Raw genomic sequence first — 230686 nt, 5'->3', positions numbered from 1 at the left:
GGAGATCTAGAACCTGAATCTATACTTGGTTTAGATACATATGATGAAGATACAACTGAAGGTGTTGGAAAAATGAAAAATCTATTAAATCTAAATACAGATGATGATTCAATAGATTCAACTATAGATGACGATGATGATGAGGAAGATTATTAAAATTAAACTTAATTATAAGTAGTTTTTATCAACTACTTTTTATTTTTAAAGGAGAAAGTTAAATTATGACAAAACATATTTTTATCACAGGAGGAGTAGTTTCTGGACTAGGAAAAGGTATTACTGGAAGTTCTCTTGGAGTACTTTTAAAAAATAGTGGATTAAAAATATTTATGCAAAAATTTGATCCATATTTAAATATTGATCCAGGTACTATAAATCCTATAGAACATGGAGAAGTTTATGTAACTGATGATGGGGAAGAAACTGATTTAGATTTAGGACATTATGAAAGATTTATAGATGTTAATTTATCAAAAAATTCTTCAACATCAGCTGGAAGAATTTATTATGAAACTTTAGAAAAAGAAAGAAATGGTAAGTATGGAGGAAAAACAGTACAAGTTATTCCTCATATTACTAATGAAATAAAACAAAAAATTTATAAAGCAGAAATTGAAAGTAAAGCTGATGTAGTTATTACAGAAATTGGGGGAACTGTTGGAGATATTGAATCTCAACCTTTTTTAGAAGCTTTAAGACAAGTTAGAATGGAAAAAGGTAAAGAAAATGTAATGTTTATTCATGTTGCATTATTACCATATTTAAAAGTTTCAGGAGAATTTAAAACAAAACCAATTCAACATTCAGTTAAAGAATTATTAAGTTTAGGAATACAACCAGATGTTATTGTTGCAAGAAGTGAAATGGAGTTTAATCAAAAATTAAAAGATAAAATATCACTACTTTGCAGTATTCCAGTAGAAAACGTTATTGAATGTCCAGATAGTGACTCTATTTATAAAGTACCTTTAATTATAGAAAAAGGTAGTTTGCATAAAATTGTTGCAAAACAATTAAATTTAAAGTTAAAAGAAACCAAATTAGAAGATTGAAAAAAATTAGTCAATAATATTGATAATTCAAAAGATATTCTTAAAGTTCATATTGTTGGAAAATATGTTGAATTAAGTGATGCTTATTTATCTGTAATGGAATCATTAAAATTTGCGGGATATGAAATTAATAAAAAAATAAAATTTATTTGAGTTAATGCTAGAAAACTTACAGAAAAAAATATTGAATCTGAATTATCAAATGCTCAAGGAATTTTAGTACCTGGAGGATTTGGCGAGGATGGTTTAGAAGGAAAAATTTTAGCAGCTAAATATGCAAGAGAAAATAATATTGCTTATTTAGGAATTTGTTTAGGTATGCAAGTAGCTTGTATTGAATTTGCAAGAAATATTTTAAAATTAAAAGATGCTCATACAACAGAAATTAACCCTGATACAAAAAATCCAATTATTGATATTATGGAAGGTAAAAATAGAGAAAATATTGGAGGAACATTGAGGTTAGGAAGATATATTACTTCTTTAAAAGAAGGCACTCTTGCACATACTCTTTATAAAGAAAAAATTGCTATTGAAAGACATAGACATAGATATGAATTTAATAATCAATTTAGAAAAGCTTTTGAAGAAAAAGGAATAATTTTTTCAGGTTTATTTTTAGAACAAGATTTAGTAGAAATTATTGAATATCCTAAAAATGATTTTTTTATAGCTTGTCAATATCACCCAGAATTTACATCAAGACCTAATAGACCAAATCCTTTATTTATGGGATTTATAAATGCGATTAACAAAAAATAATTATATATTTTTTGTTTTTTTATTTAAAATTAAATTAGGAGACAGATATGAAAAAAATAACTACAAAAAATATAGCAATTTGTGGATTAATAATATCATTTATGTTTGGTATTGGTGCTTTATCTTCATTTATTTCAAATATTAGTGGTAAAAATATTTTTCAAATATCAGATACGATTTATTTATCTTTATTAAATTTTTTAAACCCTTTTTTATTAATTATTTCAGCATCTATTTCAGGAGTACTAATTGATTTATATGCAGGAGGATTTATTTATATGCCTATAACTATAGTTGTTAAAGTTCTTATAGGTATTACTTTTTTACTTTTAAAAAAAATTATACCTTTATATTTAAATATAATTATAAGTTATATATGAGTATTTATATATGTACTATATGCATTTTTAGTTTTTGACTCTTCTATAGCTATTGTAGAAGTTATTACTGATTCAATTCAATATACATTTACAATTGTTTTTGCGATAATATTTTATTTAAGTTTTAACAAAGTAAATTTAAAACAAAAAATAATTGCTAAAAATGATTTAGAAATTGAAAAATTATAATAAAGCAAGAAAAACATATATTAAGTAAAGATAAAGGGGTATAATGTTAAAGTATAAAATATCTTTATAGGAGGAAATAGAAATATGTCAAGAATTTATCATTCAAAATTAGTGAATGCTACAAAAATGGTTAAAGAAGCACATACAAATAAATATGCTATTGGGCATTTTAATATTAATAACTTAGAATGAACTAAAGCAATTTTAGAAGCAGCTCAGGAATCAAAAACACCTGTTATTATTGCTACTTCAGAAGGAGCTTTAAAATATATGGGAGGAGTTAAAGTTGTTGTTGGTATGGTTAATGGTCTATTAGAGTCATTAAATATTACTGTACCAGTTGCTTTACACTTAGATCATGGTCAATCAATTGAGGTTGCTAAAAAATGTATAGAAGCAGGATATTCATCAGTTATGTTTGATGGATCACATTTACCATATGAAGAAAATATTGCAAAAGTTAAAGAATTAATGGAATTTGCAAACGCTCATGAAGTATCAGTTGAAGCTGAAATTGGTTCAATTGGTGGAGAAGAAGATGGTGTTGTAGGTGAAGGTGAATTAGGAGATCCAAAGCAAGCAGCTGAAATGGCAACTACAGGAATATCAATGTTAGCTGCTGGAATTGGAAATATTCATGGTAAATACCCAGAATGATGAAAATCATTATCATTTGATACACTAGAAGAATTACAAGCAGCGTGCAAATTACCAATGGTATTACATGGAGGATCAGGAATTCCTCAAGATCAAGTTGAAAAATCTATTAAATTAGGAATATCAAAAATTAATGTTAATACTGAATTACAATTATCATTTAGAGATGCTACAAGAGAATATATTGAAGCTAAGAAAGACTTAGATGATGAAGCAAAAGGATTTGATCCTCGTAAATTACTTGCACCAGGATTTAAAGCTTTAAAACAAACTTTTTTAGATTTAACAAAAGTGTTTGGTTGCCAAGGTAAAGCAAAATAATTATAAAATATTAAGGAGAAAAGAAAATGAACTTAACAGTTGAAGAAAAAGTAAAAATTATTAATGACTTTAAAAATAGTGGAGTTACTGCAACTCAATTTGCACCAACTAGAAATGTAAGTGTTATTTCTCTAAGAAATTGAGTTAAAAGATACGAACAAGGTGGAATTGAAGCTCTTAAAACTAAATATGAAAAATAGGTTTTTTGACTATTTTTTTATGTAAAAATATCTGCAAAAAGAGAGAAAAATAAAATGAAGAAATGAATTGAAGAAAATAAAATCTATTTAAGTAATCATTGATTATCTATTTTAGCAAAAATTATATTAGCTTTTTTAGGTCTTTTTATAAGTTGTTTTGGACTTGCCTTATATCAACAACCAGCTGTTGGGGGTAGTCAAATAGATTGAACACTTTATAATATAATAGCAACAATGACACCATATGGAAGTGATGGTTCAATGTTTGGAGAAAAATTTGTTTCAATTTATCCTATAGCATTATTAACTTGTAATATTATACTTATTTTATTTGCTATAGGATTTTCTATTAAACCTTCAATTGATGATTATAAATTAACAAAGAAAAATAAAATTTGAGTTTTGTTTGTTTGAATGATAATAGCTGATCTTATAATAACTTTTAGTATTCCTTTTATTATAAAAATGTTTATACCTATTGTTAGTCAATGAGTTTCTAGAGAAGGAAAATCAATTTCCTCTTCAATTGGAATTAGAAATTGATTATTTATAGCAGGATTTCTTTGTTTTGTACTTGGAATTGGTTTTTGAGTTAAATCTGGATGAATGTTGGGTCCATTTAATAATATTTGTACACAGTTTTTAAGATTAACAAAATTAAATTATACAATTGGTAGATTAATTATTGATATATTTATATTTTCTTTAGGCTTTGCTTTTTTTCCTTTTATAAAAGGTGATTCTACAAAATTGAATTTTTTTCTTACAAATTTTGGTCTCGGAACAATATGTTTTACATTTCTTGTTGGCCCGCTTGTTAATTATTTAATTTTATTTTTAGATAAAATTTGTAATTATGAAAAAATGAATAATTTAACAAATAAAAGTAGATAAACATAAAAATTAAATTTTGAAAGTATTAAAAAAATATAAAATAATAAAGCAATTAATAAATATTGTATAAGATAATATATTGAGTTAGTTTCTCTAGGAATAGAACTATCTAGTCTCTATAATTTTTATTTATATTTTTTAAATAAATCCAAAAAAAACAAGCATTTATTAATTACAACTTTAATTTTTTCTAAGTTATTTTAAAAGATAACTTATTTAGTGTTTTTAAATTTATAGAAAAGTTTTTACTTTCAATATTTCATCTATTTGAAGGTAACTTGCAAATATTAAGATATGATTAAATCCAGTTATGTATATTTCAATTTTTGTATTTATAATACTATTTTTTTTGATATAACTAGAAAAATTATAGCTGTTAAAGTTGAGATAAATAGAGAATTAGGAATTGAATATGTTATTTTTCAAAGAGTTTTATATTTGATGGAGAATTAACTATTCTTGGAGCTATTTGCAACTGTATTTCTTGATAAAAAACTTGAAATGACTATAGTAGTATTTTTCTTAATTTTGTTGTTAGTGCTTTTATTTAAAAAATTTTTTATTAAATAAAAATATTAAAATAAATAACATTTTAAAAAAATATGGTATTATTTATTTTGTATTAGAAAACTTTAAATAAAGGAAGGTGAAAACATGCCAAAAGCAAACATACATCCACAATATTTTGAAGCTAAATTTGTTTGTACAACTTGCAGCAATGAATTCATATCAGGATCAACAAAAGGTGAAGAAGTAAGAATTGATACTTGTTCAAATTGTCATCCTTTCTACACAGGAAAACAAAACTTTGCAAATGTAGAGGGACGTGTTGAAAAATTCAAAGAAAAATTTGCTAAAAAAGATGCAAAACTTGCTGAAGTTGAAAAAGCATCAGCTGCTCAAAAAGCTGAAAATCAAAAAAAATCAAAAGAAGCTAAAAAATAATTTAATACAAATAACTAGACTAGTAATTGGTCTAGTTTTATTATTTTTATTTAAAATGTTATACAATATTAAAGTTATGGAGGTTTTATATGAGTTTTACAATTAAAAATGCTAAATTTTTTAATAGAAAATTAACACCTAAAAGCATTACTTTTAGAAATAATGATTCTGAGAAAACTACTGTTATTTCTTATGATAAAAACTTAAGACGTAACTTTAAAAATATTTTACAAGGTAAATATCTTGTAAAAAATGGTTTATTTAAAATTGATGGATATGATAAAGTTAATAAACAGTGAACAAAACGAAAAGTTGCTGTAATTAAAGCAAATACTTTATTTAGAAAATGACCAGAAAAATTTTGACTATATACATCATTGCTTTTAAATAAAAACTTTTATAGTAAGGCAAAAATTAATTATATAAATAAAAAATATTCTTATTTATCTTTTATAACATCTAAAAATAATAAAACAGATTTATTAATGAGAGATAAAATAGAAACTATGATTTCAAAATTCATTGAAAACTCTTTTGAAATAGAAGAACAATGAGTCTCAGAATTTTTAAATCAAATAGTTGAATTTAACAATACAAATTTACAAAAAAGCTATGGAGATATGGAAGAACATATAAGAATTATTATTAAAGATTATTATTATCTAGTTGAAAAAACTCAAAATTTAGAACTTATTCAAACATTCTTACAAACTCTTTTTGATAAAGTTTATACACTTATGGAATTATCATCATTGTGTACTTGTGAATATGTAACAAAAAAATCAAAAGATAAGCAAAAAAGAAAATTAGCTAAGGAATTAAATTTTCACCAAATTAATTTTGTAACTAGAAAACAATTAAAAATAATAGATTTAAAAGTAAACAACATTAAAACAAAAATCTTAAAAAACAATTTCATAATTAAAAATCTTAAAAAACAAATTATTTTTGAATTAAATAAAGCTGAAATCGTTAAAAAAAGAATAAGAAATCTTGATGAATTATTTATATGAAGAAAGGCTTCTTATGATCAAAGATTTGAATTTAAAAAGAAACAAGAAAAAATGTTTTTTGAAGGTCTTTCAGATGAAGCGAGTACTTTGAGAGGAAAAATTGTTGAAGTAATGCACAAATATCATAAAAGAGTTTTAAATGATGATTGTGAAAAAGGAGATTTAGAAGAATTTAAAGTTCATAAGGCTCGATTAAAAAAAGATATTTCATCAATTTATAAGCAATCAACTTTATTTATTGATGAAACATCAAAACAACTTGGATTTGAATTTAATTTATTATCATTTAAATTAAGTAAAATGGAAGAAATTTGGTTTCAACTGTTAACTGCAATATATTTAAAAAAATATAATTTTATTTTTTATAATGTACTTGCTAAATTAAATTATAATGAAAAGCAAAATTTGTTAGCTGTAATTGATAATTTATTTAATTTAGATTCACATTTTTCAATAGTTTTTATTGAAGAAGATATTAATGAAATTCCTGAATTAAATAAGAATATTTATTTAATAAATGACCAAGAAATTATTGAAAGCAGTTTAGAAGATATTTTAAAAAAATATTGATCAACTTATGGTGGAGATTTTTTTGCAAAAAATAATAGATTTAGTTATAAATATGATGGTAAAAAATTAGAAACTATGAATGAAACAACTAAAACTCAAAGTAATCTTTTTGAACAAGTAGGTAAATTAGTTATTAATCCAATGAAAGTTCATACCAATAAAAAAGAAAATAAAAACTATATTTTAGAATTAGTTGGAATAATTATTAAAAATAATAAATTTGTTGATCCAAATATGTATGAAGCTTTAATGAAAGAAACTAATTTAAAAATATACTTTTATTCAACTGAAAAATTTGAAATAGATAAAAAAGTTAAATTATATATTGGAGAAGATTCAATTTTAAAAGTTATGTAAGGAGAATTATGGAATTAAAAGGTAATGAATTAACTTTAATTAAAAAAATTAAGGAATATAAAAATATAATAATTGCAAAACATGTTTCTCCTGATTGAGATACCCAAGGAAGTGCTTATGGATTGAGAGAAATTATTTTAAAAAATTTTGAAAATAAAAATGTATATGTTGTAGGAGAAAAATTAAATTTAGCTTTAAGAGAAGAAGACGAATCTAAGTTAAATAAAGATATTATTTCATCATCACTTTTAATTACTGTTGATGTGGCAAATTTTGACAGAGTTGATTTTTATTTTAAAAATGAAGTTAAAGAAGTTTTTAAAATTGATCATCATTTAGAAGTTGATGAGTTTGCAGAAAATAAAATAGTAGATGTAAGTGCAATAGCTTGTACTCAAGTTATTACGCTATGAGCTAATCAACTTAATTTAAAAATAACAAAAGATGCTGCTACTTATCTTTATTTTGGTCTAATAACTGATTCAGGAAGATTTCTTTTTGAAAAAACAAATGGAAGTACTTTTCAAGCTGCTAAAATTTTATTAGAAGCTGGTGTTATAATTACAGAAATATATTCACAATTATTTCTAAAAAAATTAAAATTAGCAAAATGACATAATAAAGCTTTTAATATGGCTAAATTTTATAATATAAATCAAATAGCTTTCATAAAAGTTAAAACAAAAATTTTTAAAGATTTAGATCTTGGCGAAGAGGAAATTAAAAGTGCTTTAACTGTTCTATCAGGTATTGAAGAAGTGAAAATATGAGCTCTTGCGTATAAAACTGTTGGTAGTAATAAAGTAAAACTTTCAATTAGAAGTAGAGAATTTGATATAAATTCAGTGGCAGTAAAATATAATGGTGGAGGTCACAAATTAGCATCAGGAGCTAAGCTTGATAGTTGAAGGCAATTAAATTCTTTAATTAATGATTTAAATAATTTAATTGAATAATATATAAGGGGAAAAATAATATGACATATAGAATGAATTTTAATAGTAAAAAAGGATGAATTGAATTAATTACAGGGTGTATGTTTGCAGGAAAAACTGAAGAATTTATTAAAAGATTAAAAAGATATAAATATGCTCAACAAAATGTTTTGGTATTTAAGCCACTAATTGATGATAGATACTCAAAAAAAGATATATTTTCTCATTCTGGAATGAGCATTGAGTCTATTCCTGTTAAAGACAGTAAAGAATTATTAGATATATTTTATAAAGAAAATAAAAAAGAAAAAATTGATATAATAGGTATTGATGAAATTCAATTTTTAGATAAAGATATAGTTGAAATTATTAAAAGATTAGCTGATGAAGGTATAATTGTAGTTGTAAATGGTTTAGATAAGGATTTTAAAAATGATCCTTTTCAAAATGTTGATAAATTATTAATAGAAGCTGAATATGTAGATAAATTAACATCAATTTGTCATTCTTGTGGTGGTAATGCAAATAGAACACAGAGAATAATTAATGGGAAGCCTGCAAAAGCAAATGAGCCAATTATTGTTATATCTGCAGATGAAAAATATGAAGCAAGATGCAGACATTGTTATATTAAACCAGAATAGGAGAATGGATTATGAATAAGAAAACCTTAGAAGCATTAGATGTTATGGAAAATAGAGTAATTTCTATTGATGAAACTATTCAAAAAGAAGAAATTTTAAAAGATATTAAACTTCTTACAGAATTAAATAAAGAAAGAGCAAATCTTGAAGAAATAGTTAATAAGTATAAAGAATATAAAAAAATAAATAAGGATATAGAAGAAGCAAAACAAATTTTAGAAACTGAAAAAGATGAAGAGATGAGAAGTCTTGCAAAACTTCAATTAGAAGAAGCACAAGAGAGAATAACTCATGTTGAAGATGATCTAGAACTTTTATTACTTCCTAAAGATCCAAATGATGATAAAAATGTTATTTTTGAAATTAGAGGAGCAGCTGGTGGTGATGAAGCAAATATTTTTGCAGGAGATCTTTTTAGACTTTATACAAAGTATGCAGAAAAAAATAATTGAAAAATAGAAGTTATGGATATGAATGAATCAACAACAGGGGGATTTAGTCAAATTTCATTTATGGTAAAAGGAGATAAAGTATATTCAAAAATGAAATTTGAGTCAGGTAGTCATAGAGTACAAAGAGTACCTAAAACTGAATCAAAAGGAAGAATTCAAACATCAACAGCCACTGTTGCGGTTCTTCCAGAAGTTAGTGATGTTGAAGTTGATATTAAAACAGCTGATTTAAGAATTGATACTTATAGAGCCTCAGGAGCTGGAGGACAGCATATTAATACAACAGATTCAGCTGTAAGAATTACTCATATTCCTACTGGTATTGTTGCTGCTTCACAAGATGGAAGAAGTCAACATGATAATAAAGATAAAGCAATGACATTACTAAGAGCAAGAATATATGAAGCAGAACTTGAGAAACAACAAAGTGAAGCAGCAAGTTTGAGAAAAAATGCTGTTGGTACTGGAGCAAGAAGTGAAAAAATAAGAACATACAATTATGCACAAAATAGAGTTACTGATCATAGAGTTAATTTAACATTAAATAAATTAGATCAAGTAATGGAAGGTAATTTAGATGAAATTATTATTGAACTAATAAATGATGAACAAAAAAATCGAATCACTCAACATATAGAGGGTTAATTATGAATATAAATAGTTTAAAAGAAAAGTATGTTTCAAAATTATTAAATTTAAATGAATTTAAAGAAATAATTATTAATATAACAAATAAATCTGATTTTAACTTTGTAATCAATCAAAAATTATCAAAGAAGGAATCAGATTCATTTTTAAAAATTATAGAAGAGATTAAAGAAACCAAAAAACCTATTGCTTATTTATTAAATAATAAATATTTTTATAAATATGATTTTTATATAAATGAGAATGTATTAATACCAAGACCAGAAACAGAGTTAATTATTGAAGAAATTTTGAAATATAATTTAGATAATAAAAATTTATTTGATATTTGCTGTGGAAGTGGATGTATTGGTATTACATTAAAAAATTTAAATAATGAAATTAATTTATATATGAGTGATATATCAAAAGAAGCTTTAAAGGTTTCTGAAATTAATTTAAAAAAATATAATCAAAAAGCAGAGATATTTTGCTCAAATTTTTTAAATGTTTTTGATGAAACAAAGATTATTCCTGATTTTATTACAATAAATCCTCCTTATATAGATATAAATTATTCTAATATTGGTGATTATGTAAAAAAATATGAACCTAAAATTGCTTTATACGCAGATAATAAGGGTTTAAAATTTTATATTGAGTTGTTTAATTCTTTAGACAAATTATTTAGTTTAAATAAAAAATTAATTATAGTTTGTGAGTTTGGATTCAAACAAAAAGAAGAAATAGAGAATATTTTTTCATCAAAAATAGTAAAATATAATATAGATTTTAAAAAGGATTATTCAAATAACTGAAGATTACTTATTATTAAATGTAAGGAGTAGTATCATGGATAAATTAAAAGATAATTTTATAGCTGATAATTATAAAAATAAAAATTCTTTACTGATTAAATTCTCAGTGCTTTTTGTATTTTTATTTATTCCAACTATTACTTATCTTGTAATTTTAAGTATTAATCCTTCTCTTAAATATTATTTTAATAATTTAAATGTAGTAGAAGAGAATTTTGGTAAAAATGTAATTGCTTATAAATGAGAAATAGAAATATTTGCTTGATTATCAATTTCTTTTTTAATTATAGGTATTATAATGTCGTTATTTTTAATTTTATTTCTAAAATCAAAATTAAATAGTTTGTATAAATTAATATATATTATTTGTATAGCTTCTTTTGCTGTAATAGCAATAGTTTTTATAGCTATATCAGAATATTCTTATTCTAAATTTTATAATTTATTTGAGTTTTTATATCAAGACGAAAATATAGATTTATTTAAAAATGAGAATATTAAAAGTATGCAAAATGTTTTTAGAGATATGTATAAAGGTGATAATGGCAATAGTTATAACTATAAGTGATCTACTGATACTTTAACTTGATGATTAGCTATTTTTAAAATCATAGCAGTAATATTGTGTTTTAATATTTGACTAAAAAATAATACAAATAAGATTTTTACAATTGAAAATGCTTATAGAAATATAAATAAATCTAAAATTAAATATTTTATTAATAAATTTTCATTAAACACTCGTAAAAATATTTTATTTTGATTAATTATTGCAACAACTTTAGTTTTTATAGCTCCTTTAATTTATATAATTAACATTTCTTTATTAAGTTCAAAAATGAGTTCCATGTTAAATTGAACTTTTATAATACCTGATCTTTACAAATCTATCTCAGGTGATACTGTTACAAAGATTGAAGGATCATATTTTTCAATTAAATTTTTACCAATAATTGTTTCAGGATTTTTAATATCAAATATATTAATATCATCTATTGCATATATTCAAAATTGAAGAAGCTCTAAAAAAACATTTGCAGTTGAATTTACAATATTAATTGTTGAGATACTTAGCGTACTTATAATAATTGCATATTCAACACACGAAGCACAAAGATTAACTGGTCTTTGAAATAATGAAAAAATAACAATTAGTCCTAAAGCATATGATTCAAAATATTTAGAAAAAATTTATGGTTCTTGATATTCTCCTACAACTATTTATCAAAATCCATGAATGTCAGGATTAAAATATGTTTCTCAAACAGTTATTAGTTTAAGTTTTTTAGCAACAATTTATATAATTTTAGGTATTAGATTTAAAAAAACAAAGGAGAAATAATAAGTATATTAATTAATAGTTTTAACTTTTATAATACAATTTTTAGAAGGTGTTTGATTTTATATTTACACTAGTGTATTATTATATGTTTTTTTGTGCTATAATATATTTGTAAAAGTTAATAAAAGAAAAGACGGGGTCTTTAAACAGTATTTGTAGCTAGTTTACTTATCTCTTCTTTTTAATTTGTTAAATTTACTAATAAAAAAACTAATATACTATATCAAAATATGATCATTATTGCAACAAAAATGAGCAAAAATTTAAAAAATATGGTATAATTATTTTGAGTTAGGGCAGGGGGCAATTCATTATGTATGTAAATCCATTTGAAAGAATGAAGAAAAAACATGAGGAAGAAGAAAAAAAACGTTTAGAAATTGAAAAACAAAAACAAAAATATGTTAGATTAGGAGAACAAATGGGCTTTACAAATAAAAGAGCTTTAGTTCCATCATTAATAAAAACTTTAATTGGAGAAGAAAGAATTTCAGTTTCTAATAATAACTATCAGAGTAATAACTATGAAAATATTTTATATTCAAAACCTAAATATAATTTACAAAATCAAATGAATAATTTTGAAAGTCAAAATAAAAGAGCATATCCATTTAATGAAATTCCCTCTCCAATGTTTGATTATTCAGAGAATAAAACACAAATAAATTCAAATAAAGATTATGAAAAGGAGTTTTCAAATCAAAATTATAATTTGGAAGATGAACTTTTATTACAAAAATCATTTGATGAAAAATTTGATCAATTATTTGAAGGTGAAAAATTTCAATATATTAATAATAAAATCATTAATTCAAATGATTATAGATTAAAAGAAGCAAATGGAGAATTAAATAAAAAAAATATTTTATTAATAAATCATCCAGAATTAATTGTTGAAAATAAATTTGAAAATCTAATTAATATAGATTTAGAAAAAGCTATACATTATTCTTATCCATGTTTATTTATATTAAAAAAATTTATAAATAATTTGCCAAATCAAATAAGTTTGGAAGATAAAAAAGTTCTTTGAGAAAAAACATCATTATTTTTAGCAGCAACAGAATGAGGAAAAACAGATTCAGAATTAAATTATATAATTGAGGATTTAAATTTAATTGGTGATCCTTTTAATATGTTTTTAGATGAATTTAAAGATTTATTTAATTCATATAATTTTAATGAAAAAATAAATTTAATTTTAACTAATTCTATAGGTTTGGAGTTAAATAAAATATTATATATTAATGATTTTATATTTAATTGGCTAATGAAAATACCAAGTGTATCATGTCAATTAAATATTAGTTTAAATAATTTTGATAAATCATTAATTCAGGAATTATCAGAAGTATATGATTATATTGTTTTTGATCAAACTTTAAATATAGAAAAAAAATTAGTAGAAACTAATAAAAATAATTCAAATATCTATAATCAAAATTTGCAACAACAAGATAATTTGAATCAATCTTATAAATCAGAATTAAAAAAAGTGCGTGAAGATATTTTCAATTGGCAGCAAGAATCTCAAAATAGAGCTAATATGCAAGAAAGAGAAAATATAAATAATAATTTTAATTCAAATTATCAAGGTCAAATTCAGGAGAATGAAAATTATAATCTAGGAATTGATTCTAAACTAAGAATTAATATGGAAAAGGTATTGGAGTCAAGAAAACTTGAAATTATTGAACAACAAAAACTTGAAGAACAAGCTTTGTTGAATAAAAAACGTGAGTCAGAATTTAATCCTTCAATAATTTCTAAAAAGGATGTTACTTTAAATCCTTATGCAAATCCGTTTGCAAACGAAAGAAATTTTAAAACGTCTAATGATGAACAAAATTTCAATTCTAGATATGAAAATCAATCTCAACAGAACTCAAACAATATAGGATCTACTTTAATTAATAGATCACCAATTAACATTGCAGAATCAATGAGAAAAAAACAAGAAAATCAAAAAAAAATATCAGTTTCAAATAAATGAAATAGATTTAAAAATTAGGAGGAAAAATTATGTTTGCAATATTTATTATCTGTGCATGATCATTAACATTAGTTTCAGCAACTGGATTATTATTATTTGGTTCTATGTCTTTAATATCAATGTTAACTGCAACAAACCCAATAGCATTCATTTCAAAAATTTTAGAAATATTAACAAAATCACTATTTACACCAGTTTATGGTCCAAATTTAGTTATTAATTCTTCAACTAAAGGAGCAAGTTCAAGTAATCAAATAGCTTTAATTATATGAATTGCTATTTCATTTTCAGTAGCAATATTATTAATTACTATTTCAATTATTGAATTATTAAGATTAAAAAAACACCAAAAAATTTCAAAACCATATATTAAAGTTACAATGGTAATTTTATCAATTGTATTATTATTAACAGGACAATTATTATTAGTTTTAGCTTCAATTTTAATATTATTAGCATTTATTTTACTAGAAGCAATATTATTTGATTCAGAAGCTTTAAATAATTATGCTGAAGAAAGAAATTTAATTTTAATTTATAAAGAAGAGAAAAAATTTGAAAAAGAGGTATCTAAGCAGGGAAAGTTAGTTGGCAGCGTAGAACTGAAAAACCTTCAAAAGGATTTTCAAAAGGAGAATGAAAAAGTAAAAACAGAAGATAATTCTGCGTTGCCAAATTTAATTAAAAATCAATTAAAAGAGAATTCATTTTCAGAACAAGAAAAATTAAATATTGTTGATAAATTTAATTCTAATGTTACTAAGGTAAACTCTATTGCTAAAAAGTTAAGAATGCCAAAAAGTTATTATATTTCATATATTAATGAGAAAAATAAAAATAATAAAAATAATAGCTTGAGTGTAATTACAGAAACTGATGATAATAATGTAGTTGATTTACAAGAATCAATAGATATTAGTAATGAATCTAATAAATTAAAGGACAACATTTCTCAAAGATCAAATCTATCTTCAGAAATAATAATTCTGGGAACAAACGCAGAAGAAAATTTAGAAAAAAGTGATGTAAATTCTAATCAAGTAGTTTCTTTTGAAAAAAATGTTATTGAAATTAAAAATCAAGCTAAAGAAGAATTGTCTTTAAAAATTAATGAAAATACTTTAACTGAATTATCACAATCAAGTGAAGTAAGAGATAAAGAAAATAATAAGTTACTTTCTTCTCAAGAATTAGTTTCAAACATTTCTAAATCTGAAAATATTGTTCTTGATGAGAATTTATTAATACAAAAACTTGCAAGAGCTGTTAATATGGATTTAAATCAATTAACAGAATCTAAAGAACCAGATGCAGATAAAAATTTAATTTATTCAGATTTTAATTTTGATCAACCAGATTTAGTTAATCAAGTTTTATTTAAAGAAGTAAAAGAAAATAATAAAGAACTTGAAAATCCAATTTCTCAAATATTTTCTTCAGTGCATAGTTCAATAAATAATAAAAATAATATTGATGAACAAAAAAAAGTATTAAAAAATAATGAACCTGTTTTTGGAAGAATAGAAGAGCATGAAACTATTAAACCTATAGTTGAAGATTCTGAAGTTGTTAGTGAAAAATTAAATCTTATAATAGAAACTCCAAGTTTTGTTGCCAAACCAACATGATTAGTTAAAGAAAATATGGAGTCAACAATTAAAGAAACAATTAATCAAAATAGATCTTCACAAAATTTAGTTGAACACAATGTTATAGTAAAAGAAAATTCAAAACCAGTTCTTGAATCAAGTAGTTTAGATGAAGAAAACAAAAAAATTAATTTAGTGCATAATTGTAATAATGATTTTCAAACTGAAGAGTTAAAAAAATATATTTTTAAAAAAGAAGAAGAATTATTAAATAGACTTGAAACTGATATTAATTCGTTTGATTTAAATAAATTAAATACTATTGAAGAGAGAATATTTAATTTAGAAAGTTTAATTGAAAGTTTAGGAAATAAAGTATTTAATAATCAAGTAATACAAGATTTTACAAGAATTAATAAACAACTTGAATCAATTTCTAAAGTTGTAAATGAACTTGAAAATAATACACCAAAAGCAGTTATAAATAATTTAACAGCTAAATATAACTACAATAAAAATAATGGATAACCATTATTTTTTTTGTTAATCTTATATATAGGAGAAAAAGTATGATTAATTGTATAACAAATTTAGTTGAAAGAGATGAAGAGTTTAATTATTTTATTAAAGAACAAGTAAAAATATTTCCAGAAAATTTAAAACAATTTATAGATAAAAGAAAGATAAAACTACCTTTTGTAAGTAAGATACTTGAAGAGTGTTTCCCCTTTTTGCAAAACAAATTTATCAAAAAGGAAATAATTGAAAATTATATAAAACAAGGTGAATGTGTACATAAAATTATTTCTGAATCAATAAATGAGAGAAGAGATTTTAAATTAAATTTAATTATAAGAGATTGTAAAAATTCTAATCATATAAATATTGCTAAAAGAATAATTACAGAATTAAATTCTTTTATTTATAAATATGATATTGATCAAATATTTTCAGAAAAGACATTTTTTTACACAGGCTATGATTGTAACTTCTTAGGAACAATAGATATAATTTTAAAATCAAAAGATATTTTTTATATAATGGATATTAAAACAAGTAAAGTAAATTATGTAGAGAAATACAATGCGCAATTATTTTTATATAAAAAAATGTTTGAAAATATTTCAAATAAAACTGTTAAAAATTGCTTTATTTTAAATCCTAGAGAGAATAGGGTTTTAATGGAGTATGAGAAATTATCCAAAAATGAACAAACAAGAGTTATTTCAAAAATAAAGGAAATGGAGAAATATTAAAATAAAAAACTATAATGTTAATATCATATTTTTTTATTGATTATTTTCATAAAATCTAATTTAAATTTCTTTTGTCTAAAATTTTATTAATAGCTGATTGAATATCATCGTTATAAAATATTACACTATATTCAAATTTATTTATAGAGTCAGTATATGTATACATATACTTTTTAGTCATAAATTCATTAAGGTTTTCACTTTTTATTGAATTTGATAACACTGCTTTTAAAGCTTTTTCTTGAGAAGGGAAATAAATATAATCATTAGATTCTTGTACAAATACTTTATAAACAATATATCGACCATCTGAAATTATAGAGTCATAAGACTTTTTAAGATTTTAGTTTCAAGTATTATATTCATTTTTATGTACCATTTTTGAATTTAATAAAATAGAATTTTGCAATTTCCTAATGGCTTCTTCTTGAGATTCTCCACTTTCAACAGATTCACCAAATACGTTAAAAGCAATATATTTTTTCTTTAAAGTTTGTCTACTGTTTATAAAAGTTCTTTCCATTGCTTCTTCATATGTATCTGATAAAAGTTTCCCATCTGGACTTGATCCATAAAAGAATTTTAAAACTGTACTAAATTTTCCTTGTAATGGTAAATATGTATTAAGTTGATTTTTTTCTACATAAAAATCTGGTATTAATTGATACATAGTTTTACCTTCAATTATTTTTGGACTTTGTAAAATTCTTTGTTTTACTAAAAGTCAATCATAGTAACTTTTAATTAATGAATAACTATGTCCTTTAGAATAATTAATATCATATATTAAATCTTTATATACTGATCCATCAATATTTTTAGTAAATTTTTCTTTTAGTAGATCTTTGTAGTTAAATTTTATATTTTCATTAGTTCCAAAATTTATAATATTTTTTTCAAAGTATTCTTCAAATCATGAGTTATAAACTTGATTTTTTTCTTCTTTTGTTACTTCATTTAAAGAATATCTTGGCCCACTAAGATTAATTGAATTTATATGATTTTTCTTTTTCTCATTATAGTAATTTTTTAAAGTTGATTTAGTTCCATCTTTATATGTGTAAAGATCAAAACTAGGTTCTCACATTCCTGAAGCTTTTCCATGTCAAGGGTAAAGACTAATTCTTGCTCTTTCAACTTTTCCAGTTTTAGGATTTATCAAATTTACTCATATTTGTCAAAAATATCTACCTCATCATAATGTTTGTTCTTTATTTGATTTTGAAGTGTCTCATTTATTTATATTTCTAAAATCATTTAACATTTCTTGATAACTATTATATTTTTGATCCAAAATAATTTCTGCTTCCTTGTATTCAAAACTAATATCTTCTCGTTGTCCTGGAAAAGATACTCTAAATTCGTTATATTGTTTTGGAGTTATTTTAAGTTTATTTATGTATTGTATTTTTGAACTTTTATAAAAGTAAGAATCTAAAAAGTTATTTCGTAGTTCTCTTTGTAGTTTTTTAAAAAGAGTTTCCTTATCTCCATACTCTTTAATAGGTTTTAATAATCTTTCTCCCTCAATATTTTTTTCTTTATTTACAAAATAACCTTCATTAAAAGTACTTAATAAATTATTTATATCTTTAATATTAAAAGCATTATAATATTTATTATTATGAATATAATAAAGCGAACTTCTAATTTCCATTTTATCTTTTTGATTTATTTTAGCTTCTTCTGGTTTATCAAATCAGTCTACTTCATCATAACTGTATTTTTGTTTTACAAGTCCTGCATTAGTATATGTATCTAAAGCACTTTTTTTTAGTTTTTGTAATATTTTCAAAGGCATCTCGATATATTTTTATATAATTGTCCATATCCAAATTATAAATTTTGTTTTTATCTAAAATCATGTTTTCATAATCTTTTATTATCTTATTTGGATTGGAAGATGTAAATTCACTTTGAACATATGAATTAGAAAGTAAATATTAATTTAATAAATTTTTATTAGTAAAAATTTTATTGTTAAATTTTATGTAATTTTCATTTCCTAAAAATACTTTTTTCTTTTCAATATCATTTTTTAAAAAATTTATTAAATTTTCTTTTTCATTTACATTGTTTTTGTTAATTAAACTGCTTACAGTAGTAGTTGAAAAACTTGTAAGAGATAAAGTTAATAATATATTTTTAAACATTTTTTCAACTATTTTCTAATTAATTTTTTTTCTAACTTTTACTATTTGATTATTAATTAAATTCATAAATTCTTCTTTGTTTATAAACTCTATATTGTTATAAACATGTGTTGTTTCTTCTCTTGTATAATTTATAACTTTGTAATTTAGTTTATTTTCTAAAAATTTTCAAAGTTCTAATTGTGATCTAAAATATTTTTCTTGACCATAGAAGTTTACTTTTCATATGTCAAAAGTATAATTATTATTTTCTTTCAAACTATCAAAATGATTTGTTTTAATTAAATCTGTATTTATAATATTTTTATGTTCTAATGGTTGATTTTTTTTAATAAAATCTTTGATATCTTCAAAACTATTTTTAATAATTCTATTATTGTTTAGCATGTAAATATAAACTCTTTTATAATTTTCTGATTTACTAGCTTTTCGTTTTAATTCATTGATTGCCATTTCTTTGCTTGTATGTACTCCTCCAAAACCATCTAAGAAGTATTATTTTTTGCTATTTTCATAAAATTTATTAAATAAATTTCCAATAAATTTTTCTTTTTCTTGTGCAAATCTTATATTATATTCATAGTTTGATATACAGTTTTTTTTTATTATCCTTTCCATTACATACTTGTGGTAGATTTAAATCATAAGTATTGTCTTTACTAATAATTGAAGTTAGTATTTTCTTAGTTTTTAAATAATTTTCTGGTCTTTTAAATATCTCATATTTTAAATCTTGAATAGCTTTATTTTTTTCACGATAATATTTACCGTTAAATTGATATAATTCATTTATTTCTTTTCCATTATTTTTAGGATTGAAATATTTTAAAGGAGTGTCTATTAAAGTTTTAATTTCTTGATCTTGAACAGATCCTCCAAAAGTAATATTTGTAAGAGGTATTTTAATAGTTGGTTCAAAATAATATAAGGATTGGTTACTATCTAATTTTGCTTCATATGTTTTTAAAGATATGAAACTAATTATTTTTCCTATACTTCAAGCTGCACTAATAACTTTCATTATTGCAATAGGACCAGCTCTTTCTTTAGTTCTATAATCTTCCATTCCAAGAGCTTTTAAAACATCTCCATTATTTTTATGTAACTTGCTTCAAATTTCAGCTGTTTTTTTCTTTAGAGAATTTGAAAGCTTTTTATCATTATTATTAGATTTTTTTTTATCTTTTGTAAATACATCTGTTAATCCACTTCCTAGATTAAGTCCATCAGCAAAAGTATCTATTATTTTATCTACTTTATTTAAAAAACCTTGAGTAAGATCTCATACTGCTTTATTAACTCCTCCTTTATTAAAGAAATTACTTGTGTTTAAAAATATTGAGTAAATATCTTAAAAAGTAAGTCTTTTTAAAATATTTAAACTTTCCTCATTATTTTTAGTATTTAAAATTCCATTAATAAAATCTTTATTTTTATTTAAAATGTTAATAACAGTTTGCTGAATAATAGATTCTAAATCTTTTGTTTCTATTTTTTTAATACCAAAAATTTTAGATATTTCGATTAATCTTTTAAAAGAAACTAATAATTTATAAAAATTACTAAAATCTGGATCAGAAATATTATTTAATCCTTCTGATAAACTTTCTAATTGATTTGGACTTAGTTTCTTCAAAATATTATCTATTCCTTTTTCTTCATCTTCACTTAATATATTTTCCAAATAGTTTTTTATATTATATTTTTTTTGCATTGGTGCTTTAAATTCTAAAAATGAGTTTATAAGTAGTCCTAAAGCTGGAAGTGCCATATAATAACTTATAAGAAAATTAACATCATAAGATTCTATGGCTTTAAATTTTGCAAGACTAGACACTTTTTCTTTACTTTCAAAATATTTAGGTCCAACAAAATATCCAAGTCCATTTGATGTGTTTTGAGTCACTCAATAAGAGCTTTTATTTGCATTTAAAACATCTTTAATATGATTATTAATGGTGTCATTATCTAAATCTCTCATAGCATTTAAAAACTCTGTATAATTTAAATTTGAAAAATCCTTTCCATTATATCGAAATCCTTTTTCGATATTATTTCTTAGTCAAGATTTAATCTCTTCTTTTCTTTGACAAATTCCTCCTTGTTCATAACAAAATTATTTTTTTATTTGTTTTTCTAAATCAAATAATTTTTTCTTTAAATAGTACTCTTTTGCACTAGAAATATTATCAAATAAACTACCATCTACTTGATAATTTATTTTATAGTTGTTTATAAATGATTCTCTTGCATCATTTTCAGAAGTATAAGAATCACCGTTTACTCCTTTATATACTTTAATATTTTTTTCATAGTTACTTGTTTTTACAAGTGGTGAAAGTTCTCCTGATGCATTAATTAAGTAATCATTAGGATTATTTTTTGTAATATCATTTTTGATATTAAATTTGTTTTTAATATATTCATTTAATTTATTTTTTGATGAAAAAACATTATCATCTAAAATAAATTTACTAGTTTCAAATGAATAATTATTTTCTTTTGTTTTATTGCTTGAATACTTATATATTTATTCCTTAGAAGAAAAATACTTATTTTCAAATTTATAATAAATCTCATTTTGAATGTCTTTATTCTTTAAAACTATAGGTAAAGTTACTGATAAAGCAAGACCAGCTATTGAGCTAATTACTAAGCATTTTTTCATACTTTTTTGGCCTTTATTTTTAAATAATTTATCAACAAGTTTTACTAAATTACTTCTTTCTTTTTCCTTTAATTATTAGTTTAATTTAAAAAAATTTTTTTCATCAATTTATAATATTTTTTTAACATTTAAAAATGTATTATAATTATAAGAGAGGAAACTGATAATATGAGAAAATTATTAAATATATTTACAATTCTTTCAATGACTGCAATGAGTTCAACAACCTTAGTTCATGTCAAGTTGGAGTTGAAAAAGAAACAGATAAAGACTTTTTTATGGAAACAGAACAACCAAAGAGTATTGAAGAAATTGAAAAAAAAATAATAAATATATATGATATAGAAAAGGAATATAATAAATTAAGATTTGATAAATATTATAAATGACAAATTGATAATATTTATAATAGTAAAACAGATGACGAAAAAAAAGAATTAGATCAAAAATTTGATGCTACTTGTATAGAATATCAAAAATGATATATATGGCTTGACATTATATATATCTGTATAAGATAGAACAGTTTATTCCAAATACAAATTATAGAAAAACTTTAAAATCTCCTAAAGGAAATGAAGTATCTTTGATCATTTCAAAAAATGTAAGTTCTATGGAATATTTTAACAAAACAAAAAATGAATTAATTAATTCATTAACACCTAAAAAAATTATAGAGCATTTAAAAAAATGGAACAGTGAGCTTTGATAGAAAATGAAGTGAGTAGGCATATTTATGCCTATTTTTTTTATTTATATATTTATTGTGCCATAAAAGACATCTTTATTTTTTCATTCTATATTTAAAAAACTATTTTGAGATTTTTTTGAGTTATATCATTTATCTCATTCAATAACATCAGTTATATAATGTTCAAGTGATTCATATTTGTTATTATGAATTGTTCCTTTTTTAAGTAAAGAGTGATAACTTTCAATAACAATGTTATCTGCACATGTTTTTTTCGCTCCCATTGATATAATTAAATTGTTCGAATCACAAACATTTTTTCACGTTTTGCTTGTGTATTGAACTCCGTGATCTGAGTGAATAATTATTCCACTCGGATCTTTTATTTTTTTAATAACATTAATTGCTCTTTTTAAAGTAGCAATTACAAATTTTGCAGACATTTTATAATAAATATATGATGAAATAACTTCTTTTGTGAATCCATCGATTATTGTTGATTTATAAGCTTTCTTTCCTTTTCAAATTAAATAAGTAATATCTGTATATAAAATTTTGTATTTTTCTTTGACAGCACTATATTTTCTTTGAACAAGATCTGGATATTCTACATTTGAATTTTGTAGTTTTCTTTTATTTGCTTTTTTTAATTGATTTTTAGCAAATCTAGCTATAATTTTATTTTCTCGCATTACTTTTCGAATTATATATGTTGAATATTTATGAGATAGTTCTTTTGAAACTTGCCTATATCCAAACTTCTTTCTATTATCATTAAATACTTTTAAAATATCGTATTTTATATAATCAAATTTATTTTTTTTATCTATGAAACAATGATTTTTATATTTATCTCAATAGGATTTTTTTAAATTTAGTAACTCGAGTAGTTCCTTAATTGTTGTTTTATAATCTCTTGATTTAATAAAATTTATTTTTTCCTCTTTAGACATGTAGTTTCTCATGAGGTTAAAGACTTTTTTAAGGATTCATATTTCTCCTTCAAATTTTCTAATTCTGATTTATCTTCTTTAGATTTTGTATTAATGCATAAATTATTATCTATTCTATAGATTGATTGTCAGGTTCCAATTGTTCCCATTGGCACTTTATATTTTTTATAAGCTTTTGTTACACCGTTTTCATTTGCATAAAGTATTACATTTACTTTAAATTCTTCACTATATTTACTAAATTTTTGACCAAGTTTTGCCATATTTTTTTCTTCCTTTTAAATATTTTACATAAATTTTAATGCCTACTTTTTTCAACTAAGTCTAAAACCCAAATGATAAAAAATAAGTTTTTTTTTTTTTTTTGAAAAATGATGATTAAAAAGTAAAAAATATTCTAAGTAAATATTAAAAAACTGCTATAAAAAGCAGTTTTTATTTTGATTAAGAAAGTCATCATGATCTAAAATATCTACAAATTCACAATTTAACATTTTGAATATATATGCTTTATAGCTAAAAAATAAAATAAAAGAATATTATAACTATAAATATAAAATTTAAAAAATTGTTAAATGTTTAAGAAAATATATAAAATTATTTTTTATAGTATCTAAATAATAAAATTCTCAAGAGTATAGAAAATTTTTAACAAAATTTATAGGAAAAAAAAATATAATTAAAACTAAATTCAAAGTTAATTAAATTTTAAATAAAAAAAGATTTTAGAAATAATAGAATTTATATTAATAGAAAAATAAGAGTTTAAAAAATAACTATAAAGAAATTTATGTTTTTAGTTCTATTTATTTAGTTTAGAAACAAATTTTAATTCTTTATGATTTAGAAAGTGAATTTATTTGTAGATTTACACTTTCTTATATTTTTAATTTATTAAATAAAAAATTTGAAAAGAGCAAACAAAATAATATTTTAATTATAATAGTTTATTTAAATTATGATTTAAATAGTTTAAAAAAACTATAGTACTAAATCTAATAATATAATTTGTTAAAGAATAATTTTTAAATTAAAGGAATTAATAAATTTAAATATAGAATTTAAAGAAACTAACAAAAAATACTTTAATTAAATTAAAAATAGAATTTTTAAATATATTGATTTTTAAAAAAATAAGAAAAAAATAGCTTATAAATTATTAGAAAAAACATTACTTATTACTTTTAGATATTTCAAAATATTATGATTATGATAAAATTCATCAGTCTTTAAAAGTAATTAGAGAAAAAGAAAGTAGCTGAGGCCAAAGAAAAATGAGTTAATCAAATTACTTTAAGTAAAAACAGAAATTAAATACTTTCTATATTAATGGACAAGCATAACTATAATGCTGTTTTAAATTAAATATTTTAAAAATAAGTGAAAAAAATAAAATGATTAAATGAGGAGGAAAATAATTTTAATTGAAAAGCTCAATGTATAAGTAATACTTGTTATTTTGTAACAAAATTTTATGCAAATATATAAAATATCAAGAACCTAATAAAAAACAAATAAAAAGATACTTTTATAATTTAATTAAATTAATAAATAAATGAAAAAGTTTAATTTAAAAAAGTTAGTTATAGAAAGGAAATAAAATTGTGTCAAGAATAACAAAATATTGTTTTAAATGTAAAAAGAAAATTAAAGAATCAGAAGGATATAATTCTTATAGAACTATTGATGTATTTGGCAATTTTATCTATGAAATTGTTCATAATAATTGTATTGATATGTAAATTTGAATTAAAAGAAATTAAAGCAATTCATAATAAAAAAATTTATATTTAGAAGAATTGAGCTAAAATTAATTTATAGGGAGGGATTTAAACTATGGAGGGGGAAAAAAGAAAGAAAGGAATTAATTATGAAAAAATTATTATCTACATTATCAATTTTGGCAATTAGTGTTTCTGCTAGTAGTTCAGCAATGGCATTTACAAAAAAAGTAGAAAAAAGATATGAATATAAAAATATTGAAGAACTAGTGGCTAAATTTAATGAAACATATCAAAAAGCAAATGAAGCACAAAAAAATAATAAATTAGGAGATTCTTTAATTGCAGGTGTAGATCTTGTTAAAATATCTTATGAAATTTGAAAAATTGATACAAATCATAAACTGTCAGTTTCAAAGATTGATTGTTTAGGTATATTGATTCATTTGGAATCAACAATAACAAAGGAAAAAAATTTTGTTTCAATTTATGGATATAAAGCATTAAATTATTTAATTCAAACAATTATAGAATTTAGTAGTAATTAAAATTATAGTATGATTTATTTTAAATGAATAGAGTTCTAGTAACATTAGGGCTCTTTTTTTGTTTAAATTAATATTTTATCTATTAACAGTAGACAGTTTTTATTTATTATTAATTTTTTTCGGAAAAATAGAAAGAAAAAAATATAAAAAAACTTTAGAATTTTTTTAAAATTTTAAATCTTAATCAATTAATTGATTCAATAACAAAAGAAGTAAGAAATAATAGTAAAAAAATCTAGAAATAATTATTATAAGCATGTTATTATTTAAAACTATATTTCTATACCGAGCTGTTTTTAATTTAGATACAGATGATGAACAAATAAAACTATTAAATACTATAAAATGTTTGAAAAAAATAAATAAAAATTTTAAAAGTACTGGAAATTATTTAAAAAAGGAATTAATTAGTATAGAAGAAGTTAAAGAATTAGAGAAAATATGATAAATTTAGATAATAATCAATTTTTTTAAAATATTACTATTTTTATGATGGTTTTATTTAAAAAAATAATTTTTATATTCCTGAAAAAGTTCAAAAGCCTTAAGTGTAGAATTAAATTTTTAGTGATAATAACATGGATTATATGAAAGTAAATTGATTTTTTAATGCATAGAAATAGAAAAAATAATCATATTCCCTTGAGTTTTCTTGAAAAAGAACCTACTATTTATTAACATACTTTAGATAGTAATAAAAATAAAAGTTTTAAATAAATATGTAAAATCTAAAGAAAAACACTTTAAAAACAAGATGATATGCTTTATTCAAAAACTGAGTTTAGAGCTGGATTAGATATAAAAATTAGAAATCAATAAAAAATAATTCTAAATTTTTAAAAATAAGGAGTTTTTATATAATATTTTTTAATGTTATAAAGTATATAAACCCCAAATAATATTTAAATTCCCTTGCTTTTATATGTATAATAAATTTATAAATATAAAAGCAAGTTGGGATATTTTTTATGAATAAATGAAAAGATAAATGGTTTTATTTTGAAATATTATTAAGTTTTTCAATTTTTCTTTGTTTAGTTTATGTTTATTTTGATCATATGATAAATGAATATTGATTAGGAAATATTAATTTTCCATTTTCTCCAGTCGTCTTTCAAGGGCAATTTTTTAGTTTTTTTACTTATCAAAGTAATTTTATTGTAGCTATTTTTCTTTTATTATCTGTTTTTTATAGGAAAAGTTTAAAAACTTGCAAAAGTGAAATTATTTTATTATCAATTACAAGCTATATAACAGTTACTGCTATAACTTATACATTTATTTTATTGCCATCTATTATAATTAGTAATAAATCTATTTTGAAATTAGATTTAACTTTTGCAATATTTTTTCATATTATTTCTCCTGGTTTAATGATTTTTTATTGTGTTAAACACGTTAACTTATTGAATATTACAATAAGTTCATATTTTAAAAAATATATATGAGTATATTTAATTTATCCTTGAAGTTATACTTTATTTTTAGTTGTAAGATTAATTATGTATAGTTTAGATCCAATTTTTATAGATTTACCAATAGAAATAATTTATCCTTATTCACCACCTTTGTGAGCTTCTATAAATAGCATTTCAGAATATTTCGAACAAATTGGTAAATTTATTTTTTTAATTCTTATATTTTTTATTTTTATGCATATTTTATTTATATCTATAAATATTTTTTATTTTTTTATTTTAAGATTAATTTCTAAAAAAAAGAAATAAAAAAATAAACATATAAAGTTTTTATTTATGCATAAACTGAAAAAATAAGATTAAATTTTGCAGAAAAAAATAATTTAAAAATAATAGTGTAATTTGATTAGATAAAGAAATCAATAATTTTAAGTGCAATATAAATAAAACTTTATATAAATTAGAAAAAAGTTTTATAAATAGGTATTTAAATAACTAAATTTTTTTATTAAAAGTAAATATATGTTATTATTTTTTTAGAGGCATTTATCTTTGTGATAATAACCTCCTTTTTATGCCCGTAGCGGCAAGTCCTCCCTGAAAAAGGGAGATTTTATTTAATAGAGGTTTTTTTAAAAATGAGTATAAAAATAAAAAAATATGATGTAATTATTATGCATAAAATTAACTCAAACAAAATTTTTAAAAAATTAGAGAAAAATTTAGAAGTTAATATATCTAGTAATAAAAATGAAAATGGTAATTTTAATTGTAGTTTTTTAAAATCAAGACCCGCAATAGTTCTTTCTAATTTTATAGAAGATAAAAATGGTGGTTATATATTATTGGTTGTACCTTTAACAACTAAAACAGAAAGTAAAGTCATTTCAAAACCATTTAGATCTGAATTTAATGTATTAGGTAAAAAATCATATCTTATGTGAGATGCAGTTCAAAAAATAAATAATACAGAGGTAAAATCATTATATTCAAAAAATGGTAAAATTTTAAATTTATCAGGAGCTGCAAAAGAATATATCAGAAAAGAATCTATAAAAAAGATATTTAATTGAGTTAATAGAGATAAATAATGTTATTATATTTTTTAAGGTAAATAGAGCACTAGCAAGACTAGGATTCTATTTTTTTGTTTAAATTAATATTTTGAAAACTAGCAACTACTAGTTTTCATTTATCAAAATTATTTTTTTTCCTAGGGAAAATAGAAAAGAAAATTATGGAATTAAAAAAATTAATTTTAAACAGTTTAACATATCATAAAGTTATTGAAAAAAATAGTTAAAACTATAAGAGAAAAATTAATAAATAATCAAAAACTAAATAAAAAAGAGATAAATGATTTAGAAGTATTTAACTCTAAAAATAATTCTAAAACTTTACTTAAAGATTATTCAAGTTTAGAATTAGCAATTGAAGATCTAATTAAAAGAGAATTATTATTAGAATTCAATAAAATATGAAATGTAATTTTCAATGAAAAAGATTGTAGAAATTATGAAAACTATATTAATAAAATTTAATTTTATGTTATTGGCAGATGTACCAAATTTTAAATCTATTTCAAATTATATTTGAGGTTATGGACTTTCTGAAATTACAGTAATTTGTAGTTTAATCAGTTTATTTTTAATATTTGTTTTAATAAAAATTTATTTTAGAATTTCAAAATTATCAAGTGATGGATATATAGAAGGAAGAATCACTGCAATTAGAGATATAATTTGAGCTTCATTATTGCATTCTTTGCAACTATTGCAGCAGCAGTATTTTTGTAATATTTTTAAAAAGTTAAAAGACAGGTCAAAAAAATGATTTGTAGGAGAGCCTATTTAAGAAGTAATTTTTAAAGTTATTTGATTTGTTTTTATTCAAGGTTCTTTACAGTTAATTTTTGTAGTTCAAGTAGTATTTGAATATTTAATAACTTCAACTGTTTATGATGTTTTTTTAATCATTAAAAAGACTTTGAAATTAAAAATATATTATAAAGTTTTAAAGTATTTTATATTATTAGTGATTTTGTAGTTGTTCTAATTTTTGCAATTAAGTACATGATATACATTTTTAATAAATATTTCTATTGAAAAATAAGAATTGTAAAATATTTAAAGTTAATTAGACTTGTAATAGTTTTGTATTTTTTGTACCTATTGATTTTTATGAGTTAACATTTTTAATTAAATTTTTACAAAAAGCTTTTCAATTAGCTTTTAATTTAAAAAATGTAAATAAAACAAGGGGAATAAGTATATTTGACAATAATTTACTTTTAAATTAAACTTATTGTATAAGCAAAGTGTTCTTATACAATAAGGAGAAGCAATTATGACAAAAGAAGCATTAAAAGAAAAGTTAGCAGATTTTAAAATAAAAAAAGAAGCTAAAGAAACTGAAATTGAAAAATGCAAAGAAACAGTTAAACAAGCAAAATTGGAAATTAAGATTAAGAAAAATGAATTAAAAAATATTATAAGTGAAGCGAAAATCTTAAAAAGTAGTTTTAGAAGACAAGAAATGTAAAAAAAGAACCAAAATTAGGTTCTTTTTTTAAAACTCTATTATTTTAGGATTAGCAGATTTTAGATCTTGTTTAATATAATTATAACCTCTATTTTTTAATTCTTTTTTATAAGCTTTATTTGCTTTTTTTCTTATTTTATTTCCACTGTATGCAATTACAAATGGAATACCAACTATGGTTAAACAACCAAAAAATTTGGCAGTATTTTTACCTAAATTAGAGTATTGCTTTTCTTCAGTATATTTAATATCTGCTCTTATTTTTACAATATCTCTAGTAATTTTTATTTCTTTTTGATATGTTTTTTCTTTAATTGCAGCATCATTTAAAAAAATTTCTATATAATAAAGTTCAAAAGTGCTTAGACCATAAAAGACTTTGTCTTCAATTACAATTTCTTTAATTTTTGAAGTTGGTCTATATTCAAGATTCATTTTGATTGGATTAATTTCTTCTTTTTTTATTTCTTTTGCTTCTGATTTAGGAATTTGAATATAATTTATGTTTGAATTTACTTTTACAAGTATTTCTTCTTTTTTTGCAGTTTTTGATATTGAAGCATAAACTGGCTTTTCTTTAATAGTTTTTCTAACATCTATATTTGGTTTTTCTCCAACTTTATTTGTTAAAGTTGGATTAACTCGTTTTAAGCTAATATTAAGGTTACTTTTATCTTCATGCTTTATTTTTTCAAACTCAAGTTTTCTACCAGTAGCTTGTCAATTATTATCAATTAAATCTTCAATATTTGATTGACCTTTTTGTTTAGAAGTTAATGGAGCTGGTTGTTTTGTTTTAATTTTTTTAACAAAAATTAAAACAAAATTTGATTCACGATCATTGTTATTTTTTACTTGTCCTTGTATTTTTAAGTTATCTTCAAAATACAATTGTAAAATAATATGTTTTGAAGTAGGATTTGCAACAATAACTTCAGGTAAAACATTATACAATTGTTGAACACTAATACTTCTATAATTTTCTATAGTATTCAAAATAGTTGTTTTGAAAGAATTATATTGTGGTGAGCTTTTATCAACTGCAAAATTTGCTCCATTTGTTGAACTATTTATTAATTTTTCTTTAATTGTATTGTTTCTACAAAAATCTGCTCAATCTAAGAAATCTCTAGAATTTGATTCACCTCATACCATATTAAAATCTCCCTTATTACTTAAATAATATCAAATGTAGTATGATTATTTTATATATAAAAATAGAAAAGAGATTTTTATGAAAAAAATTAAACCAATTAATTATGAAAAAATTATAGTTAAAAGAGTAAATACTGTATATGAAAATTTAAAACAAAACATTAAAAAAGAATTTAAAGTTCCCTTAAATATTGAGAGTTTTTTTAATAAAAATACTCAATTATCTACTAGAGAAGATATTGAAAATTTAGGAAAAGAGTTCGATAAAACTTTTGGAGATTGAAAAGTTTTAGACAAAAATTCAAATAGGCTAATCATTTTAAATAATTTAATGTCAATATTGCAAAATTCAATTATTATTCTTATTTCCATCGACGTAAATTTGGAAAAGGAAAAATTAGAAAAAGAAGTAATAAATGATTCAAAAGGAATTGATGTTATTGTTGCAACTGCTGTACAAGCATTTGGAATAAAAACAAATGAAATGATTGAAAAATATGAACAATTAAAATTAGATCAAGATAAAAATGAAGTATTTAAACCTTTAAATAAATTTTTTAAAGAAGTAGCAAAACAAGATGCACAATCAGCATTTTCAAAATTAATGGAAAATATCTTGGAATTTAATCAAAATTACAAAAATACATATATTAGATTAGCTGATATAAAAGAAGATAATTTATCAAATCAAAGAATTGAAATGTTTATGGAATATATGAATATTTATTATTTAATGACTTATTTATTAGAAATAATATTAATTTATCCTTTACAAGAGGAAATGTTGAATCAACAAGCTTTTGATAATATAATGCCAGATATTACTTTATATAATTAAAAATACAAACTCATAAAGGTTTGTATTTTTAATTAATACTTGTATTTATGCTTTTTTTTCATATATAATATATTTTGTGTAATTACAATACACTCGGTATTGTGGAAAGGAGGAACCTTAAATGGCAACAATTAATCAATTAGTTAGAAAACCAAGAAAAGCAAAAACTTGAAAAACTAAAGCTCCTGCTTTAAATAGAGGAGTTAACACTTTATTAAAAAAAGTAACTAAAATTTCATCACCACAAAAAAGAGGTGTTTGTACAAGGGTTGCAACTATGACTCCTAAAAAACCTAACTCAGCTTTACGTAAGTATGCAAGGGTTAGATTAACTAATGGTATGGAAGTAACAGCTTATATTCCAGGAGAAGGACACAACTTACAAGAACACAGTGTTGTGTTAATTCGTGGAGGAAGGGTAAAAGACTTACCTGGGGTTCGTTATCATATAATTCGTGGTACTTTAGATACAACTGGAGTTAATGGAAGAATGCAATCTCGTTCATTATATGGAACTAAAAAACCTAAAGAGAAAAAATAATAGAGTGTAATTAACATTTTATCAATTAAAAAAAGAAAGGAGATACTAATTTATGCGTAAACATCAAGCAGAAAAAAGAGATGTGTTACCAGATCCTATATATAATTCAAAACTAGTTACTAGAGCAGTTAATAAAATTATGTTAGATGGTAAAAGAGGAACAGCTCAACATATCTTATATAAAGCTTTTGAAAAAATTAAGGAAAAGACTGGAGTAAATCCAATTGAAGTATTTGATAAAGCAATAGAAAATATTAAACCTCATTTAGAATTAAAAGTTCGTCGTATTGGGGGAGCAAACTATCAAGTTCCTGTTGAAGTTTCAACAGAAAGAAAAGTTACTTTAGCTTTAAGATGATTAATCAATTATTCAAGACTAAGAAATGAAAAAGAAATGATTGATAGATTAGCAAATGAAATTATTGATGCATCAAATGGAGTTGGTGGATCAGTTAAAAAACGTGAAGATACTCACAAAATGGCTGAAGCAAATAAAGCATTTGCACATTATCGTTGATAATAGAAGATTAAGGAGAAAAGAATATGCCTAGAGAATATAGTTTAGATATGACTCGTAACTTTGGTATTATGGCTCACATTGATGCTGGTAAAACTACTACAACAGAACGTATATTATTCCACACAGGTAGAATTCATAAAATTGGTGAAACTCATGAAGGAGAATCACAAATGGATTGAATGACTCAAGAACAAGAACGTGGTATTACAATTACTTCTGCTGCAACAACAGCATTTTGAGCAGACCATAGATTTAATATTATAGATACTCCTGGTCACGTTGACTTCACAGTTGAAGTTGAAAGATCATTGAGAGTTCTTGATGGAGCTGTAGCTGTATTGGATGGTCAAAGTGGAGTTGAACCTCAAACTGAAACTGTTTGAAGACAAGCAAAAACTTATAGAGTACCGAGAGTAGTTTTTGTTAACAAAATGGATAAAACAGGAGCTGACTTTTTATATTCAGTAAAAACAATTGGAGATAGATTAGGAGCTAAAGCAGCACCTATTCAATTGCCAATTGGAGCAGAAGATCAATTTAGTGGAATCATTGACTTAGTAGAAATGAAAGCATGAGGATTTGATGGAGCTGCTGAAGAAATAGCAAAAGAAATAGAAATTCCTGCTGATTTAAAAGATAAAGCAGAAGAATTAAGAGCTCAATTAATTGAGATGGCTGTTGAATATGATGAAGAATTAATGATGAAATTCTTGGATGGAGGAGAAATCACAATTCCAGAATTGAAATCTGCAATTCGTAAGGGAGTAATCTCTGCTGAATTTTTTCCAGTATTGGCTGGATCAGCATTTAAAAACAAAGGTGTTAAATTATTATTAGACGCTGTTGTTGATTATTTACCTTCTCCATTAGATGTACCTGCAATTAAAGGTACATTACCAGATGGAACAGAAGATGAAAGAGTTGCATCAGATGATGCACCATTTGCAGCATTAGCATTTAAAATTATGACTGACCCATTCGTTGGAAAATTAACATTCTTCAGAGTTTATTCAGGAAAGTTAGCAAAAGGAAGTTATGTATTAAATGCAACTAAAGATAAAAAAGAACGTATTGGACGTTTATTAAAAATGCATGCAAATAATCGTGAAGAAATTGATGAAGTTTATGCTGGAGATATTGCAGCAGCTGTTGGTCTAAAAGATACAACAACAGGGGATACTTTAACAGATGAAAAAAATGAAATTATTTTAGAATCAATGATATTCCCAGAACCAGTTATTCACTTGGCTTTAGAACCAAAAACAAAAGCTGATCAAGAAAAATTAGGATTATCATTAAATAAATTATCAGAAGAAGATCCAACTTTTAGAACTTATACAGATGAAGAAACTGGACAAACAATTATTGCTGGAATGGGTGAATTGCACTTAGACATTATTGTTGATCGTTTGAAAAGAGAATTCAAAGTTGAAACAAATGTTGGAGCACCTCAAGTTTCATATCGTGAAACAATTAAAGGTTCAGCAAAAGTTGAAGGAAAATATGTTAAACAATCAGGAGGGCGTGGACAATATGGTCACGTTGTGATTGAATTTGAACCAAATCATGATAAAGGATTTGAATGAGTTGATAAAATTGTTGGGGGTAAAATCTCAAAAGAATATATCAACGCTGCTAGAGTTGGACTTGAAAATGCCTTACAAAATGGGGTTATTGCAGGATTCCCAATGATAGATGTTAAAGCAACTATAGTTGATGGATCATATCATGATGTTGACTCAAATGAGATGGCATATAAAATTGCTGCATCATTGGCATTAAAAGAAGCTGCTAAAAAAGTTAATCCAGTTCTTTTAGAACCAATTATGTCAGTTGAAGTAACTGTACCAGATGAATACTATGGAGATGTAATGGGTAACATTTCATCAAAACGTGGTTTAATTGAAGGATCAGAACAAAGAGGAAATGCACAAACTATTAAGTCAAAAGTTCCTCTATCTGAAATGTTTGGTTATGCAACAGAGTTGCGTTCATTTACACAAGGACGTGGAAATTATACAATGATTTTCAGTCATTATAATAAAGCACCAAAAAACATTGCTGAAGAAATTATTAAAAAACAAGGTAAATAATACCTATTTATCAAATTAAAAAAATATTGTACTTTAAACAAAATCTATTTATAATTATTAGGACACTTGGTCGCAATAAAATAAATAAAAACCAAATGGAAGGAATGAAAAAAACATGGCAAAAGAAGCATTTGACCGTAGTTTACCTCACGTTAACATTGGAACAATCGGACACGTTGACCACGGTAAAACTACTTTAACAGCTGCAATTACAAAAGTATTAGCAGCAAAAGGTGGAGCAGAATTCAAAGATTATGCAAATATTGATAATGCACCAGAAGAAAGAGAAAGAGGTATTACTATTAATACTTCTCACGTTGAATATAAAACAGATAAAAGACACTACGCACACGTAGACTGTCCAGGTCATGCCGATTATGTTAAAAACATGATTACAGGAGCTGCGCAAATGGATGGAGGAATCCTAGTTGTTGCTGCAACTGATGGACCAATGCCTCAAACAAGAGAACACATCCTATTATCAAGACAAGTTGGAGTACCAGCAATCGCAGTATTTTTAAATAAATGTGATATGGTAGATGATGAAGAATTAATTGATTTAGTTGAAATGGAAGTTAGAGATTTATTATCTGCATATGACTTCGATGGAGATGGAGCACCAGTTATTCGTGGATCAGCTTTAGGAGCATTAAATGGAGATGCTAAATGAGTTGAAAAAGTAGAAGAATTAATGTCTGCAGTTGATGAATACATCCCAACACCAACTCGTGATACAGATAAAACATTCTTAATGCCTATAGAAGATGTATTTACAATTACAGGGCGTGGAACTGTTGCAACTGGAAGAGTTGAAAGAGGAGTTGTTAAAGTTAACGACGAAGTTGAAATTGTTGGATTAGTAGAAAATAGTAAAAAAGTTGTTGTTACAGGATTAGAAATGTTTAGAAAATTATTAGACTTTGCTGAAGCTGGAGATAACGTTGGAGCATTATTAAGAGGGGTTGACAGAAACGACATCGAACGTGGACAAGTTCTTGCAAAACCAGGAACAATTAAACCTCATACAAAATTAAATGCATCAGTTTATGCTTTAACACAAGAAGAAGGTGGAAGACACAAACCATTCTTTAACAAATACCGTCCTCAATTCTATTTTAGAACTACAGACGTTACTGGAGAAGTTCATTTACCAAATGGAACAGATATGGTTATGCCTGGAGATAACGTTGAATTAGTTGTTGAATTAATTAAACCAATTGCTGTTGAACAAGGTACAAAATTCTCAATCCGTGAAGGTGGAAGAACTATTGGTGCTGGAACAGTTGTTTCAATCGTTCAATAATTTAAAAAATATATAAAAAACAAAATAAGTTTTTTAAAATTAAAAAAAATCTTTGTATATATTTTATATACAAAGATTTTTTATTTTTTTAGTAACATATATAGGTTTTAGGTCTTTATAAATAGATAAAATGATAAATTTTGAAGATATTTTAAAAATTTTTAAGTGTCTAAAATTTGAAATTAGAATCATAAAAAGATAAGAAAATAATATTTTTTATAATTACAATTTTAAAAGAATTGGTAATTTAAATAAAATTATTAGAAGTTTAACTTATAAAGAGATTAAAAGTTTCTTAAATTAATGAAAAGAACAAATTAATGTAAAATTGTTTTTCTTCGTGCATAATTTTGATAATTAAATTAGTTCTTTTTTAGATTAAGTATAAAATTAAAGCTAAAATATAAGCTATTTACAATTATTAAATAGCTTATCAATATTTAATGATTTTAATAGTGATTAGAGGATTTATAAGGATTATCATTATGTATTTATTGAAAAAAGAAAAACATTTAAAACAAAATTTATAAGTTAAACAAGAAAGTATTAAATTATAGACATTTTTTTGAAAATTATTTAATAATATTTTTTACTTTATAATAATTTTATAAAGGAAGTTTTATGAAAATAAGTGATCAATTTAAAATTATATCTAAAATAAAAAATTCTACTAGTTTGGATGTTAAAATTTTATCTGAAATTTATATACTTGAAATTATTAATAAACTTTTAGAAAATAGAAAAAAATTAAAATTTAATGAACTAAACGAAATTGATAATAATAAAGCAGGTGTTTATCTTTTATATTCTATAGTAAATAATAGATTGAAATTTTGCTATATTGGTGAATCTGTAAATGTCAAAGAAAGATTTAATCAACATATAAAAGGATATATTAATAAAAAAAACAAAATGTATTCAATTATGAATAAAAGAATAGAAAGTATTAGAGATATTAATTTTGTTTTTTTAGAGGAGATAGAAAATCAAAATAATAGATTAAAAAAAGAAACATATTATATATATACAACAAAATCGAAACACTTCTCTTTAAATACAAAGTTAGTAAATAGAAAATTGAGATGTCCAAATGGACACGGTTTAGTTAAAGGTTCTCTTTCTTATGACAAAAATAAAGATTACATTCATTTAATACTATATGGAATATGTAAAAATAAAAATTGTAAAATTAAGTTTCAAATAAACTAATTAAAAAAAGGTGATATTATATTTTTGTAAATAAAAAGGAGAATTTATATGATAACAAATAACGAAAAACAATTTACATTAACTTTAAAAGCTGTAAGTTCAAAAGATAAAGTTAGTGAATTAGTTTTAAAAGAAAATGGAGCAGCATCATTAATAAGTGAAGATAAAACAATTTATTATTTTGTAGAAGAAAAATCTTGTCTTAAAGATTTATGAAACTCATTAGAATCATTTATTAAATCAAATAAATATGATTTAAATATAAATGTTGATTCATTCGTATCTAAATTTGAAAAAGCTGAAGAACCATTTCAAACTGTTGTAGAAGCAATAGCTTTTGCTTCACACAAAGATTTAGATTATAAACAAAAATCAACAGATCCAAAATCAATTAACTTTATTTTTGATAAAAAATATACTTCAATTTATGAAGTATCAATAATTAAAATTGAATATATGGATTTTGCAAGAGACTTACAAGATTTACCACCAAACATTGGTACATCAGTTGAAATTGCAAATAGATTAGTTGAAAAAGCAAAAGAATTAATTGATGTAAAAGTTACTGTATATGACAAAAAACAAATTGAAGAAATGGGTATGGGATTATTACTATCAGTTAATGCAGGAAGTAATGTAGAAGCTAGAGTAGTTGTAATGGAGTATAACTCAGATCCATCTCAAAAAAGAACTGCTTTAGTAGGAAAAGGAATTACTTTTGATAGTGGAGGATATAATTTAAAACCATCTAACTTTATTGAAAATATGAAATTTGATATGTCGGGAGCTGCAATTGTTTCTTCAACAGTTATGGCACTTGCAAAAGCAAAAGTAAAAACTAATGTAGTATCAATTGGTTTATTAACAGATAACAGAATTGGTGGAAAAGCAACTTTAACAGAATCAGTTATTAAATCAATGAATGGAAAAACTGTAGAAATTACAAATACTGATGCAGAAGGAAGATTAGTATTAGCTGATGGTATTACTTATGCTGTAAGAAATGCCAAAGCTGATAGAGCAATTACTGTTGCAACTTTAACAGGAGCAATTGATGTTGCATTAGGAAAATGATTTACAGGAACATTTTCAACAAGTGATTCATTCTATGGAGAATTTGATAAAGCTGCTGCTAAAGCACAAGAATCAGTATGAAGAATGCCAGTTATTAAAGACCATTTAAAAGCAATGCAATGTTCAAAAGTTGCTGATTTAGCTAACTCAGAACCAGGAAGACAAGCAGGTTCTTCAACAGCTGCAGCATTCTTAGATTCATTTGCTGAGGGAAAAGACTTTATTCACTTAGATATTGCATCAACTGCAGATATTAACAAACGTGGTAGAGCACCTATGTTAAGAGCAATGTTTGAACTATTAAAAAAATAGTTTGAGTTAAAAATATCTTAATTTAAGGTATTATAAAATAAAAAAATTTATCAAATGATAAATAAAATAATTTTAATCCGAATAATTTTATTCGGTTTTTTAATTATTATTTTCTTTTAATAAAAAAAATTTTTTAAAACAATTTCTAAATAAAAGATATAGTATATATTTTATTTATTTTATATATATTTTAATTAAAAAGTTTCTTGATAAGTTATTTTAGTTTTAAAAATTTTTAATTCATCTAAAGATATTTTATTTTTTGAAAAAATTCCTATTATATTTTGAGAAAAAAACATATTTTGTTCTATTAAAGAATTATTTTTCATTATGTTTTGTCATTTTTTATTATTAAAAATATTGTAAAGATATAAAGCATTATCCATATCTTTTACAACAATATAATGGAAGAAAAATTTATTAACTGTTCTTAAAAAATTATTGTATTGAACTGGAATATTTCTTTGATCTCCATCTGGTGTTTTTTTAACTATAAATTCCGTGTGACTATTTTTATTAAAATAATTTACATTTAAATTTGAAATATTTATTCCTTCATTTTCTTCAATTAAAGTTAAATCAAGAATACTTTCTTTTTGAAATAAAGTGAATTAATAGTTATCATCCAAAAATTTATATATAATAGATTCTAAAACATGTGTTGAAGGTTAATTATTTATATTTATTTCTGGAGTAGTTGCAATTAAACTTTTTGCATTCATATTAATTAATGTTGGAGTTGCCAAAATTGGAGCTATTGTGAAATACATATGTTTAAATTGAGTATTATTTATTCTAAAAAATTTTTCTTTTATGCTTTCTAATGAAAAAGAAATATAGTCAGCAGGATTTTGATCAAAATATCAATTTTTAATTCTATTAGATTTAATTGTAGTTATCATACCTTTTTTCTCTAAAATGAAATCATCTCCAAATCCACTTTTAAGATCTACTATAAGTTCTATCATGTTTTTTTGTGCAATAGGTGTGAAAAGTCTTCTAAATTCAATTTCATTACTTCTTGATTGAACATTAAAATAACTTTCAAACTCTGTATTATTCATTAAATTAAAACTCTTATTTTCTTTAATTGAATTAATTGCTTTTTTTTCTAAGAGTTCTTTATTTTTATTTATAAATTCATTTAACTTTTTTAAATTCAAAGAGTTTAAATTTTGTGGTCTTCTTATATAACTTAAATTAGGAATTAAATCAGACATAAAAATTAATACTTTTTAAGTTTTAAAAACAGGAATCTGTTTTATAATTTCAGCTTTTAAAACTTTATCAGAAATAGAATAACCTATTTCTCCATTATTGTATAAAACATTTTTTTTATATTTAAAACTTCTTTCTCCACTATAAGTTATATCTTCCATTATAAAAAAACTTCTTTCTCAAAATAAAAATTTATTATTTTTTAAAATTATTAGTAAATAATTTTTGTTAATTCATTGTTATTATAAAAAAAATAATAAAGTTTTAAACATATTGTTTGATTTTATTTAAAAAGCTAAAATTAAATTATTTTAGTTTCTTAACATTTCAATTTAACTTATAAATAAATTATATTAAAATATATTCATTAAAAATAAATTAAATCTCTATCTTTTTAATTTTTATTTTATATAATAATTTTATGAAAAGAAAAAATGCTGATAATAAATATAAATGAGATTTTTCAAATTTATATAAAAATACACAACAATGAAAAGATGAAATTAAAAAAGCTAAAGATTTATGTGAAAGTATTTACAATTTAAAAAACACTTTAGATATTAAGGAGAATTTTTTAAAGTACTTAAACTTAAAAAAAGAAAAAGATTTATTAATAACTAAAATAAGCCAATATGCTCATTTATTTGATATTGATCAAGCAAATAATGAAAACCAGGAATTGAGTTCAATATTATATAATTTTTATCAAGAATCCAAAGTTAAATCCTCTTTTTTATTAAATGAACTAAAAGCAATTGGTGAAGAAAAAGTATTTGTTTGATTAAAAGAAAGTAATTTTGAAAATTATAATTATTATTTTAAAACTTTTTTTAAATCAACAAAATATATTCTTGAAAGTTCACAAGAAGAATTAATGAGTAAATTAGAAAGAAGTAGAAATGCAGTTGGAAATTTATATGATTCTCTTGCTTATGCAGATAGAGAAACAAGCAAAATAATTTGACAAAATAAAGAGCAAGAATTAAGTTCTTCTCTTTATAAAGAAATTATGGAAAATTCAGATCCTAAAATTGATCAAGAAAAAAGAAAAGAAGCTCAAAAGTTATATTTTAAAAACTTTATTACTAGAAAACATAGTTTTGCAAAAATATATGAAGCTATTGCTCAAGAACAATATGAAAATAAAAATGTAAGAAATTACAAATCAATTCTAGAAATGAATTTATTTGATGATCAAGTTAATGAAAACATTTATTTAAAGTTAATTGATTTTGGAAAAGAAACAATTGAGTCATTTAGAAAATATAATAGATTAATTAAAAAGGTTTATAATTTGAAAGAATTTAATTCTTCAGATAGATTATTAAAAATTGCTAAAAATTATAATAAAAAATTTAGTGTTGAACAGGGAAAAGAAATTGTAAAAAAAGCTTTGAAAGTTTTAGGAAAGGACTATTCTAATAAGCTGGAGATAGCTTTTAAAGATAATTTAGTAGATTATTATGAAGATGATAATAAATCAGATGGAGCTTATTCATCAGGGGGTAATGGTGTTGAACCAATAATATTAATGAATTGAGATGATACTTTTGGTTCAGTAAGTACATTAGCACATGAAATAGGTCATTCTGTTCATACTTTATTTTCAGATGAATCTCAAGTTTATCCTCTAAATAATTATCCAATTATTTTGGCAGAAGTAGCATCAACATTTAATGAGCATCTTTTATTTGAATATTTATATTCAAATACTAATGATGTAGAGGAGAAAAAATACTTATTGCAACAAAGAATATTTGATTTAATTTCAACTTTTTTTAGACAAATACAATTTGCAGATTTTGAATATAGTGCACATAAATTAATTGAGGAAGAAAAAACCATTACTACAGAAACATTGAAGAATTTATTTGTTCAAAAGCAAAAAGAGTTTGGATATGATGAGTTTGCAGATAAAGATGAATCAAACTATTCATGGCCTTATATTTCTCACTTCTTTCAATCACCGTTTTATGTTTATAAGTATGCAATAGATTTAGTTGCAAGTTTTAAACTTTATAATGATTTCAAATTAGGATATAAAAATAATATAATTAATTTCTTAAAAATGGGAGGTTCAAAAGAACCTTTAGAAATTTTAAAAGAAGTCGGAGTAGATTTTTTAGATAAAAATACTTATTTGCCTTTGATTGAAGAAATTGATAATTTAATAGATGAATTAGAAAAATTAATAAAATAAAAAACTGGCAAAAGCCAGTTTTTAAACTTCTAATCCTCTTAACAGTTTTTCTAAGTATTCTCCAACGCCACCTTCATTATTAGTTAAATTTGTAATACCTGCTGCTATATTTTTTAACTCCTGACTTCCATTTTTCATAGCTACTCCATAACCAACTTTTTGAAGCATTTCATAGTCATTCATTTGATCTCCAAAAGCAATAACATCTCTAATATCTTTATTGTAATATTGAGCTAATATGTCAGCTACAAATCCTTTATTTACTATTTTATTAGTTAAAGTAATCATTAATTTTGAAGTGTTTGTTAAATTTCCATAGATATTTCCTGATTGAATTTTGATTGTGTTTTTAAATTTTTCTAAAACTCTTAAAACTTCATCTCTATTATCTTCTGTATCAATAAATAAAACTAAGTTAGTTGCTGAACCTTCTCAATTTTTATATGGATCTGTTACTTTATATTCATCATTAGCAACATCATCTAAGTGAAAAAAGTTTTCTACAAATTCGTCTTTTTCTCTTACCATTGCTTTATTGTACGATTCAACTAGTATATTTGAAATAGAACTTTTAATTTTTCTATGATTCATAATTTGACTTACTATTTCTTCACTTATAGGAAACACGATTCTTTTAAATTTTTTTGTTATTGGATCATGTATATGAGCTCCATCAAAATTAGTTAAAAGAGTAGTTAAACCTAACTCATTATAAAATCTGATACTTGCTCTATGTGGACGACCTGTTATTATACAAACTTCATGCCCTTCTTTTCTTGCTTTTATTAATATCTCTTTTGTAATTGGGTGAATTTCTTCTCCATTAGACATTAAAGTAGTTCCATCTAAATCTATTAGAATTAATCTTTTTTTAGATAAGTGTTGTAGTTGCATATATATTCAACTCCTTTAAAATAAATTATATAGTTTTTTAATCAATTATTTAACTATAAGTAACATTTATTATATTTTTACTATAAAAGTGTTTGAAATTTTTTTTCATACTTTAAAAAAATTTTGGAAAAAACATATAAAAGTTTTAGAATATATTTATATAGGAAGGTAGTGTTTAATGTTTATTTATAAAACTTCTTGTGTTGATCCTACTTTTAACTTGGCCACAGAAGAATACTTTGTAAAAGCAAAAAAATACAAAGAGCCAATTCTTTTTTTATGACAAAATGACAATACTATTGTTGTAGGAAGAAATCAAAATGCTGCTTGAGAAATCAATCTTCAAAATGCACAAAAAGATTTAGTAAATATTGTTAGAAGAAATAGTGGTGGTGGAACTGTGTTTCACGATTTGGGAAATATAAATTTTAGTATAATTTATACAGATGTTGATAATAAAGCTGTTTTGTTATTTGCATCAATGTTAGAACCAGTTATTAAAACTTTAAATAATTTAGGCGTTCCCGCAAAATTTTCTGGAAGAAATGATATTGAACTAAATGGAAAAAAAATATCTGGAAATGCAATGTGAAAATATGAAGATAGATTTTTACAACATGGAACAATATTATTTAATGCAAATCTTGATAAGTTAACAAAATATTTAACTGTTGATAGAGCAAAAATTCTTTCAAAAAATATTAAATCTATTTCAGCTAGAGTTACAAATATAAATTCTGAAATAAAGAATAAAATTAATATTGAGTCATTTATGGATAAATTAATTGAAACATATAAGTATTTAGATAAAATTAAAACAATTGAGTTATCTCAAGAAGAATTACAAGAAATTAAAACTCTTAGTGAGAATAAATTCAAAAATCCAGATTGAAATTTTGCAAAAAATGCAGATTTTGATTATAGAAATAAACAAAGATTAGAAGGAAAAGGTTCTGTAGAAGTTCTTTTAAAAATTGAAAAAGCAATTATTAAAGAAGCTAAGTTCTATGGAGACTTTTTAGGATTTCAAGGAACAGAATCACTTGAAAAAAGTTTAATCAATACAAAGTATGAGACATTTGAATTACAAAAAATTTTAGATAATTCAGATATTAAGGGAATGTTTGGTGAAGGGTTTACAACTCAAGACATTCTTAACTTATTAATTCAATAGGAGGTAAAAATGAAATTTATAGGAAAATTTGATCCATTAAAAGACGAAATAGTTCAAATTGTGGATAAAGATGGAAAAATACTAAATGAAAAATTAATGCCAGAAATGACAGATAAACAAATGATAGAAGCTTACAAATTAATGAATATTTCAAGAAGACAAGATGATTTTCAAAATAAAGCGCAAAGACAAGGAAGATTACTATCATTTCTTTCATCAACAGGGCAAGAAGCATCAGAAATAGGATATACTTTACCAATTATTAAAGGAAAAGACTGATTTGCTTCAGGATATAGAAATAATGCAGCATGATTAAGTGTTGGAATGCCAATGAGAAATATTATGCTTTATTGAATGGGAAATGAATATGGAGGTCAGTCACCTGAAGGTGTAAATTCACTACCACCAAATATTATTATTGGTTCTCAATTTTCACAAGCAACAGGTATTGCTTTTGCTGAAAAATATAAAGGTACTGGAGGAGTTGCTTTAACTACTACTGGTGATGGGGGAATGAGTGAAGGAGAAACTTATGAAGCAATGAACTTTGCTAAAATTCATGAATTACCAGTTGTATTTATTTGTGAAAACAATAAATGAGCGATATCAACACCTTATAAAAAATCTACAAAATCAATAAATATTGCTGTAAAAGGTATTGCATCAGGAATTCCTTCAGTTAAAGTTGATGGAAATGATTTATTGGCAGTATATGCTGTTGCTTCAGAGGCAGTAGAATATGCAAGAAGTGGAAAAGGACCTGTATTTATTGAATGTGATACTTATAGATTGGGAGCTCACTCTTCTTCAGATAATCCAGATATATACAGACCAAAATCAGAGTTTGAAGAAGCTCTTACTAAAGAACCATTAATTAGAATGAAAAAATTCTTAATTTCAAAAGGCATATGAGATGACAAAAAACAACAGAAATTAGATATAGAACAAGATGAATTTATTAGAGCAGAATTTGATTGAGCTGAAGCAAATAAATCATATGATTTAGAAGATATTTTTAATTTTCAATATGCTCAAAAAACTCCAGATCTTGAAAAACAATATAATGAAGCAAAAGAATTTTTTGCTAAATATCCAGAAGTTGCAAAAGGAGGGCACCATTAATGAAAGTTTTAAATAATGTTAAAGCAGTTTCAGAAGCACTTGAAGTTGCCATGGAAAAATGAGATGATGTAGTAGTTTATGGAGAAGATGCAGGTTATGAAGGTGGAGTTTTTAGAGCTACTGAAGGATTACAGGCTAAATTTGGAGAAAAAAGATGTTTTGATGCTCCAATTTCTGAATCTGTTTTTGCTGGAGTTGCATTAGGTATGGCTATTAATAAAATGAAACCAGTTGTTGAATTACAATTTGAAGGTTTAGGATGACCATCATTGCAAAATATTTTAGGGCATATGGGTAGAATGAGAAACAGAACAAGAGGAAAATACCCAACACCAGTTGTTATTAGAATGCCAATGGGTGGAGGAATTAGAGCTCTTGAATTGCACTCTGAAGCTATGGAAGCAATGTATGCACATACACCAGGGATTAAAGTTGTTTGTCCTTCAACACCATATGATACAAAAGGTTTATTACTTGCAGCAATTGAATCAACAGATCCAGTTATTGTATTTGAACCAACAAAATTATATAGAGCTTTTAAACAAGAAGTTCCTGAAGGATTCTATACAGTTGAAATAGGAAAAGCTTTTAAAATCCAAGAAGGAAATGATTTAACAGTTGTAACTTATGGAGCACAAACTGTTGATTGTCAAAAAGCAATTGATGAATTGGAATCTAAAAATCCAGATATTACAATTGAATTAATTGATTTACGTTCAATTCAACCATGAGATAAAGAAATGGTTTTTGAATCAGTTAAAAAAACTGGAAGATTATTAGTTGTTCATGAAGCAATTAGATCATTTTCAGTTTCAGCAGAAATTATTGCATCAGTAAATGAAGAGTGTTTTGAATATTTAAAAGCTCCTTCAATGAGATGTACAGGTTATGATATTGTTATTCCTTTTGATTCAGGTGAAGCTTATCACCAACCTCATCCAAAAAAAATATTAGTTAAAATGGAAGAAATTTTAAATTATAAATTTTAAATAGTAGGAGAATTGAAAATATGTTTAAAGTAAAATTCGCAGACATTGGAGAAGGTTTAACAGAAGGAACAGTTACTGAAGTTTTAGTCAAAGTTGGAGACAAAGTTAAAATGGGAGACTCTCTATTTAACGTTGAAACTGATAAAGTTACTTCAGATATTTATGCACCAACAGATGGTGTTATTTCAAAAATTTTAATTTCATCAAATCAAGAAATTAAAGTAGGAGATGTAGTTGTAGAAATAGATGATGGTAAAGGTGATGCTCCAAAAGAAGCAAAATCTGAACCAGTTGAAGAAAATGCATCAGTTGTTGGTGCAACACCAGTTTCAAATGAAGTTATTTCAAGAGTAGCTAGAGAAGTTGCTCCAAAACAGGAGTTATCATCTCAACCAAGTATTATTGATAATAGTAATGTTGATGTTAAAGCATCACCATTAGCAAGAAAAATGGCAGCAGTTATGGGAGTAGACTTATCAAAGGTTAGTTCATCTGGACCAAATGGAAGAATATTAGTTGCAGATGTTCAATCATTTTCAACTAATCCGCAACCAGTTTTAGTTTCAGCACCAGTTGGAAGTGGATCAAAATCAGCTGCAATAGATTATTCAAATCCATTGATTTCAGTTCCTGAAATTAATGAACCATTAACATTTGAATCAAAACCTTGAAATCCTATCAGAAAAGCAACTGTAAAAGCAATGACAACAGCTCATGAAAAAGTTGCAGGATTTACAGGATTAAGAAATCTAGATATTACTGAATTAGTAAATATTAGAAATCAATTAAAAGGTCATGCAGATTCATTAAGAGTTAAATTAACTTATTTAGCATTTATTATTAAAGCAAGTGCAAATGCTTTAAAAGATATGCCAAATTTAAATGTAAGAATTGATGAAGAAAATAAGGCAACAAAATTTGCACAACAAATTAATATTGGTATGGCATGTGATACACCAGATGGTTTAATGGTTCCAGTAATTAGAGGAGCAGATAAATTAAGTGTTTTACAAATTGCTGTAAAAATTAATGATCTTGCAACAAAAGCAAGAGCTAAAAAATTAATACCAAGTGAAATGAGTGGAGCTACATTTACTGTTACAAATTTTGGAGCTGTAGGCTTAGATTATGCAACACCTATTGTTAATTTCCCCGAATCAGCAATTTTAGGAGTTGGAACAATAACAAAAGCTCCTGGAGTTGTTAAAGATGAAATTGAAATTAGAGACTATATGCCATTCTCAATTACTGCAGATCATAAAGTAATTGATGGGGCTGATGCAGGAAGATTCTTAACAAGAGTCGCATATTATTTACAAAATCCTGCAACTTTATTAGTTTAGGAGAATTGAAAATATGTTTAAAGTAAAATTCGCAGACATTGGAGAAGGTTTAACAGAAGGAACAGTTACTGAAGTTTTAGTCAAAGTTGGAGACAAAGTTAAAATGGGAGACTCTCTATTTAACGTTGAAACTGATAAAGTTACTTCAGATATTTATGCACCAACAGATGGTGTTATTTCAAAAATTTTAATTTCATCAAATCAAGAAATTAAAGTAGGAGATGTAGTTGTAGAAATAGATGATGGTAAAGGTGATGCTCCAAAAGAAGCAAAATCTGAACCAGTTGAAGAAAATGCATCAGTTGTTGGTGCAACACCAGTTTCAAATGATTTACTTTCAAGAGGAAGAACAAGAACAGTTCCTGCTAAAAAATCATCAGTAGAAACAATTGTTAATGCTGTAAATAGTGTAAATATGCCAGGATTTGTACAAGGTAAAGGTGGACCTTTAAAACCAGCACAAAAATTCACACCAGAAAAACAAGAAAATCATTTTGATGTTATTGTTGTGGGAGCTGGAGTTGGAGGTTATGTATCAGCTATTAAATGTGCACAATTAGGTTTAAAAACTATGATTGTAGAAAAAGCAAATTATGGGGGAGTTTGTCTAAATATTGGATGTATTCCAACTAAAACTTTATTAAAATCAGCATATTTATATGAACAAATTACAAAAAGAGCAGATAAATATGGTATTAAAGTTGATATTAGTGGAGTTAAAGCAGATTGAAAAGCAATTCAAGCAAGAAAAGATGATGTTGTTGGAAAATTAACAACAGGTGTAAAAGGTTTATTGAAAAAAAATAAAGTTACTTCAGTAGAAGGTATGGCAAAAGCATTAGATAAAAATACAGTTGAAGTAAATAAGAAAAAATATACATGTGATAATATGATTATTGCAACAGGAAGTGTGCCAAATCATTTCAATTTACCAGGAACAAAAGAAGCAATGGAATCAGGATTTTTAATTGATTCAACAGGAGCTTTATCTCTTCCAAAAATTCCAAAAGAGTTAGTAATTATTGGTGGGGGAGTTATAGGTATTGAATTTGCTTGTGTTTATAAAAGATTAGGAACAAAAGTTACTGTTTTACAATTTTTACCAACTATCTTAGAGATGCTAGACAGTGATGTTTCAAAAGAAATGACAAAAGAGTTAATTTCTAGAGGGAATTTAGAAATTATTTATGGAGTAAATACAAAGTCATTTGGTAAAAAAGAAGTAGTTTATGAAAAAGATGGTAAAGAATATAAAATTAAAGCAGATTATTGTTTACAATCAGTTGGTCGTAAAGTTGTAACAGAAGGATTTACAGAAATTAATTTGGAAATGAATGAACGTGGACATATTAATGTAAATGAATATTGTGAAACAAATATTGATGGAGTATATTCAATTGGTGATGTTACAGGAAAAATGATGTTAGCACACGTTGCTTCACATCAAGGTATTATTGCTGCAAATAGAATAGCAAGAAGACTTGGCAATGAACATGCTGAAGATATACATATGAATTTTGATAGAGTACCAAGCTGTATTTATACTTATCCAGAAGTTGCTTCTGTTGGTAAAACAGAAGATGAGCTTAAAAAAACAGGAACTGAATATCAAGTATATAAATTTCCATTTGCTGCAATTGGTAAGGCACTTGCAGATGGAAATACATGAGGTTTTGTTAAATTAATTTGTGAACCTAAATTTAAACAAGTTTTAGGTTGTCATATTATTTCTAATACTGCAACAGATATGATTTCTGAAATAACAACTGCTATGGAATCAGAAGCTACAATAACTGAAATTGCAAGATCAATTCATCCTCACCCTTCATTAAGTGAGGCAATTGGAGAAGCAGCTGAAGCATTAGAATCAGGAAAACCAATTAACTTTTAATTTTAAAAACATCAGTATACTAAAAATATACTGATGTTTTTTTAATGTATAATTAATAAAATAGTTATTTTTAGTTAAATTAGTGAAAGGTAAAAAATATGTCAAAAACACAAATACTGATTTTAGACTTTGGAAGTCAATATACTCAATTGCTTGCAAGAAGAGTTAGAAATTTAAATGTATATGCAGAAGTAATTCCTTTTGATAAAACAAAAGAAGAATTGCAAAAAAAATATATTAATTTAAAAGGAATTATATTTTCAGGGGGGCCAAACAGTGTATATTTAAAAGAAGCATACACTGTTGATAGAGCTTTATTTGATTTAAATATTCCAATACTTGGAGTTTGCTATGGTATGCAACTTATAACTGAAATATTTGAAGGTAAAGTAGAACTTGCATCTTCGCAAGAATTTGGTAAGGCACAATTATTTATAGATGATTTAAAAACTCCTCTATTTAAAAAAGTAAAAAATAATTCACAAGTTTGAATGAGTCATGAAGATCATTTGACACAAATGCCAAAAGGTTTTAAGCAAATTGCTCATTCAGATTCATCTATTGTAGGAATTGCAAATGAAGAGAGAAAAATTTATGGTATTCAATTTAATGCAGAAGTAACTCACTCAGAGCAAGGAACTCAAATATTAGAAAATTTCTTATTTGATATTTCAAAATGTCAAAAAGATTGAGAAATGAAAGAGTTTATTAAAGAAAAAATTAAGGAAATTAAAACTATAGTTGGTGAAGAAAAAGTTATTCTAGGATTTATCTGGAGGAGTTGACTCTTCTGTAGCAGCTGTTTTAATCTCAAAAGCAATAGGTAAACAATTAACATGTATTTTAGTTGATACTGGATTGTTAAGAAAAAATGAAGCGCAAAAAGTAATGGATTTATATAATAAAGACTTTGATATGAATATTAAATTAATTGATGCAAAAGAAATTTTTTATAAGGATTTAAAAGGAGAAATAGATCCTGAAAAGAAAAGAAAAATAATAGGGCGTAAATTTATTGAAGTATTTAATGAACAAGCAAGAGAAATGCAAGGAGCCAAATTTTTAGCTCAAGGTACTATCTATCCTGATGTTATAGAATCTTCAAGTCACGGTCATGTTTCAAAAACAATTAAATCACATCATAATGTTGGAGGTTTACCAGAAGATTTAAAATTTGAGTTGTTAGAACCATTAAGAACATTATTTAAAGATGAAGTTAGAACTGTTGGAAAAGAATTGGGTATTCCTGATTTAATGATTAATCGTCATCCATTTCCTGGTCCAGGTCTTGGAGTAAGAGTAATTGGAGAAGTTACAAAAGAAAAATGTGATATTTTAAGAGAAGCTGATGATATTTTTATAAATAATTTAATTGAAGCTAATTTATATAATAAAGTTTCACAAGCATTTGTTACTTTACTTCCTGTAAAAACTGTTGGAGTAATGGGAGATAATAGAACTTATGATTATGTAGTTGCTTTAAGATCTGTTAATACAATTGATTTTATGACAGCTTCAAGTAGTCATTTACCTTGAGAATTTTTAGATAAAGTTGTAAATGAGATTATAAATAAAGTAGATGGTGTTAACAGAGTGGTTTATGATATTACTTCAAAACCTCCTGGAACAATTGAATGAGAATAGGAGTTTAAAAAATGAGTACAAATGATTTAAATGGAAAAATAATTAATGAGGGAATTACTTTCGATGATGTTCTATTAGTTCAAAGATATTCTGAGTTTTTACCAAGTGAAGTGAAATTAAAAACAAAGTTAACTAAAAATATTTAACTTAATATTCCTTTAATAAGTGCTGCTATGGATACTGTAACAGAAGCTAAATTAGCAATTGAAATAGCTAGAGCTGTGGGTATAGGAGTTATTCATAAAAATTTAACTATTGAAGAACAAGTGTTAGAAGTACAAAAAGTTAAAAGAAATGAATCAGGATTTATAACTGACCCAATTACAATTTCAAAAGATACAACAGTTGAAACAGCAAATAAAATTATGGGAACTTATAAAATTTTTGGTTTACCTGTAGTTGATGAAAATCAAAAATTAATAGGTATTGTTACAAATAGAGATTTAAAATATTTTGAAGATTTCCAAGAAAAAGTTGATTTAATTATGACTAAAAAAAATTAATAACAGGAAGTCCTTATACTACTTTAGAACAAGCAAAAGCAATTTTATTAAAAAACAGAATTGAAAAATTACCAATTGTAGATAAGGACAATATTCTTGTTGGACTAATAACTACAAAAGATATTGATAAAGCAATTGATCATCCAAATGCTTGTAAAGATTTAAAAGGAAGATTAAGAGTTGCAGCAGCATTAGGAGTTAGCTCTGATTATATTGAAAGAGTTGATGCATTAGTTAAAGCGCAAGTTGATGTTATTGTTGTTGACTCAGCTCATGGTCATAGTAAAGGCATACTTGATGTTATTAAAAAAATTAGATCTAAATATAAAAATTTAGATATTATTGCTGGAAATATTTGTACTGCTGAAGGGGCAAAAGCACTTTATGAAGCTGGAGCAAATGCAGTTAAAGTTGGAGTTGTTCCTGGAAGTATTTGTACAAAAAGAGTTGTAGCTGGAGTTGGTGTTCCTCAAATTACAGCAATTAATGAAGTATTTAATTGAGCAAAAGATAAAGATTTAACTATTATAGCTGATGGGGGAATTAAGTATTCTGGAGATATTGTAAAAGCTCTTGCAGCAGGAGCACATAGTGTTATGATGGGAAGTATTTTTGCAGGTACTGAAGAATCTTCTGGAGAAGAAATTATCGTAAATGGTAAAAAGTACAAAACTTATGTTTGCATGGGCTCACTTGCAGCAATGAAAAGAGGTAGCAGTGATAGATACTTTCAAAAAGGTGCAAAAAAATTAGTTCCAGAAGGAATTGAAGCAAGAGTTCCTTTTAAAGGAAAAATGAGAGATGTTATTTTTCAATTGATGGGTGGTTTAAAAAGTGGTATGGGTTATACTGGAAGTGAAACTATTGAAGATCTTCGTTTAAACACAAAATTTGTAAAAATAACAAATGCTAGTTTAAAAGAAAGTCATCCTCATGATGTTGAATTAACAAAAGAAGCACCAAACTACAATAAATAATAAGAGGTTCAATATGAACCTTTTATTTTCTAAATAAAAATGGAAAAGAGAGTTTAATGATGGAAAAAATTAAATTAGATAATATAGCAACTAATGCTTGAAGTAATGCATTACTTTGTCAGTGTGGTAATTAAAAAGATAAATTAGATATTCACAGACTTTGTATAGTTTGTTTAAAATATATGGATTATAATAATCATTATTCAAAATCTAGTGATTCTACTTCATGAAATATTAAATTTTATAATAATGAAAATTATAATGAAGTTGAATTTAGTGGAATAATAATGGCTGTGCATAAAAATTGCTTTATAAAATAAATAAAGTTCTTATATGCTAAAATTATTTTGTTATTTATAAGGAGAAAATATAATGAAAAAACTTTCTGCAAATGAAATTAGACAAATGTGATTAGATTTTTTTAAATCTAAAAATCATTATTTTCTAGAACCTGTAAGTTTAGTTCCTGTTGAAGATCCAAGTTTATTGTGAATTAATTCAGGAGTGGCAACATTAAAACCATATTTTGATGGTAGAATGAATCCTCCATCACCAAGATTAACTAATTCACAAAAATCTATTAGAACAAATGATATAGAAAATGTTGGAGTTACTGCTCGTCATCAAACTATGTTTGAAATGTTAGGAAATTTTTCAATTGGAGATTACTTTAAAAAAGAGGCAATTGAATTTGCTTGAGAGCTTTTAACATCTCCAAAGTGATTTGCTATTGATCCAAATCTTTTATATATAACTGTTTTTAATGAGGACGAGGAAGCTTACAATGTTTGAACAAAAACTATTGGTATTAAAAAAGATCATATTTTTAAAGGAACTAGAGATACTAATTTTTGAGATGTAGGTCAAGGTCCTTGTGGTCCAAATACAGAGATTTTTTTTGATCGTGGTGAAAAATGAGATCCAGAAAAAATAGGTTCTAAACTTTTAAAAGATGATATTGAAAATGATCGTTATATTGAAATTTGAAATATAGTTTTTTCACAATTTAATAATGATGGAAATAACAATTATGCTGAATTACCAAGAAAAAATATTGATACTGGTGCTGGTTTTGAGAGATTAGTATCAATATTTCAAGAAGCTTCTACAAACTTTGAAACAGATATATTTCTTCCTACAATAAAAGAAGTAGAAAAGATATGTAATTCAAAATTTAAATATTCTGTTGAAAATTATTATAATGAAAATAAAGAACAAACTAAAATTAATACAGCTTTTAAAGTTATTGCAGATCATGTAAGAGCTGTAGTTTTTGCAATAAGTGACGGTGTATTTCCTGGAAATAAAGATAGAGGTTATATCATTAGAAGACTTATTAGAAGAAGTTCAGTGTATGGAAGAAAGCTTGGAATTCAAGATGCTTTTTTATATAAATTAGTTAATCAAGTTGTTGAAGCAATGAAAGAATTTTATCCTTATTTAATTGAAAAAGCAGAATCTGTTAAAGAAATTATTAAACAAGAAGAACTTAGATTTTTAAAAACACTTTCAAAAGGATTTGAACATTTAGAAAATATAGTTAAAATAGAAAAAAAAGTAAATGCTAAAAATGCTTTACTTTTATTTGAATCTTTTGGTTTTCCTATTGAATTAACTTCAGAAATAGCAAATGAATTAAATGTAGAAGTTGATTTAAAAGGATATGAAGTTTTGTTAGAACAAGCAAAAGAGTTAGCTAGAAATTCTAGAAAAAATGATAAAGCTTGAAATAAGCAATCTGCTATTTTAACTGGATTAAAAGTGGAAAGTGAATTTGTGGGCTATGAAGTAGAAGAGTGTGAAGCTATTGTTAATTTTATTTTTGAAGATGAAAAATCTCTTGATATTGCAAAAGATAAAGTAGTTTTTGTTACTTTAACAAAAACACCTTTTTATGCAGAAAAAGGTGGACAAGCAGCAGATAATGGTTATTTAATTGATAAACAAGAAAATCGACATTTAGTACTTGATGTACAATTAGCACCAAATGGTCAACATATTCATAAAGTTCAAATTAATGGAACTTTAAAAATTGGAGATACAATTAAAGCTGAAATTAATAGTGAAAAACGATTTTATACTATGAAAAATCATTCAGGAACTCATATATTACAAGCAGCGATTCAAGAAGTTTTAGGAAAAGAAGCATTGCAAAGTGGTAGTTATAATGATGAAAATGGTTTAAGAATTGATATTTCTTATAATAGATTACCAACTCAAGATGAAATAGATAGAATTCATTTAGCAATAAGCAGGGAAATAAAGAATTGTATTGCAAGAGAAATTATTTATTGTTCTTTACAAGAGGCAATTGAAAAACACAATGCTTTAGCATTATTTACAGAAAAATATGGTGGAACAGTTAGAATAATTAAATTTGGTAAATTTTCATTTGAACTTTGTGGAGGAACTCATGTTGAAAATACAAAAGATATTGAAGATTTATTAATTACTAGTGTTGAATCAAAAGGTAGTGGAGTATTTAGATATCATGCAGTAACAAGTCATAAAGAAGTTGCAAATTATTTAAACGAGCAATTTAGAAAACAAAAATCTGAAATATCTCCATTAGTTGATAAGTTCAATAACTTTAAATTAAAAGTTGAAAATCAATTAATGGAACAAGAAATCAATTTGATTACATCTATGCAAGTAACTAAATCTAATTTAATTCTAATAAAACAGAAAGTAAATGATTTAAAAAATGCATTTAAGCTTTATCAAAAAGAAGTAGAAGATTTATTAATTGAAGAAAGTTTAAAAAAATATTTAAATATTAAACCTATTAAAATGGGAAATATTAATTTAATTGATATTCAAATAAATGATCTTGAAATGAAAGAATTAAAGGCTTTTTCAGATAAAATGCAAAATAAATTTGATAATTTAATTATTAAATTGGCAAATACAAAAAACAAAGTATTTATAGTATCTGTAAGTGAAAATATTTCAAGTGATAATAAAGCAATAGATTTATTTAAAAATAATGGTAAATATGAAGTTAAAGGTGGAGGAAATAACACCTTTGCTCAAGGAAAAATAATTTAATTAAAATCACTTATTTTAATAATTGTTAAGTTTAATAAATAAAAATTAAAAAGTTGTTATAATTATTTATAATAGAGCTTAGATAAAATTTCTGAGCTCTTTTTTGATTATATCAAGATACAAAATAAGTTAAATCATTTAAGAAATATTCTAGAGATGTATAAATATTATTATAAAATGTATATTTTTTAATCTAGAATAATATTGTTTAATAATTATATTATTTGTGTAACAATATACTCATTTTATTTATAAATTAACTTATATGTATTGAAAAGATTATTATTTTACTTAAACTTTTATTTTGCTTTTTTAAATGCAAATAAAGTAAAATATTGAGTTTGTCAATAACTTATATAATAAAAAATTATTTCTTTTGTATATGTATCAATTAATATATAATTTAGCTTCGAATAATTTAAATTCAGTTATATTAGTATATAAATATTTAAATTTATTAAATTCTGTTTAAAGTGAGTTGAAGTGAGTAGGCATATTTATGCCTATTTTTTTTATTTATATAGTTATTGTGCCATAAAAGACATCTTTATTTTTTCATTCTATATTTAAAAAACTATTTTGAGATTTTTTTGAGTTATATCATTTATCTCATTCAATAACATCAGTTATATAATGTTCAAGTGATTCATATTTGTTATTATGAATTGTTCCTTTTTTAAGTAAAGAGTGATAACTTTCAATAACAATGTTATCTGCACATGTTTTTTTCGCTCCCATTGATATAATTAAATTGTTCGAATCACAAACATTTTTTCACGTTTTGCTTGTGTATTGAACTCCGTGATCTGAGTGAATAATTATTCCACTCGGATCTTTTATTTTTTTAATAACATTAATTTCTCTTTTTAAAGTAGCAATTACAAATTTTGCAGACATTTTATAAGAAATATCTGATGAAATAACTTCTTTTGTGAATCCATCGATTATTGTTGATTTATAAGCTTTCTTTCCTTTTCAAATTAAATAAGTAATATCTGTATATAAAATTTTGTATTTTTCTTTGACAGCACTATATTTTCTTTGAACAAGATCTGGATATTCTACATTTGAATTTTGTAGTTTTCTTTTATTTGCTTTTTTTAATTGATTTTTAGCAAATCTAGCTATAATTTTATTTTATCGCATTACTTTTCGAATTATATATGTTGAATATTTATGAGATAGTTCTTTTGAAACTTGCCTATATCCAAATTGCTTTCTATTATCATTAAATACTTTTAAAATATCGTATTTTATATAATCAAATTTATTTTTTTTATCTATGAAAAAATGATTTTTATATTTATCTCAATAGGATTTTTTTAAATTTAGTAACTCGAGTAGTTCCTTAATTGTTGTTTTATAATCTCTTGATTTAATAAAATTTATTTTTTCCTCTTTAGACATGTAGTTTCTCATGAGGTTAAAGACTTTTTTAAGGATTCATATTTCTCCTTCAAATTTTCTAATTCTGATTTATCTTCTTTAGATTTTGTATTAATGCATAAATTATTATCTGTTCTATAGATTGATTGTCAGGTTCCAATTGTTCCCATTGGTACTTTATATTTTTTATAAGCTTTTGTTACACCGTTTTCATTTGCATAAAGTATTACATCTACTTTAAATTCTTCACTATATTTACTAAATTTTTGACCAAGTTTTGCCATATTTTTTTCTTCCTTTTAAATATTTTACATAAATTTTAATGCCTACTTTTTTCAACTCAGTCTAGTTAAGTTTAAAAAAAACTTGACATTTTTTTTTTTTTTTAATCATTAATATCAATTTGAATTATTTATTTGTTTTTTAAGGGTCTTTAAAAAAGGAGGAAATATGAAAAAGTTATTAACTGTATTGGCAGCAGTAGGGATTGTTGCATCATCAGCTACAAGTGTTGTTGCGTGTGGTTCAAAATCTGATAAGAAACCAGAAGAGTCTAAAAAAGATATTACTTAGGTTGTTCGAAATTTTGAACAGGATGTTGCAAAAATATGATCAGAGCATTATGAAAAAGAGGTTGCAAGTAATTTGATTACGCTAGAAGATGCAAAAAATGATTATAAATTTTTGAATAAAGAAAATATTCAGAAATTCTCAAAATCAGAGAATAAATTGACAGTTGAACACAAAAAACAGTTGACTAGTGATGTTGAGAAATTATTTCAAGTTAAGTTGTTAAAACAGAAGTTAAATGAGTTGAAAAAAGTTAATGAATATAAAATTATTTTGGATGAGGTGGATTCGGTTTTTGAACATATTGAGTTGATTTTTAATGATAATTTTGAAATTAATTCAGAAGAATTGTCTGCTGGAGTTTATATAGGTAATGTGATAGTGGATTATAATATTGTAACTCACTATAAAGGAGTTAATGATGTTGAGAAGTTTAAACAATCAGGAATTTTGAAGTATACTTCAACTGAAAGTAAGGCATTTAAATATTTTGGAGATGTAATGTATAAAAATATAGTAAAGGATATGTTTACTTCTTCAGAAGAACAAAAGTATGTGAATTTGAAGTGAAATGATATTAAAGAAGAAAAACAAGATTATGAAGCTTTTGTAAGTTCAAATTCTCAATTGAAGAAATATTATAATGAAAATAAAGATTTTCAAAAAGGTTTGTTAAAAATTATTAATGATAAGTATTTTAAACCAAAGTTTCCTTCACTACAAATTGGTTATTCTAAACCAAGTATTTATAAAACAGATAATTTTTTAGAAAAAAATAAGGATTATTTATTTATAAATAACTTAGATGATCAAAATGCTATAAAATTAAAAGAAATTGATAGTAGAGAAACTATATCAAAAATCCTTTTAGGAAATGAAAAAGAAATAAAAAGAATTTTAAGAGATGATGTATTTAATTTAGAGACTTTAGAAAAAAATAAGAAAAAATATAGAGTTGCTCAGGATAAGTTTTTAAAAGGGTTTTTAAGTGAAACTGAAGTATCTGAATATCAAAAAACAAAGTATTATGACTTAGCAGTGGCTATGGGATATGTTGAATTTGTTGGTCCTGTTATTAAAATAGGGAATAATGATTTTTCATATGATCATCAGTTTCCTGATTTTAAATTGGCAGTTTCTTATTCAATGAATGGACTAAATGATAATTTGACTGATAAAAGTTTTATAGATTTATCATTGAAATTATTTGGTGTTTATAAAAATATTTGAAATCCTGCAGAATTTTTAGATTTACAAAATAAATTTAAAATTAATTATCTTAATAGTAAAGACTCTAAAATTTGAAATAGATTGGATAAAACAGGGAGTGGAAAAAATAATAAATGAAATATAAATATAATGAATGGATATTTAAATCAATATAGTTCATACTATTTTAAAGAATTGGATAAAAGCTTAAATTTATTGGATATGACAAGAAATATTTTTAAAAGTTCAAATATCTTATATTCATTTGATGTAAAAAACTCTAATTTAAACGGTTTATTAAGATTGTGTATTTATAATAGGATGAAAAATGGTGAAAATAGTTTTTGAAAGAATTTAAATTATATGAGATTTGATTTGTTTGGGATAGTAAAAATAAATATTTATTTAGAAGAGATAAAGAATGGTGAAGTAAAAATCGAAAGAATATTTTAAAATTAAAAATTTCAAAAAGAAATTAAAATTTCTTTTCTTTTTTTTTTTATTATCTATAATATCTACAAAGTGGTGAGTTATGAAAGACTTTAAAAGATATATTAATTTAATATTCTTATTTATATTATTCTTCTTTACTTTCTTAATACAAAGTTATTTAGAAAATAGAATTATAATATTAGTTATTTGATTTGTTGCAAATATTTTATTATTTTCTTTTTCTTTTTCTTTTATTACTGTAAATATTTCAAGATTTGTAAAACATATAGAGAAATGTAATTTTGAAATTTCAAAAAGAAATTTTTTAAATATTAATTCTAATTTCTGTTTAATAATTAGTGTGATTTTTATGTTTTTTTGAATATCTTTTTTAAATACTTATATTTCTTTTGAAAAAATAATTGCTATTACAATTAAAGAAAATTGACTTCAAAATTCTAATATACTTAGATATTTAAATACTAATGTTATATTTTTTTCTTTAATAGTTTTATTTAATTTATTTATAGTATATTTAATTTTCTATATTTTTGCATTAATGTTTTTTTATTTAATAATAAAAACTGTTATAAGTTCAAATAAACAATTTATTAATGCTATTTATAAAAAATCAATAAAGCTAAATCAAATTATAAAATTAATTTTTCAAAAAATTAAAATAATTAATAAAAAAATCTATTCTATTCAAAAAAGTTGAAAAGAAACTATAATTTTAATTAATAATATTGAGTCAAAAAGACTTAAAAAAGATAGAAAAGGAATTGTACCTCCTAATTTTTTGTTTTTTAAAATTTAAAAAAAAAAAAAAAAGGAGCAAAATAAATGAAAAAAACTAATTTTTTCTTATTATTAAAACAAGGATTAAAAGTTGTATTTAGATATAAAACACAATTTATATTAATAGTTATATTAGGATTTTTTGCATCTCTTATATTAAGTGTTACAAATTCTATAAGTGACAGAATTAGATATGAATATGATAAAACTATGCAAAAAACCAATAAATTTGATTACTATGATGAAAAAATATTAGAAACATCAAATGCTAGTGGCAGTCAAATAATGGTGCCAATAATGGATTTTATATCTGATGAATATTTAACATATAACAATGAATCAGTTGGGTATAATGTAAATATTGCAAAACAAGAAGAAAAGGAAACTTTTATTACAAAAGTATTTGAAAGCCAAGATTTTAAAGAGACCTTAGGTAAGTTAATATATAATTCTAAGTATTCCGATAGTTGATTTAATTATAATTGAAATGAATGAGATCAAAATCCATACTATAATGCATATGGTTTAGATTGAAATAAGAAAAATATAAGCAAAACAAATTATTGATATCAATTTGACAAGGATGATACTAATGGAGTTAATAGAAATTTTTCTCCTTTAGAAGTTTATACAAATAATAATAATTTTATAGCTCAACAATTGGGTGAATTTAGTAAATCAACAATAAAAATATTAAAAACTGAGTTAATAAAAGATCTTCAAGAAGAAAAAGGAATTAAAAAACAAAATTCTCTTTTTGGTTTACTTTTTAAAAAGGAATTATTATCAGCTAAAGATATTATAATTAATGATAATTTGGATTATTCACAAGAAAGTGAATTAGTTAGAGAGATAAATACTTATATGGATTTAGCTTTTTTAACTTTAGTAGTACAAATTAATAAAATGATTCATGATTATGTTGAATATCATATGCAAGAATCTATCAAAAAAAATATTGATTTACCAAAAAAAGAAAGAATTATGGAAAGTTTTAAAGAGTCAAGTAAATTAAACAATAGTGATTTAGATAAAGAAATATTATATTCATGATTATTTTCTGTTAACTTTAAAAATTCTTCAAAAAATACATATCAAGAAGATAATATCTATATTAATGGTGCTAAAGGACAATTAACTCATGTTGATTCAAATGGTAATGTAAAAGATAAAGCTAATGGATTGAAATTAATTGATAATGGAGATTTCATTGAAAATAAATTAAAAGATAAAAGAGGATTTATCAAAAAAGATATTTATAATTTACAAAATGCTGATATAGCTTCGTCATATTTTATAAGACAAAAATTAATTGGTTTAGTAAGTGATGCAAATGTTTATTCAAGAACTGAAATAATTTATTCAGACAATGCATCTGAAAAACATTATAGAATGGTTATAATGGATAAATTAATTGATGAAAATGTAACAGTTTATGATGGAAGAAAACCAAAAACTAAAAATGAGATATTGATAAATTCACAATACTCTCATTCTAATAAAATTCAAATAGGTTCAAATATTAAAATTGGGGCAGCAAATTTAATTGTTTCAGGTTTTGCAGCTGATCCTTATACTAATTTTCCTATTGCAGATTTAACAATACCTTTTCCTAATAATAATAAAGGAGCAATAATATATATAAATAAAGATATTATAGATCTTATTCTTCCTGCAAATGAACTAAAAGTTACAACATCAAATGTTTATAGATTTTTAACATTTAAAGATAAAGCTAAAAAAATTCAAAATATTAATTTATTTAAATCTTTAAATTATAATTATGTTAGTTTATTAAAAACAGATAATGAAAATATTGCAAAAGAAAATCCTGAAAATATTAATTATAATTATTCATTTAAAGATTACAAAAGTAGTGTATTTTCATATAATTGAGAATTAATTCCAATAGTTTTAAAAACTTTTTCAACAATTTCATATATAGTTTGTACAATTATTTTATTAATTTGCTTAACAACGACATTAATTGCTATAAGAAAAACTATAAAATTTAATGCTTCTGAAATTGGTATTTTAAAAGCTCTGGGAACTAAAAATTCACAAATTGCTTTTTCTTATATTTCATATGGATTAGTATTATTAATATTTGTTGTTCCTTTATCTTGATTTATTGGAACTTTAATTCAAGAATTATTCTCTAGATTATTTATTTCTTATACAGGTGGATCTTACAATCGAATTTATTTTAATGGCTGATCTTTGGGTGTTTTAATACTAATGTTTGGAATTCTTACTATATTAGTTTCATATATAACTTCTATAATTCTTATTAACAAGCCTGTTCTTGAAATTATAAATAAGAAAGAGAGTGTTAAAAGAATTCAATGAATTGACAACTTAAAACTTAAATTAACAAAAAATAGTAAGTTTACAACCAAATTTAGTATAGAACTTGCAATTAGTGGTATGAAAGCAACATTAGTTTCAACAATAACTATATTAATTTCTTCACTTTTAATAACAACATCGATGTCAATTCCTGGAATGGTTAATAAAGCTGTAAGTTCATATTATAAAAATGTTAAATATTCTAACAAAATAGATAATTTAGAACCTATTGGTAATTCACCATTATCAAAAACAAGTTTATCAGCTTGAAATGGTGTAGATTACTATGAACCATATTTAAAAAATGTAAAAGGAAATTATGGAACAGTTGATTATTTAAGTGATTTAGTTACAAAAGTTACTGGAAATGCTGACTATTCTTTAATTCCTAAATTATTATATATTAAAGATTCAAAGGGAAATTTATCTGCAAATTGAAGTAATGAAGTGCTTACAAGTGAGTCTCTATTAAATTTAGTTTGTTATATTTTTGGAAATAATTTACCTCAAACTTTGGGAAGAGCTATAAATATAGCAGATATGCAAAGAATTATTGAATGAATGGCACACAGTGAAATAGATAAAAATATAAGTATTGAAGATAGAATAAAGAAAATTGATAATCTAACAGCAACTCTTTCAGAGGGATTGCCCCCAATTTTAAAAGCGATTTTTCCATCAGAAATTAATAATGAAGATAAAAGCACTTGAAAAAATCAAATAACATCGGCTATTTTGAGTCAATCACCAAGTTATGTTAAAAATTATTTAAGTAAAAGTGAAAATAGATATAATCAGTATACTTTTGGGTGAACATTTACAAATTATATTCCAGGAGATGATGATTTTTATACAACTACTAAGTTTATTTCTAATGACAAAAAAATGTCTTTAACAGGAGTTCAATCAAATCAAAAAGCTTATAAATTAAATGAGAATTCAAAGAAAATGTATATTGATCAAGAGTCTTTAATGAAAGCTGAAAAAATAATTAATGGTACAGATACAAATAAAAATCAAACTATTAAAACTGTAAGTGGATTTACTCTTTATTCAAATGGAACATTAAATATACCAGTTACTATGAATGAGCAAGCAAAATTTTCATTAAACAAATCAAAAAGTGATTCAATAAAAATTGATGATTTTGTTTCTAAAAGATTAGTATTATCAAAAGATCAAACAAATATTCCAAATAGTGCTTGAATTTATGATGACAATGATTGAGCTTCACAAAGAGAACAAGATAAAAAAGCTTATTCAGAACAGAATTTTTTAGACCCAGCGACATTGGATACTTCAAAATTTACATTTGCAAGATCATTTATATATAATAATGAAACTGGCAAAAAAGATAATCAAGACTTAATGACATTTAACAGAACAAAAAACACTAAATCAATTGCAGAAAATGCAATGGCTTTTGCTAATTTATACAATGATGAAAACAAAGTTTTAAAGTCAGAAATAAGACCATATTATACTTTTGATAATTTATTTTTAATTATTCCAAAAGAATATAAAGATAGTATAGTTGCTCTAAATTCTGGATCACAAAATAATAAATGATTTGGTTATTTAGAAGATACTAGTATAATTCCTAAAAAAACAATAGATGATTGAAATAGAACTAATGTAGGTAAAAATTACTCTGCTAAAGATTTTATGTGAATAAGACCTTATTCATTATTTTATGATTCAAAATATCAAGGACAAGGAGAAATTGGTTCAGAAATTTCAAATATCTTAAATTATCATAATTCTTTCTTTAGACAGAATTTTCTAGACTCAAAACCAGGAATAGTTGATAAAGATGTAAATATGCAATGAGCAAGTAATATAAATATAGTTCAAGTTGCAACAGTTGATGTTTATGGAAGTAATGTGATACTTGCAGATCAAAAATTAGCAAATTTACTTCATGGTTATTCAACAAGTAGTTATACTCCATACAATTATGTTTATGAAAAAACACAAAAATCTTCTTATCAATTAAAAAATGGTCAAGAGATAAAAACTTATGAATGAAACAAACCAAAAAATCTAATTGAAAGAAAACTTGAAGAGCAAGTTTGAGGAACAACAGAACAAAAAAACTTTTACCCTTCTAATTGATTTACAGGTATTATGTCTCAATCAAAAGAACCATACTTTTTAACAAGTCAAGCTTCATTTTCTAAATCAATTAGAACAGGAGAATATACTTTAAATGGAGGAAGTCAATACTATGATGGTTTAGAAATGAAAAATGTAGAGTTTTTAACAGAACAAAAAGCATTAATTAATCAAATTGCGGGTTTAATTTTAACAATAGGAATATCTTTTATTATAGTTATTATTATAACTGCAACTTTATCAATGATAATAATTACTGATTTATATGTAAATCAGTACAAAAAGTTTATGTTGGTTATGAAATCTCTTGGTTATTCAAATTGAAAAGTTATTAAATATTCATTTGGTAATTTAACAATATTAGCAACAATAGCTATGATTTTAGGAATATGTGGAAGTGCAACAATTGTATTATTTGCTGGATTATATATTAGGAAAAATGTAGGATCAATTCCTTTAGGATTAAGTTGATGAGCATTACTATTATCAGCAATATTTTTAGTAACAAGTTTTGTGACTTCGATTTTAATTACTACTTGAAAAATTAGAAGAGAATCACCGGTATCATTAATGAAATAGGATAAAAAATCAACTGAAATAAGTTGATTTTTTATTTTATTTTTTAATAAAAGTTAATATTTATTTTTTTTACAATATTTCTTGCTTTTCTAGTATTAATATGTGATAATTAAAAAGCATGTATATTTTGTGTTCATTAGGACAACACACTGAAAAGGGTTGTCAATGTTGAAGGAGGACCAAATGGCTCAACAAAAAATTAAAATTAAATTAAAAGGTTACGATCATGCTATTGTTGACCAATCAATTGCTAAAATTATTCAAGCAGCTGAATCAACTGGAGCTAAAGTTCGTGGACCGATTCCATTACCAACAGAAAAACAAATTATTACAATATTAAGAGCTACTCATAAATACAAAGATAGTAGAGAGCAGTTCGAAATGAGAACACATAAAAGAATACTTGAGATAGTTGAACCAACACCTAAAACAATGGATTCATTAACAAGAGTTCAATTGCCAACAGGTGTTAATATCGAAATTAAATTATAGTAAGCAATCAAGATATACATGAATAGTCATATAAAAAAATACAGGAGGAAATATCATGAAAGGAATCTTAGGACGTAAGTTAGAGATGACTCAAATCTTTAGTGAAAACGGTAAATTAATTCCAGTTACTGTTATTTCTGTAGAACAAAATACAGTTTTACAAGTAAAATCAGTTGAAAAAGATGGATACCAAGCACTAAAATTGGGAACTATTACAAAAAGAGCTAACTTATTAAATAAACCTGATATGGGTCAATTTAAAAAAGTTAACTCAGAACCTAAGCGCTTCGTAAAAGAAATCAGAGATATGGAAGGATACGAAACTGGTGCAATTATTAATGCAGCCGACGTATTTAACGCTGGTGAATTTGTGGACGTTACAGGTATATCAAAAGGTAAAGGATTTGCAGGAGCAATCAAAAGACATAATTACTCAAGAGGACCAATGGGTCATGGTTCAGGATACCATAGAGGTATTGGATCAATGGGTGCAATTATTAATAGAATTTTTAAATCTAAAAAAATGGCAGGTCACATGGGACATGAACAAGTGACAATTCAAAATTTAGAAGTAGTAAAAATAGATGTTGAAAGAAATTTAGTTTTAGTTAAAGGATCAATTCCTGGTCCAAGAAAAGGCTTTGTTGTAATTAAAAAAAACGTTAAAGGTAGAAAAGCGCAAGAAGCTGTTTCATTGTTATCAAGAAACACTGCTATTAAAGCTGCAGTTGAACCAACTGCTGCTCCAATAGTAGAAGAAATAGCTCCTGTAGCTGAATAATTAGGAGGATACAATTTAACATGAAAGCAAAAGTTTTAGATGTTAAGGGAACATCTCTTAAAGAAATTACATTAAACGATAAAGTTTGAGGTATTGAACCTCATCAACAAGCTATATTTGATACAGTTGTTTCTCAACAAGCTGCATTAAGACAAGGAACAAGAAAAACAAAAACTAGAGCTGAAGTACGTGGTGGAGGTAGAAAACCTTGAAGACAAAAAGGAACAGGACGTGCTCGTCAAGGTTCTATTAGAGCTCCACAATGAAGAGGTGGGGGAGTAACTTTTGGTCCTACACCAAATATTAACTACAAAAAAGCTGTTAATAAAAAAGTTAGACAATTAGCAATTAGAAGTGCTTTAAGTATTAAAGCTAAAGAAGCAAATTTAGTAATATTAGATAAATTTTCATTCTCAAAACCTTCAACAAAAGAAATGTTAAGTATTATGAAAAATATTAAAGTTGAAGATCAAAAAACATTAATAGTAACTAAAGAACATGACGAATTAGTTATTAAATCAGCAGGAAATATTCCAGGAGTTAAAACTTTAGATTTTCAAAAAATGAATATTTTTGATTTATTAAATGCAAATAAATTAATTGTTACTGAAGAAACTGTAAACAAAATTGAGGAGGTGTATGCATAATGCATTTAACACAAGTTATTAAAAAACCTTTGTTAACTGAAAAGACTTATTTAGGTCAACAAAATGGTGCGTACACATTTATTGTTGATAAAAAAGCAAATAAATCATTAATTAAAAAAACATTCGAAGAAATCTTTCAAGTTAAAGTTAGAGATATAAGAACTATGAACTATGATGGAAAAGATAAAAGAATGGGTAAATTTGTTGGTAAAACAGCAAGTTTTAAAAAAGCCATCATTGTATTAAAAGATGGAGAAAAATTAGATATCTTATCAGACTTATAAAATTAATTTATAAGGAAAGAGATTAGGCGAAAACAGGAGGATATATTATGCCAATCAAAAAATATAAGCCTACGACTAATGGTCGCAGAAACATGACTAGCTTAGATTATAGTATCCTTACAACTTCAAAGCCTGAAAATTCATTAGTTTCTAAACTTAATGAAAAGGCTGGAAGAAATAATCACGGTCAAATAACAACTCGCCATAAAGGTGGAGGACATAAAAGAAAATATCGTATCATTGATTTTAAACGTAATAAATTAGATATTGCTGGAAAAATTGCAACTATTGAATATGATCCAAACAGAAATTCATTTATTTGTTTAGTTAATTATATTGATGGTGAAAAAAGATACATCTTATTTGCAAAAGGAATGCATGTAGGTCAAGAAATTATTGCAGGTGAGCATGCAGATATAAAAATAGGTAATGTTGCACCATTAAAAAATATTCCTGAAGGAACATTAATTCATAATGTTGAATTAAGACCAGGAAAAGGTGGACAAATAGCACGTAGTGCTGGAAGTTCAGTACAAATTTTAGGTAAAGATGAAGATGGAAAATACATCACTTTACGTTTAGGTTCAGGAGAAGTTAGAAAAGTACTTGCTGAGTGTTATGCAACAATTGGTGAAGTAGGAAATGAAGAATATAACTTAGTAAACTGAGGAAAAGCTGGAAGAAACCGTTGAAGAGGAATTAGACCAACAGTTCGTGGATCAGTTATGAATCCAATTGATCACCCTCACGGAGGGGGAGAAGGTCGTGCTCCAATTGGGCGTAAAGCGCCATTAACACCATGAGGTAAAAAAGCTCTTGGAGTTAAAACACGTGATAAAAAGAAAGCTTCTACTAAATTAATAGTAAGAAGAAGAAATGACAACAAATAGGAGGAAATGAATAAATGTCTAGATCATTAAAAAAAGGACCTTTTGCTGATGATTACTTAATTAAAAAAGTAGAAGCATTAGGTGACAAAAAAGAAACAATTAAAACTTGATCACGTCGTTCAACAATATTTCCAAATTTTGTTGGTCACACATTTGGAGTTTACAACGGAAAAGAATTTATCCCAGTTTATGTTACAGAAGATATGGTAGGTCACAAATTAGGAGAATTTTCACCAACACGTAAGTTTGGTGGACATGGTGATGATAAGAAAAAGAAAAAATAATCATTAGGAAATAGGAGTTTCAAAATATGGAAGCAAAAGCAAAATTAACAATGATTAGAATATCACCAAGAAAAGTTAGACTAGTAGCTGACTCTATCAGAAGTAAAAAAATATCAGAAGCTATAGCAATTCTTCAAAATCAAGATAAAAGATCTTCAGAACCAGTATTAAAATTATTAAACTCAGCTGTAGCAAATGCTGTTAACAACAATGGTATGGAAGCTGATCAATTATTTATTAAAACAATCTTCGTTAATGAAGGACCGACATTAAAACGTTTTAGACCAAGAGCTCATGGTAGAGCATATGAAATTTTAAAAAGAACTAGTCACATTACAATAGTGGTTAGCGATGAAAGATAGAAGGGAATTATAGAGTTATGGGACAAAAAGTATCTCCAAATGTTTTACGTATAGGTATTATTAGAGGTTGAGAAAACCGTTGATATGCTGAAAAAGGTGAATATGTTAAGTGATTACATCAAGATATCAAAATTAGAAAAGCTGTTGAAAAACAATTAAAAAATGCAGCAGTTTCAAAAATTGAAATTGAAAGAACTAAAAAAGAAATCACTCTAATAATTCGTTCTGCTCGTCCAGCTATCGTTCTTGGACAAGAAGGTAAAAATGTTGAAAATATTGTTTTAACTGTTAGAAAAACAATTAAAGACAGAAAAGCTGATGTAAAAGTTAAAGTAATTGAAATTAAAAATCCAGATGTTGATGCAAAATTAGTTGCAACATTTATTGGAGAACAAATTACAAATCGTGCATCATTTAGAACTGTGCAAAAATTAGCAATTAGAAAAGCATTAAAAGCAGGAGCTAAAGGAATTAAAACTTCAGTTTCTGGAAGACTTGGAGGAGTTGAAATGGCTCGTACTGAAGGTTACTTAGAAGGTTCAGTACCATTATCAACTTTGAGAAGTGATATTGATTATGCCTTATATGAAGCAAGAACTACATATGGGCAAATTGGAGTTAAAGTTTGAATCAATCATGGTGAAATTTTAGGGAAAAACAATCAAAATAATTCAAAAGTAATTGAGGATAAAAAAATTCAACAAAAAACACTAAGGGAGGTTAAATAGTTATGTTAATGCCCAAAAGAGTTAAATTCCGTCGTCCTCATAGAGTGAGTTATGAAGGAAAAGCAAAAGGTGGAAAATTCATTGCATTTGGTGAATATGGATTAATGTCATTAGATGGTGCTTGAATTACTTCAAGACAAATTGAAGCAGCACGTATTGCTATGACACGTTATATGAAACGTTTTGGAAAAGTTTGAATTAGAATATTTCCCCATATGGCAAAAACTAAAAAGCCATTAGAAGTACGTATGGGTTCAGGAAAAGGATCTCCTGAAGAATGAGTAGCAGTAGTTAAAACTGGTCAATTTATGTTTGAAATTGGTGGAGTTTCAGAAGAAGTTGCTCGTGAAGCCTTACGTTTAGCAATACATAAATTACCAGTGCGTTGCAAAATTGTTAAGAGAGGTGATGAATAATGTCTAAATCAGTTGACTTCATGATGGAATTAAGAACAAAATCAATTGAAGATTTAATAAAATTAGGTGAAGATCGCCGTGCTGAATTATTCGCACTTAAATTTCAAGTAGCAGTAGGTAGTTTAGAACAAACTCATAGAATTGTTGCTCTTAAAAAAGACATTGCAAGAATTGAAATGTTATTAGGTGAAAGAAAAAGAGCGGGAGAAAATATTAATCAGACTATTAAAGCCAATTATTCAAAAGCAGTTGAAAATGCTGAAAAAGCTGGTAAAGAAGTTCGTAAAAAACATAAAGAAATGATTGAAAAACTTCAACAAGAGCAATTTGGCTCACAAAATAATGTTTCTGAAGATGCTATTATGGCAGCAATGGAAAATGCAGTAAATGAATCAGAAACTGCACCAAAAGTTGAGGTAAAAAAAGCTGAACCTAAAAAGGAAGTTGCACCAAAAGGAAAAAAAGTTGAAATAAAAGAACCTACTATTAAACCACTTAAAACTGGTGAAGCAGTACCAACAGGAAAAGGAAAAAAATCATTTGAAGGATTTGAAATGAAACCTATAAAAGTTGGTGTTGCTAAAGGTGAAAATATTGAAGGTATTAATTTAAAATTAGCAGGTAAACCAAAAGATGCAAAAACATATACTTTTGGATCAAATGCTCAAGAAGCAAAAAAACAAATTGAAGAAGCTAACATAAAAGCAACAGAAAAAAAATTACTTAAAAAAGCAACAGCAAAAGGAGCTAAATAACTATGGAAAGAAATTTAAGAAAAACTTACACAGGTAAAGTTGTTTCAGATAAAATGGACAAAACCATAACTGTTTTAGTTGAAACATATAAAAACCATCCTATTTACAAAAAAAGAGTTAAATATTCAAAAAAATATAAAGCTCATGATGAAAATTCACAAGCTCAAATGGGAGATAGAGTTGAAATTATGGAAACTCGTCCAATGAGTAAAACTAAAAAATTTAGACTTGTTAAAGTTATTGAGAAAGCAATTATTTAATTTAGAGGTATAGTAGAATGATACAAAATGAATCAAGATTAAAAATTGCAGATAATTCAGGAGCTAAAGAAATATTGGTTATTCGTAATTTAGGTGGAAGTGTTAGAAAATTTACAAATATAGGAGATATTGTTGTTGCAACTGTTAAATCAGCAGCACCTGGTGGAGCTGTTAAAAAAGGTCAAGTTATTAAAGCTGTTATTGTTAGAACTGTTAGAGGTTTAAGAAGAGCTGATGGAACATACATCAAATTTTCAGAAAATGCTGCAGTAATTATTAAAGATGATAAATCACCAAGAGGTACTCGTATCTTTGGTCCAATTGCACGTGAAGTAAAGGATGCTGGTTTTGCAAAAATTGCATCTCTAGCTCTAGAAGTGTTATAGAAGGAGAACTTTTATGAATAAATCAAAAATCTTAAGAGGAGATGTAGTAAAAGTAATCACCGGAACTCATAAAGGAAAAATTGGACCAGTAGTTAAATTATCAAAAGATAAAAAAAGAGTATATGTAGAAGGTATAGTTGAAATTAAGCATGCAAAACCTTCACAAACAGATCAAGAAGGTGGAATTAAAGAAATTCCTGCATCAATTGATGCTTCAAATGTTTCACTTGTTGATCCAAAAGTAAAAAATAGTGCTACAAAAGTTGGATATAAAATTGCAGATGGAAAAAAAGTTAGAATTGCTAAAAAATCTGGAATAGAAGTTAAATAGGAAAGGGGATAAGTTAATATGGCAACAAAAGCAAATGTTAATAGATTAGAAAAACAATATAAAGAAAAAATCACCCCAGAATTATTTAAAGAAAAGCAATACAAATCAATTATGCAAGTTCCAAAAATCACAAAAGTAGTTATAAATATAGGAATTGGAGATGCTGTACAAGATACTAAGAAATTAGATGATGCAGTTCTTGAATTACAACAAATCACAGGTCAAAAACCTCTTGTAACTAAAGCTAAAAAATCTTTAGCTGTGTTCAAATTGCGTGAAGGTATGCCAATTGGAGCAAAAGTTACTTTAAGAGGAAAAAGAATGTATGAATTTTTAGATAAATTAATATCAGTTGCGTTACCACGTGTACGTGACTTTAGAGGAGTACCTAAAACTAGTTTTGATAAACAAGGAAACTATACAATGGGTATTAAAGAACAAATTATCTTCCCAGAAATTGATTATGATAAAGTAAAAAAAGTTCGTGGGATGGACATAACAATAGTTACAACAGCAACTAACAAGGACGAATCATTTGCATTACTAAAAAAAATAGGAATGCCTTTCGTTAAATAATTGAGGAGAATAGGATAAAATGGCAAAAAAATCATTAAAAGTAAAACAAGCAAAAGTCCAAAAATTCAAAGTTAGAGAATACACACGTTGTGGAAATTGTGGTAGACCTCATTCAGTTTTAAGAAAATTTAATCTATGTCGTGTATGCTTTAGAGATTTAGCATACAAAGGACAAATCCCTGGTATTAAGAAAGCTTCATGATAGTGAAAGGAAAAGGAAATTATGACAACAGATGTAATCGCAGATATGCTTACTAGAATTAGAAATGCTAACCAACGTTATCACAAAGAAGTTCTAATACCAGGAAGCAAAGTAAAATTAGAAATAGCAAAAATTCTTAAAAAAGAAGGTTTTATTGAAGACTTCAAAGTTGCAGATGACTTTAAGAAAGACATTACTATAAGCTTAAAATATAAAGGGAAAATTAGAGTTATTAAAGGATTAAAAAGAATTTCAAAACCAGGATTAAGAGTTTATTCAAATTCTTACGACTTACCTCAAGTATTAAATGGGTTAGGTATTGCAATCGTTTCAACTTCAAATGGAATCATTACAGATAAAGAAGCTCGTCACCAAAATGTTGGTGGAGAGGTTCTGGCATTTGTTTGATAAAAAAGGAGAATTAATATATGTCACGTATAGGAAACAGAATATTAGCAATTCCTACTGGAGTAGAAGTTAAAGTTGAAACAAATAACGTTGTAACTATAAAAGGATCAAAAGGAGAACTAACTCAAACTTTTAGTCCTTTAATTGAAATTAAAGTTGAAGGTTCAGAACTAAAAACTTTAAGAGCAAATGAAAATAAACATACAAAACAATTGCATGGAACAACAAATTCTTTAATTGAAGGTATGTTAACAGGAGTTAGTCAAGGATTTATTAAAGAACTTGAAATTGTAGGGGTTGGTTATAGAGCTGCATTAGCAGGTAATAAAATCAACTTATCACTAGGTTTTTCACACCCAGTGGAATATGAAGTTCCAAAAGGAATAACAGTAGAAATCCCAAAACCAACAGAAATAAAAATATCAGGAATTGATAAGCAATTAGTTGGAGAAGTAGCGGCAAATATTAGAGCATATAGAAGACCTGAACCTTATAAAGGTAAAGGAGTTAAATACAAAAATGAAAAAATTATTAGAAAAGAAGGTAAAGCAGCTGGTAAATAGGCTGTTGCTAAGGAGAAGTAATTATGAAATACACTAAAGCAGAAGCAAGAAAAAGAAGACACTATAGAGTAAGAAATAAAGTGTCAGGAACTAGTGCTAAACCAAGATTAAATGTATTTAAATCAAACACATACTTCTATGCTCAAATTATTGATGATGTTAAAGGTGTTACTTTAGTATCATCATCTTCAATTAAACTGGGATTAAAAAGTGGATGTAATATCGATGCAGCAAAAGCTGTAGGCAAAGATATTGCTGAAAAAGCAAAAAGTAAAAAAATATCTAATGTAGTATTTGATAGAGGTGGATATTTATTCCATGGTAAAGTAAAAGCTTTTGCAGAATCTGCAAAAGAAAATGGTATGAAATTCTAAAAGGAGATTAAGGAAAAATGGCAGAAGAAACAAAAGTTGTTAAAACTGAAACTGTTCCAAAAGCAGATTCAAACAGTCAAAACAAAAAAGACACAAGACCAAATAGCAATAACAGACCTAATGGACAAAAAAGAGATCCAAAATTCAACAGAAATAGAGAAGACAACCCTTATGAAGAAAGAGTTGTTACAATTAACCGTGTTACAAAAGTTACAAAAGGTGGACGTAGATTCAGATTTGCAGCTGTTGTAGTAATTGGTGATAAAAAAGGTAGAGTTGGATTAGGAACAGGAAAAGCAAATGAAGTACCAGATGCTATTAAGAAAGCTATTAAAGAAGCAAGAAAATCTTTAATTAGAATTCCTTTAGCTGGTTCAACAGTTCCTCATGATGTAATGGGTCATTATGGAGCTGGTAAAGTTATGATTAAGCCTGCAAGAAAAGGTACAGGAGTTATTGCTGGAGGTCCAGTTCGTGCTGTTGTGGAATTAGCTGGAATTTCAGATATCTATACTAAATCATTAGGATCAAATACACCTATAAATATGATAAGAGCTACATTAGAAGGTTTACAACAAATGCAAACACCAGAACAAATTGCAAGATTACGTGGAGCTCAAGTTGAAGTTAAAAAAGAAACTAAAGAAGCTATAACAGCTTAAAAAGGAGTAATTATTTTATGAAATTACATGAATTAAAATCTACACCAGGAAGTAAAAAAGACGCAACTCGTGTTGGTCGTGGTATGGCTTCTGGTAAAGGTAAAACATCAACTAGAGGACACAAAGGTCAAAATTCACGTTCTGGTGGAGGGGTAAGACCTGGTTTTGAAGGGGGACAAACTCCTTTATTCAGAAGATTACCTAAAATTGGTTTTACAAGTTTAAATAGAAAAGAATTTGTATTAATTAATTTGGATAAATTAGAAACATTAGGTTTAAAAGATGTAAATCACAAAACATTAATGGATAAAAAAATTATAAAAAATGAAAAAACTTTAGTAAAAGTACTAGGAAATGGTAAAATTACTAAGTCAATAAATGTTAAAGTTAATAAAGTATCAAAAAGCGCTGAAGAGTTAATTAAAGCACTTGGTGGTACAGTAGAGGTGATTTAGAGTGGCTGCTAAAGTTAAAAAAACTAAAAAGGCTAAGTCAACTAAATATAAAAACGAATTCGCTAAAGGTAATTTCTTTATTAGAAACAAAGATCTTATAAAACGAATCGTTTTTACTTTAATAGTTTTAATTTTAATTAGAATGGGAACACTATTAACAGTTCCAGGTATTCAAGTATCACCAAATTTTAAACAACAAATTGGAAATCAAGATTTCTTTCAATTACTTTCTACTTTAGGGGGAGGATCAATTGGTCAATTTTCAATTCTAGCATTAGGAGTTTCTCCTTATATTACAGCATCTATTATAGTTCAATTGCTTTCAACAGATGTTATACCTGTTTTAACAAGATGAAGTAAGTCTGGAGAAAGAGGAAGAAGAAAATTAGATAGATTAACAAAACTATTGGCTATTCCTTTTGCTTTAATGCAATCAGTTGCAACAATTTTTACTCTTACAAGTCAAGGATTAATTGATGCAAAATGAGGAACAAATGCTCAGGGTACAGGTCCTGCTTGATTTTATTACATATTAATTCCAACAATAATGCTTGGTGGAACATTTTTAATGTTATGAATTTCAGATCAAATTACAATAAAAGGAATAGGTAATGGAGTTTCAATTATTATTTTTACAGGTATTGTTTCACAAATGCCTAATAACTTTACAAGTACATTTAAATTCTGAGTTGAAATTAAAGGAGAACCAACAATTCTATTTGATGGATTGCTTAAATTCTTAATTTATATTGTTTCATTCTTATTAGTTATATTTGTTGTTGTTTTAATGAATGAAGCTGAAAGAAAAATTCCTATCCAACAAACAGGTTCGGGATTAGTAGATACAAAAGATCATACCCCCTATTTACCACTTAAATTAAATAATGCGGGAGTTATTCCAGTTATTTTTGCATCAGCAATTATTTCTACTCCAATGACAGTAGCTCAAATTATTGGTGCTAGTAATCCAAGTAATGGATTTGTATTATTCACACAGAACTATCTATCATTTGGTACATGATGAGGAATTTCAATATATGGAGTATTAACAATTATATTTACTTTCTTATATTCTCAAGTTCAAATTAATCCAGAAAAAATAGCAGAAAACTTTAAAAAATCAGGAACATTTATTCCTGGAATTACACCAGGAAAAGAAACAGAGAAATTTTTAACTGGTGTAATTAACAGATTAAGTATAATGGGTTCTGTATTCCTGGCAGGTATTGCAGTTCTTCCATATATAATTACAAAAATTACTTTATTACCATCAAACTTGGCTATTGGAGGAACAGGATTAATTATTGTTATTTCTGTTTCAATTCAAACAGTTCAACAATTAAAAGGAAGATTAATTCAACAGTCATTCTTGGATAAAAAACAAGATAAGTTTAAAGAAGAAGAAACTTCATATGATTCACATATTTGATAATAAGGAGAAACAATAATTTATGAATATAATATTACTTGGAGCTCCAGGTAGTGGAAAAGGAACTCTTTCAGAGTTTCTTTGTGAGAAAGATAACTTTACACAATTATCTACTGGAGACTTATTTAGAGAAAATATTTCAAATAAAACAGATTTAGGATTAGAAGCTCAAAAATATATGAATGAGGGAAACTTAGTTCAAGATTCAGTTACCAATTCAATGGTTGAAAATTATTTAAAAACTAAATCATCTGAATTAATTTTTGATGGTTATCCAAGAACAGATGATCAAGCAAAATCATTAGATATTATGTTAAAAAATTTAAATAATCAAATTGATAAAGTTATTTATCTTGAAATTAATCAAGATGTTTTGCTAGAAAGATTAACTGGAAGAATGATTTGTAAAATTTGTAAAAGAAGTTATCATAAAATTAACAGAAAGCCATTAAAAGAAGGAATATGTGATTTTGATGGTGGACAACTAATTACAAGACCAGATGATCAAGAAGATAAAATTAAAATAAGACTAAAAGCATATCACAATCAAACAGCACCTTTAATAGAATTTTATAAAAATAAAATTATTAAAGTGAACGCTGATAATTGTTCTCCTGAAGAATTATATAATAGAGTTAAAATAGTACTTGGAAATTAAAATAAATGTCAGTTACAATTAAGAATGCTCAACAAATTGAGAAAATGAGATATGCAGGACAAGTTCTTGGAGAAGCTTTGCATGAATTAAAAAAAATTATTAAACCAGGAATAAATTGTTTAGATTTAGATAAATTTTTCATTGATTTTATTACAAGTAAAGGTTGTACAAGCAATTTTAAAGGATATGGAGGCTTTCCTGCTCATATTTGTATTTCAATTAATGAACAATTAATTCACGGTATTCCGAGAAATAGAGTATTACAAGATGGAGATATAGTATCAATTGATGCTGGTTGTGTTTATGATAAATATCATGCAGATTCAGCAATAACAGTAACTTGTGGTAACTCAAAAGATAAAAAGTATGATAAACTAATAGAGTTGACTGAAAAGTCACTATACTTGGCAATTGAGCAAGTAAGAGCCGGTGTGCGCATCGGAACCATTTCTTCAACTGTTCAAAATTTTATTGAAGAAAATGGTTATCATTTGCCAACAGATTATTCAGGACATGGTATAGGATTAGAAATGCATGAAAATCCTTTTATTCCGAATGTGGGAATAGTAAATACTGGAATGAGATTAGTTCCAGGAATGACTATCTGCATTGAACCAATGGTACAAATAGGAACAGATAAAACCGTTGTTGCTTATGATGATTGAACAGTATCATCAAAAGATGGTAGCATGACTACCCACTTTGAACATACTATTTTAGTAACTGAAGGAAACCCAGAGGTATTAACTTTATTTAAACCAAAGGAGGAAACATAATAATGGCAAAAGAAGATTATTTAGAAGTGGATGGTACTGTTTTAGAAGTACTACCAAATGCTACTTTTAAGGTGAAATTAGAAAATGAAATAGTTATAGACGCCCACGTGTCTGGTAAAATCCGAATGAATTACATTCGCATCTTACCAGGTGACAAAGTAACTGTTGCAATTTCACCATATGACCCTACACGTGGAAGAATTACATACCGTTTTAAAAATGGTAAATAGGTAATTTCAATTAAAATAAATATAAAATAAGTGCACAAAATCAGGAGGTTAGAAAAGATGAAAGTAAGATCATCTGTCAAAAAAATTTGCGACAAGTGTCGTGTAATTAGACGTAAAGGCCGTGTAATGATTATTTGTGAACAACCAAAACATAAACAACGTCAAGGTTAATTATTAAATAATTAATATTATTAAACAAAAAAATAGTTAATCTTTTAGAAAGGAAAATAATAATGGCTCGTATAAATGGGGTAGAAATACCTAATGAAAAAAGAGTAGTTATTGCTCTAACTTATATTTATGGTATTGGTTTATCAACTTCACAAAAAATCCTTGAGGCTACAAAAGTAAGCGAAGATACAAGAGTTAAAGATTTATCAGAAGATAATATCAAATCAATCTCTCAGGAAATCTCAAAAGTTAAAACAGAAGGAGATTTAAGAAGAGAAACAGCATTAAATATTAAACGTTTAATGGAAATTGGATGTTACAGAGGAATGAGACACAGAAAAGGACTTACAGTTCGTGGACAATCTACAAAGACTAACGCACGTACAAGAAAAGGTCCAAGAAAAACTGTAGCTAACAAGAAAAAATAGTTAGAGAGGTATAAACTATGGCAAATAATAGACAAAACAATAACAAGAAAAAAGTTAAAAAGAATATTGCTAAAGGTATAGCTCACGTTCACTCAACATTCAATAACACAATCGTAACAGTTTCAGATGAAAAAGGTAACGTAATATCTTGATCAAGTGCTGGAGCTATGGGTTTTAAAGGAAGTAAGAAATCAACACCTTACGCTGCTCAAATGATTGCAGAAGCTGCAGGAAAAGGAGCAATGGATAATGGAGTAAAAACTATCTCAGTTGAGGTAAAAGGTCCAGGTCCAGGAAGAGATGCTGCTGTAAGAAGTTTGCAAGGTATCGGGTTAGAAATAACAGCAATTAAAGATACAACACCAATTCCTCATAATGGAGTGCGTCCCCCAAAACGCCCAAGAGGTTAATAAAATTAATGAAACAGTTTTCAAGACCAGAATTTAATTTATTAAAAGAAGAAAAAAACAGAAATTATGGGGAATTTAAAGTAGAACCTCTAGAAAGAGGATTTGGAACTACAATTGGTAATGCAATTAGAAGAACATTGCTATCATCAACACCAGGAGCAGCAGTTTATGCAATTAAAATTGCAGGAGCAGCTCATGAATTTACATCAATCAATGGAATAGTTGAAAATGTAAGTAGAATTATATTAAATTTAAAAAAATTAGCTTTAAAAATTGATACAAAAATATTTGAAGATAATGAAGTTGTTGAATTAAAAATTAATTCAACAAGAGTAGGAGAAATTACTGCAGGAGATATTATTGTTCCTACAGGAGTGGAAATTATAAATCCAAAATTGCATATTTGTACAATAGCAGATGGTGGAGTTTTAGATTTAACTTTATTTGCAAAAAACTCAAGAGGTTATAGATCATTTAAAGAAAATAAAAAAGAAAAATTAGTTGTAGATGCAATTACAATTGATTCAAATTATTCTCCAATTATTAGAGTTTCTTATAATGTGAATGCAACAAAAATTGGTAAATCAGTAGATTTAGAAAAACTAATTTTAGAAGTTGAAACTGATGGAACAGTTACAGCAAGTGATGCAGTAGCAACAGCTGCAAAAATTTTAGTAGAACATTTACAATTCTTTGTTAACTTAAATGATGAAATTAATGATTTAAATATTATTGGTGCAACAAATGAAGAAGATGAAAAAGAATTAGATCGTTTAATTGAAGATCTAGACTTTACACAAAGAAGTTTAAACTGTTTAAAAAGAGCAAATATTAATTCATTACGTGATTTAGTTTCACGTACAGAAGATGATATTCAAGAAATTAGAAACTTGGGTAGAAAATCATTAAAAGAAATAAAAGATAAAGTGGTTCAATTAGGACTAACTTTTAAACAAGATTAGAAAGAGGTGTAGTTATATGTCATACATTCAAAAAAGAGGTAAAAATACTGCTTGAAGAGTTGCATTAATGAGAAACTTAACTACTGAGCTAATTATTTTAGAAAGATTAGAAATTACTGAAACAAGAGCTAAAGAATTAAGACAACATTTTGACAAAATGGTTACACTTGGTAAAAGAGGCGATTTGCATGCACGTAGACAAGCAGCAGCTTGATTAAGATATGTTGATGCTTCTGAAAAAGAAACTGCATTACAAAAATTGTTTACAACAATCGCAAAAAGATTTAAAACAAGAGAAGGTGGTTATACAAGAATTCTTAAATTGGATAACCGTCGTGGTGATAATGCACCAATGTGTATCATAGAGTTAGTTTAATTAAAAACTCTTAATGTAATAAAAAAACACCTTTTGGTGTTTTTTTATTACATTATTTAAGTCATTTTTTATTAATAAAAAAGCTAAAAATAATCTATTTAATAAGGTTTATAATATTTTAGAGGTATTTTATGAAAAATATTTTATTTATAGGATTAGGATATATGGGTTCTTCTCTAGTTAAATGAATTATTGCAAATAAAAATTTTAAAGTCAAACTTTATGGACATGATGCTTTTAAAGAATTACAAGATAAAATTGTTAATTCTTTAGATAATTTAACAGCAATGGATTCACTTGAAGAAATTGAATCAGAAAAAATTGATTTTATTATAATTGGAACAAGACCAAATGCTATTGATGAATTATGTTTGCAATTAAATAAGTTAAATTTAAAAGGAAAAACTATAGTATCTATGGCAAATGCTATTAATATAGAACAATTAGAATTTAATTTTAAAAATCAAAGTGATTTAACAATTATAAGAATGATGCTAAATATGAATGCATCATTAAGACAATCAGTTACAGCTATTGCTCACAAAAACGCAAAAAAAGAGAAACTTAATTTTGTAGTTAAATTGTTTCAAAATTGTGGAATAGTTGAAATTAACTTTGGTACTTTTATTGCAATTTCAGGGTGTTTACCATCTTATGTAATTTCATTTTTTAAATCAATTACAGATTATGCCATTGAAAAGGGATTTAAAAAAGAACAAGCTTTTAGAATTGTAGAGACCGCTATAATAGGAAGCATTAAAAATTGTAGTAATTCTGAAGTTGATCTAAGAACAATGATTAATCAAATCTGTGTACCAAATGGTTCAACTATTTAAGGTTAAAAGATTTTAGATAATGAAGGATTTGAAGATATGGTAAAAAAATGTCTTGATGCTGCAGCTAAAAAAGCAACTTCAAAAAAATAAAAAAAGTATATAATAGTAAAAACAAAAAAGATAAATAAAAATTGGCTTTATATATATAGTATCTTTTGCTTTGTATTCTAATTTACTTAGAAAATAGCTAAATAATAGCTATTTTTATTAAACTTATTTATATTTTTTATAATTAATAACTATTTTTAAATATTTATATTTGATATAATGATTAATGTATGAGAGGTAATACTATGTCAACAAATTTAAATGCAACAGAAAAATTAAATAATTTTAGACTTAAATTAAATGAATATAATGATAAATTAGTTCGTGCAAGTCAAAAAATGATTATCGCAAGAAGTAAATTTTCTAAGCGCGAAGTAGATAATGATTTTGTAAAAAATGCAGAAAATGAATACAAAGCAATTAAAAAAGAGTATAAAGAAATATCTGATAATAGTTTCTTTTTAGAAAATGTAAAACAATCAAAAGCAAAATTAAAAACTGTGAATAGAAATTCAAAAGAATATTGAAAACTATTTGAAGATTATAAACTTGCTGTCTTTATATATAAAGAGTCAAAAGTTGCAATTAAAGATAGAGGACATGGTGGACAACTTGCTCAATTATCAGATATTGCTCTTAAATTAAATAATATAAAATTTAGATATAGAGAAGGACATCCATTTGCTGTAAATGGTGTAAGTGTTGAAATTAAACACGGTGATTATGTAGCAATTATTGGTCATAATGGTAGTGGTAAATCAACTTTATTAAAAATAATAATTGGAGTTTTACAACCAACAAATGGATCAATAGAAATTTATGGTAATAAAGTTACAAGAAGTAATATAAATATGATTCGTAAATTTTTAGGAATAGTTTTTCAAAATCCTGATAATCAATTTATTGGTTCTACAGTTAGAGATGATATAGCGTTTGGTTTAGAAAATAGAAGAATTGAACCATCAAAAATGTCAAATATTATAATGAGTGCTGCTAAAAAAGTTAGAATGCAAGACTTTCTCGATCATGAACCTTTAATGTTAAGCGGTGGACAAAAACAAAGAGTTGCCATTGCATCTGCTTTAGCATTATCTCCAAATATATTAATTTTTGATGAAGCAACAAGTATGCTTGATCCAAAAGGAAAAAGTGAAGTTAAAGAAATTATGGTTGAATTAAAAAATACTAGAGAAAAAACAATTTTTTCAATAACTCATGATATGGATGAAATTTTAAATGCAGATAAAGTTATGGTTATGAATAAAGGGGAATTAGTAAAATTTGGATCACCAAAAGAAATATTAAATGAAAAAGATTTTTTAAGATCAATTCATTTGGATATTCCTTTTGTTGCTCAAATTGAAGAGGCACTTCAAAATGAGGGAATTAAAGTTTCAGGAAGTGCAAACTTAGAAGAGTTGGTGAAAAATATATGTCAAAAATAAGAAAAATGTCACCAGAGAAAAAAGCAAAGATAATAGCTGATAAAAAAGAGGCTAAATCTGAGTATAAACATCATACTAAAGAACTTTCTATAAAACAAAAAAAAGATGCTAAGAAAAGAAAAGAGAAACATAAAGAAATCTCTATATTAATTAAAAATGATCAAATAAACCAAAAACAATATCAAAAAGAAATTAAAGAATATATAAAAAAAGATAAAGAATTAATGCCTGAAAGAGTAAATGAAGTTAAAAAATGGTATGAAAGTATTCCTCAAAAAAATTCAGCTACAAAAAAAGAGTTTAAAAGAAAAATGAATATAGTAACTGAACCTAAATGATATTTTAATGGAGAAATTAAATTTGATTCTATTTCATATACATATAGTAAAAATTCTCCTTTTGAATTTAGAGCATTAAATGGTACTGATTTAACAATAAAAGAAGGAAAAATTACAGCAGTAATTGGTATGACAGGTAGTGGTAAATCAACTTTAATTCAATTAACAAATGGTTTATTAGTAACAGAAACAGGAAGAACAATTATTGGTAATTTTCAAATACCTGCTTCAACTAAAAAAATTAAACAAGTAAAAGAATTAAGAAGAGAAGTTGGATTGGTATTTCAATTTCCTGAATATCAATTGTTTCAAGATACAATTGAAAAAGATATATCATTTGGTCCTATTAATTTAGGAGCAAATAAAAAAGAGAGTTTTGAAAAAGTTCCTGAATTATTAAGAATGGTACATTTACCAGAAGATTATGCAAAAAGAAGTCCATTTGATCTAAGTGGTGGACAAAAGCGTCGTGTTGCAATAGCAGGAATTATTGCAATGAATGGAAATACATTAGTTTTAGATGAACCAACTGGAGGTTTAGATCCACAAGGTGAAGAAGATTTTATGAATTTATTTTATAAATTAAATAAAGAAAATGGAAAAAGAATTATTATTGTAACTCATAATATGGATCATGTATTACAAATAGCAGATGAAGTTATTGTAATGCATAAAGGAAAAGTTATTTCTAAGGGAACACCTTTTGAAATTTTCTCAAACTCAGAATTACTGAAAAAAATTGAGATTGAACCACCTAAATTATATAAACTTGCACATAAATTAAAAAATGCAGGTTTAGATGTTACAAATGTTGAATTTAGAACAGTAGAAGAACTTGCAAAAGCAATTAAATCTAAAAGAAAATAGAAAAGGAGAAAATTAATAATGAGAATGGTATTTGGTAGATATATGTCCTATAATTCAATGATTCATAAAATGGACCCTAGATTAAAATTATTTATGATCATTGCTTTAATTGTTGTTGTATTTTTTCCTATAGGATATACAGGATTTGTTTTAGTTGCAACATTTATTTTCCTAATGTATGCTGTAAGTAAATTAAGTTTTAAAATGTTGTTTAAACTATTTTTTCCTATAACATTTATTTTTGTAGTTCTTATACTTATAAATATATTTATGTTAAGGCCAGAAAATTTTTCAAGTCTTGCTAATGGAGGATATGATACAGGTGTAAATAGTTTTGGATATATTTATAAATGAAAAGCATTTTGTTTTTCAGAAAAAGCACTATATTCTGCTTTATATATGACAATTAGAATCTTTTTAATGATCACATTAACTACAATATTAACTGGAACAACACAACCTTTAGAATTAACTTTAGCTATTGAAGATTTATTATGACCTTTAAAATTAATTGGAATACCTGTTTATATTTTTTCAACAATTATCTCAATTGCTTTAAGAATGATTCCTACTTTAATTGATGAGGCAGGTAGAATTATGAAAGCTCAGTCTTCAAGAGGTATTGACTTTAAAAATGGTAAGTTAGTTGATAAAGCTAAATCAATGACTTCTTTAATAATACCTTTACTAGTTTCTGCTTTTCAAAAAGCTGAAGACTTAGCTTATGCAATGGATTCAAGAGGATATGATCCACATGCAAAAAGAACAAGATATAGACAAGTTAAATTTAGAATTTTAGATTTATTTATTTTTCTAATAGGAATGGGTGTATTTTCAGCTTTAATTTGTTATATAAATATTCCTTCACTTGTAAATGTATTGCAAATTCCTAGAATAGATAAAATTCTATTTTCTTATAATTAATTAATATGTATTATTATTTATTTACAATTCAATATGATGGAACTGATTTTTGTGGATGAGCTAAACAAAAAACCAACTAACTATTCAAGGAGAATTAGAGTCTTCAATTTCAAGAGTTGCAAGAAACTCTATATTTAGAATAGTTGGAGCTTCAAAAACTGATTCAGGAGTTCATGCAGAAGATCAAAAAGCATGAGTAGAATTAAATTTTAAACCTAATATAGTAGGTTTTTTAAAAGGACTCAATAAAAGTCTTCCATTAGGAATTAAAATTTTAAATGTAAAGGAAATAACAAAATATTTTAGAGTTAGAAATTGTAGAGAAAAAACTTATGAATATAAAATTAATTTAGGTATTAATAATGTTTTTAAAAATAGATATTATTTTTCACCGAATAAAAAATTAAATTTGTTTAAATTAAAAGAAGCTTTAAATATATTTATAGGAACTCATGATTTTTATAATTTTTCTGGACTAAAAATTGAAGAAAAGCAGTTAATTGAAACAAAAAGAACTATTAATTCAATTGAAACAAATTTAGAGAAAAATATTTTTACAATAACTTTTAAAGCCAAAGGTTTTATAAGATATCAAATAAGAATGATTGTTGGAGCAAGTATTGCTTATAGTTTAGATAAGACTAATGTACAAAAAATAGACAATGTTTTAAATGGGAAAGAAGAAAAAATGCCTTTTATAGCAAATCCAGAAGGACTTATTTTAAAAAAAATAGATTATTAATTATTTTTTAGTGTAATATATATTTAAGTCAGTTAAGAGAACTTAAATATACCAAAAAACAAGAAGTAAATAATTTTTATTAGTTTATCTTTTTTGCATAAGTTTTAATAGAACAAGAAGGAAAAGGTATATAATAAATTTTGTTTACATTTAACTGACTAAAAAAAATGTGCTAGGCACATTTTTTTATTTATTATTAATATTATTATAATATTTCTCATAACCTGTTTTTTCTTTATCTATTTTTGAACATTTAATTCTTTCTGGTTTTGATTTTCTTCAGGTATTAATATCAAAATTCCTGAAACTATTCCAAAAGGCATAAATAAAATTTGGCAAACTCCTAAAGCAATATGTTCTTTATTATCATCTATACTATTTTTAGTCATAATTGTCATTGGTATCATTCATGTTAAAGGTATTAAAAAAATTCCACAAAGGACTGTTCCGATAATAAAAAGTATATATGCTGTTTCTCTCATTATAAAATTCCTCCATAAATAATATTATCATAATAAATGATACAAGTAATTTTAAAATCTATGTTGTATTTTAATTAAAATAAATAGAACACTACTGTAGCTAGGATTTTTTTGTTTAAATTAATATTTTACTTTACTAGCAGTTGCTAGTTTTTTATTATTATATTTTAAAAATAGAAATGAATTAAAATATAAATATTTATAACATGAAATCAATATTTTCAGGTGATTTTCATATAAATGATAATTAAAAAGATTATTACTGGTGTTTTAGTGAATACTCATAATTTACTAATTTATGATATTTATATTATTCATAAAAAAATATTAAGAGAAAAAGTTTAAACTATTGATGATTAAGATATAAATAAGATTAAAAAATATCAAATAAATATTTATCAAAATGTAAAAAATTTTTATTTTAAAAACAATTAAAAAAATATAAATTAAGTTTAAATGAACAAAAAATAGCAGAAAACGAAAAATAATTTTGTAAAAATAACAAACATAGACACTTTAATATTAAAAAAATAATATAGTAAATAATTTAGCGGATAAAAACTAAAAAATTAAATTTAGCAAATCAAGATGATTTAGAAAAATTAAAAAAAATAGTACAAACTTATCTAATAAACAAATAAATGATTTTATGAGTAGTATAAATGAAATTTTAAATAAATTAGGAAAAGAGTTTGACAAATAGGTATTTAAATAGCTAAAATTTTTTTAATAAAAGTAAATATATGCTATTATTTTTTTAGAGGTATTTATCTTTTGATAATAACTTCATTTTTTATGCCCATAACGGCAAGCCCTCCCTGAAAAAAGGGAGATTTTATTTAATAGAGGTTTTTTAAATGAGTATAAAAATAAAAAAATATGATGTAATTATTATGCACAAAATTAATTCAAATAAAATTTTAAAAAAATTAGAAAAAAATTTATAAGTTAATATATCTAGTAATAAAAATGAAAATGGCAGTTTTAATTGTAGTTTTTTAAAATCAAGACCCGCAATAGTTCTTTCTAATCTTTTAGAAGACAAAAATGGTGGTTATATATTATTGGTTGTGCCTTTAACAACTAAAACAGAAAGTAAAGTCATATCAAAATCATTTAGATCTGAATTTAATGTATTAGGTAAAAAATCATATATTATGTGAGATGCTGTTCAAAAAATAAATAATACAGAGGTGAAATGTTTATATTCAAAAAATGGTAAAATTTTAAACTTATCAGGAGCTGCAAAAGAATATATTAGAAAAGAATCTATAAAAAAGATATTTAATTGAGTTAATAGCGATAAGTAATTTTATTTATAAAATAAATAGAGCTCTAGAGCTGCTAGAACTCTATTTTTGTTTAAATTAATAATTTATTTTTCTCAGTTTAGCTGTTAGTTTTTTGTTTATCATTATTAAATTTTTCTCAGAGAAAATAGAAAGAAAAAATATGAAGATTTATTTTTAAGACTTTAAACTTTAATTAACTAATTCATTCAATAATAAAAGAAATAAGAAATAATAGTAAAAAATCTAGAGATAATTATTATAAGTCTGGTAATTATTTAAATTATATATAGATGATGCATGAGAGCAATTTTCTAGTAATGTAAATTCATTATGAAAGGCTGCAAAACAAATTTATATATAAATAAAAATTAAGGTAAATCTAATTGACAGAATTGAATTATTTTCTAATTAATTAAAGCAAAGATTAAAGTTAAATTTTAGAAGTTTTAAAAATATTTCATTTAATAAATTATTTGTTGATTTAAATTTATAAGTGAATTATATCAAAAAAGTTAGATGGTATTACTTTAGATTTTATTAAAAGTTATGTTAACTTAAAAAAAGAATATAAGATTTTTGTTAAACAAAATAATAAAAAAGCAGAAGAGTTTTGTCAAATTTATTCTAGCTATTAATTTTTTAAAATTTATTAAATTACAAATTTGATTTTCAAGTTCTTTTTGTATTAGTAATTATGCTATCACAGAAATTATGAATACTATCACTTTTTTATAAAATCCTTTAATAAAGAGATTTTTATCAAAAAGTGATAGTATTTTTTATCTTTTTACTAAAATCTTTTTTTTAATAAAAAAACAAATTTATTTAATTTTTTTAAAATTATCTATGTTAATATTTTTGTGAAATAAAAAAAGTTAAGAATAGTTTTTAAATATTTACTTGAATATGATTTAAATTTGTTTAATTCAAATTAGTTAATGTGGCTATTACCCCCCCTTAATATTTCCCACAACCGTTTTATCACAAAATTTGTATTTAAAATTAAGAAATTGTATAATTTAAAAAAATGGAGATGAAAAAAATGTTAAGAATTAAAGCAATTAGCAAAAAAATTATGCCAAGTGTTTTTATTTTCTCTTTAATTTTGCATTTTTATTTATCTGCTATTTCTGAAGAAAAAATATTTATGAATAGTAAAATTAACTTTATTTTTAGTTATTTTAATGTTTCTATAAATATATTATTTATGTTTATTTTACTTTTAGTAATAAACATATAGTTTAGTAAATTTCTTTATTTTATAGAAATTAACTCAAATAACACAAGAAACTTAAAATGAATGATTAAAAAAGATCATTTAATGGCTGTTAGTAAATTAGTTATTTTAACAACACCTTTTGTAATTATTTATCTAATAAAATTTTTTTCAAAACAAACAGATTATTTAGAATATAGTATTGGAGTTTTAGTTTTTGCTTCTTTTAATTGTCTATTGATGGTTACTTTAATTATTTTATTTTTTGTATATAAATTTATAATAAAAATTGAGTGAGTAGATAGTTATGATAAAGAATTTAATTTTTTAGTTGAACAAATTTATTTTGGTTCAATTTTCCTAAATATTTTAAATTATGATGAAAAAATTTACTCAAAAGAATTAAAAGAAGAAATAAGAATATTTTTAGCATCTACAAATATTGAAAAAGATACGTTATTTATTGAAAAAGTATCTTTATTTTTAAAAGAAAACAAAAAGGCTACAACTCCACCTGCTCTAATTTAGTTTTAGAATTTTTAAAAATTAATTTATAAATTATCTATTAGTAAAAATAGTATTTTTTATTATATTTAAAAAATAAAAAAAATAAATAGGAGAAATAGGAAAAATGAAAAAATTATTAATTTTATTAGCAAGTGCAACTTTATGTTCAGCACCTGCTTTTTCAGTTGTTTCATTTGGAAATAAAAATGTAAATGGAGATGAAAAATTTCCCAATGCAAATTTTAAGTTAGAAAAAAACCAGATAGATATTGATACAAGGAATCCTGGAAATATTAAAATATCTAATTGAGAAATTTTAAATACTAAGTCTAAACCAACAAAGTTTAATTATAGTGAAAAGGATATTATTCAAGCAACTATTGGTTTAACAGGACTAATAACAATAAGTCCATTAGCTAATGCAAAACAAGCTGAAATAAAAGTTTTTGTAGAGTCTGAAATAGGACATAAAGAAATAATTACAGTTAATGTAAATAAAATAAAACAAGAAGAACAATTTAAATTAGACAAGACTTCATTGGATTTAAAAGCTAGTAAATATGAATATTTAACAATAGTAAATTGAGATTCATTATCAGAGGATAAAAAACCATCTGAATTTACTTTTAATAAAGAAGGTTATGCTTTTGCAGAACTGGACTCTGCAAATAAAAGAATTAAAGTTACAGCAAATAGTAAACAAGTTAATGATTTAAAATTAACTGTTAAGTCATTAAACAATACTAATATTGATATAAATATTAAAATTACATTAGATAAAATCGATTTAGCAGATGAACGTTTAGTATTGAATCTTATGGCAGGTAATATGACTGATGGAACAATTGATTCATCTGTTGCAATAGGAGATGAAGGTTATCAAATAACTAAAGAATCTGTATTATCAAGTTTTAATGAAATAAATGGACTTAATTTATCATTAGATGATTTAACTATAGATGTTCTTGAGGATGAAAATCATGGAATAGCAGCTTTTTATAAGTTATCTGCTAAAAAAACAAGCCAAATTGTAAAAGGGGAAACAACATTGGTTTTAAATCAAAATATTGATCCAATAAAATATTTTGTAAATACAAATCTTGGGGAAATAAGATTATTTAAAGGAGCTTTTAACCAAATAGATAAAGTTTTAAGTAGTTCAAAAGATAGAACATCTTTGGCAGCAATTATTTTTGAACAGATTGGTGCTAAAAATAAACAATTAGAATATATAAAAAATAATTTAGTTAAAAGTTTAGGTGCTGCTGGTAAAGAAATAATGAGTAAATCTACAGTCTCAGCTACAACTTTTAAAATAAATGGAATTCCAGATATTAAAGGTATTTTTAAAGCTGATACTGTTATTGAATTTACTCAAAAATTTATTCAAGAAGATAGAATAACTGTATATGAATCATTACCTGAAAATAAAAAAGTTAGGGTAAGTGCTCAAAACTTGGTTAATAAATCAAAAAATAATCAAAAAAATGCTAAAGTTGAAATTTATAATCAGTTAAGTCAAGACTTTAAAAATCAAATATCTTTAAGTCATTTTATAGAATTTACAAATATTATTTTTAATACAAAAGATGATAATGGAGAATTTGTAGACTTTAAATTTGATGTTTTACCAGGATCAGATAAAATGTATGGACATGATGGAGCAGCATTTAAAACTTATATAAGTTGTAGTAGTCTAGGAATATCAATTTCTACAGGAGCAGGTGATCTTGCTAAATATGAAGAAAACAAAAAATTTGACGAAAAATATTCTAAAGGTATGGGATATTTTAGTCTTTTTGGAGGAGCTATGTCAGGTAACTTTTATCAAGGACATGATATTATAGTTTTAAATCAAAAACCTTCAGAGGAAATCTCAGATAAGTTTTTTGAAATAAATAATGAACTGGAAGTTAATTTTGAAATGATAAATATGTTACAAGATCAAACTGTTACAGTTGAATTTGATAAATCTGGTATAACTGCAGAAATTTTTAATAAAGGTAATAATAAATATCTCATCAAATTAAATTCATTATATGATACATGAAAAGCTACTATAACAATTAAAGTAAATGGATATAAATCACAAAGTTTTAAAGTAACATCGACTAGCTAATGAAAAATCAAAAACCTTTTTTTAAAAATGCTTTTAAAAATTTATTAAGAAATAAAATACAGTTAATTACAATTATTATTTTAGTGTTTTTAACTTCCTTTGTTTTTACTATTTCTTACTCTTCAACGAGCAGAGTTGAGAAATCTTATAATAGTTTTATTTCCGAAAGCAATAGTAATGTCCATGACTTTGTAATAGATTTATCAAAAGCCTCATATGTAAAAGATTTATTTAGTAAAAATATTTCAGACAATGAAATTAGAGATAATTTATTAATAACTTATTTACAAAATAAATTAAATAATAAAGAATTTGCTTTTAATTTTGATAGAGTGGAATCTAGAATTTCTACTTTATCTTCTAATAAAACTTTAAAAGTTTTTGCTTTAAATCCAGATCAAAAAATTGATAAATTTGTTGTTGCTAAAGGAATGAGTATTGAATTATGAAAACAATATACTCAAGCAACAAATATTAGTACAAAAAAATGAGTATATTTAAATGAGCAATTTGCAAATGCAAATAATATTAAAATTGATGATGTTATTAGAATAAAATATGATGAATATGGAACAACTGTGCGTGTAGATGATAGTGAAATTATTCCAGTTGATTTATCTCTTTATAAAAATATAGATATTAATTCTTGAATTGATAATACAAAATATGCTAATCAAAATTGATTTCAAGTTGTTGGTTTTGGTTCAAATGCTGATTTTTCAACTCCAATAGTAAATGAAACAAAACCATTACCAAATACAAAAAAAGAAGCTTTAGTATATATTGAACCTTCAAATTTAGGTATTATAAATACTTATTATAAAAGTATTTATCCTGAAAATATTTTTGAACTTAATAATCAAGAAAATCAAAAAATTTGATATACAAATAGTGAAATAAAAAATCAAGAAATTATTTCAGCATCTTCTAATATAGATAGAGAAATAGCTTTTATAGGAAAGTTTAAAAATAGAGATAATATTAAAAACTCTACAGATAAAATAAATGAGTATTTAACAAATTTGAATAAGGCAAAAGAGTTTAATTTATATGCTGGTTATGAAAATACTTTAAATAAATCAGTGCCGATTGTATTGCAAAAAGCAGATACAAGATATAAATTTTATGGAAGAACAGTATTATTAAAATTAACAATAAATAGTTATAAAATATTTAGTTATATTATTGTATTTACAACTTTAACTATTAGTATTGTTATGCTTGTAGTTATGTTAAATAATCAAATTAAAAAATCTTTTGGACAATCAGGAGTACTACTTTCTCTTGGTTATAAAAAATCTCAATTAATATGATCAAATGGTTTATATCCTTTATTTATATCTATAATAGGTGGAACAGTTGGGTATTTATTTGGAATGGTTATGCAAGAAGCAGTTATATCAATAACAAGTAATTTTTTCTCTATAAAAATGCAATCTTTTGAGATATCTTGAGAATCATTTCTTGTAACTATTTTAGGAATGTTTATTTTTCTAGAAATTATTACATTAATAACATATTTCTATGTATTTAATAAATTTACACCTTTACAAATGATTACTTATGAAAGTAGAAGCTCAACTAATAAATTTAAACTTTCTATTAAAAAAATATTAGTTAAAGGACGAAAATTTGATGGACGATTTAAAGGAGCTATATTATCTGGTTCAATTTTAAAATTATTATCTGTTTTTATAGTTATGCTAGTTTCTTCATCACTAATTACAATTGGATCAATTATACCAGATGTATTAAAAGAAAATAAAGTTAAAACTTATATAAAGCAGGGATACAATAATCAATTATAATATCACAATCAAATTTATAATGTACTAACAAGTTTTTATAAAACTTACAATCCTTATAGTAGTACAAATAATTTAGATTTATCTGAATCTCAAAATGTATGAAATATGTATTTAAATAATGACGTTTCACAAAAAATTTATAATCCTTCAACTGATGTGGGATCATTAACTGATATGACATATAAATCAATTGATATAGATTATTTAAAAAATCAGAATCTTACTTTAGATCTTGGCGATATTACAGATATTTCAATTAAAAATAATTACTATAAAACAGTTATTTTTAATTTATGATCTGATTTAAAAACTTTTAATTTAGATAAATATTGAAATAAACAAACATTATTAAATATTATTTCAAGTAATTCAAAATCTAATGAAAATATTGAAGAGTTAGAAAAGTTAAGACAGTTTTATTTAAAATATAGAAAAACTATTGGGTTAGATTAAGTGGTTTTTAGAAAAGATTATTTCATAAATGTTAATTCAAAATACCTTTTGAATTAAACAGGGGGATCTGAAAAAGATGGAAAACCAATGATATCTAATAATAACTTTAAAAAAATCTTTGGAAATAGTTATATTATGCCTTCAAATTTTGTTTTAAAAACTGGACAAATTGAAGGTGATGAACCTATGGAAAAATCTCTTTATGATTATAAAGATGAAAATGAGAATTGAACTCAATCAAGAATCACAGTTATGATTCCTATTTACAATTGAATAATTGCATGTTTCTTTAATAACTTACAACAAGCTTTTTTACAAGGAATTTATAGTCAATCACCTTCTATGATTAAAACAACTTTTGAACAAGAGTTTAAAAAAGAAGATGGAAATTTTAATACTTTATTTAATTTAATACCTTACAATGAAAAAAAAGAGGATATTGGAATTTACTTAAATGGTTATATTAGAAATCTTAATTTAAAACTTTATGGTATTAAAGAAGATAATAAGACTCAAATTTTAAAATACGTTAAGGGAAATGACTTAAAAAAACAATTAATTAAAAATAATAATTCTATATTAATTAATCAATCTCTTGCTAAAAGATTAAAATTAAAAGCAGGAGATAAAGTAAATATAGCTCATATAATTAATACTTTAAATTATAAAGATAATGAAGTAGAAATTAATAATTGAGATACTTCATCGTTAAAAGCTTCAACTAGTAAAGATAAATATACATCAGCTTCAAATTTATATAAATCCTCAATTATAAAAGATGAGGTAAATGGTTGAAAACATAAAACTATAAATCCAACAGGAGATAATAGAGTTTACAAATCAAAAATAGATATAACTAGTCCAAGTTTAGTTGGTGCCACAGATATGTCAAAAAATATTGCAAATGCCAATATATCAATTTAAAATTATCTATTAGATTTTGAATACATAATATCTGGAATTTTTGATCAATATGGAGATAATAAAGATTGAATTAATAATGATAAAGCAAAAGAAATTTCTAAATATAAAAAATCTGAAGAATTATTATTTAAAGTTTTTATGGAAGAGTGAAGAAATCCTAAAAATCCAAATGAAGAAATAAAAAAACTATCAAAAAAATTAAGTCAATTATCAACCCAAAATATTTCTAATAGTGAATTATTTAGTGAATTTAAAAAATGAACAAATGAATCCGGAAATGAGATGTATATGAAATTATTTGAAGCACAATATCCTTTATTTAATTATAAAAGTTCATGTGATAATAGTTTTACAGATATTTCAAAAGGAACCTCAACAAATCAAAAATATGGAGATTATTCTATGATTGGTTTAAATGGTGGATCAGATAATATAACTTCATATTAAGGATATTCAAATAGTTCAATTGAAAAATCTATTAAAACTGATGAAGTTTTAAAAGTCATTTCTAGAATAAATGACACAATTAATATGATTATTTATTTTGTTGTATTTGTTTCAATATTTTTAAGTGCCATTATTATTTTATTAACAATTAATTTAGTAATTTCTGAAAATTTAAAAATAATAGCAGTTATGAAAATACTTGGTTATAAAGAATTCTATATAAGTAAATTATTTATAGGTATATATATTCCAGTTGCTATTGTCAGTTCAATTATTGGATTTGGAATGGCTTGAGGAATTATAACTATTAGTATTAATGTATTAGCACCACTTATAGTATTACCACTAAGTTTTCAAATATGATATATAATACCTGGAATTTTAGGAACATGATTGCTTTATATAATAAGTAATATTTTAAGTTGAAGTTCTTTAAAAAGAGTAAGTATGTTATTGGCAGTACAAGGAGGTTAGAAAAATGAAGAGAGTATTTAATAAATTAATTGTAAGTTTTTCAATATTTATTTTTGTTCCTTCTTTAACAATGAACGTAATTTCTTGTAAAGTAGGTGATAGAAGCAATATTTGAAGACCAAATCCAATTATGCCTATTAAAAAATATGGATTTGAAAATGTAAATTTAGATAGTATAGATATTCAAAAAATATTTTATACAGATGATTTATTAAAAGAAATTTTGCAAAGTTTAAAATTAGTTGGATATCAAGAAAGTGAACTAAGTATCCAAGTTTTTAAAAATGGAATTGAAGTAGATTTAGAAAATACTGATATGTTTAGAAATTCGAACTATAAGTTTATTATTACAAATAAAAAAAATAGTAATGATAAAATAACAGCTTCAATTAAAATTATAAATTCTTTACATTTACAAGATGTTTTTAAAGTTACAAATATAGGTACAATTTATGATCATAGAACAAGAACAATAATGATGGGATTAATGTTTTATAATATGGATATGCTTAGGCAACTTCCCAAAGTTGGACAAGAGTTAACTGATTCTAAAAATTTTAGATATAATGAAAATTTAGATGGAACAACTATAAAAATAAACGATATAATTCCAAAAGAAAAACCCACAAGTTATTATGGAAGTTTAGAATTAAATTATGATGTTGAAGAGTTTATTCCTTCTGAAAATGATAATTATCAAATGACTATAACTGAGATGGTCAAAGCTTCAAATAATATAGATACTCCAAAAACTTAATTAGGAACTTTACCTGGAAAAGATCAATATAGTGTATTAATGCAATTTATTATTGAAAATTTAAAAAATGCAACTTATTGAGCATTGCTTATCAATGATTTAGATTTAGATAATTTTAATTCTTAACAAATTGAAGGACAAAATAATATATATAAAATGCAATTTACTTTAAAACCATATGAAGAGAGTAATAGACCACAATCACCAGAAGAACAAAATGCAGATTATAATAAAAAAGCACATTATTTAAAAGATGAGAATGGAATTGAATTAACTTTTAGTTATTTTCAATAGTTTAATTAAAATTAAAAAACCTTATGTTATTATTTTATTTCAAAAATTTAAATATAAGGTTTTTTATATTTTCTATTATTTTTTATTTGTCCCTAATAAGAAATAATGTATAATATATATGCTTACTCACAAGCCCCGGAAGGTAAGGAGAAAAAGCACATGAAACAAACTACACTTATTAAAACAGCAGACATTGCTAAAAAATGATACGTAGTTGACGCTACTGGAGCAACTTTGGGTAGATTATCTACACAAATTGCTCTGGTACTTAGAGGAAAAAATAAACCAACTTTTACACCTCATATTAATAATGGAGATCATGTAATCGTAATTAATGCAGAAAAAGTAATTTTATCAGGTAAAAAAGAAAATGATAAAAATTATTACCACCACTCAATGCATCCTGGGGGATTAAAATCTAGAAACGTTGCAACACAACGTAAATTATTCCCTGAAAGAATTATTGAAAGAGCAGTAAGATTAATGTTACCAAAAAATGTTCAAGGAGGAAATCAATACCGTGCATTACATGTTTATGCAGGTAATGAACATCCACATCAAGCACAAAATCCAGAAGTATTAGTAATTCAATCAAAAAAAGGAGATAGCAAGTAATGGCAGTAAAAAAAGAAGTTGTTATGTATAGAGGAACAGGAAGAAGAAAATCTTCAGTTGCTCAAGTTATATTAACTCCTGGACAAGGTGGAATTATAGTTAATGGAAAACCAGCTTTAGAGTTTTTCCCATATGATACTTTAGTGCAAGAAATGGAACAACCTTTGGAAGCAACTGGAACAAAATCAGATTTTACAATCAAAATTGTTGTTAAAGGTGGAGGATTTACTGGACAAGCTGGAGCAGCTCGTTTAGGAATTGCAAGAGCATTATTAGAAGCTTCAAAAGATTACAAACCAGAATTAAGAGGACATGGTTTATTAACACGTGACGCTCGTGTTAAAGAACGTAAAAAATATGGACTTTATGGAGCACGTAGATCACCACAATTCTCAAAACGTTAATTTATATCATATGTACATATGAATACCCTATAAAAAGGGTATTTTTTTATTTTTTGCAAATATTAGAGGATATATTTTTAAAAAAGTATTTAAGAATATATAAAATAAAGTTCAATTCTTAAAGAAGATTTAGATGAAGCAATAAATTCAATTTATAAAACTATTGAAAAAATAGTTACTAATTATTGAATTGATGCTTGTTTAACAAGAAATGCTAAAATAATATTAAATAACAAATTAAATCTGATAATGGTTGGAACTTATTTAGATGGTGAATATAGAAACAAAGATATATCTCCAAATGTGTGATGTGTTGTTGAAAAAAACAATATTGAAAAAATTATAAAATCGAATATTATACAAGAAAAACAAAAATTATTAAAAAACTTGTAATCAATTAATAGAAGAATTAAATGCTATTAAAGCAGCTATTAAATAATAAAACTCGCTTAAATTAATTAGTTTTTTTTTATTTTAGTAATAGAATAAATATTAAAGGAGTGTTTTTTATGAAGGAATTATTAATTAAAGGATATGAGGGTAAAAATTTGCATACTTATATTTGAAAAGATGTTAAAACTGTAAAGGGAGTTTTACAACTTGTCCATGGTAGTTGTGAATATTCAAAGAGATATGATGAATTTGCAAAGTTTTTAAATGAAAATGGTTGAATTGTTGTTTCAAATGATCATAGAGGTCATGGTAAAACTGCTGATTTAAATAATAATGAACTTGGATATTTTGCAGATGAAGATGGTTGAAATATTTTAGTGAAAGACTTGAAAAAAGTTAATGATTATATAAAAGAAACTTATAAAAATCAAAAAATAGTAATGTTAGGACATTCTATGGGAAGTTTTTTGGTAAGAAGTTATGCTATTGATTTTTCTGAAACTATTCAGGGATTAATACTTAGTGGAACTGCTTGACAAAGTAATTTTGCTTTAAAATTTGGAAAAAAAATTGCTATTAGTAGACAAAAAAAATATGGATCAAAGAATATAGATAAATTTATTTGAAATTTAAGTTATAAAAAGTTTAATAAAAAATTTAATGATAAATCTTCAACAGGAGTAGAATGATTATCAATAGATGAAAATAACGTTAAGAAATTTAATGAAGATCCTTTATGCGGTCAAATTTTTACAACTTCAGCTTTTAAAGATTTATTTAAAGGTTTAATATATATTCAAAAGAATAAAAATATTAAGAAAATAAGAAAAGATTTACCTATAATTTTAGTTTCTGGTTCAAATGATCCTGTTGGAAATTATAGTAAAGGTGTCAAAAAAACATTTAAAAAATTTAAAAAAGCTAAACTTAATATTAAAATAAAACTTTATGAGAATTTAAGACATGAAATTCTTTTTGATATTGATAAAAAATTAATTTTTGCAGATACATTGAATTTTTTAAATAGCATTTAGCATTTGTTAAATGCTATTTTATTTATTAAGTTCAATTAGACCTTTAAATATTAATTCTTCATCAAAGATGAAATTATCATTAATAATTTCATCTTTAAAATCAATTGAATTTCCACCAGTAAATATTGCAAAATTAAAACCTAGTTTTTTAACAGTTGAACTTAACATTGTATAATGAGCATTATAAGCTCCTATATTTATAGCATCAACTGTATTTGTTCCATATTTTTTATTCGATTTATTGTAAGTATTATCTTTTAAAAGAACTGCACTTGAAATTAAGCAATTTAGAGAGTTTTTTAATCCTGGACAAATTATTGCTCCTTTAAATTTTTTATTTTCTATAATTGCAATTGTTGAAGCTGTTCCCATAGAAACAATTACTCCATTCTTAATGTCATAACATTTTATTGCTCCATAAAAATTACTAATAAAATCAGCGCCAAGTTTATTTATATCATCAATTTCAAAGTCATTTTTATTTATTTCTAGGTCATTTCTTAAACTAAATATATCTACTCCAATGCTACTTGCAAATTCTCTTAGAATATCATTTCATTTTGGAACTACAGAGACATAAACTATTTTTTCAAAACTAATAATGTTGTGTTTAAAATAATTTATTAGAGTTTTACTTCTTCTTCACTCTACATCTTTTGTTAAAGGTCTTATTATTTTTGTTAATTTATTTGCTTGATTATCTCAAATGCGAAAATCAGCTGTGGTATTTCCAATATCTATTAAAAGTATTTTCATTTTCTTGTTTACCTCTTTTAGAATATTTTATTACATAAAATATAATAAAGGAAAAAAAATTTCATTAAAAAGGTTATAAAATTATAGTAATATTAAAAAAAGGGGTAAACATGAAAAGTGCTATATATCCTGGGAGTTTTGATCCCTTTCATGAAGGACATTTAAATATTTTATTAAAAGCAACAAAACTATTTGATGAAGTGATTTTAGTAGTTACAAAAAATATTTCAAAAAATAATAGTTTAGATTTAGTTCAAAGAGTTGATAAAATTAAATTAAAAATAAAACATTTAAAGAATGTAAAAATTGAAATAAATCAAAATCAACTTACTGCAAATTTTGCAAAAGAGAGAAAAATCAATTATATAGTTAGAGGTATAAGGGATTCTCAAACATTAGATTATGAAATTGAATTACATGATGGTAACAAAAGTATATATAGTGAATTAGAAACAGTTTTATTTTTATCAGATAATGAAAATAGAAAAGTTTCATCTTCTTTATTAAAAGAAATAGAAAAATACAAAAGTGAGAGTTAAAATATGTGAACAATAAAAGAAATTGAAAATAAAATAAAATTAATTGAAAATAAACAAAAAATAGTATTTCCAGAAGGAAATCAATTAAAAATCCAAGAAAATGCCCAATTTTTAGTTGAACAAAATTTAGCAAAACCTATACTGTTATTTAATTCAAGAAAAGAAGTACCAGATAGTTTGAATAAAAAAATTGAAGTAGTTATTGTCGATGAATATAACAAAGATGAAATGATTGAAGTTTTTTTAGAAGCTAGAAAAGGAAAACTTGATAAACCAACTGCTATAGAATTATTAAAACAAAAAACTTATTTTGGAGTAATGATGATGAAAATGAATTTAGCTGATGCAATGATTTGTGGCTTAGAATATACAACAGCTGATACTTTAAGACCAGCTTTACAAATTATTAAAACAGCTCCAGAATACTCAATAGCTTCTTCAGTGTTTTTAATGTCAAAAAGTGAGGAAATATTTTTGTTTACAGATTGTGCTTTAAATGTTGAACCAACTTCTCAACAATTAGCAGACATAGCTTTAATGGCAGCAGATTTTGCAAAACAATTAAATGAAGATAATGTTCAAGTAGCAATGTTAAGTTATTCAACTAATGGCTCAGGAATAGGATCTAACGTTGAAAAGGTAAAAGGAGCACTTGAAATATTAAAAAGTAAAAATACTAAAGGTGTAATATTTGATGGAGAAATGCAATTTGACTCAGCATTTGATAAAAATGTTAGAGATAAAAAATATCCAAAAACAAAAATTACTAAAAAACATGCAAATGTTTATGTTTTTCCAGATTTAAGTTCAGGAAATATTGGTTATAAAATAGCTCAAAGACTTGGTGATTATCAAGCTGCAGGTCCTTTTATTTTAGGATTAAATAAGACTGTAAATGACTTGTCAAGAGGAGCTACATTAGAAGATATAAAACAAACATCTATAATTACAATTTTTACATCAATGTTTAATGGAGGAAATAAATAATGATACTAGTAGTAAATGCAGGAAGTAGCTCAATTAAATTTAAATTATTTGATATTAAAGATTCTAAAAATCCAAAATCTTTGGTAGAAGGATTAGCAGAAAGAATAGCTGTTGATGGTAAATTAATTATTGAAGTTAATGATAAAAAGCATATTTTTGAAGAAGAAATAAAAGATCATTTACAAGCAGTTGAATTGATTTTAACTAAATTCACTGAACTAAAAGTTATAGAAAAAACTGAAGATATTAAAGGTATTGGATTTAGAATAGTACATGGTGGAGACAAAATTGTTAATACAGTTGAATTAACACAAGAAATTAAAAATATAATAGAAGACAATATTAAATTAGCTCCATTGCATAATCCAGGAGCTTTAACTTCAATTAATGCATTTCAAAAAAGTTTACCAAAAGCTAAACTTGTTGGATGTTTTGATACTTCATATCATCAAACAATGCCAGAAATTAGTTATATGTATTCAGTCCCTTACAAATGATATACAGATTTAAAAGTTAGAAAATATGGTTTTCATGGAATTAGTTATGATTATATTACATATAAAGCTCAAGAGATATTTAATAAAAAGAAAGAAGATTTAAATTTAATTGTTTGTCATTTAGGTAATGGTGCAAGTATTTGTGCTATCAAAAATGGAAAATCATATAATACAACAATGGGATTAACTCCTTTAGCTGGTTTAATGATGGGAACAAGAAGTGGAGATATTGATCCATCAATTCTTCAATATGTTTCTAAAGAAACAGGAAAAAATGTATTTGAAGTTACAGATATGTTAAATAAGGAATCTGGTTTGTATGGTATAAGTGAAATAAGTAGTGATATGAGAGATGTTGTTGATGCTGCTTCAAATAATAATAAACAAGCTAAACTAGCTTTAGAAATTTATACACAAACAGTTACTGACTTTGTAGTAAAATTTGCAAATCAAATTAATGGTAAAATTGATGGAATTATATTTACAGCAGGTATTGGAGAAAATGCATCAATAGTAAGAGAAAAAGTTGTTGAAAAATGTTCTTTATTACAATTATCAATTGATTCTAAATTAAATGATCAGAAATATGGAGATTATTTGAAAATATCTTCAAATGACTCAAAAATACCAGTTTTTAAATTAAGAACAAATGAAGAATTAATGATTTGTAATGAAACATTAAAGTTTTTATAAAATATTTTTAAAAAATCAAACTTGAAGTTTGGTTTTTTATTTTTAATTAGATATAATTTTTATGTTAATAAGTTAGGTGAAAAATAATGAAACTTAATAAAGATTTTGAATTTTCTTTGAAAGTTATGGTTTTGATATTGCTAATGTCTTTTTTAGTATTAGATTTTGTACTTCAAATATATTCACCAAAAAAAACTTTTGAAGGTTTGCCAACAATGGAAAGATTAAATATATACTATTCTTTTTTTACAACACAGTCTAATTATGCAGTAGTTCTTTATTTAGTAGCTGCTTTATTTATGAAAAGAATTTATAATTCTAAACCGGTTTTTGGTATTGAGTTAGCTATGACAGTTTATATCACAGTAACAATGTTAGTTTTTTGATTTGGTCTTTTAGCATCAAGAGATGAAATGGATTCATATTATCCATCAAATTGAGTTTCTACAATGGTTTTACATTTGTGTATACCAAGTATTATGATAGTCTATTTTTTATTATCTTGTGGAGATCAATATTTTTCTTATAGAAGATACTCAAAATTTGCACTTCCTTTGACATGTACTTATCCTGTAGGCTATTTAATTTTTGCAATGATAAGAGGGGAAATAAGATTTAATTATTATTCACCTGAGTTTTTTAAAAAAATTTATTCTCTTTCTTCAGATAGTTGATTTTGAACAAATATATGAAGTGCAGATAAGGGTGTTATTGATAAAAGTAGACATTTTACTCAACAAATGTGATATCCATATTGATTTTTAAATATTCATAAATTTACTTTGGAAGAGAAAAATGGAACAATTTTCAGCCAAAGTACGTGACCTCAGTGATTTATTTTTTTTGTTTTTGCAATAGCTTGTTTTGCAATAACTTTTTTAGTTGTTAGTTTACAATTTATATATTTAAATTGAAATAATAAGAAATTTTATAATTGGCATGATATTGAAGGAAAACTTATTACAGCTGAAGAGCATGCTTATCGTAAACAAAAAGCTAAATTAAAAAAAAGTACTGCAAAAAATGAATACAAAATGACTTTATTACACAAAAAAACAGCTTATAAAGTATTCTTGAAAAGTATTAAGTCATATCCAAAAGAAGAAAGAATTAACAAAATAAAAAAAATCTTTGAAACTAGATCTTTGGAACAAAAAATAAAGAGAGCTTCTATAAAACAACAAAAAGTTCTTGAAAAATCAAATAAACAACAAATTAAAAGATTTATTCTTACTTTAAATTATAAAGATAGGCCATTTGTTAAAGAAAATCTTAGAGAAGCTGAGCGTTACAAGAAACTTGTAAAAAAAGGAGTTATTATATTTAAAACTAAGTATGTTGATTAGAGTAGAGGAATGTAAAATAATTTTTTATATATTAATATGTTAACTAATAAAGGTAGGATTTTGCCTTTATTTTTTATATAATTATAAATAGTGGATATTTAAAAAAGGGGCGATGTGATTATGGTTCATTTGAGGGTTAGAAATTTACCATCTAAAGGAATTTTAAAAGAATGATTATTTTCTGATGAACAAATTAATTTTGGACAAGATTTTGCTCTTATAGAATTAGATGATGGTTCTAAAATAAATATAAAATCCAACTATAATGGTATAATTACAAAAACCATTAATTTAGGAACTTCTGTAAAAAACGGAAGTATCTTAGCAAACATTGCTATTGGGGAAAAAGAAATAGAAAAATATAAAAAAAAAGTTTGAAAAAATTAAGTATTAAAAAGAATAATGAAGAAGAAATATTTATTTTAACTCAAGAAAACGAACCCAATGTACAAGATATTGAAACAGGAGCTGTTGTATATGATAGATATAATCAAGCAGTAACACCTTTTTCAACAGGTAGAGATGATATTATGGATAATTTACAAAAAGTTCAAAGAATGGAGAAAAAAGATCAAAGTATGAATCAAGAAAATGAACAACCAAAAGATAAGTTTGCTCAAATGAGAGCTAATATAAAAGACTCAATTAAAAATGCTCCTCAAAATAAAGTTATGGGTGATTTAACAAAAGAAGAATTACTAAAAATGACAAATGAAGATATAAAAGAATCAGATGGAAGTAATTTGTTTTCAACAAATAATTTATCTGGAGTAAGTAAGTTTAGACAATTAGTTCAAGCAAGAAAAGAAAAACTTTTAGAAGAAAATGACTTTAGAGAATCTCAAAATGAAAATCAACTAATTGATGCAATGTCAAAAACTGATGAAAAAGGTAGACCGTTAATAATGAGAAATATTATTCAAGCAAGAATGGATAAATTAAATGCTGCTGGGGGAGATCCAAATGTTCTTGAACAAGATATAGTAGCAACAAAAGATAATGCTGTACTTGATAATCAAAGATTTAAAAAAACTACTAATAATATCAACAATATAAAAGATGCTGAGAAAATAAAACAAGGATATTCTCAAGATAATCTTTTTGGAATGTCATATGGTTCTTATATAGAAAATGATGAAGATACTATAATAGATGCTAATGATTTAAGTCCTTATAGTGGAGTTATTATGCCTAAAAAGAAACCTCAGCAATTAGTTGATGAAATTACTCATAAGCCAACTAAAACTTATGCAGAGTCAAAACTTTCAAATCTTTATGATACTTCAAAGAGATGAGAAATTATAAAAAATCGTGATGAAAGAAGTCTTATTAATCAAAGAAGAAAAGTAGTAGAAAAAGGAATTCAAACAGATAATCCAGAATTCACTAAAATAATTAATGAAATTGATATACCAAAAGAATTTTTAAGAGAAGTTCCTTTTCAAGATCCTAATACTGGAGCTATGGTTTATATTCCTTATAATCAAACACCTAAAGGAATAGAAGAATTTGAAGTTTGATTAAGAGCTACAAATTTATATACTGCATATAAAGAAAAACAAAATGTTGAATTAACTCAAGAAACTTTAAACAATATTCGTGTACCTTTTAAAAGAACTCATGAAAATGTAATTGAAAATGAAGAACTATTTCAACCAAATCAATATTTTGAAGAAAAAATATTGGAAAAAACACCAAAAGTTATTCAAAAAGAAATTAAAACAGAGATTAATAAAAAAGATGATGAACTTGTAAAAGCATCAGATAAGAAAGTTGCAGATGAAACTTTAGACTTTTTAAAAGAACAAATTAAAGATTTACAAAAAACTTTGAAAGAACAAAATCAATTAAATGCTGCAACTTCAAAATTAAATCAGCAATCACATTTTAATGCAGGAACTGATACATTTGGACAAATGATGCAATATATGTTAATGCAAAACATGATGCAAAATATGAGTCAAAATCAAAAAAAAGAACCAAATAGAGAGTTTAATGCTAATGATTTAAAAATGATAATTAAAGATGAAATAAACTTATTTGCAAATGAATTAAAAGAAAAAAAACGTCAAGAAGAAGAAAGAGCACAATTAGAAAGAGAAATAATAGAGAGAGTTGAAAGAGACTTAAAAGAAAAATGAGAATTTGATAAAAGTGAAAGAGAAAAAGAAAATATTCAAGATGTAAATTTTGAAAAAGACAAACCAGATAATTCTGTAGGTTATTTACAATTTGAATCTAATGATGAAAATAAAATTATTGAAAGAACTAAAATAAATAAAAATAGAAATCCAGCAGTTAAATCAATGATTTTAAGTCAAAATTTTATACCCCCACTTACAATATCAACTGAAATAGATATGAGTGCTATTTTAAAATTGAAACATATCTTAAAACAAACTCAAAATAATATAAAATTTACTACAATTTCATTTATTGCAAAAGCTATCTCTATTGCTCTTGAAGAATATCCAAAGTTAAACTCAAGTTATGATGCTGAAACAAATGAAGTATTAATTAAAAAATATCATCATATTGGTCTTGCAACAGAAACAACTGAAGGATTAATTATTCCTGTACTTAAATTTGTTGAAAAATTATCAATAAAAGAAGTTGCAATAGATATTAAAGAAGTAACTTCAAGACTTAGATCAGGAGAACTTTATAATTATGAAGCTGATGGAAGTACAATCACAATTGCTAATTATGGAAATATTGGAGCAATTCAAGCAACTCCAACAATTTTTTATCCAAATGCTGCAGTTGTTGGAGTAGGTAAAGTTGTTAAAAAACCAGTTGTAGTTTATAATGAAAAATTAGCTATTAAAGCAATAATGAATATGAGTTTAACAGTAGATCAAAGAATTATTGATGCTTCAGAAGCAGGTCAATTCCTTGCAAAAGTTAAATCAATTCTTGAAAAACCAGAAGTTTTTACTGTTTCTTAAAATACAATAATTGATATTGTTAATATAATTGGAAAATAAGTTAAATAAAATATTAAATATGAATCATATTAAAACTGCTAAGAGTTATATTTAATATTTTTTTATTTATATTATTTATCTCATTCAATAGCATTATTTATATAATTTTTCAGTAATTCATATTTATTATTATGAATTGTTCCTTTTTAAACAAAAAATGATAGCTTTTAATAAAAAAGTTATTTGCACATGTTTTTTTCCCATTGATATAGTTAAATTGTTTGAATCATAAACATTTTTTAGTTTTTGCTTGTTTATAGAACTTCATGATCTGAGGAAATAATTATTCGACTCTGATCTTTTACCTTTTTAATAATATTAATTGCTCTATTTAAAATAGCAATTATAAATCTTGCAGACATTCTATAAGAAATATCTAATGAAATAACTTTTTTGTGAATTAATCTATTATTATTGATTTATAAGTTTTTTTCTTTTTTCTTCTTGAGTTCATTTTCTAAATTATTGTACTTTTTTGCCATATATGTTATCTTTTCTATTAGTATATAAAAAATATCATCTAAAATTGGAATACATTCAGGGAATATTGGCGTCAAAAAAGTCAAAAAAAGTGTTGACATTTTTTAAAAAAGTAGGTGTATAATCATAGTATGAATTTAAATTGTTTTAAAAAGAGGAGGAAGAATGAAAAAAATATTAGGATTATTAGGTGCAGCAGGTTTAGTTGCAACTACAACTACAACAGTTATTGCTTGTGGAAGTAAAGCAAGTGATATTACTTTAAGTGAAAAAAGAGTTATCAAAAGAATATACAGTTAAATCAAATAAAATTACAGCTGATGGAATAATTAGTTTTAAACAAGCAGATAAATCAGTTTTAATAGTAAAAATTAAATCTGGAACACAAAAAGCAGGAGAAGTAACTATTGTAGTTGCAACTACTGCAGATAAATTAACAGATAAAGAAGTTAAAGAAAAAATTGATGTTATGTTTAAAGCAAAGGATGATAAAAAAATTGCTTCAACAGAAAAAATTGCGTCAGTTTCAGTTTCAGTTTCAGTTACAATTGCTAAAAAAATCGCTTCAACAGAAAAAGTTATTTTATCAACAGTTAAAATTAACTTAACTCCAACAAATGATACAACAGTTGATGAAGTTATTAGGGCTTTAAAAACAGTTAAAGGACTTGAAAAAATAGAAACTTCAGATGTTGATTTTTCTAAAATAGAAGCTATTGATATTAAAGAAGGAAGTGTTACAATTACAGCAAAATCAACTTCAAAATTAGTTACAGGTTCAAAATCTTGAAAAATTGATGAATTAGGAATTGATAAGTTATCTAACTAATAATGAATTAATTTTTAATTATTAATAAAAAAATCTCTATTTTAAACTATGAGATTGTCAATATAACTGGACAATACAAACTAAAAAAAATTAAATATGACTCATAGCAAAACTACTAGGATTCATATTTTTTTATATTTGAATGAAATGTTAAAATATTATACAAGTGAATATTATCTTTAACACTTTCTTTTATTTCATCTTTTAGATTAATGATTTGCTTTTTGTAGTAAATAGATTCTTTTAAGAGATTAAAAAAAAGTTTCACAAGTAGCATTATTGACAGAATTACTTTGTCTTGACATTTAAATTTCTATATTAAGTTTTCTGCAAACCTCAAAATAGTCGTTACCAATATAATGCCAACCTCAATCTGAGTGAATTATATTTTTTAGCATACATTACTTTTTTTAAAGTATTTATTAAATTATTTTTACAAATTAAAAGTTTGAACTTTTATTTAATTGATAATCTAGAATTTTTTTACTATATAAATTATTTATATTACTTAAGTAAATTGTTCTAGTTCTAAATTGCAAATATGAAATATTTGTACCAAATTTTTCTCTAAAATAGCTAGAATTAAAATTTCTATTAAGTTTATTTTCATATTTTCTGTGTTGTGAACTTAAATTATATTTATTTATTTTTCTTGTATTATAAGAAAGTTTAAATAATTTCATGTATTTATAAACTATTCATTTTTTCGAGTTTATTCCCTCTAATAAATTTATAATTAAAGTTATTTTTTTGTAACGATAAGACTATTTATATTTGAAAGAAATAATGTTTAATTAAGTTTTTTATTGAAATATCTTAGAAATTAAAATTTTGTTTGCCTTTTTAAGTTAATAGTAATACCCTAATTTTGAGAGATTTGAAGTTTTACATAAAATATAAATTGAGAATTTATATTTCTCATTTATTTTTTAGATATTTTATTCTTAAGAAACTCCAAATATTTGATTTTTCTAACTCTAAAATCATTTTTTTTACTCATGTTTGAGCAGTACTTTCCATTTAAAGACATTAATTCTTCATCTTTATATTTTGATTGTGATCTTGCTTCAATTTAATTTATTTTCATTAAGCAATTTCAGTTCTTTTTATCTAAAGATTGTATTAGAATGAACAATCACCACTTTTTTAGGGTTTCTTGTGTTATTAAAGTTTTTGTTTTTCTTATTTTATAATTTTTTTATTTTTTTTAGCACATAAAAAATTTTTTTAGTATAATAAATAAGTGAAATATTTTATGGCGTGTATGGCGAAGTGGTTAACGCTCCGGATTGTGGTTCCGGCACTCGAGGGTTCAATTCCCTTTACACGCCCCATTTAAGAAACTAACGTCTCTTTTTTTAAAAAAAGAGATTTTTTTATTTAAAAAGACGATTTTTTAATTGAGGTGATTAGTATTTTAAATATAGCTTTAAAAGATGAAATAAAATTTTCTCAACAGAATCAAAATAAGGAATTCATAAAAGTAAGTTCTGTTGAAATAAATACTTTTAATATTGATGTCATCTTTATTAACGAAAAATTTACTTATAATAAAAAAGAATATTATAGATTATTTATAAGACCTAGTTTATCTAATGCTGGAGGTTATGATTATTTTCATAATTTTTTTAAAAAAACATATCAAAATGAAACTAAAATTCATTTTAAATTGGGATTAATTAAATTTTATATAAGAACTAAAAAAGGTATTCAAGCAATAAAAAATGACAAGGAAGATTTATTTAAAATACCAAGTTATATAATTAATGCAAAAAGAAATGGTAAATATATATTAAGTAATTTTGATTTTATAAAATTAGATATACCAGCCATTTTAATTGAAGATCAACAGTATTTATTTATTTCTTATAGTGCTAGCTATGATGTAGAAGGTTTTGAACTAAAACCTCATACTAATTATGGCAGTATTGAAATAGATAGAAGAAATTTAACTCAGCATAAATACGATGAAAATGAATGTACAGTTACAATTGCTAATTTAGCTTACAGTTATATAAATTATGATTTTAATTTCAAATATAAAAGAAATTATTTTGAATTATTAAGAAATGATATAAATATTAAAACTAAGTGAAGGTATTCAAATACAATAGATCCTATTATGATTTTAGAAAATAAATATAGTTTATGAAATTATCTAGATTTTTCTTTATTAGGAAATAAAATGAATACTTTTTTTAAACTTTATTTAAAAGGACTAAATAGAACGGACTTTTTAACTTCTACTGCAAAGCTGAAAAGTGATTTTAATTTTACTAGTTATTATAGTATTAAAAAAGTTATAGATGAAGTTAGACAAAAAGAAGATAAGTATGAAATAATTAATTCTAACATGACAAAATATTTATTTACTAAAAATATAGTAGAAGATAGTTAAGTTGGAATAAAAGGGATACTTTGAAATCCTTTATATAATAACTAAATTATTTATAGTAGGCTTATTAATCTCAATTCAAGATATTTCTTAGTGGATTATATTTCTAATAACATTAATAATGATATTTATAAAATTGATTACTCATATGAAAAAATAAATAAAAAATATAATTATTTAATTAATTATAAAATAGAGGAACTAAATAACCTAGGATGAAATAATAAAGAAAGGATAATAAATTATATAAATGAAAAAGAAAAAAACATATAAATTATTTTTTGTATCAATTTTATTATTATTTATAATATCTATTTTAATTTTTTTAATATACTTTTATACTAAATCTAATAAAACAGAAATAAAAATAGAAAATAATACTCAAGAAAAAGAAAAACCTTCAAATATTAAAAAAGTAGATTTTGCAAAGAAAAATTTAAATATTGATTTTAGTTTAGAACAAAAAATATATATTTTAAATTTCTCAGATCAAAAATAGTTTAAAATGAATGAATTTAAATATTATTTTATATTAGAGTTTAATAAATTAGGACCTAAAACTAATTCAATAAGTTTGAATTATTTAGTTAACAATATAAAAAAACCAAGTGAAGTAAGTGTCAAATACAACGGAGTTAATAAAATATATACTTGAAATTTTAAATTAATTTAATATATAATAATAAAAGGTGATTAATGTGAATTATTTTGAAGAAATAAAAAAAGCTCTTATAAATAAGGGAGCAAAAGGAACAATAAGTAATAACACAGAATTTAAGTCAATGGGATTAGATTCACTTGACTTAATGGATATGATAGTTAATTTAGAAGAAAAATTAAATATATCTATATCAGATGATGATTTATTATCTATGAAAAAAGTAAGTGATCTTTTGGAAGTTATTGAAAAAATAACTAAGTAATTTATGGAAAATAAATTAAATGAATACTTAGAATTGTTTAAAAGCAAAAAAATTAAACTTACTGATGTAAGATTATCTATGTTAAGAATAATCTCTACAAAAAAACATTTCACCATTAATGAATTAATCTCAATGGTAGAAAAAGATTTAGGTAGTGTAAATGTAATGTCAATATATAACAACATAGATTTATTTTTGGAAATGCACTTATTATTTGCAAATACAATAAATGGTAAGCAAATTATATATGAAGCTATCTCTTCACAATTAATGCATATTACATGTGATCATTGTGGTTCTTTAGAGGATTTAGAAAGTCCATCTTTAGCAAATGAATTATTTCTTAGATTTTCAAATATTTTAAAAGATAAAGATATGAAGTTAGAACATTTTAAATTGGAACTTCATGGAATTTGTAAAAAATGTAAATAAAATAAGCATATTTTATACATAGTACTTTTTAATGATATAATTAAAAAGTGTTTTTATAGGGGTATAGTTCAGTTGGTAGAACATCGGACTTCAAATCCGAGTGTCGTGGGTTCAAGTCCTGCTACCCCTGCCAAATAGAAAAAAATACCCATAAAGGGTATTTTTTAAATAAGGATATAGTTCAGTTGGTAGAACATCGGACTCCAAATCCGAGTGTCGTGGGTTCAAGTCCTGCTATCCTTGCCAAATAAAAAAATAATTATTTTAATAATTTTTACTATTAAAATAATTTGTATCTATACTAATTGTATAGATTTTTTTATTTAAAAATATAAAAAAGCATTTAATAAAAGTTCTTTTTAGAATGATCTTATATTTTTATTTTTTTGCTAATAATGTTTTTTTAATAGCTATTAATCCAATTGTATCAATACCTGCATGTCAAGGATAAACAGTAGGTATTTTATTTTCTTTAAATTCAATACTATTAGTTTTTAAACAACTTTTTATTTGTTCTATATGATTTTTGTTTGCTTCTGGCAATGAAACTAATAGTAATTCAAAATCTTCTGTAATTTCCTTTCTTAAGGATACTATCATTTTATCTAAAACTGCTCTATATGTTCTTCCCATACCAATTTTTTTTGGTTTTGCTAATCATTGAATTGCAACTTTTGCTTTAAATATTTTTAACATTGTTATTAATAGTGAATTAGCTCTTCCACCTTTAGACATTTTTTGCAAATCACTTGGTATAATTGCTGTTCATGAACCAACTGTTCATTTATCAGATTCTTCTTGATATTTTTTAGGATCATCAATTCCTTGTTTTATCATTTCATCAAATTTTAGTGATAATAGTTGAGCACAATTTGCTGCTAAAAAGTTTTCAATAACTGTAATTTTTCCTTTGTAATCTTCATCATTTGCAATCATAACTGCAGTTTGATGCATTCCAGAAAGATTTGCAGGGATTGTCATATGTATTATATGATCAAATTCCTTTAACATTTCATCATATTTATTCATTAATTCTCCTGGAGAAGCTTGACTTGTAGCAGTTTTTTTACCACTTGCCAATATTTTAATTAATTCATTTTTTTTAATTTCTTCTGGTGTATCTAAGTAATCCTCTTTATCTTCTACAATTAAATGTAGAGGTAAAACTTTTATATTTTTTGTACTATGTTCTTTTTCTATAAAGCCTGTAGAACTGTCAACTAATATTCCTATTTTCATATAAAAATCTCCTTATTTTTTTCATATCGCTAATGCAAATGTTTCTTTACCTGTGTGACAAGTAATTGTATTTGGCATATTATCTAATAAACTTATTTTTAAATTTTCAGCAATTATAATTTTTTTTACTTCATCTATATATTCTTCATTAACTCTAGAATAAGATATATCTATAAAATTTTCATTTCCAAAATCTTTCAACACTTTTATTACTTCTTTAATAGCTTTTTTAAAAGTCCTTTCTTTACCATATTTATCAATTTCTCCATTATATTTAAGTATTGGAGTTATTTTTAAAAATTTTGCAAGTCCTGCAGCAGCTTTGCTTATTCTTCCTCCTCGTACTAATTGAGTAAGGGACTTTGGAATTATATATAGTATAAACTTATCATTTGCTTTTTCAATTATACTTTCTATTTCTTGACCTTTTTTTCTTTGTTTTACAAGTTCTAGTGCTCATTTAAATTGATGTCTTAAAATAGTGCTAACACCATTTGTATCTACTACAAATACTTTATCTTTATATTTATCATCTTTTGCTAAAACTTTACATGTACTATATTGTCCAGAAAGTCCTTTTGATATTAGCAGACAAACTATTTGTTCATATGCCTTTAATAATTCATTTCATTTTTCTAACATTAATCCTGGAATTGATTGAGAAGTTTTTAACAGTTGAGAATCATTTAATTTATAAAATTCATCAATTGTTAAATTCTCCCCCATCATCAGCTATTTTCATAATTTTTCTCCTCAAACTTGATATGGCATAAATGCAAATGTTTCTCTACCTGTGTGACAAGTAATTGTATTTGGCATTTCATCAAATAAACCTATTTCATAATTTGATTCTTTAACAATTTCTTTAACAAGTTTTAAAGTTTCTTTACTTGCTCTTGAATAAGAAATGTCGACTATGTTGCTTTTTGAATAATTTGATTTTAATAATTTAAGAGCTTCTTCAACAGCTTTTTTAAATGTTCTTGTTTTTCCTTGTTTGTCAATTTCTCCATTATATTTAAGTATTGGAGTTATTTTTAATATTTTTGCAAGTCCTGCAGCAGCTTTGCTTATTCTTCCTCCTCGTACTAATTGATCAAGTGATTTTGGAATAATATAGCCTACAACTTTATTATAATCTTTCTCTATTATATCTTTTATTTCTTGAGCAGTTTTTTCTTCTTTAAGCAACTTCATAATTAGTTCTATTTGACGTTTAAGAACTATACTTACACTATTTGTATCAATTACATGTACTTTATCCTTGTATTCATCTTCTTGTGAAAACATTTTAAATGTATTATATTGTCCTGAAAGACCTTTTGAAAGTAATAAGCAAATAATTTGATCATAATCTTTCAATAATTCATCTCATTTTTTTAACATTATTCCTGGAATTGATTGAGAAGTTTTTAACAGTTGAGAATCATTTAATTGATAAAATTCATCAGCTTCAAAACTTTCCCCGTCAGCTATTTGCTCACCATCTTCTTTAGTAATCATTAATGGAACTAAATATAAATCTTTATAATCTTTTATATTTTTTATACCACTTGATGAATCTGTAACTACAGCTATTTTCATAATTTTTCTCCTCAAACTTGATATGGCATAAATGCAAATGTTTCTCTACCTGTGTGACAAGTAATTGTATTTGCTAATTCATCTCATAGACCAATTTCTAAATCTAATTTCTTAACAACATTTTTAACAATTTCAAGTGTTTGAATATCTGCTCTTGAGTAAGATATATCAATAATTTTATTATTTGGATATTTATCTTTTAATAATTTAAGTGCTTCTTCAATAGCTTTTTTAAATGTTCTTGTTTTTCCTTGTTTGTCAATTTCTCCATTATATCTAAGTATTGGAGTTATTTTTAAAAATTTTGCAAGTCCTGCAGCAGCTTTGCTTATTCTTCCTCCTCGTACTAATTGAGTAAGGGACTTTGGAATAATATAGCCAATAATTTTATTGTAATACTGTTCAACTATATCTTTTATTTCTAATCCAGTTTTTCCTTCTTCAATTAATTTTATAACTAATTCTAATTGGTGTTTAAGAGCTATGCTTACACCATTAGTATCAATTACATGTATCTTATTTTTATATTCATATTCTTGTGAAAACATTTTAAATGTATTGTATTGTCCTGAAAGACCTTTTGAAATTAATAGACAAACAACTTCATCATATTTCTTTAATAAGTCATTTCATTTTTCCATAACATTGCCAGGAACAGACTGTGAGGTTTTAAGTAATTGTGAATCATTTAATTGGTAAAATTCATCAGAACTTAAATTTTCATCATCAGTTATTTGTTGACCATCTTCTTTAGTAATCATCAATGGAATAAGATATAAATTTTTATATTGTTTTGTATCTTTAATTCCGCAAGAAGAGTCAATTAAAATTGCAATTTTCATAATTCCTCCTCTATATAAAAGACTTATTATATTATATAATTGTTTTGAAGTTATTCCAATAGAAATGAAGGTAATTCAAATGAAAATATTTTTAAAATATGTTAAAAACTTCAATACTATAGTGGTTTTATTTAAAAATAAAAAAGTTATGAGTACAAAAAAAGAACAGAACTGTGAAATTTTATTTCATGAAAATGAAGTTATAGGATTAAATATTTTTAATTTTGAATCAGATGATAGTTTTAATTTAGAAGACAAAAGACTTCAAAAAAAAGCTGAACCATTTATTAAAAAGTATTTAGCTAAATTTGAATTAGAAAATCAATTTATAATTGCAAAAATTTTAGAATGTGAAAAAATTCCAAATACACATTTATCTATCTGTAAGCTAGATAATGGCAAAGAAGTTATTCAAGTTATTTGTGGAGCTGTGAATGCCAGAAAAAATTTATTTACAACATTAGCAACAGTTGGTTCATGAATGCCTGATGGAACTCAAATTAATCAAGGAAAATTAAAAGGGTTTGATTCTTTTGGAATGTTGTGTTCTGCAAAAGAACTTGAAATTAAACAAGAAAAATATAATAAGCCTGGAATTATGGAATGAGAAGTTGAAGATTCATATATTGGAAGATCAATATGAGAGGTTTTAAATGAAAAATAGATTTAATATAGATTTGAAAATTTTTGAAGATTATTATTCTGCAGATTATTTTAAAAAAACTAAAGAAATATTAAAAAAATTTAAACCAAATCAATTAGTTACAATGCAATGATTTCAAAGAAATGAACAAACAGTAATTTGTGGTATTGAAATAATTAAAGAAATTCTTAGATTATCAAAAATAAATAATTTAACTGTAGAAGCAGTTGAAGAGGGTGAAATTGTTAATAGTTTAGAACCAGTATTAAAAATAACAGGAAAATATAGTGATTTTGCTCATTTTGAAGGACTTTTTGATGGTATATTGTCAAGAGCTTCAACTATTGCAACAAATGCTAAGAGAATATTATCTGCTGCAAATGGTAAAACTGTATTAAATATGAATGACAGAATGGACTACTATACAAATCAACAAATAGATGGTTATGCATCAGTAATTGGGGGAATTAAAAATTTAGTAACTCCTGCTTCATTTGAGTTTTTAAATGAAAATCCAAATTTAAATGGAACAATGCCTCATGCATTAATTGCTTCATTTGATGGAGATTTAATAAAAGCAACAAAAGCATATAAAGAAGTTTTTCCAAAAAATAATTTAGTGGTATTAGTTGATTATAACAATGATTGTATAAATGATTCTATAAATGTATGCAATGCTTTTAAAAATGAAATTTATGCAGTAAGGTTAGATATTTCATCTTCATTAGTAGATAAATCACTTCAAAATATGGAAGAAAAAAATCAAGAATTGCATGGAGTTAATCCTACATTAGTTAAAATGTTAAGAGAAAAACTTGATTTAAATGGACATAATAATGTAAAGATTATAGTTTCTTCAGGGTTTAATGAAGAAAAAATTAAAATATTTGAATCTCAAAATACACCAGTTGATATATATGGAGTAGGAGATGCAATTACAAAAAATAAAATTGGTTTTACAGGAGATATAGTTCTCATTAATGGTAAAAAACAAGCAAAATTTGGAAGAGAAAATAGTTTTTCAAGTAAGATAAAAAGTATAAAATATAATTAGTTGTTTTATTTAAAAGAAAGGGGTGTTCTTTATGAATTTTTTTTCAAGAAAAAAGAAAAAAAATCAGAAAGTTAAAAATTCTGAAGATAAATATGAAGAGAGAAACCCTAATCATTGAACCTATAATAATGATCCATTACTGAATATGGAACCAATATTTTCAACTGATTTTAATGCAAAAAAAATATCTATAGAAGATATTACAAATCAATTGAATCGAAAACATTTAGAATCAGAATATAATTCATATTCAGAAAATACTTCAGTAAAGCAAAAATTAGAAAGTATTAAAAAAAATATAGGACAAAGTGATAAACAATTTAAAAAAACTGATGGAATACTTGGTTCTATAATTGATAATGCTAAAAAAAATACACAAAATATACAAAATCATATATTAGACACTGATCCAGTAATTGCTAAATTACAAAAAATTGAGGAATTAAGAAAAACAGGTGGAGTAGATGCAGATGTTTATACAGATATTGAAAAGATAAAAAACAATACAGTAAGTTATTCACAAAGAGCAAAAGATTTTCTAGAACAAAATTCAATGAAACCAATTGAATCAGAGTTAGAAAGAGTTAGAAGATTATCTCAAAGAGTTCAAAATGAAAGAGAAGAACTTAATAAACAAAATAAAGTAAAATTAACTTCAAAAATTTTAAGTAAAAAAGAACCTGAACAAAACAAAAACATATTTTTAGCAGTTTCAAAAAGTAAAATGCAAAATAATTCTGTTAAAGATGAGGCAAAAAATAAGCTTCTTAAATTAAAAGAAATTAAGGTTCAAAGTATAGAAGATGAAGTTGAAAAAACAATTCAAGAAATGGATTCTAAAGTATTTTACAGTGAAGCAATGAAAGATCAATTTTTTGAAAAGAAATTAAAAGAATTTGATAAACTTTTAAAAGAAAATAGTAAACCAAATAGTAAATCTGAGCTTATTAAGCCTAGAAGACTTCAAAATAAAAAGAAATAAGGTGAGATCAAATGGATCAAAAAAATAGTAAAGATATAGATTTAATAGAGGATTCAAAGTTGGAAAGTGAAAAAGCTAAAAAAAGATTGGAAGAAATTAAATTAAGCAATGATTTAATAAACTCACAAGTAGCTTCTAATAATTTTTATGTTCCAAAAAGAAAATCTATTAATTCTATTAATGAAGAAGTTTCTTTGATTAAGCCAAGAAAGAAAAAGAATCTTCCTTTTACAGATCAACAACAAAACGAACTTGAAAAAACTATTTTAGATATTACAAATGAATATAAAGATATTGAAAAAGAAAAAAAAATTATTGAAAAAAAGCTTTTAAAAGAAGAAGTTAAAATTTCTAGATTAATAACAAAAAATAATAGAAGAATAAGAAGTTTGATAGATAAAGAAGATGTACAACAATTAGAAAAAAGTGTTGATCTCCAAGAACAATATTTAAAAGCATTTGATAAAATTCAAGATGGTATAAATACATTAGTTTTAAGAGAAAATAACATATCTTTAGAAGATAGAAGAAAATATATTTATAATAAAGCTTATAATGCAGAAACTGAAAGAGCAAGAAAACTTGTTGAATTAAGAAATTCTAATAAAGAAACATGAGCTAGTCAAATCAAAAAAGAAAAACAACAACAAGAAGGTAAAAGATCAAGTGATGATTGAAGAGAAAGACTTGGTATTGATAAAAATAAATAAAAAATTGTTAAAAAAGTAAATTTATTAAATATAGTGTCAAAAAATGATAATTTAAGTAGAAGTATATTTTATAGTTAATAAAATATACTTTTTTTATCTAGTTATTTATAGTCTTAAAAAATATAAAAGTAAAAATAAATAATCAAAAAATGATAAGAGATTAAAGAAAAATAAAATTATTAAAATAATAATTTTTAAATATTATTTATTAGTTAATTTCGTATGCAAATATAGTATTACTATTGTATAATTTTATTAATATTAGGAGAATATGTATGAATTTATGACTTATTTATGCTTCAACAAATGTTGAAACAACTCAAACAGTTATGATAATTATTTTGTTAGTTTTAGCAATTATATTATCTTTGTATACAATAATTACATTAAGAAAAGTAGGTATTGCAGCTAAGAAAGTCGATTATTTTTTTGAAGACTTAACTTATAAATCAGAAATGTTAAATGCTACATTTGATACTGTAGCAAGAGTAACAAATTATATCGATATATTTGATGCTTTTGCGAAAAGAAATGTTAAATCATGAGTTAAAGTTGCAACTAAAAATAAAGATGTTGTTTATAAGTTAGTGGATAAATTAAGAGAATTTGCAAATTCAAAAGATTAATTGGGAGGTTTAAGATGTTTAAATTATTAAAATTAGCCTCATGGGTTTTTCTTGGAATGATGTTAGCTCCTAAAAAAGGTGTAGAAATTAGAGCAGATTTTGTAGATTATTTAAAAAAATATAGACCACAATTAAAAAAGCTAATAGCAAAAATAGAAGAAACTTGGGAAAAATCTCAAGGAAATGAAAGCGATGAAGTTATTGCAAATATTGAAATGAAGCTTTCAAACATTAGAGATGCAAGTGACGAATTAGATGCAGCAAAAACAAAGGAGCTAGCCTTTAAAGCTCTACAAAAATTAGGGCAAGCTACAGTTAAAATTGGTCAAGAAATTGTTAAATCTGATAATGTAAAAATAATTGCAAAGGATTTAGCAATGATAACAGTTGATATTATTGACAAAGCTGATGAAGTTTATTCAAAAGTAAAAGATGTATCAATTAGTATGAGTGAAGATGTATATGAAGTTGGAGACTCAAAAAAAGTAAAAACAAATATTAATAAGGAGAAATAATAGTGCGTAGCATTTTAGAAGAATTAAAACAAAGAGACTTGCTTAAGCAATTTACTAATGAAGAAAAAATATTAAATGCTCAAAAGCAAGGAGCAGGCTTATATTGTGGATTTGATCCAACAGCTGATTCACTTCATGTTGGTCATTTAATTCAAATTATAAATCTTAAAAGATTTAAAGATTTTGGTTTTGCACCAATTTCTATACTTGGTGGAGGAACTGGAATGATTGGTGATCCAAGTTTTAAAAGTGAAGAGAGAAATCTATTGACTTTAGAACAAGTTGGTAAAAACATTGAAGGTATTAAAAAACAATTAAATTTTTTAATACCTGATATTAATGTAATTAATAACAATGATTGATTAGGAAAAATGTCTTTAATTGATTTTTTAAGAGAGATTGGGAAAGACTTTAACTTGGCATATTTATTGGCAAAAGAAAATATTGCATCAAGAATTGAAAAAGGATTAAGTATAACAGAATTTTCATACACAATGCTTCAAGGATATGATTTTTATAGATTATATCAAGATTATAACTGTTTAATACAAATTGGTGGTTCTGATCAATGGGGAAATATAACTAGTGGAACTGACTATATTGCAAGTAAGGTTGGAAGAGAAAATTCAAGAGCTTGTGGAATTACAATTAATCTTTTAACAAAAAAAGATGGAGTTAAATTTGGTAAAACAGAATCAGGAGCCATTTGATTAGATAAAAATAAAACAAGTGAATATGAATTTTATCAATTTTTTATAAATCAAGATGATGAAGATTGTGATAAATTATTTAAGTTTTTAACAACTATTTCTTTAGAAGAAATTAATAAAATTAAAGAAGATCATGCAAAAGAACCTTTTAAAAGAATTATGCAAAAAAGATTAGCTCAGGAAGTTACAATTTTTGTTCATGGAAAAGAAGGTTTAGAAAAAGCAGAGAAGGTATCTGAAGCATTATTTAGTGGAGATCTATTAAAATTAAATAAAACTGATTTATTGTCAACAATTAATTCATTTGAAAAAATAAAAGTACAAAAAAATATTAAATTAATTGATTTAATAGTTGAAACAAAAATAGCAAGTTCAAAAAGAGAAGCAAGAGAGTTAATTAATGAAGGTGCTATTTCAATAAATAGCAATAATAAATATGAAGAAGATACTATTGTTGACAAAAAAATGATAACTGTAGATAATTTTATTATTATTAAAAAAGGTAAAAAGAAATATTTTATTGTAGAAATTATATAGGAGCAATTTAAAAATGAACTTTAACTTAATTTTAAAAAAAACTGTAGAAGAATTATTAAACTACTTTAATGAAGAGTGTTTTAAAAACTTAAAATTAAATGGTAAGGATATAAAAATTTCTGTAGATAATTTATTTAAAAAAATTAGTACAGATAGTCTTGAAGGTATTGATTTAATAATTGAACAATTAAATCAATTAAGACAAAAGAATCAAGATTTATTAACAACCAAAAAAGCTAATCATATTTTTTATGCAAGTACAGAAATTCTTTTATCTTCAGCAACTGAAGGATTTAGAAAAATTAAAGAAGCTTTTCAAGATTTAAATTTCTTAAAATATACAGAAAATCAAAAAAATTTAATAGATTTAAATGAAAAATTTGTAGTTAGAAAATTAACATCAAATTCTCAAAGAGTTATAAATAAATATGAAAACTTATCATTTAAGTTTATAAACAATGAGAAAATTTCAGATTTTTTAAAGAATTTAAATAAAATTACAAAAAGTGAAAATGTAAGTGAAATTCTTTATTGAGCAAAAGAAGTTTTTTTAAAGCAAGTTGAAATTAAAAGATTAGATTATTTTATTAATTATGATGCACTAGTTGATGAATATGGATGAATTCATGATATTGTAAAATTATCATCAGCAAATGCTGAATTTATGGGATTAATTGTTAATATAGAAATATTTACAAATGTGATTAATCAACAATCTTTTAAAGAAAATAAATTTAGAGTATAATAAAGATCATGAGTATTCGTGATCTTTATTATTTTTATATAATTAAATAATATTAATTAGGTTAGTTAATAGTGTTGTATTATAATAAAAATATGTGAAAAGAGGCAAGCTTATGAATTTAGCAAATAAAATTACATTTGTAAGGGTATTGTTAATACCTGTAATAGTAATATTGTTATTATTAACACCAGCTATTTGAGTTAATTATGAAGCTATAACACAACTAGGAAATTTAAATGTATTTTCAATTGGAAATTATCATTTACCTTTAACTTATTTAATAGCAGGAATACTGTTTATAATAGCAAGTTTAACAGATATGTTAGATGGCTATGTTGCAAGAAAGTATAATATGGTTACTAATTTTGGTAAGTTTTTTGATGCAATTGCAGATAAACTATTGACTAATTCAGTATTGATTATATTTGCTTGCTTTGGTATTTTACCAATATGATTATGTATTATTTTAATTTGTAGAGATTTTATAATAGATGTTGTAAGACAAATTTTAGCAAATTCAGCTGTTGTAATGGCTGCAAATAAAATGGGAAAAATTAGAGCAACTGCAGAAATGGTAGGATTGAGTATTTTATTTTTTTTAGGAGCTCAATGTTGAGAAAGTTTCAATCAATTTGGATGAATTAATCAAATTATTTTAATTCCAATGTATATAACAGTAGTTCTTTCAATTTGATCTGCTGTAATTTATATAAATGCAAATAAAAAAGTTTTATTTAATAGTTCTACAGAGAAAAATGATGAAAAAAAATCTAAATAAAGATGCTTATGCAATAGTAACTGGTGCCAGTAAAGGTTTGGGTTATGCTTATTGTGAGGAATTGTTAAAATTACAGTATAACATCATTGCTGTAGCAAGAAATACAAATAGTTTAAAAGAACTACAAAAAAAGTATAGCAATTTTAAAATTGAAACTTGAGATTTGGATTTAAGTGATTTAAAAAATGCATATAAACTTTTTGAAAAATCAAAAAAATTAGATATTGAAATAGTTATAAATAATGCTGGTTATGGAGTTTGAGGCTATTTTTATCAAACAGATTTGGAAAAAGAGATGAACATGATTGATTTAAATATTAAATCACTTCATATAATTACTAAAAAATTTACACAGTATTTTATGGAAAAAAATAAAGGTAGAGTTATAAATATTGCTTCAATGGGTTCTTTTACACCAGGTCCAGTTTTTTCAAGCTATTATGCTTCAAAAGCATATGTTTTAAGTTTTGGTGTAGCAATAAATACAGAATTAAAAAAACTTAAATCTAATGTAAGAGTTGTAACTATTTGTCCAGGAGCTTTAAAAACCGATTTTTGAAATAGAAGTAGTAGTGAACAAAGAGCGAAATTAAGAAATAAATCAAAATCTATGAGTTCTTCTGTTTATGCAAAAAATAGTTTAAAAAAAGCTTTAAAAGTAAAAAAGAAAAACTATATTATATTTGGAACTTTTAATAAATTAGCTAAAAAATTAACAAAAGTAATCCCAGAGCACATTATTCTAAATTCAGTTTATAAATATCAAAGGAAAATAAAATAATGTTAACAAAAAACGATATTTTAAAAGCAATAAATCTTTTAAAAGAAAATAAAGTTATAATATTGCCAACAGATAGTATATATGGACTGAGTGCTTTATATAATGAAGAAAATAGAATAAGAGTTAATAAAATTAAAAAATCTCAAGAATCAAAAAAATTAATTGTATTATTTTCTAAATTAAAGCAAGTAAAAAAAATTATTAATATCAATAAGAAATTTAAAAAAAATGCTAAATCTAAAATTCCAATTACTCAAATAGTTAATACTAAAGAAAATGGAAGTATAGCTTTAAGAAAAGTTAAAAGAAAGGATTTGCTAAGCATAATTAATAAAACAGGATTAATATTTTCAACAAGTGTTAATTATTCCAACAATCCGTATTTAAATAAAAAAGAGGAATTGGATTTGTTTAATAAAAATGTAAACGAAGTTTTTTGAGATGGAGAACTTAATGGAAAACCATCTAAAATTATAGATTTAATTAATGATAAAGTAATTAGAGAATAAAATAATTAATTATTCTTATTAATTTTTATTTTAAAAAAAGCAATAGATAATATTGCCTTTTTATTATTTAATTAAACGATTATATCATTCAACAATTAATGCTTCATTAATTTCTTGATTTAATTCTTTTCTTTCTGGCAACCTTAGTAATGAACCTGTCATTTTTGTTTTGTCAAATTTTACAAATTCAACTGTTCCAGCATTTGATGCCAATGATTCAACAATTTTATCATTTTTTTGCATTTTATCTTTAACTGAAATTATGTCTCCAATTTTAACTGAATATGAAGGAATATCTAATTTTTTACCATTAACTAAAATATGACTGTGTGAAACTAATTGTCTTGCACCTTGTCTTGTTAAAGATAATCCCATTCTGTAAATCACATTATCTAATCTTGATTCTAATTGCTGTAAGAAAATTGTTCCTGTAATTCCTTTAATTTTTTTAGCTCTTGCATAAGTATTTCTAAATTGTCTTTCTGTTAAACCATACATAAATTTAACTTTTTGTTTTTCTTGCATTTGTTGACCATAACCTGATAGTTTTGATCTTCTTGCACCATGTTGACCTGGTGCAGTAGTTCTTTTTTTACCTTTTGAGAACTCTTTACCAGTTTCTAAGATAGAAAATCCATATCTTCTAGCTTTTTTAAATGTAGATCCTGTATATCTTGACACTTTTATATCCTCTTTTTTCTATTAAATATATTATTTGGAAAATCATAACTAAAGTTAAACTCCAGTAAAGGAAGTCTATATTTCGCCCTTCATCTGCAGGGGTTACTTTTATATAAGTTATAGACTAATTATTTTACAGTGTTTAATTGCAGATTAACCAAAAATAATTATATATCAAATTAGGTTTAAAAAATAACTTATTTGAAAAAAATACTGAATAATTTTGTATATGATATAATGATTTTGATTTTAAGGAAGTAAAAATATGAAGCCTCTATGAGATATTGATCAAATATTTAAAAATCCAATATACATAAGCGCAATATGTATATTTTTTACTTGCCTTTTTGCAGCAATAGTTATTTTAGTTTTAATGAGCATATACAAAAGAATTCTTCAAATTGCTGCAAAAACAATTGATTTAATAGATGATTTAAAAAAATCACCATTAAAATATCGTCTAATGAGAATATCAATGATTTTTGATGAAACAGGAAGTTTTGAAAAAGAATTAATGATTTGAAGAACTAAATACGAAATACTTTTTGAAATAGAATTACAAAAAGTATTTCGTGATTTTGTAGAATTAATAGAAGATAAAAAAAATACTAGACCAAATCTTAAAAATTTGAAAAAATTTCAAGCTGTTTATCAAAAAACAATGACTATTAATAAAAGTGTTCATGAAATCTTTATTGAAACAATGAATAATTTAGAAATTGAGTTTATTCAAAGAGATTCTTTAACTTTTCAAAAAGAGTTATTTAGAATATTAAAAGATGAAGTTATTATGACAACATTTAAAGATATTGCAATTGATCAAGCTAAATTAAAAGATACAATTGACCAAATAGAAAGTCTTTTTGAAGAATTTTATTTTAAATTAGATGAAGGAAGATATAAAGAAAGTTGAGATTATTTATTAAAAATAGATCAGGCTTTAATTTTTTTAATTGAGCTTTTAGATTCAATTCCTTATGTTATATCAACAATAACAACAGTTATTCCTCAAATGATGATTGAATTAAAAAATAAACATATAACTTTTGGACCTGTTAAAAAGAGCTTACATTTAAATGCAATGAAATTTGGAGAGCTTGAAAATTCTATAGATAATTTAAGAATTAAAATTAATAATGAATTGCAAAAATTACAATTTAAAAAGGCTAATAGAACTTTAAAAGAAGTATTTAATCAAATAAATACATTTAAAAGTGAAGTTGAAAATGAAGATAATTTAAAATCATTTTTTGAAGTTAAAACACCAAGTATTAGAAATAAATTTGATATGATAGAGCATTCATCAAGATTACTTGAAAGAGATTTTACAAAAATTGAAGATATTACAAAGCAATTTTCAAAAGAAAGAAATGAATTTGAAATTGCTAAAGCATCTTTTATAAAAACAAAAACTAAAGCTGATTTATTATTTTCTCAAATTGATTTAGGAACTAATAGTGGAGAAGAAATTAATTTATTTGAAATTAAAAATCAAATGTTGGCATTAATGGAACAATCGTTAAAAGATATGTCTGCATTAGAAAAGTCAGCAAAAATAGTTGAAAGCAAAAGTACAAATATTGATTCGTTAGTTAATCAAGTTATTTTTATTCAATCAATTTTAAATCAACTTGATGTGAAAATTAATCAATTTAAATCAATTTATGAATTGGAAAGATTTATAGATTCAATTCAAGAATTACACTTGAGATTATTAAAATTCTCACGTGAAAATTTAAAAAAAATATCAACTCAAGAAGAAAAAGAAAAAGTATCAAATGAAATTGAAAAATGTAATCAAGATACACTTATACTTGCAAGAGATCTAAATGATACAATTTTTTTAGATTATATTTCACAAGAAATAATTGTGTATTTAGAAAGATATGTTGGTAAAGTTGAAGGAATTGAACAAGTTATTTATAATTGTGAGAAATTATTCAAAGAAAGAGAATTAGATCAACTAATTGGTTACTCTTTACAAATGTTAATGAAATTGAAAGAAAATCGAATTAGATAAAGAGGTAATTAATGAAAAACATCTTAATAAGATATGGGGAATTAACTTTAAAAGGAAATAATAGAAATTCTTTTATAAGTAAGTTAATACAAAATATAAAATTTAAACTAAAAAAATATAAAGATATTATAGTTTATAGAAAAGATCATAATAGTTTAGTTTTAGAAATAAAAGAGCAATCAAAATTAGATGAAATATGTAGTATATTACAAAATATTTTTGGTATTTACTCTTTATCAATTGTAGAAATTGTTGAAAAAAATGAAGAGATTATTTTAGATAAAACTTTGGAAATAACTAAAAATTATTTAGGAACTTTTAAAGTTGAAGTTGAAAGAAAAGATAAAGGTTTTGCTCTAAGCTCTCAAGATTTAAAAACTAAAATAGCTGTAAATATATTAAAAAATAATCAAAATATTAAAGTAGATGTACACAATCCCCAATTAAAATTAACAGTTATTATAAAACATAATGGAGCATTTATATTTACATCTAGAATTAGTGCTTTAAAAGGACTTCCTGTTGGAGTAAGTGGTAAAGGATTGTCATTATTAAGTGGAGGAATTGATTCACCTGTTGCAAGTTTCTTATCTTTAAAAAGAGGAATGCAAGTTGATTTTTTACATTTTATGACACCTCCTCACACTTCTAAAGAAGCATTAAATAAAGTTTTTGAATTAGCAAGTAAAATTGAAAAATATAATCAAGCTAATTTTTCACTTTATATTTGTGATTTTTATATGATTCTAAAAGAGCTAATGCATATTAAAGAAGAATCATATAGAATTACAATTATGAGAAGAATCTTTATAAGAATTGCAAATAAGTTATCAAACATTATTGGAGCACAAGCAATTATTACAGGAGAATCTTTAGGACAAGTTGCAAGTCAAACAATTGAATCAATTCATGTTATAAATCAAGTATCTGATTTACTAATATTAAGACCTTTATTAACATATGATAAAGAAGAAATTATAAAAATTTCAAAAAAAATAGACACTTATAATATATCAATATTACCTTTTGATGATGTATGTTCAATGTATGTTCCTAAAAATACTGTTACAAAACCAAAAACATTTATAGCTATCAAACAAGAAGAAAATTTACTATTAGATGAAATGATTGAGTATACTATTAAAAATTTAATTAAAATATATATATGAAAAGAAGGTGAATTAGTTGAGAAGCAGTAAAAAGAAAAAAAAAGAACAAAATAATAAGTTTGGAGTTTTTAATGGTAATATAATTAACAATGAAACATTAGGTTATGAACAAGAGTTTGAAATTGATAATTATAAAGATGATTCTCTAACTATAACTGAACTAAAAAAACAAAGTTCAAAAGATAAAAAACCTGAAAATAGTAATAAAAACAAAAAAGGGAAAGCTAATTATTTCATTTATAAGTTAGCAGCATATATAATTATATTATTATTAATAGTTTTATTAATAGTGTGACTTGTTACTAAATAGAAAAAGAGTTAAATTATGGATGAATTATTAAGATTTTTTTTAAGAATATTAAATGCTATTTTTATAGTTTTAATAATAGATATGATTTTTGGTGGAAGAAAACGAAGAAATGGGGGAAAAACAAGAAATCTTGATAATAGTCAAAGTCGATACTCAGATGAAGATACTGTTGGGGGAGCAGACTATGATCAATCACAATCTTATTCAGATTTTTATCAAGGATATTCTCAATTAGATCAAGCTTATCAAGCTCTTGGCTTAGTTAGAGGATGTTCTTTAAAGGAAGTTAAGAAAAGATATATAGAATTGGCTAAAAAAAATCATCCTGATAAAAACCCAAATAATGTTGAAGCACAAGCAGAAATGACAAAAATTAATAATGCTTATGAAACAATTGTAGAAGATTTTAATAGAATAAAATAAAGTACTATTTATTTAAGTTGTAGATTTAATCTTTAAGTTATAGAGTTGATGATATAAAACATTATTAGTTCTATAGCTCAAGAGATTTTTTTTGTTTTTATTTAGCTATAAAAATATAAATGAAAAATGAAAATAAGTTTCATATAAAAAATACAAAACTTAAAAGAGTTTTATATATTATAAAAATAATATTTAATTGTTATTAAGATATAATTAATGCATAGAAAGATAGTTTAAAAGGAATTATATATGAAAAAATTATTATCAATTTTAACATCAGTGGGATTAACATCCTCATCTTTTAGTGTAACATTATCTTCAACAAAAAATGTTATTCATAATAATGTAAAAAGTGATGAAAAGAATTTGAATTCTATAGAATGAGCAGAAGTGAAAAAAATGACTTTTGATATTTTTAATGAAGATATACCATTACAATTTGTAAATGATGTATCTAACAATAAAAATATAGTTAACAAGTTAAATCAAAACTCTATTAAATATATTTCTTTGCAAAAAGCAAAAGAAGAATCTGAAAAATTAATTAATGAATTTATTAAACAAGATATTAGCTTATATAAAGCATTAGACTTTATTAAAGACAAATATCCTCAATTTAAGGAAGAATATAATAAACAAATATCAGCATATAAAGAGAAAAATTATAGTGAATTAAATAACTTATATTTAGAAGAAACACAATTAAAAAATTCTTATAAAGAGGCTTTTAATTATTTAAATAATAGTGAAAATGTAGAAAAATATAATACTTTATTTTCAAGCGTTTATCAAAAAAATAGAGAACTTGTATCAAGATTAAAAACTGCAAAGATTTCATTTGTAACTTTAACTGCTGCTGCAGCAGTTGCAGCAGCTGGCTTTTATGTAGCTGCTCCTTGAACTTTTGGAGCAACTATTCCATGAGCAGCAGGCTGTACAGCAATTTCAATATGTTCAGGTCTTGTAACAGCAGGTTTATCAAGTGCTTTACTAGCTTATAATAAAGAAACAGGAAAATGATAAAAAGCTGGAAATGCACTTAATGCAGGAATAAATGCAGGTCAGGCTTTGGGGAAAATTGCTAAATTAGTATTAGTAAGTTTTACAGCAACAGCAACACCATTTATTTGAGCTATGCCGGAAGTAACAGCAGTTATATCGGTTGCATTAGCAGTTGTAAGTTGAATCAATTATAACTTTTAGAAAAGAGAAATAAAAAATGGATTTAATAGGTTATTCAGTTTTATTACTTGGAGGACTCATATTTATTATATTAGTACCATGTCTTCTTCAACTTTCAATTTCAGTTTATATAACTAAAATAGAAAATGTAGTTAATGTATTTAGTAGCTATAGTAAATTTAAAAAAGACTTTTTAGTTTTAAAAAAAGAGCTTTATCAGTTTTATATTCAAACTTTAATTGTTTTTGTTTTAATAACTTCTTTATATATTTGAGCAGCTCTTTTTATAAAACCAGAAGAGAAAGAATTTTTAAGTTATATTATTGTAATTTCATTTATATATTTTATTTGTTTATTAGAAATTTTAATATTTCCTTATTTTTTAAATAAAAAAATAAAAAAAGTGAAGTTTTTAACTAAAGAAGAAGCATTAGAAGAATTTGAAAAATTGAGACTAGAAATTACAAAGAATTTAAATTATAAATCTTTTGAATTAAAAGATATAAGTAAAATTAGAGAAGTTGATAAACATTTTCAAAGAGTTCAAAAAATCTTAAAAAGAAAAATTTCTAATTTAAAGAATAAAGAAGATAATTATAAAAAAATAAAAATATTTTTTTGATATTTAAGAGCTAATGGTTTTTTGTTTTCAACTTATATAAAAAATTCATTAAATTTACAAATTATAGTAGATCAAAATTTATACGAATCTAGTAAAATACCAGAGATTCTAATAGAATTTTTTTTCTTGATTTTAAATAATGAAGAGTTGAGATTATCTGAAATGAAAACTATCTCGAGTTAGTTTAAATTTTTCTTTAATGAGATAATTAAAATTAAATATATTTAAATAGTTTACAAATTTATTTTGATATAATCTTCTAAATATAGAACTTATGATAAAAATAATATCATAATATTGATTTTTCTAATTTAGAAGATTTTTTAATATTTAATTTAAAAGTAAAATAGAATAATTCTTAAAAAATATTTTTTTGTACTTATTTTATAATGAAATATAAATCTAATTATAAAAAATGTATTTAACATAATATGTTTAAATTAATAAAATGATGTTTTCTTATTAATGATGTAAAATAAGAAAAGTGAGGTCTTATATGGAATCTTTAAATTTACTTAATGTTCAAAGTTGCTATAATTTTTTAAATTCTACAATTAGAATAGAAGATTATTTGAATTTTTTAAAGTTAAATAATCATGATTTTGCCTTTTATTCTGATAAAAATACAATGTATGGTGCTGCAGAGTTTTATGAAAAAGCAAAAGAAAAAAAGCTTAAACCAGTTATTGGTTTAAGCTTTGACTTATCTTTTGGAAATATTTTAATATATACAAAAAATAATAAAGGTTTTGAAGAAATAAGTTATATTAGTTCTTATATTAATCAAAATGATAAAATTAATTTAGAAAACTTAGAAGACTTATTTTGAAAAATAATTTCTAATGATCTTATAGTTATTTCTAGTTTTTCAATTGAAAATGTTGATAAATATTTAGAAAAATTTAAATTAATATTAAAAGAGGAAAATTTTTATATAGGAATTACAAAACAAAATTTTTCTTATTTTAAAAAGTATTCTAATGTAGTTTTTACAAATGAAATTAATTTTCTACATAAAAATGAATATCCAGTTTATAAGACTTTAATTGCAATTAATGAAGGAAAATTAATTACAGAGCTTTCAAATTTAGAAAAGAACTATTATTTTTCAAAAGAGTTAGTTTCAAATTATATAAAAGTTGAAGATCATATAAATAATATTTTAAAAATATCTTCTTTAATTGAAATTGAAAATATTTTCAATTATAAAAAACATTTTTTAAAATATCCAAATAGTAAAAAAATGCCTTCAAAAGAATACTTAAAAATAATATGTGAGGAGTTACTAGAAGAATATTTATTGTTGAAAAATAATTTAAATAAAGAACTTTATAAATCTAGATTATATTATGAATTAGAAGTTATTAGTAAAATGGGATTTGAAGATTATTTTTTAATAGTTCATGACATAATTTGTGAATGTATTAGATTAAAGATTTTATATGGTCCAGGTAGAGGATCTGCTGCAGGAAGTTTAGTAGCTTTTCTTTTAAAAATTACAAAATTAGATCCTATTGAATGAAATCTTTTGTTTGAAAGATTTTTAAATATAGATAGAATAACACTTCCAGATATTGATCTTGATTTTCAAGATGATAGAAGAGAAGAAATTTTAGAGTATTTATTTAATAAATATGGAAAAAATCATTTTGCAACAATAACAACTTTTCAAACAATTGGGATAAAAAATGCTTTGCGTGATTGTGGAAGAATTTTTGATGTGTCTATAAATGATATAAATCATATGACAAAACAAATTAATGAAAAAAATGTAAAGAATTTATCACTTGCTTTAGAAGATAGTGAAGCACTTAGAAAATATAAAGATAAGTATCCTCAAATTTTTGAAATAAGTGAAAAAATAATTGGATTGCCAAGACAAACTGGAACTCACGCAGCTGGAGTAGTATTTTCAGATATTGACTTATATAAAGTTTTACCAATAAAAATTGGTATTAATGGAATTTCACAAACTCAATTTTCAATGAATTATTTAGAAGAAATAGGTTTAATTAAAACAGATATTCTTGGTTTAAGAAATCTTTCAATAATTCAAGAAATTTTAAAAAACATTAAAATAGTAGATAAAGTAGATGTTGTTTTAGAAAATATCCCTTTAAATGATAAAAAAACATTTGAATTATTAAGAAATGGTGATACAAGTGGTATATTTCAATTAGAATCATCTGGAATGACAGATGTTTTGATTAAAATGAAAGTTAATTCAGTTGATGATATAGCTTTAACTAGTGCTTTATATAGACCAGGACCACAAGACAATATTCCTTTATTTATTGAAAGAAAAAATAATAAAGAATTAAAATATTTTATTGATAAAAATATAGAAGACATATTACAACCAACATTTGGAATTATTGTTTATCAAGAACAAATTATGGAAATTCTTCAAAGAGTTGCAAATATGAGTTTAAGTAGAGCAGATGTTGTTAGGCGAGCAATTGGTAAAAAAGATAAAAATTTAATGAATCAATTTAAAGAAGAATTTATACAATCAGCAATTAAAAATCAATATAGTAGTAATAAAGCAACAAAAATATGAGCTTATATTGAAAAATTTGCATTATATGGATTTAATAAATCTCATGCTATTGCATATTCGCTAATAAGTTATTGAATGGCATATTTAAAAGCTAATTATAAGTCATCTTTTTATTGTTCTTTATTAAATGGTTCAATTAGAAATGAAGTTAAAACTTCACAATACTTAAATGAAGTTAAAAACTCAGGATTTAATGTAAATCCCCCAACAATTAAAAATCCAAATAGTGTTTATGTTTATCATAATAATATGATAAACATACCTTTAAATGTAATTAAATATATTGGCCCAGAATTTTTAAAAAATATTAAAGAACTATTTAAGACAAATAAAGCAGCATTTAATAATATTCTTTTATTTATTGGAAATATGAAAGATAGAGGTCTAATAGAGCAAAGATATACTGCTTTAGTTTATTCAGGAGCTTTTGATTTTTTTGGTTTTTCAAGAAAAGATTTAATATTAAAAAAAGAACAGATATTTAATTTAGCTTCAACAGCAACTTTATTAAATGATCCAGATATTACTTTAGAATTAGAAAAAAGAAAATATAAACCAGAAGAAATAATTGGTTTTGAAAAAGAATATTTAGGATTTTTTGTATCATCTCATCCTTTATCGATTATTAGAAAAAAAATAATTAATGGAAATAAATTAAGAACTTTAAATACTTTAAAAAATGAAGGTATTATTTGTGAAGTTTTAATTAATATAGAAAATATTGTTACTAAAAAAGATAAAAATGGTAATGAAATGGGCTTTCTTGATATTGTAGATGAAACTGAAACAATGATGATTACAGTTTTCTCATTAGTTTATGAAAGTTTCAAGTCTAAGTTAAATTTAGGTAAAAATTTAATTATTAAAATAAAAACTCAAAAATTTAATAATAAAATAAATGCTGTTTTACTTGAAGTTATTAAAGAGATATAAAAAAAAGTACTACAAGTACTTTTTTTGTTATTATAGAATTAATGGAGAAAAATATGAAAAATAAATTTTTACTTGTTGATGGTAATGCTTTAATTTTTAGAGCATTTTATAGTTCTTATGGTAGAGCAACTTTAACTACAAAAAGTGGTATACCAACAAATGCTGTATATTCGTTTATTAATATGCTTATGAATATTATTGAAAAAAATGATTATTACTGTGTAAAAGTTGCTTTTGATAAAGGTAAAAAAACTTTTAGACATGATAAATTAAAAGATTATAAAGTTGGACGAGCAAAAACTCCATCAGAACTTATTATGCAATTTCCAATTGTTAGAGAATTTTTAACAAATGCAAATATTGATTGATTTGAAGCAGACAATTATGAAGCAGATGATATTATAGGAACTATTTCAAAAATTCTTGAATCAAATGAAGAAGCTGAAACTCATATATTAACAAGTGACCAAGATATGTATCAGTTAATATCAGAGAAAACTTATGTTTTATCTCCACAAATTGGAACAAGTAATTTAATTGTTTATAATAAAGAAAAATTATTTGAAAAATGAGGAATTACTCCAGAACAAGTTATTGATTATAAAGGTTTGAGAGGTGACTCATCAGATAATATAAAAGGTGTTTTAGGTATTGGAGAAAAAACTGCAAAAGAGTTATTACAAGAGTTTAAAACTTTAGAAAATATTTATGATAATATTGACCAAATTAAAGGTACAAAACAACTTAAATTAATACTTGGAAAAGAAGATGCATTTCTTTCAAAAGAGATTGCAACAATTCATAAAGATATGAATTTAGAAAAAATTAATTTTAATAAAACAGAAATTAATTTTGCAAATCTTAGAGACTTTTTTATTAGATATGAAATGAACTCTCTTCTTAAAAAATATAGTTCTAAAAATGAAGAAAGTACAAATGAAGTAAAATTAGAATACAAAGTACTTGATAAGTGAAATAACAAATTTGATGATGATGAAAATTATATTTATTTAGAAACTTTAAATCATAATTATCATACAAGTGATGTTATAGGAATGTCAATTGTTAATTCCAAAGGTAATTTCTATTATTCATTTAATACTAGCAAAGAAATAAATATTTTTAATTGAACTGATTCTGTAACAGATGAACAATTTCAAGTTTTTCTAATTAATTCAAAGTTTAAAACTTATGATATTAAAAAAACAGTTATTGCTTTAAAAAAAATGGGTTATAAAATAAAACCTGAACTTTTTATTTATGATATGATGATAGCTTGTTATGTACTTAATTCAAATATAAAATCTTCTTTTGAACAACATGTAATTATGATTGATCCTTCAAATGAGATAAAGACATTTGAAGAAATTTTTGGTAAAGGTGTTAAAAAAACTCATTTAATTGATGAAAAAATTAAAATGGATTATTTAGTTAGTAAATCTTTATTTATAAAAAAATATGAAAAAGAAATTATAGAGCAGCTGCAAAAAAATAATCAAACCAATTTATATGAAAAAATTGAACTTCCTTTTGCAAAAGTTTTAATTGATATGGAAGTTGAAGGTATTCAAGTAGATAAACAAGAATTGGCTAAGCAAGAACAAGAAATATTGGAGTTATTAAACAACTTAGAAGTTGAAATTAAAACAGATTTAAAAGATTTTGTTGATGAGAATTTTAATATAGGATCTCCAAAGCAATTAAAAGAACTTTTATTTGATAAATTAAAATTGCATGATTACAAAAAGGGAAGTACTGATAGAGAAACATTAAATTTACTAGAAAATAAACATCCAATAATCTCAAAAATTATAGCTTTTAGGAAATATAGTAAATTATATTCAACTTATTTAAAAGGTTTTGAAAAGTTTGTTCATCCAGATAATAAGGTTCATACAGTATTTAATCAAACACTTACAAATACAGGAAGATTAAGCTCTACTTATCCAAATATGCAAAATATTTCTATAAGAGATGAAGAACAAAAAAATGTAAGAAAAATATTTGTTACAAATGAAGATAATATTTATTTAAGTTTTGATTATTCTCAAATTGAATTAAGAGTACTTGCAGATATTGTTAAAGAAGAAAAATTAATTGAAATTTTTTCAATGAATAGAGATATTCATTCAGAAGCTGCAAGAAGTATTTTTAATTTAAAAGAAGATGAGCAAGTTAGTTCAGAACAAAGAAGAGTAGCTAAGGTTTTTAATTTTGGGATTCTTTATGGATTAAGTGATTTTGGTTTGGCAAAAGACTTAAAAATATCAATACCACAAGCAAAAGAATATATAAAAGCATATTATAAAGCTTTTCCTCAAATTTTAAAATTTAAAGAAGAAGTTATTAAGTTTGGTTATGAAAATGGTTATGTTGAAACTCAAGCAAATAGAAGAAGATATATTTATGAGTTAAATAATTCAAATTATATGATTAAACAATTTGGTGAAAGAGCAGCTGTCAATGCTCCAATACAAGGAACAGCAGCAGATATATTAAAAGTTGCTATGGTAAACGTTTTTGAAAATTTAAATAAAAATAAATTAAAGTCAAAAATGATTGCTCAAATACATGATGAAATTATTTTACTAGTTAAAAAATCAGAGTTAGAAGTAGTTAAAAATATGGTTCTTAGTATAATGAAAGAAGCATATAATTATTTATTAAAAATATCAAATAAAAATAGAGTAGCACTTGTAAAATTAGAAATTAATTATTCACAAGCAAGAGATTGATTTAATTTAAAATAAAAAGGAGGTTTAAATAATGCCTGAATTACCAGAAGTAGAAACTGTTGTTAGAGTTCTTAATTCAAAAGTTACAGGACTTACTATTGAAAATGTAAAAATAACTTATCCAAATTTAATTAAAACAGATATTAGTATTTCTGAATTTGAAGAAAAATTAAAGGGTCGAAAAATAGATAATATCTCAAGGATAGCAAAACATATTATTTTTGAACTACAAGATTTGGTTTTGATTAGTCATTTAAGAATGGAAGGAAAATGAATTGTATATGATAAAGGAAAAATATATGATACAAAACATGTAGAAGCAATATTTGAATTAAGTGACAATAAACTTATGATATACAGTGATACAAGAAAATTTGGTACTTTTCATTTACAAGATAAATTAACTTTTAAAAATGAAAAACCCATTAATAAAATAGGTCCTGAACCCTTTGATAGCACTTTAAACGGTCAATATTTAATGGATATAATGTCTAAATCAAATAAGTATATAAAAACTGTTCTTCTTGATCAAACAAAAATATCAGGAATTGGCAATATTTATGCAGATGAGATTTTGTTTGATTCAAAAATTCACCCAGAAAAAAGAGCAAGCTCTTTAAATTTAAAAAATTATGATGATATTTTAAAATCTTTAATAAAAATACTTAACAGATCAATTGAACTTGGAGGTTCTACAATTGATACTTATCATCCTGAACAAGGTATTGATGGAAAGTTTCAAAGGGAATTAAAAGTTCATTTAAGAAAATCAAATCCTTGTTTTGATTGTGGAAGAATTATAAAAAAAATAAAAGTTAATGGTAGAGGAACATATTTTTGTCCAGAATGTCAAAATTTATATTAAGATGTGGATAACTCAAAAAAACCCTTTAAAATAGGGTTTTTTTAGTAATCTTTATTAACAAATCATAGTCAATTTCATAAAAATTATTAAATCTGTTTCAATTTTTTTCATTTTTCTTATTATTAATAGGCATAGCATTTGGAGGTAATTTATGGATGAATTTAGTTATAGAGTTATTCTTAAAAATATAATAGATAGTTCAAATAATAAAATAATAACTTATTTGTATCAACCAATAATAGGGTCAAAAGCTGTTTCTTTGTATTTTACATTAATAAATGAATCTTATATTATAAGTGAATTTAAAACAATAACTTTATCTAATACTAGATTATCTAAAATTACAGGAATCTCTAAAAATATATTATCTAAATATTTGAAGAAATTAGAAGCTTTGGGTTTATTAAGAACTTTAGAAAATAAAAGTAAAAATACAATAATATTTAATATTTATTCACCATTAGAACCAGTAGAATTTTTTAATAATAAAGTATTTAATAGTGCTCTATTAAGCAAAGTTAAAAAAGAAGATTATGAATTAATTAGATTTACTTTTAGAGATGAAGGAGAATTAACTTTGGAAAGTGGTTATAAAGATACTTCATCTAAATTTATTGAAGTTTTTGGAGAAATTGAAGAATTAAAAACAAATGAAACTGTAATGATTAAAGCTAAACCAAAAAGAACAAATGCTTTATTAAAAGGTTTAGATTATGCTAGTTTACTTAATGCTTTAGAAAAAGAAGATATTATTATTAGTGCCAATAATGTAATGGTTAAAAAAGCAATTGAAGATGTTTTTGGATCTTACAATATTAGTCAATTTGAAATTAAAGAAATTATTAAAAAAATTTATGAAAAAGATTCTTGCTCTTTTAATAATTCAAAATTTTATAAAGAAGTTGCAAAACTTATCTTTAAAAAAGATGAGTTTTCTGAAACAATTCCAGAATTTAATGTTGAGTTAAATATTCAAAATCAAAAAAATCAAAAATTAAGTGAAATGGAAACAATTGAACCAGAAGAATACTTATTAGCTTTATTAATTTCTAAGGATAAAAAAATAAAACAATTAGATAAAAAATTCGAAGAAATAATTGAATTTTTGCAAAATAAATATAAATTAAGAAATGGAGTTATAAATTGTTTATTTGATTTTGTTTTCTTAAAAAATAAAGGTCAGATAGTTACAAACTATATTTATAAAATTGCTTCTACAATGTCTGAAAATGGCTTTAAAACAGCTCCTGAGGCATTTGAATATTTAAAAATAGCTCATAAGAAATCAAAAGTCAATATTAAATCAAATATTGATTTAAAAACAGATTTGAACTCAAAGTGAGATGAGGCTTTAAATAAAAAAACTTATAAAATTGAAGTTAAAGAAGATTTGACATTTGATAAATTAGAATGAGGAGAATATTAGATGTTAAAATTTACTTTAGATGATATAAAAAAACACAAGGATTTAAAAGATCTTATTAACAAATATAATATAAGTGATCAAATTCTGCAAAATAATATTTTATTAATAAATAGATTTTTAAATGATTATGTATATTGTGAAAAAGAAGAGGAAATAAAATACTGCAAACAATCAATTCCTGGTGTTCAACAAAAATTGGTATATAAAAATAACTTATTTTATATATCAAGTAAAAACTGTAAGCATTGAATTTTTCAAAATAAAGATTATAAAATATTAAAAAATATAATATATGCAGATTACAATTTAAAAGAAAATACTCAAACAATGGGCGAATATATAGAATCTTTAGATTTAAATAAATTAAATAATGAATCTAAGACTCTTTTTACAAAGATAAGAGAAAATATTGTAAATAGTTCATCTAAGGGTCTTTATTTATATGGTGCTCCAGGTATTGGCAAAACTTTTTTAATGAAAAGATTAGCTAATACTTATGCAAGAAAAGATAGAAAAGTTATTTTTGTAACTGTAAATAAACTTATAAAAATAGTTAAAGATACTTTTAATCAATTAGAAAAAACAGAATTGTCAAAATTTTATGATGATTGTTTAAAAGTTGATATTTTAATACTTGATGATATAGGCGCAGAAATTGTAAGTGATTGAAGTAGAGATGAATTATTATTTGGTATTTTAAATCATAGGTTAGAAAATAAAAGTATTACTTATTTTACTTCAAATTTCTCTATAGCAGATCTTCAAAAATATTATTTAAATAAAAAGGTAACTAATGTTGAACAAAAAAAATTTGAGTTACAAAAAACTCTTAGATTTACAGAAAGAATTAAAGGATTGGCTAATGAGTTTGAAATAACAGGGGAAAATAAACGATATTAGTGGAATTATTTCCAATATTAAAAAAATTATATGGAAAAAATAGAAATAAAATATTAGTGTTTTATTTACTGAATAAAGCAATAAGGTATAAAATAAAAACGTGGAAGGAACGACTAAATATGAAAAAAATAGCAATTAACGGTTTTGGAAGAATTGGACGTCTAGCTTTTAGACAATTATTCTTATCAAAAGATTTTGAAATTGTAGCAATCAATGATTTAACAAATTCAAAAACATTAGCATACTTATTGGAGTTTGACTCAGCTCATGGAAGATTTATGAGTGGGAAAATCGAAGCAAAAGAAGGAGCTATTATAGTTGATGGTAAAGAAATTAAAATTTTAGCAGAAAGAGATGCTAAAAATTTACCATGAAAAGAAATGGGGATTGACTTAGTAGTAGAATGTACAGGATTCTATGTTTCTAAAGAAAAATCTCAAGCTCATATAGATGCAGGAGCTAAAAAAGTAATTATTTCAGCACCAGCAACAGGAGACTTAAAAGTAGTAGTTTATGGTGTAAACCATAAAATATTAACAAATGATGATCAAATTGTTTCTGCAGCTTCATGTACAACAAATTGTTTAGCACCAGTAGCAAAAATTTTAGATGAAAATTTTGGAATTGTTAAAGGATTAATGAATACAATTCACGCAGTTACAAATGATCAAAACTTATTAGACTTACCACACTCAGACTTACGTCGTGGTCGTGCAGCTGCATGAAATATAGTTCCATCAAAAACTGGAGCAGCAGCAGCAGTTGGTAAAGTATTACCAAAATTAAATGGAAAATTAGATGGATTAGCTTTACGTGTTCCAACAATTACAGGATCAATAGTTGATTTAACAGTTGAATTATCAAAAAAAACATCAGTTGAAGAAATTAACAATGCAGTTAAAACAGCAATCTCAAGTGATGCTGAGTTAAATGCAGCATTAGAATATTGTACAAAAGAAATCGTTTCACAAGATGTAATTGGTTCAACATATGGTTCAATCTTTGATGCAACATTAACAAGAGTTATGGAAGTTGATGGGAAACAATTAGTTAAAGTATTTGCTTGATATGATAATGAAAATTCATTTACTTCACAATTTATCCGTACAATTAAATACATGTTAAGTTTATAATTTTCTAAATAAAATATTTAACATATTTTTACAACGATAGTAATATTGAGGTGAAAATATGTTTTTTTATTTTAAAGAGGATTTTATTAATTATGTGGTAAATGTTATAGCTAAAGTTAAAAAAGAAAATTGTATTAAAAAAGTAACTCAGATTCAAATTCAAAAAATAATTTATATTGTTTATTCTTATTTTTTATTATTTAAAGAAAAGATAGCTAATATAGATTTTGAAACTTGAAGATGAGGTCCTGTTATTTATGAGCTTTGAAAAAAACACACATGCTATTCAAAATCAGATATAACTATAATTTATTTAGAAAAAATTGATTTAAAAATAGATAAAGATTTTCATCACGAAAATAAAATAATTTATGAGATAGTTAAATTTTTATTAGATTTAAAATCCTGAGATATTGTAATAATTTGTCATGAACAAACTCCATGAAAAAAATTATATAAACATAGTAAAAATAATTTAATAAAAGATCAAGATATTATTCGTTTTCATAATGAAAATAATAATAATTTTTTTCATTATATAGATTTTATAGTAAAAAATGTTTTAAAATAAATAAGTATAGGAGAGCAAAAAAATGAAAAAAACATTCAATAATATTCAAGTATCTGGAAAGACTGTTCTTGTTAGAGTTGATTTTAACGTACCTTTAAAAGATGGAGTTATTACTGATGATAATCGTGTTAGAGCAGCACTTCCAACTATTAATTACTTAACAGAAAAGGGAGCAAAAGTTGTTTTACTTTCACATTTAAGTAGAATTAAAGAAGAAGCTGATAAAGCTAAAAAAAGTTTAGCACCAGTTGCTAAAAAATTAGAAGAGTTGTTAGGAAAAACAATTAAATTTGTTCCTCAAACTAGAGGAGTAGAACTAGAATCAGCAATTAAAAGTTTAAATGCTGGAGAAATTCTTTTAATTGAAAATACTCGTTTTGAAGATATTCAAAATGGAGAAGTTGTTAAATATGAATCAAAAAATGATTCACAATTAGGAAAATATTGAGCTAGTTTAGGTAATATATTTGTAAATGATGCATTTGGAACTGCTCATAGAGCTCATGCTTCAAATGTGGGAATTGCTTCAAATATAGCAGAAAGTTGTTTAGGATTTTTAGTTGAAAAAGAATTAGAAATGTTATCAAAAGGAATAGATAAACCAGAACATCCATTTGTGGCAATTATTGGTGGAGCAAAAGTTTCTGATAAAATTGGAGTTATTGATAATTTATTAGAAAAAGCTGACAAAATTATAATTGGTGGGGGAATGGCATATACTTTCTTTAAGGCACAAAATCATAGTATTGGTAAATCATTATGTGAAGAAGATAAAGTTTCTTTAGCTAAAGAATATTTAGATAAAGCTAATGGAAAAATTATTTTACCAATTGATTCAGCATGTAATACAGATTTTAAAGATAGTAATCCAACAATTACAGGAATTGATTTACCAGATGACTTAATGGGATTAGATATCGGTCCTAAATCAATTGAATTATTTAAATCAATTTTAAAAGATGCAAAAACAGTAGCTTGAAATGGACCAATGGGAGTATTTGAATTTGAACATTATAATAAAGGTACATTAGCTGTTTGTGAAGCTATTGCAAACTTAAAAAATTCATTTACTTTAATTGGTGGGGGAGATTCAGCTGCAGCTGCAATTCAATTAGGATTTAAAGATAAATTTACTCATATTTCAACAGGTGGGGGAGCTTCATTAGAATATATGGAAGGTAAAAAACTACCAGGTGTTGAAGCAATTCAAAATAAATAATTAATCGAAACACAATTAATATTGTGTTTTAATTTATAATTATAAAGGTGATTTACTTGAAAATAAAAGTAAGAAAAATAGAAAATAGTGAATGAATAAAAAATATTTTTTTAGATGATGAAAATATTTATTTTACAGATAGTATTCCAAATGGAAATATAAATACATTATGTTGAATCTCTAAAAAAATATTTTTAGATAATATTAAAATTAAACAAGATTTAGAAAGAACATTTCTAGCCCATCCAAATCCATTTTTTTCATCTATAAATATGATTTCTAATACAGATATAAAAGTTCTTCAATTATATGAACATTATATTCAAAATTTTGTAGTTATTAATAATATTAAATATATTAGTTTTATTATTAATGAAAAGGTTTTTACAGCAAGTTTAAGTAATATCGAAAAACTAGAAGAATTTCAAATAATAAAAAAAATAAATGAGGGACTAATTATAAAAAAAAAAAAAAAATTAACAGATAAAAATATTAAAATTATAAAAGAAATAACTATAAATTTAGTAGATATTATTCAATTTCAAAATAACTTTGTTATTCAAAAATCTGATAAGGAAATTATTTTAACTGATTTTAACTTTAATTTAATTAGAGTTTTAGATACGGAACAAGATTTTAAAAAAATATTTTATTTAAATAAAAATAATGTATTAATAAGTTTTAAAAAAAGAGAAGAGAGTATATTAATAAATCTTTTAAATAATAAAAAGAAGATTTTTGACAAGTCATTTATAAATAGAGCAGTTTTATTATATAGTAATTTTCTTTTAACTAAAAAAAATGATAAAAATAGTATAAAAGATCTTTTACATATTTTCTATTAAATATTAAAAAAAATAACTCATATGAGTTATTTTTTTTAATATAGCTTTTTAAGTTGCCATGTCATATTCTTTTTGTTTTTCTGCAAGTTTTGAGTAATCATTGTAATGAATTTCATCACCTTTTGATCAAATTCCTTTTATTATTTTATTTATTGTATAAATAATAAATAATTGAACTGATATTCTATATGCAGCATAAATTGAGTTAAATATTGTTCCCAAAAAACCTCTTTTTCTGTCAAACATATCTGCAAAAATTGAGATAATTGAAATAATACTTTGAATTAATTGCAATATTAGAGTTATTGTTGCAATAATAAGATTAATTACTGCAATAAAATTCATAAATTTATATGCACTTTCTTTTTTATTTCAAGTACCAAGTGCTCCTGGTGTTGCAAAAATTAAACAATTTAAAACTCCTCAAAATAATATAACACCTAACACAGCAACTAAAATTATATCTACAAGTCCACTAGCAAATATACTTTGTCCTTTATATCATAATAGTGAAAATCCAAAATATACCACTAAGGCACTAAAACCTGATACTAATGAGTTACCTCCATAACCTTTAGAAATTGTAAATTTAGGACTAATTGTTGATTCTACTGGAATATTTTGCATTTGTGCTAAAACAAATGGTGTGAATAATCCTCCAACTGATATTGAGAATAAAGCAATTATGTATCTATTATTCAATAAAGTTATATCGTCAGCTTTTCTTAAGAAATTTATTATATAACAACAAAAGAATGTATTAGTTATAAAGAAAAATGTTGATATTGAGAATATTAATGTAACATAAGGAGTAATTGATTTCATGTCTCCAGTTGCATTTGGATCCATTAATCCAATTTTAATCATTGAATATATAAATGCAACGAATCCTATTATTCCTATAATTAATCCAAAAATATTAGCTAAAAAAAGCATTTTTCTTATAGAAGAAGTTTGTCTATTTCCTTTCATTTTCTCACCTCCTTAAAAGAATTGTACCATTAATAATTAGTAAAAAAAATTAGTTTTTTTACTAATCTTTTTTTATTAAATTGTTTCAATTTTTAAACCTTGAGTATTTTTAACAAGTATTTTAAATTCTCCTTGTGATTCACTTTTACTTGTTATATCAATATAAAAGTATTCATCTTTTATAGGATCATTATTATTCTCATATTCATCTCCAAGTTTAAAAATTTTACCATCAGTAGATTCAGCTTTATATAGTTTTTTTGGTTTTTCCATTTTTGTTATTTTTGTATTTTTAACTTTATTGATATGATCAACTATTTCTTTTATTTTATCTTTATTAATCATAAGTCAATCTATTATTTGTTCTTTATTTTGAAAAGCCATATTTTGTGATAATTCAAATCCTCAATTTTCTTTATCTTCTCCATTAATTCAAACTTCCATTGTTATTTCTAAATTAAAAGTATTTTTAAATTCTCTTTGGATATCTTTTAAATTTTTTAATGGTTTATAAGAGCTTGGACCATAAAGTCTAACATTTTCATTTCCTATTGTTGCTAGAGCATTTATAAAATAAGAAACTCCTGAATTTTGATCATTGTATCTTTCTATTTCTAGTCTATGATTTTGAATATTCATATTATCTATATTTTTTTGAGCATTAATAAATTTTTTACTAAATAACTTTATATCATTATTTTGTGAATATGCTTCAACAAAATTTGTACTTATATTTCCTATTGAATATTTATTTGATTTTTCTATATCAATTGAGTTAAACAATTCTGTAACACAAGATTTAAGTGCATTTGTTAAATCTGGAGGATTTATAATAGCTTTTTCAATTCCATTTATATTTGTAAATTTAATATTTTTTATATCTAAACTTGAAAAATTATAAGAATAACTTTTTGTTACAATTTCAATTTTAGTATTAATATAAAAATTATAATTAATTACTGGTATTATTGTCCCAACAGATAAAAATGTACCTCCTAAAACATTAAGTATTTTTTTCATTTAAATCCTCCTCAATTAGTTTTATTATAATATAAAAAAATAATCATATATTGACTATTTTAAAATTGCTTTATTTTTTAGTTTTTCTTCTTTTAATTGATCTTTATAATTTCTATATTCTTCATTTTCTTTAGAATCTTCTAAAGCAATTGCTTGCATTTCTTCTACAGTTAAAATTCTAAATAATTTTTCATATTCAGCAATTTCTTTTGCTCTTTCAGAATTTGAATCCATTTTAGCCATTTTAGGTTTGTAATATAAGAAGTATTGTAATACTGCTCATACAATTACACCTGAAACGTATATTAATTGGAATATACTACTTACAAGAGCTTGTATATTTTGTGAATAGTTAATTTTGCCACCATTTGGATTAGCAAATGGTTTTAATAATGAAGTTCATAAGTAACTTCCTAATATAAACAATAAGAATATGACAGTTATACTTCAAGCAATATATTCTCAAATTTGTACTTTAACATTTTTTCTTATGCCTTGAACAATAACAGTTGGAATAATTGTTCCATAAATTGCAAATAATAATATTGATGCACAACTAGCAATTGTTGAATAATTTAATGGTGAAGGAGACTTTGTAAGTCCTTCAATAATATCTGGAATAAATAAGAACATTGCTGCACATATGGCAAATAATATAATTGTTGAAAAAACTCCAGCTACTGGAATGTTTTCTTTATTTTCTTTTTTAAATATTGGTGAAATATATCCTTGACTTGATAAAGGTTCTAAAGTAGATCCACCAAACATTGTAACTTGTAATGAAGAGTTAAATCTTATTAGCATTGTACAAATAATAATTAAAGTTGGTCCAAATACTTTTAAGAAGTTATTTTCTCCAAAGAATTGTGTATTTGGATTTGAACTAAATTTTTTTCCTCCAACAGCAAACATTGTTATTACTGAAAATATAATGTAAAAGCTTGTTGTTAAAATCATAATAATTACAATTGCAATAGGCATATTTTTGCCTCTATTTTTTATATTTTTACCTGTTGTTATAAAAGTTTCAATTCCTCCAAAAGCAAAGAAACAAGTTGTAAATGCTTTTGTAAACTCTCCAAGTTTTAAATCTGTTTCTGTATATTTTTGAAATGGATTTGCTTGTAAATTAGTAAATCCAGCAACTAAACCAAATACCATTAATAAAACTGTAATTCCTCATGTCATATAACCTATAATTAATCCAACATATTTATATTTTTTAATACCAAAAAATATAATTGTTGCTGCAAACATGTATAGAGCAAATGCTATTAAATCTAAATATAAATTACCTCATGGACCAAACTTACCATATTTTCCGGTATTATTTTGTCCTACCAATCAGAATCTTGCATCTTCTTGTGGTCCAAAATTTGCTCTAACCATTGTAACTATTAAAGCCATTCCAATAACTGGAATAACTGAATAGTTAAAAAATCCCATTAATAGTCCTCAGAACTTATTAAATGCAGTTCTAACATATTGACTTCCTCCACCGTTTGCTTGTGGATGGTATCTTACTAATTTAGCAAAAGCTCAAGCACACATAAATGCTATGAATCCTTCTAAAACGAATAATCATACAATATGAAGTCCTATACCTGACCCATCTTCTGCAAGAACTATTTCTCCAAAACTTGCTGTAAATGTAATTCCAGCAATAAAAGTAAATCCAATTCATATAATTGAAAATGGACCTAATTGTTCTTTTTTTGTTTTCATTATTTTACCTCTACTTTTTTATTTAATATAACTGGAATAATTAACGGATTTCTTCTTTTATATCTAAAAATGAAAGGCGATAATGATTCCTTAATTGAATTTTTTATAGCTCCAAAAGTTGGTTTTTGTGACTTAAGAACTTCTTGTACTGCATTTGTAACAATATTAATTGATTCTGCAATTACATTTCCACTATCTCTTACATAAAAACTTCCTCTAGAAACAATTCTAGGTGGAGCAGATAGTTTATTTGCTTGAGAATCTATTGAGATAATTACAGCCATTAAACCATCTTTACTTAATATGTTTCTTTCTCTAATAACATTACTTGCTTTTCCTGTCATATCTTTTCCATCAATAAAGACAGCTTCTGCTGGAATTCTTTTTCCGATTTGACTAACTCCATTGTGTAATTCAATTTGATCTCCATTTGCAACTACAAATACATTATGAGGTTTAACATTAACTTTTGTTGCAGTTTCACCGTGAATTTTTAACATTCTATATTCACCATGCATTGGCATAAAACATCTTGGTTTTAATAAAGTAAATAATAATTTTTGTTCTTCTTGACTCGCATGACCAGAAGTGTGAATTTTATTTTCAGTGCTATTTTCAATTACATTAGCACCAATTTTTGTTAATTTGTTAATTACATTTTCAACATCAGATCTATTACCTGGAATAGGTGATGAAGACATAATTACAGTATCTCCTGGAATTATTTTAATTGTTTGATGTTCCATTCTAGATATTCTAGAAAGAGCTGCCATAGGTTCTCCTTGACTTCCAGTACATAAAATCATTATTTGATTTTTTGGAAAATTATCAATTTCATTTGATTTAATAAACATTTTATCATTGATATTTAAGTGACCCATTTGTCTAATTATTTTTATAATTCTTTCAATACTTCTACCAATAACAATAATTCTTCTTCCATATTTATTTGCCAATTCAATTATATGTTGAAGTCTATGTACATTTGATGCAAAAGAAGCAATAATAATTCTTCCTTTTGATTTTAGAAAATGTGTATCAATATTTTGAATAACTTTTCTTTCACCAATTGTATAACCTTCAACTTCAGCATTTGTTGAATCAGCCATTAATAATTCAATTCCATCATTTCCTCATGAAGCTAATCTTTGAACGTTTGCATCATGACCTAATGGTGTTCAGTCAAATTTGTAATCTCCTGTTGAAAAAATTGCACCATTAGGTGTTTGAATATGGATTCCAAATGCATCGGGTATTGAATGATTAACTGCAGCAAATTGAATTGTAAAATTTTTTGTTGCATATACGTCATTTTCTATGTATTCTTTAACAACTGTTTTATTTTGTAATTTATATTCTTTTAGTCTATCTCTAATTAAAGCTGCAGCTAAAGCTGGTGCATAAATTACTGGTACTTCTACTTGTTGAAGTAGATAAGGAATTCCACCAATATGATCTTCATGACCATGTGTAATGAATAAACCCTTTAATTTTTTATTATTTTCTACTAAATAACTGAAATCAGGTATTACAGCACTTACACCTAATTGTGTAGCATCTGGAAATTTAACTCCAGCATCTATCATTATAATTTCATCATTATATTCTATACAATAAGTATTTTTACCAACTTCTTCTAATCCACCTAGAGCATAAACTTTAGTAGGAAAGGGTGCTTGTGGTAATTTTTTCTTTGGTGGATTTATATTATCTTTTAATTTTTTTATTTCTATTTTTTTCTCTAAATCTGCAACTACGCTTTTTATCTGTTCTAGAGACTGTTGTTTTTTGTCTTCCATTTTATCAACTCCTTATATTCAATTTTGTAAAAATTTGTAAAAAGATATTTCAAAAGCATTAAATTGTATTATCATTTCCAAATAATTTTAAAAAATCATATTTAAATATATTCTAACTTAAAAGATAAATAAAAAATAAAAAAATATTTAAAAAATCACAAATAAGTATTTTTTAAATAATTATTCAATTTTCATCTTGAAAGTTTGGATCTTCTTTATTAATTCTATCGTAATAAAGTTGCCCTTTATTATGTTCTAATTCATGCTGAAAAACAATTGCATGATATCCTCTTAAAGTTAAATCAACTTCTTCTTTTTTTAATCAATCATAACCTTGTACTTGAATTTTATAATTTCTTGGAACTAAGCCTTTATGATTTTTATCAACACTTAAACATCCTTCTCCATCACTCAAACAACAAATTTGATCACTTTTTGCAGTTATTTTAGCATTTACTAATGCAAATTCTTCAACATCTCATTCAAATCGAGCAAAAAACATATTTACATTGTTTCCTATTTGAGGAGCAGCTAATCCTACAGCTGGTCTTAAATAATCTTCATTTTCTTTTTTGTTCAATTCTAAATCTTGACTGTATCTTACAAAGTCAATTAATTTTTTCATTATCAATTCATTTTCTTTATTTAAAGGAATTTCAACATCTACAGAAAGATTTCTAATAACTTCAGGTTGAGTATCTTTTCAAAGTCATTTGTTTGTTGGAATTTCTTTTTGTAATAAATCTTTTTTTAAGTCTAATTTCATAAAATCATTACCTCAATATTGATTATATATTAATTATTTTTTGTATAATATAAAAGCAAAGGAAATATTAAAAATGAAAGTTATAAGTGGTCTTTTTAGAGGAAGAAAGTTAGCTACATTAGAAGGAATGAATACAAGACCTACAATTACAAGAATTAAAGAAGATATGTTTAATGTTTTGAACAATTACTTTATTTTTGAAAATAAAGTATGTTTAGATCTTTTTGCAGGTAGTGGAGCTTTATCATTAGAAGCTTTATCAAGAGGTATTTCTTTTGCTTATGTAAATGATCATCATAAGCCAGCATTAGAAATTATTAAGCAAAATTTTAGAGGATTAGAAAATAGTGAATATCAAATATTTAATTTAGATTATAAAAAAATGCTTGATTACTTAATTAATTTAAATAAAAAAATAGATCTTATTTTTCTTGATCCACCATTTGCTAAAGTACAATATTATTATGAGTTTTTCAAATATATATATGATAAGGAAATACTAAGTAATTATGGTATATTAATAATAGAATCTGAATTGCAATTAGATGTTTCAAAAATCTCAATGCTTAATATTTTAAAATATAAAGACTTTAAAAATAAGCATTTATATATTTTAAGACTTGAAAAAGAGGAGTAAAGCGATGAATAAACAAGGAAAAATAATTATTTTATCTGGACCTTCAGGTGTTGGAAAAGGAACAATTAATAAGGAATTAGCACAAGATAAATCACTAAATTTAGTACAATCAATTTCAATGACAACTCGTTCTCCAAGGCCAGGAGAAATTGATGGAGTTAACTATTTTTTCGTGGATAGAGATACTTTTAAAGATGCTATTCAACATGATGAATTAATTGAATATGCAGAATTTATAAATAATTATTATGGTACTCCAAGAAAAACAGTATATGAAAAAATAGCTAAAGGTGAAAATGTTATCTTAGAAATTGAAGTAATAGGTGCAACTCAGGTTCTTAAAAAAGAAAAACCTGAAAATTTAGTATCAATATTCTTAATGCCTCCAAGTTTAAAATCTTTAGAGCAAAGACTAAGAAAACGTGGAACAGAATCAGAAGAAATTATTAAACAGAGATTAGATAAAGCACTTTTAGAAATTCCATTAAAACATAAATATCAATATGTAATTGAAATTGATAGTGTAGAAAATGCAGTTGCAAAAGTTAAAGAAGTATTAACAAAAGAAAATTGTTTAAGTGTAAATTCTTCAGAAAGTATTTATTTTAAATTAAAATTAGAGGTTTTTAAAATTGTAACTGAACAATATGAATATTTTGTTAATAATTGAAAGGAAAATGTTCAAAAAGTAGGTGGTCAAAAAATTGAAGAAAACTTTGATTTTAAAAATTATCTAATTGAATTATTGACCAATAAAACTTATGCACATGTTTTAGCAAATGAAGATTTAGATATTCTTAATAGTTCAGATTTTATTAATACAATTGTTGAGCACTTTATGATTGATGTTAACTTCTTTAGTATTGAACAAGAACAATTCAAAAAATAATGAATGCAAGAAAAGAAGCATTAAATATTTTATTTGAGGTATTTAAAAATAATAAATTTTCAAATAAATTACTTAATAATCTTATAAAAAAAGAAGCTATGTCAAAAAAAGACATAGCCTTTATTTTTAAATTAATTTATGGAACTATTCAATACAAAATTTATTTAGAATATGTTGTTAATAAAGTTATTGATTCTAAAAAAACGGACTATAAAATACAAATTCTTTTATGAATGAATTTGTATCAATTAAAGTTTCTAAAATCAAAATCTTATTATGTAATAAATGAAGCTGTGGAAATTGCAAAAAAAATTAAAGAAAACTCTTCTGGTTTAGTTAATAAGGTATCAAAAAAATTACTTGATAAAAAATTATGAGAAGTTAATATAAAAAATAAGCAAAATGTTTTTCCTTTGGAAAACGGTTTTCCTTTTTGATTATTTAAAAAAATTGAAAAAGATTATTCAAATGAAGAAGCAAAAAAATTTATTTTACATTCAAATAAGGAAAGCAAGATTAGTTTAAGATTAAATACTTTAAAGATTTCTGTTAAAGAATTTGAAGAAAAATACTTAGATAAGTACAATTTTAAAAAATCAGAATTAATTAATTATTTCTATTTATCAGATTTAAATATTATAAATGAAGATATTTTTAAAAAAGGATATGTAACTGTTCAAGATCAAGTAAGTGGATTTGCATCTTTCATTTTAAATCCAAAAGAGAATTCAAAGGTTTTAGATATGTGTTCAGCTCCTGGAGGTAAGTTAACTCATTTAGCACAAATTATGAATAATACAGGAAATATAGATGCTTATGAACTTCAAAAAAATAAAATAAGATTAGTTGAAGAAAATATTTTTAGACTTGGAGTTAAAAATGTAAATTTAAATTGTAAAAATGCACTTGATATAGAAGAACAAAAATATGATTATATTTTATTAGATGCTCCATGTTCTGGATATGGTGTTATAAGACAAAAACCAGAAATAAAATTAAAAAAATACTCAAATGAAGAGAATTTAATTAAATTACAATCAAATCTTTTAGAAAAAGCTTATAAATGTTTAGACAAAAATTCTGAATTAGTTTATTCTACTTGTACAATAAATAAAAATGAAAATTAAAGTCAAATAGAGACTTTTTTAAAAAAACACAATGATATGAAAAAAAGTTATGAGAAAGTCTTTTTTGGAAGTGAATATGATAATGATGGTTTTTATATATGTAAAATGAAAAAAAATTAGTTTTTTCATTTTTTTTATCGATAAATTTATTGGGAGGATTAAAAATGATAAAAATTTTTAAAATTATTTTTTTATTTCTTAATTTCAGTTTTTTCTTATCTGATTTATTAAATCCTGAAGTTATTAATTTAATAGAAAAGGTTGTAGATATAAAAAATAATTTAGTAACTAAATCACCATATTATTTATTAGAAATGCCAAAATTTTCTGATAAAAATGTTGAAATAAAACAGAAAGAGAATAGTAGTATTTATAAATCAACTATTGAAGAGTTTATTTCTTTAAATGAACTCAGGTTAGAAACTATAAGAGATTATTGATTTGACTCTAGTTTAGAATTAAATATTAAAAGTATTTCAGAAAGAAATGCCAGAATTATAAATCAGGAAATGAGTTCTTTGGATCAAAATTTGACAAGAGATAATTTTGATTTTCAAGTAAAACTTGAAAAAAGACAACAAATAAAAATAATTGAAAAGGAATATAGTTATCATGATCAATGAACTGATACTTTTATTTTTACTAAATTAAATTTAGAATTTAAAAAAATTTATAAGGATAATAATGAAGGTGTAAAAATTTCAGGAACAATAAATGAGGAAATTTTAGCAGACCCAAAAATAATTGATATAAGTGCACTTGAATCATTTTTAGGTGCATCTGTTAGAGGAGGTTTACTTTTAACTTCATTTAAAAGCAATTTTATTTCTAGAAAAGATTTTTTTCAAGATAAAAAAGAAAATTATTATAGTCATTATATAAATTCTGATAATATTTATTCTCTTAGTAGGGAAAATTTAGAGAGTTTTTTATTTTATGATGCTAATTTCTATAAATTTTTAAGCTTAAATAATCAAGCAAATTATATTTTAAAGTTAAAAATTCTATTAAATCAAGATTTATTTACAAAAAATAAATTTATTGGAGTAGTCAGTATTTATGATAATAATAAAATGATTATAAAGAATATAAAAGTATTTTTTGAAGCAAAGGAAATTAATAAAAAAAATTATTCTGTAGGTTTAAAATATAAAAGTAAACTTAAAAATATTTATGAAAATCATAAAAAAATAAAGTATTTTTTATCTAATAAATATAAAATTAACTATCAAGATATAGACTTTGATAATAATGATTTAAAAAACTCAGTATCTATAAAAAAATTTAATTCAGAAGAAACTGCAATTTTTAAATATACATATAAAAAAGTTAATGGAGTAATTTTAACTTTTTATATAAAAATTTATCATATAGATGAAAAATTTGATGAAGATATTTTTATGTCAAATTGAAAAGATATAAAATTTGAAACTACAAATAAAAACTATGAAGTTAATGAATTTAAAATTATATATGAAAGTCCTATTACTGGTGAATATATAAAATTTAAAGATATTAAATTAACAGAAGAAAAAATAAAAATTAATAAAAATGAAACTAGAAAAATTTTTATTATAAATGGTGAAAGTTTTAAAAATATAAAAGTCAAAAATAGTGCTAATATAGAAGTCAAAAAACAAGGAAGTAATTTTTTAGAGATAAAAGCTTTAAAAAAAGGAAATGGTTTTATTGAAGTTGATTCAATAGATGCTATAAATAAAAAAATAATAGAAGTAGAAGTTTATGAAATAAAAGACTATTTTTCTTTAGATAAAGATTTTATTACAATTGAAAAAGGTAAAATAGGTTTTATAAATGTATATACTAACTCAATAGAAAATCTTGTTATTATAAATAGAAATAAAAATATTAGTGCAAAATTTGAAAAAAATAAACTTTCAATTAAATCAGTAATAATTGGTATTTTTGAAATTGAAGTAATTTCTAATATAACAAAAATAACTAAAAAAGTAAAAATAGAGATAACTAATACTAATAGTTCTATTTTATTTGATAAAAAAATAGTTATTAATTAAATTAATACATCAAGTTTTATTAAAATTTTAAATTATGAAGAGTTAGAACCAGAACAAATTAAAATTGAGTCAAATTCAATTAATCTTTTATTTATAAAAAATAAATCTAAAATTATTTTATTTTCAAAAGATAAAGGAGATTTTAACTTAAAAATTACTTATAAAGCACAAAAAACTATTATAAAAGTTAAAAGTTTTACAAAATTAGTTGAAAAAGAAATAAAGTCAAGTGATAAAATGATTACTTTTAGTAAAAATAATCATGAACTAAAAAAATATAGCAAAAATATTAAAATTAGTTAATCAGATATAGATTTTAGCTTTTCTTTAATTGATAACTCTAAAATAGGATATTTAGAATTATTTAATGAAGAAGGAGAAAAATTAAAAATAACTCTTTTAAATAATGAAAAAAATGAAAATAATAATAAAAATCAAGAATATCAATCTAAAAATAATAGATCTAAGCTAGTAAAAATTTTGGCTTTATCCTTAATTCCTTTAAGTTTTGGAATATCTATTTTATTGTTCTTTTCTTTAAAAAAAATTTATAAAAAAGAACAAAATAAAAAATAAGTCTTTAAATTAAAAAATATTAGTATGATAAAATATATCTTGGAGTAATAATTTATGGAACAAACAAGCATATTTATATATACAATTGAAGAATTAGAAAATATTCTTTTAGAAAATGGTTTCAAGAAATTTTCTGCAAAGCAAATATATGATTGAATTTATATTAAAATGGAAACAAATTTTGATAATATGACTAATTTAAGTAAGGAATTAAGAGAATTTATTAAAAAAAGATTCACATCAAATTTACTTAAAGATTTAGTCACAGAAGAGTCAAAAGATGGAACAATTAAAATTCTATTTATGCTTGATGATAAAAAAACTATTGAAACAGTTCTAATGCCACAAAAATATGGTCAATCAGTTTGTGTTACAACTGAAGTTGGTTGTAAAATGTCATGTAAATTTTGTGCATCAGGTCTAATAAAAACAGAAAGAAATCTTTCTGTTGATGAAATAGTTAAGCAAATATAAACAATGAATTTATATTTAAAAGAAAAATACAAAAATGATCTAGATAATAAAAGAGCTAGAGTAAGTCATATTGTTGTTATGGGTATTGGTGAACCATTTGATAATTATGATAATGTTCTTAAATTTGTTAAAATAATTAATGATAAAAATGGTTTTGAAATTGGAGCAAGAAATATTACAATTTCAACTTGTGGTATTGTTCCAAAAATTAAAGAGTTTGCAGATTTAAAAACTCAAATAAATTTAGCTATATCTTTGCATGCTTCAAATAATGATGTAAGAAATCAAATAATGCCAATTAATAAAGCATATCCAATAGAAAAATTATTAGACTCTGTTAGATATTATGTAGATCAAACAAATAGAAGAGTAACATTTGAGTACATTTTAATTGATGGAATTAACGATAAACCAGAACATGCAAATGAATTAGCAAAATTAATTATAGGAATTAATGGATATGTAAATCTAATACCATACAATGAAGTTGAAGAAAATCCTTATAGAAAATCAAATAGAATAGATAAATTTTTTAAAATTTTGAAAAAGCAAGGAATTAATGCAATAGTTATAAAAGAATTTGGAGCATATATTGATGCTGCTTGCGGTCAATTAAGAGCAAAAAGGGAAGGTGTCATAAAAAATGAAATTTAAAAATGTAAAGATTACTGATGTAGGAAATTATAGAAAATCAAATCAAGATTATCTTGATTTTTCAATAAAGAAATCAGGAGAAGCATTTGGTATAGTTTGTGATGGTATGGGTGGACATGCTTATGGCGAAATTGCATCTGAAATGGCTGTTAAAAAGTTTATTGAGTATTTTCAAGAACAGGATTTTTCAAACTTAACTCAAAAAGAGGTTAATAGATGATTAAGAAATTCAGTAAGTAATATTTTAACTGAAATGATTGAATACTCTAATGATAATTTTGAAACAAAAGATATGGGAACTACATTAACAGCCATTTTATTTACAAATGTAGGAGCTTTTGTAATAAATGTTGGAGATTCAAGAACCTATAAATTAGTAAATAATGAGTTATTTCAAATAACTCAAGATCAGAATTTATGAAATTCAACTCCAGAAGCTGAAAGAAAAGATATTCAAATGTCAGGAGTTTATGAAAAAGCAAATGATTTTACATTTTGAAAAGTTCTTACAAGTGCTTTAGGACCACAAAAAACTTTAAGAATTGACACATATTATATTGAAAATCAAGAAGGTACCTATATACTTACAACAGATGGTGTTCATGATTATATTGATGAAGAGATTACTGCATCAACTTTAAGCAATAGAAAAGTTAAACTTAAAGATAAAGTTGATTTAATTATTGAAGATGCAAAAGATAATGCATCAACTGATAATTTATCAATTTTAATTATTGAAGTTGAATAATAATTTTAATATAAGAGTATGCTTTTAAAAAAGTTTCTTTACTTTAAAATATTATTTATTTTTAAAAATTTGTAATATTTTATTAACTAAAAAGTTTGTTAAATTAAAAATTATAGTAAAAGCAGAGTAATTTAAATCTGCTTTTTTTGTTATTATATTATTGTTAAAGGAGCAAAATTATGAATAAATATAATCCAGGATCTATGATAAATGACCGTTATGAAGTAATTAGTCAGCTTGGTAAAGGTGGAATGGCATCTGTTTTTAAAGCATATGATATTTTTACAAAAACAATTGTTGCTGTAAAAGTTGTTGCTCCAGAAATAGTTATTAAACCTATTGGACAAGAAAGATTTGAAATTGAAAAAGAAGCTTTTGCAAAATTGGGATCAAATCCTTATGTTGTAAAACTTTTTGATATCATTCAAAATGGAGATGAATGATTTATCATTTTGGAGTTTGTTGAAGGTGGAACTTTAAAGGATAAATTTCAAGAATTTGGTTCAATGACTTTAAAAGAAATTAAGTATTATTTTTCAAGAATTTGTGATGCTCTTTCAGAAGCTCACAAATTAAAAATAATTCACAGAGATATTAAACCAGATAATGTTTTGCTTACTCAATCAGGAGAAATCAAATTAGGAGATTTTGGTATTTCTGTTATGGAAGGTATTTCAACAGAAAATAATAAAGCTATTGGTACTCCAAAATACATGCCTCCTGAAATAATTGCAGCACAAGCTCCATCTCCTCAAAGTGATATTTATTCTTTAGGTATTATGCTATATGAATTTGCAACAGGAACTGCTCCATTTATTGCAAAAGAAGCTCCAAAAATTGCAGTTAAGCATTTGAAAGAAGCTCCAACAAATCCTAAATTAATAAATCCATCTATTCCTCAAAGTCTTGAAAATCTAATTTTAAAAATGATTGAAAAAGAACCACAAAATAGATTTGAATCTATTAATGAGGTTAAAAAAGAATTATTAAAAATAAAATATACAGATAATTCAAAACCATATATTTATCATAAAAAAGAAACTCTTATTTTAAACGAAGGTAAAAAAACAATCAAAGTAGGAACTATATATGATAAGTTACCTATTATAGTAAAAACAAAATTCTTTTTATCGTTCACAATTATCTTTTTGTTGCTTATTATTTTATTTGTTGTGGTATTGGTAATTTAGTATGAATAAAGGAATTATTTTAAAAATATTAAGTGAATATGCATATGTATTATTTGAAGAAAAATTATTTGAATGCAAGGCAACAGGTAAAATAAGACACAGTAATAAAAAACCAACTACTGGAGATTATGTTGAATTTGAAATAATTGATAGTCAAAATTTCAAAGGTTCTTTAACAAATATTTTGGAAAGAAAAAATGAACTGTATAGACCAAGAATTTCAAATATTGATCAAGTTGTCATAATAACTTCCTTAAAAGATCCTTTATTAAATACTTATACATTAAATAAATATTTGTTCTTTATAGAATCATTGAATATAAAGCCTTTATTAGCATTTACAAAAGTTGATTTAACAAATAAAACTGACGATGAACTTATTAAAGCAAAATTATATAAAAATTTAGGTTATGAGACTTTTTTAATAAATAATATGATAGAAACAGATAAAGAATGAATAGCTTTTTTAAAAAGTTTGGAATCTAAAATTTCTGTTTTTACAGGACAAACAGGAGCAGGAAAATCAACTACGTTAAATCATATTATTCCAAATTTATTTGAAAAAACACAAGAAATTTCAAAGGCATTAAATAGAGGAAAACATACTACAACAAAAAATGAATTATTTATTTATAAAGATACTTTAATAGGAGATACTCCAGGTTTTTCATCTTTTGACTATAAAGAAATATCTCCAATAGATATTGCTTTAAGTATGAAATTTTTCAAGAAAGTTAATTGTAAGTTTAATAATTGTTTACATATCAATAATACACCTGGATGTAAAGTTATTGAAGCTGTCGAAAAAAAAAAGTTTCCAGATTTTATATATAATGACTATGTTAAAGTTCAATTAGAAATAGAAGAACAAGCTAGAAGGAGAAAATATTAATGAAAAAATATATAATAGCTCCAAGCATTTTAACAGCTAATTTTTTAGAACTTAAATCAGATCTAGATAAATTAAAAAAAGCTAAAATAGAATGAATACATTATGATGTTATGGATTATAATTTTGTACCAAATTTATCTTTTGGACCAAAAATACTTTCAGATATAGTTAATAATTATAATTTTAAAATGGATCTTCATTTAATGGTTAAAGTAGTTGGTTTTTCAATTGAAGATTATTTAAAACCTTTTGTTCAAAAAAATGTAGAACAGATTACAATGCATTATGAAGCTTTAAATAAAAGGCAATTAATCAGTTTTATTAAATTTTGTAAAAAAAATAAAATAAAAGCATCTTTATCAATTAATCCAGATACTGAAGTAAATAAAATAAAAAAATATTTGCCTAGTTTAGAAAATATTTTAGTAATGAGTGTTAATCCTGGTTTCGGTGGACAAAGTTTTATAAAAAATTCTTTAAATAAAATAAAATTATTAAATGAAATTAAAAATAATAATAATTATCAATATTTAATACAAGTTGATGGTGGGATTAATGAGGAAACTTATAAATTAGTTCAAGAAGCTGGTGTTGATATAATTGTAGCTGGAAGTTATTTAATAGGTTCTAATATAAAAAACCTAGAAGAGAGGATTTCAAAACTTGAAGGATAAAAAAGCTTTATTAGTTATTTCTAAAACTAATATTAATTTAAAAATATTTGAAAAAACTCATTTAATTGTTGGTATTGAAAGAGGATGTTTAGATTTAATAGAAAAACAAGTAACTATTGATATTTCAATGTCTGATTTTGATCAAGTAACCGATAATGAATTAAAATTAATAAAAGAAAACTCTAAAGAGTTTATATCTTTTAATTCAGAAAAAGATTTTTTAGATGGCATTGCAGCAATTAATCATTTAAAAAAGATGGGATATAAAGATATTACAATGGTAGTTAATCCTAGCAAAAGATATGATATGAATTTAACAATAATTGAATATGTTTTTAAACATAATTTAAAAATAATAAATGATAATTCTGTAATATTTAAGCTAAATTTAGGAGAAAATAATTTGAATTTTAATAATTATCAAGATTATATATATGTTTCATTATTTAGTTTAAAAGATAATTTAATAACAATTGAAGGAATGAAATATGAAGTTGAAAAAGTAAATTTAGAAGCTTTTAATTCATTTGCTTATTCAAATCAATTTATATCTTATGTAAATCCTAAAATAGTTTGTAAAGAACAATTGATGATTATAATGACAAAATAAAAAACAGATTACATATTTGTAATCTGTTTTTGTTTCAAACTGGTGCCCTCTATCGGAGTCGAACCGATACGATTTCTCGGCAGATTTTGAGTCTGCTGCGTCTACCAATTCCGCCAAGAGGGCATAACCATTAATAATTATATATAAAAAAAAAGAAACTTCTTTGAGTTTATTTTTTTTATTGTAATTTATTTTGCTAATTGGTTATTTTTTTTCAAAGTTCTAAGTGTTCTGGCTGAAACTTTTAAAGTCATAACTTTACCATTTTCATCCATTACTTGAACTTTCTGTAAATTAAGGTTTCATTTTCTTTTGTTGGCATTCATAGCATGTGATCTTGAATTGCCTGACAAAGGACCTTTACCTGTTAAACCGTCTTTTCTTGCCATATTTTCACCTCGGACTTATAAATAATATAATAATTAAGTTTAAAATACAACAAAATATTTAATTATTATTTGTAAATATTTAAACTTTAATATTTTAAAGGTTTATTTATTTTTACTATTAGTGTAAAATAAATTTGTACTAGTTTGAAACGTGACATCATTATCAATATGTTATCTAGACTTAAAAATGCATTTATTAAATTTTAATGGAGGAATCCTTATGCTTGAAAAAAATATTTTAGATTCAATTTCAAATGCTGTTGTTACAGTACCTGGGGTTGCATCTTTTGCAAATTTCACAGCTAAATTAGAATCAGAATTAAAAACAGTCGACATTTCAAAAGCAGTGGAAATAAAAACTGTAGATACAACAAATAGAGTAAAAGTGCATATTATTTTAATCAATGGAGTTAATATAAGTGACGTTGTTAAGGAAGTTCAAATACGTGTAAAGTATGAATTGGAAAAACTTTCACAATTTGTGCGAAATTATATAGTGGATGTTGCAGTAGATGATCTTATTGTAATTTAGCAATATTTTTATTTAATCAATATATACTTATAATCTGGCAAATAAGTATTTGCAATTTTTTATTATTTTTTATTTTTAAATGATAAAAAAAGTAATATAGTTTAGAGGGTGACAATACTATGAAAAATGTACAAATTTTAAAAGGTATGATAACTAGTGGAGTTAATAATTTATATAATAATTATCCACATATAGATAAATTAAATGTTTTTCCTGTACCAGATGGAGATACTGGAACAAATATGAATTTAACTTGTACCAATGGATTTGCAGAAATTGAAAATGAGGATTTTGATAAAATTGGTTCATTAATGAGTAAATTTTCTAGAGGTTTAATTATGGGAGCTCGTGGAAACTCAGGTGTTATTTTTTCTCAAATTATTAAAGGTTTTTCTAATGGAATGAAAGATAAAGAAAATCTAGATCTAGAAACTTGAAAGAATTCTTTCATTAAAGCTAAAGAGGTAGCTTATGCAGCTGTTATGAAACCAGTTGAGGGAACTATTTTAACTGTTATTCGTGAAACAAGCGAATTTGTAAATAATATTACTGAAGAGTTAACTCCAGTTGATTTTTGAGATAAGTTAGTATTAGCTTCTAATGAATCATTACGAAGAACACCAGATTTACTTCCAGTTCTAAAAGAAGTTGGAGTTGTTGATAGTGGAGGCTATGGTTTAGTTAAGTTTTTTGAAGGGATGAAGTATTTTGTTGAAAAACATAAACCTATTTCAAAATTAAAAAAACTTGAAGAAAATACAGGATCAAATATTGAAATGACCCTAGAAGAAGAATTTGGTTATTGTACTGAAGCAATTGTTATGCTTAATGAAGAGTATATAGAAAAATTAGAAGTTGATACAATAAGAAATACATTTGAGCAATATGGAAATAATTCAATTGTTGCAGTAATTGATGGAGATATTTTGAAAATCCATACTCATGCTTTAATGCCAGGTCAAGTATTGTCATATTTACAACAGTTTGGAGAGTTTAAAACTATTAAAGCTGAAAATATGACTTTACAAGCTGATAAACATGTTGCAAATACATCTGATCGTTCTTTGGTGAGAAGTTCAGCTCAAGAACAACGTAAATTAAAAAATGAAGTTGGAACAATTGCTGTTGTTAGATCAAAAGGAATGCAAGAATATTTTAAAAACGAATTAAATTTTGATTATGTTATTAATGGTGGAGCAAAAATGAATCCATCAACAAAGGATTTTTTAAAAGCTATTGAAACAGTAGATGCTAAAAAAGTATATATTTTTCCAAATGATTCAAATGTTTTATTAGTTGCAAAACAAGCAAAAGACTTAGAAAAAATGTCAAAAGTTATTGTTATTGAAACAAAAACTATTCCTCAAGGTATGACAGCTTATTTAAATTTAGATGCAGATGAAAGCACTAAGAAAAATGAATCAAATATTGTAAAAGCACTAAAGAATGTTGTTTCAATTTCAATTAATAAAGCAGCTAGAGATGCAACAATTGATGGCATAAATATTAAAACTGGTGAATATATGATGACAGCTGATAACAAAATAATAGCATCTGCAAAATCATTGCGTAATATTTTTAGTCAATCAATGTCAAAATTTATTACTTCAAAGACTGAAATTTTAACAATCTTTACAGGTCAAGATACATCATTTAAAGATATAAATGATTTGCGTAAATATTTGGATGAAAATCATGATGTTGAATATGAAGTAATTGATGGACAACAGGAAGTATACTCATTTATTATAGGTATTGAATAATTTTGAATAATTCTTTGAGAATTATTTTTTTTGTCTTTAATGAGATATAATAAAAATAATTTAGGATATAAGGAGTAATTATGAATTCTTTTTTTAAAAAAGCTAAAAAAAGTATAACTTTTTTTTCTGTAATAATAAATTTAATAATTATTTTTCTTTTAGTTTTTTGCTCGCTTACAATGTTAAAATTTAGCATAACAAAAAATCTAGTAATTTCAAACTATAATATAATTTTTGGATTATTTAATATTGGTTTATTTATTATTTTTATGTATGGATATAAATTATTTAATTATTTTAAAACTGTTATTTATCTTAAAAAAATAAAACTTAATCAGGTTAATAATAATTTATTTAATGATTTACTTAAAAAAATAAGAGTAGAACTAAATCCGGTAACTTATTTAGTTTTAGCTATATCAAGTTTCCTAATTTTTATTTGAATTTTAACTCAAGAAAAAAAAGTAAGAAATATTGAATTAAGTGGATTAATTTTTATTAAAAAATTAACTTTATCCTTAATTTTATTTGCTTTTTTTGAATTAATAAGTATTTTTATGATTTTAATCAAAAAAATAAAATATCTATTAAAAGAAGTGATTTTTTAAATAATAAATTAAAAGGACAATGTCATCCAATATTGCTTTTAATTTATTAATAGAAAGGAACAGAAAATGAAAAATATTTTTAAATCTTATATGAAAGCCTTTATAAAGGCTTGAGTAGAAACATTGGGAACTATTTTGTTCTTAATGATATTTACCATGCTGATTTTTGGGATGTTATCAACACCTCTTCAACTTTCTTTAAAATCATCATCAGTAAAAAAACAAACAAATATATGACAAGAGCAGTGACAAGGTAATGGTACTTTAACTGATGAATTCATAGAGGAATATGTTTGAAATGAAAAAACAATAAACTTCAAATATGAGGGAGTTGATTTTGATTTTAAAAAACCTAAAACAAAATGATTAACTGATTCTACAGAAAAATTAATTAAAGATTATGCTCAGAAAGTGATTGATTATCAATTTGGACAACAAAAAAATGAAGATAGAGAAAAGCTAATTAAACAAGAAAAAATAAATGCACTTAAAACAGTTATCTCATTATATTCTAATTCTGGAGATGATTTTGTATCAACTGCTTTTAGAACATTAAAAAGCAAAGATCGTACTTTAAAAGTTAGTGATATTTTTACTAATGAAGCAAAAGATATGATTTCTGGAGGTAAACAATTTAATTTTAAAAATAGAAGTTTTAAATATTATGTAATCTTTACAGTTTTAAATCAGTTAAAAGAGAGTTCAAAAGGAGAATTTGAATTTGGACTTTTTGCAAATACAAATTTTCAAATGCTTAAAGGAACAGATGATCATTTTATTTATAATTTATCTAATGCAACAGCTTTGGGCGGAAATGATAAATATAATGTAAATAATGTTGTTTTGGAAAAAGGCAATCTCCCAGAAAAAAGGAATGAAATTGTAATTAGTAGTGGTTTTGCAAAAAAACAAAATAAAAAAGTTGGAGATAAATTAAGTTTGGGAGTTGATCAAAAGTTTGAAGGATCAAATGCTGTTAACAGAACAGTAAAGGAATTTAATATTGTAGGTATTGGATCAAAATATTCATCTTTAACTACAATAGGATTTAATTCTTTTAAAGATTCAATAAAAAATTATTCTCAAATTTTTATGCATGAAAGTTTTTTTTCAAATTATGATGAATTAAATAAAAAAACAAGTGATGGATATTCATTTGATGAAATTTTTCAACGACCTGATTTTAGAATTAATGCTAGTTCAGGTTTTCAATTAAAATATTGATCAGAAACATATATTATAAAAAATACAAATAATTATAATCTAAATGAACTTTTTACAAATAATTTATCAATTAGTAATTTAAAAAAAATGGACTATTCAATTGTAACTAATGGAACTACAATGTTTAAAGAACCAAAATCTCATTCAAGTATAAAACAATTAACTAATTTATATATAATTACTTTAATATATATAGTAATTGGAGCTATTTTATTTTTATTAGGATTTATGTTTATATTATTTGTTATTAAAAAAGAAATAAATAATACAAGAAAACAACTTGGAGTATTCAAATCTCTTGGTTATAAAACAAAAGAGCTTACATGAGTTTTTTTTGTAAAAACGTTTTTAACAATGATTGTAGGAATAGGAATAGGATATTTATTGTCATTTCCATTTCAAATAGACTCTGCTACAAAGCAATTTAATGCTTTTGTTATATTTGATTTTCAAACAATTTATGCCTCACCAGTATTTTTATTTGTAATAATATTGATTATTCCTTTATTATTTGCTGGATTAAGCTATTTAATAATATTTAGATTTTTAAATGAGGGAGCACTTGCTCTATTAACAAGTGGTCCTAAAAAAGGAAAATCAGATTATATTATTTTCATTTTAAAAATAATATTTTTTCCAACTCTAATTTATTCATTTGTAAATTGATTAATATTAAAATCATTAAAAAATAAAAATAAAGGATTTACTTTCAGAATGCAATATGCTTTTGTTTCTGCTGGAAAAGGTAAGTTTGCTTTAATTATGGGGTTATTTTTATTTAGTTCATTCTTATTTACATTGCAACTAAGAGTAATGCCTGTAATTAAAAATATGATTGAAGGTGGATATAACATTTATACTAAAGAAGTTAATCATACTTATAGCTTTAATAAAGTAATGCAAATTAGTGCTAAATCAAAAAAAATATCTAAAGATATAGCAAAAGAAGATTATGGTATTGATTTTACTAATATAAAAGATGAAAAAGTAGAAGATTATGTAAGAAACTCAAATAAGTCAAATTCTATTTATCAAACTACAAATAACTTTTCAAAATTAATGAATATTTTATCTAATAAAAGAGACGCTTCAAATAATTGAAATCAAGTAGAATCAATCAAATTATCACTAATCGCATTGAATTCTTCTTTAGATATAATTCCAAATGAAAATAATATTAAAGAAACAATTAAACCAAAGGATAAATCAATTTTAACTATTACACCAGAAGAAATGGGTGGAATATTTTTAAATGATATTGGTAAATTTGCTTGTATTTCTCCTTTAGCAATTAATTATAAAGGTAGTTGTTCAGATGTAGAATCATTTAAAAAATATATTATTGAAAATGCACAAGATATTAATAATAAAACTTATGCTAGCAAAGATATAACACCTGTGTTTAGTAATGAATTTTTTACACTTATGTTAACTTTTGCAAAAATGCAAAAAGATGTAAATTCTTTAATAAGCGTAAATAATGTTATTTTTAATGGTAGTAAAGAGGCACTTCAAACAGTTCTTCCATATCATATTGTAAAAAATAGTGAAGTAGATATAGAAAATTCATCAATTAAATTAATTGATATTACAAATGAAATTGGAGGAGACATAAGAAGTGTTGTTAACTTTAAAAGTGTAAAAAACTCTCAATTAGAAGAATTAAAAGAAGAAAATAAAGAGTATGTAAATGCAATAATTTCTTACAGACTTTCAAAAATATTAAATAAAAAAATACGAGATACATTTGACATTATTATAGGAAAAGATGTACCTTTAAAAATAAGAATAGCTGCAATTAATGAAAATGATACATTAATGCAAGATATATACTTAGACTATACAACGACTCTTAAAAAAGTTAATGGTTCAGAAAAATTTGATAAAAAAGATTTAATGTTTAATTCTTTATTTAGCACAAAAGAGGCAAGTCATGGAAAAGTAGACTTAGAAGATATAGCAGGATCTCAAAGAAGTTTTACTTATTCAAGAGATACTTATACAATGGCTTCTTCAAAAAATGAACCATGATTAGCAAGTATATTAGCTCCATCAATTGAAAACTATTTAAAACCTGTATCACCTAAATCAAGAAACTTTTTTATGAATTCATCAGTAATTACTTTACCAATATTAAAATCAGTTATAAATCAAATTTTAGGAAAAATGACAAATGCTATGTTAATGTATATTTTGATTGATGTACTGTTATTAATTATTTTATTAATAGTAATTATGAATATTATTATTACTGATTCAATCAATGTAATTACTATTATGAGATCACTTGGATATACAAATGGTCAAATTAACTGAATGGTTATGGGTAAATATGTCAGTGGAGCTGCAATTAGTTATATAGCTGCATTCTTTGCATCAATAGGTGTATGGAAAATTATTCAGATGTTTGTTTGAGCTAAATTTAAAGTATTAATTGCTTTACCTACATTAATATGACTACCATTTGTTTCAGCTATTATTTTAGGAGCAATTTTATACATTGGGTGAATGGCTGCAATGTTGCAAATTAAAAAAAGACCTCTGACCTTGTTAGTAAATTAATAATTATATATAATAGTTTTATATAGGGGGTATTTTATGCCATTACCAAATCAAAAAAATGATGTAAATAAAGATATTTGTTGTCCAGGAGCTGCTCATAATTGCTATACTTGTAGAGTATGTAGTGCTTCATTTCATGGATGTCGAAGTTGCTTAAAATGTATAAGTTGTCAAGTATGTTTATCTAAAAACTGTCCATGTTGTGATAATGGAAGTGCAAGACAACAAGAAAATGCTAAAAAATATAATAAATAAAACATTGATATGTTTTATTTTTTTTGCTTTAAAATGTAAATATCTATATAATCACTATTGAACAGGAGAATAAATATGGAATATAAAAAAATAGCGTTTGACGTTATGGGTTCAGATAATGGTTTAATTCCAGCAGTTGATGCTGCTATTAAACTTTTAGGTGAGCAAAAAGATTTAAAAATAATCTTTGTTGGTAATGAAATTGAATTAAAAAAAGCTCTTTCATTAAAAAAATATAATCCTGATCAAGTTGAAATTATTAATACAACAGAGGTTATTGAAATGACTGATGGAATTATGGATATTAGAAGAAAAAAGAATTCAAGTATGGTAAAAGCTCTTGAATTAGTAAAAGAAGGTAAAGCTGATGGTATAACTACTGGTGGAGCAACAGCTCCATTTATAGCAGGTTGTCACTTTATTATAAAAAAACTTGAGGGAATTGAAAGACCAGGATTTATGCCAGTTATTCCAACATTAGTTAAAGGAAAAATTACTCTTTTATTAGATGTTGGTGCAAATTTAGAGTGTGACCCAGAGGATTTAGTGAATTTTGCAATTATGGCAACAGCATATTCAAAAGCTGTTAATAGTGTAGAAGATCCTAAAGTTGCTTTATTAAATATTGGGGAAGAAAAATCAAAAGGATTAGAATTAAATAAACAAACATATAAATTATTAGAAGAAAATAAAGATATTAATTTTGTTGGAAACATTGAATCTAGATATTTGGCAAATGGTATTGTAGATATTATTGTAACTGATGGATATACAGGAAATATTGCTTTAAAAGCCGCAGAAGGTATGGGTAAAGCTTTACTTAATGAAATTAAATCAGCAATTACAAAAACTCTATTTAGAAAATTAGCAGCACTAAGATTGAAAAAAGCGTTTAAAGAAGTAAAAGCAAAGTTTGATTACAAAAATCATGCAGGAGCAATATTATTAGGAGCAAATGGTATTGCTTTTAAATCACATGGTTCTAGTGACAAAATAGCTTTTTATGCAACATTGAAAATGACTTATAATGCAATTAAAAATGATGTTGTCAATAAAGTCAAAAAGGCCTTAACTGAATAATGGATATAATAAATTTTCTTTTAAAAGAATTTTCAATTAAAGTTAGAGAAAAAAATTATTATTTTGAGGCTTTAACTCATAATTCTTTTTCGAATGAAAACAGGCGTACTAAAAATTATCAAAGATTAGAATTTTTGGGAGATGCTATCTTACAAATGAAAGTTAGTGAGTATCTTTATAAAATGTTTCCAAAATCCAATGAAGGTTTATTAACTAAATATAGAAGTTCAATTGTTAAACAAAGCACTTTAGCTGAAATTTCAAGAAAAATAGGCTTAGGTAAATTTATTAGGCTTGGTGTGGGAGAGTTAGACTCAAAAGGTTATGAAAAAGATTCAATACTTTCAGATATATTTGAATCTATGACAGCAGCTATATTTTTAGATCAAGAAGATGAAGTTTTAAATAACTGATTAGAAAAAACTGTTTTTAGTAATTATATAATTGATCAATTTTTGGATAAAGCTCATGATTTTAAATCTGAATTACAAGAATTAATACAGTTAGAAATGAGAAGTGAAATTCAGTATGTAATTGTTGGATGTAAAAAGTTTAAAAATAATACAACTTCATTTACTGTTAATGTAATACTTAATGGAATGGTATTTGGAACAGGTATGGGAAGTAATAAAAAGAAAGCAGAACAAGAAGCTGCTAAAAATGCTTTGTCAAAAATTAAAAAAATAAGTAAAGTTGAAAACCCCAATAAATAAAGGGTTTTTTAACTTTATAAAATTATTAAAAAATTGTATAAACTAATTAAAATCTATATAATGATTTTGTTATATAGGATGGCTATATACGATTACACGAGGTAAACATAAATGATATTCTTAAAAAAAATTGAAGCATATGGGTTCAAATCTTTTGCTGAACCAACAAATTTAAATTTCGATTTTTCAATGACAGGGATTGTAGGTCCTAATGGTAGTGGTAAGTCTAATATAAACGATGCTATCATGTGAGCTCTTGGAGAACAATCATATAAGACATTACGTGGAGATTCAATGGATGATATTGTATTTTCAGGAAGTAGTGAAAAAAAACCATTAAATATGGCTGAAGTTACCCTTGTATTCGACAATAGTAATAGAGCATTTAGTTCATTAGATTATAATGAAGTATCAATTACAAGAAAATTTTTTATACCAACAAAAGAGTCAGAATATTTTATAAATGGAAGTAAAGTTCGTTTAAAAGATATTCAAGAAGTTGCTTTAGAAACTGGTTTAACAAAATCAAGTTTAGCTATTATTTCACAAGGTTCAATTAGTAATTTTGTGGAATCAAAACCAGAAGATAGAAGAAGACTTTTTGATGAAGCAGCAGGAATAGCTCGTTATAAAAAAAGAAAAGAAGAAGCTATTAGAAAACTTTCAAGAACTCAAGAAAATTTAGATAGATTAAATGACATAATAAATGAAATTGAAAGAAAGTTACCTTCTTTAAAAAAACAATCTAAAAAAGCAATATCATATAATGAACTTTTTAATGAATTAAAAAATATAGAAGTTTCAGTATTAGTAAATGATATTAAACTTTATAAACAAAAAATTATTGAATTAAATGATCAAAAAACAGAATTAAAAATTGAAATAAGTTCTCTTGAAAAACAAATAAATAAGAAAAGTGAAGAATTTAACAGTATTTCTCAATCAAATTATAATAATGAAAAAGAGTTATCTAAATTAAATAAAGATTTTACTAAAATAGTTGAAAAAATTAGTGAATTAAAAGTTTCTAGAATTTCTTTGGAATCTAAAAAAAGCAAAATTGATATTGATGATAAAGAATTTAAGTCATCAGAATTAAAAAATAAAGCTAAGGAATTAGAAATAAGATTAGAAGCAGAAGAACAAAAATTAGCAAAATTATTAAAAGATAAAGTTGATAAAAGAGAGTTACTTGATGAAACTGGTGGAAAACGTTTTAATTTAAATCAAGAGTTAGATTTAATAAGAAAACAATTAGCAAAAACTGAATCAACTTTAGAAAATTTAATATTGAAAAAAAACTCTTTAGATAATTTATTTGAAGGTGTAAAAACTATTCTTGAAAATAAAAAAACACTTTCAGGTATTATTGGTCCAGTTCAAGATTTAATTAAAGTTGATAAAAATTATGAAACTGCAATTTCTGTTGTAATTCAAAATGGATTACAAAGTATAGTTGTTAAATCAACAAATGATGTAAAAGCTTTAATTGAATTTTTAAAAAATAATAAAGCGGGATATGCTACATTTTTACCTTTAGATAATTTAAAACCCAATTATATAAATAATGAAACTAGATTTATAATTCAAAAAGCAAATGGTTTTATAGGATTTGGAAATGAATTAGTTAAAATAGAAAAAAAATACCAAATAATTTTGGATTATTTACTTTCAAATTATATAGTTTTTGAAAACTATGATAGTGCGATTGAGGTTTCAAAGTTAACTAATAAAAAATATCATATTGTAACTTTAGATGGTCAAAGAGTTTTACCACATGGAGCTATTGTTGGGGGAAGCAGAAAAAATAAAAAAGTCATATTAAATGATTCACAACAAATAGAGGATTTAGAATTAAAAAAACAACAGCTTGATGAAAAAGAAAATTTAATTTTTAAAGAAGTAACTTTATTTAGTAATCAAATAGAAGTTCTTCGTGAAGAGTTAGCTGAAATTCAAACATTTATTGGAGCTTCAAGAAATTCTTCAGAATTTATAGAGAAAGAAGTCAATGAGGTTAGAGAAGAATTTAGAGTAATTACAGGAAAAGAACTTAATGGTGGAGAACAAGAGTTTCAGTCAGTTGATGAGCAAATTATTAAAATTATTTCTGAAATATCTGAACAAGAAAATAAAAAAGATGCAATTCAACAACAAATAAATGTAATTAGATCTTTAAAAGATAAATCAAATGAAAGACAAAATAATTTAAATTCAATAATTGATCAAGATAGAAAAATGCTTTTTTCACTAAAAGATAAGTATGCTAGTTTAAATTCTGATGGTACTTTAATGTTTGAAAAACAATCAAATGCAACATCAAGATTATCTTTAAATTATAATTTAACATTTGAATCAGCTTTAGAATTAAGCATAAACATTAAGGAAACTGAATCAGAAGTTAGAGATAGAATTAATTATTTAAGAAAAGAAATAAATTTATTAGGTAATGTTAATTTAGATTCAATAGAGGAATATAAAGAAGAAAATATAAGATATCAAAATTATATTGAACAAACTCAAGATGTACTTGAATCAATAAAAAATTTAAAAGAAGCAATTAGTGATATGGATCAACAAATGATAGTTCAGTTTAAAAAAATTATTACTGATGTAAATAAAGTAATTCCAGATACTTTTTCAACTTTATTTGGTGGAGGAACAGCTTCAATTATTTATACAAATCCAGATGATATTTTAAATACAGGTATTGATTTAAAAATGTCACCACCAGGTAAAAAAATTGCTAATTTAAACTTATTAAGTGGTGGAGAAAAATCAATGGTTGCACTTTCAGTTTTATTTTCAATTTTAAAAGTTAAACCAATACCTTTAGTTATATTAGATGAAGTTGAAGCACCTCTTGATATTGCTAATGTAGAGCGTTTTGCAAAATATATTAAAACTTTTACAAAAAATACGCAATTTATGATTGTTACACACAGAATGGGTACTATGGAAAATTGTGATACTTTATTTGGAGCAACAATGGAACAAAAAGGTATTACAAAACTTGTTCAAATTAAACTTATTGAGGCAAAAAAATTATCAAATACAAATTAATATTAGCCTTTAGCTGGGAGAAACTTTATGAGTAGGAAAATAAGCATAATATTATTGGCATTATTGTCAGTAGTATTAGGTCTATGAATTTGAAGTGTTGCTGCACCTAAAAATTCAATTATTTTAGGTGGAAGTACAAGTGTTAATCCATTTATGCAAAAATTAACAAAGAAATATTATCAAGAATCAGAAAAAAAAGATTTTATCTATAATTCAACAGGTAGTCAAGCTGGTGTTGGAGGTGTAGAAAAAGAAATGTATAGTGCAGGGTTTATATCTAAAAATATAAGTGATTCTACTTTATCAAAAGGAAATAATTTTTTAAATGTATGTGGTGGAGAAACAAGAGATTCAAATCTTGTAGTTTGTAGTTTTTCAGATATAGATTTAAATGAATTTAAAAAAACTAATAATAATTCAAAAAAAATTTCATACATTGCTTTAGAATTTGCAATTGATGCTATTGGTGTAATTTTTAATTCCCCCAATTATTGAAATGAAGTAATTACTTATGGAAATGAAGAAAATATATCATTAAATGATTTAATGAATTTTGATTTAAAAAGTAATAAAGAACTATTAGCTAAAATTTATTCAGGAAATATGTATTGAGAAGAATTAGCTAAAGAAGTATTAAAAAGTTATGAAAATGAAGAATTTTATTCTCAATTATATAAAAAAATTCCAACAAGTAATAAAACAAAAATAGTTACTTTTACAAGAGAAGATGGTTCAGGAACTAGGACAGCTTTCTCAGATTTAACAGGAATTAAAGATATGCATTCATCAAATGTAGTTAATTCAAATGGTTCAATGATTGAAAATATGAGTAATGTTTCAAGTATAGGATATGTTTCAAATGCTTTTTTAGGACAATTAACAGAAAATGGAGCAATTAAATTAGCAGGTATTAATGGTACAAAATTAGCAATTAATAAAAGTAATAAACCAAAAGAATGAATAAATAATCAATGACAAGATTGACAAAATCCAGAAGCAGAAAAACCAAGTAATACTGAAGAGTTTATTAAAAATCCAACAGCATATACTTTTAAAAGACCATTTATAGCAATCTTTAATATCTATAATAAAAATTTAGAACAATTAATTCAATTATTTAATTGAATGAACAGCAAAGATGAGGCTAAATCAGTTTTTGATGACGAAGGACTTGTAAGACATATGAATTATCAATCTCCATCTTCTAAAAAATTATTAGGAGGTAATTATGCTTAAAACACAAGTAAAAAAGCTTCCTAAAGCAAAAGCATCCAAAATGGATTTATCAACTAAGATATCTATTTTATCTATAACAACTATTGTTTTATTAATATTGACGGTTTTAGTAGGCTTTATTTTATACAAATCAGTTCCAGTTTTTAAAGAATTTTCATTTTTTAAATTCTTATTTTCAGGAAACTGATCTCCTGGAAAAGATGGAGAAGGTAAATATGGTTTAGGTAAAATAATTCTTTCTACTTTAATGATGATGTTTTTTACACTATTATTTGCGATTCCCTTAACAATATTTAGTTCATTATTTATAACAGAATATTTAAAAAATAGAACTAAAAAATTTGTAGTTACTGTAATTCAATTATTAGCAGGAATTCCTTCAGTTGTTTTTGGTTTATTTGCATTAGATCAAATCGGACCAATTTTTGTAGCAATTGGAGCTCCAACAAGTGGTAATATGATGACAGCTAGTTTTACATTAGCATTTATGGCATTGCCAACAATGATTACATTATCAATTAATGCTATTGAAGCTGTTCCAGAAGGTCACAGGTATGCATCATTAGGATTAGGAATGACAAAAGAAAAAACAACTTTTGGAGTAGTTTTAGTTTCTGCTATGCCAAAAATTATTACAGCTATTATTACTGGTGTTGCAAGAATTATTGGTGAAACTATGGCAGTTATTTTGATTGCTGGAAACTCAACAAAAGGTTTAAATAGTGATGATGGTTTTTTAGGATTCATTTTTTCATCAATTAGAACTTTAGCAGGAACAATTGGTTTAGAAATGCTAGAAAATCATGGAACAACTCATGAATCTGCACTATATGCAATTGGTATGGTTTTATTTATAATAGTTATTCTTATTAATTTATTAATTATTGCTATTGGAAATATTAATAAAAAGAAAAGCAAATCAATTAGTAATATTAAACATAAAAAAATTAAAATTAGAAAAAATAATTATAAATATGATAGTCACAATCTAAATATTTTAGTACAAACTTATACTGAAAAAAGATTTGGAAAAAAAGCAGAAAGTGCTGTTTTAAAATTCTTTATGATAACTTCAACAGCCATAATTATTGTATTTACAAGTTGAATATTATTAACTGTTATGTTTAAAGGAATTGGTGGTTTTGATAGTAGGGCATTTATAGAAATTGAAGGACAAAGAAGTGGTATATTTGCATTATTATTTACAACAATATTGTTAGTTTTAGGAACTATAATATTTGCAATACCATTAGCATTAATTGTAGCAATATATTTGGCAGAATATGCTCATAAGGAAAGCAAATTTGCAAAAGTAATTAGGTTTTCAATAAATGTTCTTGCATCAACTCCAAGTATTGTTTTTGGTGTATTTAGTTTAAGTTTATTTGTTGTTGCAATGGGAATACCAATGTCTATATTTGCTTCAAGTTTAACAATGACAATAGTTATCTTGCCCTCGATGATTACAGCATTTGAAGATTCAATAACATCTGTTCCTTCTTTATATAAAGAAGCTGCATATGGAATGGGTATGACAAAAACTGGAGTTTTGTTTAAAATTATTATTCCAAATTCAACAAAAGGACTTGTTACAGGAACTATTTTAGCTGTTGCAAGAATTATAGGTGAATCAGCTCCTGTATATCTAACATTAGGAACAGCAGTTAGAATGCCTTCAGAAGGTTTCTTTTCATCAGGAGCTACTTTAACAACTCAAATTTATATGATGGCTTCAGAAGGAAACGATCCACATACTTTAGGAGTTGCATATCAAATAGCACTTGTTACAATATTCTTAGTACTAGGATTAAATTTTTTAAGTAAATATATTGGAATTAAATTAAATCCAGTTCATAAGAAAATACCATTTAAATTAAAGTTTAAAGCTTTTATATCAATATTTACAATATCTTATATTAAAAAAGTTGCTAAAAAAACTAAAAAAGATACAATATCACTATATAAAAAATGAATTTCTTATTTCAATGTAAATAGGTGAAAAACTTATTATAAAAATTCAAAAGTAAGAAATAATGTAATTAAAACAATTAAAGCAGAGGCCAAAAATAATTCTAAAAAAAATATTAAAAAAATTCAAAAGCAAAAGGAGGAGTAAAAAATGTCTTTAGATAAAAAAGCAATGGCAGATGATGATATAATATATAATAATACTAATGAATTAGAACTTATATCAGAAGAAAAAATATTTCAAAAACATAAAAAACTGCTATTAAAACAAAGATCAAATGTAATTGAAATTGAAAACTTTAATTTTTATTATAATGGTGGTTCAAAACAAGCTTTATTTGATATAAATATGGCTGTTAAAGAAAATACAGTAACAGCATTTATTGGTCCTTCTGGTTGTGGAAAATCAACGCTTTTAAGATCAATTAATAGAATGAATGATTTAGTTGATAATATAGCAATTGATGGTTCAATTAAGGTTCATAATAAAGATGTATATAAAAAAGGAACAGATGTTGTAAAATTAAGAACAGAAGTAGGAATGGTTTTTCAAAAAGCTAATCCTTTTCCAATGTCAATTTATGATAATGTTGCTTTTGGTCCTAGAAATCAAGGAATTACAGATAAAAATGCTTTAAATCAAATTGTTGAAGACTCATTAAAAAAAGCTGCACTTTGAGAAGATGTAAAAGATTATTTAAAGGATTCAGCTCTAGGATTAAGCGGTGGTCAGCAACAAAGATTATGTATAGCAAGAGCAATAGCTATGAGACCAAAAATATTGCTAATGGATGAACCTACAAGTGCTTTAGATCCAATTGCAACTTTGAAAGTTGAAGAACTTATTTTAAAACTAAAAAATGAATATACAATAGTAATAGTTACCCATTCAATGGCACAAGCTACAAGAGTGAGTGATTATACAGCATTCTTTTTACAAGGAGAGTTAATTGAATACGATAGAACTAAGAAAATATTTACAAATCCAAAAAATCAAAAAACAGAAGATTATATTTCAGGAAGATTCGTATAGGAGGAACGAAAATGTCATACAATAAAATTTTAGACAATGATATTAAAACTATTAAACGAGAGTTAATTAAGTTAGTTGAAGTTACTAAATCTCAGTATGCAAACACTTTCGAATCTCTAAAAGCACAAAATTTTGAATTAGCAAAAGAAGTAGTTGAAAATGACTTAAAAATTAACGATATGCAAAATACATTTACAAAAATGGCTTTATGAAAAATTGCAAAACAGCAAATGGTTGCAGGGGATTTAAGATTAGCTGTTGGGGGAGTTTTGATAAGTCGTGAAATTGAAAGAATTGCTGATGTTGCAAAACATATTTGTGCATTTACAATTAAATACAATCCTGAACTAATAGAAATTGAATATATTTCAAAAATGTTTGATCTTGTAAATAAAATGTTAAATATAGTATCAACTTTAATTGAAAATTATGATAACGATCAACATCAGAAAGTTCTAAAAGTAGAAGAACAATTAAGTTTAGAATTCTCAACACTTTCAAATACATTGGCTTTAAGAAATTTTGAAGCTAAAAATCAAGTTGAATCAAAAAAAATTATTACAATAGTGAGACAATTAAAGAACCTAGAAAGAGCAGGAGAATCCTTAATTAGTATAGAAGAAACTTTACAATTTATTAGAACAGGTAAATTTGAAGAACTTCCAGAAACAATTATTAATAATTTAGAAACTAAAAAATAAAAATTCCATAAAATTGGAATTTTTTCTATTTTACTATAAAAAAGATGTTGTTTTTTTAAAAATTATAATATAATTTATTTAATTTTGGAGGAATCAAATAATGAAGGAAATTATATATAATCCAGCAAAAGAATTTAAAATTTATCAATCAGAGCATCAGTTAAACTGTGAAAAAGAGTTTGAAAGACTTTTTAAAATATCAAAAGTTGATAAAAATTTGAACAGTATTACTGTAGAATCAATTGAAAAACAAGAAAAGAAATTAAACAGTACAAAAAAAGTTATAAGTAAATATAAAGGTTTGAGACTATTTCTTATAATTATGTGTTTAATATCTATTTTAACACCAGTTATTGCTTTTTACTTTTTAAAAGACTTAGATAAATTTATATTGTATATCTCAATAACTATTTCAATATGTGTAATATTATTAATATCTTTTTTATTATTAATTTTTTTAAGGATAAATAAATTAATAAAGAATTTATCAACAATAGTAAACAAAATTCAATTAGAAATTAATGAGTTAACTCAAAAAGCTTGAGAACAAATGAAATCTTTAAATAATTTATTTTATAGTAGAATATCAAAAAAACTAATTGAAAGTACATTAGGTTTAGTTAAATTTGACAATTACTTACAAAATACTAAACTTAATTTTTTCAAAAGTATTGGATTAAAAGATTTAGAAAGTGATAAAACTGTAGTTGATCTATCAAGTGGATAACTTGTAAATAACCCATTTATAATAGTAAAAACAAAAGTTCATGAAATTAGAAAAAAAGAATATATAGGATCTCTAACCATATTCTGAACTGAAAATTATACTGATTCACAGGGAAATTCAAAAACACGAACAAGAACTGAAATTCTTTATGCTAGTGTTATTAAACCAATGCCTTTTTATTATAATAAATCATCTATATTTTATTATAATGAACATTGTCCTAATTTAGATTTTGATCGAAAACCACTTAAATCTTTAAAAGATTTAAGTGATAAAGAATTTCAAAAAGAATTATATAAATTGGATAAAAAAGCTGAGAAAGCAATTAATAGAACTTATTAAAGCACCTTATTTTGATTCTAAAAATAATTTTAGATTGAAAAAAGTCTCAAATTTAAGTATTTTATTTAATAACTATATTGATTATTTAGCTTTGGAAAGAAATGTAGAAGAATATAAGCATTTTGATTTTGAAAAAATTAAAAGTGGTTTTATGGCACTTAATATGGGTACTTTTAATAATTTCTTTTTAGGATTTTCACCTTTACTTGCAATTCCTATTTACCAAGAAAAAAGATTAACAAAAATACCAGTAAGTAATGCTCAAGAACAAAATTTATCTAATTGAGAATATGAAGCTATTGCAAATAAATATTATAGGAAAACTTTAGGTCATGAAGATTCTGTTACACCAAGTATTCTAAAAACTAGCTTTATTAAAAAAGATGGTAATAATGAATATATAAATGTTATTGCTGAAGGTTATAGTATAACTCCAAAAGTTGATTATGTTTTAGTTTGAGGGGTAGATGGAAGAATGCATTCTGTTCCTGTTCCTTGAGATGAATATAATAAAGTAATTAAAGAATCAAATATGGTAATTAGTACTTTAAATGATGAAAAAACTTCAATAAATTCAAATAAAATTATTGACACTTTAAATGAATTTACTTCTAGACTTTCAATAGATCACTCTGAAATAGTTAAAACAAATAATATTTTAGCAACAATTTTAAGTGAAGAGGGATTAACAGAAAATCAAAGAATACTGTTAGAAAAAATTAATAATAATAAGTAAAACTTGATAAAATAAGTTTGTAGGAGAAAAAAAATGGCAAATTTATTAGATGAACAAAATGGTCCTTTCAAAGAAGAAGGACAAGATATTAGAGTTATAAATAAACAATTAGAAGTTAAAGTTGGAGCTGGATCAGTAGTATTTGAAATATTTTTATGATTACTATTAATCTTGCCAGGTTTAATATTTACTTTTAAAAAAATAGGGGCAAAAAACTATTTTTTAAAATTAGAACAAAGAATTCAATCTTCAGCAAGTGAAGTAGATAATTACTTAGAACAACGTTATCAAGTGCTTCAAAATGTTGCAGGTCTTTTAGAAAAATCAATTAATTTAGATAAAGATGTTATGAAAGGTGTAGCTGGATTAAGATCAGGAAATAATTTTGATGCTACAAGAAGTAGTGAATTATCTGAACAATTAGATAAAGTATATGGAAAAATAAATGTTGCTTTTGAAAGATATCCAGATTTAAAATCTCAAGAAACAATTATAGCAGCAATGCAAAAAAATGATTATACTCAAAGAGAAATATCAGCTGCAAGAAGTAATTATAATGATTATGTTTCAAGATGAAATCAAGACATTCAAGTTTGACCAACTAAAAAAATTGTTGCTGCAAAACAGGGATATACAACAAGAATTCCTTTTACAGCTTCTGTAGAAGTTAAACAAAAAGCTAGAGAGTCATTCTTTTAAAAGAATGACTTTTTATTTTATTTAAAGTAATTAATTTTGGAACTGTAAATAATTTATCTGATAAAGAAATTGTAACTTTGTTTTTTTCTAATTGCTCAATTGTAAATATATCATCATAGTTTTTAATGTTTTCTTTAAAAAAAGAATGTTTTTTAATTCAATTAAATATTTCTCTTTTAAATATATCTTCGTTTATAGAAAAGTTAATATATTTATCAAATTCTTTATTTCCAAAAGATTCTGAATCTCTTAATAATTTAAAGTTTAATTTTGTATCATTTAAAAAACTAGCTTCTAAATATTTGGGATCCTTACTTTCTAATTCTTCAAAATCTATAAACTCTCAAAATTCATTAATATTATCTAAAAATAGTAATGATGAAGAATATCTGTCAAATATTTTTTTAAATTTAGATTTTAGTAAATCTTCAATTTCTAATTGAATATAATTATTTTTTTTCAATACTAATAGATTATTTTTTAAAAAATTGTTCATTACATAAATAAAATCGTCAATTTTATCGTAATTAAATAATACTAAATTGAACTTAAGTATTATATTTTCTTTTAAGATTTTTAAATCTTTTTTATCTTTAAAAAGAACTGTTATCTCTGCATTTTCTATTTTTAAAATTTCAAAATTGATACTATTAAATAATTCTTTTCCAAAATCATCTACATAAAAAGATTCTTTTAAAATTTCTTTAAAGTTATCATTTGTTAAATTCTTTATATCAATTTTATTATCAACTTTGTAATATAAAAAGTCATCCATAGCTGTTAAATATCTTGAATATTTAGTTGCGTTTTTATTTTCATTTTTTAAACTTGACGTAACTCCAGCTGAAACAGCTAAACTTAAAGAAAGTCAAACTGATAGTAGTTTTTTCATATTTTTTCCCTCACACATTAATATATTTATAATATATTATTTTTATTATACAATTAATTAAGAGAAAAGAGGAAATTTTATGGGATTTTGAAGTAATTTAAAACAAAGAAGAGAGTCAAAAAAACAAATTAAAAAACACAAAAAGGACCATAAAAATACATTAACTTTTTCAATTGATATTAAAAAATTAAGTAAAAATTATAAAGAGCCAAACTCTGATTTTTTTGAAGAATTAGAAAATATTTTAATTAAAACTGATATGGGTATGAAAATGGTTTTAGAAATTTCTAATAGAGTGCAAAAAAAATCAAAACCTAAACATTCTTTTAATGAAATAAAAGAAATATTAGTAGAACAAATATATGAAACATATACAGATAATAGAAATTTTAAAACAGAATTAAATTATAAAGATAATAGATTAAATGTTTTTATAATGGTTGGTGTAAATGGTGTAGGTAAAACAACAAGTATTGCAAAAATAGCAAATTATTATTCAAATATGGGAAAAAAAGTTTTAATTGCAGCAGCAGATACATTTAGAGCAGGAGCTGTTGAGCAATTACAAGAATGATGTGATAAAAGACTTAAAAATGTAGATTTGATAAAATCTCAAAATAATTCTAAAGATCCTGCAAGTGTAGTTTTTGATGGTATTAAAAAAGCAACTGAAGAAAAATATGATTTACTATTAATTGATACAGCTGGAAGACTTCAAAATAAAGAAAATTTAATGAAAGAATTAGAAAAAATGACTAAAATTATTCAAAAAAGTGTAATTGATGGACCACACGAAAGATTATTGGTCATTGATGCTCAAACAGGACAAAATGGAATAAGTCAGGCAAAAGCATTTTCAGAAACAACTAATGTTACTGGAATAGTTCTTACAAAAATGGATGGTACTAGTAAGGGCGGAATAGCACTTGCAATTAAAGATATTTTAAATATACCTGTTAAGTTAATTGGAACAGGTGAAACTGTCAATGATATAGAAGAATTTGATGTTGATAATTACATTTGAGAATTAACATCTAATTTTATGGAAAATGATAAAAATGATTAATCAAGATATTCAAAAAACAGTTAATTTAGCTGAATTGTATGATTGCTACAAAAATTTATTAACTGAAAAGCAATCTCAATATTTTGAATTATATTTTTTTGAGGATTTAACTTTACAAGAAATTTCAGAGGAATTTGGTGTTTCAAGAAATGCAGTTTATGATAGTATCAATAAAACTTCAACAATATTATTGGATTTAGAAAATAAATTAAATTTGAAGGCAAAAAATGCAAAAATAAAAGAAATTTTAGACAAAGCCAAAATTAGTAAAATATCAATTGATCAATTGATAATGGAAGTGGAGAAAAATCTGTAATGAATTTTTTAATAATAGGAGATGTTTACTCTAAATCAGGAAGAGATATATTAGAAAAACATTTGAAATCAATTGTGAAAAAAAACAATATTAACTTTATTGTTGTTAATGGAGAAAATATAAGTCATGGAAAAGGTATAAACAAAAACCATTATGAATTTCTTAAAAAACTTGGAGTTGATGTAATTACTACAGGCAATCATGTATTTAAAATAAGAGAAACATTGGAATATATTAATGAAGTTAATGATCTTCTAAGACCTGCAAATATGAACTCTTTTAATTTAGGTGTTGGAACAAATCAATATAGTTGAAAAAATAAAAAAATAAGAATAACAAATTTAACGGGTAAAAGTTTTATGGAACATGTAAATAATCCCTATGAAGTTATGAACAAAATAATTGAAAAGGATAATTCTGATATTCATATAGTTGATTTTCATGCAGAAACTAGTGCAGAAAAAATTGCATTTGCTTGAAATTATGATGGCATTATTACAGCTCTTGTTGGCACACACACACATGTACAAACAGCTGATGAAAGAATACTTCCAAAAGGAACAGCATTTATTACAGATTTGGGAATGACAGGACCAATTAACTCAATAATTGGTGCAAATCCTGAAGAAGTTATATATAAAGAAAAAACTGGATTACCAGTGAAATTTAAACCTTCAGAAAATCAAGGTATACTTTGTGGTGTTATTTTATCTGTAAATAATGAAAATAAAGCTATTTCTATAGAAAGATTGCAAATTAAGTAAAAAAATATAAAAGAATAATAAATTAATATTTAATTAACTTATTGATTAGAAAAAAGATTTAATAAAAATTTGTGTATAATATTTTTGATAAAGGATATTTTTAGGAGCATAAAATATGAGAAGACATGATAAACTTAGAAATTTACACGAAACATTGTTTGCTTTAGATAAAGAAATTCAAAATATTTGTGTGGGTATAGAAGAAAAACTTACAAAGGCCTTAAAATATAAAGATACGTTTAAAAGAGTTATAACAGAAATTGAATTAGAAAGTAAAAATGAAATATATGGTAGAGCTCCAGTTTATGATTTTGAAAATATTAGAATTAATTTAGAACAAGATGCTGGAAATCTTATATATGAAGCAATTAATGTTATGGGTAGTCAAGAGTTTATAATTAGAAAACAAAGTGTTATATTTGCATTTTGATTTATGGGACAATTTGATGTATATGCATTAGATTTATCAAATAAAAATTAATAAGTATTTACAAAAATAAACACTTAGAAAGGTGTTTTTTCTTTAAAATTAGAGAAGGGGATTTTATGGAAGTTTGAGAAGCTGTTTGAAGCTTATTGAGTATAATTATTTATTCAATATTATCTACATTTGTTTTTATTTTTTTATTAGCTTTAATAATTAGAATTATTAGTTTTAATAAACTTAAAACTAAAAGAAATCCAATTATTAAAAGTGAATTAATTAAAAAGAAAATGTTTAAAACAAGTGATGGTTATGAACTTAGATGATTTGGAGAAATTAATCCTAATAGTGAATATATAATTATTGGAATTCATGATATGTTTAGAAATCGAAAAGACTTCGATAAAATGCAAATTTGATTAAGTAAAAATAAAAAAAGTAATTGTTCATTAGTTTCTTTTGATCAAAGAAATTGTGGAGAAAATATAGTTGAAAAGCAATTTCATTTTGGTTGAACAGTTTCTGATTTAAAAGAAATAGTTGAAGATATTAGTGAAAAAAATTCAAAATCAAAAATTATTTTATTAGGAGAAGGTTTTGGTTCAACAATAGCAAGTTTTTTATCAGATAATGAGAAAGTTCATAAAATTATTTCTTGTTCTTTAAGATTAAATGATGCTTATCAAAAAACTTTTGGTTTTTATTTAAAACTTTGATGAGGAACTTTATTTAAAGCAAATACAAAACTTATAAGTTCTATTAATGGTTTGGACTTAACAGATGACAGTAATTTTGCAAAAAAAATTGAAGATGAAAATATAACTAAAAATTTATTTAATGTAAAAGATTATTATTTATGAAAAAAATCTAATAGGATTAGCATTAAAAATCTTAATAAATCAAAAGAAAAAATATTATTAATACTTTCAAATAATGATTTTTATTGTAATTCAAAAAAAATTGCTAAATATTTATCAAAGCTTAATAAAGACAAATATATTTTAGAAAAAGTTAAAGGATATAAGCACTATATTTTAAATACTAAAGATTCAGAAAAAATATTTGATTTAATAATTAAAAGTTTATAAATATTTGATATTATTACTTTAGAAAACTTAAAAATCTTATTAAGAACTGCTGAGAGAAAAAACTCGATGAAGTGGTAGCAACATATTCAATTAGGTGCTCAAATTAAGGGGAAACCAGCAATGAGAGAAAAAAAATTCTCTTTTGTTAGGAGAAGTTTTTATTTTAGAGGATAAAAATTATGAAAAGATTATTTACTAGTGAATCAGTTTCTGAGGGACATCCTGATAAAATTTGTGATCAAATAAGTGATGCTATTTTAGATGAATGTTTAAAACAAGATCCAAATGCAAAAGTGGCATGTGAAACTTTTCTCACTGAAAATTACTTATTAATTGGGGGAGAAATTACAACTAAAGCTAAAGTTGATTATGTATCAATTGCAAGATGAGTCTTAGAAAGAGTTGGATATAATAATTCTGAAACTGGAATTGATCCAAATACTTGTGAAATTTTAGTGAAAATAAATACTCAATCACCAGATATTGCTATAGGTGTTGAACAAAAGGAAATGGGTGCAGGAGATCAAGGAATTATGTTTGGTTATGCAAATAATGAAACACCAACATATATGCCATATTCAATTCAAGTTGCTCATGATTTAGTTCATATTGCTTCAAAATTGAGAAAGGCAAAAAAATTTAAATGAGCTCAACCTGATATGAAATCACAAGTGACAATGGATTATACAAATGAAAATAATCCAAGAATTGAAACCATTTTAATGTCAATTCAACATGATGTTAACTATAATAAAGAGGAATTTGAAAAATTTATTAAATTTAATATTATGGATGTAATAGCAAAAAGATACAATTTAAATACTGATTTTAATGTACTAATAAATCCTACAGGAAGATTTGTTATAGGAGGACCAAAAGGAGATACTGGACTTACAGGAAGAAAAATAATAGTTGATACTTATGGTGGTTATTCACGTCATGGAGGAGGAGCATTTTCAGGAAAAGATCCAAGTAAAGTTGATAGAAGTGCTGCTTACATTTGTCGTTACGCTGCAAAAAATATGGTTGCTGCTAAATTAGCTGATAAAGTAGAAATTCAAGTTAGTTATGCAATTGGCAAATCAGAGCCAGTTTCAATATTTATTGAAGCTTTTGGAACAAATAAAGTTTCAATGGATGTAATGTATAAAGCTTTAAAAGAAAATTTTGATTTTAAAGTTAGTTCAATTATTGATAAATTAGAATTAAAATCACCAGTTTATTTTAGAACAAGCAAATATGGACATTTTGGAAAAAAAGAATTTAATTGAGAAAAATTAGATAAAATAAGAGAATTAGAGGCATATTTATAAAATGTTATTAGAAGTAATTGCAAAAGATTTGAAAGATATAGAACTTATAAATATTTCAAAAGCAAATAGAATTGAATTTTGTAGAGAATTAAAAGTTGGAGGATTAACACCAACTAATGAAGATATAATAAATGCTTGTAACATATCTAAATTACCAGTTAATATAATTGTAAGAAATACTTCAAGAGATTTTTTTTATACTGAAAATGAGAAAAAAGAAATGTTAGAGCAAGTTAAATTTATTTCAAAAACTAAAGCTAATGGAATAGTTATTGGTGCTTTGAATAAAGATTTAACAATTGATGTTGAATTTATTAAACAAGTTATTAGAGTAAAGGTAGATTTGGATATAACATTTCATAAGGCATTTGATGAAGTGAAAGATTTTATAATTGCTTATAAAACTTTAAATGAACTTAAAATAACAAATGTGCTAACAAGTGGTGGACATGATATTGAAAAAGGCAAACAAATAATAGATAAACTATGTTCTTTAAATTTATCAACTAAAATTTTAATTGGTGGGGGAATTAATCAACAAAATTTTCTAATTTTTAAAAAAATATCAAATAACATTCATGTAGGTTCATGTGTAAGAGATTATTCTAGTTGAGATGGATCAGTAAATTTAAATAAAATAAATGAATTATTGGAGAAAAAATAATGAAAGTTATAGTAGTTGGAGCTGGTTTAGCTGGATGTGAAGCAGCTTGACAGTTAGCTGAAAAGGGAATTAAAGTTCATCTTTATGAGAAAAAGAAAATTCAAAAAAATGAAATTCAAAAATCAGATAATTTTGCATAATTAGTTTGTTCAAATACTTTTAGAAGTATTTCAACTCAAAATGCAGTAGGTATATTAAAAAAGGAACTTGAGCAATTAGGATCATTTATATTGGATTGCGCTTATAAAACTCAAATACCTTCAGATGATGCTTTAGCTGTTGATAGAGAATGTTTTTCTAAACTTGTAGATGAAAGAATAAGAAAACATAAAAATATTGAAATTTTTGAAGAGGAATTTTTAGAAATAGATAAAGAGAATCAAGATATTATTTTAATTGCAACAGGTCCTTTATCTTCTAATAATTTTCAATTAAAAATCGAAAAAATCTTAGGAAAGCAAAAATTATTTTATTTAGATGCTTCATCACCAATTTTAGAAAAGCAATCTATTGATTTTACAAAAGTTTATTATAAATCTAGACATAGCAATGATAATAGTTATATTTGTATTCCTCTAAGTGAACCAGAATTTAATATTTTTCATAAAAAATTAATAAATGCTCAACAAGTTAAATTAAAGGATTTTGAAAATGAGATATTTTTTAAAGGATGTCAGCCAATTGAACAATTGGCTAAAATTTCTAAAAAAGTACTTTTAAGATCTGCAATGTCTTCAAACAATCTTGAAAATGAAAATGGAATTAAACCTTATTCTGTAGTTCAATTAAGAAAAGATGATGCTATTGATAATTTATATAATATGGTAGGTTTTCAAACAAATTTAACTTGATCTGCACAAAAAGAAGTATTTTCAACCCTTCCAGGACTTGAAAAGGCTTTTTTTAAAAGATTTGGTGTTATGCATAAAAATAACTTCATAAATTCACCTAAAATACTTAATAAAAAGCTACAAATGATGAGAAAGAAAAACATTTTCTTTGCTGGACAAATAACAGGAGTTGAAGGTTATATTGAATCTTTTGCTACGGGTCTAGTTGCAGCAAAAGGAATTATAAGTATTATTAATAATAAAAAATTTATACCTTTTCCTGAAGAAACAGTTTTAGGAAGTTTAATAAATTATATTACTAATCCAAAACATAAAAAATTGAAACCCATGAAAGCAAATATGGGTTTAATAAAAGTTGATAAAAATTTAGAGTTTAATTCTAAAGAAGAAAAAAATAATTTTATTTATAAAAATACTTTAGGAATTTTAAAGAATTTTACCAAGTTTGAACTATAAAATTAGTTTATAAGGAGGTATTTTTTTGTATAAAAATAAAAAAGTTTGATCAACAATAGGTACAAGAATAATTTCAAATATTTCTTTTTATAATGATTGTATGTTTTCAGAAGAAGAATTATTTGAATTAATTGCAAATGATGAATATCTAATTGATGATTCACAAGAAATTTATGGAAAAAAACTAATTAATTTTTTAAAAATTTGAGAATTTATTGAAGAAAAAATAATAGAATCAAAGGAAAATTATAGAAGAAATAAAGTTCATAAATGAGCTTTTAAAATAGAAGATTATATAAAAATTTATATGCTCCTAGATGAAACAGGTGAATTTAAACACGTTTTTCAGAAAATAAAAGATGATAAGTCAAAAACTCTTAAAATGATAGAGTTTTTTGAAGAGAGTTTAATTGAAGAAGCTAGTTTAGAATTATTTATAGAAGATATGTTAATAACTTTTATATATTTTGCAATTGAAAGTCCACTAGGCCAATATACTCTTGTTTTTTTAAATTTAATATCTAATGCAATGCTACTTTATAAAGGATTTGGACCAATATGGCCCGCAGATAAAAATGAAATGATAGACTTTGCAAAACAAGCTTCTCAATTAATTATTCAATGTAAAGGTTTAAAAATAGAACATTATAATAGAATACCTTTATTTAAATGATGTTTTAAAAGACTGCTTAATATGTCTGAAAATAATAAAATAATACTTGATGCTCTTTAAAAAAAATTTAATACACGCTTAAACTAGTGTAAAATAATAAGTATAGTATTTAAACATAATTTAATTAAAGAGGGGCTATTTATGGAAAAAATTAAGTTTAAAAATCCTAAAAAATATAAAGGTATTGTAGAAAATGTTTTTGTAAAAGAAGGGCAACCAGTTAAAAAAAATCAAGTTCTTGCTATAATTTCAACTCAATTAGAGAAATTTGAAATTTTATCTACAATTGATGGTGTTATTAGAAATATTTATGTAATAGAATCTTTAATAGTTTCACATGGGGATACTGTTTTTGATATTTTTTCAAATAAAGAAATAAAGGTTCTTTTAAAAAAACCGTCAAATATTAATGACACTTTAAGAGAAGGTTTAAATGAATTTGGCTATTTAGAAAAATTAATAAATGGATCTGATAATGATGAGGAAAATGAAATAACTTTTGAAAATGATGATTTATCAAAAATGCAAAACTTTAGTCAAAATTTAGAGCAAGAAACTAATTTAGATATTTCAATGAAAGAAAACTATGAAATTGATTTTAAAGAAAATGAGAAAGCTCCTGGATTATTAACTCAAGAAATTTCAAATTTATCTTATTCAATTATAGATGAATGAAATAAAGAAGAAAATCATGAAAATGATATAGTTACTGAAAATAATCAAGATGCTTTAGTTAATTCAAATTTAAATTCAGAAGAATTACAAAAAGATGAAGAAAGTAATCTAGTTGAAGAAAAAGAAATAGCTTTAAGAGCAATACAAGAAAATGAAGAAATACAACAAACTCGTTTAGATAACCAAGAAAATAAAAAAGAAGAGTTGAAAAATTTAATTAATGTTGATTTTAATCAAATAGATAAAGTAATAAAAAGTAATGAAAAGTTTGAAAATAAATTTAATGTAATTGAAGAAAACGAAAAAGAATTTAAAAATAAATTTAAAGATATTGATGTGAAAATTAATAATTTTAACTCAAAGTTATATCAAAAAATAAAAGACTCTAATAGAGAAATTGAAAATGATATAAATAAATTTAATAATAAATTTGAAGAATTAAATACAAGAATAAATAAATTTATTTCTGAGTCAAAAGAAAATAGTTCAAAAACAATTACTTCATTATTAACAAAAGTTAATCAGAAAATTAATAATTTAGATGAAAAAGTAAAAGAAATTTCTTTATTATCGTTGAAAAATTCTCGAAATGATGAAAAAGTTAATGAAAAAACAGTTCTTTTATCTAAAAAAAATATAGCTACTTTTTCATTTAAATTGGATATTACAGCACTTGTTAGTTTACAAACATTGATGGTTGAACCATTAAAAGAATCAGGAGTGGATTTAGAACTTAATGCATTTTATATAAAAGCTCTTAAAAAAACTTTAAATAAATATAATGAGTTAGATTCAAAAGATTCACTTATAAGACTAATTAAAGTTGAGAATAATTCAATAAAAGATACTGTTGTTGAAGTTGAAATAGACTCAAATATTTTAGATATTTCTAAAGATATAGCTCAAAATAATAAAATGAATAATCATAATATTAAAGTATCAATTTTTGATCTTTCAAACTTAGGTATTGATAATGCAAATTTTGGATTATCAAATAATTCATTGATATCAATCTATATTTCATCATTATCTAATTATTTTAAAGAAGATGGAAATTTATCAAGTTTTGTAAAAATATCATTTGCATTTAATCAAAATGTATTAGAAATAGAAGATGCAATAATGTTTGGAAAAGAATTCGTAAGTATTTTAAGAAATCCTGGATTTCTAATATAATAAAAAACACTATTAATTATTAATTTAAATTAATAGTGTTTTTTAATTCAAACTTGTAATAATTTTTAAGCTTTTTCATTTCTATATACAAGAAAATTGTAATTTTACAGAAACTAAAATATTAAGTAACTAAAATTAAGTTGAAAAGGAGTAATAGAATAAATTTTTACTAAAAGTAAATAAGTTTTAATTTGTATTTATTAAAAATGTTTAGGAAAATAAAGTTAGATAAAGTGCACTATACATTGAGATAAATTTTAGAAATATTTATCTCAATTTATTTTTTATTAAATATCTTAATTATAATTCTATAAAAAAGATTAAAAATGCTTTTTTATAATTGATATATTTAATTATTTTTTGTTAAAATTAACTTATCTTTGGGGAGAACAAATATGATTAATCAAATAAATTCGGATAGTAAATTGGTAACTCTAATAGCTAGAATTGAAAAAACAATTTTATCAACAGGTAATAATGGATCTAATTATTTAATTTTAAATTTAATTGATATGTCAGGAAGAATTGAAGCAAGACTTTGAAATTCAACAGATATAGATGTAGAAGAATTAAAAACAGGAGAAATTGTTAAAATTGAAGCAGCAACAAATGTTTACAGACAACAATTACAGTTAAAAATAAACTATTATGAAATTATAAAAGAACATGATTTTGAAACTTATAATATTAATGAAGAAATGTTTAGTATAAGTGCTCCAATAAATGTGACATCAAATTATAGTAAATTAATAGATTTTTTAGAAGCTATAAAAAATGAAAATTATAAAAAAATTACATTATCAATTTTAAAACAATATGAAGCAGAATTTAAATCTTATCCTGCAGCAGTAAGTATTCATCATAATGTTATTGGTGGTTTATTTTGACATAGTTATTCTTTACTAATGAGTGCAAAAGCAATTAAAGAAGTATATAAGTATGCAGAAGTAGATTGAGAATTAGTTTATTGTGGAGCAATACTTCATGATATTGGAAAAGTTATTGAAATGGATGGAAAAAATGCATCAGAATATACAGATCAAGGTAAATTATTAGGTCATATTTCAATTGGAAATACTTTTGTTTCAAATAAGGCTATAGAGTTAGGTTTAAAAGAGAATGAAGATGTTTTAAAGTTGCAACATATTATTTTAGCAAGTCATGGTAAAAATGAGTATGGTTCACCTGTAGAGCCAAATTTAATTGAAGCAGTTTTAATTTCATCATTAGATGCTTTAGATGCAAGAATTTATAAAATTAATGATGAATTAGCAAAAGTGGAAAAGGGCAGTTGAAGTGCAAGAATTCTTTCAGAAGAAGGAAGAAGTTATTTAAATCATTATCAAAAAAAAGAAAACTAAATAGTTTTCTTTTTTAATTTATTTTTTTATAAATAATATCCAAATCTAATAAATCGCTAGGTTCATTGTTAATTTTAAACGTATATCCTTTTTCTTTTATATATTTTGGAATAATATGCTCGTGGTAGTGAAATACTACTTGAAAAGATTCAGAACCTTGATTTGATATATAATTAATCCCTTTAGGTTTTAATTTTTCTTTTAATACCTTTGCAACAACTTTTTTAGTTTTTGCTACTTCTTGTAAGTAAAAATCATCAGTTTGCTCATAATCTTCAAAATGTTTTTTTGGAATTACAAGTGAATGACCATTACTATTTGGGAATATATCTAAAAAAGCTAGTGTATATTCATTTTCATAAATAATTTTTGCATCCATTTCTTTATTAATAATTTTACAAAATATGCAATCCATTTTTTAAACCTCATTTCATTAATATTTTATAAAAAAATAAACCTTAAATTAGGTTTATTTTATTTTTTTATTCATCTTTATCATTTTCATTTTTGATGTATGATCCAATTTTATTTCACAATCCTGCATAGTATACTTCATCTTTATCTAAATATTTTGAGTATATTATTGTTTTTCCTAAATCACTTGATGTTGAATCTTTTGAAATACCATACATTATTTGATTTAGTAATGCAGTTTGTGCTTGTTTTCCTGTATTTTCATTATCTATTAATTCTTGAATATCTTTAGAATGAAGATCTCTATTATTGTTATTATTTCATCTATCTGTATATACATTATCATTACCGATTGTATTACTGAAAATCATTGCTTTTTTATCTTCTTGACTTTTACCAATTATTTCGTATGTACTATTAGTTGGATTTGATCCTCCTAATAATTCAATCATATAAACTGGTAAAACTAAAACTAAATCAGCATAGTTTGAATTTGATGAATCAACTGTTAAGAAGTTAGAACCGTTTTTAACAATTCCTGCTCCTTTTGTTCATGATTTAACATTTGCTTCATAAGCTTTTCCAGAAATAGGACTATCACCTAGTGAGCTATCTCCATTATAAATTGTTAAACCTTGATATCCACTTCATCCAAAGTATGAATCATATCCTGATTTATTATCAATTACTGGATTTGGAAGAACATTAGCTGTTTCAGAAGCTAATTTATAAATTTCACTTATAGATTTTCCAGATAATAATGCTCCACTACTTGGATCAATAATATCTGATTTTTCTCTTAAAGCTTTATTTACTTGGTCTATTTTACTTGGTTCTGTAATATCAAATCTCATTGTTCAAACCATTTTAACATTAGTTTTTCATGATTCACTTGAGCTATCACTTAAAGTTTGTGTTTTAGCAAAAACAGAAGAAGAATTTATATATGGACTTTTTCCTTTATCTTTACTTTCTTTAATATCAAACATTGTTGATTTTAAATAAGCTGTTGTTAGTAGATTTTCATTTAATTCTTCTAAGATTTTTGACTTAAAATATTCTTGAAATCTTAAATATAAAGCTGTTTTTGAACTTATTTTATGATATTTATCATTTTTATCTAATACTCCAAAGATTTCTTCTTTAATTCCACTATATTCACTTGTTAGATCTCTTAATTCTGGAAGATGTGCTGCTTTATTTTTTAAATTTTCATTTGTAAATCTTCAAATTTTATCTTTATTAGCAGCATTCCCACTATTAAAATAAATATATTTATTTTTTGATGAAACATTGATGTCTTCTGTTCCATTAAATGATTTTACAGTTGTATCTTTTTGGATGTTTAAACTATAATTGTTTTGAACACTTCAATAATCAAGTCTATCACCTTTTATTGACTTAGTATACTCTTCAAAAAGTTTATTTTCAGCTATTGTTCTTGATTCTAAATTATATTTATTTTTAAATGCTTCTTCTATACCATTACTATCAGAATTATATTTTTCTTTAAAACTTAATTTATCATACATACTATTTGTAGAATCAAATGAATATTGTAATGAAAGCAGTTCATTTACCATATTAATTACTACTGATTCAATTTCTGCATCAGTAAACATTGAACCAAAGTCAATATTTGCTAAATCTTTATTTCCTGAAATAGAAACTAATAATTGTTTTGCTAATTCTCTATTTAATTTTGGACTTTTAATTCTTTCTTTTGAACCACAAGCAGCAACTAAAGAAGGGGAAGCTACAGTTAATGAAACTGCACTAAGTATTCCTAGTAATTTTTTCATTTTATATACCTCCTTTTTTATAAAAATAGTAAGAGTTTTCAATATTTATATAAATTAAATTATTGTTTGTAGGTATTCAGAATTTATTCTCTACTTTTGCAACAATTTCTCCATCATATCAAGTATTTTTTATAGTTTTTTTTGGATAACCACTTGCATCTGTTTTAGCTTCAATATCATCAGCTCATTTATTATTTGCATTATAAAATGCTCTTGAAGAACTTTGTCAAATTCAACTTTGTTTTGTTTTAACTTGACTATCAAATCATTCTTTTGTTTTGTTTATTATTTCTTGTGTTGTTTCATCATCACTTTTACCAAATTCTACATAGTTTTGTATAAATTTTTCTTGAGATAAATTTTTTTCAGTTCCTTTAGAAATTTCAAAGAAATAATCAAATACACAAGCCATTCAATAAGTATTTGAAGAGTCACTTGCTGCTGAACTTACTTGAGCTCATTCTTTAACTTCTGTCATAATATCAAAACTAGAAGCTGATCCCGAAAGACCTTTTAACATTGAAGTATTAACTAAATAATGAAGATAATTATTTTTAACTGTTGAATTTAAACTTTTATAGTAACTTCCTTCTTTATTTTTTTCTTCATTGCTAATATTTTGAAGTTCTTCAACTTTTTGTTCAGGTTTTAGTTTATTGAAGTTTTTAAATTTATTTAATTCTTTTGTTGTATTAGAATTTATTTTTGTTCCATCTAATCCTTCTTGTTTATAACCTTTTTTATATTTATCATCTTTTATTAAAAGTTCATATTTATCAATTTTAACAATGTGAAGTCCTGAAGTATCTACATAAAATATTTGTCCTTTATCATTGTAAGCATAGAAGCTTTTATCAGTTCCTTTTTTTCTTGAAATTTGATCAATTAAAGTTTCAATTGAAGGTGTTGCTTCTAATTTTATTCCATTTTTATTGTCACTATAACTTAAAACATAGTCATAAACTGCAGTTCTCATATCTTGTGTAAATGTTGAGTTACTTAAAGTCATTAATTTATCATAATGTTTAACAGTAGCATCTTCTCTAAAGTCAGCTTTTCCTGCTATCATTCAACGATTTCAACTAGCATCTCCAAAATTAGTATCAATTGCTGCTGTTAAAAGTCTATTAGATTTAGTTTCATCTTGTTTATCTTTTGATTTAAAACTATTTTGAGTAAATCCTTTATCAAATGATCCACCTTCAGAAAAAGGTATTACAACTTCACTTATTGCAAGTGGAGCTTGCGTATTATATCATTTGTCTAAAAAGAATCTTTGAGAATTACTTAAGAAACCAGCTCTTGAATTATTTGTATCACTAACTGTAAAGTTATTTAAATTAACTGGTGCATCATTTGTAATTTTATTTTTATCAATTTTAATAATTTCTTTAGCTTTATTAGCTAATTCAATATCTGACATTGATGAAGTTATTTTTGTTTCTTCTCAGTTATTTGTATTATCTTGTGTTGAATTTTTAATTTGAGATAACTGATCTAAGTCTGTTCTTAAATAATTTGCAATAGAAGAGTCACTTGCATCTGATGCTTTAACGATTCTTTCTAAAGCAGTATATTTTTTAACAATATCATTTGAACTTATTCAAGTAACACCCATTTGATCTGTGTTAATTAAAATATCTAATAATGTTTTTGAAGCATTATTATTTGCATCTGATAATAAAATATTTGATTTATATTTGTTTTCTAGGAAATCTTTGTCCATTGATTTGACATCATCTTGATAAATACTATACTTGTTAACAAGCATTTTATTTCATTCTTTTTCTCATTTTTTACCGTGGTCTTTTTTATACTTATCTTTTTCACTTGATATTTGTCTATCAAATGCATCATTTAAAGCATTTCATCTTTCTTTTAAGATTTTTGCTAGATCATAATTTGTATAAATGTTTTTGTCATTTATAAGATCTTTATTGCTTTCTGAATTTGTTAGAATAGATAAATTTATCATTTTTAGAAGATCCAAAGTAAGTTTTTCTTTATTTTTTGGACCGTTTTCAGCATTAATTAGTTTAACTAATATATCATTTGTACTAATTTTTGCTTTTCCATTTATTGATTGTAAAAATTGAATAAGAATTGAGTTTCCGTCTTTATCTTTTTTGTCATAGTTTGTACCACAAGCAACAGCCATTTGTGCTGTTGTTGCAACTAAACTAACACTTCCTAACAGTGTTAATAATTTTTTCACACCATTCACTCCTTGGTTTTTGTATCAAAATAATTATAAAGAAAAAATTACTAAAAAGACATTAAATTGTAATTAATTATTAAATAAATTATTTTTTAACTTATCTTCAAAATCATTTAAAAATGAATACTCTTTTTATTGATAAATAATTATAATAATAAGGCAAGGAGTTTTTGAAATGCATAAATTAGAAATACAAAATCTATATGTAAGTATAGAAGAAAAAGAAATTTTAAAAGGAGTTAATTTAACTGTAAAATCAGGAGAAATTCATGCTCTTATGGGTCCTAACGGTAATGGAAAATCAACATTACTTATGGCTATTATGGGACATCCAAAGTATGAAATTACGTCAGGAGATATTTTAATTGATGGTGAATCAATTTTAGATAAGAGTGTTGATGAAAGAAGCAAAGCAGGACTATTTTTAGCAATGCAAAATCCACAAACTATTCCTGGAGTATCAAATTTAGAATTTTTAAAATATATTGTTAATGCTCACAATGAAGAAAAGAAAAAATTACAAGAAATTTTTAAAGATATTAAAACAGGAGCAAAAGATTTGGATTTTGATTTAAATATGTTAAAAAGATTTGTAAATGATGGGTTTAGTGGGGGAGAAAAGAAAAAAAATGAGATTTTGCAATTAAAAATGTTAAATCCAATATTTAGTTTAATTGACGAAATTGATTCAGGCTTGGATGTTGATGCTTTAGAAGTAGTTTCAAAAAATCTTAATCAAGTTGATTTAACAAGAAATGCAATGATTATTGTTTCTCACTATGATAGATTTTTTAAAAAAGTAAAACCTACACATGCTCACGTTATTATTGAAGGAAAAATAGTGACAAGTGGAGGAAATGAAATTGTGGATAGAATTAATAAAGAAGGTTATTCATGAGTAAAGGAATTAGCTAAATAATGACTAATTTTGAATTAAATAAAACATATATAGATTTTAGAAATAACTTACCTTCGAGTTTTACTTTTAGTAGTAATGAAAATAAAATAATATTATTAGAAAATAAATTTGGAAAAGTGGATTTAAATTTAGAAAAAGATGTTGAAATAAATATAATTATTTTATTTCTTCCTTCAAAAAGTATTTCAAAAAAAGAGTTTAATATTAACTTTAATTTAAGTAAAAACTCAAAATTAAATTTAAAAATATCAAATATAGCAAATTATAATTGTGATGATAACTTTACAATTAATTTGAATGAAGAAAATACAGCAATTGAATTTTATAATGCAACAATCGTTAATAAAAACTTTAATAAAAATTCAATTATTAAATCAGTTCATAATGCTAGAAATTCTTATTCAAATATTAAAACTTATGAAGTTTTGAAAGATACTTCAAAAGGTTTTATAAGATGTATTAGTGATATTAAAAAAGGTTCTAATCAAGCTGAATCTCATCAAGAATTAAGATTATTAGTTCTTGATAAAGAAGCAAAAGCAGATTCTGATCCAGTTTTATTAATAGATGAAAATGATATTGTTGCAAGTCATGCCAATGCTATTGGTATGCTTGATCCAGATCAAGTATTTTATTTATTATCAAGAGGTTTAAATAAAATACAAGCTCAGGAATTAATTATTAATGGTTATTTTGAACCAATATTTCAAGAAATTAGTGATGAAAAATTACTTAATTACTTAAAAGAAAAATTAAAGGAAATGATCTAATGAATTTTAAAGATAACTTTTCATATTTTAAAAATAATTCTAATGAAATTTATTTTGACTCAGCAGCAACTTCTATTAAATTTGATGAAGTTATTAAAGCACAAAGTGAATATGATTTAAAAATAGGAGCAAATACTCATAATAATTTGTTTGATAATTCTTATAAAGCTAATCAAATGTTAAGTGAAACAAGACAAAAAATTGCTAACTTTATTGTAATAGAGGATAAAAATGAAATTATTTTTACAAGTGGAACAACTCACTCATTAAATCAATTAGCATTTGGAATGAGAAGTTATTTAAAAATAAATGATGAAATTTTATTAACAAAAATTGAGCACTCTTCAAATTTATTGCCTTGAAAAGTTTTAAGTGAAGAGTGTAAATTAAAAATAGATTATTTAGAATTAGATGAAAATTTTCTAATTGATATTTCTAAAATTAAGGATAGATTAACAAAAAAAACAAAAGTTATTTCATTTGCAATGAATTCAAATACTACAGCAGGTTTAAATAATGTTAAAGAAATTGTAAAAGAAATAAAAAAATTTAATAAAGAAATAATCATAATATTGGATTTAGCTCAATCAATTGCTCATAATATAATAAATGTAAGAGAATTAGATGTTGATTGTATAGCTTTTTCAACGCATAAAATTTATGGACCATTTGGTTTAGGAATATTGTGAGCAAAAAAAGAAATCCTGCAATGATTAAAACCAATATTTTATGGTGGGGGAAATAATACAAATATTGAACTTAATAATTATAAATTGGCACCTATCCCAGAAAAATTTGAAGCAGGAACTTTAAATTTATCTGCAATATATGCTTTTAATAAGTGTTTAGATATAATCAATGCAATAAAAATGCAAAATTTAATTGATTATGAAAAGGATTTAAAAAAATATTTTAGAAGTAAATTAAATCAAATAGATAAATCAAAATTTGAATTTTACAATATAGAAAATGATCAGCCAATTGTTTTATTTAATTTAAAAAATGTAAATTCTCAAGATTTTGGTGCTTTTTTGAATAAAAAATACAATATATCAGTTAGAGTTGGTAAACACTGTGCTAGATTAGCAAATGATTTGTTTAAAGTTAATTCAACAATAAGAGCAAGTTTTTCAATATACAATACAAAAAAAGATATTGATAAGTTTATAGAGGCTTTAAAAGATTGTGATAGTTGAATAAATGAATTAATATAAGGAGGTTTTAATATAATGTTTGATAAAAATGATAAAATACAATTAAGACAAATAATAATAGAACATTATACTGAACCAGACTTTAAAGGTTTAATTGAAAACAATAAAGCAATTATAAAGTTTCAAGATTCACCTACATGCAGTGATGAAATAAATGTTCAACTATTAATAGAAAATGACAATATTGTAGAAGCTAGATTTGATGGTAATGCATGTGCTATTTCAACAGCTTCAACAGATATACTTTGTTCTAAAATAAAAGGCTTAAATATTAAAGAAGCTCAAGATCAACTTATAAATTATTACAATATGATTTCGGGAAATGAATATAATGAGTTAATTTTAGATGAATTAATTGTATTTTGAGAAATAAATAAACAAGGAAATAGAATAAATTGTGCTCTTTTAGGAGCAGATGGATTTAAATCAATTTTAAAAAAGGAGGTGTAGAAAATGAAAAAATTAAAACAAGAAGAAGAAATAAAACAAATATCTGATTATAAGTATGGTTTTAATGAGGGAGAAGTTTCTACATATAAAGTACAAAAAGGATTAAATGTAGAAATTGTAAAAGAGATTTCTAAACATAAAAATGAACCAAAATGAATGCTAGATTATAGATTAGAAAGTTTAAAAATATTTGAACAAAAACCTCAAACAAATTTTGGGCCTGACTTAAATTGAATTAATTTTAATGATTATTATTACTATACAGAAGGTGCTGGTAAAACTGTAAAAACTTGAGATGAAATACCAGATAATATTAAAAGAACTTTTGATCGCTTAGGAATTCCTGAAGCAGAAAAAAACTTTTTAGCAGGTATTAATGCACAATGAGATGCTCGTCCAGTTTATGAAAGAATGAATGAAGAGTTAGAAAAACAAGGAGTTATTTTTACAGACTGTGATAGTGCTTTGAACAAATACCCAGAATTGTTTAAAAAGTATTTTGGACAATTAGTTAAAAATGATGATAATAAATATGCTTCATTAAATGGAGCTGTTTGATCAGGGGGAACTTTTATTTATGTGCCAAAAGGTGTTAAATTAGAAAAACCCTTACAAGCTTATTTTAGAATTAATTATCAAGCTTCAGGTCAATTTGAAAGAACTTTAATAGTTATTGAAGATGATGCAGAACTTCATTATATTGAAGGGTGTACTGCTCCAATTTATTCAGAAAATAATTTACATGCAGCTATAGTAGAAATATTTGTTGGTAAAAGATCAAGTGTTAGATATACAACAGTTCAAAATTGAAGTGACAATGTTTTAAATTTAGTTACAAAAAGAAGTCTTGTTGAAGAAGATGGAAGAATGGAATGAATTGATGGAAATATTGGTTCAAAAGTAAATATGAAATATCCATCATGTATTTTAAAAGGTGATAGATCACAAGGTGATACAATCTCTATTGCTGTTGCAAAAAAAGGTGTTTATCAAGATGCTGGAAGTAAAATGATTCATTTAGGAAAAGAAACAAAATCTAAAATAGTTTCAAAATCAATTACATTTCAGGGTGGAACTGCAAATTATAGGGGTTTAGCTTATATTGGACCAAATGCAATTAATTCTAAAGCAAGAGTTGAATGTGATACATTAATTTTGGACAATCAATCACATTCAGATACTATTCCTCAAAATAAAGTCCATAACAATCAATCACAAATTGAACATGAAGCTACAGTTTCAAAAGTAAGTGAAGAACAATTATTTTATTTAATGAGTAGGGGATTAGATGAACAACAAGCCTTAGAAATTATTGTTATGGGTTTTTTAGAACCCTTTACAAAGGAATTACCATTAGAATATGCAGTTGAGCTAAATCAACTAATAAAAATTGATATGGAAGGCTCTGTAGGATAACAAAAAAAGCAATTAATTAATTGCTTTTTTTGTTATGCATTTATAATAAAATAAAGTAGTGAGTTCAATTTTAAAACTAATTTTTCCTACTTTAAAAGAGAAATTATTTACTTCAGGTATTGTTTTATCAACATTTTCAAATCATTCCATATATTTATTACTTGTACATTTTTTCTTACAATTTGTACAAATAATTATTTTAATTTCATTTCTTTTAATAATTGCTTTTATTTCTACAACGTATCATTCAAAATTATTTTTAGGATACTGATCTGAAAAATATTTATCAAAAGCATCTGAAAGTTAACGTTCTCCTGCATCAATTTTTTGTTTTTTGTCATTATACTTTTTAATTAAAAAAGGAAGTATAAAAGATACTGTAACTAGAGTTATTACTGAAATACCATTAAATGTTGCAATTATAATATCTGTTTCTGGAGTTAAAAAAACCATATAATAAAGTCCTCTTTTCTACATTACAAGTTCTACACCATCAATGTCATAAGGAAATTCTTCAATAAGAACTCCTTCAACACCTTCTTTAAATGTCAATTCTGTTAAACCACATCCAACACAATTACCTTTAAGTCTTATATAAACTAATCTATTTTTGATAGCAACAAATTCCATATCTCCACCATCTTGTGTGATATACATTCTTAATTGTTCAAGAGTAGCTTTTACTTTCTCTTCTAAATTAATTTTTTCCAAAATTTCACCTACTTTTTAAAAAATTTTTTTAAAATTATTATTGATATTACAAATTAAGTTTATAATTAATTTGTAAGGAGAGCAATAGGATGTTAAAAAAAGGACAAAAAGTAAAAACTAAAATTACTGCTATAGTGAAATATGGAGCTTTTTGTTAAGTAATCGATGAAGACAAAGTAATAAAAGGATTAATTCATATTTCAGAAATATCAGATTTTTATGTTAAAAGTATTGATGAGTTTTTAAATTTAAATGAAGAATATGAAGTTGAAATTATAGATATTTTAAATGATAAGAATTAAGTAAAATTAAGTTATAAATCAATTAGACCAGAATTATTAAAAGCACCATAAATTAAAATTAAAGAAACAAAAAGTGGATTTGATAATCTAAAAAATAGCGTAAAATCATAGTAACAAGGAGCAATATTAATATGATAAAAATAAATTTTAAAGATTCAAAAATTGAAAAAGAAATTAAATCATTTGATGAATCAAGAGTGAAAAAAATACATGAAATGATTGAAAATAAAACAGGAGTAGGAAATGATTTTTTAGGTTGAGTTAATTGACCAATTGATTTTGATAAAGATGAATTAAATAAAATGAAAAAAGTAGCTACTAATTTAAGATCAAAAATAAATGTTTTATTAGTTGTTGGTATTGGAGGAAGTTATTTAGGCACTAGAGCAGCTGATGAAATGATTAGAGGATTATATTCAAATGATAAAGTTGAATTAATTTATATTGGAAATACAATATCTTCTACTTATACTGAACAAATAGTTAATTATGTTAAAAATAAAGAATTTGGAATAGTAAATATTTCAAAATCAGGAACTACAACAGAACCTGGTATTGCATTTAGAGTTTTTGAAAAACTTTTAGTTGATTTAAAAGGAAAAGAAGTAGCTAAGGAAAGAATTGTTGCAGTAACAGATAAAGCAAAAGGAGCTTTAAAACAGTTAGCAACAGCTGAGGGTTATGAAACTTTTACAATACCAGATGATATTGGAGGGAGATTTTCAGTATTTACACCAGTTGGTATTTTTCCATTATTAGTATCAGGAGTTAATGTTGATGATATCTTCAAAGGAGCTAAAAAAGCTATGGAAGATACAAAAAATATTAATAATGAAGCATATAAATATGCAGTTGCAAGATATATTTTAAATACTCAAAAAGAATATAAAGCAGAAACTTTAGTTAGTTATGAATTGCAAATGCAAATGTTTACAGAATGATGAAAACAATTATTTGGTGAATCAGAGGGGAAAGATGGTAAAGGTTTATTTCCTACTAGTTGTGTATTCTCAAAAGATTTACATTCATTAGGACAATTTATTCAAGAAGGAACAAAAAATGTTTTATTTGAAACAATAATTAGTGTTAAAAAACCCAATCTTGATTTAAAAGTACCAATGAATAAGGAAGATTTAGATGGACTAAATTATTTAACTAGTAAATCTTTTCATGAAATTAACCAAGTTGCACTTGAAGGTGTAATTGATGCTCATGCAAACACAGGTGAAATTCCTAATATAATATTGGAATTTGAAAAAATGGATGCAGAAATGTTTGGTTATGCAATTTATTGATTTATGAAAGCTTGTGCTTTGAGTGGGTATTTATTAGAAATTAATCCCTTTAATCAACCAGGAGTTGAAGTTTATAAAACAAATATGTTTAAATTACTTAAAAAACCAGGATTTTAAAAAATAAAAAAATGATAGCAAACTATCATTTTTTTAAACTAAAATTACTTTATAGGAGAAAGAAAATATGTTAACAAAAGACGATTTAATTTATTTAAAAGATAAACAAATAATTTTAGATAACTATATAATGGAAACAAAAAAAATAGTTATAAATGAAATAATAATTAAAAAGAAAATAATAGCTTTTTTAGTAGAAATTTCTGAATTTATAAATGAATATAGATCATTTAAATATTGATCAAATAAAGGTCCAAGTGAAAGAAAAATTATATTAGAAGAGTTAATTGATTGTTTACATTTTATTATTAGTTTAGGAACTAACCTAAATTTTGATTTCTCTAAATTTAATAATAAAATTACACAAGCAAGTGATATAGATTCTTGAAGCATTAATGTTTATAGAAAAGCTTTAATTTTAGAAGAAAATTTTAATACTCAATCATATTATCAGTTATTAGATGAATTTTTATCAATAACTTATATTTTAGATATAAGTAGGAATGAAGTCTTAAATTTTTATAATAAAAAAAATGAGATTAATTTTAATAGACAAGATACAGGGTATTAAAAAATATTAAAATGTAAGGGGATAGTTATATGTCAACAAAAAAAGATTTAAAAAGCATTTATAATTATAAGCCCTTAAATCCTGGTGATCCTAAAATACCTTCTTTTTATCAAGAAATAAGTAATGAAACTATTAGTTCATTGTATGAATCCAATTTTCATTTTGAATCAAGTATTAATAAATTTAGTGTTGAAAAAAATAAAAATGATTCTGAAGTTTTAATAGAGGGATTAGAAGATAAAAAAGAAAACGCAAGTAGTATTATTGCTAGAATTAAAGAGTTAAATGAGTTAAAAGATTCAACTAAAACAGAAGATGAAATAGTAACAAGTGAAGTTATTATGCCAGATCCAACTTCAGAATTAAATCTTTTTAATATAATTAGAAGTAATAAATATAGAAGTATGGAAAATATTAATAAAACTAAACAAACTATTCAAAAAACTCGCAAAGAAGTTAGAATGAAACTTACAGAAAAGGAAGTAAAAAAGATTTTAAATACTTTTAAAATCAAAGTTATAAAAATTACTCAAAAAGAAGTTGTTATTAAGAATAGTAAATATGGTTTTGAAATTTTTAAAAAAATATCTGATAATAGATATTGAGTTGTTGCTTCTTGCTTTGAAGAAATTTGAAATCCTAAAAAAATTAACTATTTTAATTTATGAAATGGTAATGCGTTTATAGGTTATGGTTTTCATGAATTTGATGAAATGATTGAAAAAACAAAAAACTTAATGACAAAAGGTAAAATAGGAAATATAATTTGAAGAGATTTTGTGATTGGTTGAAATAAAGAAAAAAATAGATTTTATGCAGCAGATAAACCAACTCAATTTACTTTTGAAGAATATAAAAAAATAGTTAAATGATATAAAGAAAATAAAATTTGAATTTTAGTCAAACAAACTAAAGTTAAAGATATTGAAGATTTAATGGAAGAAAATAGATTGAAGCGAAAAAATGGTGAAAAATTATCAGCTATGTCAACAATACAAGCAAAATTACTTGATCCACCACGTAAAGCTTCACTAGTTTTTGGATATCCTGTTAATAATCCAAAATACAAAGGAAAGGAATTTGCAAACCCTGAAAATAAATTATATGAAATAGGTTTTGCTTTTACTGAATAAAATGAAAATCACATCGGTTACTAATGGTTTAATTGAAGAAATTTTATCTTACAAGGAAACAAAAAATCAAAAACAAACAAATAAATATCTTATTGAAGGAATAAAAATGGTTGATTTAGCTATAAAGAAAAATGTAGTTGAAATGATTTTAGTTGAAACAAAATTATTTAAAAAGTACAAAAGTTTTTCAAATGTAGTTGAAATATCAGATAATGTTTCAAAAAAATTATCTGATTTAAAAACAAATCAATCTATTTTTGCTGTTTGCAAAATTATAAAGCAAGAAGATTTACCAGGAAATTATCTTATATTAGATGGAATTCAAGATCCTGGAAATCTTGGAACTTTAATAAGAAGTGCATTTGCTTTTGGTTTTAAAAACATAATTTGTTCAAATGATTGTGTAAGTTTTTATAACTCCAAAGTTTTGAGAGCAACTCAATCTAATCACTTTGACTTAAATCTCAAAAATGAAGAACTAATAAATTTTATAAATAAATTAAAGCAAAGGAATATAATAATTTTAGGTACTTTATTAAAAGAAAAAAGCTGTAATTTAAGTGAAATAAAAGATAAAAAAATAGCTTTAATACTTGGAAATGAGGGTAAAGGTATTTCAAAGGAAGTATCTAAAACTATAGATAAAAATGTAATAATTAAAACAGATTCAGAATTGGAAAGTTTAAATGTTGCAATTGCAGGATCAATTTTAATGAATAATATTTATTCATTAAAATAAAAGAAAGGAAATTTAATAATGAGACAATATAATGCTTTAATTAATAATGAATTAGTAGACAATGGACAATGATTAGAAATAATTAATCCTGCAATTTTAACAGTAGCAGGAAAAGTAACAGCGTTATCTGCTAAGGATATTAATAATGCTTTTAGTGTTGCAAGAAGTTCTCAACAAAGTTGAGAAGAGGTATCATTACTTGATAGAATTTCTATTTTAAAAAAATTTAGAGATTTAATTGATAAAAATAAAAATGAAATAGCTCAAATAATTTCAGAAGAAATTGCAAAAAACTTAAAAGATTCACTTTCAGAAGTTGTTAGAACAATTGAAATTATAGACTATACTTTTGAAGAAGCTAAAAGAATGGAACCATTAGCTTTAACTGGTGAAGGAATGGGTGCTAAAAATAAAATTGGAATTTTTTCAAGAGTTGCAAAAGGAGTTGTACTTACAATTTCACCTTTTAATTATCCTTTTAATTTAGCTTTTGCAAAAATTATTCCAGCATTAGTAATGGGAAATACAGTAGTATTTAAACCTGCAACAGCAGGAAGTTTAGTTGGAACTTATATGTCTAAACTAGTAATAGAGGCAGGTTTTCCAAAAGGTATTTTTAACATTATTACAGGTAGAGGAAGAGAAATTGGCGATATTATTACTTCAAATCCAGAAATTGATATGATTTCTTTTACAGGAAGTGTTGAAATTGGAAATCAAATAAGAAAAATGGGAAGTTCAACTGACTTGGTATTAGAATTAGGGGGAAAAGATCCCGCTTTGGTATTAGATGATTTAAATTTAGAAAAATATGCAGATGAAATAGTAAATGGTGCATATGGATATTCAGGGCAAAGATGTACAGCAGTTAAAAGAGTTCTTGTTAGCAATAAAATAGCTGATAAATTATTACCAATATTAAAAGCAAAAATTAATTTATTAAGTGTTGGAATGCCCAAAGATAATGCTTTTATTACTCCTGTAATTGATGAAAAATCAGTAGATTTTATTCAAGGATTAATTGATGATGCAAAAAATAAGGGTGCTTCAATTATTACTGGAGATAAAAAGCAAAAAAACTTAATGTGACCTACATTAATTGATAATGTAACAACTGAAATGAGAATAGCATGAGAAGAGCCATTTGGACCAGTTTTACCAATTTTAAGAATAGATTCAATAGATGAAATGATTAAAATTGCAAATGAATCACAATTTGGTTTACAAGCAAGTATATTTTGTCAAGACATTTCAAAAGCATTATTAACAGCTAAAAGAATAAAAACAGGTACAGTAAATATTAATTCAAGACCGCAACGAGGACCAGATAGTTTTCCTTTCCTAGGAATAAAAGACTCAGGAGAGGGTGTACAAGGCATTAGAGAATCTCTTTTAAGTATGACAAGATATCAAGGACTAGTAATTAATTATTAAAAAAATGAAGTTAATTTAGTGTATAATATAATTGTATTAATTAAATATTTTAATAAATTCTTTATATATCTATTATTTTTTAGTACAATTTTTTTAGAAATCTAATGATGTCTTTTGTTTTTCTTAGAAATAATCAATATATTAGGGGGCAAAATGTTTAATAAAAATAACAAAAGTTATACAACTTTAAAAATTTTATTTTTATCCTTTTTAATTTTCTCAATAATATCATTTATATTATCAAGTTTTTATGATATTGAAATAAATAAATGATTTGCAAAAGGAATGGATATATATTGATTAAAAATGTTATCTTGAGTTTATGAAGAAATTGGAATGACACAATCATACTTGTTTATCTTTTTGTTTATAGCTATTTATTTTGAAATAAAAGTAATTGAAAGAAAAGATAAAAAAAGTTGAAAGTATGTTCTTTGAATATTTTATATCGCAGTTTTAATTTTTTGAATTACAGCAAATTCTATATGAATTGCAACTACAACAAAAATTGATGATGGTTTTGGTGTTGGAATAAGTGGTTGATTTTTAGAGTCATATGATATTAGACAAATAATACTTATAGTTTTATTTTTAATTGAATCAATTGCTATAGCAATTACATTTTGATATATAAGATTTATTTTTATTAAAAAACCTTATTCTATTCTTTGTGAATATAAAGTTGATACTATTAAAGCTTTTAGTGCTTTTATATTTAGCAGTTTTGTTGTTTTTTCAATGAAAGTAATTTTTGGTAGACCTTATTTTTATAGTGTTGATTTTGAAAATATTTTTTACTCAGATAGAGTAGAACCTTTATGAAAACAATATTGATTAGAAACAGGTCATAAAATCAAAAGTTGAGGAGTTATTAATCAAACAACAGGACGTGTAAATGGAGTAGAGTATTTAGAATGATGACAAATAAATAATTTTTTTTCTAATATTGGAGATCTTTTTGCTCCATTAGGAACTGGCAAAGCTGGATGATGAAATTTGGATTTTCCATCAGGTCATATGATATCTTTTTTTACAATGATATATGCATCTTATTTTTTTATTGGAAGAAATAGAAAAATAAATTGAAAAATCTGAAGTGTTGTTATAATTTGATTTATTCATTTAAATATTGTTCAATACACTCAAATAATTTCAAGAACACATTGAATATCTGATACTTCATTTTCTATTATTTTATGTTTAGTAATATTAATATTTAATGGAAAGATAATTGATTTACTTAGACAAAAAATTACTAATAATAAAAAAAATAAAGAGCACAAAGAGAAAAAAGTTGTATAAATTATTTAAAATAAATATTATCTACTAAATAAATTTATTAGTGACATGTTTTTATAATTTTATTACTTGTCTTTCATTTTTTTAAGTGCTAAAATATTTATGTATTTTAGGGCTATATAAGATAGGGGCATTTAAATGAAAATTAATATATTTTTTGGCGTTTTAAGTTGATTAACAGCATTAATATTAAGTTTTTTTGGATTTTTTATGATTGGTGATAAATTTGGTTTATTTAACTCAGTTTTAGGATTTTCATTACTTAGAAATTTACAAATAGTTTCAATTTTAATATTATTATTATTGTTTATTTTTGGAATATTAGGATTATCTATAAAAAAAGGGATTGCTATTCCAACTTTGTATACAATACTGGCTGTAAGTTTGGTAATTATTAGCATAGTTTTTTTAATAAGTTTAATTCAAAAATATTCTTCATTAACTATAAATATATCAGTAATAAGTTTATTTTTAAAAAATATAATAATTTTATCAATTAGTTCAATATTGCTATTAGTTTCAATAGTATTTATTTTTTTGGTTTCAAAAAACAAAGATCAAAAAGTAACAGAAAAAAGCAATGTTTTATCAAAAAGTGCTTTAAATGATTTGTCATCTATAAGTTCTAAAGAAAGTGTAAAAAAAATTCCTGAATTTAATCCAGAATTTACTTCTACTCCAAATGAAAAAACATTTAATATGGTAGATAAACTTGCTAAGTTAAAAGAAGATATTAATAATAATAAATTTCATGAAGAAGAGTTAATAGAAGAAGAAAAAGATAGTTCTTTAGAAAATGCTTTTTTTGATAATAATTCATTAGAAAACATTCCTTTAGAAGATGATTCATATAAAAACAATTCATTAGGTGTTGATTTTTTAGAAAATAATAAATCATCTTCTAAATCAGAAGATATAATTTTACAAGAAAATAAATATAGTGAAATTGAAAATAGTTCAATTGCAAGAAAACCAAATGATGTTATGAAAAATGCAGCACCTGTTAATAATATTCCTAAATTAGAAGAATTGCCTACTATTATAGAACCTAAAGATCCTTATAAACAAACTATAGTTCCTAGAAGATCTGCACAAAGAGCTGGTGAATTTGATCAACCAATTGGTAATGTTGTAAATCCAACTTATGTTCAAAGAAATATTAGAAAAACTCCTAAATTAGATGAAAATTACCAAGGAAAAGTCTTTTTAGGTGATTCTGACAGAATTTGAGAGGCAATGAAAAAACAAAATAGAAAATTGACTCCAAAAAAACTTAAAACAGATCAGGGTTTAAGCAAGACAAATACTGTAAATAATTTGAATAAACAAAAAACAAAAACTATGGATATAAATATTGATAATATTTTAGATCCTGTAAATAATCAAAATGATGAACAATTTACACCAACAATAGATTGAGATGAATAAAATAAAAAAGTTTAAACTTTTTTATTTTTTTTGTACTTTTTATTTTTTATTATGTTATTATCTTTCTTGTCAATGACAATGCCTATTTTAAATGGTTTTTAAGATTTAAAAATTATTTTTTGGTTAAGTTTAACTGCAAAGAAAAATTTAAAAAAAAGTTTAAAAAAATTTTAAAAAAGTATTGCTTATTGGTTTTGAATCATATATATTCTTATATGTCGTTAATTGAGAAAAAAACTAGCGTAAAATGATCTTTGAAAACTAGATAGAACAACAACCAATTAATTTGTACAATTTATACAAGTTCAATTATTTGAGAATCAAGATATAGTCATGAATCAAAATTTTCACATTGATTAAATTTAATGAGAGTTTGATCCTGGCTCAGGATGAACGCTGGCGGCATGCCTAATACATGCAAGTCGAACGGGGTGCTTGCACCCAGTGGCGAACGGGTGAGTAACACGTATCTAATCTACCTTTTAGTGGGGGATAACAGTTGGAAACGACTGCTAATACCGCATACGACATCATTATCGCATGAGAAGATGTTGAAAGGCCCGTTTGGGTCGCTAGAAGATGAGGATGCGGCGTATTAGCTAGTAGATGGGGTAATGGCCCACCTAGGCAATGATACGTAGCCGAACTGAGAGGTTGATCGGCCACATTGGGACTGAGATACGGCCCAGACTCCTACGGGAGGCAGCAGTAGGGAATTTTTCACAATGGACGAAAGTCTGATGAAGCAATGCCGCGTGAGTGATGAAGGTCTTCGGATTGTAAAGCTCTGTTGTAAGGGAAGAACAACTAGAAGAGGAAATGCTTTTAGTTTGACGGTACCTTACCAGAAAGCTACGGCTAACTATGTGCCAGCAGCCGCGGTAATACATAGGTGGCAAGCGTTATCCGGATTTATTGGGCGTATAGGGTGCGTAGGAGGTTAGTTAAGTTTGAGGTTAAAGCCCGGAGCTCAACTCCGGTTCGCCTTGAAAACTGGCTGACTAGAATGCAGGAGAGGTAGATGGAATTCCATGTGTAGCGGTGAAATGCGTAGATATATGGAGGAACACCAGTGGCGTAGGCGGTCTACTGGCCTGTTATTGACTCTGAGGCACGAAAGCGTGGGGAGCAAATAGGATTAGATACCCTAGTAGTCCACGCCGTAAACGTTGAGTACTAAGTGTCGGCATTAAGTCGGTGCTGCAGCTAACGCATTAAGTACTCCGCCTGAGTAGTATGCTCGCAAGAGTGAAACTCAAAGGAATTGACGGGGACCCGCACAAGTGGTGGAGCATGTGGTTTAATTCGAAGCAACGCGAAGAACCTTACCAGGGCTTGACATCCAGTGCAAAGCTACAGAGATGTAGTGGAGGCTAACATTGAGACAGGTGGTGCATGGTTGTCGTCAGCTCGTGCCGTGAGGTGTTGGGTTAAGTCCCGCAACGAGCGCAACCCTTATCATTAGTTACTAACATTAAGTTGAGGACTATAATGAGACTGCTAGTGTAAGCTAGAGGAAGGTGGGGATGACGTCAAATCATCATGCCCCTTATGTCCTGGGCTACACACGTGCTACAATGGCTGATACAAAGAGTTGCAATCCTGTGAGGGGGAGCTAATCTCAAAAAGTCAGTCTCAGTTCGGATTGAAGTCTGCAACTCGACTTCATGAAGCCGGAATCACTAGTAATCGCGAATCAGCAATGTCGCGGTGAATACGTTCTCGGGTCTTGTACACACCGCCCGTCACACCATGAGAGTTGGTAATACCAGAAGCACGTATCTTAACCGTAAGGAGGGAGCGTACCAAGGTAGGATTAGCGATTAGGGTGAAGTCGTAACAAGGTATCCGTACGGGAACGTGCGGATGGATCACCTCCTTTCTATGGAGTATTCGTAGATTAAGAGAAAAAGCTGAGTGAAACGATAAAACAGCTTATGATTATATCTCGTTCTATCTAGTTTTCAGAGATTGTTTTTGTGGGCTTTTTTGCCCAAACAATTTCTGTAAAGAAAATCGTTCTTTGAAAACTGAATATTAGATGAAAATAGACATTTTATTTTTCTTACGTTTATAAACAATATAAAACGTATTAGTAATTTAATTTAGATTAATACTAAGAAAACTAAAATTTCATTAATTTTATAGATTATCTATATATGCAATAGGTTTTTCTTTAGAAAGTATAGTAAGGGCGTATGGTGAATGCCTTGGAAAATGGAGCCGATGAAGGACGTGACTACCTGCGAAAAGTGCCGGGGAGCTGGAAGTAAGCTTTGATCCGACAATGTCCGAATGGGGAAACCCAGCACGATTAATCTCGTGTTATCCATAACTGAATACATAGGTTATGAGAAGGGAACCTTGGGAACTGAAACATCTTAGTACCAAGAGGAAAAGAAAACGAATGTGATTCTGTAAGTAGCGGCGAGCGAAAGCGGAATAGGCCAAACCGGTCTACGGGCCGGGGTTGTAGGACTCATGTTAGAGTTACAAAGTTAGTGTATAGCAGAAGCTGTTGGGAAGCAGTGCCGCAGAGGGTGATAGCCCCGTATGCGAAATGCATTAACCTCGAGTGAGTATCCTGAGTACGGCGGGGCACGAGAAACCCTGTCGGAATCTACCCAGACCACTGGGTAAGCCTAAATACTACCATTTTACCGATAGTGAACCAGTACCGTGAGGGAAAGGTGAAAAGTACCCCGTGAGGGGAGTGAAATAGTACCTGAAACCATACGCTTACAAGAAGTCAGAGCCCGTTAATGGGTGATGGCGTGCTTTTTGTAGAAAGAGCCGGCGAGTTACGATATCGTGCAAGGTTAAGTGGAATCCACGGAGCCGTAGTGAAAGCGAGCCTTAATAGGGCGTTTAGTACGATGTCGTAGACACGAAACCGGGTGATCTAGCCATGAGCAGGTTGAAGTTAGGGTAAAACCTAATGGAGGACCGAACCAACGTTCGTTGAAAAGACCGTGGATGACTTGTGGCTAGGGGTGAAATTCCAATCGAACCCGGAGATAGCTAGTTCTCCCCGATATAGCTTTAAGGCTAGCGTCGAGGTAAAGGATTATGGAGGTAGAGCTCTGAATGTGTGATGGCCCCACCTAGGGGTACTGATCACAATTAAACTACGAATGCCATAATTTCATACTCGGCAGTCAGAACATGGGTGATAAGGTCCATGCTCGTGAGGGAAACAGCCCAGATCAACAACTAAGGTCCCTAAATTTACGCTAAGTGTGTAAGGATGTGGAAGTGCACAGACAGCTAGGATGTTGGCTTAGAAGCAGCCATCATTTAAAGAGTGCGTAACAGCTCACTAGTCGAGTGCTTCTGCGCCGAAAATGTACCGGGGCTTAAGCGTAGTACCGAAGTTTTGGATTTGCAGCAATGCAAGTGGTAGGGGAGCGTTTTAATTGCGATGAAGTTCGACCGTGAGGACGTGTGGAGCGATTAGAAGTGATTATGCCGGCATGAGTAACGTTTGGGAGTGAGAATCTCCCATGCCGTTTGACCAAGGTTTCCTGGGCAAGGTTCGTCCACCCAGGGTTAGTCAGGACCTAAGGCGAGGCCGAAAGGCGTAGTCGATGGACAACAGGTTGATATTCCTGTACCACCTAGTAAAGTGATGGAGTGACGGAGAAGGATAGTGGATGCCGGCTGTTGGTTATGCCGGTCTAAGCACAAAGAGGTGTACGTTGGCAAATCCGCGTACTGTAACCTTGAAGTGTTATGGGGAGTGAACGCTTCGGCTAGTAGCGAAGTCCATGACTCCACGCTTCCAAGAAAAGCTTCTAGCGTTAATTTACTAGGTGCCTGTACCTAGAACGAACACACGTGGTCAAGGAGAGAATCCTAAGGCAAGCGAGATAACTATAGCTAAGGAACTCTGCAAAATCACCCCGTAAGTTAGCGAGAAGGGGTGCTCACTTTATGTGAGCCGCAGTGAAGAGGAAGGGGCAACTGTTTAGCAAAAACACAGCTCTCTGCAAAGTCGTAAGACGAAGTATAGGGGGTGACGCCTGCCCAGTGCCGGAAGGTTAAGAGGAGATGTTAGCTTTGGTGAAGCATTGAATTGAAGCCCCGGTGAACGGCGGCCGTAACTATAACGGTCCTAAGGTAGCGAAATTCCTTGTCAGGTAAGTTCTGACCCGCACGAAAGGCGTAATGATCCCTTCGCTGTCTCGGCTATAGACTCGGTGAAATTTTAGTACCAGTGAAGATGCTGGTTACCCGCAACTAGACGGAAAGACCCCGTGGAGCTTTACTATAACTTAATATTGAATCTTGGTGTAACATGTAGAGGATAGGTGGGAGACTTTGAAGCGGTCACGCTAGTGGCTGTGGAGTCATCCTTGGAATACCACCCTTGTTACATTGAGGTTCTAACCTAGACCCGTTATCCGGGCCAGGGACAGTGTTTGGTGGGTAGTTTGACTGGGGCGGTCGCCTCCTAAAATGTAACGGAGGCGCTCAAAGGTACCCTCAGTACGGTTGGAAATCGTACGAAGAGCGCAAAGGTATAAGGGTGCTTAACTGCGAGACTTACAAGTCGAACAGATGCGAAAGCAGGACTTAGTGATCCGGCGGTCCCGTGTGGAAGGGCCGTCGCTCAACGGATAAAAGTTACCCCGGGGATAACAGGCTTATCTCCCCCAAGAGTTCACATCGACGGGGAGGTTTGGCACCTCGATGTCGGCTCATCGCATCCTGGAGCTGTAGTCGGTTCCAAGGGTTGGGCTGTTCGCCCATTAAAGCGGTACGCGAGCTGGGTTCAGAACGTCGTGAGACAGTTTGGTCCCTATCTGTTGTGGGCGTAGGAAAATTGAGAAGAGCTGTTCCTAGTACGAGAGGACCGGAATGGACGCACCCCTGGTGCTCCTGTTGTCACGCCAGTGGCATAGCAGGGTAGCTATGTGCGGAAAGGATAATCGCTGAAGGCATCTAAGCGAGAAGCCTCCTTCAAGATGAGTTTTCCCATTCTTCGGAAGTAAGATCCCATGTAGACCACATGGTTGATAGGTTGGGTGTGTACGCACGGTGACGTGTTTAGCTAACCAATACTAATAGATCGAGGTCTTTCAAAGAAAAACCAAAACAAATTGCTTGTATAGATATATAAAATCATCTAGTATTCAGTTTTGAGAGTACGATTTAGTTTTCAAAAGAAAACTTAGTCTCTTAGACAAAAAAACTTAAGATCTGGTGGTCATAGCGCTGAGGTCACACCTGTTCCCATGCCGAACACAGAAGTTAAGATCAGCTACGCCGACGATAGTATAATGCAAAAATAGGGCGCTGCCAGTTTAAAAGTTTTAAAACCTACTCTTAAGAGTAGGTTTTTTTATAAAATATTATAGAGATAAGAGGAATTTTTATGTTAGTAGAAGAGATTACAAAAAAATTCAAAAAAAAGTTTATAGAAACTAAAATTGAAGATATTAAATTTAAATGGGAATTTGAAGATTTTTTCAATGTTTTAAATATAAATAACTTCTTTACTATGATGCAAAAACAACTAAAAGTTGAATATAACTTTAATCAAGAAAAAGATATAAAAGAAAAAATAGAAAAAAAAGAAGCTTACTTTTAAAAACATTTGATCAAGCAAAACAAATAAATATTGCTATTTCTGATTTAAATAAATTAAATAATTTAATTCACATGACTTATATGGAAGTTAAAGATATTATTAATAATGGTTTGATTGTTTATTTATTTTATGAAAAATTGCACTGTTCAATAGAATACAAAAATAGTTACTATGATACTGATAAATATTTTTTTCTTAAAATATCAAATTTTGAAAAGAAATTAAATATTTATTTAAATACTTTTATAAAATCTTTTTAGAAACTAAAAAAATATTATTATTTAATTTTTATTGCTTTATTAATTGTTTTAAAATATTAATTTCTATAAAATATTTTAGAAAAGATTGATAATTATGGCAATAAAAAAATTAGATAATGTTATTGAGTTAGTATTTTTTTCAAAAGTTTATTTTGAAATTGAAGAATCTTTTAGTTTTACAAAAATAAATAAGTTTTGATGAAAAAATGTTGTAATACAAATTTATAAATATAAAAATAAGTATTTTATTATTTGTACTTTGGATTTTGGTATTGCAAATGCTAGTATGACAACAACTTATATTTTAAACAAATATAAAAATATAAAATATTTATTAAGTTTTGATTTTATTGATAAAAGATTTACTAATTTACCAAATAATATGAAAATTACTTTTTCTAAAAATTTTTATTATTTAAATGCAGATTTTTCAAAATTTGAAAATACAAATTTAAATCAAATATTTAATGAAAAAAAAGTATTCTCTTTTAAGTCACCAAAATTAAATAATATAGAAAATTTTAAAATGAAACAGTTAGAACTTTTAACTGCTACATCAGATTCAATTAAACCAGGTTTTGATATTAATTTTTCTTTAATAAATTCAGAAAGTTGTGCTATTGCACAAGTAGCATATAAATATGCAATTGATTATGTTTCATTTAATATTTTTCATGATAGTTTTCCTATTTATAAAGTAAATTCAAATAATATTTTAAAGTACTTTGAAAATATAGAATTTTTTAAAGATAGTTTTTATAAAATAATTCTTTACTTTATGAATAATATTAATTGAGATATTAATAAAATATCTGATAGTGTATTTTCATTCATAATAGAAATTTGTAAATGTGATAATTTCAATTGACTTAAATATATAATTAAAGAGTATAAAAATATAAAAGCTATTAATAAAAATACATTATTAATTTTGAATGATAATAAAAAACCTAGTCAAAATATTGAATTTCTTATTTTAAATGATGAGATTAAAGATTTAGAAAATAATTATTTTTCTTATATTTATAAAAAATGCAATAAAATAGATAATATTTTTAAAAATATAAAACTAAGTTATGAATCGCTTTTATTTACACAATCTAAATTTGATTTAAATAAATTTGTATATAAATATTATAGTAATAAAATATTTGATAATTTAATTGAGAAATCAAATATTTTAAAAACTTTAAATAGTAATCTTATAATTAAAGTAGAAATAAATTATTCATTTTTTATATATAATCTCAAAAATAAAGAAGTTATAGATGATAATAAAATTTCAACTTCAGTTTTTATTTTAAAACTTTTAAATGAATTAAATAAAAAGTTACTTAAATAATATATAAAATTTGATAAAGTTCTATTGTACTTTTATTCAAATAATAATGATGAACTTTTATTATCATCATTTAAAGCTAAAGTTAAAAAAGGAAAATTAGTATTTAAAATAGAGAAAAATAAATTAATAAAAAAAATAGGTATAATTCCATATAATTTTAATGATATTTAAAAGAGTTTATAAATTTAAATTTAAATGTAGGGTGAAATTTAATTTTAGGTATATAGATTTTTAAAATTAAAAATAATAAGATTCCAAAAAAAGAATTAATTGGTAAAATTATTATTAGAAAAATTACATTAATGTAACTGTTTAAAATATATTTTTTAAATTCAACTTTATAAAAACTATATTTAGAAAGGTTTTCTTTTCTATTTTGAATGTCATTTACATCAACAATAGTTATTTTTTCATTAAAAAAAACTATATCATCTTCATTTAATTTTTTTAGCATTAATTGTTCTAAAAAACTTAAAAAAGAATCTATAGAGTCATATAGATATTTATAATAATTATTTTCACTATTTTATTGATATCAATAATTTTTATTAATAATGGAATTTTTATTATAGTATGATTTAATTTTTTTAAATGAGTTTTTTGAATAGTTTACTAGAAAGTCATTATTTTCAAAAATACTAGGATTATTATATTTTAAAAATTTAGTTGGTAACATTATAAAATTTAAAATAGTGTTGTATAAATTAGTTGAATTAGAAAGAATTTTAATATTAGAAAGTTCTAAAAATGAGTTTCAATTTTTAAAATTATTATAGTTCAAATCATTTTCAATAGATTTAATCTGACTGTTATATAAATCAGCATATATTAAATCTAGATATTGTTTGTTTTTACTATAATTTATAAAATATCTATTTTTTTCTATATAAGTATTTAAATAATTTTTTACTTCTATTTCTAAGTAATTAATAGAATAATTAATACCATAAATAGAAAGATAAATACTTGCCATTATTAAAAAAATATTAATAAATATATTTACACATAATGTATAAAAACATAAATAAAATTTCATAATTTTAATATCCTCAATAACTAAATTATACACATTTTATTTTTCTATTTTTTTAAAAAATGTTATAGAATTTTGATAGAAGGATATTTATTGAAATGAAAAAGTTATTTATATTTTTTACCTTTTTTCTTTTTATACCCACATTACTAAATTTATATTCTTGTGGATTTAATCAAGAAAAAGAGGGTTATTTTCCAGAAAAAGAAAACATGATAGATATATCAACAATAGAGTCAGATATTAAAGAACCATTACCTTTATCAAATAAATAAGTTTATAAAAAAAGTATTCAAAAATTAATTGAAGATAAAATATTAGGAACAAAATTAAATGTAGATTATGCAATTATATTTAATGATAATGGAAATGATTTTTTTGAAGTAAATGATGATGTATATATAAATGCTATAAAAACATCAAAATTAATTTATTCAAGTAAACCAATAAGAAAAGTTGTAGATTTTATAAGTTTAACAACTTATGAAGATAATATTGATTTGTGTAAACCTCGAACTGGAGAATACATAAAGTCTTCTTTAATAAAGTTTTCTGCATGTATTGAAAAAATTATAATAAATACAAAAAATAATATGGATTTTAAAATAACTTATGAATCTCAAAAAGAAGATATTTGATCTAAAAATGATATAGTTTATATAAACTATATACCTTTTTCAAAAGTATTGAGAGGCTCAATACAGTTTAAATTAATTTTGTTGGATTTATCAACTTTAGATTATTCTGATGTAATTCCAAGAAACAATCAAACAAAAGATAAAGTTAAATCAAATATAATAAATAAAATTAAAAAACATTCTAGAAATGCTGAATTTAATAAGGATTTCTATATAGAGATTAACTCTAAAACAAAACTTTTAAAAGATGGAGATATTGTTACTTTATATGCTGATCCTAATTCAAATATGATTAATGGTGAAAATCAACAATTTATTGTAAAAACTTTTAATTTAAATGATGTAAAACAAGATTTTTATAAATTAAATTATAAATTTAATACCTCTAAAGAGGATATCGAAAATCAGCTAAATTCTTTGCTATATTATCTTATTCCAGAAGCTAAAATAAATGTTGATTATAAAATAGAAATAGAAAATAAGTATTCTGTTTTATATCCTGGAGATAAGATAAAAATTAAACCCATTTCTAGTTCAAAATATATTATAGGAAATCAAATAGTTCTTGAAACTCCTAAATTAGATATAGACTTTATTACTCAAGAAATTAGAAATATTAAAATTAGTATTGGAAATACTAATAAAGATGATTATAAAAAAGAAGTATATGAAAACATCCAAAATGTCTTTAAAGAAACAAAAGTTTTAGATGAATTAACTTTTAATTTTTCAAAATCTAAAGAGTTTATAGTAGGGGATGAAGAAATTATTATAAAAGCAAATTTAAAATCTAATTTATTTCTTCAAAATAATAAATCAATTAAAATTAAAACTAATAAATATAATTCTAAAGATATTAAAAAATTCTTAGATAATTTTTTATTTACTGGTCTTGAAAATTCTATTAATATTACTGCTGGATTACAAAAAGAAGAGGTATCTAAAATAATAAATTCACTTCTTTCCTCTTCTTCTGATTTTAAAAATTTAAAGGAGAATAGAGATTTTAAATTAGAGTTTCAAAGTAATGATAAATACTTAAAACCTAATGAGAAGTTTGATATTGTAGTCTTAAAAGATTCAGACTTTTTAGAGGGTAATTCATTTTTATACAATATTATAGATTATGATTTAAAAGTTATGAAACCTTCTTTTGATAAAATTGAAATAAAAGAAGGAGATTATAAAAAAGATATCAATAATAAAATAAAAGATTTTATTGATGTTGAAGCTCCTTTTATAAATTTTGAAAAAGATATAGAAATAAAGTATACACGAGAAATGAAAGAAAATAATAGTCAAGATCCAAACAATGGTTTAGGAGAAGATAAAGAGTTATTAACTAAAAATGAAAAAGTAGAATTCGTATTAAAGAAAAATCCTTTATTAACTTCAAAAGAGCAAGTATTAGAGCTTTTAACAATTAAATCAACAAATAAATATATAGATTTATCTTGTCTTAACAATTTTAATAAAGTTGATTTTATATCAGAATCAAGTGATTCTACTTTACAAAAATTAGAATATGAAATTACACAAGAATACTTAAAAATTTTAAAAAAAGAAAATACAAAAGAAATAAAGGAATTTAAAGATTATTTAAATTCTAGTTTTGGAACAACAGTTAAAGACTTTTTAAATATTTTACAAATAAATTGATATGTAAAAGAAAAGGACTCTAATGAAAAATGAAAACAAGTAGAAAATAGTTCTTATATTAAAGAAAATGAAATGTATATGGTAAAAATAAGTTTTAAAAAAGAACTCTATTGTTAATTCTTAAAAAATAATTTTAAAGTCTATAATGAAGTTATAATAGATGTAAATATCAATTTAAAATCAGATCAAGAAAAAAATGAAAAAGTCAAATACAATTTATCTATTTATCTTTAATAAGAGAAAATTTATTTTATATTTCTTTTATTAAGTAATTTTTATAATAAGATAACTTTGAAGTTAAATTATAATGATAAAAAAATGAAAAAAGAAAAAAAAGATATAATATCTGCAAAAAATTTTAAACTAAAAAGAGAAAATGACTTTTTCATGGAGTTTTATTTTTCTCTTATTTTTTCATTACTCTTTTCATTTTTTATAATGTTATTATTTTTCTTTTTAAAATATGATTTTAGTTTTATATATACAATAGGTGTAATTTTATTTTTTTCCTTTTATTTAATTAAAAAAATAGAAAAAAACTTTAAAAATAAGAGATATGAGAGAAACTATAAAATTTTAAGGTTTTTTGATTGAAATAAATTTTATATGAAGAATTCAATAGAAACTATAGAGATACTTAAAGTAGATATTAATACTTTTTATATACCTATAATAAGTATTAGTAAACAAAAAGATCCAAAGTTTGATGACATTCAATTTGGGGCTGATAATATAATGGAGGATATCAAAATTATAAAAAAATTTAAAATAAATAATGCTGTAAAATTTAAATTTAAAGAGCAAATAATTCAAATAAGCTATGATGATCTGTTTTTAGATGAAAATACAAATAAAATTTATTGCAAAGTAAAAGTAGAGTTTTTTGATATAAATGTTGATCAAATAGACTTTAATAATTTTTTTGATTTTTATGCAAAAAAGAAAAGTTATAGAATGGAAACTAATAAAAATGTAATTAAATTCACACTTTATAAAGTTATTGGCAGATATGATGATTTAGAAAACTTTAATGATACTAAAAACAGTAAATCTGAATTAGTAGATACAGTATCTATTATACCTGGGCTTTTTGCCATGAGAAAAATGTTAAATGAAAGAGTAAATTCAAAAATGGAAAATATTGTAAAAAAAGATTGTTTTAATTTAATAAATTTTTCTTTTTAGAATAAAATATAAAAATATTTTAACAAATTTAAAAACTTATTATGTACATTTATAATATAATAAGTTTAAATTTGAATTAAAAGGATAAAAAAGATGAGAAAAAAAGTAAATAAGAAAATCTTATTTGGTGTATTTGGATCTTTATTAATTGGAGCTTCAAGTATAGTAACTCCAGTAATGGTTGTTTCAAAAACTCAAAAGGGAGTTTTAAATTATAGTAAAAAATTTAATTTTTCAAATGAAAAAGATATAAAAAATAGTTTTAATAGAGCTAATATTTCAATTGAAACAACAAATAATTATATAAATTCTGTTAAAAATTTAAAAAAATCAAAATTATATTCTAGCTCAACTTCATTACTATAAAATATAATTGAGGTTCAAAATGAAATATCTTTAAGAAGAATTAAACTTTGATATAAATAATGTTAAAAGTGTATTGAAAAAAGATAGTGATACTTATTTAAATTATCAAAAAATTGATGAAAAAAATTATGAATATTTAAGAGCTTTGTATGTAAAAGATAATGTTGATTCATGATCTAGTTTAAATAATGTTAAAAAATATGATTTAATTTATGGTTATTTAAATACAGTTTATGAATCTATTGAAAATTTTTATTATTTATATTATTTAAAACAGCTAATTAATAAAAAAGAAATTGAGACAAGAGAAAGACAAATTTTAGAAAATAATTTAAAAGTTAATAAATTAAGATATGAAATTAAATCATCAAATGAGAGTATTATTAAATCTATTAAAGATACTGATGAATTATTTAATAAAAAAATTAAATTAGATTTTTATGAAAAAATTGTAAAAATATGAGAGGTTATAAAAAGTTTATATATAGGTGTGAGATCATTGACTCTTACTGCAATTGCCGCATTAGATATGACTTTTATACCTATAATTGGTCAAGTTGCATTTGCTTCTGGAAATATTGTTGCTATAGCTGCTTCTGGTATGAATATTGCTTTAAAAGTGGAAACTAATATGCTATATAGTAAAATTGATGAAAATGCACTTAGCATTATTGATTCATTATCTTTTTTAGCAAATATTTATTTATTCTATTCAAAATTTAAACCTCTTACAGAAAATAGAATTATTATAAAATCAGCTTTATTTTTGAAAAAAGTTTTAGGTTTATCAATTTCTTTAATAAAAGCTATAGCTTTAATTACAATAATAACTTGTATTGTTCAGTTGATATTAGTTGATTCAAGCTTTGTAAAAATAAAAGAAGTCAAGAATAATTATATAAAAAGTATATCTAAAGAAATAAATGACTCAATTGATCTTGCAGTTAAAGAAGAAAGAAATAAAATTAAAGAAAAAAATAATTATATATATAAAAAAACTATTAAAATTGATAATATAAGAAAAGAGAATTCTACATTAGAAAACGAAGTTTTAAATATTAAATTGTTAAATTCAAATATTAATTCTGATTTTCAGATTTTTTATAACTCAGTAAAATATATTCCTTCTTTAAATCCAAAAAAAATAAATTTAATTAAACAGAGATCTTTTAAAAAAATTAATAATATTAAAAATTTAAGTTTGTCTAAATTATTTAATGAATTAAAAATAAAAACTCTTGAGAATGATAATAATAAAAATAAAAGAAAAGTTTGTTTAGAATTTTTTGACTCTAAATATAATTATTCTGATAAAAAATATTGAAAAAGCATTTCTAATAATATTATAGAAAATAGTTTTTTAAATTTGTATAATGTTTTATTAAAATAGAAATAAGGTATTAAATATAATGAATGAACAATTATTTAATAATGTTAAAAATATAATAAATGATGATAAAGAAATCAAAAAAGCTGTAAATAAAATAGTTAAATTTAAAATACTTTTTGTACTTTTTTTAGTTTTTTTAATAAGCTTTTGTATATTTTTTAGTGCTTCTTTAATAACTTTTGTTATATTATTTTTTAAAGAAGCCTGACCTATTAAAATTTTACTAAATTTTTTATATGCAATTATCTTATTGTTTATTTTATCTATAATTTATTGAAGAATTTATAAAAAAATACAAAAAATGTCTAATTATGTAAATAAAAAAATTGCTCAAAAAAATGTATTAAATGATGTATATATTAACTATTATTCGTTAAATAAAGAATTTCAAGATATTACTGACTTAAAATTAGTTTATGAAAATTATGATATTAAAATTTTAGAAAAAAATGGAGTAATTTATGATTTTCTAAAAAAGCGTTTTGAAAATTCTTATTTTCAAAATAATTCTTTAAAAGAAGAAAAGTTAAAATTAAATTATTTAAGTTTTAATTATAAAGGAAGAAAAGCTAAATTTTTAATTAAAATGCCTATGGAGTTTTCTTTAACAGAAGAATATAATACAATGGGAATAATTAAACAATTGCATGCTCTTAAAAAAGACAAATTAACTTCTATAATTTCTAGAGATAAATTATTTATTGAAGATTTAAATTTAAAAAAGAATTGTAGTGGTTTTATTATAGCTGAAAAAAGAGGATTTATAAAAGGAGATTATAAATCTGAATCTATTGCTTTTAATAAAAAATATGATACAAATTGTAATTCTACTGATATAAAAGCTAATAGATTTTTAACTGTACAAACTCTAGATATTTTATCAAAACTTGAGGATAAAAATTTATTTAAATTATTATTCAGAAAATGAAAAATTTAAAGATGTTAATAATTTAAAACTTCATTATGAAAATTATAAAGTCATTTTTTTAAGAAAAAATAATATAAATTTATTTTTAAAAAAAAGATATAAAAAGTTAGAAAATAAGAGTCAATTAGATAATGAAGACATTAATTTTTTATCATTTACTTTTAAAGGAAGAGAAGTAAAATATTTAATAAAAAATCCAATATATTCTAGTGATAATTACTATCTTAATCGACAAGCTTACAACTCCATAAGAAATTCTTCAGAATTTTTAGTTTCAAGAGATAAATTAATTATAAAAGATCAATATTTAAAAGATAATTGTAATGGTTTTGTTATTTTTAATAAAAAAAGAAAGTTTAAATCGGGAGATTATAAATCTGAATCAATAGATTTTAATAGTAAATATAAAACAAATGCAGATTCTCTTGATATTAGAGCAAATAAGTTTTTAACTCCTAATGCATTAGACAATTTATCAAAAATAGAGAATAAGAATTTTTATAAAATAGGTATAAAAGATGACCTCTTTTTAAAAAAAGAAATAGTTTCAAAATTAATTTATCCTATTGGATTGTTTAAATTTACTAATTTATATAGTAGTAAAAAATTAGTAAAAATTATTTATAAAAAAATTGAATTAGAAGCTGAATTGCTTTTACAATCTTTAGAATATGTTTCTTTTTTAAAATAAAAAGTAAATATATTAATAATTTTTTTTAAAAACATTTTAGTAAAAATAAAATTTGTTTTATGCTACTTGTGATAAGATAATTTTGTAAGTAAAAGTAAGGAGAAAAGAAATGTGAAGGTTCCCCCTATAGAGGGAACGTTTTTTTTTTTTTTTATCATTTTTTATTTATTCTAATTCTATCATTATTATAAAAATCTAATCATGCTCATGCTATTTTTAAGCATTGATTAATGTTTTCAATATGACATGTTCTTATAGTTTCATCTTTTAAACGACTATGAAAACTTTCATGCTTGCCATTATGATGAGGTGTTCCTGGTTTTGAATAACTTCTAATGATTTGCAAATCATTACATAAATTTATGTATTTTTCAGAAGTATATTGATTTCCATTATCTGAATGTAATAATATTGGACCTAAATATTTTTTATTTTTATATGCCATTTTTACAGCTTCAAGCATAAAATTTGTTTTTTGATTATCTATTATTTTAGATTTTCCTATTATTTCTCCAGTTAAATTATCTTGAACTGTGCAAATATAACCTTTTTTTGTTTTAACTGAAAATTGAGTTATGTCACTAGTTCAAATGTTTTCAAATCCCATTTCTTTTGCTTCTTTAAGATAATTTTTTCTAATAGTTTCTTTATATTTTTTAATTTCATGTTTAGTTTGTTTCTTAATATAATATGCAATATGATTAAATTTTTTAAATATACGTTCTAATTTTTTGTGATTTATGCTAAAAGGGTCAATATAATTCAATTTAAAATATAAAGATCATCTTTTAGCACTATAAGCACTAAGAAAATTATTTTTTTCAATTTCTGAAATCACTAAATTCATAATTCTTGTATCATTGAGGAAATTCATTAAAGTTTTATTTTCTTTATATGTTGATGTTCTATTGATATTTAAAATTTTGCAAATTATTGTTCGATTATATTTCGTATTTATTAATAATTCCTGAATTATTTCTTTTTGGTTTTGCAATTGGAGGCTCATTGCTTTTTTAAAATATTATTCTCCTTAATTAATTCTTTATTATAGTCGAATAGAACTCCTACAAACAAATCATTTGCCTTTTGAGATATGCTGTAATCTATTTTATAAGGCAAACGAGGTTTTGCTTCACTTATCTTTGCATTTTTATATTTGTTAATTATTGTTCCAATTGATCCAGTAGTTGAGTTAAATTTTAATGCTATTTCTTTTATAGAATAGTAATTCAAACTTAATTCAATAATTTTTTTTTTTTTTTTATAATAGTTATGAGTTTAGTTACTCAAAACTATTTATTTAATATTTAAAAAGGAGAAGATAAATTATGAGTAATAACCAAATTTTACAAAAAGAAAATATAAATAAACTAGCTGATACTAAACAAAAAAGAAATGGATTTGGAGAATTTATTTGATATATAAGTTTTATTTTAATAATACCTTTATTTGTTAACATAGCAAATATTAATAAATTAAAAAGATATGATATTAAAGTTTCAGAAGCACAATCTGGAATTGATATACAACTTAAAAAAAGAAGAGATATTTTATTAAAACTTATTGATGCTGTAAAAGATAGAATTAAGTTTGAAAAAGAAATGTTATTAAGTTTAACTCAAATGAGAACTGGAGTTAGTCCTAATGAATTAAATGATAATATGAAACTTTTAGATAAAGTTTCAAAAGATGTAACTATGAGATTAGAAAATTATCCTCAATTACAATCAACTAAATTAGTTCAAGAATTAATGAGTGCTGTTTCTGAAGCTGAAAATGATATTTCAGCATCTAGAAGAATTTATAACTCTAATGTAAGTATTTTTAATCAAACAATTGCATCTTATCCTTTAAACTCAGCTACAAGACAATTAAATTTTGTTTACAAATATTTATTAGAATTTAGTAGTGAAGAATTAGAAGATGTTAAAATTAAATTTTAATTAATAAAAGTTATAAAGGTGAAGTAATTTTTAAATGTTATTTCATTTTTTTTCTAAATACTCATCAATTAAAAATATTTTTACAATTAGTGCATAACATTGAAAATGATATAGGAATGAAAATATGAAAAATAAAATGAAAATAAAAGTAGATACTAATTTATATAGTAAAGTAAAAGAATCAGTAAAATCTGATAATGATTTAAAAAATATCATAAAAAAGATAACAAGAAATAAAAAAATAATAATTATGTTTGAATTTATTTTAATTGCTTTAACAGCTTTTTGAGCTTGAGCATTTATTAAAGCTCTTATTGATAAAAAAGTATTTGGATGATGAATATATTATGTAATTCTTTGCTCAGTTATTATAAATATTCCACTTATTTTTTTAATTAAATTAATTAGTCGATCAAATTATAAAAATGTAGTGATATAAATAAAGCAATTTATAATGCAAATATTTTAAAAGATATTTATAACTACTATTATTCTTCAAATGATAAGTTTAAAGAGTTAAAAAATGTTTCACTTGTTTATTTAAATTCAAATTTAACTTTAGTTAAAAATGAAGGAACAATAATTGAATACTTAAAAACTAAAAATGATAATGAAATCTTTAATAAAGATATTAATTTTTTAAAATTTGAGTATAAAAACAAAGAGTCATTTTTTTATATAGACAATACTTTGACTTTTAACTATACAGATAATGCAAAGTTTTTTCTTTTTGATTCTTCTGAATTTATTTTTATTATTGTTATTTTATGAGCTTTAAAACCCTTCTTAAAAATAACTCTTTTCAAATTATCTTTAGACAGACTTGTAATTAAAGATAAACAGTTTTCTGAAAAATATAAAGGAGTTATAGTATCTAAAAAAGGAAATTTGAACGGTAAATATAAAAATGAATCAATAGAGTTTAGTGAAAAATATACAACAAATGCTGATACAATGGACTTAAAAATGGCAAAATTCTTAGATGTTAAAAGAGTTGATGCATTAAATAACCTTAATAATAAGAATTTTTATAAATTATGAGTTGAAAATGACTTATCTGTAGAAAAAATCTTTCAAAGACAAGAAATTCACCCAATAGGTTTGTTCAATTTTTCAAATATAACAAGTAAAAATAAATTTGCCAAGTTAATTTGTTTAAAAATTCAACTTGAATCAGAGCTACTTCTTAATTCATTGGAATATATAGCACTTTAATTCTTATTTATCAATAAAATATTAAAAATACCAGTTTTTAAATTGTATTTTTAATATTAGCTATCTTAAAATAATATAGGAATAATTACCATTTTAAGTAATTTATATAAATTATCAAGTATAATTAAATTGCTTAAATTTTTATATGAAAGGTGTATTTATGTTGCAAAAAATAAATAAAATTTTAGAGAGTTTTAATGAAAAAATAATAACTATCAAAACAAAAGAGCAATTAGAATTATTAAAAAAGGAGTTTGCAGGAAAAGATTCTCCTTTAAATGATATTCTTAAAAATTTAAAATCTGCTACCTATGAAGAAAGAAAAGAAGCAGGACAAAAAGTAAATGAAATAAAAGAAATTATTTCAGAGAAATTAAGCAATTTAAGTAATAAATTTAAAAATGAAAAACTAAAAAAAGTGTTAGAAATTGAAAAAATTGATTTAACATTATCTGGAATTAACTTAAAAATGGGAACAAAACACCCATTAAACTTAGTTATTGATGAAATATCTTCAATATTTACTGAGTTAGGCTATGAAATGGTTGACGGAACAGAGTTTGAAACAGATGAATATTGTTTTCAAAAGTTAAATATGCCAATAGGACATCCTGCAAGAGATATGCAAGATACTTTTTATATTGATAATCACACAGTTTTAAGAACACATGCAACTAATATGACAGCTAGAATGTTAACACAAGCAGCAAAAACAGGAAACATTAATATGGCTGCTGTAAGTTATGGAAACGTTTATAGACGTGATGATGATGATGCAACTCATTCACATCAATTTATGCAAATGGATTTATTTGCAATTGGAGAAAAAATTAGTTTTGCTAATTTAAAATGAATTTTAGAATATATCTGTAAACGCTTGTTTGGAAAAGGTGCCACTATTAGAATGAGACCTAGTTTCTTTCCATTTACATCTACTTCAGCTGAAGTAGATGTAAGATGTATTAATTGTAGTGGAAAAGGATGTTCAATTTGTAAGTACACAGGATTTATTGAAATTCTAGGTTCAGGAATGTTAGCACCAGAAGTAATGGAAGCAAATGGGTTAGATCCTGAAAAAGTAACAGGTTTTGCAGTAGGAGTTGGTATTGAAAGATTGGCAATGTTAAAATATGGTTTAAAAAATATTAGAGATTTATATGAAAATGATATTAGATTTTTAGACCAATTTAATTTTTTTGGTGATTAGAAAGTGAGAATTATATGTATTTAACAAGAAAATGATTAGAAAAGCTAATTGACTTAAATGGTGTTAAAAATGAGCAAATTACTGTTGCATTAAACTCACTTGGATTTGAAGTTGATTCATTTAAAGATTATTCATCACTAAATGATAAATTGAAAATTGCTCATGTAGTAAATGTTACACCAATGGAAGGAACACATTTGCATTTTTGTTTTGTAGATAAAGGTGATGATTTAGTTTCTCCAATTGTTTTTGGTGCAAACAATGTTAAAGAAGGTCAATATGTTATTTTAGCAGAAGCAGGTAAAAAAATAGCAAATGGTTTAAAGTTAGAAAATAGAGAAATTAAAGGTAAAATGTCTGAAGGAATGATTTGTTCTTTAACAGAAATTGGATTAAATCCAAAAGCTCTTTCAGATAAAGAAAAAGATTGAATTTATCCTATTCTTACAAAAGAAGATACTTATACATTAATAGGAAATGATACAGCATTAGAAGAAATTGGTTTTTTAGATGCTGTTTGAGAAGTAGATTTAACTTTAAATAGAAGTGATGCATTAGGAGCAATGCAATTGGCAAAAGAATTAGCCAATTATTTTGATAAAGATTTAAATGATTTTACAAAAAATTATACTTTTAAAGAAAATTCTTTAAGTTCACCTGTATCTTTAAAAGTTGATAAAGAAGTAGAAAAAGTTGTTAGAAGCGTTGCTATGCAAGTTTTAAGCGTAAAAGATGTTTTAAATATTGGTGAAAAAGAATATAAAATTTATTCAAACCAAGATATTTGATTAAAATTTAATGATTGTAAAACTACTCATAATTTTTGATTAGATTTAGCAAATTCTATAGCAATTGAAACTGGTCAACCAATATTATTTTTAGATCCAACTAAATTAAAATCACAATTAGAGATTAAAAATAATAAAGATTCTAATCACAGTGTAAATTTACAATTGACAAGTGATAAAGAAGTTATTTCAACACTTGGTATTGAAATAAATGAAAAATATTTACCATCAGTAGATTCAAAAGAAATATTGATAGTTTATTTATCATTAGATCCAATTTTTATGAGAAAACAACAAAAAGAATTTAATATATCAACAATTGATTTACAAAGATATATGAAACCAATAAGTTCAAAATTGTATAAAATAGCTCAAAATAGAGTTATGTATTGATTAGATCAATACAATATTTATCAATCAAATAGTAAATTAGAAGTTATGAAAGAATTAAATGAAAAACAAGTAGAGGTTAAT

Annotated in this window: 239 protein-coding genes, 4 tRNA genes, 3 rRNA genes and 6 pseudogenes (2 of these 252 cut by a window edge); 208 read left to right on the top strand and 44 right to left on the bottom strand. The window is 24.1% G+C overall.

The window, feature by feature from the left end; translation table 4 throughout:
* The 16 genes from rpoE to AACK92_RS05550 form a co-directional block, all read left to right on the top strand.
* A protein-coding gene (gene rpoE, locus AACK92_RS05625) for a DNA-directed RNA polymerase subunit delta (protein ID WP_339020846.1) crosses the window boundary here: on the top strand, positions 1–156 show its end. It extends 279 nt beyond the left edge of the window; 156 of the gene's 435 nt are visible here — the last part of the coding sequence; its start codon lies beyond the left edge, outside the window; it ends in the stop codon at positions 154–156.
* 65 nt (positions 157–221) lie between these two features.
* Positions 222–1814, top strand: coding sequence for a CTP synthase (locus AACK92_RS05620; protein WP_339020844.1), 1593 nt, complete (start codon positions 222–224; stop codon positions 1812–1814).
* Between the two features lie 47 nt (positions 1815–1861).
* Positions 1862–2383 (top strand): hypothetical protein, encoded by a 522-nt coding sequence (locus AACK92_RS05615; RefSeq protein ID WP_339020842.1) that lies wholly within the window; start codon positions 1862–1864, stop codon positions 2381–2383.
* An 84-nt stretch (positions 2384–2467) separates the two neighbouring features.
* Positions 2468–3361 carry a class II fructose-1,6-bisphosphate aldolase gene (gene fba / locus AACK92_RS05610; RefSeq protein ID WP_339020841.1) on the top strand — a complete coding sequence of 298 codons (894 nt, stop codon included), beginning with the start codon at positions 2468–2470 and terminating at the stop codon, positions 3359–3361.
* Positions 3362–3387: 26 nt separating this feature from the next.
* On the top strand, positions 3388–3561 hold the full coding sequence (locus tag AACK92_RS05605; protein WP_339020840.1) for a helix-turn-helix domain-containing protein: 174 nt from the start codon (positions 3388–3390) through the stop codon (positions 3559–3561).
* 54 nt (positions 3562–3615) lie between these two features.
* Positions 3616–4455 (top strand): SPE_1075/MLC_0560 family membrane protein, encoded by an 840-nt coding sequence (locus AACK92_RS05600; RefSeq protein ID WP_339020839.1) that lies wholly within the window; start codon positions 3616–3618, stop codon positions 4453–4455.
* Positions 4456–5109: 654 nt separating this feature from the next.
* A complete protein-coding gene (rpmE, locus tag AACK92_RS05595; protein ID WP_422397864.1) occupies positions 5110–5400 on the top strand; it encodes a 50S ribosomal protein L31 in 291 nt (96 codons plus the stop codon).
* 89 nt (positions 5401–5489) lie between these two features.
* Positions 5490–7340, top strand: a complete 1851-nt coding sequence (locus AACK92_RS05590; protein ID WP_339020838.1) for a hypothetical protein — start codon at positions 5490–5492, stop codon at positions 7338–7340.
* An 8-nt stretch (positions 7341–7348) separates the two neighbouring features.
* Positions 7349–8296: a bifunctional oligoribonuclease/PAP phosphatase NrnA gene (locus AACK92_RS05585; RefSeq protein WP_339020836.1), complete on the top strand. Its 948-nt coding sequence runs from the start codon at positions 7349–7351 to the stop codon at positions 8294–8296.
* A 20-nt stretch (positions 8297–8316) separates the two neighbouring features.
* Positions 8317–8919, top strand: a complete 603-nt coding sequence (locus AACK92_RS05580) for a thymidine kinase (RefSeq protein WP_339020834.1) — start codon at positions 8317–8319, stop codon at positions 8917–8919.
* Between the two features lie 11 nt (positions 8920–8930).
* Positions 8931–10016 carry a peptide chain release factor 1 gene (prfA, locus tag AACK92_RS05575; RefSeq protein ID WP_339020832.1) on the top strand — a complete coding sequence of 362 codons (1086 nt, stop codon included), beginning with the start codon at positions 8931–8933 and terminating at the stop codon, positions 10014–10016.
* A 2-nt stretch (positions 10017–10018) separates the two neighbouring features.
* The gene (gene prmC / locus AACK92_RS05570; protein WP_339020830.1) at positions 10019–10846 is read left to right on the top strand and encodes a peptide chain release factor N(5)-glutamine methyltransferase; all 828 of its coding nucleotides are present in this window, start codon (positions 10019–10021) and stop codon (positions 10844–10846) included.
* A gap of 4 nt (positions 10847–10850) precedes the next feature.
* Complete coding sequence (locus AACK92_RS05565) at positions 10851–12158, top strand: hypothetical protein (protein WP_339020828.1); 1308 nt, start codon at positions 10851–10853, stop codon at positions 12156–12158.
* Between the two features lie 313 nt (positions 12159–12471).
* Positions 12472–14169: a hypothetical protein gene (locus AACK92_RS05560; protein ID WP_339020827.1), complete on the top strand. Its 1698-nt coding sequence runs from the start codon at positions 12472–12474 to the stop codon at positions 14167–14169.
* Positions 14170–14180: 11 nt separating this feature from the next.
* Positions 14181–16268 (top strand): hypothetical protein, encoded by a 2088-nt coding sequence (locus AACK92_RS05555; protein ID WP_339020826.1) that lies wholly within the window; start codon positions 14181–14183, stop codon positions 16266–16268.
* 41 nt (positions 16269–16309) lie between these two features.
* Positions 16310–16996: a hypothetical protein gene (locus tag AACK92_RS05550; RefSeq protein WP_339020825.1), complete on the top strand. Its 687-nt coding sequence runs from the start codon at positions 16310–16312 to the stop codon at positions 16994–16996.
* 55 nt (positions 16997–17051) lie between these two features.
* Here AACK92_RS05550 and AACK92_RS05545 read toward each other — a convergent pair whose 3' ends face one another.
* The 5 genes from AACK92_RS05545 to AACK92_RS05525 form a co-directional block, all read right to left on the bottom strand.
* A complete protein-coding gene (locus AACK92_RS05545; protein WP_339020824.1) occupies positions 17052–17219 on the bottom strand; it encodes a hypothetical protein in 168 nt (55 codons plus the stop codon).
* Between the two features lie 120 nt (positions 17220–17339).
* Positions 17340–18791, bottom strand: a complete 1452-nt coding sequence (locus AACK92_RS05540) for a hypothetical protein (RefSeq protein ID WP_339020823.1) — start codon at positions 18789–18791, stop codon at positions 17340–17342.
* A 148-nt stretch (positions 18792–18939) separates the two neighbouring features.
* Complete coding sequence (locus AACK92_RS05535) at positions 18940–19149, bottom strand: hypothetical protein (protein WP_339020822.1); 210 nt, start codon at positions 19147–19149, stop codon at positions 18940–18942.
* 15 nt (positions 19150–19164) lie between these two features.
* Positions 19165–19602, bottom strand: a complete 438-nt coding sequence (locus AACK92_RS05530) for a hypothetical protein (protein ID WP_339020821.1) — start codon at positions 19600–19602, stop codon at positions 19165–19167.
* A gap of 118 nt (positions 19603–19720) precedes the next feature.
* Complete coding sequence (locus tag AACK92_RS05525; RefSeq protein WP_339020819.1) at positions 19721–20215, bottom strand: hypothetical protein; 495 nt, start codon at positions 20213–20215, stop codon at positions 19721–19723.
* 40 nt (positions 20216–20255) lie between these two features.
* Between AACK92_RS05525 and AACK92_RS05520 the strand changes: the two genes are divergently transcribed.
* Positions 20256–20495: a hypothetical protein gene (locus AACK92_RS05520; RefSeq protein ID WP_339020818.1), complete on the top strand. Its 240-nt coding sequence runs from the start codon at positions 20256–20258 to the stop codon at positions 20493–20495.
* Positions 20496–20500: 5 nt separating this feature from the next.
* On the opposite strand, the gene AACK92_RS05515 is transcribed toward AACK92_RS05520, so the two are convergent.
* Positions 20501–21130 (bottom strand): hypothetical protein, encoded by a 630-nt coding sequence (locus AACK92_RS05515; protein WP_339020816.1) that lies wholly within the window; start codon positions 21128–21130, stop codon positions 20501–20503.
* A 549-nt stretch (positions 21131–21679) separates the two neighbouring features.
* Complete coding sequence (locus tag AACK92_RS05510) at positions 21680–21817, bottom strand: hypothetical protein (protein WP_339020814.1); 138 nt, start codon at positions 21815–21817, stop codon at positions 21680–21682.
* Positions 21818–22095: 278 nt separating this feature from the next.
* Here AACK92_RS05510 and AACK92_RS05505 point away from each other — a divergent pair, with 278 nt between their 5' ends.
* A complete protein-coding gene (locus AACK92_RS05505) occupies positions 22096–22338 on the top strand; it encodes a hypothetical protein (protein ID WP_339020812.1) in 243 nt (80 codons plus the stop codon).
* Positions 22339–22570: 232 nt separating this feature from the next.
* On the opposite strand, the gene AACK92_RS05500 is transcribed toward AACK92_RS05505, so the two are convergent.
* Positions 22571–23461: an IS3 family transposase gene (locus tag AACK92_RS05500; protein WP_339020811.1), complete on the bottom strand. Its 891-nt coding sequence runs from the start codon at positions 23459–23461 to the stop codon at positions 22571–22573.
* Positions 23440–23724 carry a hypothetical protein gene (locus tag AACK92_RS05495; RefSeq protein WP_339020809.1) on the bottom strand — a complete coding sequence of 95 codons (285 nt, stop codon included), beginning with the start codon at positions 23722–23724 and terminating at the stop codon, positions 23440–23442. Before AACK92_RS05495 ends, AACK92_RS05500 begins: the two co-directional genes overlap by 22 nt.
* Positions 23725–25065: 1341 nt before the next feature.
* Here AACK92_RS05495 and AACK92_RS05490 point away from each other — a divergent pair.
* The 8 genes from AACK92_RS05490 (at position 25066) to AACK92_RS05455 (ending at position 29689) form a co-directional block, all read left to right on the top strand.
* Entirely contained in the window at positions 25066–25203 is a 138-nt protein-coding gene (locus AACK92_RS05490) for a hypothetical protein (protein ID WP_339020807.1), read from the top strand.
* A 128-nt stretch (positions 25204–25331) separates the two neighbouring features.
* Positions 25332–25730 (top strand): hypothetical protein, encoded by a 399-nt coding sequence (locus AACK92_RS05485; protein WP_339020805.1) that lies wholly within the window; start codon positions 25332–25334, stop codon positions 25728–25730.
* 256 nt (positions 25731–25986) lie between these two features.
* Complete coding sequence (locus AACK92_RS05480; protein WP_339020803.1) at positions 25987–26178, top strand: hypothetical protein; 192 nt, start codon at positions 25987–25989, stop codon at positions 26176–26178.
* A 520-nt stretch (positions 26179–26698) separates the two neighbouring features.
* Complete coding sequence (locus AACK92_RS05475; RefSeq protein WP_339020801.1) at positions 26699–27457, top strand: hypothetical protein; 759 nt, start codon at positions 26699–26701, stop codon at positions 27455–27457.
* A 329-nt stretch (positions 27458–27786) separates the two neighbouring features.
* Positions 27787–28239, top strand: coding sequence for a hypothetical protein (locus tag AACK92_RS05470; protein ID WP_339020799.1), 453 nt, complete (start codon positions 27787–27789; stop codon positions 28237–28239).
* A gap of 195 nt (positions 28240–28434) precedes the next feature.
* Positions 28435–28689, top strand: coding sequence for a hypothetical protein (locus AACK92_RS05465; protein WP_339020797.1), 255 nt, complete (start codon positions 28435–28437; stop codon positions 28687–28689).
* A complete protein-coding gene (locus AACK92_RS05460; protein ID WP_339020795.1) occupies positions 28643–29002 on the top strand; it encodes a hypothetical protein in 360 nt (119 codons plus the stop codon). Before AACK92_RS05465 ends, AACK92_RS05460 begins: the two co-directional genes overlap by 47 nt.
* A 492-nt stretch (positions 29003–29494) precedes the next feature.
* Positions 29495–29689 (top strand): hypothetical protein, encoded by a 195-nt coding sequence (locus tag AACK92_RS05455; RefSeq protein ID WP_339020794.1) that lies wholly within the window; start codon positions 29495–29497, stop codon positions 29687–29689.
* Positions 29690–29716: 27 nt separating this feature from the next.
* On the opposite strand, the gene AACK92_RS05450 is transcribed toward AACK92_RS05455, so the two are convergent.
* Positions 29717–30844 (bottom strand): hypothetical protein, encoded by a 1128-nt coding sequence (locus tag AACK92_RS05450; protein WP_339020792.1) that lies wholly within the window; start codon positions 30842–30844, stop codon positions 29717–29719.
* A 79-nt stretch (positions 30845–30923) separates the two neighbouring features.
* Between AACK92_RS05450 and AACK92_RS05445 the strand changes: the two genes are divergently transcribed.
* The 7 genes from AACK92_RS05445 (at position 30924) to AACK92_RS05415 (ending at position 38734) form a co-directional block, all read left to right on the top strand.
* On the top strand, positions 30924–31682 hold the full coding sequence (locus AACK92_RS05445) for a hypothetical protein (RefSeq protein ID WP_339020790.1): 759 nt from the start codon (positions 30924–30926) through the stop codon (positions 31680–31682).
* 121 nt (positions 31683–31803) lie between these two features.
* Positions 31804–32223, top strand: coding sequence for a 30S ribosomal protein S12 (gene rpsL, locus AACK92_RS05440; RefSeq protein ID WP_339020788.1), 420 nt, complete (start codon positions 31804–31806; stop codon positions 32221–32223).
* Between the two features lie 52 nt (positions 32224–32275).
* Complete coding sequence (rpsG, locus tag AACK92_RS05435; protein ID WP_339020786.1) at positions 32276–32743, top strand: 30S ribosomal protein S7; 468 nt, start codon at positions 32276–32278, stop codon at positions 32741–32743.
* A gap of 23 nt (positions 32744–32766) precedes the next feature.
* Complete coding sequence (gene fusA, locus AACK92_RS05430; RefSeq protein ID WP_339020785.1) at positions 32767–34836, top strand: elongation factor G; 2070 nt, start codon at positions 32767–32769, stop codon at positions 34834–34836.
* 115 nt (positions 34837–34951) lie between these two features.
* Positions 34952–36139: an elongation factor Tu gene (tuf, locus tag AACK92_RS05425; RefSeq protein ID WP_339020784.1), complete on the top strand. Its 1188-nt coding sequence runs from the start codon at positions 34952–34954 to the stop codon at positions 36137–36139.
* 621 nt (positions 36140–36760) lie between these two features.
* Entirely contained in the window at positions 36761–37348 is a 588-nt protein-coding gene (locus tag AACK92_RS05420; RefSeq protein ID WP_339020783.1) for a GIY-YIG nuclease family protein, read from the top strand.
* 48 nt (positions 37349–37396) lie between these two features.
* The gene (locus AACK92_RS05415; RefSeq protein ID WP_339020782.1) at positions 37397–38734 is read left to right on the top strand and encodes a M17 family metallopeptidase; all 1338 of its coding nucleotides are present in this window, start codon (positions 37397–37399) and stop codon (positions 38732–38734) included.
* A gap of 194 nt (positions 38735–38928) precedes the next feature.
* Here AACK92_RS05415 and AACK92_RS05410 read toward each other — a convergent pair whose 3' ends face one another.
* The 3 genes from AACK92_RS05410 to AACK92_RS05400 form a co-directional block, all read right to left on the bottom strand.
* A complete protein-coding gene (locus AACK92_RS05410) occupies positions 38929–39120 on the bottom strand; it encodes a hypothetical protein (protein WP_339020781.1) in 192 nt (63 codons plus the stop codon).
* A gap of 282 nt (positions 39121–39402) precedes the next feature.
* Entirely contained in the window at positions 39403–39954 is a 552-nt protein-coding gene (locus AACK92_RS05405) for a hypothetical protein (RefSeq protein WP_339020780.1), read from the bottom strand.
* 15 nt (positions 39955–39969) lie between these two features.
* Positions 39970–40113, bottom strand: coding sequence for a hypothetical protein (locus AACK92_RS05400; protein ID WP_339020779.1), 144 nt, complete (start codon positions 40111–40113; stop codon positions 39970–39972).
* Between the two features lie 260 nt (positions 40114–40373).
* On the opposite strand from AACK92_RS05400, the gene pepF reads away from it, so the two are divergent.
* Positions 40374–42152, top strand: coding sequence for an oligoendopeptidase F (pepF, locus tag AACK92_RS05395; RefSeq protein ID WP_339020778.1), 1779 nt, complete (start codon positions 40374–40376; stop codon positions 42150–42152).
* Between the two features lie 21 nt (positions 42153–42173).
* Here the strand turns inward: pepF and AACK92_RS05390 are convergent, their stop codons facing one another.
* Positions 42174–43046: a Cof-type HAD-IIB family hydrolase gene (locus AACK92_RS05390; protein ID WP_339020776.1), complete on the bottom strand. Its 873-nt coding sequence runs from the start codon at positions 43044–43046 to the stop codon at positions 42174–42176.
* Between the two features lie 178 nt (positions 43047–43224).
* On the opposite strand from AACK92_RS05390, the gene AACK92_RS05385 reads away from it, so the two are divergent.
* The 10 genes and pseudogenes from AACK92_RS05385 to alaS all read left to right on the top strand — a co-directional run bounded on the left by AACK92_RS05385 (position 43225) and on the right by alaS (position 55737).
* Positions 43225–44220: a lipoate--protein ligase gene (locus tag AACK92_RS05385; protein ID WP_339020774.1), complete on the top strand. Its 996-nt coding sequence runs from the start codon at positions 43225–43227 to the stop codon at positions 44218–44220.
* 9 nt (positions 44221–44229) lie between these two features.
* Complete coding sequence (pdhA, locus tag AACK92_RS05380) at positions 44230–45342, top strand: pyruvate dehydrogenase (acetyl-transferring) E1 component subunit alpha (RefSeq protein WP_339020773.1); 1113 nt, start codon at positions 44230–44232, stop codon at positions 45340–45342.
* Positions 45342–46331, top strand: a complete 990-nt coding sequence (locus AACK92_RS05375; RefSeq protein ID WP_339020772.1) for an alpha-ketoacid dehydrogenase subunit beta — start codon at positions 45342–45344, stop codon at positions 46329–46331. Before pdhA ends, AACK92_RS05375 begins: the two co-directional genes overlap by 1 nt.
* A gap of 20 nt (positions 46332–46351) precedes the next feature.
* Positions 46352–47674 carry a dihydrolipoamide acetyltransferase family protein gene (locus AACK92_RS05370; RefSeq protein ID WP_339020771.1) on the top strand — a complete coding sequence of 441 codons (1323 nt, stop codon included), beginning with the start codon at positions 46352–46354 and terminating at the stop codon, positions 47672–47674.
* A 13-nt stretch (positions 47675–47687) separates the two neighbouring features.
* Positions 47688–48035, top strand: a pseudogene (locus AACK92_RS05850) (biotin/lipoyl-containing protein); the annotation flags it as partial.
* Positions 48036–48089: 54 nt separating this feature from the next.
* Positions 48090–49565 (top strand): dihydrolipoyl dehydrogenase, encoded by a 1476-nt coding sequence (gene lpdA, locus AACK92_RS05365; protein ID WP_422397893.1) that lies wholly within the window; start codon positions 48090–48092, stop codon positions 49563–49565.
* A 98-nt stretch (positions 49566–49663) separates the two neighbouring features.
* A pseudogene (gene guaA / locus AACK92_RS05845) lies at positions 49664–51209 on the top strand (glutamine-hydrolyzing GMP synthase).
* Positions 51210–51220: 11 nt separating this feature from the next.
* A pseudogene (guaB, locus tag AACK92_RS05340) lies at positions 51221–52689 on the top strand (IMP dehydrogenase).
* 182 nt (positions 52690–52871) lie between these two features.
* The gene (locus tag AACK92_RS05335) at positions 52872–53009 is read left to right on the top strand and encodes a hypothetical protein (protein WP_339020765.1); all 138 of its coding nucleotides are present in this window, start codon (positions 52872–52874) and stop codon (positions 53007–53009) included.
* A gap of 52 nt (positions 53010–53061) precedes the next feature.
* The gene (alaS, locus tag AACK92_RS05330) at positions 53062–55737 is read left to right on the top strand and encodes an alanine--tRNA ligase (RefSeq protein ID WP_339020763.1); all 2676 of its coding nucleotides are present in this window, start codon (positions 53062–53064) and stop codon (positions 55735–55737) included.
* A 516-nt stretch (positions 55738–56253) separates the two neighbouring features.
* Here the strand turns inward: alaS and AACK92_RS05325 are convergent.
* From AACK92_RS05325 to AACK92_RS05315, 3 genes are all read right to left on the bottom strand, one after another.
* A complete protein-coding gene (locus tag AACK92_RS05325; RefSeq protein ID WP_422397892.1) occupies positions 56254–56730 on the bottom strand; it encodes a transposase in 477 nt (158 codons plus the stop codon).
* A gap of 144 nt (positions 56731–56874) precedes the next feature.
* The gene (locus tag AACK92_RS05320; RefSeq protein ID WP_339020762.1) at positions 56875–57144 is read right to left on the bottom strand and encodes a hypothetical protein; all 270 of its coding nucleotides are present in this window, start codon (positions 57142–57144) and stop codon (positions 56875–56877) included.
* Positions 57123–57407: a hypothetical protein gene (locus tag AACK92_RS05315; protein ID WP_339020761.1), complete on the bottom strand. Its 285-nt coding sequence runs from the start codon at positions 57405–57407 to the stop codon at positions 57123–57125. Before AACK92_RS05315 ends, AACK92_RS05320 begins: the two co-directional genes overlap by 22 nt.
* Positions 57408–57573: 166 nt before the next feature.
* Here AACK92_RS05315 and AACK92_RS05310 point away from each other — a divergent pair, with 166 nt between their 5' ends.
* The 37 genes and pseudogenes from AACK92_RS05310 to AACK92_RS05130 all read left to right on the top strand — a co-directional run bounded on the left by AACK92_RS05310 (position 57574) and on the right by AACK92_RS05130 (position 84929).
* Complete coding sequence (locus tag AACK92_RS05310) at positions 57574–57696, top strand: lipoprotein (RefSeq protein WP_339020760.1); 123 nt, start codon at positions 57574–57576, stop codon at positions 57694–57696.
* Positions 57697–57768: 72 nt separating this feature from the next.
* Entirely contained in the window at positions 57769–59355 is a 1587-nt protein-coding gene (locus AACK92_RS05305) for a hypothetical protein (protein WP_339020759.1), read from the top strand.
* Between the two features lie 79 nt (positions 59356–59434).
* On the top strand, positions 59435–60151 hold the full coding sequence (locus AACK92_RS05300) for a hypothetical protein (RefSeq protein ID WP_339020757.1): 717 nt from the start codon (positions 59435–59437) through the stop codon (positions 60149–60151).
* A 26-nt stretch (positions 60152–60177) separates the two neighbouring features.
* The gene (locus AACK92_RS05295; protein ID WP_339020755.1) at positions 60178–65175 is read left to right on the top strand and encodes an ABC transporter permease; all 4998 of its coding nucleotides are present in this window, start codon (positions 60178–60180) and stop codon (positions 65173–65175) included.
* A gap of 183 nt (positions 65176–65358) precedes the next feature.
* The gene (rpsJ, locus tag AACK92_RS05290; protein WP_339020753.1) at positions 65359–65667 is read left to right on the top strand and encodes a 30S ribosomal protein S10; all 309 of its coding nucleotides are present in this window, start codon (positions 65359–65361) and stop codon (positions 65665–65667) included.
* 55 nt (positions 65668–65722) lie between these two features.
* Positions 65723–66448 carry a 50S ribosomal protein L3 gene (rplC, locus tag AACK92_RS05285; protein ID WP_422397863.1) on the top strand — a complete coding sequence of 242 codons (726 nt, stop codon included), beginning with the start codon at positions 65723–65725 and terminating at the stop codon, positions 66446–66448.
* A gap of 20 nt (positions 66449–66468) precedes the next feature.
* Positions 66469–67095: a 50S ribosomal protein L4 gene (gene rplD / locus AACK92_RS05280; protein WP_339020751.1), complete on the top strand. Its 627-nt coding sequence runs from the start codon at positions 66469–66471 to the stop codon at positions 67093–67095.
* Positions 67095–67379 (top strand): 50S ribosomal protein L23, encoded by a 285-nt coding sequence (gene rplW, locus AACK92_RS05275; RefSeq protein WP_339020750.1) that lies wholly within the window; start codon positions 67095–67097, stop codon positions 67377–67379. Before rplD ends, rplW begins: the two co-directional genes overlap by 1 nt.
* Before the next feature lie 47 nt (positions 67380–67426).
* Positions 67427–68269: a 50S ribosomal protein L2 gene (rplB, locus tag AACK92_RS05270; protein ID WP_339020749.1), complete on the top strand. Its 843-nt coding sequence runs from the start codon at positions 67427–67429 to the stop codon at positions 68267–68269.
* Positions 68270–68283: 14 nt separating this feature from the next.
* Entirely contained in the window at positions 68284–68553 is a 270-nt protein-coding gene (gene rpsS, locus AACK92_RS05265; RefSeq protein ID WP_100917040.1) for a 30S ribosomal protein S19, read from the top strand.
* 26 nt (positions 68554–68579) lie between these two features.
* Positions 68580–68915 carry a 50S ribosomal protein L22 gene (rplV, locus tag AACK92_RS05260; RefSeq protein ID WP_339020747.1) on the top strand — a complete coding sequence of 112 codons (336 nt, stop codon included), beginning with the start codon at positions 68580–68582 and terminating at the stop codon, positions 68913–68915.
* Between the two features lie 17 nt (positions 68916–68932).
* A complete protein-coding gene (gene rpsC / locus AACK92_RS05255; protein WP_339020745.1) occupies positions 68933–69643 on the top strand; it encodes a 30S ribosomal protein S3 in 711 nt (236 codons plus the stop codon).
* Positions 69644–69645: 2 nt separating this feature from the next.
* Positions 69646–70059, top strand: a complete 414-nt coding sequence (rplP, locus tag AACK92_RS05250; protein WP_339020743.1) for a 50S ribosomal protein L16 — start codon at positions 69646–69648, stop codon at positions 70057–70059.
* Positions 70059–70481, top strand: a pseudogene (rpmC, locus tag AACK92_RS05840) (50S ribosomal protein L29); the annotation flags it as partial. The gene rplP and the pseudogene rpmC, both read left to right, overlap by 1 nt.
* A 335-nt stretch (positions 70482–70816) precedes the next feature.
* Positions 70817–71074 (top strand): 30S ribosomal protein S17, encoded by a 258-nt coding sequence (gene rpsQ / locus AACK92_RS05240; protein ID WP_339020739.1) that lies wholly within the window; start codon positions 70817–70819, stop codon positions 71072–71074.
* A 17-nt stretch (positions 71075–71091) separates the two neighbouring features.
* Positions 71092–71460, top strand: a complete 369-nt coding sequence (gene rplN, locus AACK92_RS05235) for a 50S ribosomal protein L14 (RefSeq protein WP_339020738.1) — start codon at positions 71092–71094, stop codon at positions 71458–71460.
* Between the two features lie 13 nt (positions 71461–71473).
* Positions 71474–71791 (top strand): 50S ribosomal protein L24, encoded by a 318-nt coding sequence (gene rplX / locus AACK92_RS05230; protein ID WP_339020737.1) that lies wholly within the window; start codon positions 71474–71476, stop codon positions 71789–71791.
* An 18-nt stretch (positions 71792–71809) separates the two neighbouring features.
* Positions 71810–72367, top strand: a complete 558-nt coding sequence (rplE, locus tag AACK92_RS05225; RefSeq protein WP_339020735.1) for a 50S ribosomal protein L5 — start codon at positions 71810–71812, stop codon at positions 72365–72367.
* Between the two features lie 19 nt (positions 72368–72386).
* Positions 72387–72572, top strand: coding sequence for a type Z 30S ribosomal protein S14 (locus AACK92_RS05220; protein ID WP_020834740.1), 186 nt, complete (start codon positions 72387–72389; stop codon positions 72570–72572).
* Positions 72573–72590: 18 nt separating this feature from the next.
* Positions 72591–72980 (top strand): 30S ribosomal protein S8, encoded by a 390-nt coding sequence (gene rpsH, locus AACK92_RS05215; RefSeq protein WP_339020732.1) that lies wholly within the window; start codon positions 72591–72593, stop codon positions 72978–72980.
* Positions 72981–72997: 17 nt separating this feature from the next.
* Positions 72998–73540 carry a 50S ribosomal protein L6 gene (rplF, locus tag AACK92_RS05210; protein ID WP_339020730.1) on the top strand — a complete coding sequence of 181 codons (543 nt, stop codon included), beginning with the start codon at positions 72998–73000 and terminating at the stop codon, positions 73538–73540.
* A 23-nt stretch (positions 73541–73563) separates the two neighbouring features.
* Positions 73564–73914 carry a 50S ribosomal protein L18 gene (gene rplR, locus AACK92_RS05205; RefSeq protein WP_339020728.1) on the top strand — a complete coding sequence of 117 codons (351 nt, stop codon included), beginning with the start codon at positions 73564–73566 and terminating at the stop codon, positions 73912–73914.
* Positions 73915–73931: 17 nt separating this feature from the next.
* Entirely contained in the window at positions 73932–74576 is a 645-nt protein-coding gene (gene rpsE / locus AACK92_RS05200; RefSeq protein WP_339020726.1) for a 30S ribosomal protein S5, read from the top strand.
* 17 nt (positions 74577–74593) lie between these two features.
* Positions 74594–75031 carry a 50S ribosomal protein L15 gene (gene rplO / locus AACK92_RS05195; protein WP_339020724.1) on the top strand — a complete coding sequence of 146 codons (438 nt, stop codon included), beginning with the start codon at positions 74594–74596 and terminating at the stop codon, positions 75029–75031.
* Between the two features lies 1 nt (position 75032).
* Positions 75033–76463 (top strand): preprotein translocase subunit SecY, encoded by a 1431-nt coding sequence (secY, locus tag AACK92_RS05190; RefSeq protein ID WP_339020722.1) that lies wholly within the window; start codon positions 75033–75035, stop codon positions 76461–76463.
* A gap of 19 nt (positions 76464–76482) precedes the next feature.
* Positions 76483–77118 (top strand): adenylate kinase, encoded by a 636-nt coding sequence (locus tag AACK92_RS05185; RefSeq protein ID WP_339020720.1) that lies wholly within the window; start codon positions 76483–76485, stop codon positions 77116–77118.
* A gap of 5 nt (positions 77119–77123) precedes the next feature.
* Positions 77124–77894, top strand: a complete 771-nt coding sequence (gene map / locus AACK92_RS05180; protein WP_339020718.1) for a type I methionyl aminopeptidase — start codon at positions 77124–77126, stop codon at positions 77892–77894.
* A gap of 2 nt (positions 77895–77896) precedes the next feature.
* Positions 77897–78124: a translation initiation factor IF-1 gene (infA, locus tag AACK92_RS05175; RefSeq protein ID WP_053946570.1), complete on the top strand. Its 228-nt coding sequence runs from the start codon at positions 77897–77899 to the stop codon at positions 78122–78124.
* A 57-nt stretch (positions 78125–78181) separates the two neighbouring features.
* Positions 78182–78295: a 50S ribosomal protein L36 gene (gene rpmJ, locus AACK92_RS05170; RefSeq protein WP_020834730.1), complete on the top strand. Its 114-nt coding sequence runs from the start codon at positions 78182–78184 to the stop codon at positions 78293–78295.
* Positions 78296–78357: 62 nt separating this feature from the next.
* The gene (gene rpsM / locus AACK92_RS05165; RefSeq protein WP_100917025.1) at positions 78358–78723 is read left to right on the top strand and encodes a 30S ribosomal protein S13; all 366 of its coding nucleotides are present in this window, start codon (positions 78358–78360) and stop codon (positions 78721–78723) included.
* 17 nt (positions 78724–78740) lie between these two features.
* On the top strand, positions 78741–79133 hold the full coding sequence (gene rpsK / locus AACK92_RS05160; RefSeq protein WP_339020714.1) for a 30S ribosomal protein S11: 393 nt from the start codon (positions 78741–78743) through the stop codon (positions 79131–79133).
* An 8-nt stretch (positions 79134–79141) separates the two neighbouring features.
* Positions 79142–80095, top strand: a complete 954-nt coding sequence (locus tag AACK92_RS05155; protein ID WP_339020713.1) for a DNA-directed RNA polymerase subunit alpha — start codon at positions 79142–79144, stop codon at positions 80093–80095.
* 16 nt (positions 80096–80111) lie between these two features.
* Entirely contained in the window at positions 80112–80471 is a 360-nt protein-coding gene (gene rplQ, locus AACK92_RS05150) for a 50S ribosomal protein L17 (RefSeq protein ID WP_339020712.1), read from the top strand.
* Between the two features lie 131 nt (positions 80472–80602).
* On the top strand, positions 80603–81307 hold the full coding sequence (locus tag AACK92_RS05145) for a pyrroline-5-carboxylate reductase family protein (protein ID WP_339020710.1): 705 nt from the start codon (positions 80603–80605) through the stop codon (positions 81305–81307).
* 293 nt (positions 81308–81600) lie between these two features.
* Positions 81601–82800 (top strand): energy-coupling factor transporter ATPase, encoded by a 1200-nt coding sequence (locus tag AACK92_RS05140; RefSeq protein WP_339020709.1) that lies wholly within the window; start codon positions 81601–81603, stop codon positions 82798–82800.
* A 311-nt stretch (positions 82801–83111) separates the two neighbouring features.
* A complete protein-coding gene (locus tag AACK92_RS05135) occupies positions 83112–84005 on the top strand; it encodes an energy-coupling factor transporter ATPase (protein ID WP_422397891.1) in 894 nt (297 codons plus the stop codon).
* Positions 84006–84023: 18 nt separating this feature from the next.
* Positions 84024–84929, top strand: a complete 906-nt coding sequence (locus AACK92_RS05130; protein ID WP_339020705.1) for an energy-coupling factor transporter transmembrane component T — start codon at positions 84024–84026, stop codon at positions 84927–84929.
* Positions 84930–84989: 60 nt separating this feature from the next.
* Here AACK92_RS05130 and AACK92_RS05125 read toward each other — a convergent pair whose 3' ends face one another.
* Positions 84990–85175: a hypothetical protein gene (locus tag AACK92_RS05125; protein ID WP_339020704.1), complete on the bottom strand. Its 186-nt coding sequence runs from the start codon at positions 85173–85175 to the stop codon at positions 84990–84992.
* Between the two features lie 163 nt (positions 85176–85338).
* On the opposite strand from AACK92_RS05125, the gene AACK92_RS05120 reads away from it, so the two are divergent.
* Positions 85339–85671, top strand: coding sequence for a hypothetical protein (locus AACK92_RS05120; protein ID WP_339020703.1), 333 nt, complete (start codon positions 85339–85341; stop codon positions 85669–85671).
* A gap of 239 nt (positions 85672–85910) precedes the next feature.
* Here the strand turns inward: AACK92_RS05120 and AACK92_RS05115 are convergent, their stop codons facing one another.
* Positions 85911–86153: a hypothetical protein gene (locus AACK92_RS05115; RefSeq protein ID WP_339020702.1), complete on the bottom strand. Its 243-nt coding sequence runs from the start codon at positions 86151–86153 to the stop codon at positions 85911–85913.
* A gap of 1064 nt (positions 86154–87217) precedes the next feature.
* Between AACK92_RS05115 and AACK92_RS05110 the strand changes: the two genes are divergently transcribed.
* The 14 genes from AACK92_RS05110 to AACK92_RS05045 all read left to right on the top strand — a co-directional run bounded on the left by AACK92_RS05110 (position 87218) and on the right by AACK92_RS05045 (position 98890).
* The gene (locus tag AACK92_RS05110) at positions 87218–87463 is read left to right on the top strand and encodes a hypothetical protein (protein WP_339020701.1); all 246 of its coding nucleotides are present in this window, start codon (positions 87218–87220) and stop codon (positions 87461–87463) included.
* 1024 nt (positions 87464–88487) lie between these two features.
* The gene (locus AACK92_RS05105; protein WP_339020699.1) at positions 88488–88685 is read left to right on the top strand and encodes a hypothetical protein; all 198 of its coding nucleotides are present in this window, start codon (positions 88488–88490) and stop codon (positions 88683–88685) included.
* 60 nt (positions 88686–88745) lie between these two features.
* A complete protein-coding gene (locus AACK92_RS05100; RefSeq protein ID WP_339020697.1) occupies positions 88746–89189 on the top strand; it encodes a hypothetical protein in 444 nt (147 codons plus the stop codon).
* A gap of 103 nt (positions 89190–89292) precedes the next feature.
* Entirely contained in the window at positions 89293–91287 is a 1995-nt protein-coding gene (locus AACK92_RS05095; RefSeq protein WP_339020695.1) for a hypothetical protein, read from the top strand.
* Entirely contained in the window at positions 91287–93095 is a 1809-nt protein-coding gene (locus tag AACK92_RS05090; RefSeq protein WP_339020693.1) for an ABC transporter permease, read from the top strand. The genes AACK92_RS05095 and AACK92_RS05090 overlap by 1 nt, the downstream gene beginning before the upstream one ends.
* 105 nt (positions 93096–93200) lie before the next feature.
* Complete coding sequence (locus AACK92_RS05085) at positions 93201–93548, top strand: hypothetical protein (RefSeq protein WP_339020692.1); 348 nt, start codon at positions 93201–93203, stop codon at positions 93546–93548.
* A gap of 87 nt (positions 93549–93635) precedes the next feature.
* A complete protein-coding gene (locus AACK92_RS05080; protein WP_339020691.1) occupies positions 93636–94472 on the top strand; it encodes a hypothetical protein in 837 nt (278 codons plus the stop codon).
* A gap of 138 nt (positions 94473–94610) precedes the next feature.
* Complete coding sequence (locus tag AACK92_RS05075) at positions 94611–94919, top strand: hypothetical protein (protein WP_339020690.1); 309 nt, start codon at positions 94611–94613, stop codon at positions 94917–94919.
* An 84-nt stretch (positions 94920–95003) separates the two neighbouring features.
* Entirely contained in the window at positions 95004–95393 is a 390-nt protein-coding gene (locus tag AACK92_RS05070; RefSeq protein ID WP_339020689.1) for an FtsX-like permease family protein, read from the top strand.
* A gap of 4 nt (positions 95394–95397) precedes the next feature.
* Positions 95398–96150: a hypothetical protein gene (locus AACK92_RS05065; RefSeq protein WP_339020687.1), complete on the top strand. Its 753-nt coding sequence runs from the start codon at positions 95398–95400 to the stop codon at positions 96148–96150.
* A 156-nt stretch (positions 96151–96306) separates the two neighbouring features.
* Complete coding sequence (locus tag AACK92_RS05060) at positions 96307–96444, top strand: hypothetical protein (RefSeq protein ID WP_339020685.1); 138 nt, start codon at positions 96307–96309, stop codon at positions 96442–96444.
* A 159-nt stretch (positions 96445–96603) separates the two neighbouring features.
* A complete protein-coding gene (rplM, locus tag AACK92_RS05055; protein ID WP_339020683.1) occupies positions 96604–97059 on the top strand; it encodes a 50S ribosomal protein L13 in 456 nt (151 codons plus the stop codon).
* Positions 97059–97463 (top strand): 30S ribosomal protein S9, encoded by a 405-nt coding sequence (gene rpsI / locus AACK92_RS05050; protein ID WP_422397862.1) that lies wholly within the window; start codon positions 97059–97061, stop codon positions 97461–97463. The genes rplM and rpsI overlap by 1 nt, the downstream gene beginning before the upstream one ends.
* Before the next feature lie 509 nt (positions 97464–97972).
* On the top strand, positions 97973–98890 hold the full coding sequence (locus AACK92_RS05045) for an alpha/beta fold hydrolase (RefSeq protein ID WP_339020681.1): 918 nt from the start codon (positions 97973–97975) through the stop codon (positions 98888–98890).
* 18 nt (positions 98891–98908) lie between these two features.
* Here AACK92_RS05045 and AACK92_RS05040 read toward each other — a convergent pair whose 3' ends face one another.
* Positions 98909–99646 (bottom strand): type III pantothenate kinase, encoded by a 738-nt coding sequence (locus AACK92_RS05040; protein WP_339020679.1) that lies wholly within the window; start codon positions 99644–99646, stop codon positions 98909–98911.
* Between the two features lie 110 nt (positions 99647–99756).
* Between AACK92_RS05040 and coaD the strand changes: the two genes are divergently transcribed.
* The 8 genes from coaD to AACK92_RS05000 all read left to right on the top strand — a co-directional run bounded on the left by coaD (position 99757) and on the right by AACK92_RS05000 (position 108004).
* The gene (gene coaD / locus AACK92_RS05035; RefSeq protein ID WP_339020678.1) at positions 99757–100185 is read left to right on the top strand and encodes a pantetheine-phosphate adenylyltransferase; all 429 of its coding nucleotides are present in this window, start codon (positions 99757–99759) and stop codon (positions 100183–100185) included.
* A 3-nt stretch (positions 100186–100188) separates the two neighbouring features.
* Positions 100189–101172 carry a phosphate acetyltransferase gene (gene pta / locus AACK92_RS05030; RefSeq protein ID WP_339020676.1) on the top strand — a complete coding sequence of 328 codons (984 nt, stop codon included), beginning with the start codon at positions 100189–100191 and terminating at the stop codon, positions 101170–101172.
* Complete coding sequence (locus tag AACK92_RS05025; RefSeq protein WP_339020674.1) at positions 101172–102362, top strand: acetate kinase; 1191 nt, start codon at positions 101172–101174, stop codon at positions 102360–102362. The genes pta and AACK92_RS05025 overlap by 1 nt, the downstream gene beginning before the upstream one ends.
* 86 nt (positions 102363–102448) lie before the next feature.
* On the top strand, positions 102449–103708 hold the full coding sequence (locus AACK92_RS05020) for a Pr6Pr family membrane protein (RefSeq protein WP_339020672.1): 1260 nt from the start codon (positions 102449–102451) through the stop codon (positions 103706–103708).
* 120 nt (positions 103709–103828) lie between these two features.
* The gene (locus AACK92_RS05015) at positions 103829–104095 is read left to right on the top strand and encodes a hypothetical protein (RefSeq protein WP_339020670.1); all 267 of its coding nucleotides are present in this window, start codon (positions 103829–103831) and stop codon (positions 104093–104095) included.
* Positions 104083–106656, top strand: a complete 2574-nt coding sequence (locus AACK92_RS05010; protein ID WP_339020668.1) for a 2-oxo acid dehydrogenase subunit E2 — start codon at positions 104083–104085, stop codon at positions 106654–106656. Before AACK92_RS05015 ends, AACK92_RS05010 begins: the two co-directional genes overlap by 13 nt.
* A gap of 684 nt (positions 106657–107340) precedes the next feature.
* The gene (locus AACK92_RS05005; RefSeq protein ID WP_339020666.1) at positions 107341–107475 is read left to right on the top strand and encodes a lipoprotein; all 135 of its coding nucleotides are present in this window, start codon (positions 107341–107343) and stop codon (positions 107473–107475) included.
* A complete protein-coding gene (locus AACK92_RS05000) occupies positions 107441–108004 on the top strand; it encodes a hypothetical protein (RefSeq protein WP_339020665.1) in 564 nt (187 codons plus the stop codon). The genes AACK92_RS05005 and AACK92_RS05000 overlap by 35 nt, the downstream gene beginning before the upstream one ends.
* A gap of 440 nt (positions 108005–108444) precedes the next feature.
* Here the strand turns inward: AACK92_RS05000 and AACK92_RS04995 are convergent, their stop codons facing one another.
* The gene (locus AACK92_RS04995) at positions 108445–108687 is read right to left on the bottom strand and encodes a hypothetical protein (RefSeq protein WP_339020664.1); all 243 of its coding nucleotides are present in this window, start codon (positions 108685–108687) and stop codon (positions 108445–108447) included.
* A 575-nt stretch (positions 108688–109262) separates the two neighbouring features.
* Between AACK92_RS04995 and AACK92_RS04990 the strand changes: the two genes are divergently transcribed.
* From AACK92_RS04990 to AACK92_RS04955, 8 genes are all read left to right on the top strand, one after another.
* Positions 109263–109338: transfer RNA gene (locus AACK92_RS04990), tRNA-His, on the top strand.
* Positions 109339–109409: 71 nt separating this feature from the next.
* Entirely contained in the window at positions 109410–110402 is a 993-nt protein-coding gene (locus AACK92_RS04985; RefSeq protein WP_339020663.1) for a hypothetical protein, read from the top strand.
* A gap of 247 nt (positions 110403–110649) precedes the next feature.
* Positions 110650–110898 (top strand): hypothetical protein, encoded by a 249-nt coding sequence (locus AACK92_RS04980; protein WP_339020662.1) that lies wholly within the window; start codon positions 110650–110652, stop codon positions 110896–110898.
* Positions 110899–110904: 6 nt separating this feature from the next.
* Complete coding sequence (locus AACK92_RS04975; protein ID WP_339020661.1) at positions 110905–111072, top strand: hypothetical protein; 168 nt, start codon at positions 110905–110907, stop codon at positions 111070–111072.
* Between the two features lie 25 nt (positions 111073–111097).
* Entirely contained in the window at positions 111098–111322 is a 225-nt protein-coding gene (locus AACK92_RS04970) for an acyl carrier protein (RefSeq protein ID WP_339020659.1), read from the top strand.
* Positions 111323–111325: 3 nt separating this feature from the next.
* Positions 111326–111754 carry a Fur family transcriptional regulator gene (locus tag AACK92_RS04965; RefSeq protein WP_339020658.1) on the top strand — a complete coding sequence of 143 codons (429 nt, stop codon included), beginning with the start codon at positions 111326–111328 and terminating at the stop codon, positions 111752–111754.
* Positions 111755–111811: 57 nt separating this feature from the next.
* Positions 111812–111887, top strand: a tRNA-Trp gene (locus tag AACK92_RS04960).
* Between the two features lie 37 nt (positions 111888–111924).
* A tRNA-Trp gene (locus AACK92_RS04955) sits at positions 111925–112000 on the top strand.
* Positions 112001–112132: 132 nt separating this feature from the next.
* Here the strand turns inward: AACK92_RS04955 and AACK92_RS04950 are convergent.
* The 4 genes from AACK92_RS04950 to AACK92_RS04935 are packed head-to-tail and all read right to left on the bottom strand — an operon-like array spanning position 112133 to position 115419.
* Entirely contained in the window at positions 112133–112993 is an 861-nt protein-coding gene (locus tag AACK92_RS04950; RefSeq protein ID WP_339020656.1) for a DegV family protein, read from the bottom strand.
* Positions 112994–113005: 12 nt separating this feature from the next.
* A complete protein-coding gene (locus AACK92_RS04945) occupies positions 113006–113722 on the bottom strand; it encodes a DegV family protein (protein WP_339020654.1) in 717 nt (238 codons plus the stop codon).
* A gap of 3 nt (positions 113723–113725) precedes the next feature.
* Positions 113726–114577: a DegV family protein gene (locus AACK92_RS04940; RefSeq protein WP_339020652.1), complete on the bottom strand. Its 852-nt coding sequence runs from the start codon at positions 114575–114577 to the stop codon at positions 113726–113728.
* Complete coding sequence (locus tag AACK92_RS04935) at positions 114568–115419, bottom strand: DegV family protein (protein WP_339020651.1); 852 nt, start codon at positions 115417–115419, stop codon at positions 114568–114570. Before AACK92_RS04935 ends, AACK92_RS04940 begins: the two co-directional genes overlap by 10 nt.
* Positions 115420–115483: 64 nt before the next feature.
* Here AACK92_RS04935 and ytpR point away from each other — a divergent pair, with 64 nt between their 5' ends.
* The 11 genes from ytpR to AACK92_RS04880 all read left to right on the top strand — a co-directional run bounded on the left by ytpR (position 115484) and on the right by AACK92_RS04880 (position 124009).
* Positions 115484–116083, top strand: coding sequence for a YtpR family tRNA-binding protein (gene ytpR / locus AACK92_RS04930; protein WP_339020649.1), 600 nt, complete (start codon positions 115484–115486; stop codon positions 116081–116083).
* Positions 116073–117116 (top strand): nicotinate phosphoribosyltransferase, encoded by a 1044-nt coding sequence (locus AACK92_RS04925; protein ID WP_339020647.1) that lies wholly within the window; start codon positions 116073–116075, stop codon positions 117114–117116. Before ytpR ends, AACK92_RS04925 begins: the two co-directional genes overlap by 11 nt.
* A 31-nt stretch (positions 117117–117147) precedes the next feature.
* Positions 117148–118098, top strand: coding sequence for a hypothetical protein (locus tag AACK92_RS04920; RefSeq protein ID WP_339020645.1), 951 nt, complete (start codon positions 117148–117150; stop codon positions 118096–118098).
* A gap of 11 nt (positions 118099–118109) precedes the next feature.
* A complete protein-coding gene (locus tag AACK92_RS04915; protein WP_339020643.1) occupies positions 118110–118808 on the top strand; it encodes a hypothetical protein in 699 nt (232 codons plus the stop codon).
* 275 nt (positions 118809–119083) lie between these two features.
* Complete coding sequence (locus AACK92_RS04910; protein WP_339020641.1) at positions 119084–119434, top strand: hypothetical protein; 351 nt, start codon at positions 119084–119086, stop codon at positions 119432–119434.
* A 14-nt stretch (positions 119435–119448) separates the two neighbouring features.
* Positions 119449–119949, top strand: a complete 501-nt coding sequence (locus AACK92_RS04905) for a hypothetical protein (protein WP_339020639.1) — start codon at positions 119449–119451, stop codon at positions 119947–119949.
* On the top strand, positions 119949–121196 hold the full coding sequence (tyrS, locus tag AACK92_RS04900; RefSeq protein WP_422397890.1) for a tyrosine--tRNA ligase: 1248 nt from the start codon (positions 119949–119951) through the stop codon (positions 121194–121196). The genes AACK92_RS04905 and tyrS overlap by 1 nt, the downstream gene beginning before the upstream one ends.
* Before the next feature lie 13 nt (positions 121197–121209).
* Positions 121210–121941, top strand: a complete 732-nt coding sequence (locus AACK92_RS04895; protein ID WP_339020636.1) for a hypothetical protein — start codon at positions 121210–121212, stop codon at positions 121939–121941.
* Positions 121942–122053: 112 nt separating this feature from the next.
* Positions 122054–122719, top strand: coding sequence for a CDP-diacylglycerol--glycerol-3-phosphate 3-phosphatidyltransferase (gene pgsA, locus AACK92_RS04890; protein ID WP_339020634.1), 666 nt, complete (start codon positions 122054–122056; stop codon positions 122717–122719).
* Positions 122700–123500 carry an SDR family NAD(P)-dependent oxidoreductase gene (locus AACK92_RS04885; protein WP_339020632.1) on the top strand — a complete coding sequence of 267 codons (801 nt, stop codon included), beginning with the start codon at positions 122700–122702 and terminating at the stop codon, positions 123498–123500. The genes pgsA and AACK92_RS04885 overlap by 20 nt, the downstream gene beginning before the upstream one ends.
* A complete protein-coding gene (locus tag AACK92_RS04880; RefSeq protein WP_339020630.1) occupies positions 123500–124009 on the top strand; it encodes an L-threonylcarbamoyladenylate synthase in 510 nt (169 codons plus the stop codon). Before AACK92_RS04885 ends, AACK92_RS04880 begins: the two co-directional genes overlap by 1 nt.
* A 63-nt stretch (positions 124010–124072) precedes the next feature.
* On the opposite strand, the gene rpsD is transcribed toward AACK92_RS04880, so the two are convergent.
* A complete protein-coding gene (gene rpsD, locus AACK92_RS04875) occupies positions 124073–124690 on the bottom strand; it encodes a 30S ribosomal protein S4 (RefSeq protein ID WP_339020628.1) in 618 nt (205 codons plus the stop codon).
* Positions 124691–124955: 265 nt separating this feature from the next.
* Between rpsD and AACK92_RS04870 the strand changes: the two genes are divergently transcribed.
* The 5 genes from AACK92_RS04870 (at position 124956) to AACK92_RS04850 (ending at position 129635) form a co-directional block, all read left to right on the top strand.
* Positions 124956–126710 carry a septation ring formation regulator EzrA gene (locus tag AACK92_RS04870; RefSeq protein ID WP_339020627.1) on the top strand — a complete coding sequence of 585 codons (1755 nt, stop codon included), beginning with the start codon at positions 124956–124958 and terminating at the stop codon, positions 126708–126710.
* An 11-nt stretch (positions 126711–126721) separates the two neighbouring features.
* Positions 126722–127909 carry a tRNA uracil 4-sulfurtransferase ThiI gene (gene thiI / locus AACK92_RS04865; RefSeq protein ID WP_339020626.1) on the top strand — a complete coding sequence of 396 codons (1188 nt, stop codon included), beginning with the start codon at positions 126722–126724 and terminating at the stop codon, positions 127907–127909.
* Positions 127896–128189, top strand: coding sequence for a hypothetical protein (locus AACK92_RS04860; RefSeq protein WP_339020625.1), 294 nt, complete (start codon positions 127896–127898; stop codon positions 128187–128189). Before thiI ends, AACK92_RS04860 begins: the two co-directional genes overlap by 14 nt.
* Positions 128190–128204: 15 nt before the next feature.
* On the top strand, positions 128205–128612 hold the full coding sequence (locus AACK92_RS04855; RefSeq protein WP_339020624.1) for a J domain-containing protein: 408 nt from the start codon (positions 128205–128207) through the stop codon (positions 128610–128612).
* A gap of 249 nt (positions 128613–128861) precedes the next feature.
* Positions 128862–129635 carry a hypothetical protein gene (locus AACK92_RS04850; RefSeq protein ID WP_339020623.1) on the top strand — a complete coding sequence of 258 codons (774 nt, stop codon included), beginning with the start codon at positions 128862–128864 and terminating at the stop codon, positions 129633–129635.
* Here the strand turns inward: AACK92_RS04850 and AACK92_RS04845 are convergent.
* Positions 129608–129802, bottom strand: coding sequence for a hypothetical protein (locus tag AACK92_RS04845; RefSeq protein WP_339020622.1), 195 nt, complete (start codon positions 129800–129802; stop codon positions 129608–129610). The two genes, AACK92_RS04850 and AACK92_RS04845, sit on opposite strands and share 28 nt — an antisense overlap.
* 29 nt (positions 129803–129831) lie before the next feature.
* Between AACK92_RS04845 and AACK92_RS04840 the strand changes: the two genes are divergently transcribed.
* From AACK92_RS04840 to AACK92_RS04795, 10 genes are all read left to right on the top strand, one after another.
* A complete protein-coding gene (locus tag AACK92_RS04840; protein WP_339020620.1) occupies positions 129832–130599 on the top strand; it encodes a hypothetical protein in 768 nt (255 codons plus the stop codon).
* A gap of 313 nt (positions 130600–130912) precedes the next feature.
* Entirely contained in the window at positions 130913–133909 is a 2997-nt protein-coding gene (gene dnaE / locus AACK92_RS04835) for a DNA polymerase III subunit alpha (protein ID WP_339020618.1), read from the top strand.
* Positions 133910–133962: 53 nt separating this feature from the next.
* Positions 133963–136659, top strand: a complete 2697-nt coding sequence (gene polA / locus AACK92_RS04830) for a DNA polymerase I (RefSeq protein WP_339020616.1) — start codon at positions 133963–133965, stop codon at positions 136657–136659.
* Between the two features lie 16 nt (positions 136660–136675).
* The gene (gene mutM, locus AACK92_RS04825) at positions 136676–137509 is read left to right on the top strand and encodes a DNA-formamidopyrimidine glycosylase (protein WP_339020614.1); all 834 of its coding nucleotides are present in this window, start codon (positions 136676–136678) and stop codon (positions 137507–137509) included.
* A gap of 151 nt (positions 137510–137660) precedes the next feature.
* Positions 137661–138935 (top strand): DnaD domain protein, encoded by a 1275-nt coding sequence (locus tag AACK92_RS04820; RefSeq protein WP_339020612.1) that lies wholly within the window; start codon positions 137661–137663, stop codon positions 138933–138935.
* Positions 138936–139835 (top strand): ATP-binding protein, encoded by a 900-nt coding sequence (locus tag AACK92_RS04815; RefSeq protein WP_339020610.1) that lies wholly within the window; start codon positions 138936–138938, stop codon positions 139833–139835.
* Between the two features lie 119 nt (positions 139836–139954).
* Positions 139955–140968, top strand: a complete 1014-nt coding sequence (gap, locus tag AACK92_RS04810) for a type I glyceraldehyde-3-phosphate dehydrogenase (protein ID WP_339020608.1) — start codon at positions 139955–139957, stop codon at positions 140966–140968.
* A 58-nt stretch (positions 140969–141026) separates the two neighbouring features.
* The gene (locus tag AACK92_RS04805) at positions 141027–141539 is read left to right on the top strand and encodes a type II toxin-antitoxin system antitoxin SocA domain-containing protein (RefSeq protein WP_339020606.1); all 513 of its coding nucleotides are present in this window, start codon (positions 141027–141029) and stop codon (positions 141537–141539) included.
* A gap of 22 nt (positions 141540–141561) precedes the next feature.
* Positions 141562–142758, top strand: coding sequence for a phosphoglycerate kinase (locus tag AACK92_RS04800; RefSeq protein ID WP_339020604.1), 1197 nt, complete (start codon positions 141562–141564; stop codon positions 142756–142758).
* Positions 142759–142814: 56 nt separating this feature from the next.
* The gene (locus tag AACK92_RS04795; protein ID WP_339020602.1) at positions 142815–143603 is read left to right on the top strand and encodes a hypothetical protein; all 789 of its coding nucleotides are present in this window, start codon (positions 142815–142817) and stop codon (positions 143601–143603) included.
* A gap of 48 nt (positions 143604–143651) precedes the next feature.
* Here AACK92_RS04795 and AACK92_RS04790 read toward each other — a convergent pair whose 3' ends face one another.
* From AACK92_RS04790 to def, 5 genes are all read right to left on the bottom strand, one after another.
* On the bottom strand, positions 143652–144575 hold the full coding sequence (locus tag AACK92_RS04790) for a hypothetical protein (protein ID WP_339020600.1): 924 nt from the start codon (positions 144573–144575) through the stop codon (positions 143652–143654).
* A 75-nt stretch (positions 144576–144650) separates the two neighbouring features.
* The gene (locus AACK92_RS04785) at positions 144651–145595 is read right to left on the bottom strand and encodes a hypothetical protein (RefSeq protein WP_339020599.1); all 945 of its coding nucleotides are present in this window, start codon (positions 145593–145595) and stop codon (positions 144651–144653) included.
* A 54-nt stretch (positions 145596–145649) separates the two neighbouring features.
* Positions 145650–147320 (bottom strand): APC family permease, encoded by a 1671-nt coding sequence (locus tag AACK92_RS04780; RefSeq protein ID WP_339020598.1) that lies wholly within the window; start codon positions 147318–147320, stop codon positions 145650–145652.
* The gene (locus AACK92_RS04775) at positions 147320–149119 is read right to left on the bottom strand and encodes a ribonuclease J (RefSeq protein ID WP_339020596.1); all 1800 of its coding nucleotides are present in this window, start codon (positions 149117–149119) and stop codon (positions 147320–147322) included. The genes AACK92_RS04780 and AACK92_RS04775 overlap by 1 nt, the downstream gene beginning before the upstream one ends.
* A gap of 172 nt (positions 149120–149291) precedes the next feature.
* A complete protein-coding gene (gene def / locus AACK92_RS04770; RefSeq protein ID WP_339020594.1) occupies positions 149292–149885 on the bottom strand; it encodes a peptide deformylase in 594 nt (197 codons plus the stop codon).
* On the opposite strand from def, the gene rsmD reads away from it, so the two are divergent.
* From rsmD to AACK92_RS04715, 10 genes and pseudogenes are all read left to right on the top strand, one after another.
* Positions 149833–150522, top strand: coding sequence for a 16S rRNA (guanine(966)-N(2))-methyltransferase RsmD (rsmD, locus tag AACK92_RS04765; RefSeq protein ID WP_339020592.1), 690 nt, complete (start codon positions 149833–149835; stop codon positions 150520–150522). The two genes, def and rsmD, sit on opposite strands and share 53 nt — an antisense overlap.
* Before the next feature lie 4 nt (positions 150523–150526).
* Entirely contained in the window at positions 150527–151411 is an 885-nt protein-coding gene (gene gmk / locus AACK92_RS04760; RefSeq protein ID WP_339020591.1) for a guanylate kinase, read from the top strand.
* Positions 151411–152538 (top strand): 16S rRNA (cytosine(967)-C(5))-methyltransferase RsmB, encoded by a 1128-nt coding sequence (gene rsmB / locus AACK92_RS04755; RefSeq protein ID WP_339020589.1) that lies wholly within the window; start codon positions 151411–151413, stop codon positions 152536–152538. The genes gmk and rsmB overlap by 1 nt, the downstream gene beginning before the upstream one ends.
* A 164-nt stretch (positions 152539–152702) precedes the next feature.
* Entirely contained in the window at positions 152703–154574 is a 1872-nt protein-coding gene (locus tag AACK92_RS04750) for a hypothetical protein (protein WP_339020587.1), read from the top strand.
* Between the two features lie 630 nt (positions 154575–155204).
* Positions 155205–156278, top strand: a pseudogene (rlmN, locus tag AACK92_RS05835) (23S rRNA (adenine(2503)-C(2))-methyltransferase RlmN).
* A complete protein-coding gene (locus AACK92_RS04735) occupies positions 156268–157026 on the top strand; it encodes a PP2C family protein-serine/threonine phosphatase (protein ID WP_339020582.1) in 759 nt (252 codons plus the stop codon). The pseudogene rlmN and the gene AACK92_RS04735 overlap by 11 nt, the downstream one beginning before the upstream one ends.
* A 179-nt stretch (positions 157027–157205) precedes the next feature.
* Complete coding sequence (locus AACK92_RS04730; protein ID WP_339020580.1) at positions 157206–158216, top strand: serine/threonine-protein kinase; 1011 nt, start codon at positions 157206–157208, stop codon at positions 158214–158216.
* 1 nt (position 158217) lies between these two features.
* Positions 158218–159108 (top strand): ribosome small subunit-dependent GTPase A, encoded by an 891-nt coding sequence (rsgA, locus tag AACK92_RS04725; protein ID WP_339020579.1) that lies wholly within the window; start codon positions 158218–158220, stop codon positions 159106–159108.
* The gene (gene rpe, locus AACK92_RS04720; protein ID WP_339020578.1) at positions 159108–159782 is read left to right on the top strand and encodes a ribulose-phosphate 3-epimerase; all 675 of its coding nucleotides are present in this window, start codon (positions 159108–159110) and stop codon (positions 159780–159782) included. The genes rsgA and rpe overlap by 1 nt, the downstream gene beginning before the upstream one ends.
* Positions 159772–160392, top strand: a complete 621-nt coding sequence (locus tag AACK92_RS04715) for a thiamine diphosphokinase (protein ID WP_339020577.1) — start codon at positions 159772–159774, stop codon at positions 160390–160392. The genes rpe and AACK92_RS04715 overlap by 11 nt, the downstream gene beginning before the upstream one ends.
* Before the next feature lie 40 nt (positions 160393–160432).
* On the opposite strand, the gene AACK92_RS04710 is transcribed toward AACK92_RS04715, so the two are convergent.
* Positions 160433–160515: transfer RNA gene (locus AACK92_RS04710), tRNA-Leu, on the bottom strand.
* A gap of 65 nt (positions 160516–160580) precedes the next feature.
* On the bottom strand, positions 160581–160781 hold the full coding sequence (rpmB, locus tag AACK92_RS04705) for a 50S ribosomal protein L28 (RefSeq protein ID WP_020834659.1): 201 nt from the start codon (positions 160779–160781) through the stop codon (positions 160581–160583).
* Positions 160782–161001: 220 nt separating this feature from the next.
* On the opposite strand from rpmB, the gene AACK92_RS04700 reads away from it, so the two are divergent.
* From AACK92_RS04700 to AACK92_RS04625, 16 genes are all read left to right on the top strand, one after another.
* A complete protein-coding gene (locus tag AACK92_RS04700; protein WP_339020576.1) occupies positions 161002–161313 on the top strand; it encodes an Asp23/Gls24 family envelope stress response protein in 312 nt (103 codons plus the stop codon).
* Between the two features lie 119 nt (positions 161314–161432).
* A complete protein-coding gene (locus AACK92_RS04695; protein WP_339020575.1) occupies positions 161433–163076 on the top strand; it encodes a DAK2 domain-containing protein in 1644 nt (547 codons plus the stop codon).
* 80 nt (positions 163077–163156) lie between these two features.
* Positions 163157–163684 carry a hypothetical protein gene (locus AACK92_RS04690; protein ID WP_339020573.1) on the top strand — a complete coding sequence of 176 codons (528 nt, stop codon included), beginning with the start codon at positions 163157–163159 and terminating at the stop codon, positions 163682–163684.
* A 171-nt stretch (positions 163685–163855) separates the two neighbouring features.
* Entirely contained in the window at positions 163856–167470 is a 3615-nt protein-coding gene (locus tag AACK92_RS04685; protein WP_339020571.1) for an ABC transporter permease, read from the top strand.
* Between the two features lie 36 nt (positions 167471–167506).
* Complete coding sequence (locus AACK92_RS04680) at positions 167507–167725, top strand: hypothetical protein (protein ID WP_339020570.1); 219 nt, start codon at positions 167507–167509, stop codon at positions 167723–167725.
* Positions 167726–167800: 75 nt separating this feature from the next.
* A complete protein-coding gene (gene plsX, locus AACK92_RS04675; protein ID WP_339020569.1) occupies positions 167801–168805 on the top strand; it encodes a phosphate acyltransferase PlsX in 1005 nt (334 codons plus the stop codon).
* A complete protein-coding gene (gene rnc, locus AACK92_RS04670; RefSeq protein ID WP_339020567.1) occupies positions 168805–169518 on the top strand; it encodes a ribonuclease III in 714 nt (237 codons plus the stop codon). The genes plsX and rnc overlap by 1 nt, the downstream gene beginning before the upstream one ends.
* 111 nt (positions 169519–169629) lie before the next feature.
* Positions 169630–172581: an AAA family ATPase gene (locus tag AACK92_RS04665; RefSeq protein ID WP_339020565.1), complete on the top strand. Its 2952-nt coding sequence runs from the start codon at positions 169630–169632 to the stop codon at positions 172579–172581.
* Between the two features lie 27 nt (positions 172582–172608).
* Positions 172609–173817 (top strand): phosphate ABC transporter substrate-binding protein, encoded by a 1209-nt coding sequence (gene ptsS, locus AACK92_RS04660; protein ID WP_339020564.1) that lies wholly within the window; start codon positions 172609–172611, stop codon positions 173815–173817.
* Entirely contained in the window at positions 173810–175933 is a 2124-nt protein-coding gene (pstA, locus tag AACK92_RS04655) for a phosphate ABC transporter permease PstA (protein ID WP_339020562.1), read from the top strand. The genes ptsS and pstA overlap by 8 nt, the downstream gene beginning before the upstream one ends.
* A 3-nt stretch (positions 175934–175936) precedes the next feature.
* Positions 175937–176818 carry a phosphate ABC transporter ATP-binding protein PstB gene (gene pstB, locus AACK92_RS04650; protein WP_339020560.1) on the top strand — a complete coding sequence of 294 codons (882 nt, stop codon included), beginning with the start codon at positions 175937–175939 and terminating at the stop codon, positions 176816–176818.
* 11 nt (positions 176819–176829) lie between these two features.
* Positions 176830–177519, top strand: a complete 690-nt coding sequence (phoU, locus tag AACK92_RS04645) for a phosphate signaling complex protein PhoU (protein ID WP_339020558.1) — start codon at positions 176830–176832, stop codon at positions 177517–177519.
* 100 nt (positions 177520–177619) lie between these two features.
* The gene (locus AACK92_RS04640) at positions 177620–178246 is read left to right on the top strand and encodes a hypothetical protein (RefSeq protein ID WP_339020557.1); all 627 of its coding nucleotides are present in this window, start codon (positions 177620–177622) and stop codon (positions 178244–178246) included.
* A 168-nt stretch (positions 178247–178414) separates the two neighbouring features.
* Positions 178415–178588, top strand: coding sequence for a hypothetical protein (locus AACK92_RS04635; RefSeq protein WP_339020555.1), 174 nt, complete (start codon positions 178415–178417; stop codon positions 178586–178588).
* Positions 178589–178622: 34 nt separating this feature from the next.
* The gene (locus AACK92_RS04630) at positions 178623–179324 is read left to right on the top strand and encodes a hypothetical protein (protein ID WP_339020553.1); all 702 of its coding nucleotides are present in this window, start codon (positions 178623–178625) and stop codon (positions 179322–179324) included.
* A 33-nt stretch (positions 179325–179357) separates the two neighbouring features.
* Complete coding sequence (locus tag AACK92_RS04625) at positions 179358–180023, top strand: LemA family protein (protein ID WP_339020551.1); 666 nt, start codon at positions 179358–179360, stop codon at positions 180021–180023.
* Here the strand turns inward: AACK92_RS04625 and AACK92_RS04620 are convergent.
* Positions 180004–180915 carry a hypothetical protein gene (locus AACK92_RS04620; RefSeq protein ID WP_339020549.1) on the bottom strand — a complete coding sequence of 304 codons (912 nt, stop codon included), beginning with the start codon at positions 180913–180915 and terminating at the stop codon, positions 180004–180006. The two genes, AACK92_RS04625 and AACK92_RS04620, sit on opposite strands and share 20 nt — an antisense overlap.
* Positions 180916–180994: 79 nt before the next feature.
* On the opposite strand from AACK92_RS04620, the gene ftsY reads away from it, so the two are divergent.
* The 11 genes and pseudogenes from ftsY to AACK92_RS04565 all read left to right on the top strand — a co-directional run bounded on the left by ftsY (position 180995) and on the right by AACK92_RS04565 (position 191742).
* Positions 180995–181981, top strand: a complete 987-nt coding sequence (ftsY, locus tag AACK92_RS04615; protein ID WP_339020547.1) for a signal recognition particle-docking protein FtsY — start codon at positions 180995–180997, stop codon at positions 181979–181981.
* The gene (gene ylxM, locus AACK92_RS04610; RefSeq protein WP_339020545.1) at positions 181974–182297 is read left to right on the top strand and encodes a YlxM family DNA-binding protein; all 324 of its coding nucleotides are present in this window, start codon (positions 181974–181976) and stop codon (positions 182295–182297) included. Before ftsY ends, ylxM begins: the two co-directional genes overlap by 8 nt.
* Complete coding sequence (locus AACK92_RS04605; protein WP_339020543.1) at positions 182297–183061, top strand: TIGR00282 family metallophosphoesterase; 765 nt, start codon at positions 182297–182299, stop codon at positions 183059–183061. The genes ylxM and AACK92_RS04605 overlap by 1 nt, the downstream gene beginning before the upstream one ends.
* A gap of 115 nt (positions 183062–183176) precedes the next feature.
* A complete protein-coding gene (locus tag AACK92_RS04600; RefSeq protein WP_339020541.1) occupies positions 183177–183542 on the top strand; it encodes a hypothetical protein in 366 nt (121 codons plus the stop codon).
* Between the two features lie 65 nt (positions 183543–183607).
* Positions 183608–184573 (top strand): serine aminopeptidase domain-containing protein, encoded by a 966-nt coding sequence (locus AACK92_RS04595; protein WP_339020540.1) that lies wholly within the window; start codon positions 183608–183610, stop codon positions 184571–184573.
* Positions 184574–184752: 179 nt separating this feature from the next.
* On the top strand, positions 184753–185886 hold the full coding sequence (gene metK, locus AACK92_RS04590; protein ID WP_339020539.1) for a methionine adenosyltransferase: 1134 nt from the start codon (positions 184753–184755) through the stop codon (positions 185884–185886).
* Between the two features lies 1 nt (position 185887).
* Positions 185888–186550 carry a copper homeostasis protein CutC gene (locus tag AACK92_RS04585; protein WP_339020538.1) on the top strand — a complete coding sequence of 221 codons (663 nt, stop codon included), beginning with the start codon at positions 185888–185890 and terminating at the stop codon, positions 186548–186550.
* Positions 186550–187857, top strand: a pseudogene (gene trmFO / locus AACK92_RS04580) (methylenetetrahydrofolate--tRNA-(uracil(54)-C(5))-methyltransferase (FADH(2)-oxidizing) TrmFO). Before AACK92_RS04585 ends, trmFO begins: the two are co-directional and overlap by 1 nt.
* A 25-nt stretch (positions 187858–187882) precedes the next feature.
* Positions 187883–188590 (top strand): hypothetical protein, encoded by a 708-nt coding sequence (locus tag AACK92_RS04575; protein WP_339020536.1) that lies wholly within the window; start codon positions 187883–187885, stop codon positions 188588–188590.
* Between the two features lie 81 nt (positions 188591–188671).
* A complete protein-coding gene (locus AACK92_RS04570) occupies positions 188672–190381 on the top strand; it encodes a biotin/lipoyl-containing protein (protein WP_339020535.1) in 1710 nt (569 codons plus the stop codon).
* Between the two features lie 395 nt (positions 190382–190776).
* Complete coding sequence (locus AACK92_RS04565) at positions 190777–191742, top strand: 3'-5' exoribonuclease YhaM family protein (protein ID WP_339020534.1); 966 nt, start codon at positions 190777–190779, stop codon at positions 191740–191742.
* A 13-nt stretch (positions 191743–191755) separates the two neighbouring features.
* Here AACK92_RS04565 and AACK92_RS04560 read toward each other — a convergent pair whose 3' ends face one another.
* The 3 genes from AACK92_RS04560 to AACK92_RS04550 form a co-directional block, all read right to left on the bottom strand.
* A complete protein-coding gene (locus AACK92_RS04560; protein WP_339020533.1) occupies positions 191756–192157 on the bottom strand; it encodes an HIT family protein in 402 nt (133 codons plus the stop codon).
* A 67-nt stretch (positions 192158–192224) separates the two neighbouring features.
* Positions 192225–193958: a hypothetical protein gene (locus AACK92_RS04555; protein ID WP_339020531.1), complete on the bottom strand. Its 1734-nt coding sequence runs from the start codon at positions 193956–193958 to the stop codon at positions 192225–192227.
* Between the two features lies 1 nt (position 193959).
* Complete coding sequence (locus AACK92_RS04550) at positions 193960–196173, bottom strand: lipoprotein (RefSeq protein WP_339020529.1); 2214 nt, start codon at positions 196171–196173, stop codon at positions 193960–193962.
* A 178-nt stretch (positions 196174–196351) separates the two neighbouring features.
* On the opposite strand from AACK92_RS04550, the gene sufC reads away from it, so the two are divergent.
* From sufC to AACK92_RS04520, 6 genes are read left to right on the top strand one after another with little or no spacing between them, the layout of a single operon-like run.
* Complete coding sequence (gene sufC / locus AACK92_RS04545; protein ID WP_339020528.1) at positions 196352–197095, top strand: Fe-S cluster assembly ATPase SufC; 744 nt, start codon at positions 196352–196354, stop codon at positions 197093–197095.
* The gene (locus AACK92_RS04540) at positions 197095–197865 is read left to right on the top strand and encodes a SufD family Fe-S cluster assembly protein (protein WP_339020526.1); all 771 of its coding nucleotides are present in this window, start codon (positions 197095–197097) and stop codon (positions 197863–197865) included. Before sufC ends, AACK92_RS04540 begins: the two co-directional genes overlap by 1 nt.
* The gene (locus AACK92_RS04535; protein ID WP_339020524.1) at positions 197865–199079 is read left to right on the top strand and encodes a cysteine desulfurase; all 1215 of its coding nucleotides are present in this window, start codon (positions 197865–197867) and stop codon (positions 199077–199079) included. Before AACK92_RS04540 ends, AACK92_RS04535 begins: the two co-directional genes overlap by 1 nt.
* Positions 199080–199094: 15 nt before the next feature.
* On the top strand, positions 199095–199529 hold the full coding sequence (gene sufU / locus AACK92_RS04530) for a Fe-S cluster assembly sulfur transfer protein SufU (protein WP_339020522.1): 435 nt from the start codon (positions 199095–199097) through the stop codon (positions 199527–199529).
* A 3-nt stretch (positions 199530–199532) separates the two neighbouring features.
* On the top strand, positions 199533–200945 hold the full coding sequence (gene sufB, locus AACK92_RS04525) for a Fe-S cluster assembly protein SufB (protein ID WP_339020521.1): 1413 nt from the start codon (positions 199533–199535) through the stop codon (positions 200943–200945).
* 58 nt (positions 200946–201003) lie between these two features.
* Positions 201004–201252, top strand: a complete 249-nt coding sequence (locus tag AACK92_RS04520; RefSeq protein WP_339020520.1) for a hypothetical protein — start codon at positions 201004–201006, stop codon at positions 201250–201252.
* Here the strand turns inward: AACK92_RS04520 and AACK92_RS04515 are convergent.
* Both AACK92_RS04515 and AACK92_RS04510 read right to left on the bottom strand, forming a co-directional pair.
* The gene (locus AACK92_RS04515) at positions 201249–201398 is read right to left on the bottom strand and encodes a hypothetical protein (protein ID WP_339020519.1); all 150 of its coding nucleotides are present in this window, start codon (positions 201396–201398) and stop codon (positions 201249–201251) included. The genes AACK92_RS04520 and AACK92_RS04515 overlap by 4 nt on opposite strands.
* A gap of 18 nt (positions 201399–201416) precedes the next feature.
* On the bottom strand, positions 201417–201656 hold the full coding sequence (locus tag AACK92_RS04510) for a NifU family protein (RefSeq protein WP_339020518.1): 240 nt from the start codon (positions 201654–201656) through the stop codon (positions 201417–201419).
* Positions 201657–201817: 161 nt separating this feature from the next.
* Here AACK92_RS04510 and AACK92_RS04505 point away from each other — a divergent pair, with 161 nt between their 5' ends.
* From AACK92_RS04505 to AACK92_RS04435, 15 genes are all read left to right on the top strand, one after another.
* Positions 201818–201958: a S1 RNA-binding domain-containing protein gene (locus tag AACK92_RS04505; RefSeq protein WP_339021766.1), complete on the top strand. Its 141-nt coding sequence runs from the start codon at positions 201818–201820 to the stop codon at positions 201956–201958.
* Between the two features lie 131 nt (positions 201959–202089).
* Positions 202090–203370, top strand: coding sequence for a glucose-6-phosphate isomerase (locus AACK92_RS04500; RefSeq protein WP_339020517.1), 1281 nt, complete (start codon positions 202090–202092; stop codon positions 203368–203370).
* A gap of 67 nt (positions 203371–203437) precedes the next feature.
* Complete coding sequence (locus AACK92_RS04495; protein WP_339020516.1) at positions 203438–203941, top strand: dUTP diphosphatase; 504 nt, start codon at positions 203438–203440, stop codon at positions 203939–203941.
* Positions 203942–203970: 29 nt separating this feature from the next.
* Positions 203971–205074, top strand: coding sequence for a hypothetical protein (locus AACK92_RS04490; protein WP_339020515.1), 1104 nt, complete (start codon positions 203971–203973; stop codon positions 205072–205074).
* A 1-nt stretch (position 205075) separates the two neighbouring features.
* Complete coding sequence (locus tag AACK92_RS04485) at positions 205076–205813, top strand: RNA methyltransferase (protein WP_339020514.1); 738 nt, start codon at positions 205076–205078, stop codon at positions 205811–205813.
* Between the two features lie 18 nt (positions 205814–205831).
* Entirely contained in the window at positions 205832–207247 is a 1416-nt protein-coding gene (locus tag AACK92_RS04480; protein ID WP_339020513.1) for an NADP-dependent glyceraldehyde-3-phosphate dehydrogenase, read from the top strand.
* 153 nt (positions 207248–207400) lie between these two features.
* Positions 207401–208549 (top strand): phosphatase PAP2 family protein, encoded by a 1149-nt coding sequence (locus AACK92_RS04475; protein ID WP_339020512.1) that lies wholly within the window; start codon positions 207401–207403, stop codon positions 208547–208549.
* Between the two features lie 135 nt (positions 208550–208684).
* Positions 208685–209974 (top strand): hypothetical protein, encoded by a 1290-nt coding sequence (locus AACK92_RS04470; RefSeq protein ID WP_339020511.1) that lies wholly within the window; start codon positions 208685–208687, stop codon positions 209972–209974.
* Positions 209975–210335: 361 nt separating this feature from the next.
* Positions 210336–211856: ribosomal RNA gene (locus AACK92_RS04465) — 16S ribosomal RNA — on the top strand.
* 294 nt (positions 211857–212150) lie between these two features.
* Positions 212151–215062 (top strand): 23S ribosomal RNA (locus AACK92_RS04460).
* Between the two features lie 113 nt (positions 215063–215175).
* A 5S ribosomal RNA gene (gene rrf / locus AACK92_RS04455) occupies positions 215176–215281 on the top strand.
* The 16S, 23S and 5S rRNA genes sit together here, the layout of an rRNA operon.
* A 70-nt stretch (positions 215282–215351) precedes the next feature.
* Entirely contained in the window at positions 215352–215567 is a 216-nt protein-coding gene (locus AACK92_RS04450; RefSeq protein WP_339020509.1) for a hypothetical protein, read from the top strand.
* 71 nt (positions 215568–215638) lie between these two features.
* A complete protein-coding gene (locus AACK92_RS04445) occupies positions 215639–215827 on the top strand; it encodes a hypothetical protein (RefSeq protein WP_339020507.1) in 189 nt (62 codons plus the stop codon).
* Between the two features lie 94 nt (positions 215828–215921).
* Positions 215922–217169: a hypothetical protein gene (locus tag AACK92_RS04440; RefSeq protein ID WP_339020505.1), complete on the top strand. Its 1248-nt coding sequence runs from the start codon at positions 215922–215924 to the stop codon at positions 217167–217169.
* A gap of 24 nt (positions 217170–217193) precedes the next feature.
* A complete protein-coding gene (locus tag AACK92_RS04435) occupies positions 217194–217340 on the top strand; it encodes a hypothetical protein (RefSeq protein ID WP_339020503.1) in 147 nt (48 codons plus the stop codon).
* On the opposite strand, the gene AACK92_RS04430 is transcribed toward AACK92_RS04435, so the two are convergent.
* Both AACK92_RS04430 and AACK92_RS04425 read right to left on the bottom strand, forming a co-directional pair.
* Positions 217327–217623 (bottom strand): hypothetical protein, encoded by a 297-nt coding sequence (locus AACK92_RS04430; RefSeq protein ID WP_339020501.1) that lies wholly within the window; start codon positions 217621–217623, stop codon positions 217327–217329. The genes AACK92_RS04435 and AACK92_RS04430 overlap by 14 nt on opposite strands.
* A gap of 72 nt (positions 217624–217695) precedes the next feature.
* Entirely contained in the window at positions 217696–218142 is a 447-nt protein-coding gene (locus tag AACK92_RS04425; protein ID WP_339020499.1) for a hypothetical protein, read from the bottom strand.
* 158 nt (positions 218143–218300) lie between these two features.
* Here AACK92_RS04425 and AACK92_RS04420 point away from each other — a divergent pair, with 158 nt between their 5' ends.
* The 7 genes from AACK92_RS04420 (at position 218301) to AACK92_RS04390 (ending at position 225059) form a co-directional block, all read left to right on the top strand.
* Positions 218301–218477, top strand: a complete 177-nt coding sequence (locus AACK92_RS04420) for a hypothetical protein (RefSeq protein WP_339020498.1) — start codon at positions 218301–218303, stop codon at positions 218475–218477.
* Positions 218478–218795: 318 nt separating this feature from the next.
* The gene (locus tag AACK92_RS04415; RefSeq protein WP_339020496.1) at positions 218796–220616 is read left to right on the top strand and encodes a hypothetical protein; all 1821 of its coding nucleotides are present in this window, start codon (positions 218796–218798) and stop codon (positions 220614–220616) included.
* Positions 220617–221105: 489 nt separating this feature from the next.
* Positions 221106–221684, top strand: coding sequence for a hypothetical protein (locus AACK92_RS04410; RefSeq protein ID WP_339020494.1), 579 nt, complete (start codon positions 221106–221108; stop codon positions 221682–221684).
* A gap of 93 nt (positions 221685–221777) precedes the next feature.
* Positions 221778–222050: a hypothetical protein gene (locus AACK92_RS04405; protein ID WP_339020492.1), complete on the top strand. Its 273-nt coding sequence runs from the start codon at positions 221778–221780 to the stop codon at positions 222048–222050.
* Positions 222051–222123: 73 nt separating this feature from the next.
* Positions 222124–223440, top strand: coding sequence for a hypothetical protein (locus AACK92_RS04400; RefSeq protein ID WP_339020490.1), 1317 nt, complete (start codon positions 222124–222126; stop codon positions 223438–223440).
* A 19-nt stretch (positions 223441–223459) separates the two neighbouring features.
* Positions 223460–224377, top strand: a complete 918-nt coding sequence (locus tag AACK92_RS04395) for a hypothetical protein (RefSeq protein ID WP_339020489.1) — start codon at positions 223460–223462, stop codon at positions 224375–224377.
* Positions 224328–225059: a hypothetical protein gene (locus AACK92_RS04390; RefSeq protein ID WP_339020488.1), complete on the top strand. Its 732-nt coding sequence runs from the start codon at positions 224328–224330 to the stop codon at positions 225057–225059. Before AACK92_RS04395 ends, AACK92_RS04390 begins: the two co-directional genes overlap by 50 nt.
* A 151-nt stretch (positions 225060–225210) precedes the next feature.
* Here the strand turns inward: AACK92_RS04390 and AACK92_RS04385 are convergent, their stop codons facing one another.
* Both AACK92_RS04385 and AACK92_RS04380 read right to left on the bottom strand, forming a co-directional pair.
* On the bottom strand, positions 225211–226065 hold the full coding sequence (locus AACK92_RS04385; RefSeq protein ID WP_339020487.1) for a DDE-type integrase/transposase/recombinase: 855 nt from the start codon (positions 226063–226065) through the stop codon (positions 225211–225213).
* On the bottom strand, positions 226032–226292 hold the full coding sequence (locus AACK92_RS04380; RefSeq protein ID WP_339020486.1) for a hypothetical protein: 261 nt from the start codon (positions 226290–226292) through the stop codon (positions 226032–226034). The genes AACK92_RS04385 and AACK92_RS04380 overlap by 34 nt, the downstream gene beginning before the upstream one ends.
* 95 nt (positions 226293–226387) lie before the next feature.
* On the opposite strand from AACK92_RS04380, the gene AACK92_RS04375 reads away from it, so the two are divergent.
* From AACK92_RS04375 to pheT, 5 genes are all read left to right on the top strand, one after another.
* Positions 226388–227002 (top strand): LemA family protein, encoded by a 615-nt coding sequence (locus tag AACK92_RS04375; RefSeq protein ID WP_339020485.1) that lies wholly within the window; start codon positions 226388–226390, stop codon positions 227000–227002.
* 124 nt (positions 227003–227126) lie between these two features.
* The gene (locus AACK92_RS04370; RefSeq protein WP_339020483.1) at positions 227127–227441 is read left to right on the top strand and encodes a hypothetical protein; all 315 of its coding nucleotides are present in this window, start codon (positions 227127–227129) and stop codon (positions 227439–227441) included.
* Between the two features lie 251 nt (positions 227442–227692).
* Positions 227693–228217: a hypothetical protein gene (locus AACK92_RS04365; protein WP_339020481.1), complete on the top strand. Its 525-nt coding sequence runs from the start codon at positions 227693–227695 to the stop codon at positions 228215–228217.
* Positions 228218–228377: 160 nt separating this feature from the next.
* Positions 228378–229424 carry a phenylalanine--tRNA ligase subunit alpha gene (gene pheS / locus AACK92_RS04360; protein WP_339020480.1) on the top strand — a complete coding sequence of 349 codons (1047 nt, stop codon included), beginning with the start codon at positions 228378–228380 and terminating at the stop codon, positions 229422–229424.
* 14 nt (positions 229425–229438) lie between these two features.
* A protein-coding gene (gene pheT, locus AACK92_RS04355) for a phenylalanine--tRNA ligase subunit beta (RefSeq protein ID WP_339020478.1) crosses the window boundary here: on the top strand, positions 229439–230686 show its 5' portion. Its footprint extends 1164 nt past the window's final position; the window shows 1248 of its 2412 coding nt (coding positions 1–1248); its start codon is at positions 229439–229441; its stop codon lies beyond the right edge, outside the window.

Origin of the sequence: Spiroplasma endosymbiont of Atherix ibis, from assembly GCF_964020005.1 — a bacterium.
In the GTDB taxonomy this organism is placed as follows: Bacteria; Bacillota_I; Bacilli_A; order Mycoplasmatales; family Mycoplasmataceae; genus Spiroplasma_A.
Note: the sequence above shows the minus strand (reverse complement) of the source record. Positions and strands in the feature narration are given on the sequence as shown.